Genomic DNA, 224675 nt, shown 5'->3' on the forward strand with positions numbered 1-224675 from the left:
CGCGCACGACGTCATCACGGAACTCGGTCGGGTAGGGCTTGGGCACAGCAACATCCTTCCAGGCCACCCTCGAGGGCAAGCCAGATCAGATGTCACCTATTCGTGCAGCAGTCCCCTCCTGCGCTGCAACGACGGCAGCTTCTACACCGGAAGCACCGCGCGCGACATCGAACAACGGGTCTGGGAACACAATCATGCTGACCGGGGCGCCGTGTACACGCGCCGCCGTCGTCCCGTCGCACTCGTGTGGTGCGCGTCCGACGGGTCGATTGAGCGCGTCGTCGCCTGGGAGAAGCGGATCCAGGGGTGGAGCCGAGCGAAGAAGCAAGCCTTGATCGACGGACGGATGTCCGATCTGCCCGGCCTCTCCCGCTCCGCGAGCGACAGTGACTGAGTCGAGACTCAGCGACCGGCCTCACGCTCCCTGAGCCTGTCGAACGGAGCAGCCAGGCACAACAGTCACTTCGACAAGCTCAGTGACCGAGGCACGACACAACACGTCACTTCGACAAGCTCAGTGACCGAGGCACGACACAACACGTCACTTCGACAAGCTCAGTGACCGAGGCCTCGCACAACACGTCACTTCGACAAGCTCAGTGACCGAGGCACGGCCCGACGATCGAGGGATCAGGCGCCGGGGTAGTTGCGCTCCGGTGCACCCGTGTACAGCTGCTGCGGGCGACCGATCTTCGTCTGCGGGTCCAGCTGCATCTCGCGCCAGTGCGCGAGCCAACCCGGCAGACGACCGATCGCGAACAACACCGTGAACATGCGCGTCGGGAAGCCCATCGCCTTGTAGATGACGCCGGTGTAGAAGTCGACGTTCGGGTACAGGCGACGCTCCTTGAAGTAATCGTCGCTCAGCGCGAGCTCTTCGAGTTCCTTCGCGAGGTCGAGCAACGGGTCGCTGACGCCGAGCGCCTCGAGCACCTCGTCCGCGGACTCCTTCACGAGCTTGGCGCGCGGGTCGTAGTTCTTGTAGACACGGTGGCCGAAGCCCATGAGCTTGACCCCGTCTTCCTTGTTCTTGACCCGCTCGACGAAGCGCGCAACACTCTCGCCCGAGTCGCGGATCTTGCCGAGCATGTCGAGCACCGCCTCGTTGGCGCCGCCGTGCAGGGGGCCGTAGAGCGCGTTGATTCCCGCCGAGATCGACGAGAACTGGTTCGCGCCGGTCGATCCGACAAGCCGCACCGTCGAGGTGGAAGCATTCTGCTCGTGATCTTCGTGCAGGATCAGCAGGCGTTCGAGAGCCCGCGACATGACGGGGTTCGGCTCGTAGATCTCACTCAGCACGCCGAAGTTGAGCTTCAGGAAGTTGTCGACGAAGCTCAGCGAGTTGTCGGGGTACAGGAAGGCCTGCCCCACGCTCTTCTTGTGCGCGTACGCCGCGATCACGGGGAGCTTCGCGAGCATCCGGATCGTGTTGAGCTCGATGTGCTCGGGGTTGTTCGGGTCGGACTCGCGCTCGTAGTACGTCGACAGCGCCGACACGGCAGACGAGAGCACCGACATCGGGTGCGCGGTGTGCGGCAGAGCCGAGAAGAAGCGCTTGAGGTCTTCGTGGAGCAGCGTGTGGTGACGGATGCGGTCGTCGAACGCCGCGAGCTCGTCTGCGCTCGGCAGCTCGCCGTAGATGAGCAGCCAGGCGACCTCGAGGTAGCTCGAGTGCGTGGCGAGCTGCTCGATCGGGTAACCGCGATAGCGCAGGATTCCCTTGTCACCGTCGATGAACGTGATCGCCGACTTGGTGGCGGCGGTGTTCACGAAGCCGTAGTCGAGAGTGGTGTGCCCGGTCTGGCGCATGAAGGTCGAGATATCGATGCTCGGCGTGCCGTCGCTCGCCTGCAGGACGGGGAGTTCCGCCGTTCGATCAGCGATGCTCAAGAACGCCTTCGTGGGCTGCGGTGCTGCCGACGCGCTGCCCGATTCGTTCTGCGTGGCGTCTTCATTGACATCGTTGCTCACGGCGCCTCCTTGCGATTGTCGTCGTCTGGGGGTTCAGCCGCGGCGGGCGGCTTTCGTTCGGTGCGACGCTGATGGAGCGACGACCGGAACGGCGGCGTCGAGGCTGATGGGCCCCAGACATCCGCGTCGTTACAGCCTAGTGCGCCATCGCGCCTACTATCGAACCGCCCAAAGCGTCGCCGGGTTCGATGGTGGATGTCTACGAAACAGTCGCGCGGAGCCGAGCCGCCGCACGGGCGATGCGCTCGTCCGTGGCCGTGAGGGAAAGCCGCACGTGTTGCGGGAAGTGCTCACCGTAGAAGACTCCCGGCCCCGCGAGGATGCCGAGGTCCGCCAGTCGCCCCATGCTGTCCCACGCGTCGAGCCCCTCGGTCGCCCAGAGGTAGAGGCCCGCCTCGCTCCGATCGATCGTGAACCCGGCCTCCTCGAGCGCCGGCTTCAGGGCGGCGCGACGGCCGCGATACAGCTCTTTCTGGGCCGCGACATGCGCGTCGTCGCCGAGGGCCACGACCATCGCGGCCTGCACCGGACCGGGCAGCATGAGCCCGAGATGCTTGCGGATGTTCGCCAGGCGCGCGATCAGGTCGGGGTCGCCCGCCAGGAATGCGGCGCGGTATCCGGCGAGGTTCGACTGCTTGCTGAGCGAGTACACGGCCAGCACGCCGGTCGGGTCACCCCCCGTGACTCGCGGATCGAGGATGCTCGGGATGGGCTCGTTCGCCCACGAACCGGCCCAGCCGAGTTCGGCGTAGCATTCGTCGCCCGCGATGACGGCGCCGAGTTCACGGGCACGGGCGACCGCGCGGGCGAGCTGCTCGATATCCAGCACTCCACCGTCGGGATTGCCGGGCGAGTTCAGCCAGACGAGGCGCGTCGCGGCGGGCCACTCATCGGGTTCGTCGGAGGCGAATGGGATCGCGCCGGCAACGCGTGCACCGATCTCGTACGTCGGGTACGCGGCGCGCGGATGCACGACCACATCCCGTTCGCCGAGACCCAGCAGGGTCGGCAGCAGCGCCACGAGTTCCTTCGAGCCGATCGTCGGCAGCACGTTGCGCGGTTCGAGCCCGGCGACACCGCGTCGGCGACCGAACCACTCGGCGATCGCCTCGCGAAGCGCTGGCGTTCCGACCGTCTGCGGGTAAGCGTGCGCATCGGTCGCCTCGGCGAGCGCTCGACGGATGATCTCGGGCGTGGGGTCGACCGGTGAGCCGATCGAGAGGTCGGCGATCCCATCCGGATGCTGCCGTGCCCGCGCCGCGTAGGGCTCGACCTGGTCCCACGGGTAGTCGGGGAGGCCCAGGACCCCCACGCTCAGTGCTCCTGCGGGGGAAGCGCCTCGATGACGGGGTGGTCCTTGTGGATCACGCCGACCTTGGCCGCGCCGCCGGGCGACCCGATGTCGTTGAAGAACTCGACATTCGCCTTGTAGTAGTCGCTCCACTCGGCGGGAAGGTCGTCCTCGTAGTAGATCGCCTCGACGGGGCACACGGGCTCGCAGGCGCCGCAGTCGACGCACTCGTCCGGATGGATGTACAACGACCGTTCACCCTCGTAGATGCAGTCGACGGGGCACTCGTCGATGCAGGCACGGTCCTTCACATCGACGCACGGGAGGGCGATCACGTAGGTCACCCGACCAGTCTATGTCGGCGCGGACGCGCTCAGATCCGGCCGGCGTCGGCACCGACGGATGCGTCGGCCTGCGCGGCCGCAGCGGGCCGGGTCGACGCCGGGAACTCGGGCCAGGCCACGATCAGCACGGCGACGAGCGGACAGGCGACCGTCCATACCACGGCGGCCATGCCCGCGGGGGCGATGACGGATCCGCCTGGCCCCTCCCCCGAGAACACGATGACTGCCAGCGTTATCCCCACACCGGCGGCGACGGAGGCCCACCGATCGGCGAGCAGCCGGATGGCGAGCATCAGCGCCGCGGCGCCGAGGATCCCCAGGACGAGGCCGACCGGAATGCCCCAGATCGTCGCCGCGTGAGCGACCGTGCCGACGACGCCGAAAACGGCGCCCGCGAGCGCGGCGATGACCAACGTCGGGATACGTGAGACGAACTTCGGCATGGGCTCGACGATACCCCGCGCGAGTCGTCCTTCAGACGGCCCAGCCCGTCAACCGCAGCAGGGCTGCCGTCACCGCTGCCGCCGCGACCACCACCAGGAACGGGGCGCGGATGGCCAGCAGCCCCGCGGCGACCAGCACGGCAGGCACCCGCGCATCGACCGCGAGTGCCTGCCCCGCCCCGACGGTTTGTACGGCGACCAGGGCGGCGAGCAATGCGACGGTGAGCAGGTCGGCGATTCGCGCGGGGCGGGGCGCCTGCACCCACGCCGTGGGCAAGAGGTAGCCGACCGCCTTGAGCGCGAGACAGATGACGGATGCGAGCAGCACAGCGGTCCACAGGGTCATGGCAGTCCGTCCCAGCCTTGGTCCACACGTTTTGACCCTTCGACAGGCTCAGGGTCCGTCGGCCGTCCCGGTCCCTGAGGTTGTCGAAGGGACCCGCTTGAGTCATCAACCCGCCCGAGCCAGTTGAACCACCCCACGACGATCGCCACGACGGCGGCCAGCAGCACGGGCATCCCGGGCATGAGCCCGGGGGTCAGGACCGTCGCGACGACCGCGGCGGCGACACCCACGGCGATGGCCTGGCGACCGCGCAGCCGTGGCCAGAGCAGCGCCAGGAAGGCCGCCGCCGCGGCGGCGTCGAGCCCGTACGCCTTCGGATCGCCGAGGACGTCGCCGAGCAGCGCTCCGATGAGGGTCATGATGTTCCAGCCGAGGTAGATTCCGAGCCCGGTCAGCCAGAACCCGAGCGTGCGGGCATGCGGTGTGGTCTGGGCGAGCGACACGGCGGTCGACTCGTCGATCGTGAACTGCGCGGCGCTGGCACGGCGCAGCAAGCCCCGACCGATGACCGGAGACATCCGCATCCCGTACGCGACGTTACGGACGCCGAGGAGGGCTGCCGAGGCGATCGCGGCGGGTGCCGCCGCCAGTCCCCCCGCGCCGATGACTCCGACGAACGCGAACTGCGAGCCCCCGGTGAACATGACGAGGCTCAAGATGCAGGTCTGCCACACATCGAGCCCAGATGCGACGGACAGGGCGCCGAACGACACCCCATAGACGCTCGTCGCGAGAGCGACCCCCAGCGCCTGCCTGCGTGCGCGCCGCGCCTCGGGGTTCGGCTGGCCATCGGCGTCCCGCCTGGCACGCCGATGGGGACTCATGAGTGAGAGTCTGAACAGTGGACGGATGACTGTCAAGTCGAACGATCGTTTGCCATAATGAACGAATGGAACCCCTCGGCGCCCGTATCGCCCGGACCCTGCGTCGCGAACGCGAGGCCATCGGCATCTCAGTTTCGGAGCTCGCCCGGCGCGCGGACGTATCCAAAGCCACGGTCTCGCAGCTCGAAAGCGGCTCGGGCAATCCGAGCGTCGAAACGCTCTGGGCCCTCGCCGTGGCGCTCGGTGTGCCGTTCGCCGTTTTCGTCGACCAAGAGGCGCAGGCGCCCACGCTCGTGCGCGCCAGCTCGGCCGCGGGCATCCCATCCTCCGCCGCGCCGTATGTGGCTTCGCTGCTGTCGGCCAGTCCTCCCAACGCCCGGCGCGACATCTATCTGATCCGGGCCGAGCCGGGAGAGCCACGCGTGTCGCATCCGCACCAGCGGAGCACGACAGAGCACCTCGTCCTCGTCAGCGGACGTGCACGGGTCGGCCCGGCCGACGCGCCGCACGTGCTCGATCCCGGCGACTACCTGGCCTACGCCGGGGACGCGCCGCACGTGTTCGAGGCACTGCAGCCGGGCACCAGTGCCGTGCTGGTGTCCGAACTGCGCTGAGCGCGCCATCCGCTCGCCCACACGCGCGAACGGACGCAACACGCCGCTCGCATCAGCGAGGTACGGCGTGTTGCGTCCGTTCGAGAGAAGGGCAGCTCAGCCCTGGCGCTTGAGGCGTGCCGTGGCGCGTGCGCGCTCGTTCGCGTCCAGCGCGACCTTGCGGATGCGGACGATCTCGGGCGTGACCTCGACGCATTCGTCGTCGCGGGCGAACTCGAGGCTCTCTTCCAGCGTCAGCAGGCGCGGCGGCGTCATCGACTCGAAGGTGTCGGAGCTCGCGGCACGCATGTTCGTGAGCTTCTTCTCCTTCGTGATGTTCACGTCCATGTCATCGGCACGCGAGTTCTCGCCGACGACCATGCCCTCGTAGACCTCCTGCGTGGGCTGGACGAAGAACGACATGCGCTCCTGCAGCGCGATGATCGCGAAGGGGGTGACGACACCCGAGCGGTCGGAGACGATCGAACCGTTCTGACGCGTGACGATCGCGCCCGCCCAGGGCTCGTAGCCGTGCGAGATCGCGTTCGCGATGCCGGTGCCGCGGGTCGTGGTCAGGAACTCGGTGCGGAAGCCGATCAGGCCGCGCGAGGGGACGATGAACTCCATGCGCACCCAGCCGGTGCCGTGGTTGGTCATGTTGTCCATGCGGCCCTTGCGGGCCGCGAGCAGCTGCGTGATCGCGCCGAGGTATTCCTCGGGAGCGTCGATCGTCAGGTGCTCGAAGGGCTCGTGCGTCTTGCCGTCGACCTGCTTCGTGACCACCTGGGGCTTGCCAACGGTCAGCTCGAAGCCCTCGCGTCGCATGTTCTCGACCAGGATGGCGAGGGCCAGCTCTCCACGACCCTGCACCTCCCAGGCATCCGGGCGTCCGATGTCGAGGACCTTGAGCGAGACGTTACCGATCAGCTCGCGGTCGAGGCGGTCCTTGACCATGCGCGCGGTGAGCTTGTGCCCCTTGACCTTGCCGACGAGCGGCGAGGTGTTCGTGCCGATGGTCATCGAGATCGCGGGGTCGTCGACCGTGATCCCCGGGAGGGGACGGATGTCTTCGGGGTCGGCGATCGTCTCACCGATCGTGATGTCGGGGAAGCCGGCGATCGCGACGATGTCACCCGGGCCCGCGTCATCCGCGGGGTAGCGCTCGAGCGCGCGGGTCTTGAAGAGCTCGGTGATGCGGGCGTTGCTGGTCGAACCGTCGGCGCGCACCCAGGCGACCGTCTGGCCCTTCTTGAGCGTGCCGTTGAAGACGCGAAGCAGTGCGAGGCGGCCGAGGAAGGGGCTCGAGTCGAGGTTCGTGACCCAGGCCTGCAGGGGCGCGTCGTCGTCGTACGACGGCGCGGGAACGTGCTCGAGGATCGCGCCGAAGAGCGGCTCGAGGTCGTCGTTGTCGGGCAGAGCACCGTTGTCGGGACGGTTCAGCGACGCGGCACCGGCACGACCGCTGGCGTAGACGACGGGGACATCGAGCAGGGCGTCGACATCGAGGTCCGGAACGTCGTCGACCAGGTCGGACGCGAGTCCGAGCAGCAGGTCGTGGCTCTCTTCCTCGACCTCGGCGATGCGGGCGTCGGGACGGTCGGTCTTGTTGACCAGCAGGATGACGGGGAGCTTGGCCTCGAGGGCCTTGCGCAGCACGAACCGGGTCTGCGGGAGGGGTCCCTCCGAGGCATCCACGAGCAGCACGACGCCGTCGACCATGGACAGGCCGCGCTCGACCTCGCCACCGAAGTCGGCGTGGCCCGGGGTGTCGATGACGTTGATCGTCACGGGACCGTCGGTCGCGTGGACACCCTTGTAGGTGACCGCCGTGTTCTTGGCGAGGATCGTGATGCCCTTTTCGCGCTCGAGGTCGTTCGAGTCCATCGCGCGCTCTTCGGTGTGCTCGTGCGAGCCGAACGAGCCGGTCTGGCGGAGCATCGCGTCGACGAGGGTCGTCTTGCCGTGGTCGACGTGCGCGACGATCGCGACATTGCGGAGATCGGAACGGAAGGCACGCGCCATGAAAAGGTCCTTGCAGTGATGGGAAGTGTGAGAGACGGCCCCCGTGTTCTGACAGGCTCAACAGCCGTTGTCGAAGGGTCCAGTCCCGACCAGCCTATCGCAGGCCGCTGTGAGCCCGGCGTGTGCCCGCTCTCGAACCCCGCGCACAGCAGAGTACCTGCGCCGGGCAACAGGGCGGGGAACGGAAACGGGGCGGGACCCGAAGGATCCCACCCCGCCCGAACCGAGGTTCGTGCTTACTCGGCAGCCCAGCCCACGAGCGTCCAGTCGACCGTCTCGAACTGCGTGGCGCCGTAGTTCACGACGCCATCCTGCACAGCCCACACGTTCGGGAGCGGCGCGATCGGGAACATCGGGACGTACTCCCAGATGGCCGCGTTGATCTCGTTCGCGATCTCGATGCGCGCCTCGGGGTCAAGCTCGGCATTCGCCTGATCCCACAGGTCACCGAGCGCCTCATCGGTCGTGCCGGTGAAGTTCTGCTCGGAGTCCAGCGGGAAGAAGAGCGGCTCCGTCGACGAGATCGGGAAGGCGGTGCCGACCCACGAGAAGCTGACCATCTCGAAGTCGCCCGGGATCACGTAGTCGCTGAAGTAGCCGGCGACGGGCACGGAGACGAGCTCGACGGGGATGCCGAACTCGCCGAGGTCGGCCTGCACCTGCTCGGCACGCTGGATGTTGGTCGCGGTGTCGGCGGGAACGGTGACGCTCAGCTCGAGCGGCTCGCCGTCCTTGACCCACGACTCGCCGTCCTTCGTGTATCCGGCCTCTTCGAGGAAGGCCGCACCGGCGTCTACGTCGTAAGGCAGGGCGGCGTCGGTGTACCCGTCCTGACCCGGCATGAAGATGTAGTCACCCTGCGTCACGGCGGGGACGCCTACCGGCGTGTTGGCCGCTGCCGAGATCTGCTCACGGTTGACGATCGAGGCGACCGCCTTGCGCACGTTCACGTCCGCAAGCGGCCCTTCCTTTGCGTTCATCGTCACGTGCGTCCAGGTCAGACCGTTCGTGGCCTGGATGTCCGCACCGTCGACCGTCTGCGCGGTCTCGTACTGATCGGCGTTCGCCGAGATGTAGAGCGCATCGATCTCACCGTTCGCGAACGACGAACCCTGCTGGTCCTGGCTCACGGCCTGGAACAGGATGCGGTCGAGCTTGGGGGTCTCGCCCCACCACAGGGGGTTGCGCTCAGCCGTGATCACCCCGCCGGTCGTGTCGACTTCGGTGATCACGAAGGGGCCCGCCGAAGGCGTGGCCGTCGTGAGGAAGCCCTCGTTGAAGACGGCGGGGTCGCTCGCGACGCTCTCCTTCAGGAGCGATGTGAAGAGACCTTGCCAGTCGGCGTACACCGATGAGAAGGTCACGACGAGGTGGTATTCGTCATCACCCGCCTCCATCGATTCGATCTGGTCCCAGCCGCTCGTAGAGACGTTGATGTATTCCTCGTTGGAGCCGTTGTTCGCCTGCCACGTGGCCACGTAGTCGGCAACAGTGACGGGAGTCCCGTCCTCCCAAACGGCGTCGGGATTGAGCTTGATCTCGACGACCTGCGGGTCTTCGCTCGTGATCTCCGCGGACGACGCGTAGTTCTCATCGATGATCGGAGCACCGGATTCGTCGATCTTGAAGGGTCCACCGATGGTGGTCTCAACGAGGTCGACCGTGTCGGACTCGTTTCCGTCGATCTGGTAGATGTTGAAATTCGAGGGCAGGGCGGAGATGGCGAGGTTGAGGTCTCCGCCGTCCTGAACGCCGGCGGCATCCGCACGGATCCAGTCGGTCGTCGGGAGCTCTGCGGCATCCGTCGGGGCGTCGCTCGGACCCTCGGTGTTGCCTGCAGAACAGCCCGCGATGACCAGCGCCGAAGCGCCGAGCATCGCGATGGCGCCGAGCGCCTTCGCACTTCGAGTTCTCATGTGATCGTTTCCTCTCGTGTTTTCTGGGGAAGACCGAGGCGGCGTGGTGCCGTCGCCTCGGGCGTTTACCCGGCGCGGCCGAGCGCCGCCTCATCCATCAGCGCGGAGCGATCCGCGTGATGGCAGGCGACGCTCGCGCGGCCGTGCCGGGTCAGTTCGGGGTCGCTTCCGCGGCAGACCTGCTGCGACGCGTCGTCCAGCAACGCGTACAGCGGGCAGCGGGTGCGGAAGCGGCACCCCGAGATCTCCTGCGTCGGGCTCGGGAGGTCTCCCTGCAGCAGGATGCGTGTGCGAGCGCGTTCGATGCGCGGGTCGGGAATCGGTGCGGCCGAGATGAGGGCCTTGGTGTACGGATGCCTCGGCTCGTTGAACACCTCGGCGATCGGGCCGTGTTCGACGATGCGACCGAGGTACATCACGGCAACATCGTCGGCGATCTGCCGGACGACGGCGAGGTCGTGTGCCACGAAGAGGAACGAGAGGCCCAGGCGGTCCTTGAGGTCTTCGAGCAGGTTGATGATGCCGGCCTGGATCGACACATCGAGAGCCGAGACCGGCTCGTCGAGCACGATGATCGAGGGGTTCGTCGAGAGCGCGCGGGCGATACCGATGCGCTGCCGCTGTCCGCCCGAGAACTCGTGCGGGTACCGGTCGGCCATGGCGGGGTCCAGCCCGACAAGCTCCAGCAGTTCGACGACGCGCCGATCGCGCTCGGCCTTCGGCTTGCCCGCGACCCACAGCGGCTCGGTGATGACCTCGCCGATCGGCAGACGCGGGTCGATCGCGCCCATCGGGTCTTGGAAGACGATCTGGATGTCTTCACGCAACGCGTGGCGCGCGCCCTTGCCGAGCTCGCCCACGTCCTTGCCCGAGATCTCGATCCGTCCGCCCTGGGGCGCGACCATCTCCATGATCTCGAGGATCGTCGTGGTCTTGCCGCACCCGGACTCGCCCACGAGCCCGAGCGTGCGCCCCGCTTGGAGCGTGAACGAGACACCATCGACGGCACGCACGGTGCCGATGCGGCGCGGGAAGATCGACCCCTTCATGAGGGGGAAGTGCCGCACCAGATCGGTGACTCGGACGACGGGAGCATCCGTCGTCTGGGCACGCTCCTCCTGGGGCAGCGGCTCGGGCCGCGGGAACACCCCGGCGCGCGGCAACTCACCGCGAGCGATCTCACCGGCACGGATGCACGCCGAGACGTGGGGCGGAACCGAACCCGGGTCGTGGTCGATCAGCTCGGGCTCGACGTCGTGGCACGCGTCGATCGAAACGGGACAGCGCGGCGCGAAGGGGCAGCCGCGAGGCAGGGCGCTGAGCGAGGGCGGCCGACCCTCGAGCGGCACCAGGCGCTGGGTTCCGGCGGTCAGCATGTTCGGAACAGACCGCAACAGGCCGATCGTGTACGGCATGTGCGGCTCGTGGAAGACCTCGTCGGTCGTTCCGAGTTCGACGAGCTTGCCCGCGTACATCACGCCGACGCGGTCCGCGTGCCCTGCCACGACCCCGAGGTCGTGCGTGATGAGGACCACGGCGGAGCCCGTGATCTCGCGCGCCGTCTCGAGGACCTCGAGGATCTGCGCCTGGATCGTCACATCGAGCGCCGTCGTCGGCTCGTCGGCGATGATCACCTTCGGGTCGTTCGCGATGGCCATGGCGATCATGGCACGCTGACGCATCCCGCCCGAGAACTCGTGCGGGAAGGCGCGAGCGCGGCGCTCGGCGTCGGGAATCCCGACGATCTTCAGCAGCTCGACCGCGCGCGCGTGCGCAGCCTGCACCGAGAGGGAGGAGTCGTGCAGACGCAGGCCCTCGGAGATCTGGTCGCCGACCGAGTACACCGGGGTCAGCGCCGAGAGCGGGTCCTGGAACACCATGGCGAGTTCGGCGCCGCGGATGCGGGACAGCTCGTTGTCGCCCATGCCGAGAAGCGAGCGGCCCTCGAACTCGATAACGCCGGTGATCTGTGCCGACGAAGGCAGCAGACCCATGACCGCGAGCGAAGACACGGACTTGCCCGAACCGGACTCGCCCACGATGCCGAGGAACTCCCCCGCGTGCACGTCGTACGAGATGCCCCGGACGGCACGCACCGGGTCGCCGCCGCGCTGCGGGAACGTCACGCTCAGGTCGCGGACGGAGAGCAGCGGCGCACCGACGACGGGCGTGCGCGCGGCGGCCTTGCGGCCGACGTGGAACTCAGCCACGGTTCACCCCCGAGGTCGGGTCGATGGCATCGCGCAGGGCGTCGCCGATCAGGCTGATGGCGAAGAGCAGGATGATGAGCACCGCCGCGGGGAAGACGAACAGCCAGGGTCGGGTGAGCGCCGCGGCGGTGCCGTCGGCGAGAAGCGTGCCGAGCGAGACATCCGGCTTCTGAACTCCGAACCCGAAGTAGCTCAGCGACGTCTCGGCCATGATCGAGGCCACGATGCCCAGCGTCGCGTCGATGATCAGCAAGGACGCGATGTTCGGCAGGATGTGGCGCCCCAGGATCTTGCGCGTCGGCATGCCCATGTAGCGGGCCGCGCGGACGAAGTCGCGGTTTCGGAGCGACCGCGTCTGGTTGCGGACGACCTGCGCCATGATCATCCAGCTGAAGATCGCCAGGAAGAATGTCAGCGCGAGCCATGACAGCCCGCGGGTCAGGGGGCTCAGCAGCACGAGGATGAAGAACGAGGGGATCACGAGCAGCAGGTGGATGAACCATCCGATCACGCTGTCCGCGCGTCCCCCGAGATACCCCGCGAGCGATCCCACGATCGCGGCGATCAGGGTGGCACCGATACCGGCCAGCAGCCCGATGATGAGCGACTTCTGCAGGCCCGACATGGTCTGGGCGTAGATGTCCTGTCCGATCGCGTTCGTGCCGAACCAGTGGCGGAGGGTCGGCCCCATGCCCATGTTCAGCGCGTCGCGGTCGGTGACACCCCACGGGTACGCCAGCGGCCCGATGATCGCCCACAGCACGATCAGGACGAAGGCGGATGCGCCGACCCAGAATCGCGGCATGCCGCGCAGCCGCGCCCACACCAGGCGGTTGCGCGAGAGCGGCTTGCGCTCCCGGGTGACCGGGTCGCGGGGCTCGAGCGGCGCCTCGAGCGCCTCTTGCTGCATGGTCATGTCAGGCCCTCACCCTCGGGTCGAGCGCCGCGTACAGCACTTCGGACAGCGTCGACGACAGCAGCACGAGCACCGCGACGAACAGCGTCGATCCCGCAACCGCGTTGATGTCGTTCTGTGTCACGGCGTTCAGCTGGAACTGGCCCATCCCCCGCCACGAGAAGACGATCTCGAGCATCGCCGAGCCGGCGATCAGCGTGCCGAAGCTGTAGGCGAAGAACGTCGACATGGGGATGAGCGCAATGCGCACGCCGTGGCGCACGAGCGCCTTCGAACGGGGCAGGCCCTTGGCTCGCGCGGTGCGGATGTAGTCGGCACCGAGCACATCGAGCATGACGCTGCGCTGGTAGCGCGAGTACGACGAGGCGCTGATCAGCACGAGGGCGATCGTCGGCAGCAGGAGATGGATGGCTCGGTCGAGCGCGATGTCCCACCAGCCTCCCGATATCCCGGCCGTGTACTCGCCCGTGAAGCGGATGACCTGGGTTCCCAGGGCGTTGTTGAAAGACGTCGCGGCGATCATGAGCAGAACGCCGATCACGAACGTCGGTGTCGCGAAGACGATGTACGACGAGTACGTGACGATCTGGTCGCTCGCGCGGTACTGCCGCACGGCCCCCCAGACGCCGAGCAGCACACCCACGATCGCGCCGAGGATCGACCCGATCAGCAGCAGACGCAGGCTCGCGCCTGACCGAGCCGCGATCTCGGCCGTGACCTGCGCCCCGCCGACCGTCTCGCCGAGCGAGAACTGCGTGAACAGATCAACGAGCCAGTTCCACAGCCGCACGAGCACGGGGACGTCGGGGTTCACACCCATCGCGTTGAGGCTCGCATCGATCGAGGACTGCGGGGGACGCGGATTCATCCCGTAGAACCGGTCTTGGGGCTTCAGCAGCACGCTCGCCAGAATGTAGGCGAGGCACGTCGCGATCAGGCTGAGGATCGCGTAGTGGATGAACCTGCGGGCCACATAGAGCGTCACCGGGCGGGCCTGGCGGGTGTGTCGCGGTATGCAGCGGGGGAAGTTGCGTACGTCATCGTGGATCTCTCGGAAACGGTTCCGGGTGGAACTCGGTGTCACGAATGCTGGTTCTCAGCCCGCCGTGGGGACCGGCGATTCCATAGACCCTAACCCGGTATATCGATTCGGCCACCCCTATGCGCGTGTCTTTTCACGAACGTAACAATCCCGCCCTGTGCAAGAAATGCGCCAAAGGCAGCTCCTGCTTTGCCCATTTCGGCAATCAGGAAGCGTTCACGGTGATCAGGGCGCCCACGGCCCACACGGCGATGGCAGCGAGCGCAATCAGGGCCGGCACGTCCCAGCCGCGACGGACGACGGATGCTGCGGGTGCGAACCCCGGCACAGTGAGCTCTGGCACGGGCTCACCCTCCGTGGCCGAGATCCACTGTTCGCGGAGCAGCTCCATGTCGCGCAGGGCGGGCGGCTCTCGTCGCTCGCCGCCGCCGAGACGCAGACCCGGCCGGGCGGGCCGTCCCGCGACCGGACCGCCGAAGCTCGCGACATCCCGTCCCGTACTCAGTCGAAAGCGCACCTGCCACCGCAGCTCGATGTCGCGCACGGCGCTCCAGGGGAACTCGACGATCCGCAACAGGTTGTGAACGCGAACACCGTCGGCATCCGTCCGGATGTGCGGGGCGTACACGAGCACGTAGACGAACCAGAGCACCAACAGGACCCAGGGCGCCAACAACAGCATCTCGCCGAGCCCGGCACGCACGGCCGCGTCGACGAGCAACGCGAGGGCAACGACGCCGCCGGCGATCGCCCCGATCGTGGCGGAGGGGGCGCGGAATACCCGCACATCCCTGGGCCCGCCGACAGGTTCGCTCGGCGCAGACGGCGAGGGCACGCCCGTCACACGCCGCCCAGCGGGATCGATGCACCCGGGATCGCCGCGAGCAGGCGCCGTGTGTACTCCTCGGCGGGATTAGCGAAGATCTCGTCGACCGTGCCCTGTTCGACGATCTTGCCGCGCTCCATGACCGCCACCGTATCCGCGGCGACGCGGACGACGGCGAGGTCGTGCGTGATGAACAGGTACGTCAACCCCAGCTCGCTCTGCAGCTCCGCGAGCAGCTGCAGGATCTGATCCTGCACGAGCACGTCGAGAGCCGACACGGCCTCGTCCAGCACGACGACGTCGGGCTTGAGCGCGAGCGCCCGCGCGATGGCCACGCGCTGACGCTGGCCGCCCGAGAGTTCGTTGGGATAGCGCGACTCCAGCTCCTGCGGAAGCGAGACCTGATCCAGCAGCTCGGCCACACGCGCACGGCGCGATGCGCGATCGCCGACCTTGTGAATGTTGAGTGGCTCCGAGATCGTGTTGCCGATGTTGCGGAGCGGATCGAGCGATCCATACGGGTCCTGGAAGACCGGCTGCATCTGACGGCGCAGCCGGAATGCCTCCCGGCCGCTGAGCTTCGCGACGTTCTGCCCGTCGACGAACACGTCGCCCGAGGTCGGATCCTCGAGCTTGAGCACCATCTTCGCGACGGTGGACTTGCCCGAACCGGACTCGCCCACCAGGGCCAGGGTCTTGCCGCGCGGGATCTGGAACGACACCCCGTCGACGGCACGGAAGGCCTCGCTGCGGAAGCCGCCGAGGCGGATCTTGTATTCCTTGACGAGGTCGCGGACCTCGATCGCGGGAGCGGCCGGCGCAGCATTCGTGCCGGCCAGTTCGCGCGGCCGGGTCTGAATGCGCTGGGACGCCAGGCTGGGCGCCGCGGCGACGAGACGCTGGGTGTAGGGGTGCAGCGGGTTCTCGAGGATCTCGCGGCTCGGGCCCATCTCGACGATCTCACCGCGGTTCATCACGATGATCTTCTCGGCGCGCTCGGCGGCGAGGCCCAGGTCGTGCGTGATGAGCAGCACCGAAGTGCCCTTGTCGCGGGTGAGCGTCGCCATGTGGTCGAGGATGACGCGCTGCACCGTGACGTCGAGGGCCGAGGTCGGCTCGTCGGCGATGAGCAGCTTCGGGTCGGCGGCCAGACCGATGCCGATCAGCGCACGCTGGCGCATGCCGCCCGAGAACTGGTGCGGGAACTGATGAAGGCGTTTCGCCGCATCCGGAAGTCCCGCCTGCTGCAGAACCTCGATCGCACGGGCATCGATTTCCTTGCGCCCCGAAGCGATTCCATTCGCACGGATCGCCTCCTTGACCTGGAAGCCGATGCTCCACACCGGGTTGAGGTTCGACATCGGGTCCTGCGGTACGTAGCCGATCTCACGCCCGCGGATGCGCTCCATCTGCGTGGCGTTGAGGTCGGTGAGTTCGCGGCCGTCGAGCTTGATGCTCCCGCCCGTCACCAGACCGTTGCCCGGGAGGAGGTTGACAACGGCCGACGCGGTCGTGGACTTGCCCGAGCCGGACTCCCCCACGATCGCCACGGTCTCGCCGGGGAAGATGTCCAGGCTCACGCCGTGCAGCACCTCGTTGGAGCCGAACGCGACGGTGAGGTCACGGATGCTCAGGAGCGGGACGTCGGTGCGCTCGCTCATCGGCGGGCCCTCGCCTTCGGATCGATGCCGTCTCGGATGAGCTCACCCAACACGATGAACGCCAAGACGGTGACAGTCAGCGCGATCGAGGGGTAGATCAGCGCCATGGGGGCCACGCGGAGTGACTGCTGCGCCTGGCTGATGTCATTGCCCCACGACATCGTCGTGCTGCCGAGCCCGACACCGAGGAACGCCAGGGTGGCCTCGGCGACGATCGCGGCCGCGAGTGAAATCGTCGCGACGACCAGAACCGGCGGCAACGCGTTCGGCACGACGTGCGAGATCAGGGTCTTGATGCGCGACTGGCCGAGCGCGCGTGAAGCCATCACGAAGTCGGCCTGACGCACCCGCAGGATCTCCGCACGCACGATGCGGGCCGTCGCGGCCCACGCGAATCCACCGATGGCGAACGCGAGGGTGAAGACCGTGCGGTTCTGGGAGAAGACGCTCATCACGACGATCGCCGCAAGGATGTACGGGATGGCGAAGAAGATGTCGCCGATGCGCGAGAGCACGGAGTCCAGCCATCCGCCGTAGAACCCGGCAAGGGCGCCGAAGACCAGGCCGACGACGGTACCGATCAGCGTGGCCAGGAGGCCCACCGAGAGCGATGTGCGCGCTCCCCAGACGATGCGCGACCAGATGTCGCAACCGAGGAATGTGAAGCCGAGCGGATGTCCCGGCGCGGGGCCACCGTTGCTGTTCTCGAGGAAGCAGTCGTTGGCCGGGGGCACCTGGGTGAACAGCGTCGGCGCGAACGCCATGACGACGATCACGAGCACCACGACGCTCGAGACCCAGAAGGTCGGGCGCCGACGCATGTCGCGCCACGCGTCGAGCCAGAGGTTGCTGCGTTTCGCGGCGACGCGGACCTCGTCGACCTTGATCTCGGTCTCGCGGACCGGGGCGACGAAGTGCGGGGCGGGATTCAGATCACTTGGCATAGCGGATCCTCGGATCGAGCAGACCGTAGAGCAGGTCGACGATGAGATTGACGAGCACGTAGACGACGACGAACACCGTCACGATCGAGACCACGGTCGGCCCCTCCTGACGGATCGTCGCCGAGTACAGCGTGTTGCCGATGCCCGGGACGTTGAAGATTCCCTCGGTGACGGTCGCGCCGACCAGCAGGACGCCGAAGTTCGTGGCCGAGTTGGTGATGACGGGCAGCAGAGAGTTCCGCATGACATGCACGGGCACGACGCGTCGGCGCGAGAGCCCCTTGCTGTACGCGGTGCGAACCCAGTCCTGATTGAGCGTGTCGATCGTCGAGGCCCGCATCAGGCGCATGCTCGTCGCGTACAGGCTGAAACCCAGCACGAGAGCGGGCAACGTGAGGTCGAACCATCCGTTCTGCGATCCGACCGTTGGACGGAACCATCCCCACTGGATGGCGAGGAAGTACTGCGCGAGGAACGCGAGCACGAAGATCGGAACGGCGACGAAGATCAGTGCGACGACGAGAGACGTGTTGTCGAACAGCTTGCCCTTGCGGAGCGCCGAAATCGTGCCGATCACGATGGCGAGGGTGAACTCGATGATGATCGCCAGAACCGCGAGGCGGAAGGTCACCGGGAAGGTACGGACGAGAATCTCACTCACCGGCTGACCCGAGAAGCTGATGCCGAAGTCACCCCGGAGAACGCCGGTGATGTAGTAGAAGTACTGCACCAGGAACGGGTCGTCGAGGTGATACCTCTCGCGCAACTGCTCGAGCAGTGCGGGGTTCGGGGTCCGGTCGCCGAAGAGGGCGAGGATCGGATCCCCAGGCATGGCGAAAACCATGAAGTAGATGAGCAGTGTCGCCCCGAAGAACACGGGGATGACCTGCAGAAGACGTCTGAGGATGTACGCGAGCACCCTCACTCCCTCCGGATACGGGGCGAGCGCGTGCCCTGTCGGCACGCGCGAACCCGCTAAGAGCATCGTGCCGCGTCGGGTGGGCGAACGCGAGCCCTGGGGAACATGTCGCGAGGCGGTGACGTGTAACCGTCACCGCCTCGCGAGTGAGATCAGGCCTTAGCCCTTGGTGATCTCGTGGTAGAGCGGAACCGAGTTCCAACCGAACTCGACGTTCTCGACCGTGTCGGCGTATCCGCCGGTCACGTTCGAGTACCAGAGCGGCGTGGCCGGCAGGTCCTGCAGCAGAACGGACTGCGCCTGCTGGAACAGCTCGTTCGCCTCACCGATGTCGGTGGAGGAGATGCCCTCGGCCAGCAGCGCGTCGAACTCTTCGTTCGAGTAGTCGCCGTCATTCGAGCCCGCGTTGGTCGCGTAGAGCGGTCCGAGGAAGTTGTACAGGCCGGGGTAGTCGGCCTGCCATCCGGTACGGAACGCGGTGGTGATCGTGCGGGAGTTGACGAGCTCGCGCAGTTCGGCGAACGTCGGGTACGGTGCACCCGACGACTCGATGCCGAGCACGTTGGTGATCGAGTTGGTCACCGCGTCGACCCAGGCCTGGTGGCCACCGTCGGCGTTGTACGCGATCTGGAACGAACCATCCCACGGGGAGATGGCGTCGGCCTCGGCCCAGAGAGCCTGTGCCTCTTCCTCGTTGTACTCGAGGACCTCGGCGCCTTCGAGCGCGTCCGACCAACCCGCGATGACGGGCGACGTGAAGTCGCTCGCGGGGGTGCGGGTGCCCTCGAAGATCACGTCGGTGATCTGCGCGCGGTCGATGGCCATCGAGATGGCCTGACGGCGCAGCTGGCCCTCTTCGCCCGCGAAGTGCGGGAGGTACTCGGGAACGGTGAAGGACTGGAACACCGCGGCCGGCTGGTTCACCGCGCGGTCGCCGAGGTCCGACTCGAACGTTGCGAGCGACCCCGTCGGGATCTGATCGACGACGTCGACCTCACCCGCGAGCAGGTCGGCGTAGGAGGCATCCTGCGATGCGTAGAAGATGATCGACAGACCGCCGTTCATCACCTCGCGCACGCCCTGGTAGTCCTCGTTCTTGACGAGGTCGATCTGCACGTCGTGCTGCCACGCGCCCTCACCGTCGAGCATGTACGGGCCGTTGCCGATCGGGTTCTCGCCGTACGCGGCCATGTCCTCGAACGCGACGTCGGGCAGCGGGTAGTAGGCCGAGTAGCCGAGACGCAGCGCGAAGTCCGAGGCCGGCTTGTTCAGCGCGATCGTGAACGTGTAGTCGTCGACCTGCTCGAGGCCCGTGAGCTCCGAGTCCTCGTCGTAGCTGAAGCCCTCGATGTCCTCGAAGAAGTAGCTGTTGTACTGCTCGTTCGAGGCAAGTGCGCCGTAGTTCCACGCCTTGATGAAGTTGTCGGCGGTGACTTCCTCGCCGTCCGTGAAGGTCTGGCCTTCCTTGATCTTCACCGTCAGGTTCTGCGGGTCATCGACCGTGATCTCTTCGGCCATGTCGTTGACGGGCGAGCCATCCGCACCGTAGGACACCAGGCCCGCGAAGATCGCGTCGAGGATCTTTCCGCCGCCGACCTCGTTGGTCGCGGTGGGGATGAGCGGGTTTTCCGGCTCAGAACCGTTCGTGGTGATGATCGCGTCGCTCGCGCCGCCACCGTCGGTGTCGCCCGAGTCTCCGCCACCCGCGCAGCCGGCGAGCGTGAGCCCTCCGACGGCGAGGAGCGCGAGCCCCGACAGGGCAATCTTGTTGCGCTTCACTTGTCCTCCTGTTAAGAGTGCTGTTACGCGCAGCGTCACGGTCGTGAGTCTGCGCGGGATAGAGAAACCCTAGGCATCCTGGTCCGATTGCTCCAAATCATGAGCAAAACCGTTACATAGCCTTAACTCGGGATGCCGTCTATATGGCAATCTGACGAAGTGGATGCCGTGAGCCCCTTGTCCCGATCCGATCGGACTCGCCTGTGGTGGGAGATCGGCATCGTGCTGGCCCTGTCCGTGGGGCGCTCCGCGCTGTACTCCGTGCTGCAGCTGGTGCAGTCGCTGGAGCGAGACGAGTCGCTCGGTCAGCAGTCGACATCCGTGAACCCCGGGGCCGCGGCATCCGAATTCTGGCCTGTGCTGTACCAGTTCCTGTCGCAGCTCTTCGCGCTGGTGCCCGTTGCGCTCGCGATCTGGCTGCTGTGGGAGCCCGGTAAGTCCGCTTTCCGGCGCATCGGGCTGGACTTCCGCCGCTTCGGCGGGGACTTCGGGCGGGGCGTTCTGCTCATCGTCGTGATCGGAGTGCCGGGGCTCGGACTCTATGCGGCCGGTCGCGCTCTGGGCATCACGGTGCAGGTGGACGCGTCGCCTCTCGACGCCTCGTGGTGGACGGTGCCGCTGCTGCTGGTCGCGGCCGTGCGCGCGGGACTCACCGAAGAGGTCATCTTCATCGGGTACCTCTTCGATCGGCTGCGGCGGCTCGGGTGGGGCTGGTGGACGATCATCCTGTCGACCGCGGCGCTGCGGGGCGCGTATCACGCGTACCAGGGGTTCGGCCCGATGATCGGCAACTTCGTGATGGGCGTGGTCTTCGGCTGGTGCTACCGGCGCTGGGGCCGCGTCATGCCGCTCGTGATCGCGCACACGCTGATCGATGTGATCGCCTTCATCGGGTACCCCCTGGCTGCGGCGTGGTGGCCGGGCGTGTTCGGTGTGCCGGTGGGCCCGACGCCTACGCCATCCGGGACTCCGTCGCCTTCGCCGTCCGGGACCCCCTGACTCGCGCGCTCCTCCCCTTACCCCGCTCCGGGCCGCCACTCCGCCCAAACACCCCATCTGCGCCGAGACACCTCTCGCCACAGGGTGTTTCGACGCACATGGGGTGTCTCGGCGCCCGAATGTGCACACGCGCGGCCGGTTGGGGCGGCGGCGGGCGGCTCCTCCACAGGAGCGTGCGTGGCTGACGTGAGCACCGACATCCGAACAGCGGCGTCCGTGCCAGGCCCGCTCCGGAACATTTGACGGATGCAGCAATCCCCCTCCCTCGACGAAGCCCGGCTCATGCTCGCCGCTGACGAGCGGCACATGCCCGCCGGCCTCTACCGACGCGCCTCGCGTCGAGAACTCATCCGCGTGCGGCCCGGGGTTTACGCATCTGCAGAATGGTGGAGCGGTCTACGCCCCCACGAGCGGTATCGGCAACGGGTCGCCGCCGCGGCGCGCGTGTTCCCCGATGCGGTATTCATGCGCGAGTCGGCGGCATCGATCCACGAGCTCCCGACGTTCGGCGAACCCCGCGACATCCACATCTTCGACCCGGACCGCCGGACGACGAAGCGATTCGGGGATGTCGTCGTTCACGCGACGCAGACGCCGCGGGATGTTGTGAGAATCGATAGCTGGTGTGCGACCGATCTCACGGCGACCGTGGTCGACACGGCGCGGCACCTGCCTCCCGCCTACGCCCTCGCGGTCGTTGACGCCGCGCTGCGACGAGGTTTGGGGCGGGCGCACCTGCGCGACTGGTCTTTGCGGGACTCAAACCGGCGCCACGAGCGCATGCTGGCGTGGGTGTGGGACTTCGCCGACCCGCTCGCCGAATCCGCAGGAGAGTCAGTCAGCCGAGCGGTAATTTCCTGGCTGGGTTTTGCCGTACCGGTGCTGCAGCAGGTCTTCACCTTCGAGGGAATCACGGACCGCTCGGACTTCTGGTGGCCTCATGTCAGAGCGATCGGCGAGTCCGACGGCTACGGGAAGTACGTCGCGTTGACGGCCCAGGCGGCCGTCAACCGAGTAGTGCGAGAGAAGGTGCGCGAAGACCGGCTCCGCCGATACTCGGACGGCTTTGCCCGGTGGGATTGGGCCGACACCCATCTGGTGTTGCCCGTGGAGCGCAAGCTGCTGCGCGCCGGCGTTCCGCTGGTGGCATCGCGCGACAACGCGATGCTCGCGACCCTGCGTCGGTAGAAGGGGCATCCGGATGCCGGGGCTCATTCGGTGGAGCAGTCCCATCCGAGTGAGCCCCGACATCCGGGCGCTTCTGTCGTCAGGCGCGCGACGGCCCGGTGAAACACCCATCCTGCGACGAGACACCCCTGCCCACAGGGTGTTTGGCCGCAGGATGGGTGTTTGGTCGCAGGATGGGTGTTTGGTCGCAGGATGGGTGTTTGGTCGCAGGATGGGTGTTTGGTCGCAGGATGGGTGTTTCGGCGAGCCAGCGGCCGGAGCGCCCCGCCACGTCAGGCGAAGGCCTCCACGGGCGGGCAGGCGCACGCGAGGTTGCGGTCGCCCCACGCGTTGTCGACCCGACGCACCGGTGGCCAGTACTTGTTGCGCACGAGCGCGTGCACCGGGTAGACCGCGCGCTCACGGGAGTACGGATGCTGCCACTCGCCCGAGATCGCCGACTCCGCCGTGTGCGGGGCGTTCACGAGCGGGTTGTCGTCCGCCGGCCACTCCCCCGCCGCGACGGCGTGCGCCTCGGCGTGGATCGCGATCATGGCCTCGACGAAACGCTCGAGCTCGGCCAGGTCCTCGCTCTCGGTCGGCTCGACCATGAGCGTCCCGGCGACGGGGAACGACATGGTGGGCGCGTGGAACCCGTAATCGATCAGGCGCTTCGCGACATCGTCGACCGTGATGCCCGTCGCTTCGCGCAGCGGCCGCAGGTCCAGGATGCACTCGTGGGCCACGAGACCGTTCTCACCCGTGTACAGCACCGGGAAGTGCGCACGCAGCCGGGCGGCGACGTAGTTGGCGGCGAGCACGGCCGCGGCGGTGGCCTCGCGCAGTCCCCCGGCCCCCATCATCCGGACGTACGCCCATGACACCGGCAGGATCCCCGCAGAACCGTGCGGCGCACCCGAGACGGGAGCACCGTCGAAGACGAACCCGCCCGCGTGATCCGCCCGCGGCGAGAACGGATGCCCCGGCAGGAACGGCGCCAGATGTGCCTTCGCGGCGACCGGGCCGACCCCGGGCCCACCGCCGCCGTGCGGGATCGCGAAGGTCTTGTGCAGGTTGAGGTGCGACACGTCGCCGCCGAGATCGCCGAAGCGCGCGTAGCCGAGCAGCGCATTCAGGTTCGCACCGTCGACGTAGACCTGGCCGCCCGCGTCGTGCACGGCCTGCGTGATGTCGAGCACGTCGTGCTCGTACACACCGTGGGTCGACGGGTACGTGATCATCAGCGCCGAGAGCGTCGCCGCGTGCTCGGCGATCTTGACGCGCAGGTCGTCGAGATCGACGTTGCCTGCCTCGTCACACGCCACCACGACGACGCGCATGCCCGCGAGCACAGCGGACGCCGCGTTCGTGCCGTGCGCCGACGACGGGATCAGGCAGACGTCGCGCCCGAGATCCCCGCGCGAGCGGTGGTACCCGCGGATCGCGAGCAGGCCGGCGAGTTCGCCCTGCGACCCGGCGTTCGGCTGCAGCGAGACGGCGTCGTAGCCCGTCACCTCGGCGAGCCACGTCTCGAGCTGCTCAATGAGGCCGAGGTACCCGCGGACGTCCGCCTCGGGTGCGAACGGGTGCACGCGGGCGAACTCCGGCCACGACACCGCAGCCATCTCGGTCGCGGCGTTGAGCTTCATGGTGCACGACCCGAGCGGGATCATGCCCCGGTCGAGCCCGTAGTCGCGGTCGGCGAGCGTCTTCAGATACCGCATCATCGCGGTCTCGCTGCGGTGCGCGTGGAACACCGGATGCGTGAGGTACTCGTCCTGGCGCTGCAGATCGACCGGGAGGGCGCCGATACGCGCACCCTCGCGTGTGGAACGGGCACCCTCGCGTGTGGAACGGGCACCCTCGGGCGTGATGGAGGCCACGGCGCCGTCCGGCAGACCGAACGCCCAGGCGACCGCGGCCAGGTCCGCCGCGGTCGTCGTCTCGTCGACCGATACCCCGACTGTCGCCTCGTCCACCCAGAGCAGCTGATAACCGCGTGAACGGGCACGCTCGATCACACGGCGGGCGTCGCCCGGAACGAAAACGCGAAGCGTGTCGAAGAACGAATCCGACGCGAGCGTCAGACCGTAGCCACGCAGCGCGCCGGCAAGTGCGTCAGCCTTGCCCGCGACATCCGTCGCTATCGCACGAAGACCCTCGGGACCGTGATAGACCGCGTACATCGCCGCCATGACGGCGAGGAGCACCTGAGCGGTGCAGATGTTCGACGTCGCCTTCTCGCGACGGATGTGCTGCTCACGCGTCTGCAGCGCCAACCGATAGGCGGGGTTCCCCGCGGCATCGCGAGACACCCCGACCAGACGACCGGGCAGCTGGCGTGCCAGGCCTTGGCGCACGGCGAGGTAGCCCGCGTGCGGACCCCCGTAACCGAGCGGGACGCCGAACCGCTGGGTCGTGCCCGCCGCGATGTCCGCGCCGAGCGAGCCGGGTGACGCGATGAGCGTCAGCGCAAGCAGGTCCGCCGCGACGACCGTGAGTCCGCCCTGTGCCTGCACGGCGGCGATGGTGTGGGACGGGTCCCACACTCGGCCGGACGCGCCGGGGTACTGGATGAGGGCACCGAAAGCCTCGGGCAGATCGGGCGTTTCGACTCGCTGCTCTCGCGGGGCGACCGGGGCGTGCGCGGCGAAGTCGATCGTCTGCAGCTCGATCCCCAGAGCCGCGGCGCGCGACTCCAGCAGAGCGCGCGTCTGCGGCAGCGCGTCCGCGTCGACCAAGAACACATTCGAGCCGGACTTCGACGAACGCCGGGCGACGAGCATCCCTTCCACGACCGCCGTGGACTCGTCGAGCATCGAGGCACCGGCGATGTCGAGGCCCGTCAGGTCGGTCACCATCGTCTGGAAGGTGATGAGTGCCTCAAGACGACCCTGCGAAATCTCGGGCTGATACGGCGTGTAGGCCGTGTACCAGGACGGGTTCTCGAGCACGTTCCGCTGAATGACGGACGGCGTGAAGGTGTCGTAGTAGCCCAGCCCGATCATCGGTCGTGCCGCGCGGTTCGTCGAGGCCAGTTCTCGCAGCTCGGCGAGCGCTTCAGCCTCCGTCGCTGCGGGTGGAATGTCGCTCGTCGTGCGTTCGTGGACGCGGATCGCGCCCGGCACAGCGGCATCGAGCAACGCGTCAACGCTCGGGTAGCCGAGGGTGTCGAGCATCACGGCCTGGGCCGCCGCATCCGTCCCGATATGGCGCGCCGCGAAAGCGCCTCTCCCCGTGAAGAGCCCTTCGTCGGACGGTGTCATGCGCCCTGACCCGTCAGGCCGATGTATGCGGCTCGGTCGAGAAGCTCCGCCGGCGCGGACGAGTCGATGCGGATCTTCAGCAGCCACCCGTCCTCGAAGGGCGAGGAGTTGATCAGGCTCGGGTCGTCCGCGACGGCCTCGTTGACCGCGACGATGTCGCCGGTGAGGGGCGCGTAGAGTTCGCCGACCGACTTCGTGGATTCGATCTCGCCACAGACCTGCCCGGCGCTCACGCCCGAGTCGACGGTCGGCAGCTCGACGAACACGACGTCGCCCAGCTTCTCGGCGGCGTAGTCGGTGATGCCGACGGTCGCGATATCGCCGTCGATCGAGATCCACTCGTGTTCGGCGGTGTAGGACAGGGCGGTGAGATCGGTCATTTCTTCCTCCGGTAGAATGGGGTGGGTGTGACGGTCGCGGGGATGCGCGTACCGCGGACATCTATGTAGAGCTGCGTGCCGGGGGTCGAAGCGGCCGGGTCGACGTAGGCGAGGGCGATCGGATGCCCGAGCGTCGGGCTGAGCGCGCCGCTCGTGATTTCGCCCACCTCGGTCGCGGCCGGTCCGTCGCCGTCGAACACGGCATAGCCCGCACGCCCGGCCCGGCGGCCCTCCGAAGCGAGGCCGACGAGCACACGAACATCCGGAGCCAACGCCGCGCTGGCGCCCTCGCGACCCACGAAGTCCCCGTCGCTCGCAACCGCGCGCGCGAGACCCGACTGAGCGGGACGGATGCTCCGCGACAACTCGTGCCCATAGAGCGGCATGCCGGCCTCGAGCCGGAGGGTGTCGCGTGCGGCAAGCCCGGCCGGCACGAGTCCGAGAGGTTCTCCCGCCTCAAGGAGCGCGTTCCAGAGTTCCTCGGCCCGACCAACGGGCACGGCGAGCTCGAAACCGTCCTCGCCTGTGTAGCCCGTCCGGGCGACGAACACCGGAGCCCCATCGAACCGAGCGGCCGCTGCGGCGTAATAGCCGAGGTCACCGAGGCTCGGCGCAAACTCGTCGAGCCCCTCGGTCGCGGCGAGGATGGCGACCGATGCCGGGCCCTGCACCGCGATGAGCGCGAGGTCGTCCGAGACATCCTCCACACGAAAGCCCGTGGCTCCCGCCACGAAACCGAAGTAGACGTCAGCGCCGGGCTCGGACGGTGTCGGTGGCGCGGGAGGAGGGACGGATGCCTCGCGCTCCGCCAGCGCGGTGGCCACGGCATCCCGATTCCCGGCGTTCGCGATCACGACGTAGTGGCCGTCGCCGAGGCGGTAGACGATGACGTCGTCGACGATGCCGCCGCTCTCGGTCAACACGAAGCCATACGAGGCCTTGCCGAGCCGCATCGTGGAGGGCCGCCCCGACAGCGCGTAGTCGAGGAACTCGCCCGCGCGTTCGCCGCTCACGATGAACTCGGCCATGTGCGAAATGTCGAACAGGCCTGCGGCTGTACGGACGGCGTGGTGCTCGGCGAGTTCCGAGCTGTAGCGCACCGGCATCCACCACCCGCCGAAGTCGGTGAAGGATGCGCCGAGCCGCTCGTGGGCTTCGGCAAGTACCGTTCGACGAGGTTCGGGCGAGCGCGCAGCATCGCCCGGTGGGGCCGTCGTCGGCGGGGTGGGGTCTGGCATGAGTTCTCCCGTGGTGGTGCGGGCGGGCGCCGATCGACGCCCGGTGAACTCCCCCTCTGTCATCTGCCTGAGAGTTTCGCCGAGACATCGATCAGGATGACTCGGCTTTCACCGTCGGCGGATCCGCACGAGCGGATCGCTTTCCAGAGTGGCCCGACCCCCGCGGTACGCAATACCTGAGAGATTGGCGGGGAGGCTTGCTCCTTCGGTGCCCGGCGCGAAGCGATGCCGGGGCTCTCCCGCAAGGGGTCATAGGGCCGGTATGAAATTGTCGCCCGACCGCGCACGGTCTGACGCGGCCAGCATACCCATCGCCGGGTTCACGAACACTATCCCGCGGCGCGACGGGACGAATCAGTGAATTCGGGCCGACCCGGCGGGTGATATCCACCGCGTCAGCCCAGATGAACCGACAGGCCCGCGGACGTCAGCGCGTGCAGCTGCCGGACGACACCGGACTCTGCCATCCCGCGGCGCCGGCGACGATCGGCGCGAGTTCGGTCGAGGTCGACGCGTAGCCACGACTCTCCTGCTCGCCGCCGCGCGCGAACACGAGGCCCGCGACGTCGCCGTCCGCGGTCAGCAGCGGCCCGCCCGAGTTGCCGGGCCGCACATTCGCCTCGAGCGTGTAGATCTCGCGGAGGTTCGAGGATTCGTCGTAGATATCCGGCACCGGCACCGTCCCTACCGCGAGGACCGCGGCAGACATGGATTCGAAGGGTCCACCGTGCGGATAGCCTTGCACGGCCGCCGACGCGCCTGCAGACAGCACGGGAACGACATCCAGGGTTTCCGCGTCGAGACCATCGACCGCGATGACGGCTATGTCACCGATCGGATCGAAGTAGACGACCCGCCCGTCGCGCGCCTGTCGCCCGGGGAGCTCCACGACCGGCCGATCCACCCCCGCGACGACGTGGGCGTTCGTCACGACACGGTCGTCGGCGATGACGAAACCCGAGCCGCTCGAACTCAGCCCGCAGGCGTATGCCACTCCGGTGATACGAGCGACGGATGCCGCGGCCTCCGCGAGTTCCGGGTCGTCGAGCTGGACGGGGGGCTGTACCGCTGCGGTGCCGGGCAGCAGAAGGCCCCCGAGTGTGGGGATCGCGTCACCGAGCACGGCGCCCCGAAGTTCTGCGAGTCCCGCTTGGAGGGGACGCGGCACGATGCTCTCGATGACGGTGAGCACGCGCGACGAGGCGATCGCGGTCGAGACGACAGGAGTTCCTGTTGCCGCGAGGCCCGAGCCGACGAGCGACACCGCAAGTGCCGCTGCGACGAGCGTCAAACCGCCGCCCAGCAGACGATCGACGCCGCGCAGAGGCGTGCGGTCTACCCCGCGTCGCAGAGCGTTGCCCGCCGCGGAACCGAGCGCCGCGCACCCGGCCAACAGCAGCAGCGTGGCCGCGATCACGGCGAGCGCGCGCCACATGGGCCAGGGCAGTGCGGCCGTCACGAAGGGGATCAGCCAATACGCGGCGACGGCCCCGATTCCGAGCCCGACGAGGGTCCCGAGGCTGGCGAGCAGGCCGCGCTGGAATCCGATGATGAGTGCGACAAGGAGCAGAACGAGCACGACGATGTCGACTACCTGCATGCGCCTGCCCCTCTCTGCCTCCGGTCTCGCACATCGAGCGGCCGGGCGCCGGACTCAGGATAAATCGCGTCGCTGAGAAGTCCCGGCAGGTGTTGCCCGCGCGCCTGCCCGCGACTCGATCGTCGACCTCGCCGTGTATCGCCGTGCCGGCCCGTTGTCTGCGCGCACGAATGGGCGCTCTCGCGCACGAACGGCGCTCTCGCCGGGCGCGAAATTGCCTTCGAGTCGATATGACACTAAGATCGGTGGAGGTTAGAGTCACCATGACCAGAACCAGCGGTCGCCCTTCGAGATCTGAGTCAACACACCATGAGCACAGCCCCCACAGCCACCGCCGCCGAGTCGCGCGCGCACGTGGGCGCCGCCACCGAGGCAACGCGCGTCGCGGTCTCGACCGTGATCTTCACCCTGAGGCGGCGCGCCGAGGATGACTCAGCGTCGCTCGTCCTCCCCCTCGTTCGCCGCACGCGCGATCCCTACGCGGGGCTCTGGGCGTTGCCGGGAGGCTGGCTCGACGCGACCGAGGGCCTGGATGCCGCGGCGTCCCGCACGCTCGGCGAAACCACCGGTCTGTCACCGAGCTACCTCGAGCAGCTCTATGCATTCGGGGACGTCGATCGCTCGCCCAGCCGGGTCGTGTCGATCGTGTACTGGGCTCTGCTGCGTTCCGCAGAGGTGGACGCGCAGGTGGCAGCCCACGCCGCGGACGGGGACGCCCCCGAGAACGTCGCCTGGTTCGACGCGGCCGATCTGCCGCCCCTCGCCTTCGATCACAACCAGATCGTCGACTACGCGCTCTGGCGACTGCGCAACAAGGTCGGGTACTCGCGCATCGCGCACGGGCTGCTCGCCGATGAATTCACGCTCGCGGAGTTGCGTGAGGTGTACGAGTCGATCCTCGGTCGCAAGCTCGATCCCGCGAACTTTCGGCGCCAGGTCGAGAACTCCGGAACCCTCATCCCCACCGACGGCTTCCGCACCGGTAGCCACCGCCCCGCCCGCCTGTACCGCTACAACCAGGACGTCGAGTTGGCCGAGCGCGGCCCGCTCGCCGCACCGGCGCCGGCACCGGCCCACGCATCCTTCGATTCGAGGACGATATGAACGCCACTCCCCTCAGCCTCAGCCCGACCGTCACGCTCGACCCGTCGGTCGATCATGAGATCCAGCGGATCACCGCCGGACTCGCGGGTGCCGAGACGTGCAACACCGACCTCGCCGCGGGGCCGTGGAACTTCGACGGACGCCCCGGATACGGTCCGGGGTCATCGATGGGTGATGTGATCCCCGCCGGTTCGCCGCGACAGGGCGAGCTGCCGGCCGCATACCGCGAGGCGTCCGAAGCAGACCTCCACGAACGCATCCTGGCCGCCAAGCGCACGCTCGGCGACCGCGTCGTAATTCTTGGCCACTTCTATCAGCGCGAAGAGGTCGTGAAACACGCCGACTATGTCGGCGACTCGTTCCAGCTCGCGAACGCCGCGAAGGCGCACCCCGAGGCCGAGGCGATCGTCTTCTGCGGGGTGCACTTCATGGCCGAGACCGCGGACCTGCTCTCGCGCCCCGAGCAGGCGGTCATCCTCCCGAACCTCGCCGCCGGCTGCTCGATGGCCGACATGGCGAACATCGATCAGGTGGAGGAGTGCTGGGAGCAGCTCGAGGATGTGTACGGCCCGATGGACGCCGTGGACGCGGACGGCCTGGTGCCCGTCATCCCGGTGACGTACATGAATTCGTCCGCCGCGATCAAGGGCTTCGTCGGGCGTCACGGCGGGATCGTCTGCACCTCGTCGAACGCCCGCACGGTGCTCGAGTGGGCCTTCGCCCGCGGGCGTCGCGTGCTGTTCTTCCCCGACCAGCACCTCGGCCGCAACACGGCAAAGGCGATGGGTGTTCGGCTCGAGCAGATGCCGATGTGGAACCCCAACCGCCCGCTCGGCGGCAACGACGAGGCGGCGCTCGACGACGCCCGCGTGATCCTCTGGCACGGGTTCTGCTCGGTCCACCGCCGGTTCACGGTCGATCAGATCGAGAAGGCGCGGGCCGAACACCCCGGCGTCCGCGTGATCGTGCACCCCGAATGTCCGATGCCCGTCGTCGACGCCGCGGACGAGGCCGGGTCGACCGACTACATCCGCAAGGCCATCGAGGCCACGACCGAGCCCACGACCTTCGCGATCGGCACCGAGGTCAACCTCGTGCAGCGGCTGGCGGCGGAACATCCGCAGCACACGATCTTCTGCCTCGATCCGGTGGTCTGCCCCTGCTCGACGATGTACCGCATCCATCCGGGTTACCTCGCGTGGGTACTGGAGGAGCTCGTCGGGCACTCCACGCTCCCTGAGCTTGTCGAAGGGAGCACCGGAACTGTCGAGGCCGAGCTGCTCGCTTCGACAGGCTCAGCGGCCGAGACCCGCGCCGGACGCATCGTCAACCGGATCACGGTCGCCGCGGATGTCGCCGAGCCCGCCCGCGTCGCGCTCGAGCGGATGCTGGCGGCCAAGCCCGCACCCCAGGTGACGGCATGACGAGCGTCATTGTCGTCGGCAGCGGCATCGCGGGGCTCACCGTCGCTTTGCACGCCGCTCGCGCGGGCGTGGAGGTCACGCTCGTCACGAAGGACGTGCTCGAGCACGCCAACACGCGGTACGCGCAGGGCGGCATCGCGGGCGTCATGTTCGCCGACGATCGGGCCGCGGATCACGCCCGCGACACGCTGTCCGCGGCCGCGGGGCTCGGCGACCCCGCCGCGGTCGAGGTGCTCGTCACCGAAGGGCCGGAACGCATCCGCGAGCTGATCGCGCTCGGCGTCGCCTTCGACCGTGACGCCTCGGGCGCCTTCATCAAGGGCCTCGAGGCCGCCCACTCGTACCCGCGCGTGCTGCACGCGGGCGGGGACGCCACGGGCACGGCGATCGAGACCGCGCTCGTCGCAGCCGTCCGCGCCTCGGTCGTGGAGATCATCGAGCACGCGTTCCTCGTCGACCTCGCACTCGACGACGGACGCGTGAGCGGTGTCGACCTTCTCACCACGGACGGCCGACGGCTGCTCCGGGCCGACGCCGTCGTGCTCGCCACCGGAGGTGCGGGCCAGCTGTTCGCCCACACCACGAACCCGTCCGTGGCCACCGGCGACGGAATCGCGGCGGCGCTCCGGGCCGGAGCCGAGGTTCTGGATCTCGAGTTCGTCCAGTTCCACCCGACGGTGCTGGCGCAGGGCGAGCCGTTCCTGATCTCCGAGGCCGTCCGCGGTGAGGGCGCGACGCTGATCGACGACGACGGTCGCCGCTTCGTGTTCGACACGCATCCCGCCGGCGAACTCGCGCCGCGCGACGTTGTCGCCCGCGCCATCGCCCTGCGCATGATCGAACAGGATGGGCGCCCCGTGCACCTCGATGCAACACGGCTGGGCTCAACAGAACTGGGCTCGGCGGAACAGAACTCGAAGCGACAGGGCTCGGCCGCATCCTTCCTGGCACACCGCTTCCCGACGATCGACGCAGCCGTCCGCGAGCGAGGTCTCGATTGGGCACACGAACCGATCCCGGTGACCCCCGCGGCGCACTACCTGATGGGCGGGATCGTCACGGATCTCGACGGGCGGACCAGCCTGCCCGGCCTGTACGCGGTCGGTGAGGCGGCCAGGACGGGCGTACACGGAGCCAATCGCCTGGCGTCGAACTCGCTGCTGGAGGGCGCGGTCTTCGGCGCCCGCGCCGCCGCCGCCCTGGTAACCCCCGCCCCCGCCCCGCGCAATGCCCCTGCCCCCGCCCTCGGTACCGGTACCGCCCCCCTGGCAGCAGATGCGACTCACCGGGCCGCGAAGCGACAACCAGTGCCAGGCGAGCAGCCCGAGCCGTTCACGCGCGCGGCCCTGCAGCGCGTGATGTGGGAGAGCGTGGGAGTGGTGCGCGACGAGCGTGGCCTGCGGCGAGCGCAGGGCATCGTTGACGGATGGCTCGCTCAGCCGCGCACGCCGCGCTCGCAGGCCGAGTTCGAGGACGAGAACCTGCTGCACCTCGCGGACGCGACCATCCGTGCCGCCCTCGCGCGACGCGAATCCGTCGGCGCGCACTACCGCAGCGATGACCCGAGCGTCTCGTCCCACACCTCCGCGCCCACCGCCGCTCTCGTCGGGAGCGCAGGATGCTGACCCGCGCCGCGATCGATCGCGCCGTCTCGGGGGCGCTCGAAGAAGACGCACCCTGGGGCGATGTCACGAGCCAGTTCCTCATCCCGTCGACCGCCGTCGCCCGTGCCGAATTGGTCGCACGAGACCACGGCGTCTTCAGCGGCGGTGAGGTCTTCGCCGCCGCGTTCCGGCTGACAGATCCCTCGATCCACGTCGAGCTCACGGTCGCCGACGGGGCGGAATTCGCGCCGGGAACCGTTCTCGCGATCGCGGAAGGACCCGCGCGGGGCGTGCTGACCGCCGAACGCGTCGCCCTCAACTTCGTGCAACGGATGTCGGGGATCGCAACGCTCACGGCGCGTTTCGTCGCCGAGGTCGCACACACGGGCGCCCGGATCGCCGACACGCGCAAGACAACGCCGGGGCTCCGGGCGTTCGAGCGGCACGCCGTGATCAGCGGCGGCGGCCATAACCACAGGCACTCGCTCTCGGACGCCGTGATGGCCAAGGACAACCACCTGGCCGTGCTGCAGCGGAGCGGCGTCTCGGTCACGGCGGCGCTGCAGGGCGCGATCGCGCGACTGCCGCACACGACGCACGTCGAGGTCGAGGTCGATCGCCTCGATCAGATCGAACCCGTGCTTGCCGCCGGCATCGGCACGATCCTGCTCGACAACTTCTCGCTCGAGGATCTGCGTCGTGGCGTGCAACAGGTCGCGGGTCGCGCGCTCGTGGACGCCAGCGGCGGCGTGCGGCTCGACACGGTTCGAGCCATCGCCGAGACGGGCGTCGACATCATCTCGGTCGGCGCTCTGACGCATTCCGCACCGGCGCTCGACCTCGGGCTCGACATCCGTGTCGACGATCCGCCCCGATCCGGAGCCTGAGACCGGATGCTGTATCTCGACAACGCGGCGACCACCCCCGTGCGGCGCGAGGCCCTCGAGGCGATGATTCCGTACCTGACGACCGAGTTCGGCAACCCGTCAAGCCACCACACGTTCGGCGAGCGGGCGGCCGCCGTGCTTGCCGACGCGCGCGCCGCTGTCGCTCGCATACTCGGGATGCGACCGAGCGATGTCGTGTTCACCTCGGGCGGCACCGAGGCGAACAACCTGGCCGTCAAGGGCATCGCCATCGGTGCACGTCTCGCCCACCCCGCCGGCAGCGCCCGTGACGCCCACCACATCATCACGACCCCGGTCGAGCACGAGTCGATCCTCGCGTCCGTCGACTACCTCCGCCGGGTGCACGACTTCGCGGTGACGGAGCTGCCGGTTGACGCCGTCGGCCGCGTCGATCCGGGCGATCTGGAAACGGCGCTCCGCGATGAGACGGCGCTCGTGACCCTCGGCTATGCCAACAACGAGATCGGCACGATCCAGGATGTCCCCGCGCTGGCCGCGATCGCGCGCGCCCGGCGGGTTCCGATCCACGTCGACGCGGTGCAGGCGGCCGGATGGCTCGACCTGTCGGCGGCGACACTCGGCGTGGACGCGATCTCGATCGCCGGACACAAGGTCGGCGCTCCTCCGGGCACAGGTGCGCTGGCCGTGCGGGGACGGGTCCCGCTGGAGCCTGTGCTCCACGGCGGAGGCCAGGAACGCGGTCGACGAAGCGGCACCGAGAGCGTGGCCGGCGCGGTGGCCCTGGCGACCGCTCTCACGCTCGCCGAGGCCGAGCGTGCCGAGGCATCCGCCCGCGTCGCCGGGTTCCGCGATGCGTTCATCGCGCGGGTTCTCGACGCGGTCCCGGCTGCACGCCTGACCGGCGACCCCGTGCACCGCCTACCCGGTACGGCGAGCTTCACATTCGCGGGAACGAGCGGTGAGGCCGTTCTGCTCGAACTCGAACGCCGCGGCATCGTGTCCTCGAGCGGGTCGGCGTGCGCCGCGGGCAGCGACGAGCCCTCGCACGTGCTCGTCGCGATCGGAGTTGCGGGCGAGGTGGCGCAGACATCCGTGCGCTTCACCTTCTCTGCCCGCGTCGGGACGATGGATGGCGTCGCTGACGCCCGGATGCTGGGTGACACCGTCGCGGCATCGGTCGCGGCCGTACAATCAGCCGCGTGACGATCGGCAGCGTGAGCATGACGAATGTTCCGGCGGGTCGCCCCGACGACGCGGCGCTGGTCACTCTCGTCATCGCGGGATTCGACGTCGCGCCGTACGCGCGCGACGCGCTCGAGTCCATACGTGCGCAGACGTTCCCCGGCTGGCGCGCGATCCTGATCGATGATCACTCCACGGACGGTACGCGCGAGATCTTCGCGCATGCCGCCGCCTCCGACGATCGGTTCACCTTCGTTCCACAGCCGGAGCACCGGGGTCTCGGAGCGGCGCGCAATGCCGGCCTTGACCGTGTGCGCACCCCGTTCGTCGGGTTCCTGGATGCGGACGACGTGCTCGTGCCCGGAGCGCTGGAGCGCCTCGTCGGCACCCTCGAACGCACGGGAAGCGACTTCGTGATGGGTGCGTACGCGCGTCTGCAGCCCCGATCGGTCGTGGAGCCCGACGCCGACATGAGCACGGCGGCGATCTCCCGCATCGCGTACGAGGTCGGCGGGGTGCAACCGTGGGTCGTGGCCGCAACGGATCCCGAACGTTCGGCGACGACGATCGAGCAGCATCCCGCTGCATCCGGAAACGTCGTCGCGTGGTCGAAACTCAGCCGGACGGATTTCTGGGTCCGGTCCGGACTCCGTTTTCCCGAGGGGCGGCTCTACGAGGACCAGGTCGTGGCCCAGGCGATGTACGTCCGCGCGCGAGCGTTCGATGTCATCCCCGACGTGGTGGTGCACTGGCGGGTGCGACCGGATGGCTCATCCATCACGCAGCGCGAAGCCGAACTTCCCGTGCTGCGCGATGCGCTCGACGCGATGGGCGCGGGCCTGGGCCTGTTGCGCGAGGCATCCGCGACCCGAGCGGTGCAGGCTCGTGCGGCGTTGATCCTCGCGATGGACGTGCCCCGGCTCGCCTCGATCGCGCGAGAGCATCCTGACGATGCGTACCGCCGCGCCCTCGGGGCATTCGTGCGGGATGTCTGGGACGTGGCCGACGACTCGACCCGCGCGACACTCGACGCGGACACGGCAACCACGGTCGCGGCCGTCTCGCTCTGGTAGCCCCTCGGTCGCCGAGCGAGCGCAGCGAGACGAAACGACGCGCCCGCGCCGATCAGTGCGCGATGACCGGCTCGGACGCCGTCGCCCCCGGACGCCCATGTGCCAGCGAGATGCCGTCACCCCGGCGTCGATACAGCAACGCGGCGATCACGAGTCCGGCCGCGAAGAAGCCCGCCCCCCACCAATACGCCACGGTGTAGCTGTGGATCGCGGCCTCGGCGAGCACTTCGGCGCTCTCGGGCCCGTTCGCCGTCACGTACGCGGTCAGGGCGGTCGCGGCCAGCGTATTCAGCAGCGCCGTGCCGATCGATCCGCCGACCTGCTGACTCGTGTTGACCATGGCCGACGCCACGCCCGCGAACTGCGGATCCACTCCGAGCGTCGCCGTCTGCATCGCCCCCGGCATGATCGATCCCATCGCGAGTCCCATCACCATGAGAGCGGGCAGGATGTCGCTGACGTATCCGCTGTCGTGGCCGAGACGCGTTAGGAGGATCATCGCGATCACGCCGAACATCATCCCGATCGGAACGATGATCTTCGGCCCGAACCGCGGCAGGAAGATATTCGTCGACAGCTGCGCCGCGAGCACCAGCATCACGATCATGGGCAGGAACGACAGGCCCGTCTGCATCGCCGAATACCCGAGCGAGACCTGGAGGTAATAGGTGACGAAGAGGAAGACCCCGAACATCCCGGCCCCTGCGATCAACACCGAGATGTAGGACGCGCCGCGGTTGCGGTCCAGCACGATCGGGAGCGGCAGCAGCGGGTGGCGCGTGCGGCGCTGCCAGAGGACGAAGACGACGAGCAGGACGCCGGAACCGGCCAGCATCCCCCACGACAGCGGCGAGTCCCAGCCATCCGTCTCGGCGTTGGAGAATCCGTAGACGAGCAGGAACAGGGCACCCGATACGGCAAGCGTGCCCGGGATGTCCAGGGTCGGGCGCGGCCCCGTGCGCGTTACGTGGCCGACGAACAGGATCGCGCCGATGATGGCCACGAGCGCGATGAAGACGTTGATGTAGAGATTCCAGCGCCAGTCGAAGTACTCCGTCAGGAATCCGCCGAGCAGCAGGCCGATCGCTCCCCCGGCCCCGGCGATCGCCCCGAACACGCCGAAGGCACGGGCGCGCTCGCGCGGAATCGTGAACGTCGTCGTCAGCATGGCGAGCGCCGTGGGGGCGAGCATGGCGGCGAAGACACCCTGCAGCGCGCGGGCCGCGACGAGAATCCCGAACGTCGGCGCGGCGCCGCCGAGCGCTGACGCGATCGCGAATCCGATCAGGCCGATGATGAACGTGCGCTTGCGGCCGATCAGGTCGGAGAGCCTGCCGCCCAACAGCAGCAGACTGCCGAACGCGAGGGCGTATGCCGTGACGACCCACTGGCGGTCGCCGTTCGAGAACCCCAGGTCGGCCTGTGCGGCGGGCAGGGCGATGTTCACGACGGTCGCGTCGAGCACGACCATCAGCTGTGCGAGCCCGACCGTCGCGAGCGTCCACCACCGGCGGGACGAGGGCGCGGCCGCGGCGTGAACGGCGCTCGTGGAGGAGGAAGTCTGTGGCATGCGGGCCGCAAGAGGGACCACTCCCGAGACCCCGAGATCCTGCAGGCGGCGATCGACATCCTCGCCGAAGAAGGCTTCGACGGCATGACGATCGACATGGTCGCGACCCGCGCAAAAGCCGGCAAAGCGACGCTCTACCGTCGTTGGCCTTCGAAGGCCGAACTGGTTCTGGACGCGATCGGATGCATGAAGGCGGCCGACCTCTCTCCCGCCACGCTGCCCGACACGGGCACGCTGCGCGGCGACCTCATCGGCATGATCACATCCCGTACGGCCGAAGATGCCGAGCGCCGGCTGCGCGTCATGGCGGGGGTCGCGGCGCTGCTCACCCGCGAACCCGAACTGACCGACGCCGCGAGTGCCGTGCTCATGGCGCCTCGTATCGCGGCGATCCGGGGTTTGCTGGAACGCGCGCTTGCGCGGGGTGAGATCCGAGCGGACGCCGACCTGGATGCGCTCGCTGAGCTCTTGCCCGCCATGGCAGCGTTCCGGGGGCTCGTCGAGCGCAAGCCCATCGACCGGGAGTACCAGATCTCATTGATCGACGGCATCCTGCTGCCCGCCGCCGGGGTTCTGCGCCCAATGCCCTGACGACGCTCGCTCAGACGAGGCCGCTGGATGCCTCGACCTGGCGCATCGCCAACTCGGCGTACAGCCCACCGTCGGCCATCAGCTCGGCGTGCGTGCCGCTCTCGACGATGCGACCGCCCTCGACGACATGGATGACATCGGCGCCGACCACGGTCGAGAGGCGGTGCGCGATCGACAGCGTCGTGCGACCCCGGGCCGCGGCATCCAGCGCCCGTTGCACGACGCGTTCCGAAACGGTGTCGAGGGCGCTCGTGGCCTCGTCGAGCAGCAGCACCGGCGGATCCTTCAACAGCACGCGCGCGATCGCGATCCGCTGCTTCTCCCCGCCCGACAGACGGTATCCCCGCTCCCCCACGACGGTGTCGTACCCGTCGGCGAACCCCTCGATCACGTGGTGGATGTTCGCGGCACGGCAGGCGTCTTCGAGTTCGGCCTGCGTGGCATCCGGCTTTGCGTACGCCAGGTTCTCACGCACCGTCGCGTGGAACAGGTACGTCTCTTGCGACACGATCCCGATGTTCTCGATGATCGACGACTGCCGCAGGTCACGCACGTCCGCACCGGCGAACAGGACGGAACCGGAGGATGCCTCGTACAGCCGCGGCGCCAGATACAGGATGGTCGTCTTGCCCGCCCCGCTCGGGCCGACGAACGCCACATGCTGTCCGGGCTCGGCGACGAACGACACCCGGTCGAGCGTCGGCCGCGTCGTGCCGGCGGCGTCGGGGTAGCGGAAGGTCACATCGCGGAACTCGACGCGCCCGAGCGGACCGGGCGCGGCCTCGACCTTCGTCGCCGCGGGCGACTCCGTGATCGCGGGCTCGAGATCGAGGTATTCGAAGATGCGCGCGAAGAGCGCACGGGACGTCTGCAGATCGAGCGCCACGCGCATGAGGGCCATGAGAGGGAACAGGAGGCGGGCCTGGACGGTCGTGAAGGCGACGATCACGCCCGCCGAGATGTCTGCGCTTCCGCCCGCGATGAGGAGCCCCGCGACGAGGTAGATGATCGCCGGGACCGACGACATGATGATGCTGACGATCCCGAAGAACCACTGCCCGGACATCGCCTGCCGCACCTGCAGCACGACCTGGTTTCCGTTCTCGACCGTGTAGCGCTCGATCTCGGCGCTCTGCCGGTGGAACGCTTTGGCGAGCAGGATGCCCGAGACCGAGAGAGTCTCTTGCGTGATCGCGGTCAGCTGAGAGAGCGACTCCTGTGTCTGCGCCGCGATGCGGGCGCGCACCTGGCCCACCTTCCGCTGCACGAACACCAGCCCGGGCAACAGCCCGATGGCGATCAGAGTCAAGCGCCAGTCGATCAGCACCATCGCGACGACCGACGCGATCACCGTCACCGTGTTGCCGAGAACGCTCGTCATCGTGTTGGTCAGCACCCCGGCGACCCCGCCGACGTCGTTCTGCAGCCGCGACTGGATCACGCCGGTCTTCGTCCGCGTGAAGAACGACAGGTCCATCGCTTGGAGGTGTGTGAAGAGGCGCACACGCAGGTCACCCGTGACGCGGTTGCCGACGGTCGACGTGAGCCAGGTCTGAATGACGTTCAGACCTGCGGATGCCACGAACAGGCCGATCATGAGCGCCACGAGTTCGACGAGCAGACGGAGGTTCGGCCCGGCGTCGCCCGCCGGGAACAGCGCCGAGTCGAAGATGACCTCGATGATCAACGCGGGGACGACGCCGATAGCGGCGCTGACGACGACCAGCCCGGCGGTGACGCTCAGGCGGGCACGATACGGGCGGAAGAGCGCGACGATGCGCCGCCCCAGGTTCGGGATGTCGGGCGCGTCGGCGTTGCGTTCGCGCTGAGCGTCGGCGTCCACCCCGCGGGTCAGACCCCCGCCGAAGCCCCCGCGTGGCATGCTCATCCGCTCAGCCTAATCCGGCCCACGGACGCCGGATCGGGCGTGGTGTACATCGACGCCTCCTCACCACGCGCGAGAAATTCCGCCGCCGTGGGAATGCCGTCCACGTCGGCGCGGTTAGCCTCCCTGTTCGCCATCCTCGGGTGGCCCTTCGGCCCTGCCCCGAGAATTCTGGAGACCATCGATGTCATCGACGAGAACCGACAGCGTGCCCGCGATCGGCGGTCCGACCATTCCCACGGGCAGCACCGCCGTCGGCGCCCACGGTCTGACGCGCGCGCAGAACCGCATCATCTGGTTGCTGCTCGCTGCCGCGTTCGTCGCGATCCTCAACGAGACGACGATGGGTGTCGCCATCCCGCACCTGATCGACGACCTGTCGATCACCGCGGTCGCGGCCCAGTGGCTCACGACCGCTTTCATGCTCACGATGGCCGTCGTCATCCCCATCACGGGCTTCCTGCTCCAGCGTTACACGACCCGGCAGGTCTTCCTCGCGGCGATGGGCCTGTTCTCGCTCGGCACACTTCTCGCGTTCGTGTCCCCCGGCTTCGAGATGCTCCTCGGTGCGCGCGTCGTGCAGGCATCCGGCACCGCCATCATGATGCCGCTCCTCATGACGACCCTCATGACCATCGTCCCGCCGCACCTGCGCGGGCGGATGATGGGGCGCGTCAGCGTCGTCATGGCCCTCGCACCCGCCATCGGCCCGACCGTCTCGGGCCTGCTATTGGATACCGTCGGATGGCGCTGGATCTTCGGCCTCGTGCTGCCGATCGCCCTCGTGGCGCTCGCCGCCGGAGCCCGCTGGATGACGAACCTCGGCGACACCCGCAAGGCGCCGATCGACATCCTCTCGGTCATCCTCTCGGCGTTCGGCTTCGGCGGCCTCGTGTTCGGGCTCAGCCAGATCGGCGGACACGGCGGAGACGCTGCGGCGGATTCGATGTCGACCGTCACCCTCGTCGTCTCGCTCGCGATCGGCGCCGTTGCGTTGACGCTCTTCGTCTGGCGTCAGCTCCGGCTCCAGCGGCGCGACTCGGCGCTGCTCGATCTGCGTGTCTTCCGCTCGCTCAACTTCACGCTGTCCATCACGCAGATGCTGATCGTTGCGGCAGCGTTCTTCGGCGCGATCACGGTGCTGCCGCTCTATCTTCAGCGCGTTGTCGGAGTCTCGGCGCTCGAGACCGGACTCGTCGTTCTGCCCGGTGCGCTCGCGATGGGGCTGCTCGGCCCGGTCATCGGCCGCATCTACGACAAATACGGTCCGCGTGTGCTGCTCGTACCGGGCTCGATCATCGCCAGCGCGACCCTCTGGTTCTACACCACACTCAGCGAGGCGACGCCGATCCCGGTCATCGTCGTGGCGCAGTCCGTGCTCTCGGTGGGCCTCGCGCTCTCGTTCACGCCACTGTTCACCGCATCGCTCGGCTCCCTCGAACCGCGACTGTATTCGTACGGCAGCGCCGTTCTCGCGACGATCCAGCAAGTGGCGGGGGCAGCGGGTATCGCGCTGCTGATCACGATCATGTCGTCGGTGGCTGCGGGCGCCGTCGCCGAGGGCGTGGGCGAGATCGCGGCCGAAGCGTCCGGCGTGCGCACGGCGTTCATGATCGCGGCGATCATCTCGACCCCCGCTATCCTGATCGCGTTCTTCATCCGCAAGCCGGCCGACTCGATCGGGGCTCCGCCCGTCCACTGAGTTCGGTTGCGGCGGGGCTGTCAAGCCCCTCGTACCCTCGGTCGCCTCGCGCGTAGCGTCGTCTGCATGACTGAACTCACAGGAAAACGCATCGCATTTCTCGCTACGGATGGGTTCGAGGACAGCGAACTGACCTCGCCCTGGACGGCCGTCACGAATGCCGGAGCTGCGGCCCTCATGATCGCCCCGAAGGGCGATTCGATCACGGGCAAGAACGGCCACGAGCAGGACGTGGACGAGACATCGGCCTCGGCGAATCCCTCCTCGTTCGACGCGCTCGTCCTTCCGGGCGGCGTCGTCAACGCGGATCACCTACGCATGGACGAGGCATCCATCGCCTTCGCGAAGGCCTTTTTCGAGGCATCCAAGCCGGTCGGCGTCATCTGCCACGGAGCCTGGCTGCTCATCGAGGCGGACGTCGTGGACGGACGCACGATCACCAGCTATCCGAGCCTGAAGACCGATCTGAAGAACGCCGGCGCCGACTGGGTGGACGAGGAGGTCGTCGTCGACCAGGGCCTGGTATCGAGCCGCACCCCGGACGATCTCCCCGCGTTCAATGCGAAGGTGATCGAGGAAATCGCGGAAGGCGCGCACGCCGGGCAGCACGCGTGAGGGTCTGAGAGAAGGCTCGGCGCACGAACCGCGCGTCGAGCCCCGCGGGATGCCGCGACTCAGCTGCAGCAACCACCGCCGCAGCACGAGGTCGCGGCATCCTGCGTGTTCGCGGCGAGCAGGTTCTGCTCGTCCGAAACCGGACGGAGGGTCTGCAGAGGCGCGCTCTGTGTGGCGTTCTGGGAGGTGGTCATGGTGTCCATGCTAATCACGCAATCCCGACCAGGGCGCGTCGCGGCTCTAGCACGCCGCATCCGTTGCGCACCATACCGAGCGGGAGAGGGCGCTGCCGCCCTAGGGTCGCCTCATGGATGACACGACGAACAACGGCGACGCCGACGATACCGAGATGACGAAGGAAGAAAAGCGACGAGATCAGCTTCTCGCCGCGCCCGACGCGGTGGAATCGGACGCGGCGCCGCGCATCGAGGTCTCGGAGCACGACGGCAACACCCGGATCGACATCGCCGACACGGCCGCGGTCCGGCCCGGTCCCCCGCCGACGCCCGAAGAAGACGCCTGACCCCGGGCACTGCTCACCAGGCACCGAACCGCCAGGCCATCGAACGACCAGGCCACCGAACGGTCGCGACACGCCGCCTTCCTCATCGCCAGGCGGCGTGTTGCGTCCGTTCGACGTGGGCGGCCGGGCGCTCAGGGCTCCAGCACGACCTTGATGCAGCCGTCCTCCTTCTTCTGGAACGTCTCGTACATCTCGGGCGCGCGATCGAGCGGAACCCGGTGCGTCGTGAGGCCCATGACCCCCAGCGGGTCGCTCGAGTCCTCGACGAGGGGCAGGATGTCGTCGATCCAGCGCTTGACGTTGCACTGGCCCATGCGCATGCTGACCTGCTTGTCGAACAACGTCTTCATGGGCAGGATGTCCGCATCACCCGCATAGACGCCGCTCAGCGAGACCGTGCCGCCACGACGGACGATGTCGATCGACGCGTGCAGCGCCGCCATCCGATCGATCCCCGCTTTCTCCATGAGAGGTCGGGCCATCGCATCGGGCAGCAGACCGATCGCGCTCTGTGCAGCGTGCACGCCAGGATTCCCGTGCGCCTCCATGCCGACGGCGTCGACCACCGCGTCGGCCCCGCGCCCCTCGGTGAGGTCGCGCAGCTCGTCGACGATGGTGTCGGTGAGGTCGTAGGTCAGCGCGCCGTGCCGCTCAGCCATCGCCCGCCGCTCCGGCACCGGGTCCACAGCCAAAACTCGGAAACCGCGGTGCACGCCCACGCGCGCCACGAATTGCCCCACGGGTCCGAGGCCCATGACCGCGAGGGTGCCGCCCTCGGGTACATCGGCGTACTCCACGCCCTGCCACGCGGTCGGCAGGATGTCGCTGAGGAACAGGTAACGGTCGTCCGGAAGGTCGCTGCCGACCCGGATGTGGTTGTAGTCCGCGTGCGGCACGCGGAGGTACTCGGCCTGCCCACCCGGTACCTGGCCGTAGAGCTTGGTGTAGCCGAAGAGCGCGGCGCCGCTGCCGTACTCGCGCACCTGCGTCGTCTCGCACTGCGACTGCAGCCCGCGGCGGCACATGAAGCAGTGCCCGCACGAGATGTTGAACGGAACGACGACGCGGTCGCCCACGGCGAGGTTGGTCACCTCCGAACCGACCTCGACGACGACGCCCATCGGCTCGTGGCCGAGGATGTCACCGCGGCCGAGGAACGGCCCGAGGAGTTCGTACAGATGCAGGTCCGAGCCGCAGATGGCCGTGGAGGTGATCTTCACGATCGCGTCGGTGGGGAATTCGATGCGGGGATCCGGAACCTCGTCTACCGATACGGTTCGTTTGGCCTGCCAGGTGAGCGCCTTCATGATTCCTTCCTTCGCACAACAGGTATCGATGGGTCCCCTACGTTCGCGGCTCCAGGGAGTATTCGCCAGGCGGTTGCGTGGACGGCCTCGGACAGCGACAATCCCCGTGCCCGATCCGCCGTCTCGAACGGACGCAACGTGCCGTCCGAACCGCTGACCCAACGGCATGTTGCGCCCGGTCGATTCGGTCGATGCCTGTCAACCCCCGCACGTCCTCGCGGAAAGCGCGCGAGAATCGAGTAACTCCCCGACCGGAATGAGGATGATGTCTCGCAACGTCCGCGTCATGCACTGCCCGCCCGAAGCCGTCTTCCGCGTTCTCGAGGACGGCTGGCTCTACCCGGCGTGGGTCGTCGGGGCATCCCGGATGCGCGATGTTGACGGCCCGTGGCCCGAGGTAGGTGGCCGTCTGCACCACTCCGTCGGCGTCTGGCCGGCGCTCATCGACGACGAGACAGCCTCGCTGGAGTGGAACCCGCCGCACCGCATGGTGATGCGGGCCAAGGGCTGGCCGATCGGAGAGGCCCGGGTGACGATCGATGTGAAGCCCCGCGGCGAAGGATGCGTCGTGCGCATCCAGGAGCACGCGGTGGCAGGCCCCGCCACGCTCATCCCCCGCCCGATCGCCGATGCGATGCTGCGGTGGCGGAACTATGAGACGCTCCACCGCCTCGCCTACCTGGCGGAAGGGCTGAGCTCGTCGCCCGAAGAATCCACCGCGGACGAAGAAGGAACGGACGCCGTCGACGGCGACACCGACCCGCGCGGCGGCGATTCGGCGTGAGGGCGACGCGCGGATCCAGCCGCTCGACCGAGGTCGATGCGGTCATCGTCGGGGCGGGTCCCAATGGCCTTGCCGCGGCGGTCACGCTCGCTCGCGCGGGACTCTCGGTGCGTGTCTTCGAGCGGGCAGACCGTGTCGGCGGGGGCAGCTCCTCCCGCGATTTGACCCTGCCCGGGTTCATTCACGATGTCTGCTCGGCGGTGCATCCGCTCGCCTTCGAGTCGCGCTTCTTCCGGGAGTTCGACCTCGCTCGTCGGGTGGAATTCTTCACACCGGAGGTCTCGTTCGCCCATCCCCTCGACGGCGGCGCCGCGGCGATCGCGTACCGCGACCTCGACCGCACCCGCGAGGGACTCGGATCGGATGGCGCGGCCTATGCGTCACTGATGGGGCCGCTCGCCGCCCGGTCCGGCCACGTCGCCGATCTGACGGGCCAGTCGCTGCTGCGCGTTCCGACGAGCCCCGTCACGGCGCTCGCGTTTGCGGCGGCGACGCTCGAGCAAGGCACTTCGGCGTGGAACGCCCGGTTCCGGGGCGATGCCGCGCCCGCGCTCCTGACCGGCGCGGCGGCTCACACCTCGCTTCCCCTCCCGAGCCTGGCCTCGGCGGGGGCCGGACTCGCGCTCACCACGTACGCGCATGCGCGCGGTTGGCCGATCCCGCGCGGCGGCAGCCAGGCGATCGCGGACGCGATGCTCGACGATATCCGGGCGCACGGCGGAACGGTCGAGACGGGCGTCGACGTCACCAGCCTGGGCCAGCTGCCGCGATCCCGAGTGACGCTGCTCGATCTGACCCCGCGTGCGCTCGTCGCGCTCGCGGGTCCGCGTCTGCCCGACCGCTATCGTCGAGCGCTCGCGAACTTCCGGTACGGCAACGCTTCGGCCAAAGTCGACTTCGCGCTGTCCGAACCGGTTCCGTGGACGCATCCGGAACTCCGTCGCGCCGGCACGCTGCATCTCGGCGGCTCACGTGCAGAGATCGCGGCCAGCGAGAACGAGGTCACGAACGGACGTCTGAGCGGATTGCCGTATGTGCTCGCGTCGCAGCCCTCGATCTTCGATGACACCCGCGCACCCGAAGGCATGCACACGCTGTGGACGTATACGCATGTTCCCGCCGGCAGCACCGTCGACCGCGCCGAAGCAGTCATCAGACAGATCGAGCGATTCGCGCCGGGATTCCGCGACACCATCGTGGGGATGTCGTCGTGGACCGCCGCAGACCTGCAGCGGCACAACCCGAATTATCCGGGCGGCGACATCGCCGCGGGAACGCCGGATCTGTTCCAGCTCGTCCGGCGGCCGGTGCTCAGCACCGATCCGTGGCGCACCCCGTTGCCCGGTGTGTATCTGGCCTCGGCGTCCGTGATGCCCGGGCCCGGCGTGCACGGGCTCGGCGGGTGGCTCGCCGCGCGGAGCGCCCTGCGTCACGAGTTCGGGATCGAGGCCTGGCCGGACCTCTCCCTCGGCGCCTGAGCGTGCCGCAACCCGGCGCGGCGAGCGCCGATAGGCTTCGGCGTGTGGACGAGATCGAGAACATGGCCCGACAGCTCGAGCGGATGCTGGGTGACCCCATCGCCGACGCGGTGAACGGCACGGTGATGATCGTCTCGGTTTCGGAACCGACTCGCCGCTGGGGATACCAGGCCTGCCAGATCGAGATCGTGCCGGACGCGCCGGGTGTAGAACCGGTGCGGGTGGCGACGGAGGTCGTGACGACGCGCAAGCACTGGCCGAAGGTCGGCGGCGTCTTGCCCGCGCGCATCTCGACGTCCCGCCCGGAGCGGATGGACATCAACTGGGACGCGCTCGCCCGGGGCTGAAACCACCGTCGCCTCAGGGCGCCCCCAGAGGCACGAGCGTCACGTCACGCAGCACGCCGGCATCCACGGTGAGCGTCATCATCGTTCGGTGCGGCTGGCGGCGGCGATCGGTGGGTGAGCCCGGATTCAGCAGGCGAAGGCCACCCGGGGTGACCGAGTCCCACGGGATATGGCTGTGCCCGAAGATCAGGACGTCGGTCTCGGGGAACGCGGCATCCGTCCACGCGTGCCGACGTTTCGCGTCACCCGTCTCGTGGATGACCGCGAACCGCACGCCTTCGATCTCGCGTCGCGCGATCTCGGGTAGGCGCGAGCGCAGGTCGGGGCCGTCGTTGTTGCCGTACACGCCCACCAGCTCGCCGTGCTGAGACAGATCGTCGAGGACGGATGCCCGGGTCCAGTCCCCCGCGTGAATGATGAGATCCGCCGCATCGGCGGCCGCCCGCACCTCGTCGGGAATGGCACGGGACCGATCGGGGACGTGCGTGTCCGAGATCAGCAGCAGTCGCGTCACCATGCCCCGACGCTACGCCCGCGGAGCTGGTGGCCGGTCGGCACCGACGACACCGGCGAGCGCCGAGCCGTCACCCATCTTGCTGGCGCTGATGACGCTGACCTTGCCGTTCGTCTCGAGCACGACGGCGCCGACGTCCGCGATGTCGCCCGATCCTGAGCTGCGGATCGCCTGCCGCACCTCCGACTCGGCGAGTCGCGCTCGTCGGAGGGCCTCGGGTCGCATGACGCCGTCCGAGAGCAGTAATACGGGCTCCGAGGTGAGGATGCGTCGTGCGCCTCGCCAGCGCGACGAGATCCACGCGATGACGAACTGCAGCGCGGCGATCAGCGCGAATGCGGTCGCGCCATCCGCCCACGACACCGTTGAACTCAGCAGCGCGGTCGCGAGGATGGAACCCAACGCGACGGTGACGACGAAGTCGAAGACGTTGAGCTGGGCGAGCGTGCGTTTGCCGGAGATCCGCAGCACGACGATGACCGTGAGGTAGGCCGCCGTCCCGAGGACCAGGATGCGCCCGAGATCGGACCAGGAATCGAACCACATGCGTGTCGCCTCCGTTCGGTGAGGGTTGGCGAGCACCAGCCTGTCAAAGACCTGTCGGCTGTGCACCGGGCTTGCCCCCGATCCGGCCCCGTGCTTCACTCCGAGCGGTAGACCGATGGCCCGGCGGTAGAGGACCTCGGGCCGGCCGCGCGACCCTCAGGTGTTAGCGTGAAAGCTCGGGCGGATGAGAGGGGATGCGTGATGCGAGAGCTCTTCGCCGCCTTCATCGGCCTCGTTCTGCTCGCGTCGGGGGTCGCTCCCGCGCTGGATTCGGGTGCGACGATCGGCTTGGTCGCGCTCGTCATCGCGGCCGTCGCGACGCTCGCGGCGCTGGCCCACCTGGTCCGCCTCGATGCATCCGCACCCGGCACGCACATCCGTCCGGACGGCTCGATCGGCATCGCGACGCCACCGGCTCAGAGCGATCCGGACGCCGCGGGCCATTCCCGCCCTCGAGCCCCGGGTATCGCGGCCTCGGCCGCGTAGCCCTCGGTAGTCCGCCCCCGCCCGCGGGGTGCTTCGCCGACGTCTGTCGCGGCTATACGCCGCCTACCCAGACTCGACGATCGGAACCTCCGTGGACCTCTTTTCCCTCCCCCCACTCGCCGCCCTCCTCGACGCCGTGTACGCGGCGATGATGTGGCTGACCGACATCCTTCAACCCGTCGCTGGCGACGCATCCGCCGCGGTGGCGATCGTGCTCCTGACCCTGACCGTGCGGACGGCGCTGATCCCCGTGGGCGTCTCGCAGGCGAAAGCCGAGCAGACGCGGGCTCGTCTCGCCCCGCGCCTGCGCGCGATCCAGAAGCGCTACAAAAGCGACCGCGAGCGTCAACAGCGGGAGATGATGAAGCTGTACGCAGACGAGAACACCTCGCCCTTCGCCGGGTTCCTGCCGGTGCTGGCTCAGGCTCCCGTGGTGGGCATCATCTATGCACTGTTCCTCCACACCTCGATCGCGGGACACCCGAACGCGCTTCTCGCCGAGCAACTGGCCGGGGTGCCCCTCGGCACGAGCGTGCTGGGCTCGCTCGGGACAATCGACCCCGGGATCGGGGTCGTGTTCGGGATCCTGATCGCGATCGTGTGCGTTGTCGCCGAGATCACACGCCGCGCGTTGCGCGCGCCTGTCGCAGGAGCAGACGCGGATGCGGATGCCTCACCGCTGACATCCGCGGGCGCCCAACGCGCACTGGGACTGCTGCAGTACGCGACCGCGGTCGTGCTGCTGTTCGTTCCACTCGCCGCGGCGCTGTACCTGACGGTGACGGTCGCCTGGACACTGGTCCAGCGCCTTCTCCTGCGCCGCCGCTATCCGCTGCCCCAGGTATAGCCGCAGACCGGCGTCGAGCCCGCCGGTTCCCGTCGAGCCCGCCGGGTATGCACCGAGCACAACCGGCGGACTCGGCAGTACCCGGCGGACTCGACGAGAGGATGCGTGCTCAGGACGCCGCGGGCCCGGCTCTCAGAGGTCCTCGGGCGACAGGTCGCCCTCACCCTCGTCACCGAGGTCGGCGACGAGAGGACTCTCGCCCTGGGACTCCGGCTGGTCGAGTCCGGCACGAACATCTGTCGCGGGAATGTCGTCGTCGTCCGCCGGGATCTCCGCGGGGTCGGCGCCCGTCGCGGTCGCGGGTTCCGCGAGCGGGGCTCCGGTCTCGCTGAGGCGGCCATCCCACTCCGCCTGCGCCGGGTCTGCGTCCGCGTCCGGAGCCAGGGAGGTGTCGTTGTCGCTGAGCGGCTGATTGGGCACCGAGGTGCCCTCGTCATCCGTCATGCCGCTGTTCATCATTTCGTCAGTCATCTGGTCTCCTCGCTGAAGTGTTGCTCGTGCTCGGAATTGCTATTCGTCGTCAGAATCCGGGCCGACGTCGTCCAGTTCGGGCGCGTCCGGGTCCTCCTGACCGATGCCCGCGGCATCGATGGCCGGGGCGTATTCGCCATCCCGCGGCCCCGTGGGCTCCGGGTCTGCGATCTGCTGCTCTTCTGCGGGGTCTCGTGTGTCCGACATGGTCGTTCCTCTCGATTGCCGAAGCCTGAGCGTCTCACCGGAACGGATGCCCCGCGCCCGGGTTGACGAGGGACCATTCCTCCGTTAGCGCGACAGAAGGCTCACGGACGGCTGGACGGATGCCGTGGGCACCGCAACGACCGTGCCGTCGACCTCGCACACGCTCGCGAGCGTGTTGAAAACCGTGCCGTATCGGCGCAGGTTCGCGTGCATCAGTTCGACGCGCCGCGCGGGCTCGTCGGTGATGACAGAGAGCTCGTAGTGGATCTTCGAGAACCGCGGCGGGCTGTCCTGTCGATGCGCGGTGACGACGACGTCGGCACCCTGGTATCGAAACGGCATGAGCTGCGACGATCTCTCGACGTTCTTCAGCAGACACGCGGCGAAGGCGGATGCCAGCAGGTCGGCCGGTCCCGGCAGCCCGCTGGGCTCCGGCGCACCCCAACTGCCGTCGAAGGCGATCGCTTCAGAGCCTGCGTTCGCAACCGCCGGATGCCCGGGCGCCACGCCTGCACGGACCGTGTACGAATGCGGCGCGGATGCGGGTGCGGGTGCGAGAGGGGTCGAGGAAGCCATGCCTTCAGCATCCGCCCTCGCGCGCGGCTGTCGCAGAGACGAAGGTCCCGTGGCGGGGCCAACGGCCCTGTCAGGCATCGGCAGACGGGTGGAGCGTTGACATCACGAGCTTCACTCGAACCAGGAGGCCACGCCATGAGCGTCGTGTCACAGACCTATCGATTCGCTGCCGCCGCCCTCGCGGCCGGCATCCTCGTGCTCGGCACCGGGACGGGCGCGGTCGCCGCGACGCCGCCGAACACCCTTGCCGCCGCTGGCACATCGGTCTCGTACGCCGCCGCGACCGACGACCTCGAGGGCCCTCAGTTCTACAGCGGAGCGACGCTCGATGTGTCCGGCACGGTCGACGGAGACGTCTACGCCGCCGGGCAGAGCGTCACGATCAGCGGCGACGTCACGGGTGATGTGATCGCGGCGGCGCAGACCATCACGATCACCGGCACCGTCGACGGCGACGTCCGGCTCGCGGCACAGGATGTGACGGTCAGCGGCGAGGTCACCCGCAGCGGCACCGTTTTCGCCGCGAGCGTCGCGGTGACAGACACGGGATCGTTCGGTAGCGACCTCGTGGGCGCCGCCAACGACGTCCGCATCTCGGGCGAGGTCGGGCGGGACGCGTTCCTCTCCGTCGGCCGCCTGACGATCGATGGCACGGTCGGCGGCAACCTCACGTACTACGGCCAGCGCGAGGGCCAGATAACCGATGGCGCCGTCGCGGGAACCGTGGACTTCGTCCAGACGCAGCGGTCGTCCGACGTGCAGGTCTCACCCTGGGCGATCTTCGCCGGCTGGGTGCTCGGGCTGCTGTATGCACTCGTCGCCCTGAGCGTGGTCACGCTTCTCGCCGGGCTCCTCATCCCCCGGTGGTTGAACCGGGTGACGGATCACCTGGTGCCGTCGCCGTGGAAGGCGCTTCTCGTCGGGTTGGTGGCATCCATCGCCGTGCCCTTCGCGTTGCTGTTCCTGCTCATCACGATCATCGGAGCACCCCTCGCCCTGGCCCTCGGCCTGGTCTGGACCGTGCTGACGCTCGCGACGTTCGTCTTCGGGGCCTACTACCTCGGACGGCTCATGCTGCGCGGTGGGCAGCATCCGGTCGTCACGGCGCTGCTCGGCGGCCTGATCCTCATCGTGGCGCTGCAGGTCCCGTGGCTGAACGTGGTGGTCTGGCTCGCGATGGTGTTCTTCGGCCTCGGCGCCCAGCTTCTGGAGTTCTGGACGCAGCGGCCGTGGCAGACACGGATCGACCCGGATGCCTCGGCCCCTCCCACGACTGACACACCGGATGTCCCGACCGGGACGACACCGCAAGCCCCGTAGCGGCCCCGGCGGAGCGTCCCCCCTCCTCCCGAGTGCACGGCCAACACGCGAGTGCACGACCCTGGCACGGTGCCGAGGTCGTGCACTCGCGTGCAACCCGTACGTTCGGCGGCCAACCCGCGTGGCGCGCGGCTCGCTCAACACACGAGCCGCGTGCCGTCTCCACATCGCGCATCCGGCGGCAAGCGCCGGCTGCTGCCCGCACGCCCGGTAGCCTGGGCAGCGCCCTTACCTGCTTCCGCGACGACGAAAGGCGAACGGTGAACATCACGCTCCTCCGCCGATTCGTGGCGCTGACCGCCGCAGACCTGCACGCGCCCCGCGCGGCGCAAACCCTCGGCATCCCGCTCGCATCGCTGTACACGTCGATCGACAAGCTCGAGGCCGAGGTCGGGCATCCGATCGTCACCCGCAGCAAGTCCGGGTGGACGCTCACACCCGCCGGCAAGCTCCTGCTCATCGAGGCGCAGCAGCAGATCGCCCACGCCCCCGCGCCCGCGGCCAAAACGGGTGGGCCCGCGGGCGGCAAAGCGAAGGCCTCGAAGGGCAAGGGCCGCGCGCCCGTCGTCAAGGGCGAACCGAAGCCCTTCAAGAAGCGTCAGGGTCGTTAGTCAGGGCCGTTAGTCAGGGCCGTTAGTCAGGACGTTCGTCCGAGACATCCGGATGCTCCGGCCGCGGCGTCTTCTTACAGCTCGGTGACCTGCCCCGCCTCGACCCGCCAGTGGCGGTCGGTCTGAACGGTGTCGAGCATCCGACGGTCGTGCGTCACGAGCAGCAGTGTGCCCACGTATGACTCCAAAGCCTTTTCGAGCTGCTCGATCGCCGGCAGATCGAGATGGTTCGTCGGTTCGTCGAGCACGAGCAGGTTGATGCCCTGCGCCTGCAGCAGCGCCAGGGCGGCCCGCGTGCGCTCGCCCGGCGAGAGCTCATCCACGGCTCGGTTCACGTGATCGGCCTTCAGCCCGAATTTCGCGAGCAGGGTGCGGACCTCTCCCGATGCGAGGGCGGGAACGAGTCCCTCGAACACATCGGCGAGCGCTCGGGTGCCGGTGAGAAGCGACCGTGCTTGGTCGATCTCGCCGACCTGCACGTTCGCGCCCACGCTCGCGGAGCCCTCGTCGGGCGCCTGCCGCCCCAGCAGCGCCCGCAGCAGGGTCGACTTGCCGGCGCCGTTGGGCCCCGTGATCCCGACCCGCTCCCCCGCGTTGACCTGCAGCGATACCGGACCGAGCGTGAAGGATCCCTGCCGGAACACCGCAGAGTTCAGCGTCGAGACGACCGTGCTCGAGCGCGGTGCCGCGCCGATCGTGAGTTCGAGCTGCCATTCTTTGCGGGGCTCATCGACCTCGTCGAGCTGCGCGATCCGACTCTCCATCTGACGCACCTTCTGCGCCTGTTTTTCGCTCGACTCGGTGGCAGCTTTACGGCGGATCTTGTCGTTGTCCGGCGACTTCTTCATCGCGTTGCGGACGCCCTGGCTCGACCACTCCCGCTGCGTGCGAGCTCGTGACACCAGGTCCGCCTTCTTGTCGGCGAATTCGTCGTACTTCTCGCGCGCGTGGCGCCGCACCGTCTCGCGCTCCTCCAGATACGCGTCGTACCCGCCGCCGAAGACGCGATTGGATGCCTGGGCGAGGTCGAGTTCGAGAACGCGCGTCACGGAGCGCGCAAGAAACTCGCGGTCGTGGCTGACGAGAACAACGCCGCCGCGGAGCCCGCGCACGAACGCCTCCAGCCGTTCGAGGCCGTCGAGGTCGAGGTCGTTCGTGGGTTCGTCGAGCAGCACGATGTCGAAGCGGGACAGCAGCAGCGCCGCGAGTCCCACACGAGCCGCCTGACCCCCCGATAGCGAAGTCATCAGGGCGTGTTCGGCGCTCGCGGCGCCAAGATCGAGGCGCAGGTCCAGCCCCAGGTCGGCGAGCACCACGGGGATTCGCTCGTCGAGATCCGCCGCGCCGCTCGCCAACCAGCGATCGAGCGCCGCCGAATAGACGTCCGCCGGATCAGCGTCGGTGCCCGTCGCGGGTGCGGGATCCCCCAGAGCGGATGCCGCGGCATCCATCGCTGCCGTCGCCTGCGCGCACCCCGTGCGGCGGCCGATGTAATCGGCGATCGTCTCGCCCTCGACCCGCTCGTGCTCCTGCGGCAGCCAGCCGACGAAAGCGTCGGCGGGTGCCAGCGAGACCGTGCCTGCCTGGGGCTCGTCGATTCCCGCGAGCAGCCGCAGGAGGGTGGACTTGCCGGCGCCGTTCGCTCCGACGACACCGACCACGTCACCCGGAGCGACGGTGAGGTCGAGGTTGTCAAACAGAGTGCGGTGGCCGTACCCGCCGGCGAGTCCGCGCGCGACGAGAGTTGCGGTCATGAATTGATTTTCGCATTCCGGTGGGGCCACCCCGTCACGGGCAGCACCCCACCGGGTGCGCTAGGCGGAGAGGCGCGGGTAGTCCGTGTAGCCCTCGGCGCCCAGGCCGTAGAACGTCGCCGGGTTCGGCTCGTTCTCGGGGTGACCACCCTGCCACCGCTCGACGAGGTCGGGGTTGGCGATGGCCAACCGTCCGACGGCGACCGCATCGGCCGACCCGTTCGCGACGAAGTCGATGGCCTCGTCCTTCGTCGTGAGCTTTCCGAAGCCGCTGTTGGCGATGAAGGTGCCGCCGAAATCAGCACGCAGCGACTGCACGAGGTCACCGGCGGGCTCAGCGTGCAGCACGCTCAGGTATGCAAGGCCGAGCGGCGCGAGGCCGGTCACGACGGCCTCGTACGTGGCCTTCACATCGTCTGCATCCGTCTCGAACACGTCCTGGATGTTGTGGGCCGGGGAGAGCCGGATTCCCACACGTCCCGCGCCCACGGCATCCGCGATCGCACTCGTCACCTCGACGACGAACTTCGCGCGCGCCTCGGGCGATCCGCCGTATGCGTCGGTGCGCTGGTTCGAGACCGGCGAGAGGAACTGGTGCAGCAGGTAGCCGTTCGCTCCGTGCACCTCGACACCGTCCATACCTGCGTCGATCGCGCGAACCGCGGCTGCGACGATCTCGTCGCGAACCTGCGCGAGCTCATCCGTCGTCAGCGCGTGCGGCACGGGGTACGGCTTCTTGCCCAGCGGCGTGCGCACCTCGCCCTCGATGGCGATCGCGCTGGGGGCGACGATGCGCGGCGTCCCCGTGATGTCCGTATGTGAGACGCGGCCACCGTGCATGACCTGCATCACGATCAGCCCGCCCTCGGCGTGGACGGCATCGGCGACGGCGCGCCATCCCGCGACCTGCTCCTCGGTGACGATTCCCGGCTGACCGGGGTACGCCCGCGACTCCGCGGTCGGATAGACACCCTCGGTGATGATCATGCCGAGACCTGCCCGCTGCGCGTAGTGCTCAGCGACGAGTACACCCGGCACGCCATCCGCGCCGGAACGCGTACGGGTGAGCGGCGCCATGACGACACGGTTGGCCAACTCGAGATCGCCGACGGTCAGCGGGGAGAACAGTTTCACAGATGGAGCCCTTCGCAGAAAAGTCGGGTCACGATGTGCGACCCGACCTGACCAGCAACGAGGCATCCGGACGCCGTATTCCCCGCATGCCGCTTTACGCCGGTGACGCAACCCCCAGCGCGGTCGAGCACACCCGCGTACCGTCGATGACATGACACGGGACGATCTGGATGGCTGGGTGCGGGTGCGCGGCGCGCGCGAGCACAACCTGAAGGATGTCGCGATCGACATCCCGCGCGACTGCATGGTGGTCTTCACCGGCGTCTCGGGTTCGGGCAAGTCCTCGCTCGCGTTCGGCACGCTGTACGCCGAGGCGCAGCGGCGTTACTTCGAGTCGGTGGCGCCGTACGCGCGGCGCCTGCTGAACCAGGTCGGCGCACCCGACGTCGACGAGATCACGGGGCTGCCGCCCGCCGTCGCGCTGCAGCAGCGCCGGGGCGCGCCGAGCTCTCGCTCCACGGTCGGCACGATCACCACGCTGTCCAACCTGGTCCGCATGCTCTATTCGCGCGCCGGGTCCTATCCCGCGGGAGCGTCACACCTGTCGGCCGAGGCGTTCTCGCCGAACACCGCCGCCGGCGCCTGCCCGCGGTGCCACGGTCTCGGAACGGTGCACGACGTCACCGAAGAACTCCTCGTGCCCGACGACACCCTCAGCATTCGCGACGGAGCGATCGCCGCCTGGCCGGGGGCCTGGCAGGGCGCGAACCTGCGCAGCATCGTGCGAGGCCTGGACATCGACATCCACAAGCCGTGGCGGAAGCTCCCCCGCAAAGATCGCGATTGGTTGCTGTACACCGACGAACAGCCGTCCGTCTTCATCGAACCCGAAGAGGGCCGCGTCGACCACGGCTACTATGGAAAGTTCTGGAGCGCGCGGGCGCACGTGATGCACGTGCTCGGGCAGTCGCAGAGCGAGCGGATGCGCGAGAAGGCCATGCGCTTCGTCCGCAGTATGCCGTGCCCGGAATGCGGCGGCAGCGGCCTGCGTCCCGACGCCCGAGCCGTGACGTTCAACGGCCGGTCGATCGGCGAGATGAACGCGATCCCGTTCGCCGAGCTCGCAACAGAGCTGCGTGCGGGAGCGGATGCGGCGACGGCCGCCGGTGATGGCGAGGCGGCGGATCGCATCGCCACCGATGTCATCTCTCGCGTCGAGGTGCTGCTGGATCTCGGCCTCGGCTACCTGAGCCTCGGCCGCAACTCCACCACCCTGTCGCCCGGCGAGGCGCAGCGCCTACGCATCGCGACGCAGCTGCGCTCGGGCCTCTTCGGCGTCGTGTACGTGCTCGACGAACCCTCCGCGGGCCTGCATCCCGCCGACGCGCAGCCGCTTCTGCGGGTGCTGGAGCGCTTGAAGGACTCCGGCAACTCGCTGTTCGTCGTCGAGCACGACCTCGACGTCATCCGTCGCGCCGACTGGGTGGTCGACATCGGTCCCGCGGCCGGCGAGGGCGGCGGACACGTCGTGTACTCGGGTCCGGTCGACGGACTCCGCGCGGCGGAGGGCTCCGTCACGGGACGCTACCTCTTCGCCGAGACGGCGCCGGTGGAGCGCGAGCCCCGGACGCCCCACGGATGGCTGCATCTCACGGGCGTCACCCGCCACAACCTGCGCGACGCATCCGCCGACATCCCGCTCGGTGTCATGACCGCGGTCACGGGGGTCTCGGGTTCGGGCAAGTCGACGCTCGTGACGCAGGTGCTCGCGCAGATCGTGCGCGATCGTCTCGGGGCGACGCCCGAGGATCCAGAAGACGCGGCATTCGAGGTCGACATCGAAGCGGTGTCGGGGGCTGAGGCGTTCGACCGCCTCGTCGTGGTCGATCAGCGGCCGATCGGGCGCACCCCGCGGTCGAACCTGGCGACCTACACCGGGATGTTCGACGTCGTCCGCAAGCTCTTCGCCGCGACCGACGAGGCGCGCTCACGCGGCTACGGCGCGGGCCGGTTCTCGTTCAACGTCGCGGGCGGGCGATGCGAAACATGTCAGGGTGAGGGATTCGTCTCGGTCGAGCTGATGTTCCTGCCCGGCACCTACGCGCCCTGCCACACCTGTCACGGCGCGCGGTACAACGCCGAGACCCTCGAAGTGACGTACCGCGGGAAGTCGATCGCGGATGTCCTGGGGATGACCGTCGCGGACGCCGCGGAGTTCTTCTCGGACGTCGCGGGAGCGTCGCGCAGCCTCGAGATGCTCCGCCAGGTCGGACTCGGTTACCTGCGCCTCGGCCAGCCCGCGACCGAGCTCAGCGGCGGCGAGGCGCAGCGCATCAAGCTCGCGACCGAGCTGCAGCGGGCACGCCGGGGCCACGCGCTCTACCTGCTGGACGAGCCGACCTCGGGCCTACACCCCGCCGACGTCGAGCTGCTTCTCGATCAGCTGCAGCAGCTGGTGGATGCGGGCAACTCGGTTGTGCTCGTCGAGCACGACCAGTCCGTGATCGCGGCGAGCGACTGGGTCATCGACATGGGCCCAGGAGGCGGCGACGCGGGCGGACGGGTCGTCGCGACCGGCACGCCCCGGGAGATCGCGCGGGGCGACGGCGCGACCGGAACGCATCTCGCGCAGTGGATGGCCCGAACAGACCGGGCCTGACCGCGCCTGACCGCGCTTGATCGCGGCTGATCCGGCGGGGTCAGTCCCAGTCGAGGTAGTCCTCGATGGCCCACGAGGTCGCGCCCACGTGAGTGGTGGGGAACAGGTGTCCGCCGCCCTCGACGGGGACGACGCTCACGAGACCCGGCGCGGATGCCTGCAACGCCTCGCCGTTGGCCGGGGGCGTCACATCATCCTCGGTACCCTGCACGACGAGCACGGGCAGTCCGTCGGCCAGCGGCGGGGCCACATCCGCCGCCTCCACGCCGAGCAGCAGCACCCCGTTCACCCGTGCGTGGTGATCGAGCGAAACCCGACGCGCGACAGAGCCGCCGAACGCGTGACCGCCGACCCAGGCGTCCTCGATGCCGAGGTGATCCATGACGTCGACCACGTCCTGTGCGAGGTCACGAGCCGCCCCACCCACGGCATCCGTTTTGTCGGCGGAATGGCGCAGACCGATCCGGACGACGCGGAAGTCCTCCTGCGAGACGGAGTGCGCGAGCGAGCTCAGCGCGTCGATGTCCGAATCCCGGTCCGCGATCAACACGAGAGCCGGGCCCTCGCCCTCGGCTGCGTAGGGAACGGCGCGTGCGTCGGGTTCGAAGATCTGAGTCTCGGTCATCGTCGTGGGCTCCTCTGTTTCCAACTACCCAGGGTATCGCCGAGCGCGACGAGGGACCGCCAGAGGTGCTCAGCGTTGGGGCGGAATGTAGAAGTTCGACTGGTGGCTGTAGACGACACCCCGCTCATCGCCAACGCTGGTGATGGTGTGGGCATCGAGGTTCAGGGTGTCGCCGGGGAAGATTTCGAACGGGCCGTCCTCCCCCGTCGTCCAGTCCCATGCGCCGTTGCGGCGCACGGAGTTGATCCACTCCAGGTACATCGGGAACTGGACGCAGAAGCGCTCCGAGATCCCATAGAGCGTGTCCCCTGAGGCAACGACGTACGATGCTGGAGTGCCGTCCTCGTTCACCAGGGCATCGCCCGCGGCGTACTCGGTGGCGCCGGTGTCACGGAGTTCGGGCAGCGCGTAGCCAGAAACGTACACCGCGTCACCCGGAAGCCCCTCGCCAAGAATGCGCTCCACGCCGTCCGCCGGGGCGGAGTTGCTGATGGAGCGAAGGCCTGCACATGCCTCACCCTGCACCTCGTTGACCGTGACGGTCGGGGGTTCCGGCGATGTCGCGACCGTCGGTCCCGCGCTCGGAGTAGCGTCCGCGCCCGGGAGGGAGGTGTCTGCCGGAGCCGGTGCTGCGGCGCATCCGGTGAAGGCAAGCAGGGTCACGATGGCTGCACCAGCCATGGTCACAGTTGTGCGACGCACCATGCGGCTCCCGGGGTCTGCGTGGTTCGTCAGCGTTGGTGACGGATGCCGAAGAGGTAGTACGCGGCGGGGCCGATCCAGTTGACCAGGATCACCGGAATCCACACCGGCTTGGGGCCGACGACCTCGTCCGCGTCTCGCCGGGCGAGGTCCCAGAACGCCAGGAACGCGAACACCACCTGCAGGACGCCCACGACGGCGAGGCCCACCTTGGCGCCTGCCGAGACCGCCTTGACCTCTGCGACAACCTTGACACCTTGGGCGAGAACCTCTTTGACCTTGGTTGTGTCGAGCTTGGCGTTGTTGGTCTTGGCCATGTCGATCTCCTTCGATGGCGCGGTTCGCGGGGGTGGGTTCCACCGTAGTCCGGGAATCGTGTAATCAGACGGTTCCGTTGGCGAAGCGGACCGCTCCGGCCCTCCCGGCTCAGACGCCGGTCTCGGCCGGGAGGCGTCCGGACGCAACCGCTTGACGCAGCAGCTCGAAGTCGGCCTCGGCGACATCGGCGTAGGCGGCCGACCATGCCGCCGTCGCCTCGGCGAACTCGTCTGATCGGCCGAGGTAGCCCACGATCGCGGCCGAGGCGGGCGACTGCCCGTGCGCCCGAGCCAGGAGTGCCGCGCACAGCGCGCTGTATGAGCGGAATTGATCGGCGTTGAGCGTGGCCGGGTCGATCGACCCCTTCATGTCGCGGAACTGCCGCCAGTAGTAGTCCACCCGATAGCGGTCCGCGGCGTCACCGGCCCAGCCGCGCATCCATCCGACGAACAGGTCGGAGTTCGCCTGCAGGATCCGCTGGGCAGCCACAACGCGGTGACCCTCGATGAAGTCCGTCACACCGGGGCGACCCGGGATGAGCGACCGCCGACCCCCATACGTCGACAGGACCGACGGCGGGGCCTCCTTCACCTGAAGGAACAGGATGTCGCCGGTGGGACCCTCGACGGCGATCAGGTAGCAGCGCGTGCCGACGCTGCCGACACCGACGACCCGCAGGGCGAAGTCGACCACGCGGTACTGCTCCAGCAGGAACGCGATGTCTTCGCGCAAGGTCGCGCGGTATTGGGTGAACAGGTCGGTGACCTCGCCCAGGGTCGCGTGGTCGACGTGGCGCAGGACGGGAGGTTGATCGACGATGCGGATGCCGCCGTCGATCGAGATCGTCGTCAGGCGCTGCAGGAGCCGCTCCGACGTGCGGGCGCGGGCCTTCTTCGCCGCTTTGCGGACCGTCTGCTCGCCTTCCTCCCCGAAGTGACGCGCGACCGAAGACATATCGACCCGGGTGTAGTAGCGCTCCCGCGTCGACAGGCGGCAGTAGTCCCGCAACGTCGAGCGGTATGCATCGGCCGCCGCGAAGGCCGCGGCGCGGCATGCGTCCTCGCTCAAGCCGATGTAGCGCCCGGCGATGTGCACGCTCGCGCTGAGCCGGCGCACGTCCCACTCCCAGGGCGCGACGCCGCCCTCGTCGAAGTCGTTGAGGTCGAAGACGAGCGCGCGCTCGGGCGAGGCAAAGAAACCGAAGTTCGAGATGTGCGCGTCGCCGCAGGAGACGACTTCGAGATCGGTGGTGGGCGCACGGCGCAGGTCGGCCGCCATGACCGCCGCCGTACCCCGGTAGAACGCGAACGGCGATTGCAGCATCCGTCCCACCCGCACGGGCACGAGATCCTTCAGCCTCGACGCGTGCTGTTCTTCGAGAATGGCGAAGGGATCCCGGTCGGCGGGAAGGACCAGCTTGGCCAATTCTCGCCGCGGCAGACGCTTACGCAACCGGCGCCCGGCTTCGTACGCGGATGACCGTCGCTCGACGTTTCCCATGTCGCAGGCTACCGCGTGACGGCGCGCGACGGGGGGTCACATCACCGGTTGCCACCCGCCCGACGCGCGAGCCGCTCAGAGCGCGCCGAGGCGACTCTTATCCACGCTCAGTCGGCGACCGAACGGACGATCTCGACGATGCGCTTCTCCGTGGCCTCGTCAACGTCCTCGAAGTACCACGCCGCCGGCATCAAATTCCCGTCGTGGCCGCCTCCGGCGCGAAAAGGCACCTTCTCCGTCAGGGCGAGATTCAACCGCTCGTCGTTGCGAAGCGTCACAAGCGCGGGCGCGCTGGCCGACGTCGCGTAGGCGGGCATTCCGTACCAGATCCGCGGCTTCAGGTCGGGGGCTGCGGTCACGATGATGCTGTGCACGCGTTGCATCACCGATCGCCGCGGCTCTTCCACGCTCGCGATCTTGTCCATCACGTTCTTCAGGTTTTTTTCGTCCTTCGACGACATGTCATGTCCTCTCGTCGGCCGATGCCTGGCATCGGCAGAATGAAGTCGGCGCATCTTCGCGCCGCACCCCATTCGGACATGTCCTGATGTGATCAGGCCTCTCCGCAATGATTCACGTGACTCTTCACGTGGAAGTGCAATCGGTGGCATGCCACCGCGATTAGGGTAGCGAATATGGCGACGGATTTCATCGTCAGCTCCGCTGTCTTGGTCAGTTGTTGAAGCGGAACTCCACGACGTCGCCGTCCTGCATGACGTAGTCCTTGCCCTCGAGCCGCGCCTTGCCCTTCGCACGGGCCTCGAGCACCGACCCCGTCGCAACCAGGTCATCGAACGAGATGACCTCGGCCTTGATGAAGCCCTTCTCGAAGTCCGTGTGGATGACGCCGGCGGCCTGCGGTGCCTTCCAGCCCTTGCCGATCGTCCAGGCGCGCGACTCCTTCGGACCCGCTGTCAGGTACGTCTGCAGGCCGAGCGTGTCGAAGCCGATGCGCGCGAGCTGGTCGATGCCCGACTCGTCCTGACCCGTAGATGCCAGCAGCTCGGCGGCGTCCTCGGGGTCGAGGCCGATCAGCTCGGACTCGATCTTCGCGTCGAGGAACACGGCACGGGCAGGCGCTACCAGGGCGGCGAGCTCGGCGAGCCGTGCGGCATCCGTCAGCACCGCTTCGTCGACGTTGAAGACGTAGATGTAGGGCTTGGATGTCATCAGGCCGAGCTCTTTGATCGCCGCGAGGTCGAGGCCCGAGTGGCTCAGCAACACGCCGCGCTCGAGGGCATCCTTCGCCGCGACTGCCGCCTCGAGCACCGAGGGGTCGGCCTTCTTGCCCTTGACCTCTTTCTCGAGACGCGGAATCGCCTTCTCGAGCGTCTGCAGGTCGGCCAGCATCAGCTCGGCATTGATGGTCTCGAGGTCGTTCTTGGGATTGACCGCGCCCTCGACGTGCACGACGTCGTCGTCGGTGAATCCGCGGACGACCTGAGCGATCGCATCCGCCTCACGGATGTTCGCGAGGAACTGGTTGCCGAGCCCCTCCCCCTCGCTCGCGCCGCGGACGATACCGGCGATATCGACGAACGAGACCGTCGCGGGCAGGATCCGCTCGCTGCCGAAGATCTCGGCGAGCTTCGTCAGACGCGGGTCGGGCAGGTTCACGACCCCGACGTTCGGCTCGATCGTCGCGAACGGATAGTTCGCCGCGAGCACGTCGTTCTGGGTCAGTGCGTTGAAGAGGGTGGACTTGCCGACGTTGGGCAGGCCGACGATGCCGATAGTGAGAGCCACGGGCATCGAGTCTACGGCGGCGGGCCGGGCGAATCCTCCGTGCCCGTGCGCTCAGCCGCGTAGGACAGCCCGGAAGGCGTGCGTCACGTACGGCATGTCGATCGAGCCGTCGGCTTCGGGGGACGGATGCCGCGCCAGATGATCGGCCACCTCGCGCTCGATGCGCGCACGTTCCTCGGGCTCTGCCGTGATGACGTAGCTGCGTGAGCGGACCATATCGAGCACGGCGTGGGGAGACATCCGCCGCGTCCACGTCCACTCGCGGCGCTCGAGGGTCTCGAACGGCTCGGCCACGCGCGGGCCCCCGTCCGCGATGAGCTGCTCGGCGTTGCTGCCGTGCATGATCTCGGTCAGGCGCGCCACCCACGGCACGTTCTCGTCGCGGATGTTCCACACCAGCCCGAGTACGCCGCCGGGCGCGAGCACGCGCCCGATCTCGCGCGACCCGGCGTCGGGATCGACCCAATGCCAGGCCTGGCCCAGAACGACCGCGTCGACGGATGCGTCGGGCAGAGGCATCCGTTCCGCCTGTCCCTCGACGGTCCGCACGTCGGGGAGCCCGGCGCGCAGCTGGTCGAGCATCGCGGGGTCGGGGTCGACGGCGACCACCTCGGCCCCTCCCGCGAGCACGGCGCGCGTGAGCTTGCCCGTGCCTGCACCCACGTCGGCGACGCGCAGCGGGGAACGAGCGACGACGGGCTCGAGCAACCACTCGACCGCCGCCGCGGGGTACTCGGGGCGACCTGCCTCGTATATTGCGGCGGCACGCCCGAACGACGTCGACATCTGCTCGCGATCGCTCATGCGCCGAGCCTACGTCGGGCGTCCGAAGCGCGACCCCCGCCGGACTCGCCGGGGTCGGCGGTAAATCTGAAAGGAATATCGCCTGCCGCGGTAGCCGTATCGACCCTCAGGCGGCCTATCGCGCTCAATATTCCTTTCAGATTTACGCCGAAACCCATCAGCCACGTCAAGCCAGATCGCGCGACACGCCGGGCCTCCACGCCGACCCCGGCGCGCCTCCGCCTCCCGCGGCTCCGGCCGCGCGAGGGTGGGGTCGTGCCCCTGGATTTCACCGCCATCGACTTCGAGACGGCGAATTCCAGCCCCGCGTCCGCGTGCGCCGTCGGTTTGGTCCGGGTCCGCGCCGGCCGGGTGGTCGCGAAGGCCGGGTGGTTGATCCGCCCACCCGCGGGCCACGACGAGTTCAATCCGTTCAACACGCGCATCCACGGCATCCGGGTCGAGGATGTTGCGGGCGCGGCCGAGTGGACGCACCAACTCGACGCCCTCTGCGCATTCGCCGGCGCCGACGTGCTCGTCGCTCACAACGCCGGGTTCGACATGAACGTGCTGCGCCGAGCCTGCGCCGCCACGGGCGACGACTGCCCGCCCTACCGTTACCTCTGCACGCTGCAGCTCGCCCGCAAGTCGTACGTGCTCGACTCGTACCGGCTGCCGGTGGCCGCGGCTGAAGCCGGCTTTGCCGACTTCGCGCACCACAACGCGACGGCGGACGCCGAAGCGTGCGCGCACATCGTCATCGACACCGCGCGGCGGCACGGAGTGACGGATGTCTCGCACCTGGCCGAACTCGCGGGCATCAAGGTGGGTCGGCTCGAGCCTTCGGCGCCCGTCTCGGCTGGCCCGACCTTCGCCCCGATGGCTCTCGAGGCCGCCGTAGCCTGAGGCCGTCGCCTGACGGGTTCGTCCGATCCGCCAGCACGAGGCGCGCGGCGCTCCGGGCGATGTCGCACCCCCCTGCGACCATGGGCGCATGGACATCTTGATCCTTCTCGGACTGCTCGCGGCGCTTGTCGTCGGCGCTCTCGTCGGCTGGCTCGCGCGGGGTGCTCGTGCGCAGACCGACATGGCCGCACTCCGCGCCCGCACGACCGGAGCCGAGTCCCTCGTTGCCGGGTTGCGCGAGCAGCTCCAGCTTCAGCGCGGCGCCGATGCCGAGCGGGCCGAACGAGAGCGGCGCGACCAGGCCGTGTTGCGCGCCCTCGCGCCCGTGCAGGAGTCGCTCGATCGGATGCAGCGGCAGGTCGTCGACCTCGAACGAGAGCGCGGCGCTCAGTACGGGGCCATCTCGGCTCAGCTGCGTCAATCCTTGGAGTCCGACGAGCAGCTGCGGCGCACCACCGAGTCGCTCGCCGGCGCCCTGCGCTCGAACGGCACACGGGGCGTCTGGGGCGAGACGGCGCTTCGCCGCGTGGTCGAGGCGGCCGGACTCACGCGTCACGTCGACTTCACGATCCAGACCTCGGTGACGACGGATGCCGGAACCGGCCGGCCGGACATGGTCATCCGACTGCCCGGCGGCGCGTCGGTGCCGGTCGACGCGAAGGTCCCGCTCGATGCGTACCTCGAGGCATCCGCGATCCCCGCCACCGCGACCGGCGAGCAGGCCGAGCGTCGCCAGGCCCTCCTGCAGCGGCATGTACGAGCCGTTCGTGCACACGTGGACGCCCTCGCGAAGAAGGCGTATTGGACGGGTGTCGAGTCGAGCCCCGAGTTCGTGATCTGTTTCATCCCGAACGAATCACTGCTCGCCACCGCTCTCGACGAAGACCCGACCCTGCTCGACTACGCCTTCTCGCGACGGGTCGCACTGGCGTCCCCGGTCAACCTGTGGGCCGTGCTCAAGACGGTCGCTTTCTCGTGGACGCAGCAGGATGTCTCGGCCGAGGCCAAGCGTCTGTTCGAGCTCGGATCGACCCTGTACCAGCGGCTCGGCGCCCTCGCTGGGCACGCGGACTCGCTCCGTCGCGCGATCGAGCGCACGGTCGAGAGCTACAACCGATTCGCGGGTTCGCTCGAGACGCGTGTGCTGGCGACCGCGCGCCAGTTCCCCGGCATCGACGACACCCGGCTCTTGCCCGAGGCGACCTCGATCACCACATCGCCCCGATCCCTGACCGCGGCGGAGCTGATGGATTCGGTCGAAGACGACGATTCAGATGGTGCGGATCGCCCCGAAGACGACAGCGACGGCACGAACACCGACGTACCGGTGGCGGTCGCCGACCTCGGCGAGCTGCGAGATCGGCTTACGATCCCCCGCCGGGAATGAGGCTCATGAGGGCGACAACCGTGCCCGAAATGACCACGAATGCGCCGATGAGCCACCAGGCGTTGACCTCGTGTCCCTCTTCGCGACGAACGCGCAGCAAGACGTCCTGACGTCGTGCAGGGTCGATCGCATCGGCGACGACAGCCTGGGCGCCGGTCTGCGGGTGAGCAACGGTCGACGACGCCAAACCGGTCGCCGAGCCGGGAACCGCCTTCGTGTTGGGCGCCGCTGACGAGCCCTGAACTGCCGTGAAGCCCTGTGCAGTCATGAAAAACCGTCCCGTGTGTGCTGTGGATGGACCACCGTCAACGCTGACTGGCACGATCCATTCTGCCAGACCGATCCGAAAAGGGCCTGGCGCCGCGGCCCACGGGAGTGGTCTGCGTTACAGCCACTTCGACGTGAGGTGCTCCGAAGTGATCCGGCGAAGGGTGCCCGAACGGCCGCGCAAGACGACACTCTCGCTGTAGATGAAGTCACCCTCGCGCCGCACACCCGCCACCAACTGACCGTCGGTGACGCCGGTCGCCACGAAGATCGTGTTGTCTCCGGTGACGAGCTCGTCGGCCTCATACACATAGCCGTCTGTCTTCAGCCCGGCATCCGCGCCCTTCTGCTTCTCGACGTCATCGCGGGGCCACAACCGTCCCTGGATGTGTCCGCCGAGAGCCTTGATGGCACACGCCGTGACGATGCCCTCCGGGCTGCCGCCGACCCCGACGCACATGTCGGTGCGGGCGTTGTGTCGCGCCGCGTTGATCCCACCGGCGACATCTCCGTCGGACATCAGGCGCGTTCCGGCACCGGCCGCCCGGATGTCTGCGATGAGCTGCTCGTGGCGGGGCCGATTCAACACCGACACCACCATCTCGTCGATGGGCTTGCCCAGTGCTTTCGAGAGCAGGCGGATGTTCTCACCGATCGGCAGACGGATGTCCACCACGCCCACGCCCGCCGGCCCCGTGACGAGCTTGTCCATGTAGAACACCGACGACGCGTCGAGCATCGTCCCGCGATCTGAGACCGCGATGACCGAGAGCGCGTTCTGCCGCCCGGCGGCGGTCAGTGAAGTCCCATCGATCGGATCGACGGCGACGTCGCACTGCGGTCCACGCCCGTTACCGACCTTTTCACCGTTGAACAGCATCGGCGCTTCGTCTTTCTCACCCTCACCGATCACGATGACGCCATCGAAGTTCACGGTCGTGAAGAACGCCCGCATGGCATCGACCGCGGCGGCGTCCGCCGCGAGCTTGTCTCCGCGGCCGATGAACGGCACCGCTCGAATGGAGGCCGCCTCCGTCGCTCGCACGAGTTCGAGGGCGAGATTTCGATCGGGATGCAGGGGGCTCATGTCGCCGGTGATGCTGACCATGTCGCCAGCCTAACGACGGGGGCGCGCAACACCGCGGGCTTTCTCGGTCTCCGCAGGCGAAGGAATCGCGCTTCTTTACCGTCGGGCAAACGACGGGGCGATCGCACGCCGATAGCGCCGGCCAGGACCGAGCCGCCACCCGATCCTGGCACCGTTTCCGGGGTCGAGAGACGAGCTTCGCTAGAGTGAATACGCACCCTCCCGATCTGTGAGAGCCGCACCCTCCCGATTCCTAAGGAGCACCTCGATGCCCGTCGCCACCCCCGAGCAGTACGCCGACATGCTGGATCGAGCCAAGGCTGGAGGCTTCGCCTACCCCGCCATCAATGTCTCGAGTTCGCAGACGATCAACTCCGTCCTGCAGGGCCTGACCGAGGCGGGCTCGGACGGCATCCTCCAGGTCACCACGGGTGGCGCCGACTACTTAGCCGGCCAGACCGTCAAGGCCCGTGCCACCGGTGCGCTCGCGTTCGCCCGGTTCGTCCACGAGGTCGCGAAGAGCTACCCGATCACGGTCGCCCTGCACACCGACCACTGCCCGAAGGAAGCCCTCCCCGGCTTCGTGCTTCCGCTCATCGAGGCGTCCGAAGAAGAGGTCAAGGCCGGACGCAACCCGATCTTCCAGTCCCACATGTGGGACGGATCGGCCGTGCCCCTCGACGAGAACATCGAGATCGCCGCGGAGCTCCTCCCCCGCATGAAGAACATCAACGCGATCCTCGAGGTCGAGATCGGTGTCGTCGGCGGCGAAGAAGACGGCGTCAAGCACGAGGGCTCGAACGAGGCGCTTTACACGACGGTCGCCGATGTGACGAAGGCCGTCGAGGCCCTCGGGCTCGGCGAGAAGGGCCGCTATATCGCCGCCCTCACCTTCGGCAATGTGCACGGGGTCTACAAGCCGGGCAACGTCAAGCTCCGCCCCGAGCTGCTCGGTGAGATCCAGGCCGGCATCGCGGCGAAGTTCGGCACGGGCCCAAAGCCGCTCGACCTCGTTTTCCACGGCGGCTCGGGCTCGACGTCGGAAGAGATCGCCCTGGCGGTCTCGAACGGCGTCATCAAGATGAACATCGACACCGACACCCAGTACGCGTTCACGCGTTCGGTGGCCGGCTTCATGTTCACCAACTACGACGGCGTCCTGAAGGTCGACGGCGAGGTCGGCAACAAGAAGGCCTACGACCCGCGTGCGTGGGGCAAGGTCGCCGAGTCGGCGATGGCCGCGCGCGTCGTCGAAGCGACGCAGCAGCTCGGCTCCGCGGGTAAGTCGCAGGGCTGATCCCCCGCATCCGGCGACCGGATGCCCCGGGCCCTTCCCACAGGAGGATCGCGCCCGGGGCATCCGTCGTTCTCCTGCGGCGCGCGATGAATTAGCGGCTTCGAGATCGCGTCCGGCGGGCGGAAACCGTCAGTGACAACGCTCCGAATCCGACGATGATCGTTCCGCAAATGAGCGGAATCGGTCGACCGACGGTCACTCCGACGATCACCAATGCTGCCCCGACGAGGATCTGAGCTATCGCAACAGCTATCGCCGTGCGCAGGTGCAGGCGAAGGAAGTCGTCCATTCGAGCCCAAAGGGGCGGTCGCGAACCGACCGCACTCAGATCCGACGCAGGCCCGACCATTGCGCGCTCCACGGCAGAAGCAAGCCCGGCCGGACGCACGATTCGGCTTCCCGCCGGCCGTTCAGCCGCGACCATTGCCTCAACAACCTCAACGGGCAAGCCCACAGCAAGGAGTGCAGCCCGGGTCCGAGAATCTGGATCCGCAAAGCCGCCGATCGATCGCGGTGCCAGCGAAAGGGCGAGCGCGTCGCGGTCGAGTTCCAGTGCTTCGTTGAACGTCCGGTGTTCCTCCAGAAGATCGGCAACATCTCGAACCGACGAGAGAAGACGGCGCATGAGATCCGTGCCCTCTTGATCGAGGGTCGACAGTTCGACGCTCGGAACCATCCCTGCATCGGCGCTCGGCTCCAGCGTCACGGTGGCCGCATGGCCCGTGCGCACGCTGAGCGAGCTGAGCTGGATAACGATGACGTCGATGTCGCCACGGAAAAGACGAATGAGAGGGAGTTCGCGACGATTTACGAAGACTGAGGGCACCTCAGAGAAGGTGGGGTCATCGAACCTCATGATCGACCAGCCGCTTACTATCGCGATCTCCACATCTGTATGCAGCTTGTTCGCTAGGAGCGGCGCCCACGCCTGCCCCAGACGCGACGCGAGCGCAGAGCGAGGAACCAGGACCTCCGCTTCCCGCTCGTCGACCTGTGGCTCGAGCGAAACCGTTTCATCCGCCCGCTCGTCGAAGGGCACCGTGTCCTGCGTCTGCTCTTCGAAGAAGTCCTCGTCGTCGCCCCGCACCTCGGGCACGCCGTCTATCGTTACGTCGAAGCCGTTCTGGCGGAGCAACTGAGCAAGCGCGTCGACATGAACGCCGACACCGAGCCCTCCATAGTTTCGTGGCGCCGCGGTCAGACCGTTCTCATCGACACCCAGTCGAAACACGGTCTCCCCATCAGAATCGAGATCGACCGCAGCAAGGATGCTCCTCTCGCTCAAGAAGCGCAGCAGACTGCTCGGCTCTGCGTCCCAGACAACACCGTTCCGTGCCTCGAAGACGATGTTCACGAGGCAGGTGCGCGATACCCGTCGAGCAGTCCCGGCGCGCCCTCCGGCGCTGCCACGACCTCGATCTCATCGCCCGGCCGCACGACCCCCGAACGCACAACACGAAGATAGGGGCCGAGGCGGCGCTCCGCGGAGAAACGTTTGACCCATCCGCGCTCGTCGGGCCCGCCGAGCCAGCGGGCGAAGGTCTGGCACGGGGTTCGAGGCATCGTCACCTCGAGCACGAGTGCGTCACCGATGCGCCACCGCTCACCGATGCGCGCGGCGTTGACGTCGAGCCCCTCAACCCGCAGATTCTCGCCGAACCAGCCGGGCGCCAGTTCGCGGCCGAGCTCGCGCTCCCAGTACGCGGCGTCCTCCTGTGCGTACGCGTAGACGGCCTTGTCGAGTCCGCCGTGGTGCTTGCGGTTGACCTGCACGTCACCCCGCAGCCCGAAGGGACCGACCTTCGCGCCGCGCGCGAGGGGCCGCTTGTCGATCGCGGTCACGCCCGCGCTGCCGGCCTCGGGTCGTAGCTGATGGACGACGCAGACGGCGAGCACTCGACGCATCCGCCCATCGTAAATGGCGTGACGAGCGGGAGTCAGCCGACGGAACCGACCAGCGCGTTCCAGATCGCCGGGTCGCTGAACAGCGGCACCATCATCAGCGCGCTCGCGGTGAGGGTGAACACGACTCCACCGACGAGCGGGATCCACCACGTGATACGCCCGCGGCGGAGGTTCAGCCACGTCAGCGTGGCGGTCAGGAGCCACCCGAGTCCGAGTACGAAGGCGGCGGCGAGGCCCCATCCGCGACCCGCGCCGGTGAACTCTGCGTCGACACCCATGATCTCGAGCAGCGTGTTGGCGTACGTGGAGTACTCGGTGAAGGCCGGGATGGATGTCAGGACGTTGAAGAGTCCATAGCCGAGCAGAGCGAACGTGACGATGCGATCGACCGTGCGCGGGCGACGAACGGGGCGAGCGGGGCCGGATGCCTCCGGCGCCACGGGAGCGGGAGCGCCCGGTTGCAGCACCGGAGGTGTCGTCGATGCCGTGCCGTACGGCGCAGCAGGCGGCGCGGGTGCGTCCAGCGACTGCCCCGATGACAGTGCGTGCGTGGCATCCGGCTGCTGGATACGAGCGCGCTGCTCTTCGGGCGTGGCGTACTCGCCGTACTCGGGACGTGCCGGACGGTCGGGCGCCGCACCCGTCACGCGGTGGTCCCCCGACCGCCGAGCGCGCGCTCGTCACGCTGGCCCGCCGAATCGTGTCGGAGCTCCTTCGGAAGCGAGAAGATGAGGTCCTCTTCGGCCGTCTTCACCTGCTCGACATCGCGGTAGCCGGCGGTTGCCAGGTCGGCGAGGACCTGATCGACGAGGACCTCGGGAACGGATGCCCCGCTCGTGACGCCCACGGTCTCGACACCGTCGAACCACTCCTGACGCATTTCGTCGGCGTAGTCGACGCGATACGCGGCCTTCGCGCCGTACTCGAGGGCGACCTCGACGAGGCGGACGCTGTTGGAGGAGTTGGCCGAGCCGACAACGATCACGAGGTCTGCGCCCCGCGCGACCTTCTTGATCGCAACCTGACGGTTCTGTGTGGCGTAGCAGATGTCGTCCGAGGGCGGGTCCTGCAGTTGCGGGAAGCGCGTGCGCAGGCGACGGACGGTTTCCATCGTCTCGTCGACGGAAAGGGTCGTCTGCGAGAGCCATACGACCTTGGACGGGTCGCGCACTTCGATCGTGTCCGCTTCTTCGGGCGAACCGACGAGCGTCACATGGTCGGGCGCTTCGCCTGCGGTGCCCTCGACCTCTTCGTGCCCCTCGTGACCGATCAGCAGGATCTCGAAATCGTCGCGGGCGAAGCGCACGGCCTCGCGGTGGACCTTCGTGACCAGGGGGCACGTGGCATCGATCGCCTGCAGGCCACGGTCGGCCGCGGCCGACACGACGGCGGGCGAAACCCCGTGCGCACTGAAGACGATGTGCGCGCCGGGCGGAACCTCATCGACCTCGTCGACGAAGATCGCCCCGGCTGCCTCCAGCTCGGTGACGACGTGGACGTTGTGGACGATCTGCTTGCGCACGTACACCGGTGCACCGAAACGCTCGAGAGCCTTCTCGACGGCGATGACGGCTCTGTCCACACCCGCGCAGTATCCACGGGGTGCAGCCAGCAGCACCCTCTTGTGTCCGGTGACCGGGATATCCTGAAGACGCCCTGCGCGACCCGGTACTCGGGGCAGGGGCATGCGGACGACGGGGGTGCTCACTCCTCGATTCTACGGGGGCATACCTGCGCCCCGGCCGGGAGGACCCAGATGACGGATGCTTCGACAGCCCTGAGCGGGACGGGTCCGGCATTCGCACCGCCGGGCGGCACGGTTCACCCGCGCGACTCGAGCCCCGATCAGCCGTGTTCCGTAGCGGCGCTCGGCACGGTCGTCCGCGACTATGTCGCCAAGCTCGGTTCGCCCTGGATCGAGGGGGAGGTGACCGAGTGGAACGTCCGGAACGTCGGCACCTTCGCCCGTCTGCGCGACCTCGAGGGCGATGCGGTCATCTCGCTGACGATCTGGTCGCGCGTGCGCGACCGATTGCCGAAAGACATCAAGCCGGGCGACCACATCATCGTCTGCGCGAAGCCCGAATACCGCGTCAAATCGGGCGATCTCTCGTACACCGTCTCATCGGCGCGGCACGTCGGTCTCGGTGACCTACTCGAGAACCTCGAGCGGCTGCGCTCGAAGCTCCGCTCCGAGGGGCTGTTCGACCCCGACCGCAAACGCCGCCTGCCGTTCTTGCCGCATCTGGTCGGACTCATCACGGCCAAGAATTCGGATGCCGAGAAGGACGTGCTTCGCAACGCCGAGCTGCGTTGGCCGCACGTGAGCTTCCGCGTGGAGCACGCGACCGTGCAGGGAGATCAGTGCGTCCCGTCCGTCCTCGCGGCGCTACGCAAACTCGACGACGACCCAGCGGTCGACGTGATCGTGATCGCGCGCGGGGGCGGCGACTTCCAGGACCTCCTGGGCTTCAGCGACGAGCGCCTGTTGCGCGCCGTGGCCGAGGCGCGCACCCCGGTAGTGAGCGCGATCGGGCACGACGCGGATCGACCGCTGCTCGACGACGTGGCGGACCTGCGAGCATCCACCCCGACCGACGCCGCCAAGCGCATCGTCCCCGACGTCGCTGAGCAGCTCGCCATCGTCCGTCAGGTCCGTGGTCGCCTGGCCGCCCGGGTCGCCCAGAAGCTGCATCACGAGAGCGTGCACCTCGAGCAGTTGCGCTCGCGTCCGGTGCTGAGACAACCCGAGAGGATGCTGCACGATCGGGCATCCTCGATCGAGCAGCACCTCGCCCGGGGGCGCGCGGCGACAACCCGGGCGCTCGCCCGCGGCACGACGGACGTGGCGGAGCTGCGCGCAGGGCTCCGAGCGCTGAGCCCGCAGCACACGCTCGATCGCGGATACGCGATCGTGGAGGTCGGCGGTGAGATCGTCCGGGACGCGGCGAGTGCACCGCAGGGAGCGGAAGCTCGCGTCACCGTCGCCCGGGGGCGGTTCGCCGCCACGTCTCTCGGCGAGGTAGAGCCGTGATCGCGCGCCGTAGGATGGACGTATGACCGAGCAGGGAGCCGATATCAGCGCGCTCTCTTTCGAGCAGGCACGGGACGAGCTGCAACAGGTCGTCGCCCGCCTCGAGCAAGGCTCGGCGACGCTCGAAGAATCGCTGCGACTGTGGGAGCGCGGCGAAGCGCTCGCACGCCGGTGCGAGGACTGGCTGCTGGGCGCGAAAAAGCGTCTCGACGCCGCATCCGCATCGACCGATGCGCCCGCGGCCGGCGGTGAAGCGGGATGACGCCGGAAAGCAGTCGGCAGCGTGTCGTCGCCGAGCTGGGTCGCCCCGAAACGCCCGACGAGACCGCGGCCCGCAAGGCGGAATCGTCGCGGGTCTACCGATCGAGCCAGACGTTCCGCAACCTGATTGCGGCGATCATCGTCACGGTCGTCGTCGTCTTCATCGTCATCTTCGGCGTCCCGCGGGGCGAACTGCCCGAGCGTGAGAGCATCGACCCGGCTCCGATCGCCGAGCAGGCCACAGAAAGCCTGGGGCGGAGCATCATCGTGCCCGCCGTTCCGGCGGACTGGCGCGTGAACATCGCCGAGGTGTCATCGGACGGCGGATCATCGTCCTGGTCGATCGCGTACGTGCCCGACGATGAGGGTTTCATCCGGTTCGCGCAGGCTTTCAACACGGACGAAGCGTGGGCGCGCACCGCGCTCGCGGGTTCCGCACCCACTGACACGCTGCAGATCGACGGCGTCGAATGGGATGTCTTCGAACCGGCGGATCCGAGTCGCGCCGCGAACATCTCGTATGCACTCGGGACGCAGGCGGGCCCCGATTACGTGCTGCTGTATGGCGCCGTGAGTCCCGAACAAGCCGCCGAACTAGCGACGGTCGTTACACCCGATGTGAAAGAACTCCAGGGAGTCAGTCGATGAGCGATACCCCGACGCCTGCGCGGGCCTGGGCCGAGATGCTGCGCGGCAACGCCCGTTTCGTCGCGGGCGAACCCCGCCATCCCCGACAGGATGTCGAGCGTCGCCACCAGACCGCCGCCGCCCAGAAGCCCCGCGCCGCGCTCTTCGGATGCTCGGACTCACGTCTCGCGGCCGAGATCATCTTCGACAAGGGCCTCGGGGACCTGTTCGTGGTGCGAAACGCGGGCCAGGTCATCTCGGATTCGGTCGTCGGCAGTCTCGAATACGCCGTTGCGGTGCTCGAGGTGCCGCTGATCGTCGTCCTCGCGCACGACGAGTGCGGTGCCGTCCGCGCCGCGATCGACAGCACGGGCGTGGACGCCCCCGCCCTTCCCGCCCAGGTGTGGCGCCAGATCGCCCCGATCGTTCCCGCCGCGCGCCGCGTTCTCGCCGCCGGTGCCGCCGAGGGTGTCACACCCGCGACGATCGACACCGAGGCCGTGGGCCGCGAACACCTGCGCGCGACGGTCAGCGAACTGCTGCGCACGTCGGAGCTGATCAGCGAGGCCGTCGCCGAGGGTCGCCTGGCGATCGTCGGGGCCAACTATCGACTTGCCGAGGGCACGGCCGTGCCCGATGTCCTACTGGGCGCCGCGATGGACGCGACCGCCTGATACCCGGAGGAAACGAAGACGTGACTGATACCGCAGCCGGCACCGAGTACCGCATCGAACACGACACCATGGGCGAGGTGCGGGTTCCCGCAGCGGCGCTCTATGGCGCCCAGACCCAGCGAGCGGTGGAGAACTTCCCGATCTCGGGCGACAGCCTCGACCCCGCGCAGCTGGTCGCTCTCGCGCGGATCAAGAAGGCGGCGGCGCTCGCCAACAAGCAGCTCGGCACGCTCGACGGTGCCATCGCGGACGCCATCGCGGGCGCCGCGGATGAGGTCATCGGCGGCGGAGCGGCCGATCAGTTCCCCATCGACGTGTATCAGACGGGCAGCGGCACGTCGACGAACATGAACATGAACGAGGTGCTTGCGACGCTGGCGTCCCGCGCCCTCGGCTCGCCCGTGCATCCCAACGATCACGTGAACGCTTCGCAGTCCTCGAACGACGTCTTCCCGACGTCGGTGCACGTCGCCGTCACGCAAGAACTCCTGAACGACCTGATCCCGGCGCTCGATTACCTGGCCGTCGCGCTCGAAGCGAAGGCCGAGCTGTGGAAGGGCGCGGTCAAGTCGGGCCGCACGCACCTGATGGATGCCACGCCGGTCACCCTGGGGCAGGAGTTCGGCGGCTACGCCCGCCAGATCCGTCTCGGAATCGAGCGCGTGCAGGCCGTCGTCCCTCACGTCGCCGAGGTTCCGCTCGGCGGCACCGCCGTCGGCACGGGCATCAACACGCCCGTCGGGTTCCCCCAGAAGGTCCTGGAGCTTCTGGTGACCGAGACCGGACTGCCGATCACCGAGGCGGTCGACCACTTCGAAGCACAGGCCAACCGTGACGCCCTGGTTGAAGCATCCGGAGCGCTCCGCACGATCGCGGTATCGCTGACGAAGATCAACAACGACCTGCGCTGGATGGGCTCAGGGCCCAACACGGGCCTCGGCGAACTGCACATCCCCGACCTGCAGCCCGGATCGTCGATCATGCCGGGCAAGGTCAACCCGGTGATTCCCGAAGCGACGCTCATGGTGTGCGCGCGGGTCATCGGCAACGACGCCACGATCGCGTGGGCGGGCGCCTCGGGCGCTTTCGAGTTGAACGTCGCGATCCCCGTCATGGGAACGGCGTTGCTCGAATCCATCCGTCTGCTGGCGAACACGATGCGCGTGTTGGCGGACAAGACGATCGACGGCCTCGAGGCTAACCTCGACCGTGCCGCCGCGTTCGCCGGGATGTCGCCGTCGATCGTGACGCCGCTCAACAAACTCATCGGGTATGAGGCTGCGGCGAAGATCGCCAAGCACTCGGTCGCGAAGGGCATCACGGTTCGCGAAGCGGTCGTCGACCTCGGCTACGTATCCCGCGGCGAGATCACGGAAGAGCAGCTGGACGAGAAGCTCGACCTGCTCTCGATGACCCACCCCGGATGAGAGCTTCCCTCCCTGTGCACACGGGAGCGCCGCGGGGCCGGATAATGAGCGCATGACACGCGAGCGGCGGCCGATTCCGGCGAGGGCGCTGATCGTCGGCGCCATCCTGGCCGTCGCGGCGCTCGGTCTCACGATCGTGGGTGGCGTGACATTCCTCGCGCAGAGGGATCGGACGCTCACCGACATCGACGAGCGACTGATCTCTCAGATCGACGCGCTCAACCAGGTGGACGAGCTTCGTGTCGTCGTCGAGGGCGGTGCGGTCGCCGCCACGCAAGACACACCCGATGACTTCACGGATCTGTCGGCGTACCTGCGGGCGGCGGTTTCGCGCCTCATCCCCGGCCGGAACGAGGCGTCGATCGCTGTCATCGACGGCCGGATCGCATTCCGCAGCGCCAACGCGCTGAGTCAGCAGATCGCCGACGACCCCGACTTCGTGGCCGAGGCCGTCGAACAGGCACGACCGGCCGACCAGGCGGTCATCGCGAGCACCAAGATCGACTCGACCGACCTGCGCTACATCGCCGTCCCCACGCCCGTGCCGGGCGATGACCGCGTCGGCGTCTACATCCGTGCTGTCGACGTCACACGCGAACTCGAGCCGGTGACGCTGTCGCTCCTGACCTACACGGCCGCGGCGCTTGCCACGCTCGCCGCGATCGGAATCGTCGGATGGTTCGTGGCCGGACGCATCCTCTCCCCCATCCGGCGCATGCGCGAGACGGCCGATTCCATCACGCCGACCGACCTGCGGGCCCGCATCCCCGCCGACGGCAACGACGACATCTCGGACCTCAGCCGCACGGTCAACTCGATGCTGGACCGGCTCGAGGGGTCGATGGACAACCAACGCCAGCTGCTCGACGACGTGCGGCACGAGCTCAAGACGCCGATCACGATCGTGCGCGGACACCTCGAGATGATGGATGTCGCGAACCCCGCCGATGTCGCGAGCACCCGTGACATCGGGATTGCCGAGCTCGATCGCATGACACGCCTGGTCGAAGACATCGACCTGCTCTCGTCGGCCGAGGGCGACCAGTTCGAGATCTCTCTGGTCGACGTTCGCGAGCTGACGGAGCGAATGGGTGACCTCGTGGGGGGATTCCCCGGACACAGCTGGAGCGTCGCCGGCATCGCGCGGGGCGTCATAGAGGGCGACTACGATCGCCTCCTGCAGGCGTGGCTCCAGCTCGCGGACAACGCCGCGAAGTACACGCCGCAGGGCTCCCCGATCGAAATCGGCAGCACGCTGGACATCGATTCGGTGCACCTGTGGGTGCGGGATCATGGCCCCGGCATCCCTCCCGCGGCACGACGCAGGATCTTTCATCGCTTCGCGCGCGCAGATCACCGTACAGTGGGGGGATCGGGGTTGGGCCTCGCGATCGTCGATGCGATCGCGAAGGCACATCTGGGGACGTGCGCCGTTACTGACACCGATGGGGGCGGCGCGACTTTCACGATCACCCTGCCGATCACGCAGGGACGCAGCGAACTGCTGCCGTCCCCCGTACGCGCTGGGGACGTGGTGTTGCAGAGGGAGGCAACGGGGTGACGCACATTCTGATCGCGGAGGACGAACCGCGCATTTCCGCATTCGTCAGCCGCGGGCTCGAGTCCGCCGGCTACACGACGACCATCGTCGAGAGCGGTGATTCGGCGCTCGAATTCGCCCTCGGCGGCGATGTAGACCTCGTCCTGCTCGACGTCGGACTTCCCGGTATGGACGGGTTCGAGGTCCTCCGTCATCTGCGCGGCCAAGGGGCGAACGTACCCGTCGTGATGCTGACGGCCCGCAGCAGCACCCGCGACACCGTTCAGGGTCTGGATGCGGGGGCCAACGACTATGTCGCCAAGCCCTTCAAGTTCGACGAGCTCCTCGCCCGCGTCCGCTCACGGCTGCGCGAGAGCGTCAACACCGGTTCCATCGGCGTCGTGCACGGCGACATCAGCCTTGACCCACTCACACGCCGCGCGCGGGCCGGAGGGCGGGAATTCGACCTGTCCGCCCGCGAGTTCGCGCTCGCCGAGCAGTTCCTGCGGCACCCGGGCCAGGTCCTCAGCCGCGAGCAGCTCCTCAGCCGCGTGTGGGGACTGGACTTCGATCCGGGCTCCAACGTCGTCGACGTGTATGTGCGGTATCTGCGTAGCAAGTTCGGCCCGGAGCACATCGCAACCGTACGCGGGGCCGGCTACCGCTGGGAGTGAGGCCGCGGCCCCCGGTCACCGCACATCCGCGTCCGAATCCCGCCCAACCCGTCGTCCAACCGGGCACATCGATGACCCGAGAATCCGTCCCCGGAAACGATGAAGCCCCCGGCGCTGGGGGGTGCACCGGGGGCTGAGGCGCGATATCTGGGGGACGTGCGCCTCGTTCGTCAGCCGCACCCCTCGGGATGGGGTTTGGCTGGCATTCCAATGATCAGCCACGAACTGGGGGGATCTTCGGCGGATCATCGTCCCGCTCTCGCGGGCATATTCAGATTTCTCTTCCACAAATATGACAAGCGGGAATGAGAGGAGGCGGGGAAGGCGATGAGAGTTCTCTCATTGCCTTGAATACATCTGCCTTCCCCGCCCCGTCACATCAGGCTCGGTCCCGTCAGGCCAGTTCGCCCGCCTCGAGAAGGTCCGTCACAAGCGCTGCGATCTCTGAGCGCTCGGACCTCGACAGCGTGACGTGCCCGAACAGCCCGTGCCCCTTGAGCGTCTCGATGACCGAGGCGACACCGTCGTGGCGACCGACGCGGAGATTGTCGCGCTGCCCGACATCGTGCGTCAGGACCACCCGCGAGTTCTGGCCCATGCGGCTGAGCACCGTCAGCAGGACGTTGCGTTCCAGGGACTGCGCCTCGTCCACGATCACGAACGCGTCATGCAACGAACGCCCGCGGATGTGGGTCAGGGGCATGACCTCGAGTAGCCCGCGCTCGACCACCTCTTCCAGGACGTTGCCCGACACGACCGAACCCAGGGTGTCGAAGACCGCCTGGCCCCACGGGTTCATCTTCTCCGCCTGGTCGCCCGGCAGGTAGCCCAGCTCCTGCCCGCCGACGGCGAACAGCGGACGGAAGACGATGATCTTCTTCTGCTGCTGCCGCTCGAGCACCGATTCGAGACCCGCGCACAGGGCCAGCGCCGACTTTCCGGTGCCCGCCCGGCCTCCGAGCGAGACGATGCCCACCTCGGGATCCAGCAGCAGGTCGATCGCGATCCGCTGCTCGGCCGAGCGTCCGTGCAGGCCGAAGACCTCACGGTCACCGCGGACGAGACGGAACTCGGACGGTCCGGTCATTCGCCCGAGCGCCGACCCGCGTTCGGAGTGGATGATCAGGCCGGTGTTGACCGGCAACCCGGTGACGGTCTCGTGGCTGCCGACCTCGCTCTCGTAGAGGTCGCTCAGTTCATCGCCCGAGAGGTCGATCGAGGCGATCCCCGTCCAGCCCGAGTCCACGGCCTGCTCCGCGAGGTACTCCTCGGCCTGGATGCCGAGCGATGCCGCCTTGACACGCATGGGCAGGTCCTTCGAGACGACCGTGACGTGCTGGCCGTCCTGCGCGAGATGCATCGCGATGGCAAGGATGCGGCTGTCGTTGTCGGCGAGCCGCATGCCCGAGGGCAGGACGCTCGGGTCGGTGTTGTTGAGCTCGACGCGCAGCGTGCCGTCCGCGCCGACCGGCACCGGGAAATCGAGGCGTCCGTGCTCGATACGAAGTTCGTCGAGGTGACGGAGAGCTTGACGGGCGAAGTATCCGATCTCGGGATCGTGCCGCTTTCCCTCGAGCTCGGTGATGACGACGACGGGGATCACGACGTTGTGTTCGGCGAATCGGAAGTACGCCCGTGGATCGGACAGCAGGACGGATGTATCAAGCACATACGTGCGCAGAGCGGAATCCGACTCGATCGAGTCGTCACGCTCGTAGCCCGTGTCATGCGTGATTGCCGCGCTGCTGGAAAGCGTGTCCTGCTGGCGTGCTGCCCCTGTAGTCACAACCTGCTCCCGACCCGGGTTTGTACCCGGCATCCGCAAAGTCGACCACCGTGAGGTAGCGAGTCGCACTCTGGTGGCCGACTCGACCGGGCTACTTGCCCGATGAGATGAACGTACGACCGCGCCTCTCTCGGTTGCGAATCGACACGCCCCGCCGGAGGTTACGCCTGCGTTAATTCCGCGCGGCTACCAGGTGCGAGCGTGTGCGAAATCAGCGAGCGCGTCGCCGAGCATGACCATGCTGTCGGCCGCGGTGCCCACGTGCGGCGCGATGCGTACGGCACCGCTGCGCGTCGTGCACGTGACACCGTGGTTCGCGAGCGAGGCTGCCAGAGCTGCGACATCCTGTGCGGGCGGCGCGAGCGTGACGATTCCGGCACGGTGCACCGCTTCGCGAGGTGTGAGAGTGGGGATGTCGTAGCGCTCCGTCAAGAACAGGACCTCGCGGGTGCGGGCGGCCAGCGCCTCTTCGATCTGCTCGACGCCGGTGTCCAGCACCTCTCGCAGCGACGCGGAAAGACGTGCGGCTGCGATGTGGTCGGGAACGCTCACGGTGAAGGCGTTGGCTCCGGCCGACGCGGGCGGCACGTCGTCGATCGGGAGGGCGACATCCGTCCCCGTCGCACCCGAGAAGACCGGCGTGAGTTCGGCGAGCGCACGGTCGCTGAACCAGGCGAAGCCCGTGCCGCGGCCGGCACGCAGCCACTTGTAGCCATTGCCGCAGACGACGTCCGCCGCCTGGTAGTCCGCGGAGACCATGCCGAACCCCTGCACGGCGTCGACGATCAGCAGGCGATCGCCGATCACGTCGCGGATCCCGGCGAGGTCGGCCCGGTAGCCCGTCCGGAAATCGACGAGGCTCACCGCGACCGCCGCCGTGGAGGAGGTGATCGTGTCGCGCACGACCTCGGGTGTGACATAGCCCGCGGGCGGATCGATCCACTGCGGTTCGACGACGTGCAGGGCCTCGTGGGCGCGGGTCGCGGCGACCGTCAGGCTCGGGTACTCGCCTCGCGAGACCAGCAGACCTCCCGTGACGCCGAAGACCGCCTGCATGATGCCATGCGTCGTGGACGGTTGCAGGGTGACGTTGTCTACGTTGCCACCCAGCAACTCGGCGACCAGCGAGCGAGCGGATGCCGCGTGCTCAACGACGTTGTCGATGCTCGATCGGCGGCCCGTCGCGAGCAGTTCGAGGTCGGCGGTGTTCTCTTGCCGAACCCCGGGCGACAACGGGCCGAACGACGCCCAGTCGAAGTAGCCGGGCTCGAGGTCGAACGACGCTGCGTAATCCTCGATGGTTGCCACCGGCCTATTCTGCCACGCCGACAGCGACGCAGGTCAGCTACCGAATCGGCGCTCTCTGCGCGCGTAGTCGCGGATCGCGCGCAAGAAGTCGACCTCGCGTAGATCGGGCCCCAGGGCCTCGACGAAATAGAACTCGCTGTGAGCGCTCTGCCAGAGCAGGAAGTCACTGAGGCGCTGCTCGCCCGAAGTGCGGATCACGAGGTCCGGGTCGGGCTGGCCGCCGGTGTACAGGTGCTCGCCGATCTGCTCCGGTGTGAGGCTGGCGGCCAGCTCCTCCAGGGAGCCACCGCCCTGATCGTGTTTGGCGATGATGCTCCGCACGGCATCCACGATCTCGCTGCGGCCGCCGTATCCGACGGCGAGGTTGACGTGCATCCCCGTGTTCCCACGGGTGCGCTCGCTCGCCTCGTGCAGCACACGGGCAAGGTCCGGTGGCAGGTTCTCGGAGCGCCCCACGTGTTGCACGCGCCAGTCGCGTTCGCGTGAGAGCTCATCCGCGAGCTCGGCGATGATGTCGAGCAGGTCCGCGAGTTCACGCGACTCGCGCTTGGCCAGGTTGTCGTGCGAGAGCAGGTACAACGACACCACGCGCACTCCGACGTCGTCGCACCAGGTCAGGAACTCGCGCATCTTCGCCGCGCCCGCACGGTGCCCGTGGGCGGCCGACTCATAGCCCAGCTGACGGGCCCACCGACGGTTTCCGTCGATCATCATCGCGAGGTGGTGCGGGACGGGGTCATCGCGCAGACTCCGGCGCAGCCGCCCGGTGTAGAGACGGTACAGCGGCCCTCGCCCCTGGTTCGACCCGCCCGTGCTCACCCCCCTACGGTAACGCTTACGCTGGATGCGTGAGCCGTCGCCCGCGTTCCCACTCCCCCGAGGTCCCGTCGCTCCCCCTGATGGAGGCCGCCGCCGTCGACGCGCACGTCGACATCCGACCCACGTGGCGCGGCTGGATCCACGCGGCCACCTTCCCCATCGCGATCGTCGCGGGCATCGTCCTGATCGTCCTCGCCGACGGCACGGCCGCCAAGTGGGCGTCGGCGATCTTCCTCGCCACGTCGATGCTGTTGTTCGGCACCTCGGCGCTGTATCACCGCTTCGACTGGAGCCCCCGCGCGAAAGCGGTGCTGAAGCGGATCGACCACGCCAACATCTTCCTTCTCATCGCCGGAACCTACACACCGATCGCCGTGCTCGCGCTTCCCCCCGAGAAGGCGACGCTGCTGCTGTCGCTGGTATGGGGTGGGGCGCTTCTCGGCATCCTGTTCCGCGTGTTCTGGGTCGGCGCGCCTCGCTGGCTCTACGTCGCGCTCTATCTCGTGCTGGGCTGGGCCGCGGTCATGTACATCGGCGACCTCTTCGCGGCCAACGCGATCATGATGACGCTGGTGCTCGTCGGCGGGCTGCTCTACACGGCCGGAGCCGTCGTCTACGCGCTCAAGCGGCCCAACCCGTGGCCGGGGCACTTCGGGTTCCACGAGATCTTCCACGTGTGCACGGTGCTCGCGTTCCTCTGCCACTGGACCGCGGCGCTGATCATCGCGCTGCACCCCGTCTACGGCTGACGCGACTTCGGCAGCCGGCACTCACACGCGGGGCGGGACGTCCCCGTCGGCGCGATTCTGCTCGTCGTCTGCGGCATCGACGAACTGGTCGTCCGTGTCCGGCGCTTCGACGGCCGCGCCCGCCTGCTGCTCGGCATCGAGTTCCGCGTCGATCTCGGCACGGTAGCGGGCGCGACGGATGCGACGCTGCATATCCCACACCAGGAGCACAACGGCGACGACCAGGACGGCGACGATCGCGAACCCGAGGAATCCGGGCGTGACGAGCTCGGGATCCGGCTCGACGACCGGTGTCGGTGAGGGCGTAGCGATCGAGACGATCCACGAGAACGCGAGCATGGGGTCCTTCCGCACGGCGACCGATCCCGAGATGGCACGGGCGGCACCCGGCAACGCATAGCCTGGTATCACCAGCCTAACCAGTCCATGAGCCAGTCGCCGAGCCGGCACAGAAGGGGCCAGACGATGACCATCCAAGCCCGTCTCGACGAGCGGTACGGTCGCGGCCGGAGCGGTCGGCGTCGGTTGCTCGCCTGGATCACGGTAGGGGTGCTCGCCGTCGCTGCGACGGGCGCGCTCGCGTGGTCGACGGTGTCGACGGCGGCATCGGATGTCGACGCGGATGTCCTGGGATTCTCGCTCGTCGATCAGCACACCGCGACGGTGACCTTCCAGGTCACCGGTCACGCGGATCGCGAGGTCGCGTGTGCGATCGAAGCCCTCGACGAGGACTTCGGAATCGTCGGGTGGAAGGTCGTCGTGTACCCCCCGAGCGGCGAGGAGACGCGGGCTTACGAGGTATCCGTTCCGACCGTCAGCCTCGCCACGACCGGTTTGGTGAACTCCTGCTGGCTCCCCTAGGCTGACCGGATCACAGTGTGCGCCCCGGCTCGATGCCGGGGCGTTCGGCATATGGGCGACGAGTCGCCCTGACCCCTCACACCGCCGCATGAACACGAACCACAGAAGGAGAACGCCGTGTCTACTGACGCACCCGTGACCTTCCTCACGCAGGACGCCTACGACCGCCTCGCGGCAGAACTCGAGACGCTCGCGACGGACGGCCGCGAAGAGATCGCCAAGCGCATCGAGGTTGCCCGCGAAGAGGGCGACCTGAAAGAGAACGGCGGATACCATGCCGCCAAGGACGAGCAGGGACGCATCGAGGCGCGCATCCGCAACCTGCAGCAGCTGCTGAAGACCGCGGTCGTCGGCGATGCCCCGACCTCGACAGGCAAGGTCGTGCCGGGAACCGTCGTGACGGCAAAGGTCGCCGGGCGTGAACTGCGCTTCCTCCTCGCCAACCGCGAGCTTGCCTCGGACTCGTCGCTCGACGTCTACAGCGAGGCGAGCCCCATCGGCGCCGCGATCCTCGGCAAGAACGAGGGCGACACGACGAGCTACGCGACGCCGAACGGCCGCGAGATGGCCGTCGAGATCATCAAGGTCGAGACCTACACCGGCCAGTAGGGGTGATCAGTCGGGGACGACGACCGGGTGGAAACCCGCATCCTTCAATGTCTGCAAGGTCAGCGCCTTGTGCTCTTCGCCCCGCGTCTCGACGCTGATCTGCAGCACAACTTCGCTGATCTGAAGCCCCTGGCCGTGGCGCGTGTGCAGAACCTCGATGACGTTGGCGCCCGCCTGTGCGATCAGGTCCGACACGCGCGACAGCTGTCCCGGACGGTCGGGTAGAGGAATCCGCATGCTCATGTAGCGTCCGGATGCCGCGAGCCCGTGTGCGACGACCCGCTGGAGCAGCAGGGGGTCGATGTTGCCCCCCGACAAGACCGCGACGGTCGGTCCGTGCGCCTCGACCTTGCCCGCGAGGATCGCGGCGACACCGACGGCGCCGGCCGGCTCGACGACGACCTTGGCCCGCTCGAGCAGCACGAGCATCGCGCGGGCGATGTCGTCATCCGTCACCGTCACGACGTCATCGACGAGTTCCTGGATCATCGCGAACGGGATGTCGCCTGGGCGGCTGACCAGGATGCCATCGGCGATCGTCGGGCGCGTCACGACCTCGATCGGATAGCCGGCCCGCAGGGACTCCGGGTACGGGGCCGAGTTCTCGGCCTGCACCCCGATGATCCGCACGGTGCGGCCGGCAGCCGCTGCCATCGCTTTGACGGCGCCGGCGACACCGGCGATGAGGCCTCCCCCGCCGACGGCGAGCAGGATCGTGTCGACGTCGGGCATGTCCTGGACGATCTCGAGCCCGAGCGTGCCCTGGCCGACGATGATGTCCCGGTGATTGAACGGCGGGATGAGGACGGCGCCCGTGCGCTCGGCGAACTCCGCCGCAAGTCGCAACGACGTATCGACGGTCGGGCCCTCGAGGATCACATCGGCTCCGTACCCGCGCGTCGCGAGCAGTTTGGGCACGGGGACGCCGAGTGGCATGAAGATCGTGGCCGGGATGCCGAGGGCCTGGGCGGCGAGCGCGACGCCCTGCGCGTGGTTGCCGGCAGACGCGGCGACGACACCGCGGGTACGCTCCTCGGGCGTGAGGCGGGACAGCCGGTAGGCGGCACCGCGGATCTTGAAGGAGCCGGTGCGCTGCAGGTTCTCGAGCTTGAGGTGAACCGGAACCCCGAGGACCTCGCTGAGGTGCTGCGAGTACTCGAGCGGGGTGTGGCTGACGACGCCCCGTAGCCCCTCGGCGGCATCTTCGTATTCCGAGAGCAGCGGCATGGTCAGCTCGCGTGGTTCGACGGAGGTCATGCCTGGGTCCCCTCGGGTCGGGTAGTCGGACGAGTTCTGGGTCGCGTGTTCCTCGTTCGTGGCACGGTACTCCAAATCAGTTCGCCGGCCACCGCGCTATCCGGTCTCTCCCACCCTCGGGACCCGATGTACACGGCGAAGACATTGACGAACGCGGCGAGCGGCACGGCGAAAAGCGCCCCGGGAATGCCTCCGACCAGCGCGCCGCCGGCGACCACGAGCACAACGCCGAGCGGGTGCACCTTGACCGCCGCGCCCATGAGGATCGGCTGCAGGACGTGGCCCTCGAGTTGCTGCACGCCCAGCACGACGATCAACATCAGCACGGCGATGAACGGGCCGTTGTAGACCAGCGCCAGGAAGACGGCGACGGCTCCCGTGACGACGGCTCCCACAATGGGGATGAACGCGCCGAGGAACACCAGAACAGCAACAGGAATCGCGAGCGGAACGCCGAGGAGTGCTGCACCCAGCCCGATACCTACGGCATCGATGGAGGCGACGAGCAGCTGCGTGCGGGCGTAATTGACGACCGTGACCCAGCCCGCGCGTGCGGCACCGTCGACGGGCTGACGCGCGGCACGCGGGAACAAACGCACGGTCCACCGCCAGATTCCGCCGCCGTCGGCGAGCGTGCAGAGCAGGATGAAGATCGCAAGAAGCGCCCCGACGGCGACGTGCCCGAGCGTGGAGCCGACCGCGAGCGCGCCCGAGAGCAGCAGCTGCGCCTGCTCCTGGGCGAACGTCCACGCCTGCGCGAGCGCGTCGTCGATCTGCCCGGATGTCAGGTGCAGGGGCCCATCGATGAGGTACTGGCGGAACTGCTCGATCGCCTCGACGGTGCGATCTTGCACGCTTCTCCACTGCAGGCCGACCTGCCAGACGACCAGCCAGATGAGCCCCGAAACGATCGCGAGTGTGCCCACCAGCGAGATCACGATGGCGAGCCAGCGGGGTACGCCGTGGCGCAGCAACCAGGTGAAGGCGGGCCAGAGCAGTGCGGTGACAAGGATCGCGATCAACAGCGGGATGACGATGACCTTGAGCTGTATGACGACCCACACGACAATCGCGACCGCGGCGGCGATGACGATCATGCGCCAGGTGTATGCCGCGGCCAGGCGCAGCCCACGCGGGACGGCGGGGCTGAGGTCGCTCGAAACGGTGCGCTCCCGAATCACGTCGACGGGTCGTCGGCGCGGAGATTCGGGGGTTTCGTTCACTCGGCAAGTCTAGGAGTCGTATCGGGCTCCGGCATCCGCATCGGTGAGCGTCGGAGATCCGCGGAAACTCGGTGGCTACGCACTCCACCGATCCGACGCTGCCCCGATCTCCGACGCCCGACGAGCGCCGAGAGGGATGTCGTAGGCCGGGGATAGGCTGGCGCCGATGAAACAGTCGCTGAGCGCGCGCGAGGCGCGGCGGATGGCGCTCGCCGCTCAGGGGTTCGGGCGCCGCGTCCCGGCGACCCCCGGCACGCGCCAACTCAACGCGACGCTGGGGCGGATGCACACGCTGCAGATCGACTCGGTCAACGTCTATGCGCGCTCGCACTACATGCCCCTGTTCTCGCGCCTGGGTCCGTACGACACGGCCCTGCTCGACCGTCTGCTCTTCGCCCGGCGAGCCCCGTACGTGGAGTTCTGGGCGCATGTCGCGGCGTTCATTCCGGCAAGCGACTGGCAGCTCTTCCGCTTCCGGATGGATGACCACCGCGCACGTTTCACGGCGCCGGGGACCTGGTTCGCAGAGAACCTGCCGATCGTGGAGTGGGTGCGCGCCGAGCTCGGTACACGCGGCCCCCTGCGGCCCGCCGAGATCGAGCACGATTCGCGGCGCGGCGGTCGCGGACCATGGTGGGACTGGGACGGGGTCAAACGGGCGCTCGAGTATCTGTGGCTCATCGGCGAGGTGGCGGTGGCGGGGCGCCGCGGCTTCGAGCGCCGTTACGCCCTGGCCGCGGACGTCATTCCTGCGGCAGCGCTCGAGCGCGAGATCGCGCGTCCCGACGCGATCCGCGAGCTCGTCGTGCGCGCCGCGGCGGCGTACGGCGTTGCGACCGAGGCAGATCTGGACGACTACTGGCGACTGCGCGACCGCAAGGCGGTCAAGCGCGCGACGGCCGAGCTGGTGGAGGAGGGTGAACTCGTGCCGGTCACCGTCGAGGGCTGGGACCGCGGCGGCAAGCCGCTGCCCGCGTGGGCCCATCGCGACGCCGCGCTTCCCCGTCGCATCGACGCGGCGGCCATCCTGACGCCATTCGATCCCATGGTGTGGTTCCGTGATCGGGCGCAGCGGATGTTCGGCTTCGACTACCGGATCGAGATCTACACACCCGCTCCTCAACGCCGCTACGGCTACTACTCCTTGCCGATTCTGCTCGACGACGAGCTCGTGGGGCGCGTCGATCTGAAGGCCGACCGCGCGGGATCACGGTTGCTCGTGCAGTCGGCATGGTGGGAGGACGGTCCGATCCGTCCCGATGCCGCTCCCCGTGTCGCCGAGGTCTTGCGCGACGCGGCGAGATGGCAGGGTCTCGACGGGATCTCGGTGGCGAACTGGGGTGATGCGACGGGCGCATTGGCCGATGTGCTCGGAGCACCCCGGCACGAGGCGGGCCCGGAATCGATCGCACTCGCGCCGGACGAGCCTCAGACGGATGAGCCGGATGCCTCGTCGGCCCTCGAGCAGGGATCAGACCCGTGAGCCCCCGACAACGCCTGGGTCGCGGGTTGATCATTGCGATCACGGCGGCGGTGCTCGTCGTGATCGGCGCGGGGATCGCTCTCGTCGTGTGGTTCACGGCCCGCTCGGATTCGCCGGAGGCCGGCGCACAGCGGTACCTCGACGCGCTCGCCTCAGGGGACGCGGACGACGTCCGTGCAACGATGACCACCGACGCGGCGCCGGACACGGCGACACGTGGCACCTTCGAGGCTGCCACCGCGTACCTCACGCAGCCCAGCATCACGGGCACGGAGGCGATGACGGGCGAGAGTGTCACGGTGTCGGCGTCCTACCTGCTCACGGGCGACACCCACGAGGTGACGTTCACCATGCGGCTGGAGGACGGGCAGTGGTTGGCCGCTGCGGACGCACTCGGAACCATCTCGGCGACGACGACGATCGGCGACGCGGTGACGATCGGTGATGTCGTGCTCGAAGCATCCGCTCCCCTGCTCGCCCTCCCCGCGGCGTACGACGTCGTTGCGGCACCAGCGGGGATCGTGACGGGCACGGCCGAGGTCGTCGTGGATCCCGGGGCGACGGCGGACGTCGCCGTCGAGGCAGCGCTCGCACCGGACGCGAGCGTGACGGCGCAAGCCGCGGTGGATGCCTACCTCGAGGCGTGCACGGCATCGTCGGCGGAGTCACCAGCCGTGACGAGCCCGCCGTCGTGCGGCATCAGCATCCCGTGGGGCGCCGATCTGGCGAGCGCCGACGGTTTCGTGTTTCGGATCGAGACGCTCCCCATCCTCGCCCTTGACGCCACCGGCGGGTTCATCGCGAGCGGCGGCTCGTACGTGGCGACGGTGTCGGGTCAGACCCGCGCGGGCACACCCGCTGCTTTCACGTACCGGGACGATGCATGGACGCTCCGAGGTGCCTTCACCTTCGAGGCCGGCGAGTTCGTCCTGCAGGCCTGGTGACGGTCAGAAGTTGCCGCCCATGGTGTGCAGGCGTTCGATCCGGTCCGGGATCGGCGGATGCGTCGAGAAGAGCCGTGTGAGGGCGTTCGGTCGCAGCGGATCCGCCAGCCACAGGTGCGCCATCGAGGTGTTCGTCTTCTTCAACGGTTGAGCGTGTGCCTGAAGTTTCGCGAGCGCCGACGCCAGGCCGTCGGGGTTGCGCGTCGTGAGCGCAGCCGTCGCATCCGCCAGGTATTCGCGTTGGCGCGAGATTGCGGCCTGAACAGCACCGGCGAGGAGCGGCGCGATCACGGCGGCAACGATCCCGAAGATCAGGAAAACGATCTGGGCCTGTCCGTTGCCGCCTCGACGCGCGCCCCCGAACAGCGTCAGCCGCAGGAAGACATCGGCGAGCAGGCCGATCGCGACGACCAGGCCGAAGACGATCAACGAGACCCGGATGTCGTAGTTGCGGACGTGGCCGAGCTCGTGCGCGAGCACTCCCTCGAGCTCCTGATCGGTCATGATGTCGAGCAGGCCGGTCGTGACCGCGATCGCCGCCCGCTCGGGAGTCCGACCCGTCGCAAAAGCGTTCGGCGCAGCATCCTGCACGAGATGGACCTTCGGCATGGGCGTACCGGTCGCGATGCACAGGTTCTCGACCATGTTCCAGAGGCGCGGGTTGTCGGCCTTCTGAATCTCCACCGCACCGGCCAGCGCGAGTGCCTCGCGGTCGGCGATGAAGTACTGCAGCGTGGCGTAGCCGACCGCCCCGATCACGACGAACGCGGTGATCCACCAGTTGTTCGAGGCGAGCCATCCCGCCAGCAGTCCCAGCCCGCCGATGATCAGCACGAACGCGATCATGATGAACCACGTGTTGCGCTTGTTGCGCGCGATCGCGGAGTACACGGCTTCTCCGCCCGATCAGGCCGTGACGGCTGTCACGTCAGAACTGAACGCGCGGCGGCTCGGAGATCGCGGCGCCGTTCTCGACCTCGAAGAACTCGCGTTCCTGAAAGCCGAGATTCCGAGCGAAGAGGTTGTTCGGGAAGATCTTGATCTTGGTGTTCAGCTCACGCACGCCGCCGTTGTAGAAGCGGCGGGATGCCTGGATCTTGTCTTCCGTGTCGACGATCGACTGCTGCAACTGGAGGAAGTTCTGACTCGCCTGCAGTTGCGGGTACGCCTCAGCGACGGCGAACAGGGACTTCAGCGCCTGCTGCATGTGCCCCTCGGCGACTCCTGCGTCCGCCGGGCCCTGCGCCTGCAGAGTCTCGGCTCGCGCCCGGGTGACGCTCTCGAATACGCCTCGCTCATGCGCGGCGTACCCCTTGACCGTGTCGATCAGGTTGGGCAGCAGATCAGCACGCCTCTTGAGCTGCACGGTGATGTCGCTCCACGCCTCGTCGACGCGCACGTTCAGCTGCACCAGCGAGTTGTACGTCGCCCAGAGGTAGATGCCGACGATGGCGACCAGGGCGACGACGATCAGGACCGGAATGAGCCATTCCCACATGGGTGTCTCCAGAAAGCGAGGTAGTCAGACGCGAGTTGTCGTACGTTCGCCCATCCTACCGACGCATCCCGGCGAACCCCTGGGAACTATTCGCCCAAAACCCGTTCCAGGTAGACGTTCGTGAAGCGCCTGTCGGGGTCGAGTCGGTCCCGCAGCGCCACGAAATCCGTGAAGCGCGGGTAACGCTCGGCGAAGTCGGCGGCACCGAGCGTGTGCATCTTTCCCCAGTGCGGCCGCCCGCCGTGCGCGAGCATGATCGGTTCGATCGCCGCGAAGTACTCCGTCGGGTCTTCCCGCCAATAGCGGTGCACGGCGATGTATCCGCTCGCGCGTCCGTGGGCTGTGGACATCCAGGGGTCGTCCGCCGCCGCCGCGCGCACCTCGATCGGAAACGACACGCGCAGATCGGATGCATCGATCGCGGCCTGCACGTCGCGGAACGCCGCGGCGAGGTTCTCGAGGGGGACGGCGTACTCCATCTCGCGGAAGCGCACGGTCCGGTCTTGCGTGAACACGCGCGTCGATAGATCGGTGTACTCGCGATCGCCCGTCAGGCGCGTCGCGAGCCGGTTCATCGGGGGTGCCATCGCGGGAACGAGAGACGCCGACCCGCAGGTCACGCGGTAAAGACCGTTGGCCAGCAGCGTCTCATCCAGCCAACGCGAGGCGCGCGGCAGCGGTGAACGGGGCGCACTCTCGGGCAGGCGGGTGTTGGTCTTGGTGAGCGCGACATCGGTGTGCGGAAACCAGTAGAACTCGAAGTGATCGGATGCCTCGACGCGGGCGGGCAGCTCCGCCACCACATCATCGACCGGTTCGGGACGCTCGACCGCGCGCAGCACGAACGCGGGCACGCATTGCAACGTGACGTCGACCAGGATGCCGAGGGCGCCGAGCCCGAGCGCCACCGCGGGCAGCATCTCGGCGTTCTCGTCGTCGCTCACGGTGAGCAGCTCGCCCGTGCCGGTGACGAGGGTTGCCCCGACGACCTGGGTCGAGATGCCTCCGAAGCGCAGGCCCGTGCCGTGGGTCCCGGTCGAGATCGCCCCCGCGATGGACTGGCGATCGATGTCGCCGAGGTTCGCCATCGCGAGTCCGAAGGGGGCGAGCAGCCGTGGCATCTGGTGCAGCCGCGTGCCCGCGAGGACGCGAACGCGCGCCCGCTCGCGATCGACCTCGACGACGCCGCTCAGCTCATCGAGATCGAGCAGAACGCCTGGCGCAACAGCGATCCCGGTGAAGCTGTGGCCGGCGCCGACCGCCTTGATGCGCAGTCCTCGCGCGATCGCAGCCTGCACCGAGCGGACGACGGCGGCGGTATCGGCGGGACGCTCGACCCGTTGCGGCCGCACCTGCGCGGTTCTGGCCCAGTTGCGCCAAGTGCCGCCGATCCGGGTCACAGGAACGCTCGCCCTTCGCCGCGATAGGTCGGAAGCGCCCGCGCGATCGAGTCGCCGTCCACGAGCTGGACCTCATCGATCCGTTCCAACTGCTCGCCGCTCTTGGAGGGTCGCAACCACACCCGGTCGCCGACGGCGAGCGCTCGCGCACTCTCGCCCTGAAGCGGTGTCTGCACCTCACCCGCACCCTCGCGGTCGAGCGCGCGTAGGCCCGTCGGCCAGACGGGCAGCGGCTGACGGGAGGCGAGCGGCGGTCCCGAGGCGATCCACCCGCCGCCGAGGATCGTTGCGATGTCGGGCGTCGGACGCCGCACCACGTCGCACGCAAAGGCGAGGGCCGGAGCCGGTGCGAACGCGCGGTAGCGGTCGAAGAGGTGGCCGGCGAAGAGCCCGCTGCCCGCGGTCACCTCTGTCACGGCGGCGTCGGCGGCCGTGAGTTCGAGCGATCCCGTGCCGCCCCCGTTCACGAACTCGAGGGGTGTGATGTCGCGGAGCGCGGCGACGATCGCGCCGCGTCGCTCCCGCAACTCCGCGATCGACCGACCCTGCATCCACCGGATGACCCCGTCGCCGCGGCCGTCGTGGTCGGGCTGCCCGGCGATCTGGGCTTCGTACATCATGAGCCCGACGAGGTCGAAGCCGGGCCGCATCGCGATCGTGCGAGCGAACTCCCGCACCTCGGCGACGGTGTGCAGGGGCGACCGGCGCACACCGATGTGCCCGAGCGCGGGTGCTCGCCACGAGGCATCCGCATCGATCGCAACCCGGATCCGCGGGCGCTTTCCGGCGGGGGCGACGGCATCGACCAGATCGAGCTGCGCGGGATCGTCGACCATGAGGGTCACACGGGACGTCAGCTGGTCATCGGACGCGAGTCGAGCAAGGCTCGCACGGTCGGCGCTCGGGTACCCCATCACGACGTCGTCGTGCGTCTCGGCGAGCCAGAGTGCTTCGGCGAGGGTGAACGCCAGGATGCCTCGGTAACCCGGCAGGCGTAGCACCGCGTCGATGACCTCGCGAACGCGCACAGACTTGCTCGCCACGCGGATCGGGGCGCCGCCTGCACGCACGAGCATGTCGAGGGCGTTGTAGCGCAACGCGCCAAGATCGAGGGCGGCGACCGGCGCCGGCAGGTGTGCGGTGGCTGTCGTGAGCCGGGGCCAATACGCCGTCGGCCTGGTCCAGGGCGTGGGATCGCCGACCGGGTCAGGGGGCGTGGGCGCCGTCAGATCGAGCACGCCCCCAGCCTAGGGCCGGGGTCGGCTCCTTTGAGGATCGCGTCTGCTGAGCGGACTGTGGCGCCCACGCTCGCGACGACTCGCTTGTTTCGCGGGCCCGACGCAAGATGTGAGAAGTCTCATCTACTGGGCGCGATTTCGGCGTGATTCGGGGGCTTTTCGGGGTTCCGATGTCGGTGGTCATCCGTAGAGTTTCGAACATGCATTCGAATCATGGTGACGTCGAGACGACGGGGGTGGACGCGATCGCGCGCGAGCTCGCTGGGGAGGGCCTCGACGCTCGGCGTGCGAATGCGCGCACCGAAGCCGCGCTCGCGCGAGTGTTCGCGAAAGCGGCACACGTGGGTGCGCGCCGCGTCGCGGAGTTGGCCTCCCCCTCGTCGCGCGAAGCCGAGCTGCCGTATCGCGCTTTGGCGGCAGAGCTTGGCGCAGCGATGAACATGTCCGACCGGACCGTGCAGCGTCGCATGAACGATGCCGCGGTTTTGGAGGAGTCGTTCCCCGCCACGTTCGACGCGTGGGACGAGGGGCGGATCACCGGTGCGCATGTTGCGGTAATCATGGAACACGGCACGCCCCTCACCGACCCGGAAGCGCGAGCGGCGTTCGAGGCCGAAGCACTGATTCGGGCCGAGGGGACCACGCCGGGGCGTGTCGGGGCCTCGTTGGCGCGGCTCGCGGAGTCGTTGCAGGCGCGCCCGCTCGCGGAGCGCCACAAGGAGGCTCGGGCATCGCGGGGTGCGTGCGTGCGGGATATCGGGGACGGGATGGCGGAGTTCATCTCGACCCAACCCGCGGTGCTCGCGCACGCGATGCACGACCGCATCACGCAACAAGCCCAGGCGATGAAGAACGCCGACCCCACCGACACGCGCACGCTGGATCAGATCCGCGCGGACATGGTCGCGGACATGCTCCTCACGACGACCCCTTCCGTGGAAACGGGTGCCGGCCTCTCAGACGGGGTCGGCGGACTGGGCGCGATTCGCGGGATCGTGAACGTCACGGTGCCTGCGTTGGCGTTGGCTGGAGTGACCGATGAACCAGCCGAGCTCGTGGGACGGTGCCCGATCGACCCGGCCACCGCCCGCCAGCTCGCGGGGCACGCGACGGGATGGGACCGAGTGTTGGCCGACCCGATCACCGGGTGTGTTCTCGCCGTCGACCGCTACACACCATCCGCGGACATCAAACGGTTCCTGCGGGCCCGGGATCAGCACTGCCGATTCCCCGGATGCCGACAACCGGCACATCGGTGCGATCGCGACCACACCCTCGACTACGCCCTCGGCGGCGCCACGGACGTGTGCAACCTCGCCTGTCTCTGCAAACGACACCACACGCTGAAAGGCGAAACAGCCTGGACTGTCCGGCAACTCGGCGGTGGGGTCCTCGAATGGACCTCGCCGGGCGGTCTCGTTTATATCGACAAACCACCCTCGGCCATCCATTTCACCCCAAACACGGATCCGCCACCCTTCTGAGGGCCCCCGTCACTGAGCCTGCCGAAGTGACCCGTTGTGCCGTGCGTGCGCGGTTCCGGTGTGCTCCCTTCGACAGGCTCAGGGAGCGCGCTGTCCCCGGTCACTGAGCCTGCCGAAGTGACTCGTTGCCGCGCCAGTTCATCGCGCCCGGTTCCTGCGCTCCCTTCGACAGACTCAGGGAGCGTAGGCCCCACGGCAGCTTCTCCGTCACCCAGAGCGGTACCCCCGGTGGGACTCGAACCCACACTGAAGCGATTTTAAGTCGCCTGCCTCTGCCGATTGGGCTACGGGGGCGTGACCGTGCGGTCGCTTTCGGCGCCACGTCTTTCGTGTGCGCCGTCCCCTCCAGTATCCCCGACCGCCGAGGCATCCATCCCCTGCGTCTCGCGTGCCGTCTTCGCCCACGATGTGCGTCCCGACAGCTGTCGGAACAGCCCGACGGCGAGCACGGGGAACACGATCCACGAATAGGCCGTGTAGGGAATCACGAGAACGAGGGCGACGAAGGGCGAATACCAGCGACCCCCGCGCAACGCGAGCGTGACGACGCCCGGCCCGAACGACAGGGTCATGAAGAAGATCAGGATCCACCAGTGCGAGGGCCGGTAGGGCACCCCGCTCGCAAAGGCGAGGACCACGGACACGACGAGGGCGAAACCCGTCAGGAGCTGAAGCGCCGGCGTGAGCAGGTAGTACACGCTGTCGACGCGGGCGAGGAACGGCACCCGCAGGCGCGGGATACCGCGCAGCAACTCGAGGGCCTGCCAGCTGCCCTGCGCCCAGCGCACCCGCTGGCGATACAGGCGTCGGAGCGAGTTGAGGCCCTGCTGGTCGATGGCGACCGAGTTGTCCTGCACCCCGGCCCACCCGGCCTGGATGAGGCGCACGCCGAGATCCTGATCCTCGGTCAGCCGATCGCGCCACGGGCCCGACCCGTCGTCGATACTCGCGAGCGCGGACAGGCGGTTGAACTGTCCGTTTCCGCCCATGTTTGCCGTTCCCCACCAGGCACGCCCCGCCTGGAAGACAAGGCCGAAGGACGAGAACTCCACGTCCTGCGCCCAGGTGAGCCATCCGCGCCGGTTGTAGATGCGGACGAGGGATTGCACTCCCCCGACGCCGCCGTCGTGAAAGTGGCGCGCGGCCGATCGCGGAGCCTCGGGATCGAGCCGGCCGTCGGCGTCCACCACCACGACGATCACGTGGTCTTCGTCCCACATCGAGAGGGCGGGGTCGGCGCGAAGCTCCGAGCGGACATGCGCGTACGCCGCGTTCAGGGCGGCGGCCTTTCCCTCCCGGGCGTGCGGGGCGGTGCGGGTCAGGACCTTCAGGCGCGGATCGTCCATCCCGTCCAGGATCTCGCCGGTGCGGTCATCGGAACCGTCGTTGATCACCAGGAACATCACGTGCGTCGCCGCGGCCTGTCGCAGGCGCGCGACGCTATCGGCGATCGTGACCTCTTCGTTGAGCGCGGGAACGAGGAACACCCAGAGAAATCGCTCCTCGCTCATCCCTCCGGGGTCGCGACGCACGTCACCGCGCACACGAGCCCGAAACCGTGCCGCGAACACGAGGAGCGTCGTGACCGACACGAAGGACGAAACCGTGATCGCCAGCACCGCCCAGAACAGCACTTGCACCCAGAGCGGCAGGCCCGTGAAGATGTCAAAAAACACGAGACACCTCGCTCACCAGGAGTCGCCCCACGGATGCAACCGGCCCTGTTCGACCGGATCCTCGCTGCCCGCCGCGCGCAGTACCGAGAGTCGATCGAAGCCCGGAGGCCCGAACGGCTGCGGCGGTCGCGTATTGAAGATGACGTGCTCGAGACCGCGCACGATACGCTCGGCGGCCTTCCCATCGCCGTACGGATTGCGGCGGGTCGTCGCCAGCGCATAGGCACGCTCGTCGTCGAGCAGGCGGGATGCCGCGGCCACGATCCGCGCCGTGTCGGTGCCGACCAGCTGCACCGTTCCCGCCTCGACGCCCTCGTGCCGCTCGGTACTCTCACGGACGCAGATGACCGGTGTGCCGAGCGACGGCGCTTCTTCCTGAATGCCCCCGGAGTCGGTGATGGCTATCGTCGAGCGCTTCAGCAGCTTCGCGAACTGTTCGTAGCCCATCGGCCCCACGAGCGAAACGTTCTCTTCGTTCGAAAGTCGCGCGACCATGACGGCCGCGACATCCGGGTTCGGGTGTAGCGCGACGACAAAGCGGACATCGCGGTGCGTCATGGCCAGGATCCCCACGGCATCGGCGATGCGCTCGAGCGGGGCGCCCCAGTTCTCGCGCCGGTGAGCCGTGACGGCGACCACCCGCGGGCCATCGGGATCCTCGATGTCGGCGAGCTGCGGATAGTCGTAGGGCACATCGAGACCGGCCGCGATGTGCAACGCGTCGATCGCGGTGTTGCCGGTCACGAAGATGCGGGAGCCGGCGATGTGTTCGCGGATCAGGTTCTCTTTGTTCCGCTCCGTCGGGGCGAGGTGCCACGCGGCGATCCGGCTGATCAGCTGACGGTTCAGCTCTTCGGGGAACGGCGACAGGGTGTCGTTCGTGCGCAGACCCGCCTCGACGTGGACGACGGGAAGGTGCAGGTGGAACGCCGCCAGAGCGGATGCAGCGGCACTCGTCGTGTCGCCGTGCACAAAAGCGGCGGCCGGGTAGCCGGTTGCGTAGGGCGCCTCGGCGGGCGGAAGCGGCGGACCGAATCGATCGTGCAAGAACGCCTCGAGCCGCACCAGCACGGCCGAGAACAGGGTGTTCAGCGTGCGCGGGGCCGGTGGCAGATCGAACGTGACGTCCGGTGTGATGCCGCCGATCGCGAGCACGTGCGCAACGAGCTCCGCGTGCTGCCCCGTCGACACGACGATCGGCTCGAAACGCGTGCTGTCGCGCACCGCCACGATGAGCGGCAGCATCTTGATGGCCTCGGGGCGCGTGCCGACGACGAAGACGGCATGCAGCTTGTCGTGAGGCGTGGTCTCTTCCATGCGCACACGTTATCGACTCGCGAACCCGCGAGCCGGGAGGTCAACGGGAAGCCGCCGCCTTCGCAGGCGCCGTCTTGGCGTCCTTCGCGGGCTCGGCCGGCTTGTCCGAACCGGATGCCGCGGCATCCGTCTTCGGTGCTGCCTGAGCCGGCCGCGGACGCGCCGCGAACTCCTCGAACACGTAGCGCGGGTGCTGCACCGTCTCGAGGTTCACGAGGTCGCGACCCAACCAGAAGTTGTTCCACCAACCGCCGAAGACGCGGAGCTTGCGCTCCCACGACGGGATCGCCAGCATGTGGTAACCACGGTGCGCGAGCCACGCGAGAAAGCCCTTGATGGCGATCTTGTTGGACTGGAACACACCGTTGTAGAGGCCGAGACCCGCGACCGCGCCGAGGTTCTTGTGGATGTAGTTCTCGGGAAGCTCGCCCCGCAGCACGGCGGTGAGGTTCTTGGCGAGAAGCTTGGCCTGACGGACGGCGTGCTGAGCGTTGGGCACGCAATAGCCGCCCACGCCCCCACCTGTCAGGTCGGGAACGGCCGAGACGTCACCCGCGGCCCAGGCACCCTCGACGATCTCGTCGTCGGTACCCACGCGCAGGTCGGGACGGGTGCGGATGCGTCCGCGCTCTTCCACCGGCAGGTCGCCGCCGCGGACGACCTCGGGGTTCGCCATGACGCCCGCGGTCCAGATGATGATGTCGCTCGGGATGACCTCGCCCGTTGACAGCTCGACGTTGCCGTCGACGGCTCCGGTGACCTGCGTGTCGAGGTGCACGTATGCACCACGCTTGGCCAGGTCGGCGAGCACCCACTCGCTGGACTTGAGCGAGACCTCGGGCATGATGCGCCCCATCGCCTCGATCAGGTGGAAGTGGGTCTCGTCGAAGGTCAGCTCGGGGTAGTTCTTCAACAGGGCCGAAGCGAACGAGCGCAGCTCGGCGAACACCTCGATACCGGCGAAACCGCCACCGACCACGACGACCGTAAGCAGACGCTCACGCGCCGGGCCGGGGGGAAGCAGCGCCGCCTTGTCGAAGTTCGACATCAGCTTGTCGCGGATCGCGACCGCCTCTTCGATCGTCTTGAGCCCGATCGCGTTGTCGGCGATGCCCGGGATGGGGAAGGTGCGCGACACGGCGCCCGCGGTGATGACGATCTGGTCGTACTGCTCCTGCCACGGCTCGCCGACGGCCGGCGTGAGCGTGGCGGTCTTGTGCGCGTGGTCGATCCCGGTCACCTTCGCCGTGACGACCTTCGTGCGCTTCAGGTGACGGCGCAGGGCGACGACGGAGTGGCGCGCCTCGATGGAGCCCGCCGCGACCTCGGGAAGGAACGGCTGGTAGGTCATGTAGGGCAGGGGGTCGACGATCGTGACGGCGGCCTCACCCTTGCGCAGGTGCTTTTCGAGCTTCCACGCCGTATAGAAGCCTGCATAGCCGCCGCCGACCACGAGAATCTTGGGCACGGTGTTCGTTGGCCCTGAGTTCGTGGGCTCGGCGTTCGTCACGGGCACGGTGTTACTCACGTGAAAGGGACTCCTTGACAGTTCAACTGCTCGGCGTGCGTAAATCGCGCGCCGTTCTGACTCGCCGGGCAGCTGCAGTGACGCCGAGCGCCACCAGGATACCAGCCAGGGTGATCGCGAAAAGCGGTAGAGAGCCGTAGACGAGGGATTCGCGTGACGGCAGCAGCGGCGAACGGGCCGGTGTCGCCGTATCCGCGGGGGGCAAAGCGTCCACCTCGACCGGAACCGCGGTCTGATCGGGCGCCGGGCCCGAGTCAGCACGGCGGTAGAGCCGAATCCACTCCTCCAGGCTCCCCATCGGGTTCTCGGTCACCGAAGCGACGCTGGCCGAAACGGCGCCCGCCGCATCCACGATGCCGGCACCGTAGAGCCGGGGGTCCGTGCCGGCGGCCGGTCTGGCCGTCTCGATGATCCGGTTGATGACGTTGGCGACGTCGAGCTCAGGATGCGCCGAGCGCACCAGCGCGGCGATGCCGGCGACGAGGGGCGCCGCGCCGCTCGTGCCGCTCCACTCGACGATTCGGCCGTCCGCCGATACGCCCAGCAGCTTTTCGCTCGGTGCCGAGATCCCGATCGTGATCCCCTGCGTCGACGCTTCGACACTCGCGTTGCCCTGGGGGTCGACACCGCCGACCGTCAGCACGCCGGGAATGGTCGCCGGAGCGCCGACGCGGGTCGTACCCGTGCCGCGGTTGCCGGCCGCGACGACCACGACGACGTCGTTGTCGAACGCGTACTCGAACGCGCTGTCCCAGAGCGGGTCCCAGCCCAGGGTGTTCGTCGTGAAAGAGAGGTTGATGACGGTCGCGCCGTTATCGACCGCCCAACGGATCGCCTCGGAGACCTGATCCACGAACGGGACAGGGGCGGATGACCCGAACCCGAGCGACACCGAGAGGAGTTTCGCGTCGGGCGCGACCCCCACCATTCCTTTACCGTCGGCCGTTCCCCGCGCGGCGGCGAGGGACGCAACCCACGACCCGTGGTTGGAGTCCACGACCCCGACGGGCGTGCGGCCATCCGAGCTGCCGAGACCCGAGACATCCGTTCCTCCCGCTACGGCGCCCTGGAACTCGGGCGGCCCCGAGCCGATGCCCGTGTCGATGATCGCGATCGTCTGCCCCGCGCCTCGGGTCGTCTGCCAGGCGGTACGCACCCCCAGCGAATCGAGCCAATACTCCGCGGCGCGGACCGGGTCTGCCGTGTCATCGGGGACCGGCGATGCGGCGGCGGGAGGGCCGAAGAAGACGGGCGTCGCAGCGATCACGGCCGCGAGCAGCAGCGCGAGGGCGCGCGAGGTCTTCACGAGGCCGAACCCGGCGTCTCGCACTCGCACACGCCCGGCGACCAGCGCGAGCGCTCGAGGGCTCGGTCTCCGATCGGGTTGACGCCCGGTCCGGCGGCGAGCGCATGACCGGCCAGGGCGTGCAGGCACTTCACCCGGACCGGCATACCGCCGGCGGAGATGCCCGCGATCTCGTCGACATCGCCATAGTTCGAGCGGTCGGCGAGGTACGCGGCGTGGGCGCGGGCGTACTCGGCCGAGATGTCGTCGTCGACCAGCAGATCCTGCAGCTCGGCCATGACGTGCGTCGCCTCGAGCTCGCTCATCGCCGCGGTGGCGGCCGGATGCGTCAGGTAGTAGAACGTCGGGAAGGGGCTGCCATCGGGCAACCGTGGCGATGTCGCGACAACCGTCGGATTTCCACACACGCAGCGTGCGGCGATGCCGAGGACTCCGCGAGCGGGCCGCCCCAATTGCGCGCTGACGACCGCGAGTTCGGCCTCGGTGGGCGCGGCGAAGGGCGGTGTCGTCACCTGACCAGGGTAACCGCCGAAGCTGCCGAGGACGGCCCGTCTGCTACGGGGCGGGACTCTCGGTCGACGGTTCGGGGTCGGGCACGCCGATCGTCGGTTCGGTCACGGTCTGGGCGAGCCCGGCGGTCGTCACCGATGCCAATAGCTGCGTCATCCAGTCCGTCGGCGTCTCGACGACATCCGCGCTCACGGGCTTCTCCGCCGTCGGCTGCAGATCGGCAGGCAGGTCGTTCACGACCAGGTAGACGACCTCGCCGGGACGCATGTAATACAGCCGCTCGCGCGCCTGTGTCGTGATGTAGGCGGGGTCGCCCCAGCGTTCCTGCTGCTGCGTGAGCTGCTCGACCTCTTCTTGGCCCGCGACGACGGATGCCTCGAGCGCTGCGATCGTCTGACGCTGCTGCACGAAGTTGCCGAAGGTGGGCACGAGGACGAACGCGGCGAGTACCACCAGACTCATCATCACGACCATGAACCCGGAGAGCCGCACCCCGCCGAGCCAGCCCCGCACATCGACCCGGCGCGCACCGGATTCGCGGTCGGCCGGACGCGACCGTGCCTGCCGTGACGAAGCCTGCCGTGAAGATGGCTGCTGTGAGCCGGATGGACGGCGGGCCGAGCTCCGAGAAGCAGCCGGGCGGGAAACGGAAGAGGGGGGAACCGGTCGTTTCGCCACGGTTCCCCCCTCCTTCAGTCCTGCTTCGGTGCGTTACCCCTGGTAGCGGGGGAAGGCCGAGCGGCCCGCGAAGATCGCGGCGTCGCCGAGCTCTTCTTCGATACGCAGAAGCTGATTGTATTTCGCGACGCGCTCGCTGCGGGCGGGCGCGCCGCTCTTGATCTGACCCGACCCGGTCGCGACGGCGAGGTCGGCGATCGTGGTGTCTTCGGTCTCACCCGAGCGGTGCGAGAACATCGTCGTGTAGCCGGCGCGGTGCGCCATGTCGACGGCGTCGAGCGTCTCGGAGAGCGTGCCGATCTGGTTGACCTTGACCAGCAGCGAGTTGGCGACACCGCGGTTGATGCCATCCGCCAGGCGGGTGGGGTTGGTCACGAACAGGTCGTCGCCGACGAGCTGGATTTTCGATCCGAGCTTCTCGGTGAGGTGCTTCCAGGCGTCCCAGTCGTCCTCGGCGAGGGCGTCCTCGATCGTGATGATCGGGTAGGCGTTCGCGAGCTCGATGTAGTAGTCGGTGAGCTCTTCAGCCGTCCAGTTCTTACCCTCGAAGACGTACGCGCCGTCGCGGAAGAACTCGGTCGCGGCGACATCCATGCCGAGCGCGATGTCGGTGCCGGGCGTGAATCCGGCCTTCTCGATGGCCGTGATGAGGAAGTCCAGGCCCTCGCGGTTGCTCGGTAGGTCGGGGGCGAATCCGCCCTCGTCGCCGAGGCCCGTGGCGTAGCCCGCCTTCAACAGCTCGCCCTTGAGGACGTGGTAGGTCTCGGTGCCCCAGCGGAGGGCCTCGGAGAACGTCTCGGCGCCGATCGGCGCGAGGAAGAACTCCTGCATGTCGATGCCGTTGTCGGCGTGCGATCCGCCGTTGATGACATTGAACAGGGGAACGGGAAGGACGTGCGCGTTCGGACCACCCAGGTAGCGGAAGAGGGGCAGATCGGCCGAGTCGGCCGCAGCCTTCGCAACCGCGAGGCTGACGCCGAGGATGGCGTTGGCGCCGACGCGGCTCTTGTTCTCGGTGCCGTCGGTCTCGATCATGATCTCGTCGACGATGCGCTGCTCGCTGGCTTCGATGCCCTCGAGGGCCGGGCCGAGCTCGTCGATGACGGCGTCGACGGCCTTCAGCACGCCCTTGCCGCCGTAACGGCTCTTGTCGCCGTCGCGCAGTTCGTACGCTTCGAATGCTCCGGTGGATGCGCCGGAGGGAACAGCGGCCCGCTGAACGATTCCGTCGTCGAGCAGCACCTCCACTTCGACTGTCGGGTTGCCTCGCGAATCGAGGATTTCGCGGGCGCCTACTGCCTCGATGAGTGCCACGTGTTTGACTCCTTGCTCGTGCACTGCGGGTGGTTTTCGGAGCGTCGTCGGTCCGCGGTCAGTCTAGCGAGGTGGTCGCGTGCGCACAGGGCGCGAGCGCGTCGTTCACCGCGCGTTACGGTGCCGATGCCCCCGTGACGACCGCGAGGGCGAATCCGTCCCACCCTTTCAGCCCGACCGTCTGCAGGGCCGTTGCGTCGAAACGCGCATCGGCACCCAGCATCTCGAGGGCAGCGCGCGTGCCGGCGACACGGGGGTCGGTCGTGTGCGGATCGACGATCTCACCCTCGCGGCCGATGTTGTCGAGCACGACCACGGTGCCGGGCCGTCCGAGGCGTGCCGCCCAGTCGAGGTAGATCGTGTTCGATTCCTTGTCGGCGTCGATGAAGACCAGATCGAAGGGTTCCGTACCCTCGAGGGTCGGCAGAACCTCCACGGCTCGCCCAACGAGGATCTCGACCCGCTCCCCTACCCCCGCCGCGTCGATGTTGGCACGCGCGACTTCTGCGTTGCGTGCCTCCGCCTCGATCGTGATCACGCGACCGTTCTCGTCGAGCGCACGAGCGAGCCAGATGGTCGAGTATCCGCCGAGTGTCCCGATCTCGAGCACGCGTCGAGCTCCCGCTATCCGAGCGAGCAGGTGAAGCAGCTTTCCGGCGACCGGAGCCACCTCGATCGCGGGAAGACCGGCCGCGCGCTGCGCCGCCACCGCTGATTCGAGCGCCGCGTCGTGTCCGACGAGCGAGTCGATGAGGTACTCGTCCGCGCTTCGCCAGTTCGCGGGGGTCGATTCGGCCATCAGGTGTCGTGCTCGATGATGCCGGCGGCCTCGCGCTCATCGTCCACCGCGCCGGGCGGGTATTCGGCGAGTTCCGGCCGATGGCGCAGAAACAGGATGCTCGTCAGCATCCCGCCCCAGACGATCAGGATCGACAGGATCAAGAACGCGATCGCGATCGGGGTCATGACCGTGCTCCCTTCGCGCCGCGTGATGTAGCGCCCGGCGCCGCACGCTCAGCAGAAAGGGGCGGATACTCCGGCCACGCGGTGAAGTCATCCGGCGAGCGCTTCCACCGCAGAACCGAGAGCACGACCGCGCCGACGACGAGAACGAGCACCGTGCCCCAGCCGAACACGAGCAGGTACCACGGAGGCATCCCCCCGTAGCCCTCGGTGATGAGGACGACGATGCGGGAGACCAGCATGTAGCCGAGCACGAGCGGCGCCAGAACGCTGACGAGCAGCACCCAGACACGGCCGACGCGGAAGGTCGACAGGGAGTCGAGGTGGTAACGCAGCTCGGGGCCCTTGCGCGCGACCCACAGCACCAGGACCGTCGTCAGGATCGCGGATGCCACGATGCCGATGTTGTTGGCCCACTGGTCGACGACATCGAGAGCGAGAAGCCCGGTCGTCGTCGAGAAGATCAGCATCGACAGGATGGCCGAGACGATACCGACCGAGAGGGCGGCGCGGCGGGTCGAGAGCCCGAACTTCTCCTGCACCGCGGCCGAGACGACCTGCAGGACCGACACGAGCGACGTGAACCCGGCGAGGGTCAAAGACCCGAAGAACAGGCACCCGAATATCGGCCCGCCCGGCATCTGCGACACGATCGCGGGGAACGTGATGAACGACAGCCCCACCCCCGTCAGCCCCTCGAGTTCGTCGATCGCCACGCCCTGGCTGAAGGCGAAGAATCCGAGGGTGGCGAACACGCCGATCCCCGCGAGGATCTCGAACGAGGAGTTCGAGAACGCCACCACGAGGCCGGGCGTCGTGAGGTTCGAGCGGCGCTTGCGGTACGACGCGTAGGTGATCATGATGCCGAACGCGATCGACAGGGAGAAGAAGATCTGGCTGTACGCCGCGATCCAGACGTTCGGGTCGGCGAGCGCCGTCCAGTCGGGGGTGAACAGGGCGTTGAGGCCTTCTGCCGCGCCGTCGAGGAACAGGGCACGAACGACCAGGATCAGGAATGCGATCACGAGCACCGGGAGCGCGATGACGTTCACGCGCTGCAGTCCCTTCGCGACACCGGCGGCGAGCACGGCGATGGCGAGCACCCAGACGGTCGCGAGCGGGATCAGGACGCCCGGCACGAACTCGAGACTGAAGCCCGGGTCGCCTGTCTGCAGGTACTCCCCCGTGAGGAACGCCGCGGGATCGTCGCCCCACCGCAGGTCGAAGGAGAAGACGAAGAAGCTCAGCGACCAGGCGATGACGACCGTGTAGTACAGCCCGATCACGAACGCGATGGTCACCTGGAACCATCCGAGCGATTCCATCCACCGGCCGGTCTTTCCACCGAGGCGCCGGAAGGCGGTCGGTGCGGCGCCTCGGAAGCGGTGGCCGATCGCGTAGTCGAGGAACAGGATCGGGATGCCCGCGGTCAGCAGCGCGATCAGATAGGGAACGAGGAACGCACCGCCACCGTTCTCGTACGCGACGCCGGGAAAGCGCCAGATGTTGCCGAGCCCGACGGCCGACCCGATCGCCGACAGGATGAACCCGACCTGGCCCGTCCACTGCTCCCGCGGTCTGCCCTCGGGGGCCGGGGATGCGGCCGTCTGCTGGTCTTTCTCGAACCGCGCCATGTTGCTCCCGCGTCGTCAGTGTCCGTGTTCCCGCATTCGTGGTGAGCACGCTATCAGCCGCGTCGGCGCTGCCGCGAGGGCTTGCGTCACACCGTGTCGGTTCCCGCTCTCCGGCCCTCCACGGTCGCGACGACGACCGGCAGCAGCGCCTCGGCGGTCCGCCGATACCCCAGGGCGCTCGGGTGGAAGCGGTCGACGCCGAACATCTCATCGGGCTGATCGAAGAACACCGCGCCCACCGCGCTGCGCAGCGACACGGCGGTCGCGCCCGATCTTTCGGCCACGGCCGCCTGGGCCGCGGCGAGCTGCCGGGACATCTGCGATCCCAGTATTCGCAGCGGTTGGGGCACCGGACGGAGCGCCCCGAGGTCGGGGCAGGTGCCCACGACGACAGGTATGCCACGAGCGCGCAGCCGCGTGATCGCGGCGCGCAGGTGCTCGGCCGACACCGACGCGGGGATGCGGTGGGTCACGTCGTTGCCGCCGACCACGATCACCGCGACATCGGCGACGTAGTCCCCGGGCAGGCCGTCGATCTGTTCGGCGAGCGCGGATGATTCGGATCCGACGATCGCCGCGGTGCGGAGGCGCACCGGACGGCCGAGGCGGGTCGCGAGTCCCTTAGCCAGGCGAGCCCCGAGGGTGTCCTTGCGGCGATCGGCACCGAGCCCGGCCGCGATCGAGTCCCCGAGCACCAGCAGCTCGACGATCTCGCCCGTCAAACTCTTCCGCCACACCCGATCCGAGCGCGGCGCGAGTTCACCGAGCGGCTTGCCGATCCGCCGCCGGGCCACAGCTGCCTGACGCGTCAGAAGCATCCGCGCACCCACCGCGACACCGAAGCTCACGGCCGCCGCGAGAGCGAGCGCCGCACCGACCGTCAGGGCGATGCGGGAGCGGCTCATACCCGCGATCACACCCCGCCGAGGTGAACGCCGTCTGTCGCGCGGGCGACGCGTGCGTTCCGCGGCGCTGTTCGTCAGGCCGTTCGCTACGCCAGCGGCTTCAGCGTGAGCGACGAGCGCTCGGCTCCGGAAGCAACCGTCGCGAACTCCGTGTATCCGTCGGACACGGCGCGCTCGAGGGTCGGCTTGAGGTTCTTCGTCCGGCGCTCGAGCCGTACGCGTGCGCCCTCGGCGAGGAAGGACGCCTTGAGCGCGAGGAGCTCGGCGACAGGCACATCGGCGTCGTGCACCAGGACGACCGCTGTGACCGCGGCATCCTCACCCGCCTCGACCAGATCGACGATGCGCTCGAACCCGATCGAGAACCCGACGGCCGGGACATCCGAGCCGAGGAACCGACCGATCATGCCGTCGTAGCGCCCCCCGCCGCCAAGCGAATAACTGACGCTCGGGTGGGCGAGTTCGAAGATCGTCCCGGTGTAGTACCCCATACCCCGAACGAGGAACGGGTCGAAGACGAGGGGAATCTCGGATGCGTCCGACGCCGGTCGTGCCGCGGCGACCGCCTCGCCGAGACCGACGAGGTGCGCGATGACCTCGTCCGGGATTCCCTCGGGCAGCGACTTGCGGATCTGCCGCTCGCCGTACGGGTTGTATTCGCGGGTCTGAGGGCGGCGCAGGAACGCCTCGAAGGCGTCCACGGCCGCGGGCGTTGCGCCCCGCTCGCGGAGTTCGCCCGTCACGCCGTCCGGCCCGATCTTGTCGAGCTTGTCGATCGTGATCAGGACGCCCGCACGCTCGGCATCCGCAAAACCGAAGGTCGCGAGCATCCCGTCGAGCGCACGTCGGTCGTTGATGCGCACCGTCGCACCCGCGAGCCCCAGAGCGTCGAGGGTGTCGAGCGTCGCGGCGATCAGCTCGGCCTCGGCGCGGGGAGTCGCATCGCCCAGAACATCGATGTCGCACTGCACGAACTGGCGGTAGCGGCCCTTCTGCGGACGCTCCGCGCGCCACACGGGCGCGATCTGCACGGCACGGAACACGCTCGGAAGCTCGGCGCGGTGCGACGCGTAGAAGCGGGCGAGCGGCACCGTCAGGTCGTAGCGGAGGCCCAGGTCGGCGAGCGCCGCGGGATCGTCCGCTGCGGCACGGATGCCGTCGGCGTCGAGACCTCGGCGCAGGATGCTGAACGACAGCTTCTCGTTGTCGCCGCCGAGCCCTGAGTGCAGGCGATCGTAGTCCTCGACGACGGGCGTCTCGATCTCGTCGAATCCGTGCGCGCGGTAGCGGTCGCGGATGACGGCGAGCACACGCTCGCGGCGAGCCTTTTCGGCGGGGAGGAAGTCGCGCATGCCGCGCGGCGGGTTCACGGATGCCACGGCCCTATCCTTTCATCCGCCGCCGGGCACCTCAGTCGCCAGCCTTTGCTCGCGGTCGGAGATCCGGCCAGCGTCGGAGTCCGCGGCGCCGGATGCTCCGACGCTCACCGGATCCCCGATGCTCAACGAGCGGCTCAGCCCGCCTCGGCGGCGCGGATGTCGGACTCGAGCGTGCGCAGGCGCTCCCGCAGGGCCCGCTCGGCATCCCAACCCCGGGACCGGGCCTGCGCTACGAGGGCAAGAAGCGCGTCACCGAGCTCGGCCTCGCTGTCCGGAGCGGTCGCGACGAGCTCCGGCGCGGGTACAAGCCCCGACCCCTTCCCGAGCAGCTTCTGCGCCAACGCCAGCGAGGGCATGCCTCGAGCTACGCCATCCAACACGCTCCGCCGCTCGCTCTTCTCGGCCGCCTTCGCCGCATTCCAGAGCACCAGCACCTGCTCGGGCGTCTCGGCGACATCATCACCGAAGACGTGCGGATGCCTGCGCACCATCTTCTCCGTCAGCCCTTCGGCGACATCCGCAATGTCGAAGGGTTCAGCGTCGTCGCGCGACGCGATTTCGGCGTGGAACAGCACCTGCCACAGCAGATCGCCGAGCTCCTCACGCAGTTCCGCACGCGAGCCAGCCTCGACAGCGTCGACCAGCTCGGCACTCTCCTCGATCAGATACGGCACGAGGTCGCGGTGCGTGATCCGCTGGGTCCAGACGCACCGATCGCGAACCACCCGCATCGTCTCGGCGGCCGCGGCCAGCGCCTCGGCGCGGCGCGCGGCAACAGCATCCTGACTCTTCATCGCCCCATCCTGCCCCACGGCTCAGGCGAGCTGGCCACCCGTCGGCGTCGACGTCGGTGGCACTTCGACGTCGTCGGACTCGACGTGCGCGAGACGACGGAAGTGCCGGGCCCGCAGCGACACCAGCACCGCCGCGATGACGAGCGAGATTCCGGAGCCCGCGAGCACACCGAGAGTCGCCTCGTCCCGGACGAGGGGGTCACCCGCGAACGCCAACTCGGACAGCAGCAGCGAGACCGTGAAGCCGATACCACCGAGCGCACCGGCCGCCAGAAGATCGGCAAACGACAGGTGGGGCGTCGCTCCGCGATTCGCGAGGCGCAGCGAGATCCAGCTGAACAGCGAGATGCCGATCATCTTTCCGACGGGGAGCGCGACGAGGATGCCCCAGAAGGCGGGCGAGAGCTGCGCGGGCGACACCATCGGGATGACGACGAGTGCGGCCGAGAACGCGAACAGGGGCAGCACGAGGCCGTTGACCCAGGGCTCGAGTGCGTGGCGCGTGCGGAGGGCAGGGCTCTGCGCGAATGCCAGCCCCAGCGCAACGCCGGCGATCGTGGCGTGCACACCGGAGAGGTAGACCAAAACCCACGTCGCGATGCCGAGCACCACCAGGATCACGGCGATCGGCACGCGCGCACGGGTGTCGAGGCGGCGGCTCAGCAGACCGAAGATCACGACGAGCACGGCGGAGATGCCCAGCAGAGCGAAGTTGACATCGGTCGTGAAGAGCACGGCGATGAACAGGATGCCGACGATGTCATCCAGAATCGCGAGGGCGAGCAGGAAGATCCGGATGCCGGAGGGCAAACCCTTGCCGAAGACCGCGAGCACCCCGAGGGCGAAGGCGATGTCGGTCGCGGTCGGGATGGGCCATCCGCGTGACGCATCCGATCCCGCGGCAAAAGCGACGTAGATCGCGATCGGGATGAGAACGCCACCCGCTGCCGCGATAGCCGGCTGGAGCGCCTTGCGCGCGGAGTTGAGCTCGCCGGCGGTGAGTTCGAACTGCAGCTCGATCGCGACGACGAAGAAGAAGATCGCGAGCAGGCCGTCCTGGATCCAGTGCCCGACCGACATCTCGAACACGCCCGGGATACCAAGGTAGGTGTCCTTGATGGCGTCGGCGCTCGCGCCGAGCGGCGAGTTGGCGACGATCAGCGCCGCGACGGCGGCTGCCAGAAGGATGATTGCGGGGAATCGGGCAGAACGAAGGAGGGCCACGGGGTCCTTTCGGTTGGGGGCCACGCGGTTACCCGCGATGGTCGGTGGGCGCGCTCGCGCGGCCGCCGACCAGACTTCCCGGCACACCAGTGGCCCAGTCTACCGGGCGCCCCGGCACCTTCCCCGAGCACTGTCGGTGCGCCCATACCGAGCGTGACGAACCGGTAACACTCCCGCACTACCCTGAAACCCATGCCCGAACCCACACCCACCGAAGCGATCGATCTCGTCGGGCGCTTCGACGCCGGTCAGGAACTGCCCCAGTCGATGCGCGCGGACGTGCGGATGCTGGGCGCTCTGCTCGGCCAGGTGCTCCGCGAGAGCGGCGCACCCGGCCTGTTCGATGACGTCGAGCGGTTGCGCACCGCGACGATTCAGGCCTACACCGACCCGAGCCCCGAGGCGTTCGAGCGAGCCGAGGCCATCGTCGAGTCCTTCTCGGTCGAGCGTGCCGACGAGGTCGCACGCGCCTTCACCTGCTACTTCCACCTGGTCAACCTCGCCGAAGAGCACCAGCGCGTTCGTGTCCTGCGCGAGCGCGACGGGCGCCCCGAGAAGGAGAACGCGACGGACTCGATAGCCGCCGCGTTCGCGCGTCTCGCGGAAGAGGTCGGCGACGAGACCGCCCTCGACCGGCTGCAGGGCCTGCGGTTCCACCCCGTCTTCACGGCGCATCCCACCGAGGCCCGCCGCCGCGCGATCTCCTCGACCGTGCGCCGCATCGCGACGCTGCTCGAGACCCTGGACTCGTCGCTCGACGGCGGTGCCGACGAGCGACGAGCGCGCCGCCGCATCCTCGAAGAGATCGACACGCTCTGGCGCACGGCACCGCTTCGGGCCGAGAAGCCCTCGCCGACCGATGAGGTCCGCGCGATCATGGCGGTGTTCGACGAGACCCTCTACACCGCGGTGCCGCAGGTGTACCGCCGCGTCGACGACGCGCTCCAGGGCCCCGATGCGGGCCGCCGAGCGCCCATCGTGCGCCCGTTCGTGCGCGTCGGCTCATGGGTCGGCGGAGACCGCGACGGCAACCCCTTCGTCACGGCGAAGGTCACCCGCAAGGCCGCCGCGATCGCCTCCGAGCACGTGCTGCTCGGCCTCGAGCGCACGGCCTCCCGCGTGGGTCGATCACTGACCCTCGACGCCGAGACCACTCCCCCGAGCCCGGCGCTCGTCGCCCTGTGGAATCGACTGCGCGCGGCGGACGAAGACGCGGCGGCCGACATCGCCAAACGCTCGCCCAACGAGCCGCACCGACGCATCCTGTTGATGCTCGCCCGCCGCATCGCCGCGACCCGCACACGAGATGCCGACCTCGCTTTCCGCGACCCGGATGAACTGCTCGCCGATCTGCGGGTCGTGCAGGATTCGCTCGTCGCCGCCTCGGCCGAGCGCCACGCGTTCGGCGGACTGCAGCAGCTGATCTGGCAGGTCGAGACGTACGGCTTCCACCTGGCTGAGCTCGAAGTGCGCCAGCATTCCCAGGTGCACCGCAAGGCCCTCGAAGAGCTCGAGGCCGGGGGGGCGCTGAGCGACACGACGGACGAGGTCGTCGAGGTCTTCCGGGCCGTCGCCTTCGTACAGGAGCGCTTCGGACCGCGCGCGGCCGGTCGCTACATCGTCTCGTTCACGCAGTCGGCTGAAGACCTCGCAAACGTCCGGCGCCTCGCGCGATACGCCGTGGGACCGGATGCATCCGGTCCGGTCCTGGATGTCATCCCCCTGTTCGAGACCTTCGCCGACCTGCAGGCGGCGCCGAAGATCCTGGCCGAGATCGTCACGCACCCCGAGTTCGCCGCGCGACTGGACGAGACGGGTCGTCGCCTCGAGGTCATGCTCGGATACTCCGACTCGTCGAAGGATGTCGGACCCGTCGCCGCGAACCTCGCGCTGTACGAGGCCCAGGCCGCGATCGCCGCCTGGGCACGCGAAGAGGGCATCGAACTGACCCTGTTCCACGGTCGCGGAGGCGCGCTCGGACGCGGCGGCGGCCCTGCCAACAGCGCGATCCTGGCGCAGCCGCCGCACTCCGTCGAGGGCCGCTTCAAGCTCACCGAGCAGGGCGAGGTCATCTTCGCCCGCTACGGCGACCCGACGATCGCCATGCGGCACATCGACCAGGTCGCGGCGGCCACACTGCTGGCGTCGTCGCCGTCGATCGAGCGACGCAACGAGGCGGCCGCCTCTCGGTACGCGGACGTCGCGGCGACAATGGATTCCGCATCCCGTGAACGTTTCTTCTCGCTGGTCCGCGCACCCGGATTCGCGCCGTGGTTCGCGACCGTCACACCCCTCGAAGAGGTCGGCCTGCTGGCGCTCGGCTCACGGCCGGCCCGCCGCGGACTGTCGGTCGAATCGCTCGAGGACCTGCGGGCCATCCCGTGGGTGTTCGCGTGGACGCAAGCGCGCATCAACCTCGCTGGCTGGTTCGGGCTCGGCACCGCGCTCGATGCGGTGGGGGACGAAGCCCTGCTGCGCGAGGCGTACGACGAGTGGCCGCTCCTTCGCACCATGATCGACAACGTCGCGATGAGCCTCGCCAAGGCCGATCCGCGGATCGCCCGCCGCTACCTCGCGCTGGGCGACCGGGACGAACTCGCCGAGTTGGTGCTCGCCGAGATGGAATCGACGCGTGACTGGGTGATCCGAATCACCGGCGGCGGCGAGCTTCTCTCGAACAAGCCCGTGCTGCAGCGCGCGGTCAAGATGCGCAGCCCGTACGTAGACGCGCTGTCGATGCTGCAGCTGCGCGCCCTGCGCGCCCTGCGCGCGTCGGCCGCCGCCGGTTCGCGTGCCGACGGTTCGGGCGCCGATCCCGAGCAGCAGCGTCTGCTGCTGCTGTCGGTCAGCGGCGTCGCGGCCGGCCTGCAGAACACCGGCTGAGCCCTCCCCGACTCCCCCGACCTCCGCGCGAACGGACGCAACACGCCGCGCGGCGGCGAATCGGACGGCGTGTTGCGTCCGTTCGGGAGGCAGGGCCGATCGGTTCACGAACCGAGAGGACGCAACACGCCGCGCGGCAGCGAGGCGGACGGCGTGTTGCGTCCGTTCGGGAGGCAGGGCCGATCGGTTCACGAACCGAGAGGACGCAACACGCCGCGCGGCAGCGAGTCGGACGGCGTGTTGCGTCCGTTCGGCGACGGGCGAGCGAGGCCATCGCGTGGCGGTCGGATGGATGTCGGAGGCCCGGCCTAGCGTGTGGTCATGATCAAGACACGAGAAGACGTCAGCGAACTCGACGCCGAGATCTGCCCCGTTTGCGACGACACACGTGTGCAGGTCGTGGAGGTCAAATGGTTCGTCCTCGAGCTCGACCGCGACGACGAGCTGCGCGGCGAAGAACACCGCAGCGCCAAGCACGGCGGCCAGAGGCACGCTGGCAGCAGGCCCATCGACGACGAGCTGTACGAAGACGAGCCTGGCCTCGAGTTCCGCTGCCTCTCCTGCGGCGCAAACTGGGTCTGACCCGTCCGCTCAGTCGACGCGACGGTCCTGCGCGTGGCGCGACAGGCTGCGGCCGTAGCGTTCGGTGAGTTGGACCATCACGTCGGGTGTGTCGCGATCGAGACCGAAGACGTAGCCCGGAAAGTCGAGCTCCTTCTGCGCGGCCCAGATCTCGTCGTGCCGGTCGGGTGAGTACAGCCCGAGCGGGTGTCCCACCGCGATCCAGGCGATCGGCACAACGGTCTCGGGCGGAAGGGTCGTCCGCAGGTGCACGATCGCACCGATCCGCACCTCGCAGCGGTCCCCGATCCGCGCACCGTTGAACACGCGCGTGCCTGTCGCGAGGAACACCTCGGAGCCGATGACCGCGCCGCTCACCGTCGCGCCCGGGCCGATGAGCGTGTGATCGCCGATGTGCACGGCGTCGGCCGCCGTGGCGCGGATGACGGCGTTCTCCATCACGACGACGCAGGCGGCGAGCGTGATCGGGCCGCCCTCGGCCGTGATCACGGCGCCGTGCAAGACCTGGCAGTCGGGACCGATCTCGACATCACCTGAGATGACCGCGGTCTCGGCGATCACCGCCGACGGGTCTATGCGGGGCCGCGCCCCGAGGTGCTCGAACAGCATGCGCTCAACCTACTCCGCTCGGCGGCGGCAGAAGGGGCACTTTCGTCCGGTAGAACGGGCACCTTCGTGCGGCAGAACGCGCACCCTCGCTGTCTGGGCAGCCGGGAGAACGGTCAGGCGGATGCCGCGGGCGCGGACTCCTGTGCCACACCGGTGGCCGGAGCCTCGGGCGTGGGCTCGGGGAACAGCGCCGTCAGCAACTGCCCCGTCCAGGCGATCAGCTCGTCGTCCGGTAGCGCGTCGGCGCCCGACCGCGGCATCGGCACCACGAGTGCCTCGCCGCCCGACATGAGCTTCGCGCCGGGGTAGAGCCGCTGCATCCGTACGCGCAACGAATCCGGCAGATGTGCCGGAGCGACCCGCAGATTCGGGCCCATCGCGACGACATCCGTCAGGCCGGAGCGTGCCGCGCGGCGGCGCAGGCGAGCGACCGCGACGATACCCGTGACCTCGGCGGGCGGCTCGCCGTAGCGGTCGCGGAGCTCTTCGACGACCAGGTCGATCGCGTCGGGTGCCGCCGTTGCCGTCGCTGCGGACGAAAGCTTCTGGTACGCCTCGAGCCGCAGACGCTCGCTGTCGATGTACGACTCCGGGATGCGCGCCCGCACCGGCAGCTCGAGTCGCAGTTCGGTCTGCCCCTCCACATCGTCGCCACGGAACGTCGCGACGGCCTCGCCGATCATGCGCAGGTACAGGTCGAATCCGACGCCCGCGATATGGCCTGCCTGCTCGGCACCGAGCATGTTGCCTGCGCCACGCAGTTCGAGGTCCTTCAGAGCGACCTGCATGCCCGACCCGAGGTCGTTGTTGACCGCGATGGTCTCCAGTCGGTCGGCCGCGGTCTCGGACAGCGGCTTCATGTCGTCGTAGAGGAAGTACGCATACGCCCGCTCGCGCGCACGGCCGACGCGACCGCGCAACTGGTGCAGCTGCGACAGGCCGTACTTGTCGGCGCGGTCGATCACGATCGTGTTGGCGTTCGAGATGTCGAGGCCGGTCTCGATGATCGTCGTGCACACGAGGACGTCGAACTTGCGCTCCCAGAAGTCGTCGACGACCTGCTCGAGCGCGTGCTCGCCGAGCTGTCCGTGCGCCACCGCGATGCGCGCCTCGGGAACGAGCTCTGCCAGGTGCGCCGCAACCCGCTGGATCGACGAGACCCGGTTGTGGACGTAGAAGATCTGCCCCTCGCGCAGCAGCTCACGGCGGATCGCGGCGGCGATCTGCTTGTCGTTCCGCGGTCCCACATACGACAGGATCGGATGCCGGTCCTCGGGCGGCGTCGCGAGCGTGGACATCTCGCGGATGCCGGTCACCGCCATCTCGAGCGTGCGCGGAATCGGCGTCGCGCTCATCGCCAGGATGTCGACGTTGGTCTTCAGCTTCTTCAGGGCGTCCTTGTGCTCGACACCGAAGCGCTGCTCCTCGTCGATGATGAGCAGCCCGACATCCTTGAACGACACCTTCTCGGTCAGGATGCGGTGGGTTCCGATCACCATGTCGATCGAGCCGTCCTCGAGCCCCGCGACGATCTCGCGCGCCTCTTTGTCGGTCTGGAACCGCGAGAGGGCGCGCACCCGCACCGGGAACCCGGCGAACCGCTCCGTGAAGGTCTCGAGGTGCTGCTTGACCAGCAGCGTGGTCGGGACGAGCATGGCGACCTGCTTGCCGTCCTGGATCGCCTTGAACGCGGCGCGCACGGCGACCTCGGTCTTGCCGAAGCCGACATCGCCCGAGAGCAGGCGGTCCATCGGGATGGGCCGTTCCATGTCGGCCTTGACCTCGTCGATCGTCTGCAGCTGGTCGGGCGTCTCGGCGAACGGGAATGCCTCTTCGAGCTCGCGCTGCCACGGGGTGTCGGGACTGAATGCGAATCCCTTGGCCGACATACGCGCCGAGTAGAGCTTGACGAGCTCGACGGCGATGTCCCGGACGGCCTTGCGGGCCTTACCCTTCGCCGCGGCCCAGTCGCTGCCGCCCATCTTCGACAGCGTCGGGGCCTCTCCCCCGACGTACTTCGACAGCAGGTCGAGTTGATCGGTCGGCACGAAGAGCTTGTCACCGGGGAATCCGCGCTTGCTGGGGGCGTACTCGACCACGAGATATTCGCGCTTGGTCTTGACCGGATTGCGCCCGCCCGACGACACCTCGCGCTGCACGAGTTCGACGAAACGGCCTATGCCGTGCGTGGAATGAACGACGAAGTCGCCCGCCTTGAGCTGCAACGGATCGACGACGTTGCGCCGGCGCGACGCCAGCTTCTTGACCACGCGCGAGTCGGCGCTGATGGTGCGCCCGTAAAAGTCGGATTCGGTGAGCACGGCGATCTTCGCGTCGGCGAAGGAGAACCCCGCCTCGATCGGGGCTTGCACGAGCATCGCGACGCCGGCCTCGGGAGCATCGACGACATCGTCCACGACACGCGCCGCGAAACCCCGCTCGGACAGCACATCGCGCGCTCGATCGACCAGACCCGCACCGGCGGCCGCGACGACGACGCTCCAGCCGTCCGCCAGCAGGTCACCGACGTGCGCCGTCGCGCCCTCGACGTTGCCGTGGAACGAGGGGATGCCGGCTCCGGCGAATCGGATGACCGAGGTGTCCCCCGCGTCGAACACACCATCGGCGACCGCATCCACGGCGCCCGAATCGAACGCGCTCAGCGTCCACCAGACGCCACCGCGCTCGGCCGACGCCTGCCGCAGGTTCGGCAGGGTCAGGAAGTCACCCTTGCCGAGGTCGATCGGCGTGTCGGCGCCCGCTGTCGCGGCACTCCAAGCCGCCTCGAGGAACTCGCGGTTCGTGTCCTGCAGCGTGATCGCGCGCGCGACGGCGCGTTCCGGATCGACGAGGGCCACCGCGGTGCCCGCCGGGAGGTAGTCGACGAGCGGAACGATGCCGTCCGCCAGGACCGGCGTGAGGGACTCCATGCCCTCGACGGCGATGCCCTCGGCCATCCGCTCGAGCATTCCCGCCAGTCCCGGCAGCTCGCCCTGCAGCGCACGAGCACGTTCTCGGACCTCGGCCGTCAGCAGCAGCTCTCGGCTCGGCGGCAGGGCGATCGAGTCGATCGCGCCCGGCAGCGAACGCTGATCGGCCACAGCGAACGCGCGGATCTGATCGACCTCGTCGCCGAAGAACTCGACGCGGCACGGGTGATCGGCTATCGCGGGGAAGACGTCCAGGATGCCTCCGCGCAGCGCGAACTCGCCGCGACGCGAAACCATGTCGACGCGCGTGTAGGCGAGTTCGACGAGTCGTTCGGCCAACGACGTCAGGTCGTGGCCGCGTGTGCCGACGGCGAGCTCGACGGGCCGGACGTTCTCGAGGCCCGACGCGATCGGCTGGAGCGCGGCGCGCACCGACGCCGTCACGATGAGCGGCCGCGACCCGTCCCACTCGGCGACCCGGCGCAGCACCTCGAGCCGGGCACCGACGGTCTCGGGACTCGGGCTCAAGCGCTCGTGCGGCAGGGTCTCCCACGCGGGGAACGACAGCACGAGCGCGTCGGGCAGATAAGCCGCGAGGGAGGGTCCGAGCTGGTCCGCTCGACGACCGGTCGGCGTGATCGCGAGCAACGCGGGCGGACCCCCCGCCGCCGCGCGACGCTCGACCAAGGCCGAGAGCACGGGGGCGACGAGCCCTTCGTTGAGCGAGAGGTCGGCGTCGCGGGATGCCTCGTCGAGGCCATCACGGAACGCTTCTGAGCGCGCCAGGGCGCGCGTGATTCCGTGAATTGACACCTGACCAGTCTACGAGCCCCCACCGACACCGCGCCGTCGGCGACCCTAGGATGAGGGCATGAGCGACCAGACGCCGCCCACGGATGCGCCCTCCTCGGGCGGCTTCCCGCCCCCACCGTCCGCGCCGCCTACAGAGGCCGCCGGTCCGGTGGCGCCGCCGGTCACCCCACCCGTCGCTCCTCCGGTTCCGCCGTACCCGAATCCGCCGTACGCGGGCGGGCAGTATCCGGGCCCCCAGCATCCGGCCGCTCCCGGTCCGTACGCCGGCTACCAGCCCGCCGGCTCCTACCCCGCGGGCGGGGCACCCGCCGCCGCGCCCGTCGCGAAGAAGCCGGGTGGCCTCGGACTGGTCGCGTTGCTGATCGCGCTCGGCGCAGCCGCGGTCGCGCCGATCATCGGTGCCGTCGCCGCATTCCAGGTCGGCAACGGCAGTTGGAGCTGGTCCAGCCTGGAAACGATGCCGAGCAGCGCGTGGGAGAACCTCTCATTCCTGTCCCCCGTGCGCGAGTGGGTACTGCTCGGCGAGATCGCCTTCTGGGCCGGCACGGTGCTGGGCATCTGGGCGATCGTGCAGGGCATCGTCGCGATCGCGAAGCGCCGCGGGCTCGGCACCGGCATCGCGGCCGTCGTGGTCGCGGTCGTCGGGTTCTTCATCTTCGTCACCACCGTCTACGGTGCCGGCCTCGCCGGGATCGCGACGGGCGCCAGCGCCGGCATCGGCGTCTGACGCCCCGGGGGTAGGAAGAGGGCTACTCGCGGGGCGCGTGGTACCGCTGCTGTGCGGCGAGCAACCCCTCGCCGACGAGCAGCTCGACAGCGTCCGCGGCGTCTCCGATGAGCAGCGGCAGCTGCACCCTCTCGGTCGCGCCGAACGGGTCGAGAACCCAGTCCGCCGCATCCTGGCGACCGGGGGGACGTCCGATCCCCACGCGAACGCGCGTGAACTCCGGCGTATCCAAGGCCTTCGCGACATCACGCACGCCGTTGTGACCGCCGTGCCCGCCGCCGATCTTGAGCTTGATCGTGTCGAACGGGATGTCGAGCTCGTCGTGGACGACGATGACGCGATCCGGCTCGATTCCGAAGAACGCCGCAAGGCCCGACACCGGACCGCCCGAGACGTTCATGAACGAGTTCGGCTTCGCCAGCACGAGCTTGGCTGAGCCCGGGCTGAGCCACGTCTCCGCCACCCGGGCGTTGGACCGATGGGATTTGAACGTCGCACCGCGGCGCCGGGCGAGTTCATCGACGACCATCTGCCCGACGTTGTGTCGCGTGCTCTCATAACGGGGACCGGGATTGCCGAGCCCCACCACCAACCACGCGTCAGCCACGTCCACTCCCTCTGTCGATGCCCTCATGCACGGAGCCCGCCCCCACCGTATCGGCGAGAGCGGGCTCCGGTTGCGCGGTTGCGCGGACGCTTATTCGGCGGACTCGTCCTTGGCTTCCTCGGCCTCGATGGCCTGCGCCGCGGACACGGCGGCATCGAGCTCGGCGATCTCGTCCTCGGCCGCAAGGGTCGAAGACGGAACCGAGATCGCGACGATGAGCGTCTCGGGATCGACGATGAGCGACGCACCCCGGGGCAGCTTCAGGTCGGCAGCGGTGATGTGCGTGCCATCCTCGAGTCCCTCGACGTCGACCTCGACGCGCTGCGGGATGTGCGTGGCTTCGACCTCGAGCAGAACCGTGTTGGCGTCCTGGGCGGCGATCGTTCCGGGCGCGGACTCGCCGATGACCGAGATGGGCACGTCGACCTGGATCTTCTCGCCCTTCTTGACGACGAGGAGGTCGATGTGCTCGATGATCTGGTGCACGGGGTCCTTCTGGACGTCCTTGACCAGCGTCAGCTGGTTAGTGCCTTCGACATCGAGCTCGAGCACCGCGTTGGCGCGACGCAGCAGCAGCGCGACCTGGTGGCCCGGGAGGGCGACGTGCACGGGCTCTTCGCCGTGGCCGTAGATGACGGCCGGGATCTTGCCGGCGGCGCGGAGGCGACGGGCGAAGCCCTTGCCGAAGCTGGTGCGAAGCTCGGCGTGAACCTTGGCGCCGTCCTGGGCGTCGGCCTGGGTGTCTTTCGACATGATGAATCTCCTTGTGGGCACGCGGCGGGATGCGTCGCGTAGGTCTGGGGTTCTCGACTCATACGCCAACGCGGGAGGAGTGCCACCGGGGCCCACATCGCCACGTCGATCACGGATGCCTCGCGCAGTCGGACGACCGCACAACAACATCCCTCGCCGAGGGTGCACACCATCTTAGCGGAGTTGCCTGTAGCGTGATGACACCCCGACCCACCACCGGAGCAGATCATGATCGACGGCGCATTCCTCTCCCACGTTCTCGTGTGGTCCATCGGCGCGTTGACCGCGGTGGGTGCGGTCCTCACGGCCGGCGCGTTCTGGTCGATGGGCCGATCGGGATACCGCAAGGACTGACCTCCGCCGCGGCTCGTTCTGCCCCTGCCGCGCGGACTGGCCTCTACCGCGCGGCGCGAGGGACGGCGCGATAGCCTGGATGCGTCCCCTCTTGGAACGCAAGGAGCGCGCGTGTCGCAGAACGATCCGTCCCCGCAGGTCAACACCTCGACTGACCGGGAGGACTCGCCCGGCTCGGCACCCGAGCACGAGGGTGCACCTCGCCCGGAGAATGTCGACCGCGATACCGCGACTCCCACCGGCCCCGGTGAGGATGGCGCAGCCGTCGCAAACATCGGCGTCGTCGGCCTCGCCGTCATGGGCTCGAACCTCGCGCGCAACCTCGCTCGCCGCGAGGGCAACACGGTCGCCATCTACAACCGCAGCCGCGACAAGACCGAACACCTGGCCGAACAGCACCCCGAGGCGGGCTTCGTTCCCGCCTTCGACTACGCCGAATTCGCTGCCGCGCTGCAGAAGCCGCGTGCCGCGCTGATCATGGTGAAGGCCGGCGGCCCGACGGATGCCGTGATCGACGAGCTCGTCAACGTGTTCGAGCCGGGCGACATCATCATCGACGGCGGCAACTCGCTGTTCACCGACACCATCCGCCGCGAGCGTGCCGTGCGCGAGACCGGCATCAACTTCGTCGGGATGGGCGTCTCGGGCGGAGAAGAAGGAGCCCTCGAAGGGCCCTCCCTCATGCCCGGCGGTTCAGACGAGTCGTGGGTCAAGCTCGGCCCGATCCTGCGATCCATCGCGGCGGTGGCCGAGGGCGAACCGTGCGTCACGCACATCGGTCACGACGGCGCGGGGCACTTCGTCAAGATGGTGCACAACGGCATCGAGTACGCCGACATGCAGCTCATCGCCGAGGCGTACGACCTGATCCGTCGCGGCACGGGCAAGAGCCCCGCCGAGATCGCGGATGTCTTCGCCGAGTGGAACACCGGCGAGCTCGAGTCGTACCTTATCGAGATCACCTCCGAGGTGCTGCGCCAGGTCGACCTCGACACCGGCAAGCCGCTCGTCGATGTGATCCTCGACCAGGCCGGGGCCAAGGGCACCGGTGCCTGGACGGTTCAGACGGCTCTCGACCTGGGTGTTCCCGTCTCGGGCATCGCCGAGGCGACGTTCGCGCGTTCGCTGTCGTCGCACCCCGAGCAGCGGTCGGTCGCCCGCGACCTGCCGGGCGCCGAAGAAGAACTCGAGCTCGAGGACGAGGACGCGTTCATCGAGGACGTGCGCCTCGCGCTCTTTGCCTCGAAGATCGTCGCGTACTCGCAGGGCTTCGACGAGATCCGTGCGGGCGCCGCCGAGTACGACTGGCAGATCGACCTCGGCGCGGTCTCGAAGATCTGGCGCGCCGGCTGCATCATCCGTGCCCAGTTCCTGAACCGGATCGCGGATGCCTACGCCGAGACGCCGGACCTGCCGGTGCTGCTCACGGCGCCGTACTTCGTCGACGCTCTGACCCGCGCCCAGGGCGCGTGGCGCCGGATCGTGTCGGCGGCGGCGACCGCGGGCATCCCCGCCCCGGCGTTCTCGTCGTCCCTTGCGTACTACGACGGCCTGCGCGCCGAGCGCCTGCCGGCCGCCCTCATCCAGGCCCAGCGCGACTTCTTCGGAGCGCACACCTACAAGCGCGTCGACAAGCCGGGCACGTTCCACACGCTGTGGTCGGGCGACCGCACCGAGGTCGAGGCGACCGACACCCACTGACCTGGGTCTCGCTGACGCATCCGTGTCCCCCTTCCGCTCGTTATCAGCCCCGCTGAACGAGCGGAAGGGGGACACGATTCGTTGAGGCCGGGACTAGGGTCGACCGCATGCGTGTGCTCTTCATCGGCGGAACCGGAACAATCAGTGCGGCCTGTGTGCGGGCCGCAATCGACGCGGGACACGACGTCAGCGTGCTCAATCGCGGCTCGGGGCGGCGCTCGCTGCCCGGGGACGTGCGCGAGATCGTCGCGGACATCCGGGACGAGGATGCCACACGCGCGGCGCTCGAGGGCATGTCTTTCGACGTGGTCGCCGACTTCCTCTCCTTCACCCCCGAGCACGTCGCGACGGCGCTCCGACTGGTCGAGGGGCGCTCCGCGCAGTACATCTTCATCAGCTCGGCGTCGGCGTACGACAAGCCGCCCCGGCGCCTGCCCGTGACCGAGTCGACACCCCTGCGCAACCCGTTCTGGAAGTACTCGCGCGACAAGATCGCGTGCGAGGACGTGCTGGTCGGCGCGTACCGCGAGCGGGGACTGCCGGTGACGATCGTGCGCCCCTCGCACACCTACGACCACGCCCTTCTGCCGACCTCCGGCGGATGGACCGACATTGCGCGGATGCGCGCCGGCAAGCCGGTCGTCGTGCACGGCGACGGCACGAGCCTGTGGACCCTGACCCACAGCGACGACTTCGCGGTCGCCTTCACCGCGCTGCTCGGAGCCCCCGAGTCCATCGGCGAGGCCTACACGATCACGGGTGATCACGCCCCGACGTGGGATCAGATCTACGGGTGGCTCGCCGATGCCGCGGGCGTCGCGGAACCGCGCCTGGTGCACGTCGCGTCCGAGACGATCGCGGCATTCGTCCCCGACCTGGGGCCCGGACTCGTGGGCGACAAGGCCCATTCGATGGTGTTCGACAACACCAAGATCCGCGCCCTCGCGCCCGCTTTCCGGACGACGATCACGTTCGACGAGGGTGCGCGACGCATCCTGGCGCACTACGACGCGAATCCCGAGCTGCAGGTGGTCGATCCCGAGCTGGACGCCGCGTTCGACCGCATGGTCGCGCACGCGGACTCGGCCGGCTAGGAACGCCAGCACCGGCTGGCTCGCCCGCCCGCCCGCCCGCCCGCCCGCAGAAGTCGGACAATCCCGAACGACGATGTCCCACTTTCCCTCGCAAAGAATTGCCTATAGCGAGCGAAAGTGGGACACACACCCGGCAAAACGGGACATGAAGGATGGATCAGCGTGTGATGTCTCGCACAGAACCCTTCTCGAGCCGGAGCCGACGCTTGGCTCGTCGCGCGACGGCCGAGTCGTGCGTCACCACGATGAGCGTGAGCCCCGAGTCGTGAAGTCCTTCGAGCAGGCGCAGGATCTCGTCGCGCATGCTCTCGTCGAGGTTCCCCGTCGGTTCGTCGGCCAGCAGCACGCGCGGGCGTTTGACGATGGCTCGCGCGATGGCAACCCGCTGCTGCTGGCCACCCGATAGCTCGCCCGGGCGGTGATCGCCGCGGTCGGCGAGACCCACATGCGCCAGCGCCTCGGTCACGCGCTCCATCCGGTCGGCCTTCGACAGACCCAGGGGTTCGAGACCCATGTCGACGTTCTCGCGGGCCGTCAGGGTCGGGATCAGGTTGAACCCCTGGAAGACGAATCCGATCTCGCGCGCCCGCAGCGCCCCGAGAGCCGCGTTCGAGGCGGACGCCATATCTGTGTCACCGAGCATGACCGACCCCACGGTGGGGCGGTCGAGGGCGCCGAGCAACTGCAGCAGTGTCGACTTTCCGCCACCGGTCGGCCCCTGGATCGTGATGAAGTCGCCCGGCTCGATCTCGAGGTCGACCTTGTGCAGCGCGCGCACCTGACGACCCTTCTGCGGGTACGTCTTCCCCACTCCGGTGAGGCGATACAGCACGGATGCCGGGGCATCCGGGTTGGTGTGGGCCTCGGTGTCGATCATGGTCATCGTCTTATCTCCTGTCGTGTCAGTCATGGATCAGCCCACCGAACGCAGAGCTTCGGCCGGGCTGAGGCGGGCCGCGCGCCAGCCGCCGAACGCTCCGGCGATGAGCCCGCCGGCAACGGCGAGCCCAATGGCCGCGGCGATCACCGCGGGGGTCAGGGGCGCGCTCAGCACGATCTCCGTGGCGGTCTGCGTCGCGGCCGGGCCGCCGAAGCCGCCCACACCGCCACCGCCCGTGCCACCCGGACCGGCCTGCGTGGTCGTCTCGGCCGCCGTCGAGATGGTCGGCGAAACGATGTTGATCGCCAGCACGCCCGCAAGTCCGATCGCGAGTCCCACGGCGCCGCCGATGAGCCCCTGGACGAGGGACTCGCCCGCAACCTGGCCGACCACGCGGCCGTTGGACCACCCGATCGCCTTGAGCGTCCCGAACTCGCGGGTGCGCCGGGAGACACCCGAGATCGTGAAGAGCACCGCGAGCATGATCGCGACGGCAAGAACGATGATCGAGAGCCACGTGCCGAGGTTGCTGATCAGCGCACTCGCGCTCGACAGCGATCCCGAAACAGAGGAAGCCAGGTCGGACTGCGAGCTGACGGTCGCATCCGGCAGCGCTTCGGCGAGATCTGCCTGGACGGCGGCGATCGCGTCGGACGACTCGGCCTGCACATAGATCGTCGAGATGACGTCCCCGACCCCGGAGAGGGTTTGGGCGACATCGAGGGGCAGGTAGACGTTCGCCGCGGTGTCGGCCTCGTTCGAGGCGGACGCGACGACCCCGACGATCTCCATCTCGGTGCCGCCCACATCGATCATGTCGCCGACCGCGAGTTCGTTCGTCGCGGCATACGTCGAGTCGACGATGGCGACGTTCTGTCCCACGTCGTCGGCGTCGAGGGCACGACCGCCTTCGAGCGTCACAGCCGAGAGGGGCCCGACGGAGACGGCCGAGGGGTCGATGCCGAGCACCGTGAACGACTCGATATCGAAGGCGCTGCCACCCCCGCCATCCGCTCCTCCTGCGGGGGGCTCACCGCCCTCGCCGGGCTGTCCCATCTGCGACCTGTCGGGCATCTCGCCCGAGAAGGTCGTGTTGGTCAGGCTCAGCGCGCCCGATGCGCCCGAGACGCCATCGAGCGCCTCCGCGGTCGTGAGGGTCGAGGCGTCGAGCGTTCCCCGCATCCGATCCGTCATGAGGCGCGACTGGCTGAGCGCGGTGGTGCCGTCGGATGTCTCCCCAGCGCCATCCTCGAATTCGAACTGGGGTCCGCCTCCCTCGCCTGGTTCGGCCGTCGCTCCGGTGACCGTGAGGTCGGTGCCGACCCCGTAGATCGACTCGAGCGCCTGAGCCTGCGCGTCGCGCACCCCGGCGGATAGCGAATTGACGATGATGACGAGCGCGATCGCGACGCCGAGCCCGGCCGCCACGATGATCGTCTGCTTTCGGCGGCCCGCGAGCTCGCGGCGTAGATAAGTCCCGTACATGTCTCTCCTCCTGACCGGCCCCGCGACCGGATCGGGATCGACGCTAGGGAGAGCACTGATGTGCGGGTGAGGATCCGCTTGTGGGTTCCTTATGTTCCGCAGTCCGGGGCCGAACTGCCCGAATCGGGGTCTCCTCGGTACCCGGACCGGCCGCGCACAACGACGCAAATCGGGTGCCCAGAGCCGACCGACGAACCCAACCGGGGCCCGACCCGCGCGAGATGGAGACGTTGTGCGCGCCGGGCGGCGGACATTCACAGCGAACGCATATCCGGTCGCATAGCAAGCACATAGATTCCGGCTGGACAATAGGCCCATGACAACCGCCGCGCCCGCCCTGCACCGCCCCGACGGCTCCCCCCTGCGCATCGCCGTCGTCGACGACGAGCAGATGCTGACGGACCTGCTCTCGATGGCGCTGCGCATGGAGGGCTGGGAGGTCAAGACCGCGGCAAGCGGCTACGAGGCGCTCCAGCTCGTGCGGGATTTCGAGCCGGATGCCCTCGTGCTCGACATCATGATGCCGGACCTCGACGGCATGGCGGTGCTGCATCGTCTGCGCCAGTCGGGCGACGACGTGCCCGTGCTCTTCCTCACGGCGAAGGATGCCGTCGCCGACCGCGTCGCAGGCCTCACGGCGGGCGGCGACGACTACGTCACCAAGCCCTTCAGCCTCGAAGAGGTCGTGGCCCGACTGCGCGGCCTCATGCGCCGGGCCGGATCGGCGTTCACCGATGAGGCGGAGCCGATCCTGCGCGTCGCGGATCTGTCCCTGAACGAGGACAGCCACGAGGTCGAGCGCGCGGGAAACCAGATCGAGCTGACCGCGACCGAGTTCGAGCTGCTGCGCTTTCTCATGCGCAACCCGCGCCGCGTGGTCTCGAAGGCGCAGATCCTCGACCGCGTCTGGAACTACGACTTCGGCGGACGCTCGAGCGTCGTCGAGCTCTACATCTCGTACCTGCGCAAGAAGATCGACGCGGGTCATCCGCCGCTCATCCACACCGTCCGCGGCGTCGGGTACATGATCAAGGCGCCTCAGTGACGAGCCCCTCCCCTGTCGCGCCGAAAGCGGCCGACACGGATGCCTCCGCGGAGGCATCCTCCGAGAACACCCGCCGTCCGCACGCGCCATGGACGCTGGAGCGCCGGCTGATCCTGACCGTCGTGGGGATCGTGTCGATCATCCTCGTGCTGGTCTCAATCGTCACGAGCGCCGTGCTCGGGCGTGTGCTCGAGGGCAACGTCGATGCGCGCCTGCGAAGCCTGGGCACGAACGCGCTCTCCCTTCCGACCGGGTTCCCCGGCAGCGAGGCCACGGCGTACCAGATCCTCGAGGCCGGGCGCCAGGAGCCCGGATTCCTGCTCGTCATCGCCGACTCGAGCGGCACCTCGACGGGCGCTGTCGTGGACGATACGCCCGAGGTGAGCACCCTGACCCCCGCGCAGATCGCACACGTGCTCGACACCGTCTCGGCGGAGGGCCCTACGACCGTGGACGTCGGCGACGAGCTCGGCGACTATCGCGTCTACGCCGTCGTCAACCGCGGCACCCGCGATGTCGTCGGGGCGGTGGGGCTGCCGCTCGAAGAGGTCCAGGAGACGATCGCCAGCCTGCTCACGGCAACCGCGCTGCTCACCGCCGGCGGCCTCGTGCTGCTCGGTGTCGCGTCGACCTGGACCATCCGACGCGGCCTCAGACCCCTCCGCGCCGTCGCCGACACCGCATCACGGGTCGCCCGCCAGCGGCTCGACCAGGGCGAGGTGTCGATCTCGGAGCGCGTGCCGGTCGACCAGGTCGACGACCGCACCGAGATCGGTCGCGTCGGCGTGGCGCTGAACACGCTGCTCGACCACGTCGACGCGTCCCTCGACGCACGCCAACGCAACGAAGAGCGGATGCGCCGGTTCGTCGCCGACGCGAGCCACGAGCTGCGCACGCCGCTGGCCTCGATCCGAGGCTATTCGGAGCTGTCGCTGCGCGACCGCACGCTGAGCGAGACCAGCGAGCAGTCGCTCCAGCGCATCCAGGCGCAGTCGCTCCGGATGACGGGGATCGTCGAGGACCTGCTGCTGCTCGCGCGACTAGACGAGGGGCAAGAGCTCGTCTACGGCACATCCGACCTGTCGCGGCTCGTGGTCGAGGCGGTCGGCGACGCGCAGGTCGCGGCGCCCGACCACGAATGGAGCATCGAGGTCGACGATGAGCCCGTGCTGATCGCGGGAGACACCGCGCGGCTGAACCAGGTCGTCGCGAACCTGCTCGCGAACGCCCGCACGCACACCCCGGCGGGGACGCACGTCACGGCGAGCGTCGTTCGCGAGGGCGCGGAGGCGGTCGTGCGCGTGCACGACGACGGGCCCGGGATCGATCCGTCCCTCCAGACCGAACTGTTCGAGCGCTTCTCCCGCGGCGACACGTCCCGCGCACGGCAGACGGGCGGATCGGGGCTCGGGCTCTCGATCGTGCGCGCGATCGTCGAGGCGCACGACGGCACGATCACCATGCGGAGCGTCCCGGGCGACACTGAGTTCGAGGTGCGCCTGCCGGCGAAGCCACGCGACCCGGAGGCGTGAGGCGCGAGCAGAACCCCGCCGACCTGTCACAGACTGCTGCATCCGGGCGCTGGATGGAGCGTTCTGTGACAGCTCGGTGGTTAGCCAAGGGCGGCCTGCGATGCGGGCGAACGCGGAGCGAGCCAGCCAGCCAGCCAGCGAGTCAGCGAGCCGAAAGGACGAAGCGCGCGAAGGGTCAGTACCCGGCGAATGCGTCCGTCGTGAGGGACCGCGCCTCAGCCAGTGCCGGCGCCAGCTCGGCGATCAGCTGCGGGGGCCCCGAGACATAGGCGTGGCGCGACGAGAGGTCCGGCACGACCCGCGGCAGACCCTCCGCATCGAGGCGAACACCCCGCGCCCACACCCAATTGCGGGGAAGATCGCGCGGCTGATCGCGGGTGAAGACGATCACCTCGATACCGGATGCCTCGAGCTCGTCGCGGAACGCCAGCTCCGACGCCTCGGACGCGACGTAGATCAACACCGCATTCCGCTCGACGCCGCGCGCCCGGTCCTCACGCACCTGCGAGATGAAGGGTGTGATGCCGATGCCCGCCGCCACGAGCAGCACGGGGGCGTTCGGGTTGCTCGGCATCAGGAAGTCGCCCCACACACCCGTCGCCGAATATTCGGCACCCGGCGAGGCGACCGCGAGCGCCCTCTTGAACGTGCTCTCTCCCGAGCCCGACCCCTTCCCGGGCTTGACGCGATACGCGACCCGCACGGTCGGCGCATCGCTCGGGGCCGACACGATGCTGAACTCCCGCCGGGTACCGCGGGCATCGGCCCTGGTGTGCGGCACATCGAGTTCCAGGTACTGTCCGGCCACGAACCGCACCGGACGCCGTGCCTCGAACGTCAGCTGGCGCACGGAGGGCGTGATCATGCGCGCATCGGCCAGGCGCAGCCGCACGGCATGGTGGGCGACCCACACGAACGCGAGCAGGTTGCCGATCAGCAGCGCGCGCTCCTGACCGAGCGTGAAGTATCCGAGCGGAATCGGCCAGCCCGCGAGCACACCGACGACGGCCGCGACGGTCATCTGCTGCCAACGCCGAGGCGGCAAGGTCAGGGGCTCCGACAGCATGAACGCACCGAGGAAGAGGAACGGCGACGACCCCAGCGCGAACGACAGAGTCTGCCCCGGGTCGAGCTCGAAACCCGCCGCCTGCGATTGCACGGCAACACGCAGCACGTACACCCCGACGGCGATCACGAAGAATGTCGCGACGATGCGCAACCTCTCCGTGCGCACCAGCACGAACAGGCCCAGCACCAGCACCGGCGCGGCGAGCACGGGCGAACCGACCCACCAGGCCGACGCACCGAGGCCGGAGATCGTCAGGACGGTGGCGCCCACCGCGGCGGGATTGAGGATGTGCCGGCCCCGCCACGCGATCAGGTACTTCGATGCGGCCGCGACAGCACCGGCGAGCGCGATCCCGAGAAGCTGCAACGGGTCGAGACTCGGCCGCAGGATGAAGACCAGGATGGCCGCCGTGATCAGCGATGACTCGTGCCGGATCGGCAGCTTCAGTATCCGCTGCGCGAGGGCATTCACTCCGACGGTCGCGGCGGCGAGTACGGCGACCGTCACCAGGAGCTCGAGCGGTGCGGGCACCACGAGCTCGAAGAAGGACAGCACGAGCGCCACCACGGTCAGGACGCCGAGCGCCATCAGCACGAGGCGATACATCGACAGGCGACCGAGGTATCCGCGGATGCGCGTCCAGCCGCCCACCACCATTGCGATCACGCGATTCTCCTCTGTCGATCAATCGTCGGGTCCGTTGGGCGAAGGGGCGGGGCCGAGCCACCCAGCCACGCGACCTCACGCCACGCTAGCGGTCCGCGTGAACAGCTCCGCGGAGCATCCGTGCGACCATTCCACGCGCCCGTTCGTGAGCATTCGCACCCATTCCGCACCCCACCGGTGAGCGAGTTCGTCGCCACCGTCGAAGAAGAGCGCGGTCGCCAGTGCATCCGCTCGCATGGCCGTCTCTGCCACGACCCAGGTCGCCGCGACGGTGCGGACGGGCACCCCGGTGCGCGCATCGAGCACGTGATGCAGCCCGTCGCCCCACGCGCGTCGGTTCGCGGCCGAGGCGCAGAGCGCGGCATCGCGCACCTCCCACACGCCGATGGCGCGCTTCGCATCGAACGGATGCTCCAACCCGATGCGCTGCATCACCCCGGTGACCAGCAGGTCACCGCTCGCGTCGACGACGGCCCGGCCCTCGGTCCACGGCTCGAGAGTGCGTGCCACGACATCGACGAGGCGCCCCTTGCCGAGCGCGCCCACGTCGATCATCGCGGGCTCATCGAGCACCAGGCGTTCGTCACGCCACCGCACGCGCGCGGGCCAGTTCGTGGGCGCCGCGAGCGGATCCCCCGCCCGAAACGAATAAGAGGCGTCGTACCCCAGGCGATCGAGGGAGGCCCCCACGAGCGGGTTCACGGCACCGGATGTCGCAAGCGACACCTCCTCGAAAACGTCGAGCATCGCGGCGGCATCCGTCGGTACCGGAACGGGCCCAGCCCCGCGCGCGAGCAGCGAGACGAGCGAATCGGTGCGGAAGCGGGACCATGTGGAATCGAACGCCTCGATGACGCGATCGACCGCCGCACGCGCGTCGTCCGGCATCTCGTCGACCGTATCGACACGCCAGCGCGTGCCGATCGCGTCGAACTCCCACGTCTTTTCACGAGGCACGGTCGCCGCGAGCTGCCCCGGGGAGTGCGGCAGCGGGGACACGATCAGGCTGCCGCTTCGTCCTTGATCGCGGCGATCGCGTCGTTGAAGCCGCCGCTCGTCAGCGAAGAACCGGCAACCCTGTCGACCGAGATGTCGTCGATGTTCTCGCCCACGACTTCGTCGCTGATGCCCCCGATGAACTCCGACTGGTAGCGCTCGGATTCGGATGCCTGCGGGTCGCCCGACACCTCGACCGCGGTGATGACGTCGTCCGCGAGGGTGATCGTCACCTCGATCGTCTCGACGGTTTCGGGGGTCTGGTACGAGCCCGTCGCCGTGTATGTGCCGTCGACGTACGGGGCACTCGACGTGCCGGACCCGTCGTTGCCTGCGGTATCCGTCGAATCCGTCGCGGCGGTGCTGCATCCGGCCAGCGCCAGGGTGCCGGCGACGCCGATCAGGGCGGCACCCGTTCGAATCGGACGGGCACGTGGCGGACGAGGGGCGAGAGTGTCGCGGATCATCGGGGGCTCCTTCGGGGAATGGACCGGAATGCTCTGCCGTATCTCCGAGCGTAGAGCGGCCTGGGTCCGATACTCCCCGAGGAGCCTATGAAGATTCTCGGAACCGCAGCGGCGGTCGCGGATCAGGCGGCGCCGTCGAACATGCTCGTGACCGAGCCGTCCTCGAAGACCTCGTGGATCGCGCGGGCGAGCATCGGCGCGATCGGCAGAATCGTCAGGCCCGGGAAGCGACGACTTTCGGACAGCGGGATGGTGTCGGTGACGACCACCTCGTCGATCGAGACGTCCTGCAGACGCTCGGATGCGGGATCGCTGAAGACCGCGTGGGTCGCGGCGACGATGACGCGCTCGGCGCCCGCGGCCTTGAGCGCCTGGGCGGCCTTCACGATCGTGCCACCGGTGTCGATCATGTCGTCGACGATCAGGCAGACGCGTCCCTCGACATCACCGACGATCTCGTGCACCGTGACCTTGTTGGCAACCTTCGGGTCGCGACGCTTGTGGATGATCGCCAGCGGCGCACCCAGGCTGTCCGACCAGGTATCGGCGACGCGGACGCGGCCCATGTCGGGCGAGACGACCGTGAGCTTGGTGCGGTCTTCCTGCGACAGCGTCCGCTGGAAGTACTCCAGCAGAACCGGCTTGGCGAAGAGGTGATCGACGGGACCGTCGAAGAAGCCCTGAATCTGGGCGGCGTGCAGGTCGACACTCATGACGCGGTCGGCTCCCGCGGTGCGCAGTAGGTCGGCGACGAGGCGCGCGCTGATGGGCTCGCGTCCCCGGCCCTTCTTGTCCTGACGGGAGTAGGGGTAGTACGGAGCGACGACGGTGATGCGCTTCGCGGATGCACGCTTCAGGGCATCGAGCATGATGAGCAGCTCCATGAGCCACTCGTTGACCGGGTGACCGAACGACTGGATGACGAAGACATCGCACCCGCGGATCGAGACCTCGAAGCGGGTGTAGATCTCGCCACTCGCGAAGGTACGGTGCTCGGTCGGTGCCAGCTGGATGCCCAGCGCTTCGGCTACCTCGTCGGCGAGAGCGGGAGCGGAGCGTCCCGAGACGACGACCAGCCGCTTCTTCGTCTTGGCGACGAGTCCGGGCGCGATGTCCAGGTCTCGATCGAGGTCAACCGTCTTCTTCTTGCGAGCCATTGGGGGCCTTCTCTGCGGCCTGAGCCGCTGCAGTGCCAGGTCGGTTGCGTGCGACCCAGCCCTCGACGTTGCGTTGCGAGGCCACGGTGAGTGCGAGCGCGCCCGGCGGAACATCCTTCCGCACGACCGTACCGGCACCGGTATAGGCCCCATCACCGATCCTAACCGGCGCGACGAACACGTTGTGCGCCCCGGTGCGGACGTGGTCGCCCACCTCGGTGCGGTGCTTCTCTACCCCGTCGTAGTTGGCGATGATCGTGCCGGCACCGACGTTCGCACCCACGCCGACCTCGGCATCGCCGAGGTACGACAGGTGCGGAACCTTACTACCGTTGCCGATGCGCGCGTTCTTCGTCTCCACGAAGGTGCCGATCTTGCCGCGCGAGCCGAGGTACGTCCCGGGACGCAGGTACGCGAACGGTCCGACCGTCGCGCGGGCGCCGATCACCGCGAGCGTCGCATCGGTGCGTGTGACCGTGGCGTCCTCGCCCACCTCGCAGTCGACGAGGCTCGTGTCGGGGCCGACGATCGCGCCCTCGGCGATGCTCGTAGCGCGGAGGATGTGCGTGTTGGGCAGCACCGTCACGTCGGGAGCGAGGGATGCGGTCACGTCGATCCAGGTCGTCGCGGGATCCTGCACCGTGACGCCCTCGAGCTGCCAGCGGCGAACCGTACGGGCATTGAGCTCCGCCGCCGCCGCCGACAGCTGCACGCGGTCGTTGATGCCGAGCGCGGCCGTCGGGTCGGGGGCGAGGGTCGCGCCGATCGTCATACCGGCGGTGTGGAACAGTGCGACGACATCCGTCAGGTATCGCTCGCCCTGCGCGTTGTCGTTGCCGAGGGCACCGATCTCGCGCCGCAGCGGCGCCGACTGGAAGATGTAGACCCCGGCGTTGATCTCGGCGATCGCACGCTCCTCGGGCGAGGCATCCCGCTGCTCGACGATGCGCATCACGCCGCCGTCGCCCGAGCGGATGACGCGCCCGTACCCCGTCGGGTCGTCGACGCGGGCGCTCAGCAGGGTGACAGCCGCCGCCGCGGCACGGTGTCCGGCGACCAGCTCCGCAAGCGTCTCCCCATCGAGCAGCGGCACGTCCGCGCTCAGGATCAGGATGTCGCCGCCGAACTCGCTCAGGTGCTCGAGCGCGACCTGCACGGCGCGCCCGGTGCCCGGGATCTCGTCCTGATCGACGACGATCGCCTCGGGTGCGACATCCCGAACCGCGTCCGCGATCAGATCGCGTTCGTGGCGCACCACGACGAGCAGTCGATCGGGGTCGAGCGTGCCCGCCGTGTCGAGCACGTGCTGCAGCAGGGACCTGCCGCCGATGCGGTGCAACACCTTGGGTGTTCGCGATCTCATCCGTGTGCCCTGGCCCGCGGCGAGGACGACGATGGCGAGATTCTGATCAGTCATGCTCCGCCGCCAGGATTCGAACCTAGACCTAACAGCTCCAAAGGCTGTCGTGCTGCCGTTACACCACGGCGGACCGCGGCCGCTCCCGACCGCACCCCCAAGTCTGCCAGAGCCGGACTTGACGCACTCCCGCTCGCGCCCCTCTCCTCGATGTCCCGACTTTTCACCCCATGGCACCGCTTGGGGTGAAAAGTCGGGACATCCGCGATGATGGGGGGATGCCACGCGAGAGCGACGAAGTCGACCGGATCGTCGCCGCGTGGACGGCGCAGCGCCCCGACCTGGATTTCTCGCCCCTCGAGGTACTCTCCCGGGTCGACCGGCTCTCGCGACACCTCGACCGCGCACGCCGCGCCGCGTTCGGACGCAGCGAGCTCGTCTCGTGGGAGTGGGACGTGCTCTCGGCCCTGCGCCGCTCGGGCGAGCCGTTCCAGCTCAGCCCCAAACAGCTCCTGCAGCAGACGCTCGTCTCCAGCGGCACGATGACGAACCGCATCGACCGACTCGTCGGCCGGCGGCTTGTGCGCCGAGAGGCCGACCCGGGCGATGGACGCAGCGTGCTCGTGACCCTCACCGACGAGGGGCGCACGCGCGTCGACGCCGCGATCACGCGCCTCGTCGATGCCGAATCGCATCTGCTATCGGAGCTTTCACGCTCCGACCGCGAGAGACTCGCGGGGCTGCTCCGCAAGCTCAGCCTGGGTTTCGACGCGGAATGACCGACGCGGATGACCGGACCGACCGAGGGGAATCTGCCATGACGAACGCGACCGATTCGAGCGCAGCAGGCTTTGGCGCGTGGCTCCGCCGGGTCTTCGGCGGCCCGTCGGCCGTGTACGGCCTGATCCTCTACTCGGCACTCATCGCGGGTGTCTCGGATGAGTCGACCGACGCCCTCGAAGTGCTGTTCGTGTCGCTTTTCTCGCTCATCATCTTCTTCATCGCCCACGTCTTTGCGCACACGCTGAGCGACCACGGCGAGAAGGGCTTGCGGGATGCGTTGAGGGGCGGACTCGCGCATTCGGCGGGCATGCTCTACGCCGCGATCCCCTCGACGCTCGTTCTGATCGTGGGTGCCACGACGCGGATGGACGCGGAGGATGCCGTCAGCATCGCGCTCCTCATCGCCAACATCGAACTCGGTGTGCTCGGCTACTCGGCCTACGCACAGCGCGGCGCCCCCCGGATCGTGCGGGTTCTGGGCGCCGTCGGCACGGCGATCCTCGGGTTTGCGATCACGGTTCTGAACTACGCCGTGCACTGACCGAGCTGCGCGCGCGGATTCCCCCGCGGCCCGACTACTCGAGCTGTTCCGAAAGCTCGAGCCAACGCTCCTCGAGACTGACGTTCTCGGTCTCGAGCTGCCCGATCGCCGCCATCTTCGCCCCGAGGCCCACGAAGTCGGACTGATCGTGGTCGGCGAGGGCCGTGCGTTTCGCCGTGATCTCGGCATCGACCTTCGCGATCCGACGCTCGATCGAGGCCAGTTCCTTTTGCGCCGTGCGCAGGTCGCCCCCGCTGAGTCCCGCGGCCTTGGCACCGACGGCGGCGGACGTCTGGCTTCCGCCGGCCTTCTGCTGCTCGCGGCGACGGCGCAGGTACTCCTCCACGCCACCCGGCAGGTGGCGCAGCCGCGTGTCGAGGATCGCGTACTGCTGATCCGTGACGCGCTCGAGGAAGTACCTGTCGTGGCTGACGACGATGAGCGTGCCGGCCCACGAATCGAGCAGGTCCTCGATCGCCGCGAGCATGTCGGTGTCGAGATCGTTCGTGGGTTCGTCGAGGATCAGCACGTTCGGCTGGTCGAGCAGGATGAGCAGCAGTTGGAGGCGGCGCTTCTGGCCACCCGAAAGGTCCTTGACCGGCGTCGACAGCTGCTCCGACGCGAAGCCCATCCGTTCGAGCAGCTGACCCGGGGTGAGGTCCTGCGCCTTGGATCCAGTGCCGATCGTGTAGCTGGTGCGCAGGCCCGAGATGACAACGCGGACGGGGTCCCCCAGGTGGGGCTCGAGCGAGTCCATCTGCTGTGTGAGAGTGGCGACCTTCACGGTCTTCCCGCGCTTCACCCGGCCGGTGGTCGGTTCCAGCGTGCCGGCGACGAGCCCGAGCAGAGTCGATTTGCCCGCCCCGTTCACTCCGAGGATTCCGGTGCGCTCGCCCGGCGCGATGCGCCATTCGACGTCGTTCAGCACCGGCACGCCGTCATACGCGACGGATGCATCGAGCAGGTCGACGACGTCCTTCCCGAGCCTCGTCACCGCGAGCGACTGCAAAGAGACCCGATCGCGGATCTCGGGCACGTCGGCGATCAGCTCGTTCGCCGCGTCGATGCGGAACTTGGGCTTGGTGGAGCGGGCCGGCGCCCCGCGGCGCAGCCACGCCAGCTCTTTGCGGGCGAGGTTCTGCCGGCGCGCTTCGATCGTCGCCGCCTGGCGGTCGCGCTCGACACGCTGCAGGATGTACGCGGCATAGCCACCCTCGAAGGGGTCGACGATACGGTCGTGTACCTCCCAGGTGGTGTTGCAGACCTCGTCCAGGAACCACCGGTCGTGTGTCACGACGAGCAGCCCACCGGAGTTCGCGGACCACCGGCGCTTCAGGTGCTCGGCGAGCCAGGCGATGGCCTCGACATCCAGATGGTTCGTGGGTTCGTCAAGCGCCAGGATGTCCCAGTCCCCCGCCAAGAGCCGCGCGAGGGCGACGCGGCGGCGCTGACCACCCGACAGCGTGCCGAGCTTCGCCGCCCAGGGCAGGTCGCCGAGCAAGCCCGTGACCACATCGCGGACGAGGGGGTCGCCCGCCCACTCGTGCTCGGGGGTGTCGCCGATGACGGCGCCCCCGATGGTGTCGTCATCGGCGAGGGTCTCGCCCTGGTCGAGCACACCGATCCGCACGCCACCGCGCACCGTGACGCGCCCGCCGTCGGGTTCGAGACGCCCGGCAAGCATGGCGAGCAGGCTCGACTTGCCGTCGCCGTTTCGGCCGACGATGCCGATGCGATCGCCCTCGTTGACGCCGAGCGAAACGGAGTCGAAGACGACTTTGGTGGGAAATTCGAGGTGCAGGGCCTCAGCCCCGAGAAGATGAGCCATATCGGCTCTAGGCTATGCGACCCGTCTGAACACACCCGCAGACAACACGAAGCGCCCGGGGCGGATGCCGCCGGGCGCCTCGTGTGCGGAAGGTTCCGCGATGGATATCAGACGAGGCCGTTCTCCTCGAGGAACTGTGCCGCGATGTCGTCCGGCGACATCTCGTCTTCCGTGCTCTGGACGTTCAACGCCACCAGGGCGTCCGCCGTGAGAGCCGCGCTGACGGCGTTGATGACGTCCGCGATCTCGTCGGCCACGTCCGCGTTCACGACGGGGACGACGTTCGAGGCGAGGAACAGTCCCTCGGGGTCTTCGAGCACGAGCAGATCCTGCGTCTGGATGCGCGGGTCGGCCGTGAAGACGTTCGCGACGTTCACCGTTCCGGCGACGAGGTTCTCGACCGTCGTGTCACCCGTCGGCGAGAAGGTCACGTCGACGCCGTACGTGTCGGCCAGGCCTGTCGGACCGTAGGGACGCTCGGCGAGCTCGGGCGGACCTCCGAGCGTCAACGGGACGGTCACGTTCGCCAGGTCGGCGATCGTGGTGAGCCCGTTCTCCTCTGCGAACGCCGCCGTCACGGTGTACGAGTCCTGGTCGCTCGCCTCAGCCTGATCGAGAACCGTCAGGTTCTCGGGCAGGGCCTCCTGGAGGGCGGCGTAGACGTCCTCGGACGTGCGCGCCTCGGTCGCTTCGTCGAAGTACTGGAGCAGGTTTCCGCTGTACTCGGGGAAGAGCGTGATGGCACCGGACTCGATCTCGGGCATGTAGGCGTCGCGCTGGCCGATGTTGAACTGACGCTCGACCTCGAACCCGGCGCCCTCGAGCGCCTGAGCGTAGATCTCGGCGATGATCTCGTTGGAGTAGTACGCCTGTGAACCGATGACGATCGTGTCACTCGACACGTCGCCACCAGCGGATTCCTCTTCGAGCGGGTTGCTGGAGGAGCAACCCGCGAGCACGAGCGCCGCTGTCGCCGCGAGCGCGCCGAAGGCAAACCTCTTTTTCGCTGTGTTCATGGTGCTGTTCTTCTCTCTGTGGGTGGGACGGTGATAAAACGGGGTGTTGGGCTCGGCGTTCAAGCGGGTGAGGGCTGCACGGATGGCCGCGGTGCTGCACGATCACGGCGCTTCTCACGGCCCGGGCCAGCGCCGCCGCCCCGTCCGGCGAGCACGCCGCGCGGGACGACCATGCGCTCGGCGATCGCGAACAGCGCGTCGAGCACCAGCGCGAGGGCGGCCACCAGGATCGCCCCCGCAAGCACCTGGTCGAAACGATTGAGGTTGATGCCCTGGATGATGTACAGACCGAGGCCCCCCAGGCCGACATAGGCGGCGATCGTGACCGTCGCGACGATCTGCAGCGTCGCGGCGCGCAGGCCGGACACGAGTAGAGGAAGACCGAGTGGCACCTCGATGCGCCAGAGGATCTGCCACTCGGTCATGCCCACGGCCCGTCCGGCGTCGATCACGCGGCGATCGATCGCCTCGAAGCCCGCGTAGGCGCCCGCCAGGATCGAGGGGATGCCGAGCAGCACGAACGTGATGACGGCCGCGGCCTGCGTCTGCAAGACGCCCATGAGCAGGACCAGCAGGACGAGCAGGCCGAAGGACGGTATCGCGCGCGCCGCGCCGGAGATCGCGACCGCGATCTCGCGTCCCTTGCCCGTGTGGCCGATCGCCCAGCCCGCGGGGATGGCGATGACCGCCGCGACCAGGACCGCGAGGAACGTGTAGCCCAGGTGCTGGGCGATCGCGACGGGGATGCCGAGCGGCCCCGACCACCGTTCGGGGTTCATGAGCCACGCCAGGGTCTCGGCGAAGAGGTTCATGCGACTACCTCCGCCGGGGCGATCGCGCGACGGGCGCGGCGCTCGGCGCGCCGCGCATCGCGGCGGCCGGGCTTGCGTGCCCAGGGCATGAGCGCCCGACCCGCGAGCACGAGGAGATAGTCGAGGATCAGGGCGATGATGACGACGGCGACGACGCCAGCGAGAACCTCGGGGATGATGCGCCGCTGCAGCCCGTTCGTGAACAGGTAGCCGAGGTTCTGGACGCCGATCAGGATACCGACGGTTGCGAGCGAGATCGTGCTGACGACCGTCACCCGAAGTCCCGCGAGGATGACGGGCCCCGCGAGCGGGAACTCGACGGCCCAGAACCGGCGGAACGATCCGTATCCCAGAGCCGTGGACGCCTGGCGGATGGCCGGGTCGACCGACTGCAGGCCGTCCGAGACGGAGCGGGTCATGATCGCGACGGCGTAGATGGTGAGCGCGATGATCAGGTTCGTCGGGCTGATCGCGCTGTAACCGAACAGGGCCGGCAGAAGCATGAGCAGCGCGAGCGAGGGGATCGTGTAGAGCAGTCCGACGACGGTGATCAGACCGCTCCTCAGAAGCTTGTACCGGAACGCGACCCACCCGAGCGGCACAGCCAACACGAACCCGATCACGATCGCGATCACGCTCTGCTGGAGGTGCACCAGGGTCAGCTCGCCGATCAGGTCGAGGTTGTCGAGCACCCAGTTCACGTCGGCACCCGATTCACGAGCGCGCCCTGCGCGCGGCCCTCGGCGTCGATCACCACCGTGCCGTGCGGTGTCTCGCGCAGACTCAGCGCGCGCTTGCCCTTGTCTGAGCCGATGAAAGTCGAAACGAAGTCGTTCGCGGGGTTCTCGATGATCTCGTCGGGGCTGCCGACCTGGGCGACGGTCGCACCCTTCTCCAGCAGCACGACCTGGTCGCCGAGGAGGAAGGCCTCGTCGATGTCGTGCGTGACGAAGATGATCGTCTTGCCGAGTCCCTCTTGTAACCGGATGAGCTCGTTCTGCAGCTCGGCGCGCACGATGGGGTCGACGGCGCCGAAGGGCTCGTCCATCAGCAAGATGTTGGGGTCGGCAGCCAGCCCGCGAGCGACACCGACCCGCTGCTGCTGACCGCCCGAGAGCTGTGCCGGATAGCGGCCGGCGAGCGAGGCATCCAATCCCACCGTTTCCATCAGCTCACGCGCTCGCTCGCGAGCCTCGCGGCGCGGCGTACCCTGCAACACGGGCACGGTGGCGATGTTGTCGATCACCGTGATGTGCGGGAGCAGGCCCGAGTTCTGCATGACGTAGCCGATGCTGCGGCGCAGTTCGACGGCGTTGCGCGAACGGATGTCTTCACCGTCGATCTCGATCGTCCCCGCGGTGAGGTCGACCATGCGGTTGACCATCCGCAGCAGCGTCGTCTTGCCGCAGCCCGACGACCCGACCAGAACGGTCGTCTTGTGCGCGGGCACGACGAGCGAGAAATCATCGACGGCAGCGGTGCCGTCCGGATACTCCTTGGAGACCGAGCGGAACTCGATCATCGCCGGGGCTCAGCCGTCACGGGACGACCGAGACATCCTTCCCGAACGCGACGTGGCCGGCGAAGTCGCGGCCGACGCGTTCGACGGCGCCGTCGTACAGATCGGGGTAGCTCCACGCCGCGTCCTCGACCAGTCCACCATCGGTCTGGAGGTGCCAGTACTGTGCTGCACCCTTCCACGGGCAGGTGTACGGCGTGGGGCTCTCGACGAGCAGCCCCTCGGTCACGCTCGACTGCGGAAAATACCAGTTGCCTTCGATCCGGACCAGGTCCTCTTCGGGTGCTTCTGCGACCACCAGGTCGCCTACGACTGCGCGCATCGTTCCTCCTCGGAGAGCGGTGCGTCCGAGCCTAGCGGCCCCCGCCGACACGAGGGCCAGGCTTGCGAAACCCCGTCCTAACCGGCTACGGGCTCAAGACTGGGCGTCGACGACCTCGCGCCACGGACCCCACTCGGGGTCGTGGCCTACTCCATCGCATTCCCGACTCTCTCCTCGCCCTCCCGTCTCGCGTCTCGCTTCTCTCCCTCACCGAGCGCGCCATCCCTTCCTCCCACCGAGATCGCCCGTTAACCGCGAGTCCGCTGCTTATGCACCGTAGGTATCCGGCGGGCTCGGCGACAAGCGGCGATCTCGGCAAGGCGGCGCCCGGCGCGGGGCGCGGGGGCCGCGCGCGGGTCAGGGGATGACGCGGGCGCCGGGTACCGGGCCGTGGGCGCTCAGGGCGACGTGGCCCGAGGCCGAGAGCGCGACGCGCACATCGAGGGCGGCCTCGGCGTCGGCGCAGAGGAACGCCGTCGTCGGGCCGGAGCCCGAGACGATTCCCGCGAGGGCCCCCGCGCGCTCACCCTCCTCGATGCGCGCCACGAGATCCGGGCGCAGATTCTGGGCCGCGACCTGAAGGTCGTTGCGCAGCGCCGCCGCGAGCCGGAGAGGATCGCCCGCGCGCAGCGCGTGCAGCACGTCCGGATCGACGACGGGCTGGCGGACCGCCGGCGCGATGTCGGTCTGGGCACGCTCGCGATGCGCGTCGAGTTCGGCATAGACCTGCGGGGTCGACAATCCCCCGCCATCCGTCACGAAGACCCACTCGAACCGCCCGCGTGCGAGCGCGGGGCTCAACTCGTCACCGCGACCGGTACCGATGGCCGTGCCGCCCTGCAGCGCGAAGGGAACATCGGCCCCGAGCCGTGCGGCCAGCCCCTGCAACTGCGTGGTCGTCAAGCGCGTGTCCCACAGCGCGTCGCACGCGACGAGTGCGGCGGCGGCATCTGCCGAGCCGCCGCCCATGCCTCCCGCAACCGGCACGCCCTTGCGGATCTCGAGATGCACACCTCCCTTATAGCCCGTTTTGCTCGCGAGCAAGCGCGCGGCGCGAAGCGCGAGGTTCCGATCGTCGATCGGGACGCCGGAGGTGTCGACGGACCCGTGCACCGAGACCGAGAAGTCATCGGATGCGGTGGCCCACACATCCTCGAACAGGGAAACCGCCTGAAAGGCCGTCGCCAGTTCGTGGTAACCGTCGTCCATGACCCGGCCGACCTCGAGGAAGACGTTGACCTTGCCCGGTGCGCGCACATGCACGCGCGCCGCGTCGGGCCGCAGGGGGCCGGCGGTGCTCACAGCGCAGACGACTCCGCCCAGAGATTGACATCCAGAGAGTCCGACAGCGCGTCGATCTGCTCGAGTTCCTCGGTGTCGAAGGCGGGGCCCGCTAGCGCCGCGATGTTCTCGTCGAGCTGCTCCGTGCGGGATGCCCCGATGAGCGCCGACGAGACCACGCCGTCCCGCAGCACCCACTGCAGCGCGAGTTGCGCGAGGGTCTGACCGCGTTCCTTCGCGATGACGTCGAGGCCACGCAGCTTCGCGACGGCGTCGTCCGAGAGTCGTCCGCTCGGGAGCGAACCACGCTTCTGCGCACGCTCGGCCGAACCGTCACCGAGGTACTTGGACGTCAGCAGACCCTGGGCGAGCGGCGTGAATGCGATCGCACCCATGCCCTCCTGGCGGAGCACCCCGGTCAGGCCGTCCTCGATCCAGCGGTTCAGAATCGAGTACGACGGCTGATGGATGACGAGCGGCGTCCCGAGCGAGCGGGCCACGGCGGCGGCCTCGGCCGTCCGCTCCGCGCTGTACGACGAGATCCCGACGTACAACGCCTTGCCCTGACGCACCAGGGTGTCGAGCGCCCCCACGGTTTCCTCGATGGGCGTCACCGCGTCGGCTCGGTGCGAATAGAAAATGTCCACGTAGTCCAGACCCATCCGCGTGAGCGACTCCTCGGCGGAGGCGATCAGGTACTTGCGCGAACCGTGGTTGCCGTACGGGCCAGGCCACATGTCGTAGCCCGCCTTCGACGAGATGATGAGTTCGTTGCGGTACGGTGCGAGGTCCTCGCGCATCATCCGTCCGAAGTTCGTCTCGGCGGTGCCGTAGGGGGGGCCGTAATTGTTGGCCAGATCGAAGTGCGTGATGCCGCGGTCGAAAGCGCCGCGCAGGAGCGCACGCTGGTTGTCGAACGGGATGTTGTCGCCGAAGTTCCACCACAGGCCGAGAGAGATCGGCGGAAGGAAGAGGCCCGACGTGCCGACCTGGCGGTAGTCGGTACCGCTGTAACGGTCTTCCGCCGCCGTGTACGGGCGGTGGAGTTCGGACACGGAGGGGAACCTGACGCTTTCGCTCATCCGTCCAGGCTAGCGATGCCGACGGATCCCGGCGCCACCTTGCGCAAAGCCGCGGCGATGCGTTCGAACTCGTCGATGCCGAGCTCTTCGCCCCGTGCCGTCGGCGCGACGCCCGCCGCCGTGAGGATCGCCGAGGCATCCGCAGCGCTTCCGCCGAGAACCACGGCGAGCGCCTGGCGAAGCATCTTGCGTCGCTGCTGGAATGCCGCATCGACGATGGCGAACACCGCGCGTCGGTCGTCGTCGCTCCCCCGCGGTTGCGCGTCGCGCTCGAAGGCGACGAGTACGGAGTCGACGTTCGGCACGGGCCAGAACACCTGCCGCGACACCATCCCGGCCAGCCGCCATTTTCCGTACCAGGCCGCCTTGACGCTCGGCGCGCCATAGACCTTCGATCCGGGGGGCGCCGCGAGCCGCTCCCCCACTTCCGACTGCACCATCACGACGCCACGCTCGAGATCCGGAAAGTGCTCGAGCAGGTGCAGCAGCACGGGCACCGAGACGTTGTACGGCAGATTCGCGACCAGCACGCGCGGGTCGCCCGGCAGCTCGGTCACCCGCAGCGCGTCTGCATCGACGACCGTGAGCGCGCCGTCGGCGACCCCGTGTGCCGTCGCCGTTTCGGGCAGGCGGGCCGCGAGACGATGATCGATCTCGACGGCGGTGACGGATGCCCCGGCCTCGAGGATCGCCAGCGTCAGGGACCCGAGCCCGGGTCCGACCTCGACGACCCGGTCGTCCTCGGTGACGCGCGCGATCTGCACGATCCGGCGCACCGTGTTGGCGTCGACGACGAAGTTCTGACCGAGCTTCTTGGTGGGCGTCACATCGAGCTCGGCCGCGAGTCGGCGGATCTCGGATGCGCCGAGGAGGGTCACCGACATGCGCCCAGCCTAGGCCGTGGGTTCCCGGGCATGGTTCGAATCGCCCGGAGGGTGATGCGTCCCGCCCTACACCGTCCGGGGTAGTGTGTCCGTCGTGAGCACCGGAGCCATCCCCACGCAAGCGTTCTCGATGAAGAGCCCCTTCGGGCGACGGGCCGTGGGGCTCTCCATTGCGGCGGCGGTCGGCGGGTTCCTCTTCGGCTTCGATTCTTCGGTCATCAACGGCGCTGTCGCATCGATCGAGAATCAGTTCGGCCTCAACGCGGTCGTCACAGGAGTCGTCGTCGCGATCGCGCTCCTGGGTTGTGCTCTGGGCGCGGTGCTCGCCGGAGTCCTCAGCGACCGGTGGGGTCGCCTCCGGGTCATGATGATCGGTGCCGTGCTGTTCTTCGCGAGCGCCATCGGCTCCGGACTCGCATTCAGCGCGGTCGACCTGACGGTCTGGCGCTTCATCGGTGGCCTCGGCATCGGAATCGCCTCTGTGGTCGCGCCGGCCTACATCGCCGAGGTCGCGCCGCGACAGATCCGCGGCACGCTCGGTTCGCTCCAGCAGCTGGCGATCACCCTCGGAATCTTCGGCGCCCTCCTCTCCAACGCCGTTCTCGCGGGAGTTGCGGGTGGCGCGTCGTCGCAGTTGTGGTTCGGACTCGAGGCGTGGCGATGGATGCTGCTCGTCGAGGCCGTTCCGGCACTCGTCTACGGCGTGCTGGCGTTCACGATGCCCGAATCCCCCCGCTTCCTCATCGCGAAGGGGCGTTACGACGAGGCCCGCGCGGTCTACGCACGGCTCGTGCCCGAGGCCGACCTCGAGCAGACCATGCGCGAGCTCGACCAGAGGATCCAGCAAGACAAGAAGTCACGGGGCGTTTCGCTCCGCGGCAAGGCGCTCGGGCTTCAGCCGATCGTCTGGACCGGCATCATCCTGTCGGTCTTCCAGCAGTTCGTCGGCATCAACGTGATCTTCTACTACTCGACGACCCTGTGGCTGGCCGTGGGCTTCACCGAGCAGAACTCGCTCCTGATCGGTGTGATCACCTCCGTCACCAACGTGGCGGTGACGATCGTGGCGATCGTGCTGGTCGACCGCGTCGGACGCAAGCCGATCCTGCTGACCGGTTCCGTCCTGATGGCCGTCTCCCTCGGGGCCATGGCTCTGTCTTTCGCCTTCGCCGAGACGGTCGATGGAGAGGTGTCGCTCCCCGGCGCGTGGGGTCCGATCGCGCTGGTCGCGGCGAACCTGTTCGTGATCGGTTTCGGTGCGTCGTGGGGCCCGCTGGTCTGGGTGCTGCTCGGCGAGATCTTCCCCAGCCGCATCCGCGGCAAGGCGCTGGGCGTCGCCGCCGGGGCGCAGTGGATCGCCAACTTCCTGATCACCGTCAGCTTCCCGGCGATGTCCGGATGGTCGCTTCCGCTCACCTACCTGATGTACGCCGTGTTCGCGACCCTGTCGTTCTTCTACGTACTCCTGCGCATCCCCGAGACCAAGGGCATGGAGCTCGAGCAGACCGAGACGCTGTTCACCGTCGCGGCCGACGACCGCGCCGCCGCGAAGGCCGCCCGCGCGCGGTAGGTCAGAACTCGCCATACGCCGCGACGGTGTTGGCGGCGAGCTGCGCGCACAACTCGTCGACGTCGACACCGAGTTCGGCGGCCATGAAGCGGACCGTGACGGGGATCAGGTAGGGCGCGTTCGGACGCCCGCGGTGCGGCACGGGCGTCAGGAACGGGGCATCCGTTTCGACCAGGATCCGCTCGCGCGGGGTGACCGCAAGCGCGTCGCGCAGGTTCTGGGCATTCTTGAACGTGACGTTGCCCGCGAACGAGAGGTAGTACCCCCGGTCCGCGGCGATGCGCGCCATCGCGTCATCGCCCGAGAAGCAATGGAACACGGTGCGATCGGGTGCGCCGACCCGCTCGAGCGTCTCGAGCACGGCGTCGTGAGCGTCGCGGTCGTGGATCTGCATCGCGATGCCGTGCTTCTTGGCGAGCGCGATGTGCGCCTCGAAGCTCTCGAACTGCGCGGGCAGCCCCTCCTCCTCCGTGCGGAAGAAGTCCAGGCCGGTCTCGCCGACGGCGCGCACGCGGGGCTGCGCGGCAAGCTCGTCGATGACCGCGATCGCCTCGTCCAGCCGACCGGCCGCGGCGTAGGCCGGGGCCTCGTTCGGGTGGATCGCGACGGCCGCGAGGACTCGCACGTGTGAGACCGCGGCCCAGGCCGACCAGCGGCTGGACTCGATGTCACCCCCGGCCTGCACGACCCCGATCACGCCGACCTCGGCGGCGCGCTCGAGCTGCTGCTCGAGGGACAGCGGATCAGGGCCGTCCATGATCTCGAGGTGGCAGTGGTTGTCGTACACCGCGACGGCGAGAGGCTCGGGAGCACCCGGATACCGGATGTCTTTTCGCCCTTCTTGCGTGCGCTCGCGCACGTACTGGCTCGGGTCACTCACGTTGCTGTGTCTCCTCGAGTCACGCGAACGGACGCAACACGCCGCCTCGAGCCCGCGTCAGACGGCGTGTTGCGTCCGTTCGCGGTGGTCCGGCTCGTCACACGCTCTGCTCGACGCGCGGGAACAGCGGTGCCAGGCCGTTGACGCTCGTGCCGGGACGGAGGATTCCCCAGGCGCCGGCCTCGCGGATCGGCTGATCGCGGAGTCGCCCGAGGCTCTCGGCCGCGCCGAGCGCGATCCAGAGCTTCTCGGTCGACTCGGGCGTCACGGGCGAGAGCAGCACGGCGAGCGCGCGCAGACCCTCGGCGGCGGTGTAGAGCACCGTGCCGAGCCGCTCGCGCTGGGCATCGTCCTTCGCCAGGGCCCACGGCGCGTTCTCGGTGATGTACAGGTTGAGCGCGTCGACGATCGTCCAGATCGCGGCGATCGCCTCGTCGATGCGGAATCGGTCGATGGCCGCGTCGGCGGTGGTAACGGCATCCGAAACGATCTTCTGCACGGCGAGGTCGCCCTCGGTGTACTCCCCCGGAGGCGGCACGATCCCCTCGTAGTACTTCTCGATCATCGCGATGGAGCGCGAGGCGAGGTTGCCGAATCCGTTCGCGAGCTCGGCCTGGTAGCGGGCCGACAGGTCCTCCCACGAGAACGAGCCGTCCTGCCCGAACGCGATCGCCGAGAGGAAGTAGAACCGGTACGCATCCGAACCGAAGACATCCGTGATCTCGGTCGGCGCGATTCCCGTCAGATTGGACTTCGACATCTTCTCGCCGCCGACGAGCAACCAGCCGTGCGCGAACACTCCGCGCGGCACGTCGAGCCCGGCCGCCATCAGCATGGCGGGCCAGATCACGGCGTGGAAGCGCAGGATGTCTTTTCCGACCACGTGGTACGCCGGCCAGCGGCGCTCGAACGTCTCGGGATCGGCGCCGTAGCCCACGGCGGTGGCGTAGTTGAGCAGCGCATCCACCCACACGTAGATGACGTGCGAAGAGTCCCACGGCACCTCGATGCCCCAGTCGAACGTCGACCGCGAGATGGAGAGATCCTTCAGACCACTGCGGACGAACGAGATGACCTCGTTGCGCGCGGACTCGGGGCGCACGAAGTCCGGCTCGTCGCGGTAGAGCTCGAGCAGCCGGTCGGCGAACTCGCTGAGCTTGAAGAAGTAGTTCTTCTCCTGCAGCAGCTCGAGCGGCTTCGAGTGGATGACGCAGACCTTCAGGCCCTCGAACGGGCCGGTGCCGTCGACGATCTCGGACTCGGGCTTGAACTCCTCGCAGCCGACGCAGTAGAGCGCCTCGTATTCGCCCGCGTAGATGTAGCCGCGGTCGTAGATCGCCTGCAGGAACGTCTGCACGCGGGTCTCGTGGCGCTCCTGCGTCGTACGGATGAAGTCGTCGTTGGCGATGTCGAGGGTCTCGAGCAGGGGGAACCACGACTCGGTGACGAGCTTGTCGACCCACTCCTGCGGGGTGGCGTTGTTCGCCGCCGCCGCGCGGATCATCTTCTGGCCGTGCTCGTCGGTGCCCGTGAGCATCCAGGTGTCATCGCCCGCCTGGCGGTGCCAGCGCGCGAGCGCGTCGACCGCCACCGTCGTGTACCCGTGCCCGATGTGGGGCACGTCGCTGGGGTAGTAGATGGGGGTGGTGATGTAGAACGAACGGCCGGAAGTCACCCGTCGATTCTAGGCGGGACGGATGCGTCGGCTCCGCGGTGTGACGAACGCCCGGGTAGCGGGCCCGGCAACGGGATTCATCCGGTGATGGCGGTCAGCGCTCCGCCTGCGACCGCGCGTGCGACGTCGGGTTCAACAGGAGCGACCAGCGCGATCCAGACATCGTCCACGAAGATGTACACGAGCTGGTTGATGAAGAGCTCGTCCGAAAACGTCGAGGTGAAGGCCAGTTCGCCATCGATCGTCGTCTCGGTATAGAGCGTCGAGGTGCGGAGCCCGTCGACGAGGGCGCTCTGCGCCGCAGCGCTGGTGCGGAAGACGAAGAGGGGGAGCGTGCTCTCCCACACGTCTTCGACCCACCACAGGCACGCCAGTGCTTCGTCGGCCCCGGCCGCCGTCTCGCGGGCGAGGGGTCCCGGGAGCGTCTCGACCGACGGCACCGTGGGTGCGAGGTACTGGGGCGCTCCGGTCAGTTCGCTGATCTCGGCGTCGGAGAGCACCTCCCCGCACGCGGCGGGCACGACGATCGCCGGGGCCGTCGGGGCGGATGCGTCGGGCGCAGAGGCCTCGGCACTCGGGTCCCCCGCGCCCATCGTTGTCGCCTCGCCCGGGCCCGCGTCGCCCGGCTCGGGGGCGCATCCGGCCAGGACCAGTCCGATGATCAGAAGGAGGGCGACCCCACCGCGGCGGCTCATGCCCGCAACGCTACTTCGGCTTCGCGTCGGACTTCGGTTTTGCGTCGGACTTCGCCGCGAGCGCCGCCTGATACAGCTCGCGCGAGGGATGTCCGGTCGCCGCGGCGACCTCCGTGCAGGCATCCTTCATCCGTCCGCCCGCCGCGACGAGCTCGAGCACCTGGGCGACGGCTTCCGCGAGCGGCGGGCGGGCGTTCGATGCCCCGCCGACCACGATGACGCATTCGCCCCGGACGCCACCCTCGGCCCAGTCGGCGAGCTCGGCGAGTCCGCCGCGCTTGACCTCTTCGTACATCTTCGTCAGCTCGCGGCACACGGCGGCGGGACGGTCGGCGCCGAAGACTCCGGCCATATCGGCGAGGGTCGCGGCGATCCGAGACGGAGCCTCGAAGAACACCATCGTGCGCGGCTCGCGCGCCAGTGCCGTGAATGCCGAGCGGCGCTCGCCCTGTTTGCGTCCCGGGAAGCCCTCGAAGGTGAAGCGGTCGGTCGGCAACCCCGCCACGGCGAGCGCCGTCAGGACCGCACTCGGGCCGGGCAGTGCGGTGACCGTCACCCCGCGCGCCGCGGCCTCGGCGACGAGGCCGAAGCCCGGATCGCTGACCGTCGGCATGCCCGCATCGCTCAGGACGAGGACGTCCTGCTCCGCCGCGAGGTCGACGATCTCGGCGGCGCGCTGCTTCTCGTTGTGATCGTGCAGGGCGATCAACCGCGGGCGATTGGTGATGCCGAGGCCCGCCAGGAGGCGCTGCGTCGTGCGGGTGTCTTCGGCCGCGATGATCGTCGCCGCCTCGAGCGTTTCGACCAGACGGCGCGAGGCATCCCCGAGGTTGCCGATCGGGGTCGCGGCGAGGATCAGCATCCGGTCAGTCTCGCATCCGTACCCACACGACCGAACATCTGAGAGGTACGACGGGCCCCACAGTGCCCGACACGCCGTGTTTGGGACCGTAAACCCGATCCGTACCTCTCGGATGTACGCAGCGGCTGCGCAAGGCACCCGCCGCATAGGCTTGTCGCGTGCAGCCGGCCAGCGACCTCGACCCCGAACGCACCGGCCCCATCCCGACCGACCCCTTGCAGCCCCTCGCGCGGCCCACGGTGTTCGAACGACTCGTGCTCTGGCTCCGGACCCGACCCGGCGTCGGGGGGCTCTGGCACTGGCTCGCGCCCGCCCTGGTCACGCTGCTCGCGGCAGTGCTGCGCCTGTTCAACCTGGGTCATCCGCACGCTCTGGTCTTCGACGAGACGTATTACGCGAAGGATGCCTGGACGCTCTCCCGCCTCGGCTACGAGTCGAAGTGGCCCGACGGAGCCGACGAAGCATTCCTCTCCGGCGACACGATGGGCTTCCTCACCGACGGCAGCTTCGTCGTGCATCCCCCTCTCGGCAAGTGGCTGATCGCGCTCGGCTACGGCGCGTTCGGCGCGGACACCGCCTGGGGATGGCGCTTTGCGGCCGCCCTCGCGGGCACCGCTGCCGTGCTGGTACTGATCCTCATCGCCCGCCGCCTGACGGGTTCGACCGTCTGGGCGTGCATCGCCGGACTCCTTCTCGCCGTGGACGGGCTCGGGATCGTCCTCGGCCGCGTGGCCCTGCTCGATGGCTTCCTGATGCTCTTCGTGCTGCTGGCATTCTGGTTCGTCCTGATCGATCGCGACAGAATGCACACCCGCATCGCGCTCGCAGCATCCGGCGAGGACCCGCCGAGCTGGGGCCCGGTGATGTGGTCGCGTCCGTGGATCCTGGCCGCCGGCGTCGCGCTCGGCGCCGCGACCGCGGTGAAATGGTCGGGCCTCTACGTCCTGGCGGCGCTGGGAATCTACCTCGTCGTGACTGACACCCTGGAGCGACGGCGCGCGGGGATCCGACGCTGGTTTCCGGATGCGGCGCTTCGCCAAGGGCCCGTGACGTTCCTGCTCTTCGTACCGGTGGCGGCCCTCGTCTACCTGTCGACCTGGACCGGTTGGCTGGTCACCCAGGGCGGTTATGACCGCGATTCGGATGCGAATCCCTTTCTCGCGCTCGGGAACTATCACCAGGCGATCTACAACTTCCACGTGGGATTGACCAGCGGGCACTCGTACGCCTCGCCCGCGTGGCAGTGGCCGCTCCTGCTGCGTCCGACATCGATGTACTGGCAGAAGACAGACTCCGGCGTCGATGGATGCGACATGGCCGGCGGGTGCGTGCAGGCGATCTCGAGCATCCCCAATCCGCTGATCTGGTACGCGGGAGTCGCCGCGATCGTCTTCCTGGCGGTGCGTCTGGTCTGGCCGGGGTCGGGACGCTCACGGGACTGGCGGGAGGCATTCGTGCTCACGGGGGTCGGGGCGACCTATATCCCCTGGCTGCTCTACGCCGAGCGGACGATTTTCCAGTTCTACACGATCGTGATCGTGCCGTTCCTCATCCTCGCCCTCGTCCTGTCGCTGCGCCGGATCGCTGGGCCATCGGATGCACCGACCGACCGTCGCACGAGCGGTCAGGGCGCGGTCGCGGCATTCCTGCTCGTCGCCGTTGCGGTCTCGGTGTTCTGGTACCCGCTGTGGACGGCCATCGAGGTGCCCTACGAGTTCTGGCGTTTGCACAACTGGATGTTCAGCTGGATCTGACCCGCGTGTCGGATCCGCCGCCCGCGCAGATTTAGGTAACTTGCCTAGTAACTATCCGTTCTATGCAACTACTCCGTGCAGCACGTGCGCTCCGGGAGGTTCGATGGCACTCGTCGAACCGCCGATCGCGCCCTCACGGATGCGCACGGTCTGGGTATCGGTCGGGCCCGGCCTGATCGCCGGCAACCGCGGCGGCAACTTTCTGGGGTGCATCGACGAGGTACTCGGGGGCTTTGTCGCGACCGATGCGCAGGGTGAGCCCGTGGGTCGTTATCTCGAACTCAGCGATGCGAAGGCGGCACTCGGACGGCGCTCGAGCGAAGCGCTCCTGCGCCGCAAGCCGCGCATGGCGCGTCTGGGTTTGACGGCCGCAACCGGCATGGGCGTCGTCGCGCTGGGGGTCGCGCTCGCGGCCGTCGCGCTGACGACTTTCCGCTAGAAGGTCTACTCTCTCGATTATTTAGCTAAATTCAGAAGCTAATCTGTCGTAGGCTGTGGGATTCGCACGTTCGTCCATCGCCGAGAGGGGCCCCGCCGTGTACGCCGACACCCGCAGCGACCCGCTCCACGCGCTCCTCGGCCTCGAGGCGGCCCTGGCGGGTGAAGAACGCGAGCTGCGCGGCATCCTGAATCTGGGCGCCAACGACATCGTCGTGCTGCGCCTGCTGCTCGCGGCCGAGCAGGCCGGCGACCTCGTGCGACCGAGCGAGATCAGCCGCACCCTTGCGATCTCGACCGCGGCGACGACGGCGCTCATCGATCGGCTCGAGACCCGGGGGTACCTCGCACGCCGGCCCCACGAGTCCGACCGTCGCAGCATCCGTGTCACGGCGACGATTCCAGACGACTCCCCCGTGCGCGCCGCCTTCGCCACCTCGCGCGGGCACCGCGCCGACGCGCTCGACGGCTTGCCGCCCGAGCAACGCGATGCCGTCGCCTCGGCGTTCCGACGGCTCAGCGATGCGATCGGACCGAGCGAGTAGCCGCTGCTCAGTCCGAGAGATCCCGCGGGTCCGTCGTCGGCAATCGACAGACGAACGCGCGGCAGTCGTATGCGGTCGGCCGCGCGTCGGTGGGCGACTTGCCCTCGAAGAGGGAGAATCCCGCGCCCGCGAACTGCGCGGCTCGCTGCACCGGCACGACTGCCACGATGTCGGCGGTGACCGCCCGTGCCGCACGAGCGAGCGGGTCGTCCGCGTCGTCGGAAACGACGACGATCTGCCGCGGGGCCGTGGCGAGTCCCACGGTGACGGCGAGTAGCGCGCCGTAGCCGAGCGGACGGCCGAGCGCCTCGGCGACCCGTGAGCCAACGATGCCGGATGCGCGAGCGCGATATCCCTCGCCTGCCCCGAGCAGCCAGAGGTCCAGGCACGCTCCCGCGATCGCCGCGTCGCCCGAGGGCTCATCGCCGTCCGACTCCCCGCCGCCCGTGTTGATCCCCTGAGCCGCGAGCACGGGGTCACCCCCGCCCGGCGCACGCACCGCGAGGGTCTCGGTGTCGACACACAGGTCGACGAGTGTTCGCGCGACCACGGCGTACGCCGGTTCGGCCGCCGCGACAGAGAGTGCCAGCAGGCCCGATGCGAACTGACCGTAGTCCGCCAGCACGGCCGGGGCGCGCGAGGGGATCTCATCGAGCGAGGCGCGGACGAGGGTGCCGTCCGGGCGCAGGTTGTTCTGGATCACGTCCTCGGCCGCGCGCGCCGCCGCCTCGATCCAGCTCGGCTCGCCGAGACGAGCTCCGGCACAGGCGAGCGCACCGATCGCCAGGCCGTTCCAGCCCGTGACGACTTCCCCGTCGACGGCGGGCGGCGACAGCTGCCCCCGGCCCGCCGCATCCTGTGCGTAGTAACCGCCCTCGCTCCGCTGTCCCTCGATCACCGATTCGGAGTCCTGGGCTGCGCCGAACCCTCCGGATGCCTGTTGCAGCACATCGATCAGGAACGAAGCGATCCCCGCGGCCACCGATGCCTCGCCCGCGCGGACGGCCGCGTCGAGCAACTGCGCGTTGTCGGTCAGCATGCGCTCGTAGTGCGGCACGGACCAGTCTCGGCGCGTCGCATAACGGAAGAACCCGCCCTCGACCGGATCGCGCAGGGGCGACGCGGCCATCGTCTGCACGGTGCGTGCGGCGAGTGCTGCCGCCTCGGGCGCGTGCTCCGCGAGCCCCGGCGCCTGGAGGAACCGGAGCGCCGTCGCGATCGGAAACTTCGGGGCATCCGCCGAGCCGCCGGAGATGAACCCCCCGTGCGCCGGATCCTCCGCCGCGGCGACCGCGCGCGCAGCACCGGCGAGATCCTCGAGCGTCGGAAGCGACCCGTCGGCCCCCTGCGCCGCGGTGCGCAGGGCCTCGGCGATCGCGTCCGCGGTCCCGTCGACCTCGTCCCGCCGCTCGGTCCACGCCTCTCGCACCGCCGTCAGCACATCGCGGAATGCCGGGACCGGCGGCCGCGCCTCGGGCGGATAGTACGTGCCCGCATAGAAGGGGACGCCGGTCGGCGTCGCGAAGACGGTCAGCGGCCAGCCCAGGTGCGGCGTGAACGCCGCGGCCGCGGAGAGATAGGTGGCGTCGACATCCGGATGCTCCTCCCGATCCACCTTGATGGCGACGAAACCGTCGTTCAACTGCTCCGCGATCGCCTCGTCCGAGAAGGACTCGCGGGCCATGACGTGGCACCAGTGGCACGTCGAGTACCCGATGGACACGAGTACGGGCACATCCCGCCGCGCCGCCTCGGCAAAAGCCTCGGGACCCCAGGGGTACCACGCGACGGGATTACCCGCGTGCGCGCGCAGGTAGGGGCTGCGTGAGTCGTCCAGGCGAGAGGTCATCGGCCGTTCCTTCCCGTGCATTGCGTTCACAATTCAGTCTCTGCGGCCTGCGGATGTGGGGCCGTGCCCGTCTTTCCAGACCGAATCCGCCGTGCCCATACTCGAAAGACTGAATTGTGAACGGCTCGCCATCACGAATGACTCGACGCTGACTAGTTGACGTCGTTCGGGTGTGCGCTCACGCGACCCGATCCATCGCCCGGGTCCAGCGCGTTGATCGCGGCCATCTCGGCATCCGAAAGCGCGAAGTCGAAGATGTCGGCGTTCTCGCGCAGCCGCTCGGATCGCACCGACTTCGGGAAGACGATGAAGCCCTTCTGGACGTGCCAGCGCAGCACGACCTGGGCCGGGGTCTTCTCGTGGGCGACGGATGCCTCGTGCACCGGTGCGAGTCCGAACAGGTCGTACTTGCCCTGGCCGAGCGGCCCCCATGCCTCGATGTGCATGTCGTTCTGCTCACCCCACGCGACGATGTCGCGCTGCTGGTGTGCCGGGTGCAGCTCGATCTGGTTCACGGCCGGCACCTCGCCCGTTTCGGCGACGATGCGGTCGAGGTGCGCGATCTCGAAGTTCGAGACGCCGATGCTTCGGGTCAACCCGGCGTCGCGCAGCTCGATGAGCTTCGCCCACGCGTGGACGTAGTTGTCGGCGGCCGGGGTGGGCCAGTGCACGAGGTAGAGGTCGACGTGATCGAGTCCGAGCTTGTCGAGGCTCTCGCGGATCGCGGCGTTCGGCTCGTCGCCGTCGTGGCGGTCGTTCCAGAGCTTGGTGGTGATGAAGAGCTCGTCACGCGGGATGCCGCTGCCCGCGATGGCTGCACCGACACCCTCTTCGTTGCCGTAGATCGCGGCGGTGTCGATGTGGCGGTAGCCGATGGACAGGGCCTCCGAGACCGCTCGCTGGGTGTCGCCCGCGGGAACCTTGAAGACGCCGTAGCCGAGCTGCGGGATGTCGTGGCCGGACCGGAGAGTGAGGGTGGGAATCGTCATCGTCCCAGCCTAGGGAGCGCACGAGCGCCGGGCACGGGGTTGACGGGGAATGGCAAGAGCCCTACCGCGGACCGAGCGGAACGGGTCTACCGCGGACCGAGCGGAACGGGTCTACCGCGGACCGAGCGGAACGGGTCTACCGCGGACCGAGCGGAAGCGGTGCGCGCAGGCCGTAGATGTGCAGTGCGCCGGGCCCGCCCGCGAAGAATGTGTCGAGCGTCGGCGGGGCTGTGACCGGCACCACGGTGACCAGGTCGTCAGCGAACCGGGCGAGCTCGGCATCCGAGGCGCTCGGCGAACGTCCGTCGTCGCCGACCGCCGCGCTCACGACGCCCGCGAGCTGGGTGTGCGCGCGGTACCGCGGGTTGGCCGGGTCGACGTAGTTGCCGTAGGCGCTCCGTACCCCGAAGACCGATCCGGAGCCCGCGGGCAGGATGCTGTCGCCGACCGCAAGCTGACCGTCGACGTTGAAGGCGTAGCCGCCCGCGGTCGACGCGATCGATCCGGGCGCGAGGGTCGCACCGCACGAGGGGACGATCTGCAGGTCGATCCCGTCATCTCCCCTCGGCCAGCGCGTGCGCGACATCGCGCCCCGCAAACGGGCATCAGCGTGATCGAGACAGATCTCGACCGCGATGTCGGTGGCGGGTCCATCCGTCGTCCCGAGCCGCAGGATCGCGTGGGCATCGAACGGGTCGCGCTTGAGGTCGCCCGCCGACAGATCGACATAGGGGTGTGCCGACATCTGCTCGGTCACGACGTCGTCGCGACCGGTGACGTCCCAGAGCACGAGGTCCTCGGCGGAGTCGAAGACCTTGTCTGTCGTGGCGGTGTGCGCGGCGAACGTCGCCCCTGCGGAGCCGAGCGGGGTGGCGCTCACGATCAGCGCGCGGTTGCGTACCTGGACGACCGGATGCGCGTGGCCCCACTGCAGGTAGTCGTCGATCATGTCGAAGACCTTCGCCGCGTCGTCAGCCGCCGCCTGACGGTACCGGTGCGCGAGGTCGGCGACGACGCCGTTCCGCACCGTCGTCGTGGCGCGCGAGAACACCTCGCGCGGGTCATCCGCCGCCGCGGTGACCGCGGTGCCGAAGACGAAGACCCAGTTCGGGTACTCGTCCGGCGGGAACTCCGCGGCCAAACGCTCGAGGATGTGGTCGACCGGGTCGGGCGCGCCGGTCGCGTGCAGATACGGGCCCTGGGGCCCGTGCCAGAAGAACTCGGGGGCGACGAAGACGTTCAGCACATCGGTCTCGCCCTCCGGCAGCGCATCGCGGGCCGCGTGGACGGCCGCGCGCATGACCGAGAGCCTGCCCCCGACATCCGCCGCCACATCGCCGAGACCGAGGTACGTGCCGCCCATCGCGGACCCGCGGTCGGGGTTGCCGAGGGGCACGATCATCGCCGGGGCGGTCGGGATCGCGTAGCCGATAAAGCGCACGTGTGCGAAACCCTCCGAGCCCATGCGGTCATCCTAGGGTCGCGGGCGTAGACAGCCCGGGATCCACGGCCCACGACCTACGGCTGACCATGGCGCGCGCGTCATACGATAGAGGGCTATGCCCGCGCCCGTCCCCGTGATCTCGTTCCCGCCGGAGCTGCCCGTCAGCGCCGCCCGGGAAGAGATCGCGCGCGCCATCGAGGGCAACCAGGTCGTGATCGTCGCCGGTGCCACCGGGTCGGGCAAGACGACGCAGTTGCCGAAGATCTGCCTCGAACTCGGCCGCACCCGCATCGCCCACACGCAGCCGCGGCGGCTCGCGGCGCGGACGATCGCCGAGCGCATCGCCGAAGAGCTCGAGGTGCCCCTCGGCACCCTCGTCGGATACAAGGTGCGGTTCACCGACAACGTGTCCGACCAGACCCTCGTCGCGCTGATGACCGACGGCATCCTGCTGAACGAGATCCACCGCGACCGGTTGCTGCGCCGCTACGACACCATCATCATCGACGAGGCTCACGAGCGCAGCCTCAACATCGACTTCCTGCTGGGGTACCTGACGCGGATCCTGCCGGAGCGCCCCGACCTCAAGATCATCGTCACGTCGGCGACCATCGACCCGCAGAGTTTCGCCGCGCACTTCGCGGATGCCGCGGGCACACCTGCCCCGATCGTCGAGGTGTCGGGGCGGACGTTCCCCGTCGACATCCGGTACCGCCCTTTGGTGGGCGAGGCGGACATCCCGAAGGATCGATCGGGCCGAGCGGGCGCGGAACGGGCCGACGAGGCGACGTCAGCCCCATCGCACCTCCGAGATGTTCGGGGCGGGGAGGTCCCTTCGACAAGCTCAGGGACCGAACACGGCTCACCCACGGTCCCTGAGCCTGTCGAAGGAACCAGCCGCGCCCCGGTCGACGAGCGTGCGTACGACGTCGACGTCGACGAGGTCGCCGGGATCGTCGCGGCGCTGCGCGAACTCGACCGCGAGGCACCGGGCGACGTGCTGGTGTTCCTGCCGGGCGAGGCCGAGATCCGAGATGCCGCCGATGCCGTCCGGGGCGCCTACGCGCAGGGCGCGGCCCCCACCGAGGTACTCCCGCTGTTCGGACGGCTGTCATCGGCAGACCAGCACCGCGTCTTCGAGCCCTCGCGGGTCGCGGGCGTGCGGCGCCGGGTGGTGCTGGCGACCAACGTCGCCGAGACGAGCCTCACGGTGCCCGGCATCCGTTACGTGATCGACGTCGGCACGGCCCGAATGTCGCGCTACAGCAATCGCGCGAAGGTGCAGCGGCTGCCGATCGAGGCCGTGTCGCAGGCGTCGGCGCAGCAGCGTTCCGGCCGCGCCGGACGTACGAGCCCCGGCATCGCAATCCGCCTGTACGCCGCGGACGACTTCGCCAAGCGCCCCGAGTTCACCGAACCCGAGATCCTCCGCACGAGCCTGGCCTCGGTCATCCTGCAGATGCTCTCGCTCGGCTTCGGCGACATCGAGGCCTTCCCGTTCCTCACCCCGCCGGACTCCCGCGGCGTCAAGGCCGCACTCGACTTGCTCGGCGAGCTCGGCGCCGTGGAACCCGGGCGAGGCGCCCCGCGCCTCACGCGCATCGGGCGCGACATCGCGCGGATGCCGATCGACCCCCGCTTCGCCCGCATGCTGATCGAGGCGCAGCGCACCGGCGCCATTCACGAGGTCCTGCCGATCGTCGCGGGCATGTCCATCCAGGATGTCCGCGAGCGCCCCGAAGAGCGCCGCGAAGAGGCAGACCGGTTGCACGCGCGCTTCGCCGATCCGACGAGCGACTTCCTCGCGCTGCTCAACCTCTGGAATCACCTGCAGGAGGCGCAGCGCGAGAACGGATCGAGCGCGTTCCGGCGCCTGTGCCGCGCCGAGCACCTCAACTATGTCCGCGTGCGGGAGTGGTTCGACGTGCACCGGCAGATCCGCAGCCTCGTCCCCGCGCAGAAGCGCCCGCGCGAGGGTGCCCGTTCCGACCGCGCCGGTTCCACCGCCGACGAGCAGGCCCTCGACCCCGCCGCGATCCACCGCGCGATCCTCGCGGGTCTGCTCTCACACATCGGCCTGATCGACGAGCGCGCCGCGCAGAAGGGCGCCGCCCCAGCCCGCCCCGCACCGGCCTCGGAGTATCTCGGAGCCCGAGGCATCCGATTCGCCATCTTCCCCGGCTCGGGGCTCCGCAAGGCCCGACCGAAGGCGGTCATGGCCGCCGAGCTGGTCGAGACCTCACGTCTCTACGCCCGCACGGTCGCCGCGATCGATCCCGCCTGGGCCGAGCCCCTCGCGGGTGATCTGGCGAAGCGCCAGGTCAGCGAGCCGCACTGGTCGAAGGATGCCGGGGCCGCCGTCGCGTTCGAGAAGGTCACGCTCTTCGGGGTCGAGATCATCCCCCGCCGTCGGGTGCAGTTCGCTCGCATCGACCGCGCTGGCGCACGGGAGCTCTTCGTCCGCCACGCCCTGGTCGAGGGCGAATGGGATCCGTCGACGATCGACAAGCGCCTGACGAGTTTCGCGCGCGCGAACGACGAGCTGCGCCGCCGCCTCGAGCGGGTCGAAGAGCGCGAGCGTCGGCGCGACATCCTCGCCGGCGACGAGGCCGTTTTCGCGTTCTACGACGCGCGCATTCCGCGGGAGGTCTTCGACGTCCGGTCCTTCGAGAACTGGTGGCGTGAGGCATCCGCTCACACGCCCAAACTTCTCACGATGCGCGAGCAGGATCTGCTCGAGGGCGAGGCGCGATCGGATGCGGCGGACTTCCCGACCCGTTGGACCCAGGGCGATCAGACCCTCACCCTCGCCTACCGGTTCGAGCCGGGTGCACCCGATGACGGGGTCGCGGTGATCGTGCCCCTGGCGCTCCTCGCGAGCGTCCGCCCGGATGGCTTCGACTGGCAGGTTCCCGGGCTGCGACCGGATCTCGTGACGGCGCTGCTGCGAGCGCTGCCGAAGTCCATCCGGCGACACGTCGTGCCCGCGGCGGACTGGGCCGCAAGATTCGCCGAAGACCTGGCCGGCGCCGGCCCCGAGAACCACGCGGGTCTTCCCCCGACGTCTCTCGCCACGGCGCTGGCGAAGCTCGTGCAGCGGGTCGCCAACCAGCCCGTGACGGTCGATGACTTCGAAATGGACCGGGTTCCCGCGCACCTGCGTCCGACTTTCCGTGTCGTGGACGAGCGTGGACGCACGGTCGGGTCGGGGCGCGACCTGCGCGAGTTGCAGGAGACCCTGTCGGGCCGTGCGCGCGAGAGCGTCGCGACCCGTCTCGCGGCCCCGCCATCGACGGGGAAGCCTCGGCGTGGCGCGGGTCCGGCCGCGCTGGTCGATCCGTCGCCGAGCACCGGCGCCTCCGTCCGCGAGCGCGAGGGAATCACCACCTGGGACCTCGGTGACCTACCGTCCGTCGTCGATACGCGTGTCGCGGGAGGTGTCGTCCGCGGCTATCCGACACTCGTCGATGACGGCGCGAGTGTTTCGCTCCGCATCGAGACGACCCCGGATGCCGCCGAGCGAACCTTGCGGGTCGGCATCCGCCGACTCGTGCTGCTCGCCGTGCCCTCGCCCGTTTCGTACGTGCAGGAGCACTTGACCGCGAACGAGAAGCTCGCCCTCGCCGCCTCGCCGTACGCCTCGGCGAAGGCGCTGATCGAGGATTGCCGTGCGGCGGCTGCGGACACGCTGATCGGCACGGTGGCGCCGACCGGCGTGGTCCGCAGCGCTGAGGACTTCGCGCGCGTGCGCGATGCGGTCTCGGCCGGGATCGTCGACGCGATGTTCGCCGCCGTATCGCTGACCGCCCGCATCCTGTTGGCCGCGCGCAACGTCGACAAGGCCCTTCGCGGGCAGAACGCCATGACCCTGCTGGGTGCTCTCGGCGATGTGCGCGCGCAGGTCGCGGGCCTGATCTATCCGGGATTCGTGCTGCAGACCGGCACCGCCCGTCTGCCCCATCTGCTCCGGTATCTCGAGGGCGCGCGCCTGCGACTCGAGGAGCTCGCCGACACCCCGGGTCGCGATCGCCAGCGAATGACCGAGTTCGAACGGGCTGCCGCCCTGTACGCCGAAGCGGGTGGGACGATCCCGGTGAGCCCGGATGCCTCGCCGGCCCTCGTCCACACCCGCTGGTTGCTCGAGGAGTACCGCGTCAGCCTGTTCGCGCAGCGCCTGGGCACTGCGGAGCCCGTCTCGCTCCCCCGCATCACGAAGGCCCTGCGAGAGGGCTCCTGACCGTCAGGCCCGCCTGAACCCCGCCGCGGCAAGAAGTGGGGCATGTCGAGTGCTGTGGGGCACGACAGAACCTGCCCCACAGCATTCAACCCGCCCCGGTTCGAAACGGGCGGGCCCCGCGCGACGCGAGGTCTACGCTCGAGACAGATCGCCATCCCCGACGAGGAAGAACGCATCACCATGACCCGCGCTATCGTCTACACCGAGTTCGGCGGCCCCGAGGTTCTCGCGGTCACCGAGGCCCCGACCCCCGAACTGCGTCCCGCCCACCTGATCGTCCGGGTCGAGGCCGCGGGCGTCAACCCGATCGACGCCAAGTTGCGCGCGGGCAGGCGCGGCGCCGCGCCTCTCGAATCTCCGAGGCACATCGGCCGCGACGGCGCCGGCGTGGTCGTCGCCGTCGGCGATGATGTGCAGGGCTTCCGGGTCGGCGACCCTGTGGCCTTCCGCGAGACGTCCGGCACCTACGCGAGCGAGGTGCGGGTCGCCGCGCACAACGCGATTCCCCGCCCGCCCTCGGTCTCGGCCGCCGCGGGTGCCGGCATCGGCATCCCGGTGGGAACGGCGTACCAGGTGCTCCGCTCGCTCGATGTGGGCGCGGGCGACACCCTTCTGCTGCACGCGGGATCCGGATCCGTCGGCCAGGCCGCCATCCAGTACGCCCGGCTCTGGGGAGCCACCGTCATCGCGACCGCGAGCGAGCGCCGTTTCGACCGCGTGCGCGAACTCGGTGCCACCCCGGTGGCCTACGGGTCGGGCCTGCTCGAGCGCGTTCGCGAGGCGGCACCTCAGGGCATCACGGTCGCGTTCGATGCCGCAGGAACGGATGAGGCCCTCGAGACATCCCTCGAACTCGTTGCCGACCGCAACCGCATCGGCACGATCGTGCGAGGACGGGATGCCGCGGACTACGGCCTGCGTGCCTTCTCGGGCGGAAGCTCGGTTCCGCTGACCGACACCGAACTCGGGTGGCGCGCCGAAGCATTCCCCACCACGATGGCGCTGCTCGCCGCGGGCGTGTTCTCGATCGAGGCGGGCCCCTCGTTCTCGCTCGAGAACGCGGCCGAGGCACACCGCGCGATCGAAAGCGGTGTCGACGGCAAGATCGTCATCGTCCCGTAGTGCTAACCCGGATTCGGCCTCGTGACGACGGGACGCTCCGGGTGATTCGACCACTGACTCCACGATCCCGGGTACAGGGTGGGCGCGAGACCCGCGATCCGCAGGGCGACGAACGCGTGCGATGCCGTCACTCCCGATCCGCAGGACACGGCGACGGGCGACGCGTCGTCGACGCCGGCCTCCGCGAAGCGGGCGCGCAAGGCCTCGGGCCCCAGGAATCGTCCGTCCGCGTCGACATTGCCCGTCGTCGGCACGTTGATCGAGCCCGGGATGTGGCCAGCCCGGGGGTCGATCGGCTCGACATCGCCGCGATAGCGTTCGGGCGCACGGACGTCGAGCAGGGCACCGGATGCCGCGAGCTCCGCGGCCTCGTCGATCGAGACCTGAGCGAGCTGCCCCGCCACAAGGCTCACGGACCCGGGCTTAGGCACGGCGTCTCCTTCGTCGAGCGGCAGCCCGGCGTCGGTCCAGGCCCGCAGCGATCCGTCGAGGATCCGCACGTCCTCGACACCCGCATCGGTGAGCACCCACCACGCCCGCGCCGCAGAGAGCGACTTCAGGTCGTCGTAGACGACCACGGTGTCACCGTCGTTGATCCCCCATCGACGCGCCGCGGCCTGCAATGCCGAGACGTCCGGAAGCGGGTGACGCCCGTCCGTCGGTTCACCGTGCGCCGCCAGGTCGTCGTCGAGACTGACGTACACGGCCCCCGGAATGTGCCCCGCGAGGTATTCGGGGCGCCCGTCCGGTCGATCCAGGCGCCACCGCACGTCGAGCACGCGCACGGGCGCACCCGCGGCGATCAGGGCGGCGAGGGCGTCGGGGGTGATGAGGATGTCGGACATGGTTCTCCCGTCTACAGCTCCAGGGTAGGTCGCGGCGCCCGGGCCCCGCTCGTGCCATCCGCGCGAAGACTCGAGCACCGCGCGATACCCCCCGCGGCACGTCCCACCCCGCGGGTAGGCTCGGGGCATGAGTGGACTGCGCTGGGGAATCCTCGCGACGGGCGGCATCGCCCGCACCTTCACCCACGACCTGCACGTCGCGGGCCGAGAGATCGTCGCGGTCGGGTCGCGATCGGATGTCTCGGCGCGGGCGTTCGCCGAAGAGTTCGGCATCCCCCACGCGCACGGTTCGTACGAGGCCCTCCTCGCCGACCCGGACGTGGACATCGTCTACGTCGCGACGCCGCATCCGTCGCACGCAGAGAACGCGCTCGCGGTCATCGCCGCAGGCAAGCACGTGCTGGTCGAGAAGCCGTTCACCCTGAACGCCGCCGAGGCCGCCGCCGTCCGCGACGCCGCGGCCGCGCGCGGCGTGCTCGTGCTCGAGGCGATGTGGACGCGCTATCTGCCCCACATGGTGCGGATCCGCGAACTGATGGCCGAGGGCGCGATCGGTGAGGTGCGGGCCGTCTTCGCCGACCACACCCAGCAGATCTCCGATGACCCGGGTCACCGCCTGAACGCGCTCGAGCTCGGCGGCGGCGCGCTGCTCGACCTCGGGATCTATCCCGTTTCGTTCGCCTGGGACATCCTGGGGCACCCCGAAACGATCGTCGCGTCGGCTCGCAAGAGCGAGACCGGCGCCGACACCGAGATCGCGACGATCTTCACCCACGCATCCGGAGCGATCTCGACCACGATCACGTCGTCGCGCGCGGCCGGGCCCAACACGGCGCACATCGTGGGCACCGAGGGTCGAATCGACGTCGATCGCACCTGGTACAACGCGACGTCGTTCCGGCTGACCGGACCCGACGGCACGCTGCGCGAACACTACGTCTCGCACGTGCAGGGTCGCGGCATGCAGTATCAGGCCCTCGCGGCCGAGCGACTCGTCGCCGAAGGCAATCTTGTCGGCGACCTCCTGACGATCGATGAGACGGTGGACATCATGGCGACACTCGACGAGATCCGGGGCCAGATCGGCCTCGTCTACCCGGGCGAGGCCTGACGTGGCCGAGGACGGCCGCGTCGCGGTCTATCTCGACTTCGACAACATCGTCATTTCCTGGTACGACCGCGTGCACGGACGCAATGCCTACGGGCGCGACCGCCAGCGGATCGCCGAGAACCCGGCCGAGCCCGAGATCGCGGAACGCCTCAGCCAGGCCGTCATCGACGTGGGCGCGATCATCGACTACGCGGCATCGTTCGGCACGCTCGTGTTGACCCGCGCCTACGCCGACTGGTCCTCACCGGTCAATGCCGTCTACCGCAGCCAGCTCGTGGCACGCGCCGTCGACCTCGTCCAGCTCTTCCCCGCCGCGGCATATGCCAAGAACGGCGCCGACATCCGCCTCGCGGTCGATGCGGTGGAGGACATGTTCCGACTCCCCGACCTCACGCACGTCGTGATCGTCGCGGGCGACTCCGACTACGTACCTCTGGCCCAGCGCTGCAAGCGGCTCGGCCGCTTCGTCGTCGGGGTCGGCGTCGCGGGGTCCACGGCCAAGTCGCTCGCGGCGGCGTGCGACCAGTTCGACGCCTACGACGCCCTGCCGGGCGTCTCCGCCCCGAGCGGCAAGGCGCAGCAGAAACAGGATGCCCCGGCATCCGATGCTCCCGTGCGTCAGCGCCGCCGCACCGCGAAAGACCCTTCGGCCGACCTGCTCGAGCGCGCCCTGCGCCTCGAGCACGAACGCACGGACGCCGACTGGATGCACAGCTCGGTGATCAAGAACCTGATCAAGCGGATGGATCCCTCGTTCAGCGAGAAGGGGCTCGGTTTCAAGTCTTTCTCGGACTTCATCAAGGCGCACCCCACGATCGTCGAGATGAACGAGACCGACAACATCCGCCTCGTGCGCCTGGTTCCCGACAAGCGCTGACCGCCGCGGTCACTGAGCCTGTCGAAGTGACCTACCGCGCCCGGGTCGACCAGAACGCCCACGCCACGAGGGCGGGCTGGAAGAACAGCCGCACGAGCCGCTTGCGGTCGGTGTCGAGACCGAACCCGTCGCGCTTCTTGGCGTACTGCTCGACGTTGCCCGGGAGCACCGCGACGAAGAACGCCGCGAGCAGCAGGCCGATGCGCGACCTCTCTTTCGGCAGGGCGATCAGGGCCGCCCCGAGCATGATTTCGACGGCTCCGGATGCCACGACCACGGCATCCTTGTCGAGAGGAGTGCGCTCGGTCGTCCAGTCCGGAACCTGCGCCTGGAACTCCGTGCGCGCCCAGAACAGGTGCGAGATTCCGGCGAAGGCGAGCGCGCCGCCCAGTGCCCAGCGAGCGATCGTGCGCGGGGGCGAGGATGCGATGTGGGTTGCGACCATCCCCTCAGTCAACACCCGGCACGCGGTCAGTGGTACCGGTCAGTGGCGCCGGGTCAGTGGTACCGGCCGCTGTACGCGTTCAGCGCGGGCTGGCCGCCGAGGTGCGCATACAGAACGTTCGCGTCGCGCGGGATCTCGCCCGAGGACACGAGGTCGATGAGTCCCGCCATCGACTTGCCCTCGTACACCGGGTCGATGATGACGCCCTCGAGGCTGCCCGTCAGGCGCATGGCCTCGTCCGTCGACGCGACCGGGATGCCGTAGTAGTCCCCCGCCCACCCCTCGAGGACGGTGATCTCGTCGTCGCGCAGGTCCCGGCCGACGCCGATCATGTCGGCCGTGCGCCGCGCGATCCGGGCGACCTGATCGCGCGTCTCGTCGATCTTGGCGGACGCGTCGATGCCGATCACCCGACGCTCGCGGCCGCCGAAGTTCTCGACCAGGTCGGCGAAGCCCGCGATCATGCCGGCGTGGGTCGAGCCCGTGACGCTGCAGACGACGATCGTGTCGAAGAAGACGCCGAGTTCGGCCTCTTGAGCGGCGACCTCGTGCGCCCAGTTGGCGAAGCCGAGTCCGCCGAGCGGGTGATCCGACGCCCCCGCCGGGATCGCATAGGGCGTGCCGCCGGATGCCTCGACGTCCGCGATCGCCTGCTTCCACGAGTCCTTGAACCCGATGCCGAAGCCCGAGGCATCCAGTCGCACGTCCGCACCCATCAGGCGCGAGAGCATGATGTTGCCGACCCGGTCGTTCACGGAATCGGGCCAGTCCACCCAGTTCTCCTGCACGAGGACGGCCTTCATGCCCAGGTGCGCGGCGACCGCGGCGACCTGCCGGGTGTGGTTGGACTGCACGCCCCCGATCGACACGAGCGTGTCGGCGCCCTGCGCGATCGCGTCGGGAATGAGGTATTCGAGCTTGCGCACCTTGTTGCCGCCATACGCGAGGCCGCTCGAGACGTCCTCGCGCTTCGCCCACACCCGCGCGCCGCCGAGGTGATCGCTCAAGCGGTTGAGCGGATGCACGGGGCTCGGCCCGAAGGTGAGCGGATGACGCGGGAAGTCGCTGAGCGGCATGGTTCTCCAGAAGGTCGGGAATGCAACATATTACACATTGGATGAGGAGCCCCTCGCCCGGACGTGGGGCCGCGGCGGGTCAGACCGGGTCGGTCGGGTTCACCTTTTCGACCAGCAGCGGATCGACCGGGGTGAACGGGAATGCGGGCAGCTGATCGACCGCGACACCGAAGGCGGCGGCCAGCACGGGGCGGGAGAACGCCGACACGGACTCGCGATAGCCGATGTCGCCGGGCGTCGGCTGATCGAAGAAGATCAGGAAGTGGATCTCGTCGTCCCCGATCACCTCGATCTGATGCGGGTACGCGGGCGGGACGAAGTAGCAATCGCCCGGCTCGAGCAGGTACGTGTCGACGGTGCCGTCGGGGTCGAGGATCGACATCCGCGCGCGTCCCTGGTGCACGTAGCCCATCTCGGCGGTGCCGGGGTGCCAGTGCGGTTCGCGCATCCCGTCGTCGCGGATGGTCAGCGAGTACATCGACATGCTCGCCAGAGCGGGCCAGTACTGGCTGCGCGCGAGCTTGACTGCGGCGAACGGATGCCGCAGCGGTGCCTCTTGCGACGCGATGTCGAACTTGTGCGGGTTGCCGTAGCCTGCCGTGTCCGGGACCACCGGCGGGCCCTCCCGACGGACGATGTCGCGAGAGGTCGTGTCGCGGGGCAGGGCTGCGAAGTCCGACGCCGGGAGCCCGTAGGTGTTGCCCAGCACAGCATTCGACATCTCGCCGAACGCCGCGCGCAGCGAGAAGTCCTCGGGCGCCTCGTTCGAGAAGGCCACCACGATCTCGGCCTCGGCGTCGCCGATGTTCTCGATGTGATGCAGGGCCCCGGAGGGGATCGTGAACATCTGCCCCGCCGTGATCGTGAACGCCGAGAAGACGCTGCCGTTCTCGACGATCGACACCAGGACGGACCCCGCGAGGCAGTAGCCGAGCTCGTCGGCGTTGGCGTGCCAGTGCGGCTCACGGACGCTGCCGGGCGCCAGCACGAGCCGCTTGATGGAGAGCCGTCTCAGGATCGGGAAGTCATCGACGGTCAGGCGACGGATACTGCCGAGGTCGCTGTCGTGCTGGGCCTCGGCGGTGCGGAGGGAGCGGACGTGTCGGGAGGATGCGGTGGTGCTCATCTGCGGCCTTTCTGCGAGCGCGGGGACGGTCGGGACGGCGATGGGGAGGAGGGTGAGGGTGTGCTCCAGAGCGCCCAGGCGACGAGCGCGGGCTGCAGCAGCAGCCGGATGAATCGGGCACGATCTGTGCGCATGAGGGGTGCCGGGCGGCGGGTCCGCCACTGGTGGACGTTGCCCGGGAACACAGCGACGAAGAAGGCCGCGACGACCGCACCGATGCGGCGGCGCTCGCGCGGCAGGACGACGAGTGCGGCACCGAGCATCACCTCGACGACCCCGGAGCCGATCACGATCGCGTCTTTGTCGAGCCGCAGCATCCGGGTGGCCCACTCCGGCACGACGATGCGGTACCCGCGACGCCCCCAGGTGAGGTGCGACACCCCCGCGCCGATCAACAGGGCCGCGAGCGCCCCGCGCCCGACCGTACGTGCGATCCCCGCGGGGTCTGTCGATGCGCGTTCCACCACGTGCTCAGTGTTCCACGACGGCGGCCGTCGAGGCACCGCGCGAACGGTCGCGACACGCCGCTCGCGCCGATCGCACACGGCGAGTCGCGACCGTTCGATCGAGGCGTCTAGCTCAGCCGACCCGCTCGACGGGCTGCCGCAGGATCGTCCGGAGCTTCTCGGGCGCCGTGCGGCGGGGATCGCCGAGGTAGATCTCGTGGTGGCTCCCGGTCATCCGCAGGCCGTGGCCGGGGATGAAGTCGTCATGCATCGCCTCCAGCACGGGCCCCTCCGCGTCGTAGGGCCCGACGTGCAACGTCTGGACGCAGAGCCCCTCGTCGAGGGCCTCCACCCGGAGCGCGTCGATCACGGGCGCCGCGCCCTTCGCCCGCACCCGCTGCACGGCGACCTCGACATGGGCGTCGTCGATCCAGTCGGGCACGAGGATCATCGCGGTCCAGCGCCAGCGGGTCTTGTCCCGCGCGAGGGTGAAGGCGGCCATGTCGTCCGACCACCAGAGAGCCTCGAGCGGCATGACGACGTAGTCGCGGTCGAGCTCGCGCTTGCTCAGGAACTTGAGGGCATACGCGACCGGATACAGGGTGGTCAACGCATCCGCGTACGCCTGCGCCGTGTTCGGGTCGCCCGCGCCGTCGACCGCGAGGTAGCGCAGGGGCGGAACCGTCACGATCTCGAAGCTGCCGCGCGTCGCGCCGTACGCCGCCAGCTGCTTCTTCAGGTCGACCTTCATGTCGCGAGAAGCCCTTCATCTCACGAGAAGCGTAGCCAGACCGACGCCGGATACGCCACGTGCCGGCACGGATGTTTTCCGTGCCGGCACGTGCGTTCGGTTGGCGTTATGCCGCCTGGGCGAGGGCGAGGCTCGTCACCGCGAGCTCGCCGCCCGAGGCATCCACGCTCACCGCTCCCCCGTCGCTCAGGGCGCCCGAGACGAACAGGTCCGCGATGCGGTCGTCGACCTCGCGCTGGATGAGGCGGCGGAGCGGCCGCGCCCCGTACTCCGGCTCGTACCCGTGCTCGGCGAGCCAGTCGATGGCGGCGCTCGAGACCTCGAACGACACCTCGCGAGCGGTCAGGCGGCGCTCGGTCGCACCCAGCATCAGGCTCACGATCTCGCGCAGCTGGGCCTTCTCGAGCTTGCGGAACAGCACGATCTCATCGATCCGGTTCAAGAACTCCGGTCGCATCGCCTCACGGAGCTTTCCCATCACCCGATCGCGCAGGTCCTTCTCGCTTCCGAATCCGGTCGATCCGCCGCCGTCGGCGATGAAGCCGATGGCGCCCGACCGCGATGCGAGGAACTCGGACCCGATGTTCGAGGTCATGACGATCACCGTGTTGCGGAAGTCGACCGTGCGCCCCTGACCGTCCGTCAGGCGACCGTCGTCCAGCACCTGCAGCAGCAGATTGAAGACATCCGGATGCGCCTTCTCGATCTCATCGAACAGCACCACCGCGTAGGGGTTCCGCCGCACGCGCTCGGTCAGCTGACCCGCCTCGTCGTAGCCGACGTATCCGGGAGGGGCACCGACCAGGCGCGACACCGTGTGGCGCTCGCCGAACTCGCTCATGTCGAAGCGGATCACGGCGGACTCGTCATCAAAGATCGACGAGGCGAGCGCCTTGGCCAGCTCGGTCTTTCCGACACCCGTGGGCCCCAGGAAGAGGAACGATCCGATCGGTCGGTGCGCGTCGCCCATGCCCGTGCGGTTGCGCCGCACCGCCTTCGCAACGGCCTCGACCGCGCCATCCTGTCCGATCACACGCCCGTGCAGCTCGCCCTCCAACTCGGCGAGGCGCTCGCGCTCGGTCTCGGTCAGACGGTTCACCGGGATGCCGGTGGCCCGGCTGATCACGGCCGCGATCTGCGCCTCGTCCACGACGGCGTCGGTGCTGGCACCCGCCCTCGTGCGCGACGTGGCCTCGTCGATGCGCTGCTGCACCTCGGCGATGGCGTCACGGATGCGGGAGGCCTCCTCGTAGTGCTCGGCCGACACAGCGGCGTTCTTGTCGGCCTCGAGCTCCGCGAGCCGCTCGATGAGGGCGCTCACGTCGACCGTCACGCCGAGCCGCAGGCGCAGTCGCGCCCCGGCCTGGTCGATCAGGTCGATCGCCTTGTCCGGCAGCACGCGCTCGGTCAGATACCGGTCGCTCAGCTCAACGGCCGCACGCAGTGCGTCGTCGGTGTACTCCACGGCGTGATGCTCGGCATAGGCCGGGCGGAGTCCGCGCAGGATCAGCACGGAGTCCTCGATGGAGGGTTCACCGACGCGCACAGGCTGGAAGCGGCGCTCCAGGGCCGGGTCCTTCTCGATCGTCCGGTACTCCTTGAGCGTTGTCGCGCCGACCAGGTGGACGTCGCCGCGCGCGAGACGGGGCTTGAGGATGTTGCCCGCGTCCATCGCGCCCTCGCCGCCCCCTCCGGCGCCGACCAGGGTGTGCACCTCATCGATGAAGACGATCACCTCGCCCTTCCGGGCCGAGATCTCGTCCATCGTCTGGGTCAGCCGCTCCTCGAAGTCGCCGCGGTAGCGCGTGCCCGAGAGCATGGCGGGCAGGTCGAGCGAGATGACGCGCTTGTCGCGCAACTGCTCCGGGACCCCGCCGTCGACGATCGCCTGGGCCAGGCCCTCGACGATCGCGGTCTTGCCGACCCCCGCCTCGCCGACCAGCACCGGGTTGTTCTTGGTGCGACGGCTGAGGATCTCGATGGTCTGCTCGATCTCGTCGACACGACCGATCACGGGGTCTAGCTGGCCCGCGCGGGCGCGCTCGGTGAGGTCCGTCCCGAACTTCTCGAGCATCGGGGACTGAGTCTCGGTCTCGGCCTGTTCGGTGCGCGTCTCGCCCATCGGTCCGACGGTTTCGCGGGCCCCCTGGGTGAGGGCTTCGGCGGTTACCCCGGCTTCGGCGAGGACCTGCCCGGCAGGGGCATCCTGCGCCAGAACGAGCGCGAAGAAGAGGTGCTCGGGGTCGACGTAGGTGGACCCGGATGACCGCGCCACCTGGAAGGCGTGGAAGAGCGAGCGCTGGACGGACGACGTGATGACGGCGCTGTCGACCGACGCGGGATCACCCGCGGCGGGCAGGCGCCCCTCGGCCGCGCGCACGATCGCCGACGCACTGGCACCGACGCGCTCCACGGCCTCGCGAGCCGGGGACTCGTCCACGATCACGCGAAGGATGTGCAGGGCGTCGAGCTCGCGCTGTCCGCGCTCGAGGGCGTACCGTCCCGCGCGCTGCAGGATGTCCTGCGTGCGCGCGCTGAGGAATCGCGCGAGGTCGATCGACCGCTCCGCGCGAGCGCGCTCACCCGCCATGTAGCGGGAGAGGAATTCGTCGAAAGCACCGGCACCGCTGTCGAAGCCGTCGCTGTTCGGGGGTGTGACGTCGTTGGGCACGAGGCCTCCTGATCAACATGAGTCTTGAGCACTCAACTTTAGGAGTTGAGTGCGTTCGTATCAAGTTGAACGCGGAGGCGCCGCAGGTATTCCCGGAGTCGTGGGGTCATCCATCGCGGTGAGCGAACGGATCAGACTTTCGGAATCGTAGGGACCGATGTGCCGCTTCTCACCCACGAAGAACGACGGCGTCGAATGCAGGTCCATCATCTCGGCGTCCAGCCGATCATCGTCCACGCGGCGCACCACCTCGGCCGACCGGAAGTCGTCGACGAACCGATCCATGTCGAGTCCGAGCGAGGTCGCATAGCCACGGATGTCTTCCTTGGTCAGCGCCTTCTGGTTCGCGAAGAGGGTCCGTGCCATCTCGAAGAACTGGCCCTGCAGCCCCGCCGCCTCCGCGGCCTTCGCCGCGTCCTCGGCGTGCGGGTGCACCGCGACGAGGGGGAGGTGGCGGAACACCCAACGCACTTCGCCCGGCAGACGGTCGAAGACCGCGTCGATCGATCCGGTCGCACGGCTGCAGAACGGGCATTCGAAGTCCCCGTACTCGACGATCGTGTAGCGGGCATCGACCGGCCCGAGGATGTGGTCCCGCTCGGGGTCGACCGGGCGGACGAGATGCGCACCGACGGCGCGGGGCGGTTGCAGCCGATCCGCGATCGTGAAGATGGCCCAGCCGACGAGGAATGCGAGCACGGATGCCGCGAGCACACCGACGCGCGCCAGATCCTGAGCCTCCGCATCATCGATCGCGATCGTGACGATGAACAAGGAGATGGTGAACCCGATGCCGGAGAGCGCCGCTCCCCCGGCGATCCGAGGCATCCCGAGTCCCGGCGCGAGCTTGCCACCGCCGAAGGCCCGCACGAGGGCCGTGCCACCCAGAATGCCGACGAACTTGCCGACGACGAGCGCAACGATGATGCCCCAGGTCAGGGGTGAGGTGAACGCCACCCCGAGCACCTGGCCGTCCAGGTGCACACCGGCGTTCGCGAGCGCGAAGATCGGCAGCACGAGGAACGAGATGTACGGCGCCCACGCGGTCTGCAGACGCTCGTTGATCGAGAGGGACTCTCGCAGGCTCCGCGTCACGGCGGCGGCGTACAACGTATTGGGCGACTCGCGAAACGCCTGGGTGAGCTCGGCCGTGCGTTCGACGTCGCCGCGCCGGGGGGCGAACACCGGAATGAGCAGGGCCACGGCGACCCCCGCGAGCGTGGGGTGGATCCCGGCGTAGGCGAGGGCGATCCAGAGCCCGACACCCAGCACTGCGTAACTCAGGCCCCGCGCCGCGCGCAGCAAGCGCACGCACGCGAGTGCCCCGATCAGCATGATTGCGACGAGCAGCGGGAGCCAGCGGATGCCCTCGTTGTAGAACAGGCCGATGACCAGCAGCGCCCCGACGTCATCGACGACGGCGAGGGTGAGCAGGAAGGTGCGCAGGCGCGCGGGGAACTTCGGACCGATGATGGCGAGCGCACCCAGCAGGAAGGCCGTGTCGGTCGAGATCACCACGCCCCACGCATGGGCATAGTCAGTCGACGCGGCGAACGCGAGGAAGATCAGCGCGGGCAGGATGAGTCCGGCTACGGCCGCCGCGATCGGTACTCGTGCCCGCGCCGGGTCGGTCAACTCACCGATCGCGAACTCGCGTTTGACCTCGAGCCCGACGAGGAAGAAGAAGAACGCCATCAGGGCGTCGTTGACGACACCGTGGAGCGTCGCGGAAACGGACATGTCACCGAGCGAGACATCCAGATGCATGTCCCAGAACTGCTCGTACGTATACCCCCACGGGGAGTTCGCCCACAGGATCGCGAGCGCCGTGAAGATGAGCAGGAGGGCCGCGGCCTTGCGATCCGTGGATTCGTGCTTGCGCTTCAGCCGCAGCGGTACCGGGGGCTCGACGGTGGCTGACCGGGGGTCGCTCATGCCGCCCAGCCTAGGGCCGCACGGGCCCGCCGCGTCATGGCCCGAAGAACCCGTGCCGGGAGCGCCTAGCCTGGTCAGATGCGAGAGTTCCTGACGGGTGTGCGGATGCTCGGGCGCGGCCTCGCACACTGGCGACGCATTCCGGGCACCATGGCGCTCGGGCTGGTCCCCGCGGCGATCGTCGGCATCGTCCTGTTCGCGGGCCTCGTCGCTCTGTCTTTCCAGCTTCCCTCGCTCGCCGAATTCGTCACCCCGTTCGCGGACGGATGGCCGGGGCTCTGGGCGGGCGTTCTGCGTGTCGCCGTCGGCACGGCCATGCTGGGGGCCGCGCTCGTGCTGATCGCCATCTCGTTCACCGCCCTGACGCTGCTGATCGGCGAACCGTTCTACGATCGCATCTGGCGCGCGGCCGAGCGCGAACTCGGCGACGCTCCCCCGGACACCCCCTATGGATTCTGGCGTTCGGTCGGCGACGGCTTCTCCTTCGTCGTGCGCGGCGTCCTGATCGCCATCGCGGCGGGCCTGCTGGGGCTCATTCCCGTGGTCGGCGGGTTCGCGGGTGCCGTCGGCGGCATCCTGCTGACCGGGTGGCTGCTCGCCGATGAGCTCTCATCACGGGCGTTGTCGGCCCGCGGTATCGACCGCGCAACGCGCCGCGCGTTGCTCGGCGGCAACCGCGCGCGGACTCTCGGCTTCGGCGTCGCGACGCAGCTGTGCTTTTTCATTCCGCTCGGCGCGGTGCTCATCATGCCCGCGGCGGTCGCGGGTTCCACCGTGCTGGCGCGGTCGTTGGTCGCTCCGGATCAGCGTGCCGCGGCCGAGGGGGGTTCCGAGCACGGGCGCGAACAGGGCTCCTAGTCGCGGCCACCCGGCGGGCCGACGATCAGCAGCACCACGAAGATCACGATCACGAGCGCCGCGACCAGCACGGCGAGGATCCACGGGCGACGCAGCAACGCACGCATCAGGCGATCGTGCCAGGCGCCATCGCGCGGGTCGGCGCCCGCTTCGAGGCGCCAGGCACCCTGCAGACGACCGCTGCGGTGCAACCAGATCTCGGTCGGGATCGTGGCGTAGGGCACGATCGCACTCGCGATGGCGACGATCGTGGGGACGACATGCCACCGCTGGTTCTTGGCAACCAGTACGGCGGTCGCGCCGTACGACAAGAACACGAACCCGTGGATGCCTCCGCCGATCGAGACGGCGATGTCGAGCTCGATCGTGGCCCGCAGGATCAGGCCCGTGATCAGCAGTGTCCACGAGATGGCCTCGGCTATGGCGAGGGTACGGAACAGAGCGAGCGGGGTGCGGAACACGGTGGAACTCCTCGGGGTCGAACCTCCATCTCATCATGGCGAGGGCGAGGCATCCGTTCGCTATGCGGACACTCGATGTCCGTGATTCTTCATAGCGTGGGCGTGAGGCATCCGGAGGGGTGCGCAGAGAGGACTTGGGCCATGGACGGGAAGATCGAGCTGATCTTCATGCCGGTGACGGATGTCGACCGTGCCAAGGAGTTCTACGAGCGGATCGGATTCAACGCCGATCACGACCAAGTGCCGTTCGAGGGCTTGCGCTTCGTGCAGATGACGCCGCCGGGTTCGGCCTGTTCGATCGCGTTCGGGGACGGCCTCGAAATCGACCTCGAGCCGGGCCGGCAGAACACGATTCAGGTCGTCGTGCCCGACGCCGACGAAGCTCTGGCGCATCTGCGGTCGGTCGGGGTCGAGGCATCCGGCGTCGATGACCAGGCCTGGGGGCGCTTCGTCACGTTCGACGATCCCGACGGCAACTCGTGGACGCTGCAGCAACTGCCCGTCGCACTCTGAACGGGCCCGACACAGCTGTCACTGCTAACAGTCGGCGGGTTTGCTGTCCTTGCCGCCGAGCCAGAGCCGATCGCTCTCATCCGAGTGTGTGCCGCCCGACCCCACGTGCTTCGACGCGATCCGATCCCCCTTCGTGATGACGTGGACCATCGCCATCGCGTGACCGCGGCCGAGCCCGTAGTCGGCCTTCAGCCATTCGACGATCGGTGCCGCCTTGGTGTCGGGGCCGAAGCCCTTCTCGGTGGCGATCGCGACGAGTTGCGCGGGCGTGAGCCCGGTCTTGGTCTCGACGGCGTCGAGATAGGCCTGGAACGACATGCGTCTCCTCCTGTACGCGTATTCAGCCGCGCAGCATCGCGCGCACCGTTTGGATCGTATCGGCGTCGCGGGGTTCTTTGTCGGGCCGGTACCCCTTGACCCGGGCGAAGCGCAGGGCGACTCCGCCCGGGTAGCGGGACGAACGCTGGACGCCGTCGATCGCGATCTCGACGACGGTCACGGGTTCAACCCAGAGTACGTACGGATCGCGGCGCACCTCGATCGTCGGGAAGTGCGCGGTCTGCCACGCGAGCGTCTCATCGGTCATGCCCTTGAACGTCTTGCCCACCATGACGAATCCGCCCGGCGGCCCGAATTCTCCTGTTGCGTCGAGCGCACCCAGATGGATGTTCGACAGCATGCCTGACCGGCGCCCCGAACCGGGCTCGACAGCCAGCACGACGAGGTCGAGCGTGTGCACCGGCTTGACCTTGACCCAGCTCGCACCTCGCCGCCCGGCGGCGTAGAGCGAATCAATGCCCTTGACCATGACGCCCTCGTGTCCTGCGGCGAGCGCCTCGCGGCCGATTCGCTCGGCCATTTCGGCATCGGCCGTGATCTCGCCGGGAATGCGGTGGTCCGGCGCGATCACGGCCAGAACGTCCAGCCGCGCGTTGAGGGGCTCGTCGATCAGGTCGTGCCCGTCGAGGTGCAGCACGTCGAAGAACCAGGGCCGGAGAGCGACCTCGCGCGCCGTTTCTGCGCCGAAACGTGCCATCGTGTCCTGGAACGCGCGCGGTGCATCGTTCTCGTCCAGCGCGAGGGTCTCGCCGTCCAGCACGACCTCACGCACCGGCATCCTCCGCACCACCTCGACGATCTCGGGCAGACGGTGCGTGATGTCCGCGAGGTTCCGTGTGAAGATCCGGACGTCCTCACCGCTCCGATGCACCTGGATGCGCGCGCCGTCGAGCTTGTACTCCACGGATGCCTCACCCACCGTCGCGATGGCCTCGGCGATCGAGGGGGCCGTACTCGCGAGCATCGGCTGGACGGCACGCCCGACCACGAGCCCCGTGTTCGCGAGGTCCTCCGGCGTGCCGGTCAGGGCGACTCGCGCTGTGCTCGCGAGATCCCCGGACAGCATTGCCGCACGGCGCACGTCCGCGACGGGCCGGTCGGCGGCGCGGGCGATCGCATCAGTCAGCACACCCTCGAGCGCGCCGGTTCGCACCTCGCCGAGTAGCGCGCCCCGCAGCGCATCGCGTTCCCGCTCGGTGGAGGCGTCCATCAACTCGCGCAGGATCATCGCGCGTCGGTCCGCGGACCCCGAACCGGATGCCCCCGCGAGCCGCGTGAACCCGGCGTCCACATCCGTGATCGTGAGCGTCGGTGCGGCGGCGGCCGTCTCGAGCGTCGCCGCCAGGCTCCGCCACCCCACGCCGACCTTGCCCTGCCGGGGTCGACCGAGCAGCAGACCGACGGCAGCGACGATCTCGTCGGGCTCGAGCGCGCGAAGGAAGGTGGCGAGCACGTCGACCTTCGCGAGCCGAGAGCGCGTGGCACCCGCCGCGGCGGCCGTCGCCGCGAGTTCGTCGAACAGCATGGCGTCAGTCTGCCACCGGCCCCCGACACCGGGGCGATGGTCGCCGGGACTGGTCTGCGCGCTGTCCTCCCCGGGATAGCGTGGGTGCGGTGACCCTCGACCTCGACACGCTGCGCCCGTTCCCCGATTCCGACGACCCCGACCTGCGCGCGCATGACGCCGCGGATCGCCTCCTGCTCGACGAGTCCGCCACCGCGCGACAGGGCCTCGAGCGGCAGGACATCGTCGTCATCGGCGACACGTACGGCGCGCTCGCACTCACGGTCGCGAGCGAGACGGATGGCTCCCCCGGCGTGGTCCGCGTGCACCAGGACCCCCTGTCGTCCGAGCGCGGGCTCGATGCCAATGCGCGGTCGATCGGCCTCGAAGCGTCCGTCGTCGCACTGCCGCTCGACGCCGAACTCGTGCGCGGCGCCCGCGTGGTGCTGCTGCGGCTGCCGCGCTCGCTCGAGGCGCTGCACGACATCGCGGGCCTCATCGCCGCTCACGCTGCGCCCGACGTCGTCGTGTTCGCGGGCGGGCGGCTCAAGCACATGAGCCTCGGCATGAACGACGTACTGCGCGAGTATTTTGCGACGCTCGACGTCTCGCACGCGCGGCAGAAGTCCCGGGTGCTCATCGCGCGTGCCCCGCAGAACGGACACGACCCGGTCCCCACGCGCGCGCATCACGACGGCGTGATCGTCTGCGCGTTCGGGGGCGTGTTCGCGGGTGCGAGCCTCGACATCGGCACGCGGCTCCTGATCGACAACCTGCCCGACACGATTCCCGGCGAGGACGACGACGCGGCCATCGATCTGGCGTGCGGCAACGGGATCGTCGGCGCAACGCTGGCGCTCCGGTATCCGAGCCTGCGCGTCTACGCGTCGGACGAGTCATCCGCCGCCGTCGCCTCCGCTCGCGCGACCGCCGTCGCCAACGGGATCGAAGACCGGATGTCCGTGGCCCGTGACGACGCTCTGTCGGCGTTGCCCGACGCGAGCGCGTCGTTCATTGCTCTGAACCCGCCGTTCCACCGCGGCGCGGCGATCGACGAGACGATCGCGCGCCACCTGTTCGCGGACGCCGCTCGCGTGCTGCGCCCGGGCGGCGAGCTCTGGACGGTGTGGAACTCGGCGCTGCAGTACCGCCAGCCGCTGGAGCGCCTCGTCGGCCCGACGCGTCAGGTCGCCCGCACGTCGAAGTTCACCGTGACGTTCTCAACCCGCCGCTGACCTCCATCCGCAACACCGAAACACCCCTGCTGCTACGAAACACCCCTGCTGCGCTGAGACACCCTGTGTCGCGGGGTGTTTCGACGCGTTCGGGGTGTTTCGCCAGGCCGCCCAGCGTATGCGCCGTTACGCGCGGGTGCGGCGCCTGTTCGACAGACCCGATACGAGGCCGTAGACGATCAGGCCGGCACCCATGGCCGTACCGAAGTGCCACCAGTCGCCGCCGCCGTTCACGTCGGCCAGCACGGACACGACGATGAGCACGGCGCCGAGCACGGCGGTGATGATGGACCACATCGATACGCTGTTCACCCGGTCAGCCTAGGTTCCGCCACCAACCGACCGGCGGCACCCGATTCGTCGGCGTGTCGGCTCGTTCAGAAGACCTGAACGCCGGCGTAGGGAAGGAAGAACAGCAGCGCGAGGATGCCTCCCACGACCTGCAGCGCGAGGAACACGAATCCCAGGATGATGGCCACGCGAGCGGGCGTGTTGGGCACGCCCGCCGCCTTGCTCTGAGACTGCGCGACGAACCCGAGGATGAGCCCGAGCAGCGCGATGAAGAAGACCGCGACGAGGGCGACGATCCCCAGCGTCTTGCCTGCTTCCACGGGGCGAACGGGCTGTGCGGATTCGGTGTAGGTCATGCGGGGCCTTTCAGGATGTGAGCGGAGCGTGCCGGAGTGGATCATCGGCGCGCGCAGGCTTGTCTACCCGCCCCTGCACATTCCCCCGTACACAGCTTGGCGAAACCGTAGCAGCAACGCCCGGCCTGCAGCGATTCACACGGACGGCGCCCGCCGCCGCGCGAAACACCCCTTCCGTGACGAGACACCCCGCGTAGGCGGGTGTCTCGGCGCAAAAGGGGTGTTTCGGCGCGAAGAGCGGAGAGCGGATGTCGGGGTCAGAAGTCCCAGTCGTCGTCTTCCGTCGCGACGGCCTTGCCGATGACGTACGACGAACCCGACCCGCTGAAGAAGTCGTGGTTCTCGTCCGCGTTCGGCGAGAGCGCCGACAGGATCGCCGGGTTCACGTTCGTGACGCTCGAGGGGAACATCGCCTCGTAGCCCAGGTTCATCAGGGCCTTGTTGGCGTTGTAGTGCAGGAACTTCTTCACGTCTTCGGTCAGCCCGACCTCGTCGTAGAGATCCTGCGAGTACTGCACCTCGTTGTCATAGAGCTCGTACATGAGCGAGAACGTGTAGTCCTTGATCTCGTCACGCTCGGCCTGCGAGACCCTCTCGAGCCCCTTCTGGAATTTGTACCCGATGTAGTACCCGTGCACGGCCTCGTCGCGGATGATGAGGCGGATCAGGTCGGCCGTGTTCGTCAGCTTGGCGCGCGACGACCAGTGCATCGGCAGGTAGAAGCCCGAATAGAAGAGGAAGCTCTCGAGCAGGGTCGAGGCGACCTTGCGCTTGAGCGGGCTGTCGCCACGGTAGTACTCCATGACGATCTGAGCCTTCTTCTGAAGGTTCGGGTTCTCGACCGACCAGCGGAACGCCTCGTCGATCTCCTTCGTCGAGCAGAGCGTCGAGAAGATGGAGGAGTAGCTCTTGGCGTGCACCGACTCCATGAAGGCGATGTTGGTGTACACGGCCTCTTCGTGGGGCGTGATCGCGTCGGGGATGAGCGAGACGGCACCGACGGTGCCCTGGATCGTGTCGAGCAGCGTCAGTCCCGTGAACACACGCATCGTCAGCAGCTGCTCCTGCGGCGTGAGCGTGTTCCACGACTGGATGTCGTTCGAGAGCGGGATCTTCTCGGGCAACCAGAAGTTGTTGACGAGGCGGTTCCACACCTCGACGTCCTTATCGTCCTGGATGCGGTTCCAGTTGATGGCCTGGACGGAGTCCAGGAGCTGGAGCTTTTCGCTCATCGGTGTTCTTCTCTCAGATCCAATAGGAGGATTACAGCGTGCAGCTGACGCATTCCGACATGTCGGTGCCCTCGAGGGCCATCTGACGCAGGCGGATGTAGTAGATCGTCTTGATCCCCTTCTTCCATGCGTAGATCTGCGCCTTGTTGATGTCGCGCGTCGTGGCGGTGTCCTTGAAGAACAGCGTCAGCGACAGGCCCTGGTCGACGTGCTGCGTCGCCGCCGCGTACGTGTCGATGACCTTCTCGTAGCCGATCTCGTAGGCGTCCTGGTAGTACTCCAGGTTGTCGTTCGTCATGAACGCGGCCGGGTAGTAGACGCGGCCGAGCTTGCCTTCCTTGCGGATCTCGACCTTCGCCGCGATCGGGTGGATCGACGACGTCGAGTTGTTGATGTACGAGATCGAACCGGTCGGCGGCACGGCCTGCAGGTTCTGGTTGTAGATGCCGTGCTGCTGGATCTTCGCCTTCAGGGCGGTCCAGTCATCCTGCGTCGGAATGTGGACGCCGGCGAACATCTCCTTCACCTTGTCGGTCTCGGGAACCCAGGCGCGCTCGGTGTACTTGTCGAAGAACTCACCCGACGCGTACTTCGAGTCCTCGAAGCCCTCGAAGGCCTGTCCGCGCTCGATCGCGATCTCGTTCGAGGCGCGCAGCGCGTGGAAGAGCACCGTGTAGAAGTAGATGTTCGTGAAGTCGATGCCCTCTTCGGAACCGTAGAAGACGCGCTCGCGGGCGAGGTAGCCGTGCAGGTTCATCTGGCCGAGGCCGATCGCATGCGTGCGGTCGTTGCCCTCTTCGATCGAGCGGACCGAGCGGATGTGGCTCTGGTTGCTCACCGCGGTCAGACCCCGGATGGCCGTCTCGACCGTCTTGCCGAGGTCGGGCGAGTCCATCGCGAGCGCGATGTTGAGCGACCCGAGGTTGCACGAGATGTCCTTGCCGATCTTCGAGTACGAGAGGTCCTCGTTGTACGTCGTCGGTGTGTTCACCTGCAGGATCTCGCTGCAGAGGTTGGACATGTTGATGCGGCCCTTGATCGGGTTGGCCTCGTTCACCGTGTCCTCGAACATGATGTACGGGTAGCCCGACTCGAACTGGATCTCGGCGAGGGTCTGGAAGAACTCGCGCGCGTTGATCTTGGTCTTCTTGATGCGCGGGTCATCGACCATCTCGCGGTACTTCTCGGTGACCGAGATGTCGCCGAACGGCACGCCGTAGACCTTCTCGACGTCGTACGGGGAGAAGAGGTACATGTCCTCGTCGTTGCGGGCGAGCTCGAACGTGATGTCGGGCACGACGACACCCAGCGAGAGCGTCTTGATGCGGATCTTCTCGTCGGCGTTCTCGCGCTTGGTGTCGAGGAAGCGCAGGATGTCGGGGTGGTGCGCCTGCAGGTACACCGCGCCCGCGCCCTGACGCGCGCCGAGCTGGTTGGCGTAGCTGAAGCTGTCTTCGAGCAGCTTCATGACCGGGATGATGCCCGAGGACTGGTTCTCGATCTGCTTGATCGGGGCGCCGGCCTCACGGATGTTCGAGAGCAGCAGGGCGACGCCGCCGCCGCGCTTGCTGAGCTGCAGCGAGGAGTTGATGCCGCGCGAGATCGACTCCATGTTGTCTTCGATGCGCAGCAGGAAGCAGGACACGAGCTCTCCGCGCTGCGCCTTGCCCGTGTTGAGGAACGTCGGGGTGGCGGGCTGGAAGCGGCCCGAGAGAATCTCTTCGACGAGTTCCATCGCGAGCTTCTGGTCGCCGTCGGCCAGGCCGAGCGCCGTCATGACGACGCGGTCCTCGAACCGCTCGAGGTAGCGCTTGCCGTCGAACGTCTTGAGCGTGTAGCTCGTGTAGTACTTGAACGCCCCGAGGAACGTCTCGAAACGGAACTTCTTGCCGTAGGCGAAGTCGTTGAGCTCCTGGATGAACTCGAACGGATACTTCGCCAGGACGGCCGGCTCGTAGTACTCCTTCTCGACCAGGTAATCGAGACGCTCCTTGAGGGAGTGGAAGAAGACGGTGTTCTGGTTCACATGCTGCAGGAAGTACTCCCGCGCGGCGCGCTTGTCAGCGTCGAACTGGATCTTCCCGTCGGCGCCGTACAGGTTCAGCATCGCGTTCAGGGAGTGGTAGTCCATCCCGTCGTAGGTCGCGTTCTGCTTGAAGGGGGTCTCCGTTAGTGCTGTGTCCACCATCGTTCCAATCCGTCGCTCACGCGATCGATGTCTTCCGGCGTGCCGAACAGTTCGAGCCGATACAAGTGCGGCACGTTGCACTTGCGGCTGATGATGTCGCCGGCGAGTCCGAATGACTCACCGAAGTTGGTGTTGCCTGCGGAGATGACTCCCCGGATCAGCTGGCGGTTGCGCTCCTCGTTGAGGAAGCGGATCACCTGCTTGGGAACGGCGCCCTTTTCTTCGCCCCGGCCCTTGCCCCCGCCGTACGTCGGGGTGACGAGCACGAACGGCTCGTCGATCACGGGCGTGGACTCCCCCTGCAGAGGGATTCTGACCGCCGGCATCCCGAGCTTCTCGATGAACCGGGCGGTGTTGCCCGACACGCTCGAGAAGTAGACGAGCAGGGGCGTTTTCGTCGCCAGCTTGCTCACGTCGCACCTCCCGTGCGCCGGGCCTCAGGCCAGGCGCGTTGCGAGTTCGTCGATCTTGTCGGGACGGAAGCCCGACCAGTGGTCGCCGTCGGTGATGACGACGGGCGCCTGGAGGTAACCCAGTGCCTTGACCTGCTCGAGTGCGGACGGATCCTGCGACAGGTCGAGTACCTCGTATTCGAGGCCCTTCGAGTCGAGGGCGCGGTAGGTTGCGGTGCACTGGACGCAGGACGGCTTCGTGTAAACGGTGATTGCCATTTCGGCCTTCATCCCCTTATTCATCGGTCTTCTTGGTTGCTTGAGCCGGCGTCCCCCCACCGGGAGTCCAATACTACATATGGGTACCGACACCGGAAGGCACCACAAGGGGTAGTAGTTACATTCGTGTAGTTCTCCACCGCCTCTCCCCTTAACAACACAGGTTGTCCACCGATTCATCCACAGGCAGCCGATTGATTTCGAACCTGAAGAATCGCTGAATAACGCCACATTCGGATGCCCCGGCCCGAGCTATCCACAGGGGTGACGATATGGGGGACCTCCGACATCCGGATTCCTGTGGACAACGTCGACACGGCGTGTCGCGTCCCTCCTCGGCGTGTCGCATGCAGTGTCGGCGTGTCGCACACCGGGACTACGATTGACCTCTCGTGGGCGCATATCGGGAACTGCTGAAGACGCCCGGCGTCGGCCGGATCATCGCCGCGCAGCTGACGGCGCGATTCCCGAACGGGATGATCTCGCTCGCTCTTCTTCTGCACATCGAGCACCTCACCGGTTCGTACGGCGCTGCGGGCCTCGTGCTGGCGGCGACATCGGTGGGTCAGGCCGTGGCCGGACCCGTCACGAGTCGCTGGATGGGCGTCTGGGGAATGCGCCGTGTCCTCACCTTGACGACCCTCGTCTGCGCCACCGCCATCCTGGTGCTCGGACTCGTTCCGATGGTGCTGCCGCTCACCATGGCATTCGGTCTCGTCGCGGGACTCGCCACCCCGCCGGTGCAGTCCGCGGTGCGGACGGTCTACCCCAAAATGGTCAACTCGCGGCAGCTCACGCCGCTCTTCTCCCTGGATGCCTCTCTGCAGGAGCTGATCTGGGTCTTCGCGCCCGTCGTCATCACGTTCGTCGCACTCCAAGCGGGCACGACCACCGCGATGCTCCTGATCGTCGTGATCCTGCTGGGCGGATGCGCGTGGTTCATCATGTCGCCCGAGATCGGACGCGTTCGCATCCCGCGCAGCCGTCGCAAGATCGGAAAGGTGCTGGCCAAGCCGCCCGTGCTGCTGGCGACCGTCGTCGGGTTCCTCCTGATCGGTGCGTGCGCGGCGGTCGAGGCCGGCGTCGTCGCGACGTTCGGTCACGGCGGGTTCGAGGCCGGCATCGTGCTCGCGCTGTTCGCCATCGGGAGCCTCACGGGTGGTCTCAGCTTCGGCCACATCCCGATCGGGTCGTGGGCGATGGCGCGCCGCCTCACCGTCGTCGCGGTGGGCCTCATCCTGACAACGATCTCGCTCAACGTGTTCTGGATCGGCGGCACGCTCCTGCTCGCCGGCATCGGGATCGCCCCGGCCCTCGCCGTCGTGTTCGCGATCACGAGCGCGAGCGTGAAGTTCAGCGACACGGCCGAGGCCTACGGATGGATCGGCACGGGGCAGCTCATCGGTGCCGCCGCGGGCTCGGCGATCGCGGGCTTCGTGATCGATGGCGCGGGCCCGACCGCCGCCTACTGGGCCGCGGCGATCTTCGCGGTGTTCGGCGTGATCGTCTCGGTCGTCTGGGTGCGCTCGTTCCCCGACCTGCGCGGCCGCGACGCGAGCCCCCAGCCCGACACGGAGCCCGTGCACACCATCACGTGACGCTCGAGAGTCGCTCAGACGATGCGAAGCAGCACGTGCAGCAGCGCGAGTGCGTAAGCATCCGCCGGTTCCGGATGCGTGAACACGACCGACTCACCCGCTATCTCGATCTCTATCTCGTGCGTGTCGGCCAGCCGCCGCAGCACGCGGAAGGTGCCACGCAGCAATTCGCGTAGCTGATCTTCGCGCGGCAGCCAGAGCGCATCCTCGAGCGCGACGGAATCCAGGGCCCACTCGGTCGTGCCGTTGAAGGCCAGGATGACTCCGGTCGGGTACTCCCGCGGCTCGATCGTCATCTCGCTGACGGTGAAGATATCGGCCTCGAACTCGGGTTCGTCGAGCTGGAACCGGTCCCCCGAGGCCGGATGCCAGACGAGTCCCGTCTCGCGCAGCGCGATCGCCAACTCGGTCGAGATCATGCATCCATCTTGCCGTCGCGGATGGGCGGAAGGGCCGAACCGACAGCGCCCCGCGCACTTCCGCCAGGTACGCGCCGTTTTCTGCCGAACTCGGCCGACAGCGCGTGCCCCCGGCTGCGCGTTCGTAGGCTGGATGCATGACCGCACCCCTCGCGCTGCCCGCCCTCTCCTGGGGCACCATCGACGCGCCCCGCCGTGCCCTCCTGATCCACGGACTCGGGTCGAGCGGCGCCCTCATGTGGCGGCTCGGCACGGCGCTCGGCGAGGCGGGCTGGACGGCGAGCGCCGTCGATCTGCGCGGGCACGGCTCGGCGCCCCGCGCGCTGGACTACACGATCGACGCGTTCGCAGCGGATGTCGCGGCCGCCACTCCCCCGCACGGCGGCGCCTGGGACCTCGTGATCGGGCACTCGCTCGGCGGTGCCGCGGCCGTCGTCGCCTCGGCGGGGCGACCGGGCTGGGCGCGGCGGCTCGTGCTGATCGACCCGGGCATCGTGGTACTGGGCGCCGATGCCGAGGCCGTGCGCGCGAGCCAGGAGCAGGCCTTCGCCGACAACCGCGAAGAACTCGTGCGCGCCGAGCACCCGGAGTGGCATCCGCAGGACATCGAGCTGAAGGTCGACGCGGTCGCGCGGGCGAGCCGCTGGGCGGTCGATCAGGTCGCCGTGCAGAATCCCGACTGGGACGTCCGCGACGCGAGCGCGCGCGTGTCCGTGCCGACGCACGTGATCGGCGCCGACCCCGAGGTCTACAGCCTCTTCACGGGCGACGTGGCCGCGGGCGTGCTCGCGGCGAATCCGCGGTTCACGATGTCGATCGTGGCGGGTGCCGGGCACTCGCCGCATCGCGACAAGCCCGACGAGACGATGCGGCAACTGCTCGGGGTGCTCGAGAGCTGATTCTGCTCGGTCCGGTCGTCGCGAACACACGGCCCGCGATCGCCCCGAGCGGCGGGACAATAGAGGCGTGCCCGACTTCGACCCCACCGCCTACCTGTCCGACGACCTGATCGAGCGCATCCGGTCGCGGGCGGGAGCACACGACCGCGAGAACACCTTCCCCGAGGACGACCTCGCCGATCTGCGCGCGGCGGGCTACCTCGCGATCCTCGTGCCCGAAGACCGCGGCGGCGCCGGACTCGGCCTCGGCGAGGCATCCGTTCTGCAGCAGCGTCTCGCGGGCGCGGCACCCGCGACCGCCCTCGCGATCAACATGCACCTGGTGTGGACAGGGGTCGCGAAGGTGCTGCAGGACCGCGGCATCGACGACCTCGCGTTCGTGCAGACGGGCGCCGCCGCGGGTGAGGTCTTCGCCTTCGGCATCAGCGAGGCCGGCAACGACCTCGTGTTGTTCGGCAGCGACACGGATGCCTCGCCGCTCCCCGACGGCGGCTACACCTTCACGGGCACGAAGATCTTCACCTCGCTCGCACCCGTCTGGTCGCACCTGGGCCTGCACGGCCTCGACACCACATCCGCCGACGGCCCGAAGATGGTCTACGCCTTCGTCTCGCGCGACGAAGAGACCGCGGGCCGCATCACGACGCGGGACGACTGGGACACCCTCGGCATGCGCGGCACGCAGAGCCGCACGACCGAGCTGCACGCGGCCGTTGCGCCCGCGGACCGCGTTGTGCGCCGCATCGACCCGGGTCCCCAGCCCGACCCGTTGGTGTTCGGCATCTTCAGCGTCTTCGAGATCCTGCTCGCCTCGGTCTATACCGGCATCGCGCGCCGGGCACTCGACGTCGCCGTCGCGACAGCCCAGACCCGCACGTCGAAGAAGACCGGCACGACGTACAGCCAGGATCCCGACATCCGCTGGCGCATCGCCGACATGGCGCTCGCGTACGACGCCCTGCCGCCGCAGATCGCCGCGTTGGCCGCCGACATCGACGGGCTCGCCGACCACGGAGCGAAGTGGTTCTCGTTGCTCGCCGGGCTCAAGCACCGCGCGGTCGTGACCGCCAAGGCAGTCGTCGACGACGCAATCCTCGTCGCGGGCGGGTCGTCGTACTTCGCGGGGTCCGAGCTCGCGCGGCTCTATCGCGACGTGCTCGCAGGCCAGTTCCACCCCTCCGACCCCGAATCGGCGCACTCGACCGCCGCGACCGCCTGGCTCGGCCCGATCGCGCGCTGACCCGTGATCCGCCTGGCAGGATCGGAGGCATGCCTGCGGACTCCCTGCCCCCTGTCGCCCTGCCCTCGGTGGAACTCGGCGACGGACTGACTGTCACCGCCCTGGGATACGGGGCGATGAGCCTGACGGATGTCTACGGCCCGGTCGACGACGACACCGCGCTCGCGACGCTCACGCACGCGATCGATTGCGGCATCCGCTTCATCGACACCGCAAACGTGTACGGCGACGGCCGCAGCGAACGGATCATCTCGCGGCTGCTGCAGACCCGCCGCGACGAGGTCGTGCTCGCCACCAAGTTCGGCATCCACGGCGGCACCGCGGGCAAGCGCGGGGTGCGCGGGACGCCCGAGTACGTGCACGAGCAGATCGACCTCAGCCTGCAGCGCCTCGGCACCGACCACGTCGACCTCTACTATCAGCACCGCGTCGACCCCGACACCCCCATCGAAGAGACCGTCGGAGCGATGGCCGAACTCGTCGCCTCCGGCAAGGTGCGCCACCTCGGGCTCTCCGAGGCGACGGCCGACGAGCTGCGCCGCGCCAACGCCGTGCACCCGATCGCCGCGCTCCAGACCGAGTGGAGCGTGCTGAGCCGCGATGTCGAGCGCGCGGTGATCCCCGCCGCGATCGAGACCGGCACCGCGTTCGTGCCCTATTCGCCGTTGAGCCGGGGATGGCTCGGCGACGACTTCGACGCGACGCGCATCGGCCCGGGCGATATGCGTTCGAACTTTCCGCGATTCGCGCCCGAGAACCTGGCGGCGAACGCAGCGCTTCGCGACGAGTATCTGCGGGTCGCGCACGAGGCGGGCCTCACCGGCACCGAGCTGGCCTTCGCCTGGCTCTTCAGCCGCGCCGCCAGCCTCGGCATCCCGATCGCCCCGATCCCCGGCTCGCGCTTCGCCGCGCACGTGGACGGATGGATGGGTGGGGTCGGTGTGACCCTCGACGTCGAGACGATGGCACGCCTGGACGGCTTCGCCGACCGGGTGCAGGGCGCGCGCAGCTTCGACCGCAACTGGACGAGCCTGCGCGGTGAGCCCGTGTAGGAGCGCGGCTCAGCGCTTGTCGAAGTCGAACGCGCGCAGCAACTCCGCGACGGCCTGCTCGCGCTCCGTGCCGCCCTGCTCGAACATGGTCGTCACGTGGGTGCGCAGGTGGTTCTCGAGAAGCAGACGGTTGAGAGATTCGAGCGCCTTCTCGATGGCGCGGGACTGCGCGATGATGTCCATGCAGTAGTCCTCGTTCTCGATCATCTTGGTCAGCCCGCGCAGCTGCCCCTCGAGGATGCTCGTGCGGTGCAGGGCGCGCTTCTTGATGTCATCGATCACGCCGCAAGATTACCGCTGTGGGCGTGCGGGCCGGGCGGCGCAACCCCCGCCGTGGCCACGGTTCGCCGTGCGAGGATGACCGGATGGCACGCACCCCGATGGCCCTCCTGAGCCCCGCCGACCAGGCTCGCCGCCGCTCATTGACGCGCATGAAAGCCGTTGCGCTCGGCGCTCTGCTGTTCATGGCCGTCGTTTTCGTGTTCGCATTCGCGTTCCAGCAGGAGGTGCCCTGGTTGGCATACGTCCGCGCGGCGGCCGAGGGCGGCATGGTGGGTGCGCTCGCGGATTGGTTCGCGGTGACGGCGCTGTTCCGCCATCCACTCGGCATCCCGATCCCGCACACGGCGATCATCCCCCATCGCAAGGACGAGATCGGCAGCACCCTCGGCGAATTCGTCGAGACGAACTTCCTGTCGGCCGAAGTCGTGCGCGAGAAGCTCGAGAGCATCGGTGTCGCCTCGCGGCTCGGCACCTGGCTCGCACAGGATCAGCACGCCGAACGCGTGGCCTCGGAGGGTGCTGCGCTCGCGTCGGCCGTGCTCCGCGCCGTCAGCGACGACGATGTGCGGGACCTCATCGCCGACCTCGCACGCTCGCACGTGATCGAGCCCGAGTGGGGCCCCGCGGCCGGTGCCTGGCTCGGCCGCATCGTCGAGACCGGGGCGCATCACAACGCCGTCGACCTCGCCGCCGACTCGATCTCGACCTGGCTCGAGGGCAACCAGCATGCCTTCGCCGGTCTCGTCTCGCGGCGACTGCCCGGTTGGGTGCCCTCCATCGCGCACCGACTGGTGGACGACACCGTCTACAAAGAGGCCGTGAACTTCGTGGCGGCGATGCGGGCCGACCCCGAGCATCCGGCGCGGATCGCGATCGATGGATATCTCGCGCGTCTCGCCGACAACCTGCAACACGATCCCGACACCATCGCCCGGCTCGAGAACGCCAAGGCGACGGTCTTCGACAGCCCGCGCGTGCGTGAACTCGCCGCGCAGCTCTGGGACACCGCGAAGAACGGCCTGCTGTCCTCGCTCGCAGACCCGGAGAGCGGGCTCCGGCTGCGCGCACGAGCGGCGTTGGCGGAGATCGGGGGACGCCTCGCTTCGGAGCCCGCACTGCAGCGCCGAGTCGACACCTGGGTGACGGATGCCGCGACGTTCGCCGTCGACCGCTACCGTCACGACATCGCCTCCGTCATCACCGACACGATCGAACGGTGGGATCCCGAAGAGACCACGGAGAAGATCGAACTGATGGTCGGTCGCGACCTGCAGTACATCCGTCTCAACGGCACCATCGTCGGCGCGCTGGCCGGGCTGACGATCTTCACGGTGGCGCACGCGGTCTTCGGTGCATGACGCATGGACCGAAAAGCCTGGCCGCGGCCAACGACGATCGCTAGCCTGATGCCGTGACCCGAGGCATCCGCTGACATGGCCCGCTCCGACCTGACCCGTCCCGACACCGCCGCGCCCGCTGTGGCCCTCTTCAGCTACGGCACGCTCCGCCTCCCGGGCGTGCAACTCGACACGTTCGGTCGGCTGCTCTCCGGTGAACCCGATGTCCTGCCGGGCTTCACGACGGACTATCTCGAAATCGGGGACGCGCGTGTCGCGGGGGTCAGCGGCCGCGACGTCCATCCGATCGTCCGCCGCACGGGAAACCACCTCGACAAGGTGGTCGGCGTCCTGCTCTGGGTCACGGAGGCCGAGCTCGAAGCCGCCGACGAGTACGAGGTCGAACAGTACAACCGGGTGTCGGTCACCCTCGGGAGCGGGCGCGACGCTTGGGTGTACGTCGCGCGCTGACTCTCCAGGATGCGGGTCGCGCCGAGCATTCCGCCACGTCCGCTCAGTGCGGGGCCGAGGGGTGCAACCTGGGGGTGGGGGGTGCCTCGAGGTTGCACCCCTGCCCCCCACTGGTATTGCGGGGACCTGCCGTCCGGCATCCGTCGGTTCGGGTCCGACGGGAGGCGCGGCAGGCGATCGAGGGGAGATGCGACACGGCGTCGTGGCTCCGCAGATGGTGCTCTCCATAGGTATCGCACCGACACGGGGCCCGTCCAGCACCATGGCGATATATCTGGGCGCGTCGTGTCGGGCCGGGTCCCCGAGCCCGGGCCGCTCGCTGAGCCTGTCGAAGCGACCCGCTGGACCTCGTAAGGTGGCCGCATGAAGACGCTTGCTCTGGTCCGCCATGCGAAATCGAGCTGGGACCACCCCGGCGTCGACGACCACGACCGACCCCTAAACGCACGGGGCATCCGTGACGCGCCCCGGATGGCCGCGGTTCTGGCGGCTCAGCATCCGAACCTGAGCGGTGCCGCTCTGCTCTCGAGCACCGCGCTCCGCGCCGTCACCACCGCGGATGCCTTCGCCTCCGCGGTCGACACGACCGTCCGCCTCGACGAGCGCCTCTACGGCGCCACCCCGCGCCGCATCGTCGAGCTGGTCTCGGCGCGCTCCGAGGCCTCCGTGATCGTTGTGGCGCACGATCCGGGCTTGTCGGATCTCGCTCGGCATTGGTCGAGATTTCCGGACGATGGCGGTATCCCGCACATGCCGACCTGCGCGGTGGCGGTGTTCGACTTCGGCATCGACGACTGGCGGGACCTCGAAGCATCCGTCCCCGAGCGATGGACATACGACGTTCCGCGCGACTCCGACTAATCGGTCTTCGGCACCGACGGCCTGCGTCCTAGTCGACCTTCGTCACGGCGCCGCCCGTGATGCGCACGAGCTCGTCGAACGACAGCGGGAAGACCGTGTGCGGTGTGCCGGCTGCGGCCCACAGCTCCGGGTACGCGGCGAGGTGCTCGTCGACGATCGTCGTGAGCTGCGCGGGGTGTCCGGTCGGGGCGACTCCCCCGATGGCCTGACCGGTGGCCTCGCGTACCTGATCGGGTGTTGCTCGCACGATCGACTGCCGGCCGATCCGTGCCGCCAGGGCATCGGTGTCGACCCGGTGCGAGCCGCTCGTCATGACCAGCAGCGGCTCGCCGTCGCTCCAGAACACCAGGCTGTTGGCGATCGCCCCGACATCGACGCCCAGCGCCGCTGCGGCGAGCGCGGCGGTCGATGCGGCATCGGGCAGCACGACGATCTGACCCGGGACGCCGGCCTCGGCGAGGCGGTCGGCGACGATTCTGCTGCGGGGCGAGAGGTCTGCGTTCACGGATCCACCCTAGAGGGGGGTTCGCGGGGTCGTGCAGCGACGGCGCCACCTCGTCGCGAACATCTCGAAGGGACGATCCGCGATTTTCGCCCGGATTCGTGCTGATTCGGGCCTCAAACGCGTGTGGCACCTCCGAGATGTCCGCTTCGGCCCGCGCGCAGCATCCCGGCGATGGCCTCGATGACAACCTCCGGGCGGTACAGAATGTCCTCCGCGGCAGGACGAATCCTGACGTACCCGCGCGCGGCGAGCGCGAGATCCCGACGCCTGTCGTCGAGTTGCTTCTGCCATTCCGAGTGGTACGCGCGACTGTCGCACTCGATCACGAGCCACCCATCGACGACCATGTCGACCCGCCCGACACCCCGGATTCTCACCTGCAGATCGACACTCCCGCCGAGCGCCCGCACCATGAGACGAACCAGCGTCTCGGTTCCGGCTTCCGCACGGCCATCGATGTGTTGCCGGATCTCACGACGCCTGGCGGGGATCACGGCGAACATCTCGTCGAGTTCATCGGCCCGCACGATTCCACAGTTCAGAGCCGAGTCGATCGAGGCGATGGCCGCGTGCGGTGACTGGCAGATCACGGCTTGCCGGAGCGCGTCGAGCGGCTCGACCACGAGCGCGCGGGGATGCACGACGCGTAACAACCGCCCCCAATGCCGAACGGTGGCGTCGCCCGGACCGCGGATCGCCCCGTTCGTCCGCATGTGCGCATGCACCCCGTGTCGCTCCTGAACGAAGACATCCCAGAGCTCCAACGCCGACACGCAGCCGACAAGCCCGCCCGCGCGCGCCGCTGTTTTGATCGCCTCGGGTTCGCTCGCTGCGACGTACACATCGTTCCGCGCACGAACCAACGACCCACTTCTCAGCTCGTGAGAAATCTGGCGACGGCTATGACCCGCCGCCCTCAGGTCGGCGTAAGAGCGGGAGCGATGGGCGACCCGGACACTGTTCATGGCGACAGGCTGGCGACCCCCGAACATCGACACACGTCGAACCGGTGCAATGGTGGACAGGCCTTCTCCAGCCCCGGTTGTGGAGGGACAACCGCGAGACACAGCGAGCGCACGCACAGCCGGCGGGGTGACGCGACGCGAGCATCCGAGAGGTGCCGTGGTGCGCACGACGTCTGGTGTGCAACAAAAGCCACAAGAACAACGCTTGGTACCTCTCGGGTGTTCGCCGCGGCGCCGAACCGGCGCGCGGGGCCGGGAATGTACATGCGCGCACATGCGTTTAACCCCCCATGCACCGCAAACGCATCGGGTTCCTCAGCTTCGGCCACTGGCACCCCCACCACTCGAGCCAGACGAACACGGGCGGCGACGCGCTGCTTCAATCGATCGAGCTGGCCGTCGCGGCGGAGGAACTCGGCATCGACGGCGCCTACTACCGCGTGCACCACTTCGCACGCCAGCTCGCGAGCCCCTTCCCGCTTCTCGCCGCCGCGGGCGCCCGCACGAGCCGCATCGAACTCGGCACGGGCGTCATCGACATGCGGTACGAGAATCCCCTGTATATGGCCGAAGAGGCCGCGGTAGCCGACCTGATCAGCGGCGGCCGACTGCAGCTCGGCCTGAGCCGGGGGTCACCCGAGCCGGCACTCAACGGATCACACGCATTCGGCTACGTCCCCGCTGAGGGCGACACCGAGGCAGACCTCGCGCGCCGCAAGACCGAACTGTTCCGCACCGCGATCAGCGGCGAGCGGATCGTGCGAGCCGACCCGCGCATGAGCGGCGACGGGGCCCTCGTGATCCAGCCCCAGTCCCCTGGCCTTTCGGACCGCATCTGGTGGGGCTCCGGCACCCGCGAGACCGCCGTCCGCACGGCGGAACTCGGCATGAACCTCATGTCATCCACCCTCCTGGTCGAAGACACGGGCGTGCCCTTCGACGAGCTGCAGCTGGAGCAGATCGAGATGTTCCGCGCGGCCTGGGCCGAGGCCGGCTGGGACCGCGAACCGCGCGTCAGCGTGAGCCGCAGCGTGATTCCGATCACGAGCGACCTCGACCGCCAGCTCTTCAGCTCCCGCGAGGACAGCCAGGATCAGGTCGGAATCCTCGAGGGCGTGCGAGCGCGGTTCGGCAAGAGCTACACCGGCGAACCCGACGCGATCGCGGCCGAGTTGGCGCAGGATGCCGCGGTCCAGGCGGCCGACACCGTTCTGCTGACCGTGCCCAACCAACTCGGGGTCGAGTACAACGCACGCATGCTCGAGACGATAGCCCGCGAGATCGCCCCGGCGTTCGGGTGGTCGAGAGAGGAAGCTGCGGAGCCCGTAGGCCGCGGGCGGTAGGGCCGCCCCGCTGGCTCCACCTCACACGAAGCGCCTCACGAAGGCGAGTGCGGTATCGGCGACCTCTCGCCACCCGTGATCGATGGTGAGCGAGTGTCCGCGCCCCGGTATCTCGACGATCTCGGTGACGCCCGGGTTCTTGCTCTGCTGTTTGTGAGTCGCGTGCGTGATGGCGAGCGGTACCGTGTTGTCGCTGTCTCCCGCGATGATCAGCATCGGACCGCGGAGCGGGTTCTTGGTGTCGACCTTCGTCTCCGAGAACGGATTGAGGTTCGCCGTCGCCGCCTGGAAGAGCGGCACCCCGCTGGCCGGCACGTGGTAGTGCTCGTAGAGGGCGCGTCCTTCGTCTTCATCGAGGTTGTTGACCCAGCCGAAGGCGAACTGTTCGTACGTCAGCGACACCGCTCGTCCGGCATTGGCGGGATTGGCAAGCACCGGCGAGGCGGACTTTAGTGCCGAGATCGGGAGGGGCAGCACTCCGCGGAACGGTGCGTTGTCGATTGCCACGGTCGCCGCGGATGCGCCTTCGCCCGCGATCTTCTGAGCGATGAGACCCCCGAAGGAGTGCCCGATGACAGCCGGCTTGATCCCGAGGTGCGAAATCGCCTCGAGGTAGTGGTCGGTGACCTGCTGCACCATCTTGTGCGCGAAGACTTCGGGGTCGGTCCGCGCCTGCTCGACGCCCGCGGGGTCGTCGGGCCAACCCGGCGCGATCGTCGAGTAGCCGTTCTGTTCGAAGAGATCGCGCCAGGCATCCCAACTGCTCGAGAGCAGCCAGAGTCCGTGCACGAAAACGACCGGCACACGTCCGGTCTCGTTGGCGCGGCTGATCTCATCGAGCTCACGTTGGGTGAGCGTGGAACCTTCGGATGCGGACATGAGCGGGCCTTTCGTCGTCGGCGAGGGTGTCTGTCGACCCTGTCGCGCGAGAGACCCCACGTCTTGAACTCCGACGCACTCGCCTGTTCCCGTTCTGTACCGGCCGGGTTGGGATCGCTACCATCGTCGCAGCGGCACACCAATCGGCGTGCGCGATCGGAGGGGCCGTGGCAGCGGTCATCGAACTCGAGGGCCTCCCGGCTACCGACCGGGTGGACATCCTTCGCGAGCACATGCTCACGGCACGCATCCCCCTCGAGTTGCGCCCCTACCCCGGCCTCGACATTCGTGTGCGCTCTTTCGTCGCAGACTTCGGTGATATCCAGCTGCTGTCCGTCCGGGCCGCGGGCGGTCAGATCGAGCGCACGGCTCGACTGGCTCAGGATGCCTCGATCCCGAGTCTGCTCATCAGTGTCGTCGAGAGCGGCACGACCCTCCTCGCCCAGGCGGGACGGGTTGCCCGTCTCCGGGCCGGCGATATGGTGCTGTACACCTCGTCCGAGCCGTATGTGATCCGATTCGCCCCGGGTACCGTGCGGCTGACCTACCAGGTTCCGATCGACAGGCTGGGGCTCCCCCGTCGGCTCATCCGTTCTCGGGTTGCGCGCGCTCTCGATCCGCGTGAGACCCTGGTCTCGGTGACCTCGGCTTTTCTCGCTCGCGCGGCGTCCGTCGCCCGCGGCGCGTCTGCAGAGGAACGGGGCGCCCTGCAACAGCCGATCATCGAGCTCGTGCGCGCGTTGCTGACCGTGAACGTCGCCGACGAGCGACCCGGGCGCGACGCTCTTGGCACATCCCTGGGCGTGCGTATGGCCGAGTACCTCGAAACGCGGATCTCGGATTCCGACCTGTCGGCGGCGTCCATCGCGGCGGAATTCGGAATCTCGGAGCGCTACGTCTACCTGGTGCTGAGCCGGATGGGCATCTCGCTCGGGGATTGGGTGCGCACTCGGCGGCTCGAGTTGGCAGCCGCGGCCCTCGCGAAGGACACGAGCGGGCTGTTGTCCATCTCGTCCGTCGCCTACCGCTGGGGTTTCGCCGACCACGCCCACTTCAGTCGCGCGTTTCGTGCGCACCTCGGGATGACGCCGACCGAGTGGCGCCGACAGTCGGCGACTCAGGGCACGCGGTGACCTGCGGCGCGCGCGAGTTCGTACCACTCGGCGCGTGTCAGCGGGATGTCCGAGCCGAGGGCAGCCCCGGCGACGCGCTCCGGTGAGGTCGTGCCGAGCACGACCTGCATGTTCGCCGGGTGGCGGGTGATCCAGGCCGTCGCGATAGCGATTGCGGGAACCCCGTACGACGCAGCGAGCCGGTCGATCACGGCATTCAGCTCGGGATAGTCGGGCGAACCGAGGAATACCCCGGAGAAGAATCCGGACTGGAACGGCGACCAAGTCTGCACGGTGATGTCGTGCAGACGGCAGTAGTCGACGATGCCGCCGCCATCGAGCACGACCGACTGGTCGACGCCCTGCATGTTGCTGGCGAGACCCTGGACGACGATCGGCGAGTGCGTGATCGACAGCTGCAGCTGGTTCGCGACGAGCGGCTGCGTGACGGCCGACTTCAGCAGATCGATCTGGCGGGGCGTGTGATTCGAGACACCGAATGCGCGGACCTTGCCGGAAGCCTCGAGCTCATCGAATGCGCGCGCGACCTCGTCCGGCTCGACCAGCGCGTCGGGCCGGTGCAGCAGCAGGATGTCGATGCGATCGGTGTCGAGCGCGCGGAGCGATCCCTCGACGGACGAGATGATGTGCTCGTACGAGAAGTCGAAGTAGGGCCCCTCGCGAACGATGCCGCACTTGGTCTGCAGCGTGATCTCGTCGCGCTGGGCGGGCGTGAACCGCATCGCCTCGGCGAAGCGCCGCTCGCACCCGTGCAGGTCCGAACCGTACACATCGGCGTGGTCGAAGAAGTCGATCCCGGCGTCTCGTGCCGCAGCGATCAGCTCACGCACTTCATCGTCGGTCTTGTCCTGGATGCGCATCAGGCCCAGTACGACGTTCGGTGCTGACGTGCCTGCGAGGGTGATGTTCTTCATGATCGTCTCCGAAAGCCGTATTCAGCCGGAAAGTGAGGCGAGCTCGTCGTCGCTCAGTTCGATGCCGGCCGCAAGCACCGAATCCTGGATGCTCTTGGCTCGCGAGGCCCCGGGGATGGGGATGACGATCGGGGCGAGCGCGAGTTCCCACGCCAGCGCGATCTGCTGAGGGCTCACGCCCCGAGCATCCGCCACCGTCTGGAATGCGTCATGTTGAGCGCCCACGTCGGCCGCCCGGGTGATACCACCGAGCGGCGACCAGGGCAGGAACGCGATACCCAGGCGGGCGCAGTGCTCGAGTTCTTCGAGGCTCGAGCGGAATGCCGGCGAGAACTGATTCTGCACCGAGACGAGCCGGCCGTCGAGGATGCGGTTCGCCTCGTCGATCTGAGCGGTCGAGGCGTTGGAGATTCCCGCCATCTCGATGACGCCCTCGTCGAGCAGTTCGCGCAGCGCCCCCACCGACTCGGCGTAGGGCACAGAAGGGTCGGGCCGGTGGAACTGGTACAGGCCGATCGCCTCGACCCCGAGACGACGAGCGGATGCCTGGGCCGCTTCCTTGATGTACTCGGGCCGCCCGTTGAGGGTCCAACTACCATCGCCCGGCCGCAGGTGTCCGCCCTTGGTCGCGACCAGGACGCCAGACGTGTCCCCGCCGTACGAGCCGAGTGCCTCGGCGATCAGCGTCTCGTTGTGGCCGACCTCGTCCGCGTGCTCGTGGTACGCGTCCGCTGTGTCGATGAGCGTGACGCCCGCATCGAGCGCGGCGTGGATGGTCGCGATCGACCGGACCCGATCGGGCCTTCCCTCGATCGACATCGGCATGCCGCCGAGTCCGATCGCGCTGACGGTACGGGATCCGATGGGTCGCTGCTGCAAGGTATTCCTTCTTCCGGTTCTGGAGTCGGCGACAACTCTAGGCCGAACCACCGACACCCGAATGGGGGTTGCGGCGTGGGCCCACCCAGGGTTCTCATCACCGCAACACGACGAAACGACAAACGCCCCACGAGGGGGCGTCTGTCGTTTGGTGGACCTGAGGGGATTCGAACCCCTGACCTCTTCATTGCGAACGAAGCGCGCTACCAACTGCGCCACAGGCCCGAGAACCTCAGAAAGATTATCACGGTCCTTCAGCCACGCCCGCCGCCGGTGTGTCCGCGGCAAGTGAGGCTCACGGCGACTCGGAGTGACTGTCCGTGGCGCCGAAAGAGCACAGGATCCTCGGGACCTATCACGAGCCCACCCGCGACCACAACCCGGTTTCGTCCCCGGAGCACGTCCCGCATGCTGGGGTGACATTGATCGAAAGGAGCTCATCATGAGCATGGGAGACAAGATCAAGCACGGCGCCGAAGACCTCTCCGGTAAGGCGAAGGAAGGCGTCGGCAAGGCGACCGACAACGACAAGCTCGAGGCGGAGGGCAAGGCCGACCAGGCCAAGGCCGACGTGAAGAAGGCTGGCGACAACGTCAAGGACGCCGTCAACTAAGCAGACCTGCAGGACGAAGCGGCTCGCACCCACGGGGGCGGGCCGCTTTTGCGTGCGCGGCTTTTAGGTGCGCGGCTTTTAGGTGCGCCGCTCTTAGGTGCGCCGCTCTTAGGTGCGCAGCCGCGCCCGTCGCGAACGAGTTCCGTCAGCCCGCGCGCTGGCGCAGCAGGGCGCGAACGTGGGCTTCGATCTCGGCGTCGTCGACGACTCCCATGCCCGCGTACGGCGAGCGTGCCGGAGCAACGGATGCAGCGGGCGCTTCGCCGCGTGCGACCGGGCGCTCGGTCCTCTGCGGGCGCGCCTGTTCTGCCTGCTGGCGCTCGATCTGGGCGCGCAGGGCCTCCTCGCGAGCTGCGTGGCGCAGAGCCTCGCGGGCGTCGGCCGCGTCGAGCTGAGCGGCCGCGCGCGAGCCGTTCGACGACACCAGGGGCTGCGGAAGCGTCCTCGGCGTCCACTCGCGCTGCGGCATTTCGGGCGCGAGATCTTGGACGGATGCTTCCCGCCGCACGACGACGGGCTGCACCGCTGCGCTGTCGGCAGCGGCAGCACGAGCGGCGACATGCGCCATCCGCTGCAGCACGATCAACGAGAGCCCGATCGAGGCCGCGCCAGCCCACAGGAACGTCTGCGCACCGCCCTGAACGACCTGCCAGATACCGAATCCGGTACCGCTCAGCCCGAGGAGAAGGAGTGACGTGGCGACGAGCCGTGCGCGGCGACGTGCGCGGGAACGACGAGCAAGCGGTGCGGATCGCGCCTGGGCGACCTGCTCCCGCAACTCCTCGAGCTCGGCGGATTGGTGCTCTGCCTGGAGGCGTCGCGCCAGGCGCTGCTGCTGAAGTGCCGTGCGAGCGTTGAGTTCGAGGCGGACTTCACCCGGCGTTTCGCTCGTCTCGGCGAGGACGCGGATGGCCTGGTTGAGGCGAACGGCGTTGCGTTCGGCGGCGTAGAACTGGTGCCGACTGTGCCACGTGGGCACGAGATAGACGAGCCAGAGCGCGACGGCGACCAGAAGGATCACTCCGCCGCCCAATACCTGCCCGCCCATGCCGACCACGGTATGCGAGGCCGCCGTGAACACCGGGATGTACCGGGCGTGTCGCGCCGCTCAGGAGCAACCCGTGACGCCCAGACCGTTCAGGAGTCCGACGCTGCCGCGTTCCGGTCCGCGTCGGGGATGTGCGCGGCGTCGCGAGGGGTCTGTCCGCTGACCCAGCGTTCGAGCACCCCGTAGGGGACGTCCTCACGGGTGAGGGCGAACGCGTAATGGTCGCGCCAGTCGCCGTCGATGTGGATGTAGCGACGACGCAGGCCCTCGTATCGGAAGCCGAGCTTCTCGACCACACGGAGGCTCGCGGCGTTCTCCGGGCGGATGCAGATCTCCATCCGGTGCAGCCGCAATTCGGTGAAGCACAGGTCGGTCGCCAAGGCGACCGCGGTCGGGGTGATCCCGAGCCCGGCGAAGCTCTCGCTCACCCAGTAGCCGATCGTCGCCGAGGCGAGCGACCCGCGCGCGATGCCCCACACGTTCAACTGGCCCGCGACCGCGCCGTTGTGCTCCATGACCAGGGGCACGCCGAGTCCGTCGCGATACTGCTGCAGCAGCCGGCGAATCCCGAGCCTCATGTCGAGCGACACGACGCCGTCAGGACTCGTCGCCTCCCACTGCTCCAACCAGCCCCGGTTATCGAGAAGGGCCTGCTGCAGGACGCGGGAGTCGCGGGATTTGATCAACCGGATCGAGATCGGTCCGTGCTCGCGCGGAAGGGACAACTCCATGCCCACTCCTCTTGCGGGGCAGCGAATCCGGTAAGACCTGAGCCTTACAGACCCGCCGCGAACTCCTTGAACCAGGGACGCAACTCGGGACCGAGATCGTCACGATCCGCGGCGAGCTGCACGATGGCCTTGATGTAGTCCACCCTATCGCCGGTGTCGTACCGACGACCGCGGAACACGACGCCGTACACGCCGGGACCGGTCGGGTCTGCAGCGACCTCCTGCAGCGCATCCGTCAGCTGGATTTCGCCGCCCTTGCCGGGCTGGGTGCGCTCCAGCACCTCGAAGATCGCCGGGCTCAGCACGTAGCGTCCGATGATGGCGAGGTTCGACGGGGCATCCTCACGCTGCGGCTTCTCGACCAGGCCCTTGACCTTGACGACGTCGGGGTTGTCGGTCGCCTCGACGTCCGCGGCGCCGTACAGGTGGATCTGGTCGGGGTCGACCTCCATCAGGGCGACGATCGCCGCGCCCGTGCGCTCGTGCTCGGCGAGCATCGTCGTCAGCAGCACGTCACGCTCGTCGATCAGGTCATCGCCGAGCAGCACGGCGAACGACTGCGTGCCGACGTGCGCCTTGGCACGCAGCACCGCGTGACCGAGACCCTTCGGCTCGCCCTGGCGGACGAAGTGGATGTCGGCGAGATCGCTCGACGCCATGACCTTCTGCAGCTTGGACGTGTCACCCTTCGCACGTAGCTTGTCTTCGAGCTCGGGCACCGAGTCGAAGTGGTTGGAGAGGTTGTTCTTGTTACGACCGATGATGATCAGCACATCTTCGATGCCGGCCTGAACGGCCTCTTCCACGACGTACTGGATCGCGGGCTTGTCGACGACGGGCAGCATCTCCTTCGGCATCGCCTTCGTGGCGGGAAGGAAGCGCGTGCCGAGACCGGCAGCAGGAATGACGGCTTTGAACTTCATAGGAGGCATGTCGGCCATCGTAACGGGAAGGTGAGGCGGAGAACCGCGCGTATTACCGGGGTTGACATTCGGGCCGGCCTTCCGCTGATGCGGCCCCGCCTAAGATGGTGCCCGTGTCTACAGACGTCGATCACGTCAAGCGGGCGCTGCGCGCGGACCTGCGCGAGCGCCGTCAGCTGCTCTCCGACGCGCAACGGGCCGACGCGGAGCACGCGCTCGCCGACCGTCTCGACCATTTGGTGGAGCAGCACGGCGCACGCTCGATCTCATGCTTCCTGTCCATGTCGACCGAGCCGGGGACCCACGAGTTCGTCGATCGTGCGGTGGCTCGCGGCATCCGCGTCCTTCTTCCGATCAGCCGCTCCGACGGACTGCTCGACTGGTCCGTCGCCGTCCCCGGGGGCGACGTCGCCGAGGGCATGTTCGGGCTTCCCGAGCCGGTCGGAGAGCTACTCGGTCCCATCGCCGTCAACGATGTCGACCTGATGATCATCCCCGCGGCCGCCGTCGACGCATCCGGCATGCGCATGGGTTGGGGACGCGGATACTTCGACAAGACCATCGGCTCGATGGAGCGCTGCCCGCCCGTGTACGCCGTCATCTTCGACTCGGAACTCGTTGACGAGGTGCCTCACGAGGTCCACGATCAGCCCGTCTCGGGTGTGGTCACCCCGTCGCGAACCGTCACCTTTGCGCCCTCCGCGCGCTGAAACACGCCTGAACCACGCCTGAACCAGGAGCACGATGCCTACCTACGCCTACGCCTGCAAGACCTGCGGCCACCGTTTCGACGCCGTCCAGGCCTTCACCGACCCGACGCTGACCGAGTGCCCCGAGTGCGGCGGCGCGTTGCGCAAGCAGTACGGCTCGATCGGCGTCACGTTCAACGGGAGCGGCTTCTACCGCACGGACTCGCGGGCCGGCGAGGGCAAGGCATCCGCGGGCAAGTCCTCCGGCTCTTCGGATTCGTCCGGCTCTTCGGCGAAGTCGGACTCGGGGTCGTCGAGCTCCTCCGGCTCCGCCGCGAAGTCGGGCTCGGGCTCGGGCTCGGGCTCGGGCTCGGGTGGCGGATCGTCGTCGTCTTCGTCAGAATCGACATCGGGGACGAAGTCCTCGCCCGCCTCGACGGGTTCGTGAAGCGGGCCCCCGGGCACGCAGGGAGGAGCAACGCATGATCAAGGGTTTCAAGGAGTTCATCCTCCGCGGCAATGTCATCGACCTCGCGGTCGCCGTCGTCATCGGAGGTGCCTTCACCGCGATCGTCAACTCGATCGTGTCGAGCATCATCAATCCGATCGTCGCGCTCTTCTACGAACCGAGCGAAGACGGTCAGTTCGGTCCGACGATCCAGGGCATCTATGGCCAGGACGTGACCTTCCCGCTCGGTGAACTGATCAGCGCCGTCATCAGCTTCTTCGCCGTCGCGATCGTGGTGTATTTCGTGTTCGTGTACCCGATGAACCACATGAAGGCTCGCGCCGCCGCGAAGGCGGGCCTCAGCAAGGTCGAGGACGAGCCGAAGCTCCCCACCGAGCAGGAGATCCTCGTGCAGATCCGCGACCTGCTCGAAAAGCAGCAGTCCACGCCGCGCGCCTGACCCGCGCTCCCGTGCTCCCAAAACAGGAGATCCGCCGAAAACAGGACGTTTCGGGCGCAATCGTCCTGTTGCGGGCGACTCTCCTGTTTTCGGGCGACTCGGCAACGTGAGCGAGGTCAGTAGTGCGGGGGCACGTCCTGGCGTAGGCGGTCGTCGTTCGGTCCGGCGGTGCTCGCGTCAGGCGCGGGAGCGGGATCGGATGCCTCGTCCCGGGGGGCCGGCTCCGGTGTCGCTCCCGGTGCGGGCGTCAGCTTGGCTCGGCGCGCGCCGGGAACTCTCACCACGTGTTGGCGCGAGCCCGCCGGCGGGTCCGGCTCGCCGGAACCGTCAGCCGAGGCCATCGATCGGCTGGGTCGACGCCTCGACGGCGGGTGCGTCGGGCTCGACCCCCAGGATCGATGCGATGCGCGCGGCGACGGCCGGGGCATCCGTGTACAGGTCGAACGAATGCACACGCACGTAGTGCCATCCGAGCCGCCGGAGCAGCTGGGGACGCAGGCGCAGTGATTCGCGTAGGGACTCGTCGTGCGTCTCGGGGTCGCTCTCGACGACGACGGCCTTGCCCGCGTGCTGCGCGACGAGGGGCAGAAGGCCGCGATAGTGCACGTCGACCGAGACGCCCAGGCGGCGAAGCTCGGACGCCAGGCGGCGCGTGAGCGGGTCGGCCAGGTCTTCGAGTCGGGCGTCGCGCTGGCGCGCTGCCATGCCGCCGAGGATCGTCATGAGGGTGGCGGCGCCGTACTCCAGGCGTCCGTCATCGAACGCGGAGGGACGGATGGATGACACGATCACCATCGAGCGGCGCGCCCGGGTCATGCCGACCGTCAGCAGGCGCTCACCGTCGGGGGTCGACAGGTCGCCGAAGTCGCTCAGCACACGGCCGTGCTTGGTCAGCCCGTAGCCGAGCGAGAAGATCACGCGGTCACGGCTCTCGGCGACCGACTGCTCGAGCGTGAGCACCGCGAACGGCTCGGCGGTGTCGCGCAGGGCGAACTCCGAAACATCCGATCGGCTTGCGAAAGCCGCGTTGACGGCCGCACGCACGCGCTCCGCGTGCCGTGCGCTGGCGGTCACGACCATGAGCGACTCGTCCGGCCGGTTGAGCGCGTGCTCGAGCACGAGCGTCACGACCCGCGTCACCTCGGTGTCGGGGCTCTCGACGGCGCCGCTGATCGGGTCGGGCGCGCCGAAGCCGCCCTCGACGTAGTCCACGGTCAGGCTGCCGCGGCCGAGGTACGAACCGGCCCACGGCCACGACACGATCTCGCCACCGTAGAAGGCGTCGTTGACGAGCTCGGCGAGGTCTTCGCCACCGGCGCGGTAGCTGCGCGTGAGCGTATAGACGGGCAGCAGGTCCCCGAGCTTCTCGAACACCGAGACGTCGTCGAATGTGACGTCGGCTTCGGGCTGCGGAGCCGAGCCGGCCGCGAGCGTGAACGGCGAGGGACGCTGCGTCACGGGGTCGCCGAGCACGACGACCTGACGGGCACGGCGGATCGCGGGTGCGGCCTCGGCGAGGCAGATGGCCCCGGCGTCCGCGATGATCACGGTGTCGAACATGACCGAATCGGGGATCTTCGGCACCTCGTAGGGCGACGCCAGCCACACAGGCGCGAGCGCGCGACCGAGCGTCGGGGCGCCGAGAGAGAGCGTTGCGGGCGTCGCGGTTCCGCGGGTCAGAAGCGCCTTGAGGTTCTCGGCCTCGCCCGGCTCATCGACGATGCCGATCTTCCATTCGCGGGCGAGCTGCCACGACAGGATCGATCCGGATGCCGCGGCGTGCGCCTCGTCGACCAGTCGGAAATCACGTTCCAGGCGGTCGACGACGCTCGTGTTCGCGCCGAGCAGAGACTTGTCGGAGCGGAGCATGTGCTCGAGCGCGGACTGCCACCACGCGTATTCGAGCTCGGCCGCGACACGGTCGGCGGGAACGTGTCGCACCGACAGCTCGGCGAGCAGGCCGCCGAGTCCGAGACGGGCGAGCTCGGCGCGGAGGGCCGTTCGCTCGATCAGGTTGTCGAGGACATCGGATTCTGCGGCCAGGCCGGCGAGCGTGCGCACCAGGGTGTTGATCGACAGCGAGGCGAGGCGCTTGTCGCGGTCGCGCCCGAGCGGGGCGTCGAGCTCCGCCAGCTCGGCCGTGACCCGCTGCCAAGCGACGTGCACATCGGCCAGGCCGAGGGGAACCTCGGGGGCCACACCGATGTCGACGAACTGCTGCCACTGCGTGCGCTGACGCTGGATGCGCACGAGAGCCTCGTGCATATCGGCGACGTGGACGCCCGGGCGCACGTACTCGCGCGCCAGGCGACGCAGGCGGCGCCGCTCCCCCGCCTTCATGCCCGCGGAGTCCCGACGCGAACCGAGTGCACGGATGAGGTCGGCGAGCGGACGTTCGAAGACGGTGGGGCTGAAGCGATCGAGCGAATCGCGGATGTCGATCAGCAGGCGCAGGTATTCGCCGAGTTCGTCGATCGAGGCGAAAGGACGCATGCGCGTCTGCGCGATCAGCTCGAAGCCGCGCTCGAGCAGCCGGGGAACCTCGGTCGTGTGCAGCCTCTGCGCGAGGGCGTGCGCCGACTGCGCGGCATCCGTGCTCGCGAAGTTGACGCCGTACCAGGGGGAATCGCCGGGACCGAAGCGGAATTCACCGAGCGTGGCGGCGAGCACGAGCATCCGCGCCGCTTCCGTGCGGTCGTTCGCCAGCTTCGTCAGCGTCGCGAAGTCGAACCGCGTGTCGACGGGGGCGATGCCGTCGGCTGCGGGCAGCGCGGCGAGAGCATGGAGCGTCTGCAAGGGACTGACGCCGAGACCCGGGACGGGCGTCGTCAGCGCCTTGCGGTACGACGTCAGCAGGGCGCGCAAACGCACCAGCGCGTCGTCGACGTCGCCGAGCTGGGGCGCGCTGGCCTTCTCGTTGCGGGCGATCGCGCGCACCAGGTCGCGGGCGGTGTTGGTCGGCGAGCAGGCGAGACCGGGCAGACCGACCTGGCCGAGTCGATGCCGCACGCCCTCGATCGTCGAGCGGCGCGCGCTGACGACCAGCACGCGACGGTGCTCGTGGACGAGGGCGCCGATGGCGTTGATGACGGTCTGCGTTCCGCCCGTCCCGGGCAGCGTCGCTACGGCGATCGAGCGTCCCGCGGTGATCTGGGCGAGCACGCGCTCCTGCTCGGAGTCGGCGTCGAGCAGGAGCGTGTCGGCGGCGGGCGGACGGTCATCCGGCCCGACGGTCTGCACTTCGCCCGGCTGCGCGGCGAGCGTCTGCCGATCTGCCTGGTGCCCCGCGAGGGCGTTCAGCACGAGCCCGCCGGCTCGGGAGGAGTCGCGGGCCATGCCGCGCGCGACATCGGCGAACGTCGAGACGATCAGACGCGGATGCACAGTGAACGTGTCGATGTGGGAGGTGACGGACCGGAGCCTGTCGATGACGCGCTGGGGCTTGAAGACGCCGCCCTCGTGGGCGAGCGCGGCGAGCGCCGGACCGTCGAGGGCGATCCCGAAGTGCTCGCGTGAGACCGAGTCGAGCTCCGGATTGATGTGGAAGCCGCCGTGCAGCTTCAGTTCGAAATCGGCACCGTGACGACGGATGGCGAGGGGGCGGAGCAGAACGGGCGCACTGTAAGAAACGCCGCCGATGCGCCAACCGGCGAGCCCGACGGCGAGGTGGACGGCCTCGATCGAGCGGACCGTGCGCAACTCGACGTTCTTCGCCGTGATGGCCTCGGCGGCGAGGCGAGCCGTGCGCAGGGCGACCTCATCGCGGAAGAGCCCGGACAACAACGTCGACTGCCCCGTGATGAACTGCGGCAGGCTGCCGGGGTGCGCGTTGGTGATGTCGATTCCCGCGTCCGCGACATCGACGAATTGCAGCAACGGAGAGCGTCCACCGAGCTCGGATGCCTCGGCGCGCAACCGTGATCGGAGCACGTCCGCGACATGCGCGACCTGCACGTCGGGCTCGGCAACACTCAGACCATCGGGCGCGACGCTGCGGTTATCGGGCGCGCCAAGCGACGGGGACCCGTCTTCGCCCAGGTCCACGGCGTTGCCGTCTGCTCGCCACACACGGTCACCCTACGTGCGGACGGCGCGTCGACCGGTCAAGCGCGGCGGGTTTCGCGGGATTGCCGGGTTGGACAGGCCATCTCTCCTCCCCCGCCGGGGTCTTCAGGCATCCGTCCCCCGAACGCCCCACGTTCCCTCAGATGTCGCGAGTCAGCGGCAGGATGGGCGTCATGCCGCTCCGCTACACGACAACACCCACGCCGATCGGGATCGCGCTCGCCGTCGAGTCCGATGACGGGCTGGTTGCGCTCCGTTTCGCCGAGGCGTCTGCCGAGAGCCTGCTGGATCAGATCATGGCGGCGCGGCGGGAGCCCGCTGTGCGCGACGACGAGGCGCTCGATCCCGTGGCGACGCAACTGGAGCAGTACTTCACGGGCGAGCGCCGGTCGTTCGACATCCCGCTGGATCTCGCGGGCCTGACCCCCTTCACCCGCGCCGCGCTCGGGGCGATCCGTGAGATCCCGTACGGCGAGACCGCGGGCTACGGGGAGGTCGCGATCACCGCCGGCATCCCGCGCGCAGCACGTGCGGTCGGCTCCGTGTGCGCCAACACGCCCATCTCGGTCGTGATCCCGGTGCACCGCGTCGTCCGGTCGGACGGATCGCTCGGCGAGTACGGCGGACGACCCGAGGTGAAGCGCGCGCTGCTCGCCCTCGAGTCGGGCATCGAGGGGGTCCTGCCGTGACCGACGCAACCGCGACGCCCGCGTCCGATCTCGTGGTCGGCGAAGACGGCCTGGCTCGCCCTCGTTGGGCGGCGACCGATCCCCTGCTGCGGAGCTACTACGACGACGAGTGGGGTATGCCCGTCCGCGACGAACGCGGGCTGTTCGAGCGTCTGAGCCTCGAAGGGTTCCAGTCGGGATTGTCGTGGGCGATCATCCTGCGGAAGCGCCCGGGGTTTCGAGCGGCCTTCGCCGATTTCGACCCCGACACGGTGGCCGGATACGGCGACGAGGACGTGGAACGCCTGCTGCAGGATGCCGCGATCGTGCGCAATCGCGCCAAGATCCTCGCGACGATCACCAACGCCCGCGCCACGGTCGCCCTCCGCTCGGACGGCGGTCTGGCCGACCTGGTGTGGTCGTACCGGCCCGAGACCACGCCCTCACCGCTGAGCTTCGCCGACATCCCCTCCACCTCTGATGAATCGCGTGCACTCGCGAAGGCGCTGAAGGCACGCGGGTTCCGCTTCGTCGGGCCGACGACCGCGTTCGCCCTGATGGAAGCCGTGGGGATCGTTGACACGCACCTCATCGGCAGCCACCGGCGCGGGTCGAGCGGCGTCTGGCCCGCCTCGGCATAGCCGACGCACACAGGGATGCCCCGACCCAGCGGCCGGGGCATCCCTCGCTGTCTTCGCGCCGCTAGTGGCTCGTCGCCTTCTCGGCGCCGTAGCCGGTGAGCGAGCGCACATCCATCTCCGCGGCGAGGCGCCGGTCCTCGGCCTTGCGTGACGTGACCGAACCGAGCCACCCGAGGAAGAACCCGAGCGGGATCGACACGATGCCGGGGTTGTTCAGCGGCCACAGCGCCGTTCCGACCGGGAACACGCTGGTCTCTGTGCCCCAGAAGACCGGCGAGGCGACGATCAGGATGACGGCCGCACCGAGCCCGCCGTACATGCTCCACACCGCGCCGCGCGTCGTGAACCCGCGCCAGAACAGCGAGTACAGGATCGTCGGCAGGTTCGCCGACGCCGCGACCGCGAAGGCCAGCGCGACGAGGAATGCCACATTCTGACCCTGCACCCCGATACCGCCGATGATCGCGAGCACACCGATCACGATCACCGTGCGACGGGCGACCTTCACCTCACCGTCCGGGGGCACATTGCCCTTCTTCACGACGTTCGCGTAGATGTCATGGGCGAACGACGCGGCCGCCGTGATCGTCAGACCCGCGACCACCGCGAGGATCGTCGCGAACGCGACCGCCGAGATGAACCCGAGCAGGATCGGACCACCGAGCGCCAGCGCCAGCAGCGGTGCCGCCGAGTTGACCCCACCCGGGGCCTCGCGGATCACGTCCGGACCCACCAGCGCCGCGGCGCCGTACCCCAGCACGAGCGTCAGCAGATAGAACAGGCCGATCAGCCAGATCGCCCACACCACCGAACGCCGCGCCTCTTTCGCCGTCGGCACCGTGTAGAAGCGCATCAGCACGTGCGGCAGACCAGCCGTGCCGAGCACGAGGGCGAGCGCCAGGCTGATGAAGTCCCACGGGTTCGCGCCGTACTGCAGGCCCGGTGCGAGGATCGCGTCCGGCGGCGTCGTGGTCGAGGCATCCACCGCTGCACCGAGCAGGGTGTTGATGTTGAACCCATTGATCGCCAGAACCCAGATCGTCATGACGATGGCGCCACCGATCAGCAGGAAGGCCTTGACGATCTGGACCCAGGTGGTGCCCTTCATGCCACCGATGAGCACGTAGACGATCATCAGCACACCGACGACGGCGACGACGATCGACTGCCCGATCTGGTCGTTAATGCCGAGCAACAGCGAGACGAGCCCGCCCGCGCCCGCCATCTGCGCCAACAGATAGAAGAAGCAGACCGCGAGGGTCGTGATGGCCGCCGCCATCCGCACCGGGCGCTGCGCGAGACGGAACGACAGCACGTCTGCCATCGTGAACTTGCCCGTGTTCCGCATCAGTTCGGCCACGAGCAGCAGCGCGACCAGCCAGGCGACGAGGAACCCGATCGAATACAGGAATCCGTCGTAGCCGTTCAACGCGATGGCACCGCAGATGCCGAGGAAGGATGCCGCGGACAGGTAGTCCCCCGCGATCGCGAAGCCGTTCTGCGGACCCGTGAACGATCGTCCCGCGGCGTAGTAGTCGGCCGCGGTCTTGTTGTTGCGGCTCGCCCGGATGACGATGAACAACGTGATGGCGACGAACGCGCCGAAGATCGAGATGTTCAGGACGGGGTTGTTCTCGACCGTCGTGGAAGCGGCCTCGAGCGCCGCGAAGATGTCGTTCACGAAGTGGGCTCCTGCTTCTCGAGGGCGTCACGAATGGCCTCGGCCTTCGGGTCGAGCTTGCGGTTCGCGAAGGCGACGTACGACATCGTGATCGCGAACGTGGTGACGAACTGCCCGAGACCGAAGATCAGCCCGACCGTCACATCACCCCAGACGCGTGTGCCCATGAAGTCCGTGGCGAACGACGACAGCAGAACGTAAACGAAGTACCAGAGCAGGAATGCGACCGCGAGCGGGAACACGAAGCTGCGTTGCGTGCGCTTGAGTTCCTGAAACGGGGCGGACTCCTCGACCGCTATATAGTCGATGCCGCCGGGTGGGGCGGTCTCTTTTCTCGGATCACTCATGTGGCCTCCTTGCCATCAGTGCACGGTCTGCGCGAAGCCCGAAAGACGGCCAAAAGTCCGCCACGAGGACATGACGGATAGGCCCGATCCCGAGCGCTTTTCTTTCGCTTCGGCAGGTGTAGGGTCGACGCTACGAAGGCGGCGAGGATGCCGTCACCCCCGAAAGTAGGTAGTGATGCTTACCCAGGATCGGACTGACTCAGAAGCTTCGGCGCTGACGGGCGCCGTGCGCGAATTGGCGCGCCGGACGCACTTTCCGGTGTCGTTCGGCGGACTCGTCAACGACGGCAGCGCGCGCATCGGCGCCATCTACGGCAGCCGCACACGCAGCCTCGACGGCCTCAGCGTTCAGGTCATGCGCGGACTCGGCGGTCGCGCCATGGCCGAGCTGCGTCCGCGCGCGACGCCCGACTACGGATCGGCGCGGCACATCACGCACGACTACGACCGGCACATCCTGGGCGAGGGCATCTCGACGTTGTTGGCGGTTCCCGTGATCGTCGGCGGGCGCGTGCGCGGGCTCCTGTACGGGGGTGCGTGGGCATCCGCGAACGTCGGCGAAGTGGTCATGAAGCCTGCGTTCCAGGTGGCGGATGCCTTGGCCACCGAGCTGCGTGTGCGCGATGAGGTCGAGCGGCGTCTGAGCGCCCTCGATGGCGCCACGGGTCCCGGCGCCGGGACAACCGGCGGCATCGGCGCCGGTGTGGCGGGCGTCACGGCGACGTCACCGACGCAGCATCCGTCATTGCCCGCGGCCCATCGCGAGGAGTTGCGCGAGAGCTACGCCGAGCTGCGCACCATCGCCTCGGCCATCACCGACCCGGCCGTCCGGGCCCGTTTGGAGCAGGTCGAGCACCGCTTGGCGGCACTCTCGGGGGATGACGACCCGCATCATCAAGCCGCCGCTGTGTCCCTCTCCCCCCGCGAAACGGATGTGCTCGCGTGCGCGGCGATCGGCGCCACGAACGCGCAGATAGCGACGCAACTCTCGCTGCGGGAGGGAACGGTCAAGGCGTACCTGTCGAGCGCGATGTCCAAGCTGGATGCGTCCACCCGTCACGCGGCCGTGACGAAGGCGCGACGAAGTGGACTGCTTCCCTGACGCCGCGCATTCCGACCGCACGAACAACCCACACACGATCCCGTTGAACACGGGCCACACGCGCTAAAGTGGCCTGATGGCCCGCAGAATCGTGCATCAGCTCGTCGACGACCTCGACGGCACCGTCCTCGACGCTGGAGAGGGTGAGACTGTCCTGTTCTCGCTCGACGGCATCGCGTACGAAATCGACCTCACCGAAGCCAACGCCTCGGCGCTGCGCGACACCCTGCAGCCTTACGTCGCAGCCGCGCGTTCCATCTCTTCCCGCACGTCCGGCTCGCAGACCGCGGGCTCACGTCCCCGCCGCCGGTCGGGTCAGCAGGACTTCGGCGCCATCCGTCAGTGGGCGCGCGAAAACGGCCACCAGGTCTCCGACCGGGGCCGCGTTCCCGCGAACGTCATCGAGGCTTTCGAAGCCGCACAGGAGTCCTGAGCGGCGCACGAGCGCAACATGGGAATTCCCTCCGTATGAGCGCGTGAGCTTGCATGCCGCTCGAATTCTCGGAATCGTTGCCACCTCGACGAACGGAAGGAGAGCAGCATGCTGACACTCACCGAGAACGCGAGCATGGCCGTCAAGTCCATCGTGGAGCAGGTACCCGACGCCCCGGCGGGGGGTCTCCGCATCCGCGACACGGGATTGGCCGAAACCGGATTCGAGCTCGGCGTTTCGCCGCAGCCCGAGACCACTGACGCGGTGGTGGAAGTCGAGGGCGCACGCGTCTTCCTCGACGCCGGCGCCGCACTGGCACTCGAGGACAAGATCCTCGATGCGCAGATGGAGCAGGACGGCTCCGTCCGTTTCGCTCTCGCCGTACAGGGCTAGACCCCCGTACGACATGACGCGGGCCCCGGTGCGAAAGCGCCGGGGCCCGCGTCGTTTGTCCCCCGCACCCCTGCGCTTATACACGGCTGCGAGCCGACCGGCAAGGGTGCTTACGACAGCGCCGCCCCGGGATCGAATGGTCCTCGGTCATTTTGCCGAGAGCTGTCAGGGGAATGTGTGTCGCAGTCGTCAGTCCTCACCGAGGGGCGCCCTGTCGCGCCCGGAACGAAACCCGCCGCGGGCATCAAGGACTCCGCCGAGCCGCGAACGATACGGGTCGCGTCGATCCCTCGGGGTCATGTGTACGTCCGGCATATCGACGCGGACGACGCCATGCCGGGTTATCCGCGTATCGAACGTCTCGCCGATCCCGATCCCGCGCAGCCGGGCCGGGCGGCCCAGTCTCAGTGGTGGCCGCCGGCGATGCTCGAGGCGGCGTGGGTCCGTTCGCACAGCGAGTTCGATCTCGTGCATCTGCAGTTCGGGTTCGACGCTCGGAGCCCCGAGCAGCTGCGCGAGTGGATCGAGGCGCTCGACGAGACGGGACGTCCGCTCGTCTACACCGTTCATGACCTGCGAAATCCCCACCACGACGACTCCGCAGAGCACGACGCTCAGCTCGATGTCCTCGTCCCGACGGCTGCCGCGCTGATCACCCTCACTCCGGGTGCCGCAGCTGAGATCCGTGAGCGTTGGGGTCGCGAAGCTCACGTGCTGCCGCATCCGCACGTCGTCGACGTCGACACGATGGCACGGATGGCACGGGGCGCATCACGAAGCGCGGGCGAGTTCCGCGTGGGCGTGCACGTGAAAAGCCTCCGCGCGAATATGGACCCACTGCCGGTCCTCCGCACACTGCGCAGCGCCGTCGCGGATCTACCGGGCGCGGTACTTCAGGTGAATGGGCACCGCGACGTTCTTCTGGAGGACGGGGCGCGATACGAACCGACACTCGCCGCCTTCCTGCGCCGGGCGGCGTCCGACGGCGAGATCGACCTGCGCATCCACGACTTCTTCGACGACGCGCAGCTGTGGGAGTACCTGGGATCGCTCGACGTCTCGGTGCTGCCCTACCGATTCGGTACGCATTCCGGCTGGCTCGAGGCATGTCGGGACCTCGGCACGGCGGTCGCGGCACCCACCTGCGGTTACTACGCGGAGCAGGGCGACGTGTTCTCGTATGAGCACGACGTGCGGGGCCTCGACGAGACTTCGCTCGTCCGCGCCATCCGAGAGGCCTATGACCAGGGGCGCGCAGAACCCCTGTCGATCAGCGCTCGGCGAGCGCAACGGATGCGCATTGCGCAGGCTCACGCGCGCATCTACGAGGGGTTGCTAGCATGAGGCGGCTGCGCGTCTGCCTGATCGCATCGAGCCGCTTCCCCGTGCGCGAGCCTTTCGCGGGCGGACTCGAGGCGCACATCCATGCGCTCGCCCGGAGTCTGCGCGACCGCGGGCACGAGGTGAGTGTCTTCGCGGCGCCGGGATCGGATCCCGCCCTCGAAATCCATCCCCTCGATGTCGAGGAGTTCGATGCCTCGAGCGCGGCGCGAGCGGATGTATCCGCTCCCCCGGATGCCTGGATGCGCGAGCATCATGCCTATCTTTCGCTCATGATCTCGCTCGCTCGCTCGGGCCACGAGCGATTCGACGTCGTGCACAACAACAGCCTTCATCACCTGCCCGTCGCCATGGCCTCGACCCTCTCGATCCCCATGGTCACGACACTGCACACGCCTCCGACGCCGTGGCTGGAGTCCGCGCTGAAGTTCGCGCCGACCCATTCAGCGTTCGCCGCGGTGAGCGAATTCACGGCAGAGCAATGGAGGCATGTCGTCGACGCGGTCGTCGTCCGCAACGGCATCGACCTGACGCGCTGGCCGGAGGGGCCCGGCGGCACGGATGCGGTGTGGTTCGGTCGCATCGTGCCGGAGAAGGCACCGCATCTCGCGATCGATGCCGCACGGCGCGCGGGTATCGCCATCAACCTGGCGGGTCCCGTGTTCGACAACGACTACTTCGCGCGTGAGATCGAACCTCGCCTCGGGTCGGGCGTGCGGCTTCTGGGACATCTGCACAGCTCACAACTTTCTGAGGTGGTTCGCCGCGCACGGGTCACGGTGCTCACGCCGCGGTGGGAGGAGCCGTACGGGCTCGTCGCGGCCGAGTCGATGGCAAGCGGCACGCCGGTGGCCGCCTTCGCCCGGGGCGGTCTGACTGAGGTGGTGGGCGATGGCGGTGGGTTCCTGGCGGGGCCCGACGACGTCGATGAGCTTCCGCGTACGATCGTGCGGGCAGCCGAATTGCCGCGCGCCGCGGTGCGGGCACACGCCATGCGGTACCACTCGCTCGACACCATGGTCGCGCAGTACGAATCGATCTACACACATCTCGCGTCCGATAGCCGCGCCGCGTGATCGGTTACTACATTCACCACCACGGCCGCGGTCATCTCTCGCGGGCCACCGCCATCGCGCGCGAGCTGGGAGAGAAGGTGACGGGGCTGTCGTCGTTACCGCGGCCCGATGATTGGCCCGGCGATTGGGTGCACCTGCCCCTCGACGACGCGACGCCGCCACGGGATCCGGAGCCCTCGGGGCGCCTGCACTGGGTACCTCTCGGATCCGTTGGACTGCGGCAACGGATGTCCGCCATCTCGGGGTGGCTCGGCGCGCATCGCCCGCGCGTCGTGGTCGTCGACGTTTCGGTCGAGGTGTGTCTGCTCGTCCGCCTTCACGGCGTGCCCGTCGTGACGTTTGCCCTGCCGGGGCACCGTGCCGATCCGGCGCACGAGCTCGGCTTCGACGTGGCGACGACGATCCTCGGCGCGTGGCCCCGCGAGGCGGCCGCTGACATCGTCACCGGCCTGTCCGCTCGCGTGATGAAGCGCATCATCCCGGTCGGGGGCATCTCCCGGTTCGCTCCGTCAGACGACGACGCTCGAACGGACCGAATCCCCCGGGTCTTGGTGCTCTCGGGGGCGGGCGGGGGTGACTTCTCGGCGCTGTCGATCCAGGAGGCAAGCCGTTCCACCCCGGACTGGGAGTGGGCCCATCTCGGTGGCTCGTCCTCGACCTGGGTCGCGGATCCCTGGCAGCACCTGCTAGCGGCCGACGTCATCGTGACGCACGCGGGGCAGAACGCCGTTGCCGAGGTCGCCGCCGCGCGCAGGCCCGCCGTGATCATCCCCCAGGACAGACCGCATGCCGAGCAGCGGACGACGGCACGCGTGCTCGATCAGGGCCCGTGGCCCGCGGTGGTACTGGACGCGGTTCCCGACTCGGGCTGGTCCGACATCCTCGAGCGCACGCGGCGGCTCGACGGCAGCGCCTGGCGGGCGTGGAACGACGGAGAGAGCGCCGCACGGGCAGCCCACCACATCCGCCGCACCGCCGAGATCGCGGAGAACGATTGATGCGCACGGCGATCGTCACGATCGCGCACGGCCGCCACGATCACTGGCTGATGCAGCGCGCGGCCCTCGCCCGGACGGACGTCGCGTTCGACGAGCAGGTCGTGGTCGCGATCGCCGATCCCGCTTTCGAGACCGTAGCCCGACGGGTGCGAGATACGCCGACGCGAGTCATCCACCTCGATGCGCACGCGGAGGGCCTGCCGCTCGCGGCCGCGCGCAACGCCGGCGCTCGAGCGGCGCTCGGCGCGGGAGCCGACCTGCTCATCTTTCTGGACGTGGACTGCCTGCCCGGCCCAGAACTGGTCGGCGGATACGTTGACGCGGCCACCGCTGACGCGACGCGCGGGGCCCTGCTCTGCGGTCCCGTCACGTACCTCGACCCTCCCGGCCCGACCGGGTACGAACTCGAGCTCCTGGATGACTACGACTCGCCGCATCCGGCGCGGCCCGCCCCGCGGCGCGGCGAAACCCTGCTCGGTGGCCCTCACGAGCTGTTCTGGTCGCTGTCGTTCGCGCTGGACGCCTCGAACTGGGCGCGGATCGGCGGCTTCTGCGAGGACTACGTCGGCTACGGCGGCGAAGACACGGATTTCGGCCAGCGCGCCCGCTCATCCGGCGTTCCGCTGGCGTGGGTAGGGGATGCGCGCGCGTACCACCAACACCACCCCACGACCGATCCTCCGGTGCAGCATCTGGACGCGATCCTGCGCAACGCGGCCGTCTTCGAATCCCTCTGGGGGTGGTGGCCGATGCAGGGATGGCTCGACGGATTCGAACGGGCGGGCCTCATCGAACGTGAAGCCGCGGGCACCTACCGCCGCACCAGCACGGGGTAGGACCGGTTAGGCGGGGGCTGGATCGCCTCGGTCGGCATCCACCGGGTCCGTGCGGAAGCCGCTGAGTTTGTGCGTGCCGTCGCACCACGGCTTGATGAGCGAGGCTCCGCACCGGCACAGGGCAACGGTGCGCCGCTGAGGCTCCAAGACGAGACCGTCGGAGTCGACGATCTCGACGTGCCCGCGAACGATGAGCGGACCGTCCGGATAGGCCTCGATGGACGGAGTTCGCGCCGCCGAGTCGTTGCTGCTCGTCATCCGCCCGCCCTCACACATCGCGGAGCGAACTGCGGCCGCTCTCGAAAGCCGCGAGCATCTCGTCCCCGACCCAGCCGTCGACGGTCAGGCAAGCGGCAGCGCCGAACATGATGTCTCCGAGAAGATCCGGTCGATCCTCGGCGAGTCCACCCGCAAGGTCTCGCCCCGCGATCTGTTCGTGCACCGCGTCGGCTTCGACATGCTCGTCGAAGTAGTGAGTGGCTTCGGGTCCGAAGCCGAGGCGCCGGAATCCGTCGCCGTACATGCGGTTCGGCAGCGACGAGGTCATCTCGAACGCCGCGAGATGACCCACGATGGCGCCGACCAGGCGTCGATTCAGACCGAACATCGACATCATGTTCAGCGAGGCCAGGGTGACGGCCGGCACGGCGTCCAGATACGCACCGTAGGTGTCATCGAGCCCTGCCGCGCGCACGGTTCGCGCGAAGATCCGCGAGTGCATCCGCGAGAGGTCGCCGCTGCCGTACTCGTCCGACTGGATCTCGACGAGGGCCGCCTTCGACGCGCCCGTCAGGCGAGGGATCGCCCAGGAGTGCGGGTCCGCCTCGCGAAGCGTGTAGACACTGCGCTGAATCAGGAACTCGCGCAGCTGTTCGCCCGTCGCCTTCTTCGCGACGAATCGCGACAGGCTCGGACCCGGTGTCGGCGCGGTCAGCGCGAACAGGGCGCGCGCGACCCCGTCGCGGGTCGGTACTGGTGGCGCGGGCGTCTCGACACGCTCGCGCAGCATTTCTTCGAAGGCGCGCTCCAGCATGCCGCGCGTGGCGATGAGCATGGGATGCCACTCCCAGCCCGCGTCGATGACGTCGAGGGATCCGTAGTGGCTGGCGTAGAGCAAGAACAGGGCGAGTTGGACGTCGTCGTCGCGGGCCAGGTCGGATGCCTCGGCGAGCGCCCGGGCGGCGAACCCGACCACATCGCCGATCTCGGCCGTAGCGGGGTTCTGTGCCATCAGATCCATGAGGTGGGCGCTCAGAGGTCCCCGTGGTTCGAACGGACGGGCCTCAAGGAATGTGTCTGTGGCGACGATCGTGTTCACGTGGTCCATCGTCCCCCGCGAACGGGCATCGCCAGGGGGGCTTGACAACAAACCGCGCGTGCGAGCTGCGCTCGTTCCCCGCTCGGCCACACCCACAGTGCGCCCGCGTTATCGCACAGGCTCGCCATCCTGGCAAGCCCCAGCCCGGCCGCGGACGAGGCGCGTATGAGTTCGTCAGGCGGCGGTCCGATAGGTCGGGCAAAGCCAAGGTCGAGGGCAACCCCCTTGCGGTAGGGCTCATCGCCTTCGGCGTGGGATTGTTGGCGGCGACGCTGGTGCCTGCTTCCTCTTCCGAGAAGAAGTTCGCCGCCACGGCGCGCGAGAAGGCCCAGCCGCTCATCGACGAGGCCACCGACGCGGCCCGCGAGATGGGCGCCAACCTCAAGGAGCCGGCTCAGGATGCCGTCGCCGGTGTCACGGAGTCCGCGACCGAGGCGGTCGATCACCTCCGCGACGACGTGAGCACAGGCAAGGACGAGGTCACCGGGAGCGTCCAGGACGCCCGCGACCGCGTCGCCGAATCCTGACCCAACCGGTCCGTGCCCGGACGGCAGCCATGCCGCCGTCCGGGCACCCGGTTCGAGGAGACGCCATGAAGGCCATCACCGAGCGGGTCGTGCGAACCGTTCGCCGCGCGTGAATGAACGACCCCTGGAAACGAGTGAATGGCCTCGGAAAACAGGTGAACGGGGTGTGGTTGTCAAGCCCCCGACATTCGTTCCGAGCGCCGCCTAGTGTTGCACCACTCCGTCCTGACGGGCGGTGCGATCGACACGAGGAGGAACGCTATGAGCGGAAACACCGGCGATACGCACAACAGCCACGGCGTCGCAGAACAGGGTGCACCGGGGGCGAACGGCGAGGCCGACTCGGCTTCGGGCGGTGCGCCTGAACAGCCCGACACGACAGACGATCAGGGTCGTCCCGTGGACAACCCGTCGGGAGGATGAGCTGTGAACGCAGACGACAAGACCCGCTTCGCCGCGGGTGAGAACGACGAGGGCCCACCCCCGCCGCGGTCGACGGATCTGCCGGACTCCGGCCTCTCGGAAGACGATGCGGTCGGGAAGGACCGGTCCTACAGTCCGGCGAGTGAAACCGAGACCGAGCACAAGCAGGACGATCCGCTGCCCGAAACCATCGATGACGACATCGACGAGGACGACATTCGCGTCGTGCCTGGCACCGGAGGACCGGACGATGTCGGCGATGTCGACGTCGACCCGGCCGACCTGAACATGCCCGGCCGCTCGTAAACACCGCGTCCGAGAGCGGACCTCCGCACCCACCCACGAAACAACTCCGAAGGAGCAACACCCATGAGCCAGATCATCGAGACCATCGACGTCGACGTTCCTGTCCGTACGGCCTACAACCAGTGGACGCAGTTCGAGTCGTTCCCGCACTTCCTCGACGAGGTCGAATCGATCACGCAGAAGGACGACACGCACACGCGCTGGAAGGTCAAGGTCGGCGGTGTCGAGCGCGAGTTCGATGCCGAGATCACCGAGCAGCACCCGGACGAGCGCGTTGCGTGGAAGAGCACGGGCGGCGACACCCACCACGCCGGCGTCGTGACGTTCCACAAGCTGAGCGACAACGAGACGCGCGTGACCGTGCAGATCGACTGGGAGCCCGAGGGCCTGCTCGAGAAGGCCGGCTCGCTGATCGGTGTCGGCAAGCACGCCGTCAAGAAGGACCTCGAGAACTTCAAGAAGTTCATCGAGTCCCAGGGCACCGAGACCGGTGCGTGGCGAGGCGACGTCGAGGCGTAACCCTCACGGGAGCTTCGGCTTCCCTGTACTGAATCGTCGCGAATGGCGGGTGTGGATGTCTCACACCCGCCATTCGCGTCGCGCGAGCCACTCTCGGGCGCCGGGAGCGCCGTGTCCGCACGTCTGCGGCCTGTCCCGCTGACAGAATCAGCTCATGCCGAGCTGGCTCCTCTTCACCATCATCGTCGTGGTCTTCTCGCTTATCGCGACGTGGATCGTCCGTCGCCTGCTTGATGTCGAGGTGGGATGGGTGCGCACTTTCCTCACCGCCCTCGCCGTCTTTCTTCTCGCGTCGCCGGTCGCCATCTGGACGCTGAAGGAGGCCGACGTCTACTCGGACGGACGATTCGTCGCGTCCGGAGGAGTGGCGATCGCGTTCGTCGCGCTCACCGTCGGCTGGATGTTCGCCGCGGTCGTGATCGCCGTGCTCACGCTCGAGTTCCTGTGGCCCTCGCACGGATGGCGCAATCCGATCCGAGTCGTGCGGGACGCCATCCGCCGTCGCGACCGAGCACGGCGCTATGCGCAGATCGTGACGATCGGTTCACGCCATGGCCTGACGTTCTACGAGCGTCGACGCCGCGGGGACGCGGAGTTGCCCACGGCACTCGTCTCGGCGATGAACGAGGCAGGGGTGACATTCGTCAAACTCGGTCAGGTGCTCTCGTCCCGTGAGGACGTTCTGCCGCCGGCTCTGATCGACGCGCTCTCGACCCTCCAGATGGACTCGTCGCCGATCCCCTGGCCAGAGGCCCAGGCGGCCATCATCGATCAGCTCGGTGCGCCCATCGAGCAGGTTTTCGCCGAGATCGACCCCGTGCCCCTGGCCGCGGCATCCGTGGCGCAGGTCCACGTCGCGCGTCTGCGGAGCGGCGAGGACGTCGTGGTCAAGATCCAGCGACCCAGAGCACGTGCGCAGGTCACGACCGATCTCGACATCCTGGAGCGGCTCGCGTCGGACGCCGAGGCGCGCACGGACTGGGCCAAGGACTACGGTCTGCACGCCCTGTTCACCGAGTTCGCACGCGGCCTGCGCGAAGAGCTCGACTACCGAACCGAGGTCGCCAACAGCGAGATGTTGCGCGCGGCGATCGCCGGCTCGCGCGATTCGCACCTGCGCATTCCTCGACTCTTCCGCGAGCACTGCACCGACCGGATGATCGTGCAGGAGCTCGTGAAGGGCACCCCCTTCAGCCGCCTCCGGCCCGGGATGCTCCCGGACGACTTGGCGGTCGAGATCGCCGATGGTCTGGTCGACGCGGTGATCGACCAGATCGTGGTTCGCGGGATCTTCCACGCGGATCTGCACCCGGGCAACCTCATCCTCGACGACGACCGCGACGGGGACGATGCGACCACGATCACCCTGATCGACTTCGGGGCGGTGGGCATCGTGGAGAGCAGCATGCGGCGACTGCTCGTGCCGATGCTGGTGGGGATGGCGAACGAGGACGACGTCGCGGTCACCGACGTCGCACTGTTGATGTGCGGCCGGCCGGATGGCGAGTTCGACGCGGTGGCGTTGCAGCGCGACATCGGTGTCATCCTCACGCGCCTACACAACTCCCGAGCGGACGAGAACGTCTTCCGCCTCTTGCTCGACGTCTTGCGACGCAACCGGATGGCTCTGCCACCGTCGCTTCTTCTCGTCTTCCGCACGCTCGCCTCGCTCGAGGGCACGCTGCGCAAGCTCGTTCCGGGCTACGACATGGTCGGGCGCGCGCTGCACATCGCGCCGCGGTTGGCGCAGTCGCTGCTCTCGCCCACCAAGGCGCTGCTGACCGCGCAAACGTGGTCTGCTCTCCTCATCGAGCAGTCGCGCAGACTCCCGCGACGACTCGAGAATCTGACGCAATCACTCGACGACGGCACGCTATCGGTGCGTCTGCGCACGTTCGAGAGCGAAGAGGAACGCTCCTGGGTCGACAGCCTCCTCGGTCGCGTGACGATGACCGCGATCGGCATCGCGCTGGTGATCGCGGGCATCATCCTGAGCGTCGACGAGGGCGGTCCGATGCTCACGGACGACGTGCCGGCGTTCGCTTTCGTCGGCAGCGTCATGGCGCTCGGCGGACTTCTGCTGCTGCTGCGCAGCCTCCGCGCGGCGCTCCGACGCGCGCGCTGACCGGGCGCCTGTTCGACGGGACGTTCGGCCCCCACAGAGACGTCCCGGACGGTGGAGGCTGAGAGCGATGGCAACGGAAGGAAGGACCATGAACACCCTGATCGTGTACGAATCGCTCTTCGGCAACACCCGGCTGATCGCGGAAACGATCGCCCAGACGCTCCGGGCGTCCGGCGATGAGGTCACCGAGGCATCCGCGGCGGAAGCGCCCGCTGATGTGACCGGCTTCGACCTGGTCGTCATCGGTGCCCCGACGCACGCGCACAGCCTTCCCCGACCCTCGTCCCGAACCGAGGGAGCGAAATGGGCCGATGACCCTCACAAGGATCTGACGCTCGAACCGGGGGCCCTGCAATCCGGTGTCCGGGAGTGGCTCCAAGACGTGACCTTCTCCGAGCCGAAGCCCCGATTCGCGGCCTACTCGACGCGCGCCGACACGCCGCGTATCTTCGCGGGCGACGCCTCCGCAGCCATCGGGCGATTGCTCGGCAAGCTCGATGCCCGGATTGCCACGCACGAAGCATTCCTCGTCGATTCGGGCAGCCGGTTGCTGCCGGGCGAGCAGCAGCGCGCCCGGGAGTGGGCGCTGACCCTGCTGCCGGTGCGATCCGACCGGGGCTGAGTGTTCCGCGGCCTGCGCGTCCGGGTTTCGGCAGGTCCTCCGCTTCGCTACACGACTCGGTCAGCGCTCGAGGCGAACAGTTGGGCAACGAGCGTGTCGGCGAGCCACCGCTCGAACCGTTCCGGCGACCAGCCCGAGTCCATGACGAGTTCGCCGAAGACCCCGCCGGCGGCGTAGGCGCGGAAGACAGCCTGCGCGTCGGCGAGCGACATCGATAGATCCTTCTCGACTGAGGCGATCAGCGCGTCCATGACACGGTTGCGGCCACGCAGCTTCGCGCGAAGGACCTCGCGCGTCTCCGCATCCTCGTCTATAGCGGAGTCCAATATGCGCACCACGTCGAAGTCGGTCGCGTAGAGGGTGCTCAGCCACCGGGCGGCGCCGCGCAGCCGCCGGAGGGGATCCGGATCGGCGAGGATTTCCCGGGCCAGAGATCGGGCACCAGCCCGCTCGAGCCAGATTTCGCAGATCAGATTCAGGATCTCGCGCTTCGCGCCGAACGCGGCGTAGACGGTCCTGTTGCCCACCCCGGCACTCTCCGCTATCGCGGTCATGCTCGTCGCCGCGTAACCGTCCCGTGCAAACAGTCGCTGGGCGGCCTCCGCGATGCGCAGCCGCGTCGATTCCGCTTGCGACTGTCGGTACGACAGCGCGGGGGTCTTGACGGTCGGGTCCACGAGGTCCAGACTAACGACTGCGTTGAATGCAGCGTCACTGCGCTCAGTGCATTATTAGTGCATCTAACGAGAGGATCGTCATGAATGATGGAGGGGCCGGCTCGCCGGCAGTGCGCGTTCTCGAGCGGATGCTGCACGAGGGGTTTGCCGGCGGCAACCAGGACATCGTCGACGAGTTGTGCGCGCCGGAGATGATCGAGCATCAGTTCGGCCTCGCCGGCACAGGCGCCGACGCGATCGCGAAGATCAAGCAGGGCATCGCCGATGTGCATCGCGGCATGCCTGATCTGACCTTCACGATCGAGGACTGGGCCGAACACGACGACATCGTGTGGATCCGCGCTGAAGGAACTGCAACGAACACGGGCCCGTTCTTCGGTCCGCCCACCGGAAAGCCGGTTCACTTCACCGTCATCGACGTGGCCCGGGTGGGGGATGGGCGCATCGTCGAGCATTGGGGCGTACCCGACCGGTTCGCGATCCTCATGCGTCTCGGTCGGCTGACCGTACCGTGATGCGTTTGGGGACGCATCCGGTCCTGTCGTCAGCGTCCCCTCTCGGGTAGATTCCGGTCAGCGCGATCGCGATCAACCTCGAAGGGTCCCGGATGCCTGACACCACCTGCCACGTCTCGATCTCGCTCGACGGATACATCGCCGGGCCGGACCAGAGCCTCGACAACCCCCTCGGCAGGGGCGGACTCGCGTTGCACCGGTGGCACCTCGGTGACGCGCGAGCCAACGCAGCCGATGCAACCGCGAGCGCCTGGCTGGGTCGTCCGCGCGGTGCGTACGTGATGGGCCGCAACATGTTCGGGCCGATCCGCGGTGAATGGGACGAGGACTGGCGCGGATGGTGGGGCGCGGATCCGCCGTATCACGCACCGGTTTTCGTGCTCACGCACCACCCGCGACCGTCGATCGAGATGGAGGGTGGAACGACCTTCCACTTCGTCACGGACGGCTTCGACGCCGCATACGCGCGGGCTCGAGAGACGGCCGGTGACGACGGTATTCATATCGCCGGCGGAGCGTCGACCGTTCGGCAGGCGCTGGCGGCCGGTGTCGTCGACGAGCTGACCCTGGATATCGCGCCCGTTCTGCTCGGGTCCGGGGAGCGAATCTTCGATGGGACGGATGCCTTCGCCTTCGAGCCCGCCGAGGTCTTGCACTCGCCGCTCGCGACGCACATCCGTTACGTGCGCACGGGCTGAGCGCGCCACCCGGCACCATGCTTCAGACGCAACACCCTCCGCGGCGTCGCCGCACGAGGCACTCTCCGCCCGGCATAGACCACCCCACCCCGCAAACGCGCGGCGAACGCGAACCACACAGTCACGGCGCGCTCGAGCATCCAGAACGGTGTCCAGAGGATTGTGTCGGCCGGGAACCGCGTTGCGCCGCCATCCCGACGACGACCGAACTCTGCGATCGCGATCGGCATCAGCCCGAACGCCAACAGCGACGATCGCGCTTTCCGCGCCAGGGCGAACGCGAACAGCGGCAGGATCGCGAGCTCCACCATCAGGCGCGCGGGCTGCGCGAAGTCGTCGTAGGCCTGCCTGACACGCTGACCCCGGAAGTGGCGGCTCGTGGGGGGAATTCGCGGGACGAAGATGTCTCGCGCCACGACCACCTGCCCACCCGCAGCGCGAA

The 224675-nt window shown here is 68.5% G+C and carries 219 protein-coding genes, 3 tRNA genes, 1 pseudogene and 1 riboswitch (1 of these 224 running past the window's edge); of the genes and pseudogenes, 90 read left to right on the plus strand and 133 right to left on the minus strand.

The features are described 5' to 3' along the window. On the plus strand, positions 1-394 hold a 394-nt coding region (locus tag ACIQ0W_RS04725), incomplete at its 5' end, for a GIY-YIG nuclease family protein (RefSeq protein WP_396641659.1). Positions 395-630: 236 nt separating this feature from the next. Here the strand turns inward: ACIQ0W_RS04725 and ACIQ0W_RS04730 are convergent. The 6 genes from ACIQ0W_RS04730 to ACIQ0W_RS04755 form a co-directional block, all read right to left on the minus strand. Further along, a complete protein-coding gene (locus ACIQ0W_RS04730) occupies positions 631-1890 on the minus strand; it encodes a citrate synthase (protein WP_396641880.1) in 1260 nt (419 codons plus the stop codon). A gap of 280 nt (positions 1891-2170) precedes the next feature. After that, positions 2171-3283: a succinyldiaminopimelate transaminase gene (gene dapC, locus ACIQ0W_RS04735; RefSeq protein ID WP_396641660.1), complete on the minus strand. Its 1113-nt coding sequence runs from the start codon at positions 3281-3283 to the stop codon at positions 2171-2173. Positions 3284-3285: 2 nt separating this feature from the next. Next, the gene (gene fdxA / locus ACIQ0W_RS04740) at positions 3286-3606 is read right to left on the minus strand and encodes a ferredoxin (protein ID WP_396641661.1); all 321 of its coding nucleotides are present in this window, start codon (positions 3604-3606) and stop codon (positions 3286-3288) included. 29 nt (positions 3607-3635) lie between these two features. Further along, positions 3636-4049: a DUF6113 family protein gene (locus tag ACIQ0W_RS04745; protein WP_396641662.1), complete on the minus strand. Its 414-nt coding sequence runs from the start codon at positions 4047-4049 to the stop codon at positions 3636-3638. A 31-nt stretch (positions 4050-4080) separates the two neighbouring features. Then, the gene (locus ACIQ0W_RS04750) at positions 4081-4395 is read right to left on the minus strand and encodes an AzlD domain-containing protein (protein ID WP_396641663.1); all 315 of its coding nucleotides are present in this window, start codon (positions 4393-4395) and stop codon (positions 4081-4083) included. Further along, positions 4392-5219 carry an AzlC family ABC transporter permease gene (locus tag ACIQ0W_RS04755; RefSeq protein ID WP_396641664.1) on the minus strand — a complete coding sequence of 276 codons (828 nt, stop codon included), beginning with the start codon at positions 5217-5219 and terminating at the stop codon, positions 4392-4394. The genes ACIQ0W_RS04750 and ACIQ0W_RS04755 overlap by 4 nt, the downstream gene beginning before the upstream one ends. 65 nt (positions 5220-5284) lie before the next feature. Between ACIQ0W_RS04755 and ACIQ0W_RS04760 the strand changes: the two genes are divergently transcribed. Further along, positions 5285-5833, plus strand: coding sequence for a helix-turn-helix domain-containing protein (locus tag ACIQ0W_RS04760; RefSeq protein WP_396641665.1), 549 nt, complete (start codon positions 5285-5287; stop codon positions 5831-5833). Between the two features lie 96 nt (positions 5834-5929). Here ACIQ0W_RS04760 and typA read toward each other — a convergent pair whose 3' ends face one another. The 10 genes from typA to ACIQ0W_RS04810 form a co-directional block, all read right to left on the minus strand. Beyond that, positions 5930-7834: a translational GTPase TypA gene (gene typA / locus ACIQ0W_RS04765; protein WP_396641666.1), complete on the minus strand. Its 1905-nt coding sequence runs from the start codon at positions 7832-7834 to the stop codon at positions 5930-5932. A 236-nt stretch (positions 7835-8070) separates the two neighbouring features. Continuing rightward, complete coding sequence (locus ACIQ0W_RS04770) at positions 8071-9750, minus strand: ABC transporter family substrate-binding protein (protein WP_396641667.1); 1680 nt, start codon at positions 9748-9750, stop codon at positions 8071-8073. Between the two features lie 65 nt (positions 9751-9815). Beyond that, positions 9816-11960 carry a dipeptide ABC transporter ATP-binding protein gene (locus tag ACIQ0W_RS04775; RefSeq protein ID WP_396641668.1) on the minus strand — a complete coding sequence of 715 codons (2145 nt, stop codon included), beginning with the start codon at positions 11958-11960 and terminating at the stop codon, positions 9816-9818. Next, the gene (locus ACIQ0W_RS04780; protein ID WP_396641669.1) at positions 11953-12876 is read right to left on the minus strand and encodes an ABC transporter permease; all 924 of its coding nucleotides are present in this window, start codon (positions 12874-12876) and stop codon (positions 11953-11955) included. Before ACIQ0W_RS04780 ends, ACIQ0W_RS04775 begins: the two co-directional genes overlap by 8 nt. A gap of 1 nt (position 12877) precedes the next feature. Then, the gene (locus tag ACIQ0W_RS04785; RefSeq protein WP_396641670.1) at positions 12878-13861 is read right to left on the minus strand and encodes an ABC transporter permease; all 984 of its coding nucleotides are present in this window, start codon (positions 13859-13861) and stop codon (positions 12878-12880) included. 262 nt (positions 13862-14123) lie between these two features. Then, positions 14124-14753, minus strand: coding sequence for a PH domain-containing protein (locus tag ACIQ0W_RS04790; protein WP_396641671.1), 630 nt, complete (start codon positions 14751-14753; stop codon positions 14124-14126). Positions 14754-14758: 5 nt separating this feature from the next. Further along, entirely contained in the window at positions 14759-16405 is a 1647-nt protein-coding gene (locus ACIQ0W_RS04795; RefSeq protein WP_396641672.1) for a dipeptide ABC transporter ATP-binding protein, read from the minus strand. Next, complete coding sequence (locus ACIQ0W_RS04800) at positions 16402-17349, minus strand: ABC transporter permease (RefSeq protein ID WP_396641673.1); 948 nt, start codon at positions 17347-17349, stop codon at positions 16402-16404. Before ACIQ0W_RS04800 ends, ACIQ0W_RS04795 begins: the two co-directional genes overlap by 4 nt. Next, on the minus strand, positions 17339-18268 hold the full coding sequence (locus ACIQ0W_RS04805) for an ABC transporter permease (protein ID WP_036299486.1): 930 nt from the start codon (positions 18266-18268) through the stop codon (positions 17339-17341). The genes ACIQ0W_RS04800 and ACIQ0W_RS04805 overlap by 11 nt, the downstream gene beginning before the upstream one ends. Before the next feature lie 159 nt (positions 18269-18427). Beyond that, positions 18428-20047 (minus strand): ABC transporter substrate-binding protein, encoded by a 1620-nt coding sequence (locus ACIQ0W_RS04810; RefSeq protein WP_396641674.1) that lies wholly within the window; start codon positions 20045-20047, stop codon positions 18428-18430. A 132-nt stretch (positions 20048-20179) separates the two neighbouring features. On the opposite strand from ACIQ0W_RS04810, the gene ACIQ0W_RS04815 reads away from it, so the two are divergent. Together ACIQ0W_RS04815 and ACIQ0W_RS04820 are read left to right on the plus strand one after the other, a co-directional pair. Beyond that, on the plus strand, positions 20180-21046 hold the full coding sequence (locus ACIQ0W_RS04815; protein ID WP_396641675.1) for a CPBP family intramembrane glutamic endopeptidase: 867 nt from the start codon (positions 20180-20182) through the stop codon (positions 21044-21046). A gap of 246 nt (positions 21047-21292) precedes the next feature. Further along, a complete protein-coding gene (locus tag ACIQ0W_RS04820; protein WP_396641676.1) occupies positions 21293-22234 on the plus strand; it encodes a hypothetical protein in 942 nt (313 codons plus the stop codon). A 272-nt stretch (positions 22235-22506) separates the two neighbouring features. Here ACIQ0W_RS04820 and gcvP read toward each other — a convergent pair whose 3' ends face one another. The 4 genes from gcvP to ACIQ0W_RS04840 all read right to left on the minus strand — a co-directional run bounded on the left by gcvP (position 22507) and on the right by ACIQ0W_RS04840 (position 28697). Continuing rightward, a complete protein-coding gene (gene gcvP, locus ACIQ0W_RS04825) occupies positions 22507-25479 on the minus strand; it encodes an aminomethyl-transferring glycine dehydrogenase (RefSeq protein WP_396641677.1) in 2973 nt (990 codons plus the stop codon). Beyond that, positions 25476-25859, minus strand: coding sequence for a glycine cleavage system protein GcvH (gene gcvH / locus ACIQ0W_RS04830; protein ID WP_396641678.1), 384 nt, complete (start codon positions 25857-25859; stop codon positions 25476-25478). The genes gcvP and gcvH overlap by 4 nt, the downstream gene beginning before the upstream one ends. Continuing rightward, positions 25856-27097, minus strand: coding sequence for a glycine cleavage system aminomethyltransferase GcvT (locus tag ACIQ0W_RS04835; RefSeq protein WP_396641881.1), 1242 nt, complete (start codon positions 27095-27097; stop codon positions 25856-25858). The genes gcvH and ACIQ0W_RS04835 overlap by 4 nt, the downstream gene beginning before the upstream one ends. 153 nt (positions 27098-27250) lie before the next feature. Beyond that, positions 27251-27349, minus strand: a riboswitch (glycine riboswitch). Positions 27350-27524: 175 nt separating this feature from the next. Beyond that, complete coding sequence (locus tag ACIQ0W_RS04840; protein ID WP_396641679.1) at positions 27525-28697, minus strand: MarP family serine protease; 1173 nt, start codon at positions 28695-28697, stop codon at positions 27525-27527. A 309-nt stretch (positions 28698-29006) separates the two neighbouring features. Here ACIQ0W_RS04840 and ACIQ0W_RS04845 point away from each other — a divergent pair, with 309 nt between their 5' ends. Genes ACIQ0W_RS04845 through ACIQ0W_RS04870 form a run of 6 tightly spaced genes read left to right on the plus strand, consistent with a single transcriptional unit; the run spans position 29007 to position 35953 of the window. Beyond that, positions 29007-29801 (plus strand): NrtR DNA-binding winged helix domain-containing protein, encoded by a 795-nt coding sequence (locus ACIQ0W_RS04845; protein WP_396641680.1) that lies wholly within the window; start codon positions 29007-29009, stop codon positions 29799-29801. Beyond that, positions 29798-31225 carry a quinolinate synthase NadA gene (gene nadA / locus ACIQ0W_RS04850; RefSeq protein WP_396641681.1) on the plus strand — a complete coding sequence of 476 codons (1428 nt, stop codon included), beginning with the start codon at positions 29798-29800 and terminating at the stop codon, positions 31223-31225. The genes ACIQ0W_RS04845 and nadA overlap by 4 nt, the downstream gene beginning before the upstream one ends. Next, a complete protein-coding gene (nadB, locus tag ACIQ0W_RS04855) occupies positions 31222-32850 on the plus strand; it encodes an L-aspartate oxidase (protein ID WP_396641682.1) in 1629 nt (542 codons plus the stop codon). The genes nadA and nadB overlap by 4 nt, the downstream gene beginning before the upstream one ends. Then, entirely contained in the window at positions 32844-33716 is an 873-nt protein-coding gene (gene nadC, locus ACIQ0W_RS04860) for a carboxylating nicotinate-nucleotide diphosphorylase (protein ID WP_396641683.1), read from the plus strand. Before nadB ends, nadC begins: the two co-directional genes overlap by 7 nt. A gap of 6 nt (positions 33717-33722) precedes the next feature. Continuing rightward, positions 33723-34901: a cysteine desulfurase family protein gene (locus tag ACIQ0W_RS04865; protein ID WP_396641684.1), complete on the plus strand. Its 1179-nt coding sequence runs from the start codon at positions 33723-33725 to the stop codon at positions 34899-34901. Continuing rightward, on the plus strand, positions 34898-35953 hold the full coding sequence (locus tag ACIQ0W_RS04870) for a glycosyltransferase (protein WP_396641685.1): 1056 nt from the start codon (positions 34898-34900) through the stop codon (positions 35951-35953). The genes ACIQ0W_RS04865 and ACIQ0W_RS04870 overlap by 4 nt, the downstream gene beginning before the upstream one ends. A 52-nt stretch (positions 35954-36005) precedes the next feature. Here the strand turns inward: ACIQ0W_RS04870 and ACIQ0W_RS04875 are convergent, their stop codons facing one another. Next, entirely contained in the window at positions 36006-37523 is a 1518-nt protein-coding gene (locus tag ACIQ0W_RS04875; protein WP_396641686.1) for an MFS transporter, read from the minus strand. Between ACIQ0W_RS04875 and ACIQ0W_RS04880 the strand changes: the two genes are divergently transcribed. Then, the gene (locus ACIQ0W_RS04880; protein WP_396641687.1) at positions 37488-38114 is read left to right on the plus strand and encodes a TetR/AcrR family transcriptional regulator; all 627 of its coding nucleotides are present in this window, start codon (positions 37488-37490) and stop codon (positions 38112-38114) included. The genes ACIQ0W_RS04875 and ACIQ0W_RS04880 overlap by 36 nt on opposite strands. A gap of 10 nt (positions 38115-38124) precedes the next feature. Here the strand turns inward: ACIQ0W_RS04880 and ACIQ0W_RS04885 are convergent, their stop codons facing one another. Further along, a complete protein-coding gene (locus ACIQ0W_RS04885) occupies positions 38125-40002 on the minus strand; it encodes an ABC transporter ATP-binding protein (RefSeq protein ID WP_396641688.1) in 1878 nt (625 codons plus the stop codon). A gap of 181 nt (positions 40003-40183) precedes the next feature. Between ACIQ0W_RS04885 and ACIQ0W_RS04890 the strand changes: the two genes are divergently transcribed. Further along, on the plus strand, positions 40184-41701 hold the full coding sequence (locus ACIQ0W_RS04890; RefSeq protein ID WP_396641689.1) for a DHA2 family efflux MFS transporter permease subunit: 1518 nt from the start codon (positions 40184-40186) through the stop codon (positions 41699-41701). 66 nt (positions 41702-41767) lie between these two features. After that, positions 41768-42316: a type 1 glutamine amidotransferase domain-containing protein gene (locus ACIQ0W_RS04895; RefSeq protein ID WP_396641690.1), complete on the plus strand. Its 549-nt coding sequence runs from the start codon at positions 41768-41770 to the stop codon at positions 42314-42316. Positions 42317-42375: 59 nt separating this feature from the next. On the opposite strand, the gene ACIQ0W_RS04900 is transcribed toward ACIQ0W_RS04895, so the two are convergent. After that, positions 42376-42510 (minus strand): hypothetical protein, encoded by a 135-nt coding sequence (locus tag ACIQ0W_RS04900; RefSeq protein ID WP_396641691.1) that lies wholly within the window; start codon positions 42508-42510, stop codon positions 42376-42378. Between the two features lie 113 nt (positions 42511-42623). Here ACIQ0W_RS04900 and ACIQ0W_RS04905 point away from each other — a divergent pair, with 113 nt between their 5' ends. Continuing rightward, entirely contained in the window at positions 42624-42839 is a 216-nt protein-coding gene (locus ACIQ0W_RS04905; RefSeq protein ID WP_396641692.1) for a multidrug transporter, read from the plus strand. 131 nt (positions 42840-42970) lie between these two features. Here the strand turns inward: ACIQ0W_RS04905 and ACIQ0W_RS04910 are convergent, their stop codons facing one another. Then, positions 42971-44146: an alcohol dehydrogenase catalytic domain-containing protein gene (locus ACIQ0W_RS04910; RefSeq protein WP_396641693.1), complete on the minus strand. Its 1176-nt coding sequence runs from the start codon at positions 44144-44146 to the stop codon at positions 42971-42973. A gap of 265 nt (positions 44147-44411) precedes the next feature. On the opposite strand from ACIQ0W_RS04910, the gene ACIQ0W_RS04915 reads away from it, so the two are divergent. The 3 genes from ACIQ0W_RS04915 to ACIQ0W_RS04925 are packed head-to-tail and all read left to right on the plus strand — an operon-like array spanning position 44412 to position 46755. Continuing rightward, entirely contained in the window at positions 44412-44930 is a 519-nt protein-coding gene (locus ACIQ0W_RS04915; RefSeq protein ID WP_396641694.1) for an SRPBCC domain-containing protein, read from the plus strand. Next, positions 44927-46408: a phytoene desaturase family protein gene (locus ACIQ0W_RS04920; RefSeq protein ID WP_396641695.1), complete on the plus strand. Its 1482-nt coding sequence runs from the start codon at positions 44927-44929 to the stop codon at positions 46406-46408. Before ACIQ0W_RS04915 ends, ACIQ0W_RS04920 begins: the two co-directional genes overlap by 4 nt. Positions 46409-46452: 44 nt before the next feature. Beyond that, positions 46453-46755: a hypothetical protein gene (locus ACIQ0W_RS04925; protein WP_396641696.1), complete on the plus strand. Its 303-nt coding sequence runs from the start codon at positions 46453-46455 to the stop codon at positions 46753-46755. A gap of 13 nt (positions 46756-46768) precedes the next feature. Here ACIQ0W_RS04925 and ACIQ0W_RS04930 read toward each other — a convergent pair whose 3' ends face one another. Then, positions 46769-47272 (minus strand): metallophosphoesterase family protein, encoded by a 504-nt coding sequence (locus ACIQ0W_RS04930; RefSeq protein WP_396641697.1) that lies wholly within the window; start codon positions 47270-47272, stop codon positions 46769-46771. Between the two features lie 9 nt (positions 47273-47281). Beyond that, positions 47282-47815, minus strand: a complete 534-nt coding sequence (locus ACIQ0W_RS04935) for a DUF421 domain-containing protein (RefSeq protein WP_396641698.1) — start codon at positions 47813-47815, stop codon at positions 47282-47284. A 201-nt stretch (positions 47816-48016) separates the two neighbouring features. On the opposite strand from ACIQ0W_RS04935, the gene ACIQ0W_RS04940 reads away from it, so the two are divergent. Then, positions 48017-48301 (plus strand): DUF6412 domain-containing protein, encoded by a 285-nt coding sequence (locus ACIQ0W_RS04940; protein ID WP_396641699.1) that lies wholly within the window; start codon positions 48017-48019, stop codon positions 48299-48301. Between the two features lie 91 nt (positions 48302-48392). Beyond that, positions 48393-49148, plus strand: a complete 756-nt coding sequence (locus tag ACIQ0W_RS04945) for a YidC/Oxa1 family membrane protein insertase (protein ID WP_396641700.1) — start codon at positions 48393-48395, stop codon at positions 49146-49148. A gap of 132 nt (positions 49149-49280) precedes the next feature. On the opposite strand, the gene ACIQ0W_RS04950 is transcribed toward ACIQ0W_RS04945, so the two are convergent. The 3 genes from ACIQ0W_RS04950 to ACIQ0W_RS04960 form a co-directional block, all read right to left on the minus strand. Next, entirely contained in the window at positions 49281-49619 is a 339-nt protein-coding gene (locus ACIQ0W_RS04950; protein WP_396641701.1) for a sugar ABC transporter ATPase, read from the minus strand. 39 nt (positions 49620-49658) lie between these two features. Further along, positions 49659-49826: a hypothetical protein gene (locus ACIQ0W_RS04955; protein WP_396641702.1), complete on the minus strand. Its 168-nt coding sequence runs from the start codon at positions 49824-49826 to the stop codon at positions 49659-49661. An 84-nt stretch (positions 49827-49910) separates the two neighbouring features. Beyond that, entirely contained in the window at positions 49911-50402 is a 492-nt protein-coding gene (locus ACIQ0W_RS04960) for an OsmC family protein (protein WP_396641703.1), read from the minus strand. A 135-nt stretch (positions 50403-50537) separates the two neighbouring features. Here ACIQ0W_RS04960 and ACIQ0W_RS04965 point away from each other — a divergent pair, with 135 nt between their 5' ends. Further along, the gene (locus tag ACIQ0W_RS04965; RefSeq protein WP_396641704.1) at positions 50538-51722 is read left to right on the plus strand and encodes a hypothetical protein; all 1185 of its coding nucleotides are present in this window, start codon (positions 50538-50540) and stop codon (positions 51720-51722) included. A 260-nt stretch (positions 51723-51982) separates the two neighbouring features. After that, positions 51983-52333, plus strand: coding sequence for a LysR family transcriptional regulator (locus ACIQ0W_RS04970; protein ID WP_036297521.1), 351 nt, complete (start codon positions 51983-51985; stop codon positions 52331-52333). Positions 52334-52407: 74 nt separating this feature from the next. On the opposite strand, the gene ACIQ0W_RS04975 is transcribed toward ACIQ0W_RS04970, so the two are convergent. Further along, positions 52408-54087: an ABC-F family ATP-binding cassette domain-containing protein gene (locus tag ACIQ0W_RS04975; protein ID WP_396641705.1), complete on the minus strand. Its 1680-nt coding sequence runs from the start codon at positions 54085-54087 to the stop codon at positions 52408-52410. 60 nt (positions 54088-54147) lie between these two features. After that, a complete protein-coding gene (locus ACIQ0W_RS04980; protein WP_396641706.1) occupies positions 54148-55221 on the minus strand; it encodes an alkene reductase in 1074 nt (357 codons plus the stop codon). Positions 55222-55223: 2 nt separating this feature from the next. Between ACIQ0W_RS04980 and ACIQ0W_RS04985 the strand changes: the two genes are divergently transcribed. After that, positions 55224-55376 carry a hypothetical protein gene (locus tag ACIQ0W_RS04985; RefSeq protein ID WP_396641707.1) on the plus strand — a complete coding sequence of 51 codons (153 nt, stop codon included), beginning with the start codon at positions 55224-55226 and terminating at the stop codon, positions 55374-55376. Beyond that, positions 55373-57820 carry an excinuclease ABC subunit UvrA gene (gene uvrA / locus ACIQ0W_RS04990; protein WP_396641708.1) on the plus strand — a complete coding sequence of 816 codons (2448 nt, stop codon included), beginning with the start codon at positions 55373-55375 and terminating at the stop codon, positions 57818-57820. Before ACIQ0W_RS04985 ends, uvrA begins: the two co-directional genes overlap by 4 nt. A 40-nt stretch (positions 57821-57860) precedes the next feature. Here uvrA and ACIQ0W_RS04995 read toward each other — a convergent pair whose 3' ends face one another. The 7 genes from ACIQ0W_RS04995 to ACIQ0W_RS05025 form a co-directional block, all read right to left on the minus strand. Then, complete coding sequence (locus tag ACIQ0W_RS04995) at positions 57861-58445, minus strand: alpha/beta fold hydrolase (RefSeq protein ID WP_396641709.1); 585 nt, start codon at positions 58443-58445, stop codon at positions 57861-57863. Between the two features lie 69 nt (positions 58446-58514). Further along, entirely contained in the window at positions 58515-59126 is a 612-nt protein-coding gene (locus tag ACIQ0W_RS05000) for a hypothetical protein (RefSeq protein WP_396641710.1), read from the minus strand. A gap of 50 nt (positions 59127-59176) precedes the next feature. Beyond that, positions 59177-59464 carry a PLD nuclease N-terminal domain-containing protein gene (locus ACIQ0W_RS05005; protein WP_100813775.1) on the minus strand — a complete coding sequence of 96 codons (288 nt, stop codon included), beginning with the start codon at positions 59462-59464 and terminating at the stop codon, positions 59177-59179. 109 nt (positions 59465-59573) lie between these two features. Beyond that, entirely contained in the window at positions 59574-60965 is a 1392-nt protein-coding gene (locus ACIQ0W_RS05010; protein WP_100813709.1) for a DUF2252 domain-containing protein, read from the minus strand. 107 nt (positions 60966-61072) lie between these two features. Further along, positions 61073-61426: a DUF1801 domain-containing protein gene (locus ACIQ0W_RS05015; RefSeq protein WP_396641711.1), complete on the minus strand. Its 354-nt coding sequence runs from the start codon at positions 61424-61426 to the stop codon at positions 61073-61075. Positions 61427-61637: 211 nt separating this feature from the next. Further along, positions 61638-62711 carry a redox-regulated ATPase YchF gene (gene ychF / locus ACIQ0W_RS05020; protein WP_304687156.1) on the minus strand — a complete coding sequence of 358 codons (1074 nt, stop codon included), beginning with the start codon at positions 62709-62711 and terminating at the stop codon, positions 61638-61640. A gap of 51 nt (positions 62712-62762) precedes the next feature. After that, a complete protein-coding gene (locus ACIQ0W_RS05025; protein ID WP_396641712.1) occupies positions 62763-63515 on the minus strand; it encodes a class I SAM-dependent methyltransferase in 753 nt (250 codons plus the stop codon). A 255-nt stretch (positions 63516-63770) separates the two neighbouring features. On the opposite strand from ACIQ0W_RS05025, the gene ACIQ0W_RS05030 reads away from it, so the two are divergent. Together ACIQ0W_RS05030 and ACIQ0W_RS05035 are read left to right on the plus strand one after the other, a co-directional pair. After that, positions 63771-64400 (plus strand): 3'-5' exonuclease, encoded by a 630-nt coding sequence (locus ACIQ0W_RS05030; protein WP_396641713.1) that lies wholly within the window; start codon positions 63771-63773, stop codon positions 64398-64400. Positions 64401-64488: 88 nt separating this feature from the next. Then, positions 64489-65787: a DNA recombination protein RmuC gene (locus ACIQ0W_RS05035; RefSeq protein ID WP_396641714.1), complete on the plus strand. Its 1299-nt coding sequence runs from the start codon at positions 64489-64491 to the stop codon at positions 65785-65787. Here the strand turns inward: ACIQ0W_RS05035 and ACIQ0W_RS05040 are convergent. Together ACIQ0W_RS05040 and glpX are read right to left on the minus strand one after the other, a co-directional pair. Continuing rightward, positions 65765-66055, minus strand: a complete 291-nt coding sequence (locus ACIQ0W_RS05040) for a hypothetical protein (RefSeq protein WP_396641715.1) — start codon at positions 66053-66055, stop codon at positions 65765-65767. The genes ACIQ0W_RS05035 and ACIQ0W_RS05040 overlap by 23 nt on opposite strands. 117 nt (positions 66056-66172) lie before the next feature. Next, the gene (glpX, locus tag ACIQ0W_RS05045; RefSeq protein ID WP_036294698.1) at positions 66173-67162 is read right to left on the minus strand and encodes a class II fructose-bisphosphatase; all 990 of its coding nucleotides are present in this window, start codon (positions 67160-67162) and stop codon (positions 66173-66175) included. A 247-nt stretch (positions 67163-67409) separates the two neighbouring features. On the opposite strand from glpX, the gene fbaA reads away from it, so the two are divergent. Continuing rightward, positions 67410-68438, plus strand: coding sequence for a class II fructose-bisphosphate aldolase (fbaA, locus tag ACIQ0W_RS05050; RefSeq protein ID WP_396641716.1), 1029 nt, complete (start codon positions 67410-67412; stop codon positions 68436-68438). A 91-nt stretch (positions 68439-68529) separates the two neighbouring features. On the opposite strand, the gene ACIQ0W_RS05055 is transcribed toward fbaA, so the two are convergent. From ACIQ0W_RS05055 to ACIQ0W_RS05070, 4 genes are read right to left on the minus strand one after another with little or no spacing between them, the layout of a single operon-like run. Beyond that, complete coding sequence (locus ACIQ0W_RS05055; RefSeq protein WP_396641717.1) at positions 68530-69792, minus strand: hypothetical protein; 1263 nt, start codon at positions 69790-69792, stop codon at positions 68530-68532. Beyond that, positions 69789-70343 (minus strand): MOSC domain-containing protein, encoded by a 555-nt coding sequence (locus ACIQ0W_RS05060; protein ID WP_396641718.1) that lies wholly within the window; start codon positions 70341-70343, stop codon positions 69789-69791. Before ACIQ0W_RS05060 ends, ACIQ0W_RS05055 begins: the two co-directional genes overlap by 4 nt. Positions 70344-70375: 32 nt before the next feature. Beyond that, a complete protein-coding gene (locus ACIQ0W_RS05065) occupies positions 70376-70990 on the minus strand; it encodes a DUF6264 family protein (RefSeq protein WP_396641719.1) in 615 nt (204 codons plus the stop codon). Next, a complete protein-coding gene (locus ACIQ0W_RS05070) occupies positions 70987-72030 on the minus strand; it encodes a 4-hydroxy-3-methylbut-2-enyl diphosphate reductase (RefSeq protein WP_396641882.1) in 1044 nt (347 codons plus the stop codon). Before ACIQ0W_RS05070 ends, ACIQ0W_RS05065 begins: the two co-directional genes overlap by 4 nt. A 69-nt stretch (positions 72031-72099) precedes the next feature. Between ACIQ0W_RS05070 and xseA the strand changes: the two genes are divergently transcribed. The 7 genes from xseA to ACIQ0W_RS05105 are packed head-to-tail and all read left to right on the plus strand — an operon-like array spanning position 72100 to position 78580. Then, positions 72100-73377, plus strand: coding sequence for an exodeoxyribonuclease VII large subunit (gene xseA / locus ACIQ0W_RS05075; protein WP_396641720.1), 1278 nt, complete (start codon positions 72100-72102; stop codon positions 73375-73377). 22 nt (positions 73378-73399) lie between these two features. Then, a complete protein-coding gene (locus tag ACIQ0W_RS05080) occupies positions 73400-73639 on the plus strand; it encodes an exodeoxyribonuclease VII small subunit (protein WP_396641721.1) in 240 nt (79 codons plus the stop codon). Continuing rightward, positions 73636-74286, plus strand: a complete 651-nt coding sequence (locus tag ACIQ0W_RS05085) for a DUF4245 family protein (protein WP_396641722.1) — start codon at positions 73636-73638, stop codon at positions 74284-74286. Before ACIQ0W_RS05080 ends, ACIQ0W_RS05085 begins: the two co-directional genes overlap by 4 nt. After that, positions 74283-74939: a carbonic anhydrase gene (locus ACIQ0W_RS05090; protein WP_396641723.1), complete on the plus strand. Its 657-nt coding sequence runs from the start codon at positions 74283-74285 to the stop codon at positions 74937-74939. The genes ACIQ0W_RS05085 and ACIQ0W_RS05090 overlap by 4 nt, the downstream gene beginning before the upstream one ends. Positions 74940-74959: 20 nt before the next feature. Beyond that, complete coding sequence (locus ACIQ0W_RS05095) at positions 74960-76366, plus strand: class II fumarate hydratase (RefSeq protein WP_396641724.1); 1407 nt, start codon at positions 74960-74962, stop codon at positions 76364-76366. 52 nt (positions 76367-76418) lie between these two features. Then, positions 76419-77927 (plus strand): sensor histidine kinase, encoded by a 1509-nt coding sequence (locus tag ACIQ0W_RS05100; protein WP_396641725.1) that lies wholly within the window; start codon positions 76419-76421, stop codon positions 77925-77927. Further along, on the plus strand, positions 77924-78580 hold the full coding sequence (locus tag ACIQ0W_RS05105) for a response regulator transcription factor (protein WP_396641726.1): 657 nt from the start codon (positions 77924-77926) through the stop codon (positions 78578-78580). Before ACIQ0W_RS05100 ends, ACIQ0W_RS05105 begins: the two co-directional genes overlap by 4 nt. A gap of 394 nt (positions 78581-78974) precedes the next feature. Here ACIQ0W_RS05105 and ACIQ0W_RS05110 read toward each other — a convergent pair whose 3' ends face one another. The 3 genes from ACIQ0W_RS05110 to ACIQ0W_RS05120 all read right to left on the minus strand — a co-directional run bounded on the left by ACIQ0W_RS05110 (position 78975) and on the right by ACIQ0W_RS05120 (position 82493). After that, entirely contained in the window at positions 78975-80366 is a 1392-nt protein-coding gene (locus ACIQ0W_RS05110; protein ID WP_396641727.1) for a PhoH family protein, read from the minus strand. A 186-nt stretch (positions 80367-80552) separates the two neighbouring features. Continuing rightward, a complete protein-coding gene (locus ACIQ0W_RS05115) occupies positions 80553-81674 on the minus strand; it encodes an aminotransferase class V-fold PLP-dependent enzyme (protein ID WP_396641728.1) in 1122 nt (373 codons plus the stop codon). Positions 81675-81707: 33 nt separating this feature from the next. Further along, the gene (locus ACIQ0W_RS05120) at positions 81708-82493 is read right to left on the minus strand and encodes an isoprenyl transferase (protein ID WP_396641729.1); all 786 of its coding nucleotides are present in this window, start codon (positions 82491-82493) and stop codon (positions 81708-81710) included. Between the two features lie 80 nt (positions 82494-82573). Here ACIQ0W_RS05120 and ACIQ0W_RS05125 point away from each other — a divergent pair, with 80 nt between their 5' ends. Then, the gene (locus tag ACIQ0W_RS05125; protein WP_396641883.1) at positions 82574-83242 is read left to right on the plus strand and encodes a hemolysin III family protein; all 669 of its coding nucleotides are present in this window, start codon (positions 82574-82576) and stop codon (positions 83240-83242) included. Between the two features lie 21 nt (positions 83243-83263). On the opposite strand, the gene ACIQ0W_RS05130 is transcribed toward ACIQ0W_RS05125, so the two are convergent. Next, complete coding sequence (locus tag ACIQ0W_RS05130) at positions 83264-83653, minus strand: hypothetical protein (RefSeq protein WP_396641730.1); 390 nt, start codon at positions 83651-83653, stop codon at positions 83264-83266. Between the two features lie 54 nt (positions 83654-83707). On the opposite strand from ACIQ0W_RS05130, the gene ACIQ0W_RS05135 reads away from it, so the two are divergent. Both ACIQ0W_RS05135 and greA read left to right on the plus strand, forming a co-directional pair. Then, positions 83708-84103: a DUF4307 domain-containing protein gene (locus ACIQ0W_RS05135; RefSeq protein ID WP_036301334.1), complete on the plus strand. Its 396-nt coding sequence runs from the start codon at positions 83708-83710 to the stop codon at positions 84101-84103. Between the two features lie 117 nt (positions 84104-84220). Next, entirely contained in the window at positions 84221-84712 is a 492-nt protein-coding gene (gene greA, locus ACIQ0W_RS05140; protein ID WP_036301331.1) for a transcription elongation factor GreA, read from the plus strand. A 6-nt stretch (positions 84713-84718) separates the two neighbouring features. Here greA and ilvA read toward each other — a convergent pair whose 3' ends face one another. Further along, the gene (gene ilvA / locus ACIQ0W_RS05145) at positions 84719-85969 is read right to left on the minus strand and encodes a threonine ammonia-lyase (RefSeq protein ID WP_396641731.1); all 1251 of its coding nucleotides are present in this window, start codon (positions 85967-85969) and stop codon (positions 84719-84721) included. Next, complete coding sequence (locus ACIQ0W_RS05150) at positions 85966-87192, minus strand: AI-2E family transporter (protein WP_396641732.1); 1227 nt, start codon at positions 87190-87192, stop codon at positions 85966-85968. Before ACIQ0W_RS05150 ends, ilvA begins: the two co-directional genes overlap by 4 nt. Before the next feature lie 166 nt (positions 87193-87358). On the opposite strand from ACIQ0W_RS05150, the gene ACIQ0W_RS05155 reads away from it, so the two are divergent. Both ACIQ0W_RS05155 and ACIQ0W_RS05160 read left to right on the plus strand, forming a co-directional pair. Then, positions 87359-88675, plus strand: coding sequence for a winged helix-turn-helix domain-containing protein (locus ACIQ0W_RS05155; RefSeq protein WP_396641733.1), 1317 nt, complete (start codon positions 87359-87361; stop codon positions 88673-88675). Further along, on the plus strand, positions 88672-89619 hold the full coding sequence (locus ACIQ0W_RS05160; protein ID WP_396641734.1) for a hypothetical protein: 948 nt from the start codon (positions 88672-88674) through the stop codon (positions 89617-89619). The genes ACIQ0W_RS05155 and ACIQ0W_RS05160 overlap by 4 nt, the downstream gene beginning before the upstream one ends. A gap of 3 nt (positions 89620-89622) precedes the next feature. Here the strand turns inward: ACIQ0W_RS05160 and ACIQ0W_RS05165 are convergent, their stop codons facing one another. The 4 genes from ACIQ0W_RS05165 to ACIQ0W_RS05180 form a co-directional block, all read right to left on the minus strand. Next, positions 89623-90510 (minus strand): M48 family metallopeptidase, encoded by an 888-nt coding sequence (locus ACIQ0W_RS05165; RefSeq protein ID WP_396641735.1) that lies wholly within the window; start codon positions 90508-90510, stop codon positions 89623-89625. 37 nt (positions 90511-90547) lie between these two features. Further along, entirely contained in the window at positions 90548-91117 is a 570-nt protein-coding gene (locus ACIQ0W_RS05170) for a LemA family protein (protein WP_036301308.1), read from the minus strand. 86 nt (positions 91118-91203) lie between these two features. Continuing rightward, the gene (locus ACIQ0W_RS05175) at positions 91204-92517 is read right to left on the minus strand and encodes a D-arabinono-1,4-lactone oxidase (protein ID WP_396641736.1); all 1314 of its coding nucleotides are present in this window, start codon (positions 92515-92517) and stop codon (positions 91204-91206) included. After that, positions 92514-93755: an alanine racemase gene (locus ACIQ0W_RS05180; protein WP_396641737.1), complete on the minus strand. Its 1242-nt coding sequence runs from the start codon at positions 93753-93755 to the stop codon at positions 92514-92516. The genes ACIQ0W_RS05175 and ACIQ0W_RS05180 overlap by 4 nt, the downstream gene beginning before the upstream one ends. Positions 93756-93955: 200 nt before the next feature. Between ACIQ0W_RS05180 and ACIQ0W_RS05185 the strand changes: the two genes are divergently transcribed. Then, on the plus strand, positions 93956-95239 hold the full coding sequence (locus ACIQ0W_RS05185) for a DUF222 domain-containing protein (RefSeq protein ID WP_396641738.1): 1284 nt from the start codon (positions 93956-93958) through the stop codon (positions 95237-95239). 220 nt (positions 95240-95459) lie between these two features. Here ACIQ0W_RS05185 and ACIQ0W_RS05190 read toward each other — a convergent pair. The 15 genes from ACIQ0W_RS05190 to nhaA (ACIQ0W_RS05260) form a co-directional block, all read right to left on the minus strand. Then, positions 95460-95533: transfer RNA gene (locus ACIQ0W_RS05190), tRNA-Leu, on the minus strand. Continuing rightward, positions 95524-96915: a glycosyltransferase family 2 protein gene (locus tag ACIQ0W_RS05195; protein ID WP_396641739.1), complete on the minus strand. Its 1392-nt coding sequence runs from the start codon at positions 96913-96915 to the stop codon at positions 95524-95526. The genes ACIQ0W_RS05190 and ACIQ0W_RS05195 overlap by 10 nt, the downstream gene beginning before the upstream one ends. 12 nt (positions 96916-96927) lie before the next feature. Further along, positions 96928-98232 carry a non-hydrolyzing UDP-N-acetylglucosamine 2-epimerase gene (gene wecB / locus ACIQ0W_RS05200; protein ID WP_100813693.1) on the minus strand — a complete coding sequence of 435 codons (1305 nt, stop codon included), beginning with the start codon at positions 98230-98232 and terminating at the stop codon, positions 96928-96930. Between the two features lie 40 nt (positions 98233-98272). Further along, on the minus strand, positions 98273-99700 hold the full coding sequence (locus ACIQ0W_RS05205) for an NAD(P)/FAD-dependent oxidoreductase (protein WP_396641884.1): 1428 nt from the start codon (positions 99698-99700) through the stop codon (positions 98273-98275). An 82-nt stretch (positions 99701-99782) separates the two neighbouring features. After that, positions 99783-101066, minus strand: a complete 1284-nt coding sequence (locus tag ACIQ0W_RS05210; RefSeq protein ID WP_232711575.1) for a S8 family serine peptidase — start codon at positions 101064-101066, stop codon at positions 99783-99785. Next, on the minus strand, positions 101063-101578 hold the full coding sequence (locus ACIQ0W_RS05215; protein ID WP_100813692.1) for a DUF501 domain-containing protein: 516 nt from the start codon (positions 101576-101578) through the stop codon (positions 101063-101065). The genes ACIQ0W_RS05210 and ACIQ0W_RS05215 overlap by 4 nt, the downstream gene beginning before the upstream one ends. A gap of 43 nt (positions 101579-101621) precedes the next feature. Further along, complete coding sequence (locus tag ACIQ0W_RS05220; RefSeq protein WP_232711574.1) at positions 101622-102038, minus strand: septum formation initiator family protein; 417 nt, start codon at positions 102036-102038, stop codon at positions 101622-101624. Between the two features lie 249 nt (positions 102039-102287). Further along, entirely contained in the window at positions 102288-103568 is a 1281-nt protein-coding gene (eno, locus tag ACIQ0W_RS05225) for a phosphopyruvate hydratase (RefSeq protein WP_036297450.1), read from the minus strand. Between the two features lie 115 nt (positions 103569-103683). Next, the gene (locus ACIQ0W_RS05230; RefSeq protein WP_396641740.1) at positions 103684-104367 is read right to left on the minus strand and encodes an O-methyltransferase; all 684 of its coding nucleotides are present in this window, start codon (positions 104365-104367) and stop codon (positions 103684-103686) included. Beyond that, positions 104367-104534 (minus strand): MetS family NSS transporter small subunit, encoded by a 168-nt coding sequence (locus ACIQ0W_RS05235; protein WP_396641741.1) that lies wholly within the window; start codon positions 104532-104534, stop codon positions 104367-104369. The genes ACIQ0W_RS05230 and ACIQ0W_RS05235 overlap by 1 nt, the downstream gene beginning before the upstream one ends. Then, positions 104531-106165: a sodium-dependent transporter gene (locus ACIQ0W_RS05240; RefSeq protein ID WP_051513247.1), complete on the minus strand. Its 1635-nt coding sequence runs from the start codon at positions 106163-106165 to the stop codon at positions 104531-104533. Before ACIQ0W_RS05240 ends, ACIQ0W_RS05235 begins: the two co-directional genes overlap by 4 nt. Before the next feature lie 86 nt (positions 106166-106251). Continuing rightward, positions 106252-107070, minus strand: coding sequence for an SGNH/GDSL hydrolase family protein (locus tag ACIQ0W_RS05245; RefSeq protein WP_051513256.1), 819 nt, complete (start codon positions 107068-107070; stop codon positions 106252-106254). Positions 107071-107156: 86 nt separating this feature from the next. After that, the gene (gene hisS, locus ACIQ0W_RS05250) at positions 107157-108422 is read right to left on the minus strand and encodes a histidine--tRNA ligase (protein ID WP_396641885.1); all 1266 of its coding nucleotides are present in this window, start codon (positions 108420-108422) and stop codon (positions 107157-107159) included. A gap of 161 nt (positions 108423-108583) precedes the next feature. Then, positions 108584-109243 carry a MazG family protein gene (locus ACIQ0W_RS05255; RefSeq protein ID WP_396641742.1) on the minus strand — a complete coding sequence of 220 codons (660 nt, stop codon included), beginning with the start codon at positions 109241-109243 and terminating at the stop codon, positions 108584-108586. 21 nt (positions 109244-109264) lie between these two features. Further along, entirely contained in the window at positions 109265-110467 is a 1203-nt protein-coding gene (gene nhaA / locus ACIQ0W_RS05260) for a Na+/H+ antiporter NhaA (RefSeq protein WP_396641886.1), read from the minus strand. A 192-nt stretch (positions 110468-110659) separates the two neighbouring features. On the opposite strand from nhaA (ACIQ0W_RS05260), the gene ACIQ0W_RS05265 reads away from it, so the two are divergent. Both ACIQ0W_RS05265 and ACIQ0W_RS05270 read left to right on the plus strand, forming a co-directional pair. Then, positions 110660-113350: a phosphoenolpyruvate carboxylase gene (locus ACIQ0W_RS05265; protein WP_396641743.1), complete on the plus strand. Its 2691-nt coding sequence runs from the start codon at positions 110660-110662 to the stop codon at positions 113348-113350. Positions 113351-113671: 321 nt separating this feature from the next. Then, positions 113672-113932: a hypothetical protein gene (locus tag ACIQ0W_RS05270; RefSeq protein ID WP_396641744.1), complete on the plus strand. Its 261-nt coding sequence runs from the start codon at positions 113672-113674 to the stop codon at positions 113930-113932. 9 nt (positions 113933-113941) lie between these two features. Here ACIQ0W_RS05270 and ACIQ0W_RS05275 read toward each other — a convergent pair whose 3' ends face one another. Continuing rightward, entirely contained in the window at positions 113942-114541 is a 600-nt protein-coding gene (locus ACIQ0W_RS05275) for a gamma carbonic anhydrase family protein (protein ID WP_396641745.1), read from the minus strand. Between the two features lie 113 nt (positions 114542-114654). Then, a complete protein-coding gene (mfd, locus tag ACIQ0W_RS05280; protein ID WP_396641746.1) occupies positions 114655-118284 on the minus strand; it encodes a transcription-repair coupling factor in 3630 nt (1209 codons plus the stop codon). A 58-nt stretch (positions 118285-118342) separates the two neighbouring features. Between mfd and ACIQ0W_RS05285 the strand changes: the two genes are divergently transcribed. After that, positions 118343-119011, plus strand: a complete 669-nt coding sequence (locus tag ACIQ0W_RS05285) for a hypothetical protein (protein ID WP_396641747.1) — start codon at positions 118343-118345, stop codon at positions 119009-119011. Positions 119012-119033: 22 nt separating this feature from the next. On the opposite strand, the gene pth is transcribed toward ACIQ0W_RS05285, so the two are convergent. Both pth and ACIQ0W_RS05295 read right to left on the minus strand, forming a co-directional pair. Continuing rightward, on the minus strand, positions 119034-119618 hold the full coding sequence (gene pth / locus ACIQ0W_RS05290) for an aminoacyl-tRNA hydrolase (protein ID WP_396641748.1): 585 nt from the start codon (positions 119616-119618) through the stop codon (positions 119034-119036). A gap of 90 nt (positions 119619-119708) precedes the next feature. Continuing rightward, entirely contained in the window at positions 119709-120371 is a 663-nt protein-coding gene (locus tag ACIQ0W_RS05295; RefSeq protein ID WP_396641749.1) for a 50S ribosomal protein L25/general stress protein Ctc, read from the minus strand. A gap of 228 nt (positions 120372-120599) precedes the next feature. Between ACIQ0W_RS05295 and ACIQ0W_RS05300 the strand changes: the two genes are divergently transcribed. The 3 genes from ACIQ0W_RS05300 to ACIQ0W_RS05310 all read left to right on the plus strand — a co-directional run bounded on the left by ACIQ0W_RS05300 (position 120600) and on the right by ACIQ0W_RS05310 (position 123520). Next, positions 120600-120725 carry a hypothetical protein gene (locus ACIQ0W_RS05300; protein ID WP_396641750.1) on the plus strand — a complete coding sequence of 42 codons (126 nt, stop codon included), beginning with the start codon at positions 120600-120602 and terminating at the stop codon, positions 120723-120725. 273 nt (positions 120726-120998) lie between these two features. Beyond that, entirely contained in the window at positions 120999-122426 is a 1428-nt protein-coding gene (gndA, locus tag ACIQ0W_RS05305; RefSeq protein WP_396641887.1) for an NADP-dependent phosphogluconate dehydrogenase, read from the plus strand. Positions 122427-122533: 107 nt separating this feature from the next. Beyond that, positions 122534-123520: an SDR family oxidoreductase gene (locus tag ACIQ0W_RS05310; protein ID WP_396641751.1), complete on the plus strand. Its 987-nt coding sequence runs from the start codon at positions 122534-122536 to the stop codon at positions 123518-123520. 157 nt (positions 123521-123677) lie between these two features. Here ACIQ0W_RS05310 and ACIQ0W_RS05315 read toward each other — a convergent pair whose 3' ends face one another. Continuing rightward, positions 123678-124403, minus strand: a complete 726-nt coding sequence (locus ACIQ0W_RS05315) for an ABC transporter ATP-binding protein (protein WP_396641888.1) — start codon at positions 124401-124403, stop codon at positions 123678-123680. A 30-nt stretch (positions 124404-124433) separates the two neighbouring features. Beyond that, positions 124434-125885, minus strand: coding sequence for an ABC transporter permease (locus ACIQ0W_RS05320; protein ID WP_396641752.1), 1452 nt, complete (start codon positions 125883-125885; stop codon positions 124434-124436). A 316-nt stretch (positions 125886-126201) separates the two neighbouring features. Here ACIQ0W_RS05320 and ACIQ0W_RS05325 point away from each other — a divergent pair, with 316 nt between their 5' ends. Further along, a complete protein-coding gene (locus ACIQ0W_RS05325) occupies positions 126202-126930 on the plus strand; it encodes a response regulator transcription factor (RefSeq protein WP_396641753.1) in 729 nt (242 codons plus the stop codon). Beyond that, the gene (locus ACIQ0W_RS05330; RefSeq protein ID WP_396641754.1) at positions 126927-128462 is read left to right on the plus strand and encodes a sensor histidine kinase; all 1536 of its coding nucleotides are present in this window, start codon (positions 126927-126929) and stop codon (positions 128460-128462) included. The genes ACIQ0W_RS05325 and ACIQ0W_RS05330 overlap by 4 nt, the downstream gene beginning before the upstream one ends. A 175-nt stretch (positions 128463-128637) precedes the next feature. Here ACIQ0W_RS05330 and ACIQ0W_RS05335 read toward each other — a convergent pair whose 3' ends face one another. The 6 genes from ACIQ0W_RS05335 to ACIQ0W_RS05360 form a co-directional block, all read right to left on the minus strand. After that, on the minus strand, positions 128638-130188 hold the full coding sequence (locus ACIQ0W_RS05335; protein WP_396641889.1) for an FAD-dependent oxidoreductase: 1551 nt from the start codon (positions 130186-130188) through the stop codon (positions 128638-128640). An 84-nt stretch (positions 130189-130272) separates the two neighbouring features. Next, a complete protein-coding gene (locus tag ACIQ0W_RS05340) occupies positions 130273-131196 on the minus strand; it encodes an FAD:protein FMN transferase (RefSeq protein ID WP_396641755.1) in 924 nt (307 codons plus the stop codon). A 2-nt stretch (positions 131197-131198) separates the two neighbouring features. Beyond that, positions 131199-131660 (minus strand): FMN-binding protein, encoded by a 462-nt coding sequence (locus tag ACIQ0W_RS05345; protein ID WP_396641756.1) that lies wholly within the window; start codon positions 131658-131660, stop codon positions 131199-131201. Between the two features lie 122 nt (positions 131661-131782). Beyond that, entirely contained in the window at positions 131783-132817 is a 1035-nt protein-coding gene (locus ACIQ0W_RS05350) for a ribose-phosphate diphosphokinase (protein ID WP_396641757.1), read from the minus strand. After that, positions 132792-134234: a bifunctional UDP-N-acetylglucosamine diphosphorylase/glucosamine-1-phosphate N-acetyltransferase GlmU gene (gene glmU, locus ACIQ0W_RS05355; protein ID WP_396641758.1), complete on the minus strand. Its 1443-nt coding sequence runs from the start codon at positions 134232-134234 to the stop codon at positions 132792-132794. Before glmU ends, ACIQ0W_RS05350 begins: the two co-directional genes overlap by 26 nt. Position 134235: 1 nt before the next feature. Beyond that, positions 134236-134307: transfer RNA gene (locus tag ACIQ0W_RS05360), tRNA-Gln, on the minus strand. A gap of 145 nt (positions 134308-134452) precedes the next feature. On the opposite strand from ACIQ0W_RS05360, the gene ACIQ0W_RS05365 reads away from it, so the two are divergent. Beyond that, entirely contained in the window at positions 134453-134953 is a 501-nt protein-coding gene (locus ACIQ0W_RS05365; RefSeq protein ID WP_396641759.1) for a MarR family winged helix-turn-helix transcriptional regulator, read from the plus strand. A 38-nt stretch (positions 134954-134991) separates the two neighbouring features. After that, on the plus strand, positions 134992-135498 hold the full coding sequence (locus tag ACIQ0W_RS05370; RefSeq protein ID WP_396641760.1) for a hypothetical protein: 507 nt from the start codon (positions 134992-134994) through the stop codon (positions 135496-135498). Positions 135499-135532: 34 nt separating this feature from the next. Here ACIQ0W_RS05370 and ACIQ0W_RS05375 read toward each other — a convergent pair whose 3' ends face one another. The 9 genes from ACIQ0W_RS05375 to rsmA all read right to left on the minus strand — a co-directional run bounded on the left by ACIQ0W_RS05375 (position 135533) and on the right by rsmA (position 144242). Next, positions 135533-137326 (minus strand): ABC-F family ATP-binding cassette domain-containing protein, encoded by a 1794-nt coding sequence (locus ACIQ0W_RS05375; protein WP_396641761.1) that lies wholly within the window; start codon positions 137324-137326, stop codon positions 135533-135535. Between the two features lie 107 nt (positions 137327-137433). Next, on the minus strand, positions 137434-138342 hold the full coding sequence (locus ACIQ0W_RS05380) for an ABC transporter substrate-binding protein (RefSeq protein ID WP_396641762.1): 909 nt from the start codon (positions 138340-138342) through the stop codon (positions 137434-137436). Positions 138343-138401: 59 nt separating this feature from the next. Continuing rightward, entirely contained in the window at positions 138402-139154 is a 753-nt protein-coding gene (locus ACIQ0W_RS05385; protein ID WP_396641763.1) for an ABC transporter permease, read from the minus strand. Continuing rightward, positions 139151-139855 carry an ABC transporter permease gene (locus tag ACIQ0W_RS05390; protein ID WP_396641764.1) on the minus strand — a complete coding sequence of 235 codons (705 nt, stop codon included), beginning with the start codon at positions 139853-139855 and terminating at the stop codon, positions 139151-139153. The genes ACIQ0W_RS05385 and ACIQ0W_RS05390 overlap by 4 nt, the downstream gene beginning before the upstream one ends. Beyond that, positions 139852-140676, minus strand: coding sequence for an ABC transporter ATP-binding protein (locus ACIQ0W_RS05395; protein ID WP_396641765.1), 825 nt, complete (start codon positions 140674-140676; stop codon positions 139852-139854). The genes ACIQ0W_RS05390 and ACIQ0W_RS05395 overlap by 4 nt, the downstream gene beginning before the upstream one ends. A 16-nt stretch (positions 140677-140692) precedes the next feature. After that, positions 140693-140995 (minus strand): DUF427 domain-containing protein, encoded by a 303-nt coding sequence (locus tag ACIQ0W_RS05400; protein ID WP_396641766.1) that lies wholly within the window; start codon positions 140993-140995, stop codon positions 140693-140695. Between the two features lie 357 nt (positions 140996-141352). Beyond that, positions 141353-142297, minus strand: a complete 945-nt coding sequence (locus ACIQ0W_RS05405; protein WP_396641767.1) for a 4-(cytidine 5'-diphospho)-2-C-methyl-D-erythritol kinase — start codon at positions 142295-142297, stop codon at positions 141353-141355. Next, entirely contained in the window at positions 142294-143358 is a 1065-nt protein-coding gene (locus ACIQ0W_RS05410) for an aldo/keto reductase (RefSeq protein ID WP_396641768.1), read from the minus strand. The genes ACIQ0W_RS05405 and ACIQ0W_RS05410 overlap by 4 nt, the downstream gene beginning before the upstream one ends. After that, a complete protein-coding gene (gene rsmA, locus ACIQ0W_RS05415) occupies positions 143355-144242 on the minus strand; it encodes a 16S rRNA (adenine(1518)-N(6)/adenine(1519)-N(6))-dimethyltransferase RsmA (protein ID WP_396641769.1) in 888 nt (295 codons plus the stop codon). Before rsmA ends, ACIQ0W_RS05410 begins: the two co-directional genes overlap by 4 nt. Before the next feature lie 130 nt (positions 144243-144372). Here rsmA and ACIQ0W_RS05420 point away from each other — a divergent pair, with 130 nt between their 5' ends. Then, positions 144373-145812 carry a sugar porter family MFS transporter gene (locus ACIQ0W_RS05420; RefSeq protein ID WP_396641890.1) on the plus strand — a complete coding sequence of 480 codons (1440 nt, stop codon included), beginning with the start codon at positions 144373-144375 and terminating at the stop codon, positions 145810-145812. A gap of 1 nt (position 145813) precedes the next feature. On the opposite strand, the gene ACIQ0W_RS05425 is transcribed toward ACIQ0W_RS05420, so the two are convergent. The 4 genes from ACIQ0W_RS05425 to rsmI all read right to left on the minus strand — a co-directional run bounded on the left by ACIQ0W_RS05425 (position 145814) and on the right by rsmI (position 149924). Continuing rightward, positions 145814-146692 (minus strand): TatD family hydrolase, encoded by an 879-nt coding sequence (locus ACIQ0W_RS05425; protein ID WP_396641770.1) that lies wholly within the window; start codon positions 146690-146692, stop codon positions 145814-145816. 97 nt (positions 146693-146789) lie between these two features. Beyond that, positions 146790-148367, minus strand: coding sequence for a methionine--tRNA ligase (gene metG / locus ACIQ0W_RS05430; RefSeq protein ID WP_396641771.1), 1578 nt, complete (start codon positions 148365-148367; stop codon positions 146790-146792). 77 nt (positions 148368-148444) lie between these two features. Continuing rightward, positions 148445-149062 (minus strand): hypothetical protein, encoded by a 618-nt coding sequence (locus ACIQ0W_RS05435; RefSeq protein ID WP_396641772.1) that lies wholly within the window; start codon positions 149060-149062, stop codon positions 148445-148447. Between the two features lie 10 nt (positions 149063-149072). Then, entirely contained in the window at positions 149073-149924 is an 852-nt protein-coding gene (rsmI, locus tag ACIQ0W_RS05440; RefSeq protein WP_396641773.1) for a 16S rRNA (cytidine(1402)-2'-O)-methyltransferase, read from the minus strand. Positions 149925-150082: 158 nt separating this feature from the next. Between rsmI and ACIQ0W_RS05445 the strand changes: the two genes are divergently transcribed. The 3 genes from ACIQ0W_RS05445 (at position 150083) to ACIQ0W_RS05455 (ending at position 152661) form a co-directional block, all read left to right on the plus strand. Continuing rightward, entirely contained in the window at positions 150083-151678 is a 1596-nt protein-coding gene (locus ACIQ0W_RS05445; protein ID WP_396641774.1) for a dolichyl-phosphate-mannose--protein mannosyltransferase, read from the plus strand. A 103-nt stretch (positions 151679-151781) separates the two neighbouring features. Then, entirely contained in the window at positions 151782-152117 is a 336-nt protein-coding gene (locus ACIQ0W_RS05450) for a hypothetical protein (protein ID WP_396641775.1), read from the plus strand. 97 nt (positions 152118-152214) lie between these two features. Then, a complete protein-coding gene (locus ACIQ0W_RS05455; RefSeq protein WP_396641776.1) occupies positions 152215-152661 on the plus strand; it encodes a MarR family winged helix-turn-helix transcriptional regulator in 447 nt (148 codons plus the stop codon). A gap of 7 nt (positions 152662-152668) precedes the next feature. On the opposite strand, the gene ACIQ0W_RS05460 is transcribed toward ACIQ0W_RS05455, so the two are convergent. From ACIQ0W_RS05460 to ACIQ0W_RS05470, 3 genes are all read right to left on the minus strand, one after another. Continuing rightward, a complete protein-coding gene (locus tag ACIQ0W_RS05460; RefSeq protein WP_396641777.1) occupies positions 152669-154510 on the minus strand; it encodes a thioredoxin domain-containing protein in 1842 nt (613 codons plus the stop codon). 152 nt (positions 154511-154662) lie between these two features. Beyond that, positions 154663-155499 carry an aldo/keto reductase gene (locus ACIQ0W_RS05465; RefSeq protein WP_396641778.1) on the minus strand — a complete coding sequence of 279 codons (837 nt, stop codon included), beginning with the start codon at positions 155497-155499 and terminating at the stop codon, positions 154663-154665. Positions 155500-155635: 136 nt separating this feature from the next. Continuing rightward, positions 155636-156964: a hypothetical protein gene (locus ACIQ0W_RS05470; RefSeq protein WP_396641779.1), complete on the minus strand. Its 1329-nt coding sequence runs from the start codon at positions 156962-156964 to the stop codon at positions 155636-155638. Between the two features lie 94 nt (positions 156965-157058). Between ACIQ0W_RS05470 and hrpA the strand changes: the two genes are divergently transcribed. Beyond that, entirely contained in the window at positions 157059-161180 is a 4122-nt protein-coding gene (hrpA, locus tag ACIQ0W_RS05475; protein WP_396641780.1) for an ATP-dependent RNA helicase HrpA, read from the plus strand. 180 nt (positions 161181-161360) lie between these two features. Beyond that, on the plus strand, positions 161361-162302 hold the full coding sequence (locus tag ACIQ0W_RS05480) for an NADP-dependent oxidoreductase (protein ID WP_396641781.1): 942 nt from the start codon (positions 161361-161363) through the stop codon (positions 162300-162302). Between the two features lie 2 nt (positions 162303-162304). Here the strand turns inward: ACIQ0W_RS05480 and ACIQ0W_RS05485 are convergent, their stop codons facing one another. Beyond that, entirely contained in the window at positions 162305-163147 is an 843-nt protein-coding gene (locus ACIQ0W_RS05485) for a sulfurtransferase (protein ID WP_396641782.1), read from the minus strand. Positions 163148-163274: 127 nt separating this feature from the next. Between ACIQ0W_RS05485 and ACIQ0W_RS05490 the strand changes: the two genes are divergently transcribed. Together ACIQ0W_RS05490 and ACIQ0W_RS05495 are read left to right on the plus strand one after the other, a co-directional pair. Further along, the gene (locus ACIQ0W_RS05490; RefSeq protein ID WP_396641783.1) at positions 163275-164258 is read left to right on the plus strand and encodes a Gfo/Idh/MocA family protein; all 984 of its coding nucleotides are present in this window, start codon (positions 163275-163277) and stop codon (positions 164256-164258) included. A 1-nt stretch (position 164259) separates the two neighbouring features. After that, a complete protein-coding gene (locus ACIQ0W_RS05495; protein WP_396641784.1) occupies positions 164260-165135 on the plus strand; it encodes an NYN domain-containing protein in 876 nt (291 codons plus the stop codon). 31 nt (positions 165136-165166) lie between these two features. Here ACIQ0W_RS05495 and ACIQ0W_RS05500 read toward each other — a convergent pair whose 3' ends face one another. The 7 genes from ACIQ0W_RS05500 to nhaA (ACIQ0W_RS05530) all read right to left on the minus strand — a co-directional run bounded on the left by ACIQ0W_RS05500 (position 165167) and on the right by nhaA (ACIQ0W_RS05530) (position 173585). Continuing rightward, positions 165167-165580, minus strand: coding sequence for a hypothetical protein (locus ACIQ0W_RS05500; protein ID WP_396641785.1), 414 nt, complete (start codon positions 165578-165580; stop codon positions 165167-165169). A 53-nt stretch (positions 165581-165633) separates the two neighbouring features. Further along, the gene (locus tag ACIQ0W_RS05505; protein ID WP_396641786.1) at positions 165634-166656 is read right to left on the minus strand and encodes a 1-aminocyclopropane-1-carboxylate deaminase; all 1023 of its coding nucleotides are present in this window, start codon (positions 166654-166656) and stop codon (positions 165634-165636) included. A 79-nt stretch (positions 166657-166735) separates the two neighbouring features. Then, a complete protein-coding gene (locus ACIQ0W_RS05510; protein ID WP_396641787.1) occupies positions 166736-167782 on the minus strand; it encodes a cupin domain-containing protein in 1047 nt (348 codons plus the stop codon). Then, positions 167779-168249, minus strand: a complete 471-nt coding sequence (locus ACIQ0W_RS05515; RefSeq protein ID WP_396641788.1) for a hypothetical protein — start codon at positions 168247-168249, stop codon at positions 167779-167781. Before ACIQ0W_RS05515 ends, ACIQ0W_RS05510 begins: the two co-directional genes overlap by 4 nt. Before the next feature lie 112 nt (positions 168250-168361). Then, positions 168362-168979 (minus strand): GyrI-like domain-containing protein, encoded by a 618-nt coding sequence (locus ACIQ0W_RS05520; protein WP_396641789.1) that lies wholly within the window; start codon positions 168977-168979, stop codon positions 168362-168364. Positions 168980-169085: 106 nt separating this feature from the next. Then, entirely contained in the window at positions 169086-171650 is a 2565-nt protein-coding gene (locus ACIQ0W_RS05525) for an ATP-dependent Clp protease ATP-binding subunit (protein WP_396641790.1), read from the minus strand. Positions 171651-171710: 60 nt separating this feature from the next. After that, entirely contained in the window at positions 171711-173585 is a 1875-nt protein-coding gene (gene nhaA, locus ACIQ0W_RS05530) for a Na+/H+ antiporter NhaA (RefSeq protein ID WP_396641791.1), read from the minus strand. A gap of 78 nt (positions 173586-173663) precedes the next feature. On the opposite strand from nhaA (ACIQ0W_RS05530), the gene ACIQ0W_RS05535 reads away from it, so the two are divergent. Continuing rightward, on the plus strand, positions 173664-174443 hold the full coding sequence (locus ACIQ0W_RS05535) for an EI24 domain-containing protein (protein WP_396641792.1): 780 nt from the start codon (positions 173664-173666) through the stop codon (positions 174441-174443). Here the strand turns inward: ACIQ0W_RS05535 and ACIQ0W_RS05540 are convergent. Continuing rightward, positions 174440-174904, minus strand: coding sequence for a DUF3817 domain-containing protein (locus tag ACIQ0W_RS05540; protein WP_396641793.1), 465 nt, complete (start codon positions 174902-174904; stop codon positions 174440-174442). The genes ACIQ0W_RS05535 and ACIQ0W_RS05540 overlap by 4 nt on opposite strands. 141 nt (positions 174905-175045) lie before the next feature. Between ACIQ0W_RS05540 and ACIQ0W_RS05545 the strand changes: the two genes are divergently transcribed. Next, a complete protein-coding gene (locus tag ACIQ0W_RS05545) occupies positions 175046-175417 on the plus strand; it encodes a VOC family protein (protein ID WP_396641794.1) in 372 nt (123 codons plus the stop codon). Between the two features lie 24 nt (positions 175418-175441). On the opposite strand, the gene ACIQ0W_RS05550 is transcribed toward ACIQ0W_RS05545, so the two are convergent. Next, positions 175442-175735, minus strand: a complete 294-nt coding sequence (locus tag ACIQ0W_RS05550; RefSeq protein WP_396641795.1) for a DUF4287 domain-containing protein — start codon at positions 175733-175735, stop codon at positions 175442-175444. Positions 175736-175757: 22 nt separating this feature from the next. Then, positions 175758-177281, minus strand: coding sequence for an ATP-dependent DNA ligase (locus ACIQ0W_RS05555; protein ID WP_396641796.1), 1524 nt, complete (start codon positions 177279-177281; stop codon positions 175758-175760). An 89-nt stretch (positions 177282-177370) separates the two neighbouring features. Between ACIQ0W_RS05555 and ACIQ0W_RS05560 the strand changes: the two genes are divergently transcribed. Further along, the gene (locus ACIQ0W_RS05560; protein ID WP_396641797.1) at positions 177371-178495 is read left to right on the plus strand and encodes a class I SAM-dependent methyltransferase; all 1125 of its coding nucleotides are present in this window, start codon (positions 177371-177373) and stop codon (positions 178493-178495) included. A gap of 126 nt (positions 178496-178621) precedes the next feature. Here ACIQ0W_RS05560 and ACIQ0W_RS05565 read toward each other — a convergent pair whose 3' ends face one another. The 6 genes from ACIQ0W_RS05565 to nrdH form a co-directional block, all read right to left on the minus strand. Continuing rightward, a complete protein-coding gene (locus ACIQ0W_RS05565) occupies positions 178622-178807 on the minus strand; it encodes a hypothetical protein (protein ID WP_396641798.1) in 186 nt (61 codons plus the stop codon). A 65-nt stretch (positions 178808-178872) separates the two neighbouring features. After that, on the minus strand, positions 178873-179142 hold the full coding sequence (locus ACIQ0W_RS05570; protein ID WP_396641799.1) for a hypothetical protein: 270 nt from the start codon (positions 179140-179142) through the stop codon (positions 178873-178875). 257 nt (positions 179143-179399) lie between these two features. Continuing rightward, complete coding sequence (gene nrdF / locus ACIQ0W_RS05575; RefSeq protein WP_396641800.1) at positions 179400-180374, minus strand: class 1b ribonucleoside-diphosphate reductase subunit beta; 975 nt, start codon at positions 180372-180374, stop codon at positions 179400-179402. A gap of 31 nt (positions 180375-180405) precedes the next feature. After that, positions 180406-182562: a class 1b ribonucleoside-diphosphate reductase subunit alpha gene (gene nrdE, locus ACIQ0W_RS05580; RefSeq protein WP_396641801.1), complete on the minus strand. Its 2157-nt coding sequence runs from the start codon at positions 182560-182562 to the stop codon at positions 180406-180408. Further along, entirely contained in the window at positions 182544-182975 is a 432-nt protein-coding gene (gene nrdI / locus ACIQ0W_RS05585; RefSeq protein ID WP_396641802.1) for a class Ib ribonucleoside-diphosphate reductase assembly flavoprotein NrdI, read from the minus strand. Before nrdI ends, nrdE begins: the two co-directional genes overlap by 19 nt. Positions 182976-182999: 24 nt before the next feature. Beyond that, a complete protein-coding gene (nrdH, locus tag ACIQ0W_RS05590) occupies positions 183000-183233 on the minus strand; it encodes a glutaredoxin-like protein NrdH (protein ID WP_036294795.1) in 234 nt (77 codons plus the stop codon). Between the two features lie 392 nt (positions 183234-183625). On the opposite strand from nrdH, the gene ACIQ0W_RS05595 reads away from it, so the two are divergent. Then, entirely contained in the window at positions 183626-184831 is a 1206-nt protein-coding gene (locus ACIQ0W_RS05595; RefSeq protein ID WP_396641803.1) for an MFS transporter, read from the plus strand. A 14-nt stretch (positions 184832-184845) separates the two neighbouring features. On the opposite strand, the gene ACIQ0W_RS05600 is transcribed toward ACIQ0W_RS05595, so the two are convergent. Next, on the minus strand, positions 184846-185250 hold the full coding sequence (locus tag ACIQ0W_RS05600; RefSeq protein WP_396641804.1) for a pilus assembly protein CpaE: 405 nt from the start codon (positions 185248-185250) through the stop codon (positions 184846-184848). A gap of 137 nt (positions 185251-185387) precedes the next feature. Here ACIQ0W_RS05600 and ACIQ0W_RS05605 point away from each other — a divergent pair, with 137 nt between their 5' ends. From ACIQ0W_RS05605 to ACIQ0W_RS05615, 3 genes are all read left to right on the plus strand, one after another. Then, on the plus strand, positions 185388-186149 hold the full coding sequence (locus ACIQ0W_RS05605) for an alpha/beta fold hydrolase (RefSeq protein ID WP_396641805.1): 762 nt from the start codon (positions 185388-185390) through the stop codon (positions 186147-186149). A gap of 67 nt (positions 186150-186216) precedes the next feature. Then, complete coding sequence (locus tag ACIQ0W_RS05610; RefSeq protein ID WP_396641806.1) at positions 186217-187389, plus strand: acyl-CoA dehydrogenase family protein; 1173 nt, start codon at positions 186217-186219, stop codon at positions 187387-187389. A gap of 29 nt (positions 187390-187418) precedes the next feature. Further along, entirely contained in the window at positions 187419-188441 is a 1023-nt protein-coding gene (locus tag ACIQ0W_RS05615; protein ID WP_396641807.1) for an aldo/keto reductase, read from the plus strand. Positions 188442-188450: 9 nt separating this feature from the next. Here ACIQ0W_RS05615 and ACIQ0W_RS05620 read toward each other — a convergent pair whose 3' ends face one another. Beyond that, positions 188451-188723, minus strand: a complete 273-nt coding sequence (locus tag ACIQ0W_RS05620; RefSeq protein ID WP_396641808.1) for a metal-sensitive transcriptional regulator — start codon at positions 188721-188723, stop codon at positions 188451-188453. 83 nt (positions 188724-188806) lie between these two features. On the opposite strand from ACIQ0W_RS05620, the gene ACIQ0W_RS05625 reads away from it, so the two are divergent. The 3 genes from ACIQ0W_RS05625 to ACIQ0W_RS05635 all read left to right on the plus strand — a co-directional run bounded on the left by ACIQ0W_RS05625 (position 188807) and on the right by ACIQ0W_RS05635 (position 191392). Continuing rightward, entirely contained in the window at positions 188807-190081 is a 1275-nt protein-coding gene (locus ACIQ0W_RS05625) for a DUF445 domain-containing protein (RefSeq protein WP_396641809.1), read from the plus strand. A gap of 75 nt (positions 190082-190156) precedes the next feature. Continuing rightward, complete coding sequence (locus ACIQ0W_RS05630; RefSeq protein WP_396641810.1) at positions 190157-190531, plus strand: gamma-glutamylcyclotransferase family protein; 375 nt, start codon at positions 190157-190159, stop codon at positions 190529-190531. 363 nt (positions 190532-190894) lie between these two features. Next, positions 190895-191392 (plus strand): SixA phosphatase family protein, encoded by a 498-nt coding sequence (locus tag ACIQ0W_RS05635; RefSeq protein WP_396641811.1) that lies wholly within the window; start codon positions 190895-190897, stop codon positions 191390-191392. A 28-nt stretch (positions 191393-191420) separates the two neighbouring features. Here the strand turns inward: ACIQ0W_RS05635 and ACIQ0W_RS05640 are convergent, their stop codons facing one another. Together ACIQ0W_RS05640 and ACIQ0W_RS05645 are read right to left on the minus strand one after the other, a co-directional pair. Further along, positions 191421-191897 (minus strand): YbaK/EbsC family protein, encoded by a 477-nt coding sequence (locus ACIQ0W_RS05640; RefSeq protein WP_396641812.1) that lies wholly within the window; start codon positions 191895-191897, stop codon positions 191421-191423. 113 nt (positions 191898-192010) lie between these two features. After that, positions 192011-192760 (minus strand): hypothetical protein, encoded by a 750-nt coding sequence (locus tag ACIQ0W_RS05645; protein WP_396641813.1) that lies wholly within the window; start codon positions 192758-192760, stop codon positions 192011-192013. A gap of 392 nt (positions 192761-193152) precedes the next feature. Here ACIQ0W_RS05645 and ACIQ0W_RS05650 point away from each other — a divergent pair, with 392 nt between their 5' ends. Continuing rightward, positions 193153-194205, plus strand: a complete 1053-nt coding sequence (locus tag ACIQ0W_RS05650) for an LLM class flavin-dependent oxidoreductase (RefSeq protein WP_396641814.1) — start codon at positions 193153-193155, stop codon at positions 194203-194205. Positions 194206-194226: 21 nt separating this feature from the next. Here the strand turns inward: ACIQ0W_RS05650 and ACIQ0W_RS05655 are convergent, their stop codons facing one another. After that, a complete protein-coding gene (locus tag ACIQ0W_RS05655) occupies positions 194227-195084 on the minus strand; it encodes an alpha/beta fold hydrolase (protein WP_396641815.1) in 858 nt (285 codons plus the stop codon). A 167-nt stretch (positions 195085-195251) separates the two neighbouring features. Here ACIQ0W_RS05655 and ACIQ0W_RS05660 point away from each other — a divergent pair, with 167 nt between their 5' ends. Then, positions 195252-196217: a helix-turn-helix domain-containing protein gene (locus ACIQ0W_RS05660; protein ID WP_396641816.1), complete on the plus strand. Its 966-nt coding sequence runs from the start codon at positions 195252-195254 to the stop codon at positions 196215-196217. On the opposite strand, the gene ACIQ0W_RS05665 is transcribed toward ACIQ0W_RS05660, so the two are convergent. The 3 genes from ACIQ0W_RS05665 to ACIQ0W_RS05675 form a co-directional block, all read right to left on the minus strand. Then, on the minus strand, positions 196202-197131 hold the full coding sequence (locus ACIQ0W_RS05665; protein ID WP_396641817.1) for an aldo/keto reductase family oxidoreductase: 930 nt from the start codon (positions 197129-197131) through the stop codon (positions 196202-196204). The genes ACIQ0W_RS05660 and ACIQ0W_RS05665 overlap by 16 nt on opposite strands. A 21-nt stretch (positions 197132-197152) precedes the next feature. Continuing rightward, entirely contained in the window at positions 197153-198010 is an 858-nt protein-coding gene (locus ACIQ0W_RS05670; RefSeq protein WP_396641818.1) for an aldo/keto reductase, read from the minus strand. A gap of 149 nt (positions 198011-198159) precedes the next feature. After that, positions 198160-198235 (minus strand) — tRNA-Ala (locus tag ACIQ0W_RS05675). A 217-nt stretch (positions 198236-198452) separates the two neighbouring features. Between ACIQ0W_RS05675 and ACIQ0W_RS05680 the strand changes: the two genes are divergently transcribed. Beyond that, a complete protein-coding gene (locus tag ACIQ0W_RS05680) occupies positions 198453-198623 on the plus strand; it encodes a CsbD family protein (protein ID WP_396641819.1) in 171 nt (56 codons plus the stop codon). Between the two features lie 145 nt (positions 198624-198768). Here the strand turns inward: ACIQ0W_RS05680 and ACIQ0W_RS05685 are convergent, their stop codons facing one another. The 3 genes from ACIQ0W_RS05685 to galU form a co-directional block, all read right to left on the minus strand. Next, positions 198769-199671 carry a hypothetical protein gene (locus tag ACIQ0W_RS05685; protein WP_396641820.1) on the minus strand — a complete coding sequence of 301 codons (903 nt, stop codon included), beginning with the start codon at positions 199669-199671 and terminating at the stop codon, positions 198769-198771. A gap of 89 nt (positions 199672-199760) precedes the next feature. Next, positions 199761-200402, minus strand: coding sequence for a GNAT family N-acetyltransferase (locus tag ACIQ0W_RS05690; protein ID WP_396641821.1), 642 nt, complete (start codon positions 200400-200402; stop codon positions 199761-199763). Between the two features lie 44 nt (positions 200403-200446). Beyond that, the gene (gene galU / locus ACIQ0W_RS05695) at positions 200447-201334 is read right to left on the minus strand and encodes a UTP--glucose-1-phosphate uridylyltransferase GalU (RefSeq protein WP_396641822.1); all 888 of its coding nucleotides are present in this window, start codon (positions 201332-201334) and stop codon (positions 200447-200449) included. Positions 201335-201438: 104 nt separating this feature from the next. Here galU and ACIQ0W_RS05700 point away from each other — a divergent pair, with 104 nt between their 5' ends. Both ACIQ0W_RS05700 and ACIQ0W_RS05705 read left to right on the plus strand, forming a co-directional pair. After that, positions 201439-202035 (plus strand): 5-formyltetrahydrofolate cyclo-ligase, encoded by a 597-nt coding sequence (locus ACIQ0W_RS05700; protein ID WP_396641823.1) that lies wholly within the window; start codon positions 201439-201441, stop codon positions 202033-202035. A gap of 34 nt (positions 202036-202069) precedes the next feature. Next, a pseudogene (locus tag ACIQ0W_RS05705) lies at positions 202070-202210 on the plus strand (FmdB family zinc ribbon protein); the annotation flags it as partial. Between the two features lie 14 nt (positions 202211-202224). Here ACIQ0W_RS05705 and ACIQ0W_RS05710 read toward each other — a convergent pair. Next, complete coding sequence (locus ACIQ0W_RS05710; RefSeq protein ID WP_396641892.1) at positions 202225-202479, minus strand: hypothetical protein; 255 nt, start codon at positions 202477-202479, stop codon at positions 202225-202227. Between the two features lie 17 nt (positions 202480-202496). Between ACIQ0W_RS05710 and mscL the strand changes: the two genes are divergently transcribed. Beyond that, positions 202497-202922 (plus strand): large conductance mechanosensitive channel protein MscL, encoded by a 426-nt coding sequence (mscL, locus tag ACIQ0W_RS05715; RefSeq protein ID WP_396641824.1) that lies wholly within the window; start codon positions 202497-202499, stop codon positions 202920-202922. Positions 202923-203249: 327 nt separating this feature from the next. On the opposite strand, the gene ACIQ0W_RS05720 is transcribed toward mscL, so the two are convergent. Next, positions 203250-206990, minus strand: coding sequence for a DEAD/DEAH box helicase (locus ACIQ0W_RS05720; protein WP_396641825.1), 3741 nt, complete (start codon positions 206988-206990; stop codon positions 203250-203252). A gap of 140 nt (positions 206991-207130) precedes the next feature. On the opposite strand from ACIQ0W_RS05720, the gene ACIQ0W_RS05725 reads away from it, so the two are divergent. Next, positions 207131-207676: a methylated-DNA--[protein]-cysteine S-methyltransferase gene (locus tag ACIQ0W_RS05725; RefSeq protein WP_396641826.1), complete on the plus strand. Its 546-nt coding sequence runs from the start codon at positions 207131-207133 to the stop codon at positions 207674-207676. Continuing rightward, positions 207673-208296 carry a DNA-3-methyladenine glycosylase I gene (locus ACIQ0W_RS05730; RefSeq protein ID WP_396641827.1) on the plus strand — a complete coding sequence of 208 codons (624 nt, stop codon included), beginning with the start codon at positions 207673-207675 and terminating at the stop codon, positions 208294-208296. Before ACIQ0W_RS05725 ends, ACIQ0W_RS05730 begins: the two co-directional genes overlap by 4 nt. A gap of 61 nt (positions 208297-208357) precedes the next feature. Here the strand turns inward: ACIQ0W_RS05730 and ACIQ0W_RS05735 are convergent, their stop codons facing one another. After that, on the minus strand, positions 208358-209977 hold the full coding sequence (locus tag ACIQ0W_RS05735; protein WP_396641828.1) for a cation acetate symporter: 1620 nt from the start codon (positions 209975-209977) through the stop codon (positions 208358-208360). Then, positions 209974-210324, minus strand: coding sequence for a DUF485 domain-containing protein (locus tag ACIQ0W_RS05740; protein ID WP_396641829.1), 351 nt, complete (start codon positions 210322-210324; stop codon positions 209974-209976). Before ACIQ0W_RS05740 ends, ACIQ0W_RS05735 begins: the two co-directional genes overlap by 4 nt. A 175-nt stretch (positions 210325-210499) precedes the next feature. Here ACIQ0W_RS05740 and ACIQ0W_RS05745 point away from each other — a divergent pair, with 175 nt between their 5' ends. From ACIQ0W_RS05745 to ACIQ0W_RS05775, 7 genes are all read left to right on the plus strand, one after another. Further along, positions 210500-211426, plus strand: coding sequence for a LuxR C-terminal-related transcriptional regulator (locus ACIQ0W_RS05745; RefSeq protein WP_396641830.1), 927 nt, complete (start codon positions 210500-210502; stop codon positions 211424-211426). Positions 211427-211502: 76 nt separating this feature from the next. Next, positions 211503-211859, plus strand: coding sequence for an Lsr2 family protein (locus ACIQ0W_RS05750; RefSeq protein ID WP_396641831.1), 357 nt, complete (start codon positions 211503-211505; stop codon positions 211857-211859). Between the two features lie 108 nt (positions 211860-211967). Next, positions 211968-212252, plus strand: a complete 285-nt coding sequence (locus ACIQ0W_RS05755) for a Fe-S cluster assembly protein HesB (RefSeq protein ID WP_396641832.1) — start codon at positions 211968-211970, stop codon at positions 212250-212252. Positions 212253-212429: 177 nt separating this feature from the next. After that, positions 212430-213596 carry a glycosyltransferase family 1 protein gene (locus tag ACIQ0W_RS05760; RefSeq protein ID WP_396641833.1) on the plus strand — a complete coding sequence of 389 codons (1167 nt, stop codon included), beginning with the start codon at positions 212430-212432 and terminating at the stop codon, positions 213594-213596. After that, entirely contained in the window at positions 213593-214669 is a 1077-nt protein-coding gene (locus ACIQ0W_RS05765) for a glycosyltransferase (RefSeq protein ID WP_396641834.1), read from the plus strand. The genes ACIQ0W_RS05760 and ACIQ0W_RS05765 overlap by 4 nt, the downstream gene beginning before the upstream one ends. Further along, entirely contained in the window at positions 214666-215667 is a 1002-nt protein-coding gene (locus tag ACIQ0W_RS05770) for a glycosyltransferase (protein WP_396641835.1), read from the plus strand. The genes ACIQ0W_RS05765 and ACIQ0W_RS05770 overlap by 4 nt, the downstream gene beginning before the upstream one ends. Continuing rightward, positions 215667-216503 (plus strand): galactosyltransferase-related protein, encoded by an 837-nt coding sequence (locus ACIQ0W_RS05775; protein WP_396641836.1) that lies wholly within the window; start codon positions 215667-215669, stop codon positions 216501-216503. The genes ACIQ0W_RS05770 and ACIQ0W_RS05775 overlap by 1 nt, the downstream gene beginning before the upstream one ends. A 6-nt stretch (positions 216504-216509) precedes the next feature. On the opposite strand, the gene ACIQ0W_RS05780 is transcribed toward ACIQ0W_RS05775, so the two are convergent. Together ACIQ0W_RS05780 and ACIQ0W_RS05785 are read right to left on the minus strand one after the other, a co-directional pair. Further along, positions 216510-216761: a CDGSH iron-sulfur domain-containing protein gene (locus ACIQ0W_RS05780; RefSeq protein ID WP_396641837.1), complete on the minus strand. Its 252-nt coding sequence runs from the start codon at positions 216759-216761 to the stop codon at positions 216510-216512. 10 nt (positions 216762-216771) lie between these two features. Then, a complete protein-coding gene (locus ACIQ0W_RS05785) occupies positions 216772-217734 on the minus strand; it encodes an iron-containing redox enzyme family protein (RefSeq protein WP_396641891.1) in 963 nt (320 codons plus the stop codon). Positions 217735-218096: 362 nt separating this feature from the next. Between ACIQ0W_RS05785 and ACIQ0W_RS05790 the strand changes: the two genes are divergently transcribed. The 6 genes from ACIQ0W_RS05790 (at position 218097) to ACIQ0W_RS05815 (ending at position 222343) form a co-directional block, all read left to right on the plus strand. Further along, positions 218097-218348, plus strand: coding sequence for a hypothetical protein (locus ACIQ0W_RS05790; RefSeq protein WP_396641838.1), 252 nt, complete (start codon positions 218097-218099; stop codon positions 218346-218348). A gap of 261 nt (positions 218349-218609) precedes the next feature. After that, positions 218610-218771, plus strand: coding sequence for a hypothetical protein (locus ACIQ0W_RS05795; protein WP_396641839.1), 162 nt, complete (start codon positions 218610-218612; stop codon positions 218769-218771). 3 nt (positions 218772-218774) lie between these two features. Next, entirely contained in the window at positions 218775-219077 is a 303-nt protein-coding gene (locus tag ACIQ0W_RS05800; protein ID WP_396641840.1) for a hypothetical protein, read from the plus strand. 63 nt (positions 219078-219140) lie between these two features. Then, positions 219141-219596: an SRPBCC family protein gene (locus ACIQ0W_RS05805; RefSeq protein ID WP_396641841.1), complete on the plus strand. Its 456-nt coding sequence runs from the start codon at positions 219141-219143 to the stop codon at positions 219594-219596. Between the two features lie 154 nt (positions 219597-219750). Then, positions 219751-221721 carry an ABC1 kinase family protein gene (locus tag ACIQ0W_RS05810; RefSeq protein ID WP_396641842.1) on the plus strand — a complete coding sequence of 657 codons (1971 nt, stop codon included), beginning with the start codon at positions 219751-219753 and terminating at the stop codon, positions 221719-221721. A gap of 88 nt (positions 221722-221809) precedes the next feature. Then, on the plus strand, positions 221810-222343 hold the full coding sequence (locus ACIQ0W_RS05815; RefSeq protein ID WP_396641843.1) for a flavodoxin family protein: 534 nt from the start codon (positions 221810-221812) through the stop codon (positions 222341-222343). Positions 222344-222390: 47 nt separating this feature from the next. On the opposite strand, the gene ACIQ0W_RS05820 is transcribed toward ACIQ0W_RS05815, so the two are convergent. After that, on the minus strand, positions 222391-223020 hold the full coding sequence (locus ACIQ0W_RS05820; protein ID WP_396641844.1) for a TetR/AcrR family transcriptional regulator: 630 nt from the start codon (positions 223018-223020) through the stop codon (positions 222391-222393). A gap of 80 nt (positions 223021-223100) precedes the next feature. Here ACIQ0W_RS05820 and ACIQ0W_RS05825 point away from each other — a divergent pair, with 80 nt between their 5' ends. Both ACIQ0W_RS05825 and ACIQ0W_RS05830 read left to right on the plus strand, forming a co-directional pair. Then, positions 223101-223535, plus strand: a complete 435-nt coding sequence (locus ACIQ0W_RS05825; RefSeq protein WP_396641845.1) for an ester cyclase — start codon at positions 223101-223103, stop codon at positions 223533-223535. Between the two features lie 92 nt (positions 223536-223627). After that, a complete protein-coding gene (locus ACIQ0W_RS05830) occupies positions 223628-224233 on the plus strand; it encodes a dihydrofolate reductase family protein (protein ID WP_396641846.1) in 606 nt (201 codons plus the stop codon). On the opposite strand, the gene ACIQ0W_RS05835 is transcribed toward ACIQ0W_RS05830, so the two are convergent. After that, positions 224215-224675, minus strand: the 3' portion of a protein-coding gene (locus ACIQ0W_RS05835) for a glycosyltransferase (protein ID WP_396641847.1). It continues 571 nt past the right edge of the window; 461 of the gene's 1032 nt are visible here — the last part of the coding sequence; its start codon lies beyond the right edge, outside the window — the gene reads right to left on this strand; it ends in the stop codon at positions 224215-224217. The genes ACIQ0W_RS05830 and ACIQ0W_RS05835 overlap by 19 nt on opposite strands.

Origin of the sequence: Microbacterium sp., from assembly GCF_044340635.1 — a bacterium.
In the GTDB taxonomy this organism is placed as follows: Bacteria; Actinomycetota; Actinomycetes; order Actinomycetales; family Microbacteriaceae; genus Microbacterium.

Coding starts and splice junctions, on each gene's coding strand:
- ACIQ0W_RS04905 (WP_396641692.1), top strand. CDS start 42,624: ATGGATGACACGACGAACAACGGCGACGCCGACGATACCGAGATGACG.
- ACIQ0W_RS05125 (WP_396641883.1), top strand. CDS start 82,574: ATGGAGGCCGCCGCCGTCGACGCGCACGTCGACATCCGACCCACGTGG.
- ACIQ0W_RS05320 (WP_396641752.1), bottom strand. CDS start 125,885: ATGTACGGGACTTATCTACGCCGCGAGCTCGCGGGCCGCCGAAAGCAG.
- ACIQ0W_RS05010 (WP_100813709.1), bottom strand. CDS start 60,965: ATGGGAAACGTCGAGCGACGGTCATCCGCGTACGAAGCCGGGCGCCGG.
- rsmA (WP_396641769.1), bottom strand. CDS start 144,242: ATGTCGGTGACCCTCCTCGGCGCATCCGAGATCCGCCGACTCGCGGCC.
- ACIQ0W_RS04750 (WP_396641663.1), bottom strand. CDS start 4,395: ATGACCCTGTGGACCGCTGTGCTGCTCGCATCCGTCATCTGTCTCGCG.
- ACIQ0W_RS05545 (WP_396641794.1), top strand. CDS start 175,046: ATGGACGGGAAGATCGAGCTGATCTTCATGCCGGTGACGGATGTCGAC.
- ACIQ0W_RS05500 (WP_396641785.1), bottom strand. CDS start 165,580: ATGGTCGCAACCCACATCGCATCCTCGCCCCCGCGCACGATCGCTCGC.
- ACIQ0W_RS04760 (WP_396641665.1), top strand. CDS start 5,285: ATGGAACCCCTCGGCGCCCGTATCGCCCGGACCCTGCGTCGCGAACGC.
- ACIQ0W_RS05315 (WP_396641888.1), bottom strand. CDS start 124,403: ATGACCATGATCGACACCGAGGCCCACACCAACCCGGATGCCCCGGCA.
- ACIQ0W_RS05570 (WP_396641799.1), bottom strand. CDS start 179,142: ATGACCTACACCGAATCCGCACAGCCCGTTCGCCCCGTGGAAGCAGGC.
- ACIQ0W_RS05725 (WP_396641826.1), top strand. CDS start 207,131: ATGTCGCGAGTCAGCGGCAGGATGGGCGTCATGCCGCTCCGCTACACG.
- nadC (WP_396641683.1), top strand. CDS start 32,844: ATGCTGACCCGCGCCGCGATCGATCGCGCCGTCTCGGGGGCGCTCGAA.
- ACIQ0W_RS05350 (WP_396641757.1), bottom strand. CDS start 132,817: ATGGCTCGCAAGAAGAAGACGGTTGACCTCGATCGAGACCTGGACATC.
- ACIQ0W_RS04950 (WP_396641701.1), bottom strand. CDS start 49,619: ATGACTGACGAAATGATGAACAGCGGCATGACGGATGACGAGGGCACC.
- ACIQ0W_RS05600 (WP_396641804.1), bottom strand. CDS start 185,250: ATGATCTCGACCGAGTTGGCGATCGCGCTGCGCGAGACGGGACTCGTC.
- ACIQ0W_RS05255 (WP_396641742.1), bottom strand. CDS start 109,243: ATGAAGAGTCAGGATGCTGTTGCCGCGCGCCGCGCCGAGGCGCTGGCC.
- ACIQ0W_RS05825 (WP_396641845.1), top strand. CDS start 223,101: ATGAATGATGGAGGGGCCGGCTCGCCGGCAGTGCGCGTTCTCGAGCGG.
- ACIQ0W_RS04960 (WP_396641703.1), bottom strand. CDS start 50,402: ATGGCTTCCTCGACCCCTCTCGCACCCGCACCCGCATCCGCGCCGCAT.
- wecB (WP_100813693.1), bottom strand. CDS start 98,232: ATGGAAGAGACCACGCCTCACGACAAGCTGCATGCCGTCTTCGTCGTC.
- rsmI (WP_396641773.1), bottom strand. CDS start 149,924: ATGCTGATCCTCGCCGCGACCCCGATCGGCAACCTCGGGGATGCCTCG.
- ACIQ0W_RS05135 (WP_036301334.1), top strand. CDS start 83,708: ATGACCATCCAAGCCCGTCTCGACGAGCGGTACGGTCGCGGCCGGAGC.
- ACIQ0W_RS05775 (WP_396641836.1), top strand. CDS start 215,667: ATGCGCACGGCGATCGTCACGATCGCGCACGGCCGCCACGATCACTGG.
- nrdE (WP_396641801.1), bottom strand. CDS start 182,562: ATGGTGGACACAGCACTAACGGAGACCCCCTTCAAGCAGAACGCGACC.
- ACIQ0W_RS04895 (WP_396641690.1), top strand. CDS start 41,768: ATGACTGAACTCACAGGAAAACGCATCGCATTTCTCGCTACGGATGGG.
- ACIQ0W_RS05230 (WP_396641740.1), bottom strand. CDS start 104,367: ATGGCCGAATCGACCCCCGCGAACTGGCGAAGCGCGGACGAGTACCTC.
- ACIQ0W_RS05420 (WP_396641890.1), top strand. CDS start 144,373: ATGAAGAGCCCCTTCGGGCGACGGGCCGTGGGGCTCTCCATTGCGGCG.
- ACIQ0W_RS04915 (WP_396641694.1), top strand. CDS start 44,412: ATGTCTCGCAACGTCCGCGTCATGCACTGCCCGCCCGAAGCCGTCTTC.
- ACIQ0W_RS05155 (WP_396641733.1), top strand. CDS start 87,359: ATGAAACAGTCGCTGAGCGCGCGCGAGGCGCGGCGGATGGCGCTCGCC.
- ACIQ0W_RS04890 (WP_396641689.1), top strand. CDS start 40,184: ATGTCATCGACGAGAACCGACAGCGTGCCCGCGATCGGCGGTCCGACC.
- ACIQ0W_RS05400 (WP_396641766.1), bottom strand. CDS start 140,995: ATGCGCGCAGTCGTAGGCGACCTGGTGGTCGCAGAAGCACCCGAAGAG.
- ACIQ0W_RS05685 (WP_396641820.1), bottom strand. CDS start 199,671: ATGGGCGGGCAGGTATTGGGCGGCGGAGTGATCCTTCTGGTCGCCGTC.
- ACIQ0W_RS05795 (WP_396641839.1), top strand. CDS start 218,610: ATGAGCGGAAACACCGGCGATACGCACAACAGCCACGGCGTCGCAGAA.
- nhaA (WP_396641791.1), bottom strand. CDS start 173,585: ATGAGCGACCCCCGGTCAGCCACCGTCGAGCCCCCGGTACCGCTGCGG.
- ACIQ0W_RS05550 (WP_396641795.1), bottom strand. CDS start 175,735: ATGTCGTTCCAGGCCTATCTCGACGCCGTCGAGACCAAGACCGGGCTC.
- ACIQ0W_RS05345 (WP_396641756.1), bottom strand. CDS start 131,660: ATGATCCGCGACACTCTCGCCCCTCGTCCGCCACGTGCCCGTCCGATT.
- ACIQ0W_RS04930 (WP_396641697.1), bottom strand. CDS start 47,272: ATGGTGACGCGACTGCTGCTGATCTCGGACACGCACGTCCCCGATCGG.
- ACIQ0W_RS04940 (WP_396641699.1), top strand. CDS start 48,017: ATGCGAGAGCTCTTCGCCGCCTTCATCGGCCTCGTTCTGCTCGCGTCG.
- ACIQ0W_RS05750 (WP_396641831.1), top strand. CDS start 211,503: ATGGCCCGCAGAATCGTGCATCAGCTCGTCGACGACCTCGACGGCACC.
- uvrA (WP_396641708.1), top strand. CDS start 55,373: ATGACACGGGACGATCTGGATGGCTGGGTGCGGGTGCGCGGCGCGCGC.
- ACIQ0W_RS05755 (WP_396641832.1), top strand. CDS start 211,968: ATGCTGACACTCACCGAGAACGCGAGCATGGCCGTCAAGTCCATCGTG.
- ACIQ0W_RS05085 (WP_396641722.1), top strand. CDS start 73,636: ATGACGCCGGAAAGCAGTCGGCAGCGTGTCGTCGCCGAGCTGGGTCGC.
- ACIQ0W_RS05035 (WP_396641714.1), top strand. CDS start 64,489: ATGGACATCTTGATCCTTCTCGGACTGCTCGCGGCGCTTGTCGTCGGC.
- fbaA (WP_396641716.1), top strand. CDS start 67,410: ATGCCCGTCGCCACCCCCGAGCAGTACGCCGACATGCTGGATCGAGCC.
- ACIQ0W_RS04955 (WP_396641702.1), bottom strand. CDS start 49,826: ATGTCGGACACACGAGACCCCGCAGAAGAGCAGCAGATCGCAGACCCG.
- ACIQ0W_RS04985 (WP_396641707.1), top strand. CDS start 55,224: ATGGAGCCCTTCGCAGAAAAGTCGGGTCACGATGTGCGACCCGACCTG.
- ACIQ0W_RS05235 (WP_396641741.1), bottom strand. CDS start 104,534: ATGACCCCGATCGCGATCGCGTTCTTGATCCTGTCGATCCTGATCGTC.
- ACIQ0W_RS05040 (WP_396641715.1), bottom strand. CDS start 66,055: ATGACTGCACAGGGCTTCACGGCAGTTCAGGGCTCGTCAGCGGCGCCC.
- ACIQ0W_RS05090 (WP_396641723.1), top strand. CDS start 74,283: ATGAGCGATACCCCGACGCCTGCGCGGGCCTGGGCCGAGATGCTGCGC.
- ACIQ0W_RS05465 (WP_396641778.1), bottom strand. CDS start 155,499: ATGACGATTCCCACCCTCACTCTCCGGTCCGGCCACGACATCCCGCAG.
- ACIQ0W_RS05490 (WP_396641783.1), top strand. CDS start 163,275: ATGAGTGGACTGCGCTGGGGAATCCTCGCGACGGGCGGCATCGCCCGC.
- ACIQ0W_RS05805 (WP_396641841.1), top strand. CDS start 219,141: ATGAGCCAGATCATCGAGACCATCGACGTCGACGTTCCTGTCCGTACG.
- ACIQ0W_RS04835 (WP_396641881.1), bottom strand. CDS start 27,097: ATGCCAGACCCCACCCCGCCGACGACGGCCCCACCGGGCGATGCTGCG.
- nrdH (WP_036294795.1), bottom strand. CDS start 183,233: ATGGCAATCACCGTTTACACGAAGCCGTCCTGCGTCCAGTGCACCGCA.
- galU (WP_396641822.1), bottom strand. CDS start 201,334: ATGCCTCCTATGAAGTTCAAAGCCGTCATTCCTGCTGCCGGTCTCGGC.
- ACIQ0W_RS05630 (WP_396641810.1), top strand. CDS start 190,157: ATGGCCCGCTCCGACCTGACCCGTCCCGACACCGCCGCGCCCGCTGTG.
- ACIQ0W_RS05650 (WP_396641814.1), top strand. CDS start 193,153: ATGCACCGCAAACGCATCGGGTTCCTCAGCTTCGGCCACTGGCACCCC.
- gcvH (WP_396641678.1), bottom strand. CDS start 25,859: ATGACCGATCTCACCGCCCTGTCCTACACCGCCGAACACGAGTGGATC.
- ACIQ0W_RS04885 (WP_396641688.1), bottom strand. CDS start 40,002: ATGAGCATGCCACGCGGGGGCTTCGGCGGGGGTCTGACCCGCGGGGTG.
- ACIQ0W_RS05435 (WP_396641772.1), bottom strand. CDS start 149,062: ATGAGCCGCCGCGGTGGGGTCGCCCTCCTTCTGATCATCGGACTGGTC.
- ACIQ0W_RS05015 (WP_396641711.1), bottom strand. CDS start 61,426: ATGTCGTCGAAGGACGAAAAAAACCTGAAGAACGTGATGGACAAGATC.
- ACIQ0W_RS05410 (WP_396641768.1), bottom strand. CDS start 143,358: ATGAGCGAAAGCGTCAGGTTCCCCTCCGTGTCCGAACTCCACCGCCCG.
- ACIQ0W_RS05460 (WP_396641777.1), bottom strand. CDS start 154,510: ATGACCTCTCGCCTGGACGACTCACGCAGCCCCTACCTGCGCGCGCAC.
- ACIQ0W_RS05470 (WP_396641779.1), bottom strand. CDS start 156,964: ATGGGCTCGGAGGGTTTCGCACACGTGCGCTTTATCGGCTACGCGATC.
- ACIQ0W_RS05100 (WP_396641725.1), top strand. CDS start 76,419: ATGACACGCGAGCGGCGGCCGATTCCGGCGAGGGCGCTGATCGTCGGC.
- ACIQ0W_RS05520 (WP_396641789.1), bottom strand. CDS start 168,979: ATGAAGGTCGACCTGAAGAAGCAGCTGGCGGCGTACGGCGCGACGCGC.
- ACIQ0W_RS05745 (WP_396641830.1), top strand. CDS start 210,500: ATGCTTACCCAGGATCGGACTGACTCAGAAGCTTCGGCGCTGACGGGC.
- ACIQ0W_RS05605 (WP_396641805.1), top strand. CDS start 185,388: ATGACCGCACCCCTCGCGCTGCCCGCCCTCTCCTGGGGCACCATCGAC.
- ACIQ0W_RS04995 (WP_396641709.1), bottom strand. CDS start 58,445: ATGACCGAGACTCAGATCTTCGAACCCGACGCACGCGCCGTTCCCTAC.
- ACIQ0W_RS05395 (WP_396641765.1), bottom strand. CDS start 140,676: ATGATCGAGTTCCGCTCGGTCTCCAAGGAGTATCCGGACGGCACCGCT.
- ACIQ0W_RS05785 (WP_396641891.1), bottom strand. CDS start 217,734: ATGGCACAGAACCCCGCTACGGCCGAGATCGGCGATGTGGTCGGGTTC.
- ACIQ0W_RS05665 (WP_396641817.1), bottom strand. CDS start 197,131: ATGAAGAACATCACCCTCGCAGGCACGTCAGCACCGAACGTCGTACTG.
- ACIQ0W_RS05170 (WP_036301308.1), bottom strand. CDS start 91,117: ATGTGGGAATGGCTCATTCCGGTCCTGATCGTCGTCGCCCTGGTCGCC.
- ACIQ0W_RS05510 (WP_396641787.1), bottom strand. CDS start 167,782: ATGAGCACCACCGCATCCTCCCGACACGTCCGCTCCCTCCGCACCGCC.
- ACIQ0W_RS04745 (WP_396641662.1), bottom strand. CDS start 4,049: ATGCCGAAGTTCGTCTCACGTATCCCGACGTTGGTCATCGCCGCGCTC.
- ACIQ0W_RS05810 (WP_396641842.1), top strand. CDS start 219,751: ATGCCGAGCTGGCTCCTCTTCACCATCATCGTCGTGGTCTTCTCGCTT.
- ACIQ0W_RS05655 (WP_396641815.1), bottom strand. CDS start 195,084: ATGTCCGCATCCGAAGGTTCCACGCTCACCCAACGTGAGCTCGATGAG.
- ACIQ0W_RS05815 (WP_396641843.1), top strand. CDS start 221,810: ATGAACACCCTGATCGTGTACGAATCGCTCTTCGGCAACACCCGGCTG.
- ACIQ0W_RS05765 (WP_396641834.1), top strand. CDS start 213,593: ATGAGGCGGCTGCGCGTCTGCCTGATCGCATCGAGCCGCTTCCCCGTG.
- ACIQ0W_RS05275 (WP_396641745.1), bottom strand. CDS start 114,541: ATGCTGTTCGAGCACCTCGGGGCGCGGCCCCGCATAGACCCGTCGGCG.
- nadA (WP_396641681.1), top strand. CDS start 29,798: ATGAACGCCACTCCCCTCAGCCTCAGCCCGACCGTCACGCTCGACCCG.
- hrpA (WP_396641780.1), top strand. CDS start 157,059: ATGCCCGCGCCCGTCCCCGTGATCTCGTTCCCGCCGGAGCTGCCCGTC.
- ACIQ0W_RS05505 (WP_396641786.1), bottom strand. CDS start 166,656: ATGCCGCTCAGCGACTTCCCGCGTCATCCGCTCACCTTCGGGCCGAGC.
- xseA (WP_396641720.1), top strand. CDS start 72,100: ATGACGGATGCTTCGACAGCCCTGAGCGGGACGGGTCCGGCATTCGCA.
- ACIQ0W_RS05370 (WP_396641760.1), top strand. CDS start 134,992: ATGACGAACGCGACCGATTCGAGCGCAGCAGGCTTTGGCGCGTGGCTC.
- ACIQ0W_RS04780 (WP_396641669.1), bottom strand. CDS start 12,876: ATGACCATGCAGCAAGAGGCGCTCGAGGCGCCGCTCGAGCCCCGCGAC.
- ACIQ0W_RS05245 (WP_051513256.1), bottom strand. CDS start 107,070: ATGAGCCGCTCCCGCATCGCCCTGACGGTCGGTGCGGCGCTCGCTCTC.
- ACIQ0W_RS05485 (WP_396641782.1), bottom strand. CDS start 163,147: ATGTCCGACATCCTCATCACCCCCGACGCCCTCGCCGCCCTGATCGCC.
- ACIQ0W_RS05310 (WP_396641751.1), top strand. CDS start 122,534: ATGCGTGTGCTCTTCATCGGCGGAACCGGAACAATCAGTGCGGCCTGT.
- ACIQ0W_RS04900 (WP_396641691.1), bottom strand. CDS start 42,510: ATGACCACCTCCCAGAACGCCACACAGAGCGCGCCTCTGCAGACCCTC.
- ACIQ0W_RS04935 (WP_396641698.1), bottom strand. CDS start 47,815: ATGTGGTTCGATTCCTGGTCCGATCTCGGGCGCATCCTGGTCCTCGGG.
- ACIQ0W_RS05080 (WP_396641721.1), top strand. CDS start 73,400: ATGACCGAGCAGGGAGCCGATATCAGCGCGCTCTCTTTCGAGCAGGCA.
- ACIQ0W_RS05450 (WP_396641775.1), top strand. CDS start 151,782: ATGGCACTCGTCGAACCGCCGATCGCGCCCTCACGGATGCGCACGGTC.
- ACIQ0W_RS05555 (WP_396641796.1), bottom strand. CDS start 177,281: ATGCTGTTCGACGAACTCGCGGCGACGGCCGCCGCGGCGGGTGCCACG.
- ACIQ0W_RS04840 (WP_396641679.1), bottom strand. CDS start 28,697: ATGCAGGTAGTCGACATCGTCGTGCTCGTTCTGCTCCTTGTCGCACTC.
- ACIQ0W_RS05380 (WP_396641762.1), bottom strand. CDS start 138,342: ATGAACACAGCGAAAAAGAGGTTTGCCTTCGGCGCGCTCGCGGCGACA.
- ACIQ0W_RS05005 (WP_100813775.1), bottom strand. CDS start 59,464: ATGGCCAAGACCAACAACGCCAAGCTCGACACAACCAAGGTCAAAGAG.
- ACIQ0W_RS05070 (WP_396641882.1), bottom strand. CDS start 72,030: ATGCCCCTGCCCCGAGTACCGGGTCGCGCAGGGCGTCTTCAGGATATC.
- ACIQ0W_RS05635 (WP_396641811.1), top strand. CDS start 190,895: ATGAAGACGCTTGCTCTGGTCCGCCATGCGAAATCGAGCTGGGACCAC.
- typA (WP_396641666.1), bottom strand. CDS start 7,834: ATGGCGCGTGCCTTCCGTTCCGATCTCCGCAATGTCGCGATCGTCGCG.
- gcvP (WP_396641677.1), bottom strand. CDS start 25,479: ATGACACCGTCCGACGAAGGGCTCTTCACGGGGAGAGGCGCTTTCGCG.
- ACIQ0W_RS04755 (WP_396641664.1), bottom strand. CDS start 5,219: ATGAGTCCCCATCGGCGTGCCAGGCGGGACGCCGATGGCCAGCCGAAC.
- ACIQ0W_RS04815 (WP_396641675.1), top strand. CDS start 20,180: ATGCCGTCTATATGGCAATCTGACGAAGTGGATGCCGTGAGCCCCTTG.
- ACIQ0W_RS05830 (WP_396641846.1), top strand. CDS start 223,628: ATGCCTGACACCACCTGCCACGTCTCGATCTCGCTCGACGGATACATC.
- ACIQ0W_RS05295 (WP_396641749.1), bottom strand. CDS start 120,371: ATGTCGAAAGACACCCAGGCCGACGCCCAGGACGGCGCCAAGGTTCAC.
- ACIQ0W_RS04795 (WP_396641672.1), bottom strand. CDS start 16,405: ATGAGCGAGCGCACCGACGTCCCGCTCCTGAGCATCCGTGACCTCACC.
- ilvA (WP_396641731.1), bottom strand. CDS start 85,969: ATGACCTCCGTCGAACCACGCGAGCTGACCATGCCGCTGCTCTCGGAA.
- ACIQ0W_RS04965 (WP_396641704.1), top strand. CDS start 50,538: ATGAGCGTCGTGTCACAGACCTATCGATTCGCTGCCGCCGCCCTCGCG.
- ACIQ0W_RS05060 (WP_396641718.1), bottom strand. CDS start 70,343: ATGCGTCGAGTGCTCGCCGTCTGCGTCGTCCATCAGCTACGACCCGAG.
- mscL (WP_396641824.1), top strand. CDS start 202,497: ATGATCAAGGGTTTCAAGGAGTTCATCCTCCGCGGCAATGTCATCGAC.
- ACIQ0W_RS05680 (WP_396641819.1), top strand. CDS start 198,453: ATGAGCATGGGAGACAAGATCAAGCACGGCGCCGAAGACCTCTCCGGT.
- ACIQ0W_RS04800 (WP_396641673.1), bottom strand. CDS start 17,349: ATGCCAAGTGATCTGAATCCCGCCCCGCACTTCGTCGCCCCGGTCCGC.
- glmU (WP_396641758.1), bottom strand. CDS start 134,234: ATGACTGATCAGAATCTCGCCATCGTCGTCCTCGCCGCGGGCCAGGGC.
- ACIQ0W_RS05270 (WP_396641744.1), top strand. CDS start 113,672: ATGATCAAGACACGAGAAGACGTCAGCGAACTCGACGCCGAGATCTGC.
- ACIQ0W_RS05025 (WP_396641712.1), bottom strand. CDS start 63,515: ATGAGCGATCGCGAGCAGATGTCGACGTCGTTCGGGCGTGCCGCCGCA.
- ACIQ0W_RS04845 (WP_396641680.1), top strand. CDS start 29,007: ATGAGCACAGCCCCCACAGCCACCGCCGCCGAGTCGCGCGCGCACGTG.
- ACIQ0W_RS04865 (WP_396641684.1), top strand. CDS start 33,723: ATGCTGTATCTCGACAACGCGGCGACCACCCCCGTGCGGCGCGAGGCC.
- ACIQ0W_RS05740 (WP_396641829.1), bottom strand. CDS start 210,324: ATGAGTGATCCGAGAAAAGAGACCGCCCCACCCGGCGGCATCGACTAT.
- ACIQ0W_RS05780 (WP_396641837.1), bottom strand. CDS start 216,761: ATGACGAGCAGCAACGACTCGGCGGCGCGAACTCCGTCCATCGAGGCC.
- glpX (WP_036294698.1), bottom strand. CDS start 67,162: ATGGTCAGCATCACCGGCGACATGAGCCCCCTGCATCCCGATCGAAAT.
- ACIQ0W_RS05535 (WP_396641792.1), top strand. CDS start 173,664: ATGCGAGAGTTCCTGACGGGTGTGCGGATGCTCGGGCGCGGCCTCGCA.
- hisS (WP_396641885.1), bottom strand. CDS start 108,422: ATGCGCGACTTCCTCCCCGCCGAAAAGGCTCGCCGCGAGCGTGTGCTC.
- ACIQ0W_RS05480 (WP_396641781.1), top strand. CDS start 161,361: ATGACCCGCGCTATCGTCTACACCGAGTTCGGCGGCCCCGAGGTTCTC.
- ACIQ0W_RS05300 (WP_396641750.1), top strand. CDS start 120,600: ATGATCGACGGCGCATTCCTCTCCCACGTTCTCGTGTGGTCCATCGGC.
- ACIQ0W_RS04770 (WP_396641667.1), bottom strand. CDS start 9,750: ATGAGAACTCGAAGTGCGAAGGCGCTCGGCGCCATCGCGATGCTCGGC.
- ACIQ0W_RS05240 (WP_051513247.1), bottom strand. CDS start 106,165: ATGGCGCGGTTCGAGAAAGACCAGCAGACGGCCGCATCCCCGGCCCCC.
- ACIQ0W_RS05220 (WP_232711574.1), bottom strand. CDS start 102,038: ATGAGTCTGGTGGTACTCGCCGCGTTCGTCCTCGTGCCCACCTTCGGC.
- ACIQ0W_RS05285 (WP_396641747.1), top strand. CDS start 118,343: ATGAGCGACCAGACGCCGCCCACGGATGCGCCCTCCTCGGGCGGCTTC.
- ACIQ0W_RS05385 (WP_396641763.1), bottom strand. CDS start 139,154: ATGAACCTCTTCGCCGAGACCCTGGCGTGGCTCATGAACCCCGAACGG.
- ACIQ0W_RS05625 (WP_396641809.1), top strand. CDS start 188,807: ATGGCACGCACCCCGATGGCCCTCCTGAGCCCCGCCGACCAGGCTCGC.
- ACIQ0W_RS04820 (WP_396641676.1), top strand. CDS start 21,293: ATGCAGCAATCCCCCTCCCTCGACGAAGCCCGGCTCATGCTCGCCGCT.
- ACIQ0W_RS05615 (WP_396641807.1), top strand. CDS start 187,419: ATGCCTGCGGACTCCCTGCCCCCTGTCGCCCTGCCCTCGGTGGAACTC.
- ACIQ0W_RS05690 (WP_396641821.1), bottom strand. CDS start 200,402: ATGGAGTTGTCCCTTCCGCGCGAGCACGGACCGATCTCGATCCGGTTG.
- ACIQ0W_RS05265 (WP_396641743.1), top strand. CDS start 110,660: ATGCCCGAACCCACACCCACCGAAGCGATCGATCTCGTCGGGCGCTTC.
- ACIQ0W_RS05365 (WP_396641759.1), top strand. CDS start 134,453: ATGCCACGCGAGAGCGACGAAGTCGACCGGATCGTCGCCGCGTGGACG.
- ACIQ0W_RS04910 (WP_396641693.1), bottom strand. CDS start 44,146: ATGAAGGCGCTCACCTGGCAGGCCAAACGAACCGTATCGGTAGACGAG.
- ACIQ0W_RS05375 (WP_396641761.1), bottom strand. CDS start 137,326: ATGGCTCATCTTCTCGGGGCTGAGGCCCTGCACCTCGAATTTCCCACC.
- ACIQ0W_RS04875 (WP_396641686.1), bottom strand. CDS start 37,523: ATGCCACAGACTTCCTCCTCCACGAGCGCCGTTCACGCCGCGGCCGCG.
- ACIQ0W_RS05000 (WP_396641710.1), bottom strand. CDS start 59,126: ATGGCTGGTGCAGCCATCGTGACCCTGCTTGCCTTCACCGGATGCGCC.
- ACIQ0W_RS04975 (WP_396641705.1), bottom strand. CDS start 54,087: ATGACCGCAACTCTCGTCGCGCGCGGACTCGCCGGCGGGTACGGCCAC.
- ACIQ0W_RS05335 (WP_396641889.1), bottom strand. CDS start 130,188: ATGGTGGTGGGCGGCTGGACGCGCATCCGCGGATACCTCGGTCGCCTG.
- ACIQ0W_RS05185 (WP_396641738.1), top strand. CDS start 93,956: ATGCATTCGAATCATGGTGACGTCGAGACGACGGGGGTGGACGCGATC.
- nadB (WP_396641682.1), top strand. CDS start 31,222: ATGACGAGCGTCATTGTCGTCGGCAGCGGCATCGCGGGGCTCACCGTC.
- ACIQ0W_RS05325 (WP_396641753.1), top strand. CDS start 126,202: ATGACAACCGCCGCGCCCGCCCTGCACCGCCCCGACGGCTCCCCCCTG.
- nrdF (WP_396641800.1), bottom strand. CDS start 180,374: ATGAGCGAAAAGCTCCAGCTCCTGGACTCCGTCCAGGCCATCAACTGG.